Origin of the sequence: [Flexibacter] sp. ATCC 35208 (assembly GCF_001975825.1) — a bacterium.
Taxonomy (GTDB): Bacteria; Bacteroidota; Bacteroidia; order Chitinophagales; family Chitinophagaceae; genus Chitinophaga.
In genome coordinates this window covers 57,672-256,870 of the sequence record NZ_MTKN01000003.1, presented here as the reverse complement: position 1 = coordinate 256,870, position 199,199 = coordinate 57,672, and the positions used below count along the sequence as shown (strand labels likewise).

The window sequence follows — 199,199 nt, the reverse complement described above, 5'->3', positions numbered from 1 at the left end:
CAACTTCTTCAGTGCCCTCGTCGCAGACTGCCCCCTTTTTGTTTTTCCCCTTTGCGTAAATAAAATTCCTTTTCCGCTTTTGATTATGCCTTCAGATAAAAGATTTTTGTACAATCAGATACACACTTGTTCAATTTGTAATAGTAAAAAGTGATGAATTAGGCCCCGACATTTGTCGGGGCTTTTACTTTATAAGTATTTTTAAATAGTCGGTGTCTTTCCTCCATCAACGGGGATGCTCGTACCTGTGATATACCCAGCGGCAGGTGTTGCCAGAAATGCAATTGCAGCTGCAACTTCCTTTGCATCTCCAAAGCGTTTCGCTGGTATTTCATTCAGCATTTCCTGTTCTATTACTGTCTGATCCACACCGCGCTTCTTGGCAGTGGTCTGAATCAGGGAGCGTAGCCGGTTTGTATTGGTCGAACCGGGCAGGATATTATTGACGGTCACACCATATTGTGCCAGTTCTGTCGCCATGGTTTTGGCCCAGGCAGCGACGGAGAGGCGGATGGTATTGGACACGCCCAGGTTTTTGAGAGGGGCTTTCACAGAGGTAGAGATCACATTGATGATCCTGCCATAACCAGCAGCGATCATACCTGTGAGCACAGCCTGTGCAAGTATATGGTTATTCACCAGGTGCTGGTTGAAAGCAGCTGTGAATTCATGTACTTCTGCCTCTACGATCGGGCCGCTGGCAGGACCTCCTGTGTTATTGACCAGGATGTGTATTGATTGTTTCTCAGTGACGGTTTTGATGGCTTCCTCTACTTCCTTGGTATGCTGGAAGTCTGCCACAAGATAACTATGCTCTTGAAAATGTTCTGCTTCGAGCGTAGGTATAATTTCCTTCAGGGCTTCTTTGTCCCTGGCCATTAAGATACACTCAGCTCCTAAAGCGGCCAGTTCTCTGGCTGTGGCCAATCCAATTCCCTGTGTAGCACCACAGATCAGGGCGGTTTTTCCCTTTAACGATAATTCCATACTATTTCATGACTAACAGTTTCTCAAAACTTAGCAAAACACGTTGGGTTTTTCAGGAAGCTAAGATAAGGGAATATACTATATCACCTTTCTTATACACGTACGTATATACGTTTTTTATCCAGAATTTTGCCCACACACCAGCAAAACAGCATGAATGTAATTGCAAAGAGGAGAGACCCTACTTTGCCCGGTGCTATTTGCTGAAATATGTGGTTACTGAGCCAGTCGTATACTGATTCGTTCCCAATAGTAAAGAAATATAAGAATATAACCATCACTTCTGACAAAAGATAAAGGAATAATGGATTTTTTCCGAAGGTGGTGAAGAATCCGGTCCACCTGGTTTTTCCCTTAACATCTATAATATATAAGAGGGCAGTGAGTATCAGGAGGTCCAGACCTGCGGTTAACAACACGAAGGAACTGGTCCATAACTTTTTATTAATTGGGAATTGCTGGTTCCACAAAGTAGCGACAATAATGAACATACAACCGAAGCGAATGAGGATACTGAACGTATTGGGCTTACGTTTCTGGATAAATAGGCCGGTGTAATAACCGATCACTACATTCACAATAGCAGGCAATGTGCTGAGTAATCCTTCGGGTTCTGAGATCGTCCCTTTATCGTGGTACATGTGATTTTCACCAAGAATTAACTTATCGAAATGGACAGCGGCATTGGTACTGAAACCATATGGATCAGCCGGATCGCCTAAGAAGTACATGATGAACCAGTAACCGAGCAGTAATAATGCGCTGATGATCCAAACTGCTTTTGTAGGCAAATAGCGGATCATGAGAGAAGCGAAGCAATAACAGAGGGCAATTCTTTCCAGCACGCCCATGATGCGGGTGTCATGGAAAGGAATGAATTCAAGTCCGTTTGGCGTGTGGCGTACAAAAGGCAGCCAGTACATGATGAACCCCAGCAGGAAAATGAGCAGGGTCCTTTTGAATATTTTCGATAGTACAGCGGCATTACCCAGTTCGTAATACTTGCGCATACTAAAGCTCATGGCATTGCCCACGGCGAAGAGGAAAGACGGGAAAACCAGGTCGGTGGGTGTGAATCCATGCCAGGCCGCATGTTCCAGTGGTGCAAATATATGATCATAGCTACCGGGGGTATTTACAATGATCATAAAGCAGATAGTAAGGCCACGGAATACATCCAGTGGCAGAAAGCGTTGATTGGCTGCTTGCATTGGTAAGGATTAGATTGGTATAAATATAATGCAAGCAATGATTGATTACAATGGAATTTGCCGTCCTCCATTATTTAATTGCTGTATTAAATAATCATTTTATACTTTAGTAGTAAACACAGCCTTTATTGAACCACAAAGTTACTATAGCAGACATTGCGAGGGAGCTGAACCTGACGGGGGCGACTGTATCCAGGGCGTTGAATAACCGCAAAGGTACCAGCGAGGAGACCCGTAAAATGGTACAGGAAGCGGCGGAAAGGATGAACTACCGCAGGGACAGGATCGCATGGTCGCTTCGTTCCGGCAGGACCAATATTATTGGAGTGATCATTCCAAGCGCGGAAATCAACTTCTTTGGCTCTGTTATCCACGGTATTGAAAGTATGGCCAACCAACATGGCTATAATGTATTGATCTATCAGTCCAACGAACTGCCGGAATATGAACAGAAGGGGATTGAAACCTTTCTGAGTACCCGGGTAGATGGTATCCTGGCTTCTATTGCCAAGGAGACATTCGACTTTAGTCACTACCTGGAAATCAAGGAGCGGGGCGTACCCCTGGTCTTTTTTGACCGTGCGAATGATAGCCTGAATATTCCTTCGGTAGTGGTAGATGACTTCAGAGGAGCTTACTATGCTACGGAGCACCTGATCCGTCAGGGGTATAAAAGGATTGCTCACATTGCGGGGCAGCAGCACCTGAAAATTTTCAAAGACCGCCTGGAAGGATATAAATCTGCCCTGGCGGCGTACAGCATTCCTGTAGAGGAGGACCTGATATACCAGGGAAACGTTTCGATCGAGGCGGGCAGACAGGCAATACAACATTTGTTGGGGCTGGCAAAGCCGCCTGATGCGGTATTTGCCGTGGAGGATTTTACGGCGCTGGGCGCAGTAAAGGAACTGAAAGATAAAGATATAGATATGCCGGAGGCGTTTGGAGTGATCGGGTTTGCCAATGAATCGTTTGATGAGCATATAACGCCGAGCTTGTCGAGTATAGATCAGCAGACGGTGCAGATGGGGAAGGAGGCGTTCAAGTTATTGATGGAGTTGATAAATGAAGGGGAAGAGGGAACACTGGTAAAGTCGAGGGTGGTGTTGGATCCGGTACCGGTGTATAGGCAGTCATCTGTAAGAAGATAGCGAAAATTTGCGGAGGCTGCTTTGTAGCCTCCGCAAATTTTCGGGAAGGGCCCTGCGGGAGGCTAAAAGAAAATGGGGCAAATAAACATCTTTTCCGTAGGAAATGCCTCTTTGATGTAAACGATTACATAAAAATAAATAATTTATTTACAATCAGTTATATAAAATCTTTTACCTTTTGTAAGATTTATTGTAATCGTTTACGTAAATCTTCTATTTTTATATCGTGATTCCACTTTTTTAAACAGGAAAAATTCCATGGCTATAGAAAAAAGATCTAATAACCTCCCTTATTAAATCCGAATCTATCCAGCTCCACAAAAAAACTGAAATGCATGAAAGGAAAAGTTTCATTAATCGCTTTGTTATTTGCGACGATGGCCGTTGTCGCTAATGCTCAGCCGCGACCACAATGGTCCAAAAAACAAGCTCAAAAATGGTATAAATCACATGCGTGGCAACGTGGTGCCAATTTCATCCCCAGTTCTGCTATCAACCAGCTGGAAATGTGGCAGGCTGCTACCTTCGACACCACCACCATCAGCCGTGACCTTGGCTACGCCGCCTCTATTGGTTTAAACTCTATGCGCGTATTCCTCCATCACGCTGCCTGGGAGCAGGATCCTCAGGGTTTCAAAAACCGCCTGAACACCTACCTCAGTATCGCAGACCGCTATGGTATCTCCACCATCTTCGTACTTTTCGACGACTGTTGGAACAAAACCTATGCTATCGGTACCCAACCTGCACCTAAACCCGGTATCCATAACTCCGGCTGGCTGCAGGACCCAGGTATCCGCAGAGAAAGTTCACCACAGCTGAACGACACCCTGCACAAATATGTGAATGATGTAATGACCTCCTTCAGGAAAGATAAACGTATCCTCCTATGGGATCTTTATAACGAACCAGGCAACTCCGACTACGGAGACAAAAGCCTGCCTTTATTACAACTCGTTTTCACCTGGGGCAGAGAAGCTAATACTGAACAGCCTATCAGCTCCGGTGTATGGAATAAAAGTCTCACAAGCCTGAACGAATTCCAACTGAACAATTCAGATGTGATCACCTATCACAACTATGCTGACGAAAAGGACCACCAGGAAGTAATCGACACCCTGCGTAAGTATGGTCGTCCCCTGATCTGTACCGAATACATGGCCCGTTCCCGTGGCAGCCGCTTTGCGAACATTATGCCGCTCCTGAAAAAGGAAAATGTAGCTGCTTACAACTGGGGCCTTGTATCAGGTAAGACCAATACTATTTATGCCTGGGATACACCTATGCCTGACGGCGCAGAACCTAAAGTTTGGTTCCACGACATTTTCAGACAAGACGGTACACCTTACAGCACAGAAGAGATCACGGTGATCAAAGCCCTGACAGGAACAAATTAGGATCAATAACTTTGATTAAAAAATTAGAACGTGGAGCAAGCTAAACTAAACGCTTATTGCCAGCAGCATTTTGATCAGGAACCAATTATGGTAAGAGCTGCAGGACGCATTAATCTCATTGGAGAACATACGGATTACAACAATGGATTCGTATTGCCTGCCGCTATTGACAAAGCTATCTACCTCGCCATTATCAAGCGCAACGACAACAAAATTGTGCTGCATGCACTGGATGTAAATGATACATTCACCGGGTCGTTGGATAAACTGGAGCGTACGAAACAGCATTGGCCTGATTATCTGCTGGGCGTTGTGCAGCAATTGCAGCAGGGTGGTCATATCATCAGCGGATTTGAATGTGCATTTTGCGGTAATATTCCCCTGGGCGCCGGCCTCTCATCCTCCGCAGCACTGGAATGTGCTACCGTATTTGGTCTGAATGAAATGTTTAGCCTTGGCCTGGGTCGTAAAGAAATGGCGCTCCTGTCACAGGCTGCCGAAAACCAGTTTGTAGGTGTACGTTGTGGTATCATGGACCAGTTTGCCAGTATGTTTGGTAAGAAACAACAGCTGATCAAACTGGATTGTGCCTCCCTGGAATATGAATACATCCCATTCAACTTTGACGATGTGAACCTCGTGCTGTTGGATACACAGGTGAAGCACTCCCTGGCATCATCCGAATATAATACCCGCCGTGCTGAATGCGAGCAGGGTGTAGCCTGGGTAAAGGCGCACCATCCGCATGTAAACAGCCTGCGCGATGTAAATATGGATATGCTGGATGCCTATGTAAAAGGTAAGGATGCCATCGTCTATAACCGTTGCCGTTATGTAGTGGAAGAAATTCAGCGCTTACAGGATGCCTGTATCGATCTGCAGAATGACGACCTTATATCTTTCGGTAAAAAAGTATTTGCTACACACGAAGGCCTCGATAAGCTGTATAATGTAAGCTGCCCTGAACTGAACTGGCTGGCGGAATTCGCTGCCGGTGAAAATGGTGTAATGGGTGCACGTATGATGGGTGGTGGCTTTGGTGGCTGTACCATCAACATCGTGAAGAAAACTGCTGTACCTGCCCTGCTGGAAAGAGCAGCTGCCGGCTATAAACAACAGTTCAACACTAATCTGAAAGCATATGTGACCAGCATTGAAGATGGTTGCCGTACTGTCAACAATCTGGTGAATAACTAATATACTATTTCCATCTGCGTGGAGGTTCGCCTTCACGCAGATATCCTTGTCAAGTGAAATCACTAAGAGCAATGTCTGAAAATACCTTTGATTTAACTTCTCATCCCCATACCCGACTGAATATCCTGACCGGAGAATGGGTACTCGTTTCTCCTCACCGTTCCAAAAGACCATGGCAGGGAAAAGTAGAAGCGCCAGCGCTGGTACAGCGTCCTTCTTATGTAGAAGACTGTTACCTGTGTCCAACCAATACACGTGCCGATGGCAGCAAGAATGAAGCGTACACAGGGCCGATCGCTTTTACGAACGACTTCTCCGCTTTGTTGTCCGACACACCAACCGGCGATGTGAATGACGATGGTCTGCTGGTAGCACAGTCACAAAAAGGTCTTTGCCGTGTGATCTGTTTCAGCCCAAGACACGACCTCACACTGCCTGAAATGGACGTTCCTGCTATCCGCCAGGTAGTAGACCTGTGGGTAAAAGAGTACGAAGCATTGAAAGCTGTGGACTACATCAAATACATCCAGATCTTCGAAAATAAAGGAGATATTATGGGTTGTAGCAATCCGCATCCACACGGACAGATCTGGGCATCAGAGAATATTCCTATGGAGCTGGAAAAAGAAACCCGTCAGCAAAAACTGTATTTCGATAAGCATGGCAAAAGCCTGTTGTCCGCCTACCTGGACAAAGAGGTAAAAGAAAAGGTGAGGATCATTGCAGAAAATGCACACTTCGTAGCACTGGTGCCTTTCTGGGCAGTATGGCCTTACGAAGCGATGATCATCAGCCGTCGGCATGTACAGTCTGTGCTGCAATTTAATGAAGATGAAAAAACAGGACTGGCAGATATTTTAAAACAACTGACCATCCGTTACGATAACTTATTCGAAACATCATTCCCGTATTCTGCCGGTATGCACCAGGCGCCGGTGAATGATGGCAGCGAACATCCTGAATGGCATTGGCATATGCATTTCTATCCGCCATTACTGCGCTCTGCGACAGTGAAGAAATTCATGGTGGGATACGAGATGCTGGCAAATCCACAAAGGGATATTACGCCAGAATTTGCAGCTGAAAAGCTGAGGACTTTGTCTGCAGTCCATTACAAAAGCGGGCAACTCGTTTAATCTATGTTTTTTTGTTTTTTTTGATCCAATGTGTGTAGGGGCGGCCTTTAGGCGGCCCCTTTCTTTTTTTAGAGATGTACTCTTACACCACCGTAATAGCTGCGCAGCGCAGCAGGATTGAAGTAACGGTTTGCTACTGCATTCAGGTCATTCCCCAGGCTATAGAACTGGTTCAGGATGTTATCGGCACCTGCGTAGATCGTTATATTGCGCAGCATTTGCCAACTTACTTTCCCTTGTAATAAATGATATTGTTTGGCGTAAGCAGTGTTAGCATCGTCCAATGGCAGCTTATCTGTAAATGTGTATTGTGCATATACTGATAAGTGTGCAGGCAATTGTGCCAGCAAGCCTGCATATGCTACATGACGCGGTACGCCGGTAATGGCATTGCCGGAAAGGTTTTTGCCAGCTGTGTTATAATCACTGAATATGAAATGGCTGTAAGCATAACTACCATTGAATTGCAGCCATTTAGTGAACCAGGTCATACCTTGCACTTCTATGCCTTTTTGTTCCGTGCCGCCAGCATTGATGAAGTATTCTGTACCATCATCATGGAGCTGACGAACGATGGCATCCTGTAGTTTGTAATAGAATACAGATGCATCCAGCTGGTATTGATGACGGGCTCCCTGTAAACGGAAGCCTGCTTCGTAATTCCAGCCTGTTTCAGCCTGTAAAGTGGTATTAATGATATTGTCAGTCGCGCGTACTTCTGCAATGGAAGGAGGAGAATATCCTCTGCTTACAGAAGCGCGTACAGACCATTCAGGGAGGATAAGATAAGAGAGAGATACCCGTGGCATCAACTCTGCATCAAACTTCTTTCTACCCTCTTCAAAGCGGTATTTAAAATAATTGACGCTGAGAGCGGCTTCTATAATCCATTGTGTACCGGGACGAACAGACAGACTTGTGAAAAAGAAATGCTGGCCGGCAGTGATATTGCTGGCTGCCTGCACGGTATCTCTTTTCCCTTTGTTATTGCCATAGTTTACAATGTCAGAATTGGTTTGTGACCATTCAATACCCGTGGTCCAGTCTACATGTATATTGGTGCCATTGATGGGTTGATCCTGTAGTGCGATATAAGTACGTGCACCGGCAGTGTTTTCATCCCTGGCTTCGAAGTTTGTAATAAACGGATTTTCGAAGTGTGTATTGATTCCGTAAAGGGTAAACACATGTTTCCAGTGTGTGGATAACTGGGCAGTGTGTACTAAACCACCTAAAGCGGTTTTATTGCGGATGCCGGCTTGTTGCTCAATGGCGCCGGGCAGGGTAGCAGTGGCTGGTCGGGCAGCGCGGGGATTGGCGGCAGCCTGGGCGGCGGTGAGGCCTCCGGGGGTACGATAATCCATATCGCTATAGAATGCAATCAGTTTGAGGCTGTTATACGGATTGTATTGCCACTGTTGGGCCGTTTGTATATAATATCTTTTTAAGGCGCTATTCTGGCGGTAGCCGTCAGATCGCTGTACACCTTCATATATATTGACCTGGTATTTATTCCATTGTTGCTGCCAGCCGGCTTCTTCATGGAAGAGGCCATAACTGCCCCCCTGAATATCTGCTTTCAGGTGAGCGGTATCTGGAAGGGTACCGGCAGGGTGGAGGAGTACCACACCGCCAGAGTTAGCACCGAACTGGCTGCCATCAGGCCCTTTCAGTACTTCTATGCCGGAGAAAGCCCCTGCATCTGATAGGTTCAGATACGTGTTGCCTCCTGCATCAGTAAAAGGAATTTCGTCCATATAGATCTTCACATTCCGGATGCCAAAGGGAGAGCGTAACAGACTACCTCTCAGAGATAAGCGATAACTACCGGGGGAACGTTCTTCCATTCGTATACCCGGAACGGAGTTCAGGATGGGGATGAACGTAGTCCCTTGTTGCAGTAATATTTGTTTTTCGGTAATGACAGCGCTGCTGGATGGTACCTGTAAGAATGAGTATTTTTTGCCCGGATAGGCCATGACCTGTACTTCAGGAAGTTGGGTAGTGTCTGCGGGTTGTTGCGCATATACAGAAAATGACAACAGGCAGGTTAAGCAAGGCAGAATAAGGCGTGTCATGTATCAAATCTAGTTATTCTATTATTGGTAGCAAAACTGCGGCCGACATTAAATTCCAACAGATTTTTAAAAAATAATTCAAATCATATTTGGAAATGTAAAACAGGTTAGCGTATATTTGTCTACAGAATCGGTAGACTAATAAGCGCCGATACAAACCGCAAGAATTTTGTTTGCTATAAGCTGTAAATAGAAAAAGAAATGCCGGACAGGTTTGCGGGGCAAGGTATGTTGCAGATTTATTGGTGGTAAATTATAATGTAACGTATCCCCCCGCGCCCCTGGCATATTAGCATCTTGCACTGATACACATCCGACAAAAATTACTTTATATAAGATAGTGAATACTTCCTTTAGCAAAATAGGTGTCCCGATCCGGATATCAATCTGGAATGGATTTTTAAAAAGCTAAAAAATATTTCTCCTTTATCATATGGAATTGTTTTAACCCCGCATCTCTATTGTAAATGTTCAACACATGAATACAAAAAACATTTACAATGCAGACTTCCTCGACATTCTCTTCGAGGGTCGTAACAAAGATTACGGCGCATATGAACTCCGCAGAAGTGAAGATGGGCGTGTTCGCAAAGCCTTGATAGGTACAGCTTCTATCGCTTTGGTTGTGGTGGGTGGATATGTTTTAAGTAATAATCTCTTTGCTGCGTCAATGGGTATACGAAATACACAGCTCGTGTATGATAGTACCAAATTAATTGAATTACCTCCAGACGATAAGGTAATTCCTCCTCCTCCTGTTGACCCTCCTCCACCTCCGCCGGCCGCATCATCCATTAAAGTTACACCTCCCGTTATCACCCCTGATGAATTAGTTCGTGCTGAAGATGAAGTTGTGAAGCTCGATAGTATTGGTAACAAAACTATTGCATTAGCTACTGTACAAGGTGATGACATCAATGGGCGTGATATCGCATCCATGCTTGGTGGTGAAGGTACTACAAATGTAGTAGAAGCCCCTAAAGTACCTGCAAGAGACTCCGTGTTTTATACCGTTGAAATCATGCCTTCATTCCCAGGTGGTGAAGACGCATTGTTAAGATTTCTCCGCGACAATGTGCACTATCCTCGCGTGGCACAGGAAAACGATATACAGGGAATAGTATCCGTACAGTTTGTAGTAGACAAGCAGGGTAATATCAGCGATGTCAAAACAATTGGAGCTGTTAAAGGTGGTGGCCTTGAAGAAGAGTCCATCCGTGTAGTAAAGAAAATGCCAAAGTGGAAAGCCGGCCGTCAAAACGGAGAAGCGGTAAGTGTACAATTTAACCTCCCTGTCAGGTACACGCTGCAAAATTAATCCCCAATTGCTCCTGCACAAAGCATAATGATTTTTTAAGATACTAATTACTTTTTACCCGAACCTATTGTTCAATTAACGTTTGCACTCAACTGCAACGAGGGGGGATCCTTTGCGTGCCACGGCTATATGCCGTGGCATATTGTTTAGACAGTTTTTCTATTAAACTTTGTAACTATTTTGTACTACTTTTATCTCCCGGTTGGCTATGGGTCACTAAAAATTAGTAAAATCAGTTATGGAAGCACCGGTAAATAACACTCTACAGTTGTTTAAGAATTTGGTCGGCACCAAATTCCAGTTATACAACAGCCTTTTTACTGCTCTACCTTTTCATAAGGTGGAGAAGACCGGCGTCTTTCTCTCGTTATTCCTGATCCATTGTGAAGAGGGATACGGAAAGGAAAAAAGTCCGCAGGAAATTCTCACTTCTTTTTTCGAGCAGTATACCAATACCAATGAGCAGCAGAAGATTGACATGCTGTTCCGTTTTGTGCAATACGCAGAACGTCAGGTTGTACTGTTCGATGCACTGGAAGATGCTGCATTCCGCCACATTCACGACATGAACGGTACAGGTTCGCTTAGTCACCTGGAATCTGAAGTAGTGGCTGAACAAAAGCAGGATGAACTGGCTGCGAAGTTGCAGGATTTCTCAGTACGCCTTGTGCTTACAGCACACCCTACACAGTTCTACCCAGGCAATGTTTTAAGTATTATCAATGACCTGTCAAGGGCGTTGATCAATGATAATACTGCTCAGGTGGATTCCTACCTGAAGCAGTTGGGTAAGACGCCTTTCTTTAAGAAGGAAAAGCCGACACCATATGACGAGGCTATCAGCCTGGTCTGGTTCCTGGAAAATACGTTCTATACCGCTGCCGGTAAGATCGTATCCCGCCTCAAATCTCACTTCCCCGCAGCTATCAATGGCAATAATCCGGTGATCCGCATGGGATTCTGGCCAGGTGGTGACCGCGACGGTAACCCATTTGTAAATGCAGATATTACGCTGCGTGTAGCAGATGCGCTGCGTAGCGGTATCATTAAATGTTATTACCTGGATGTACGCCGCCTCAAGCGTCGCCTCACTTTCAAAGGCATCGAAAATGAGCTGGCCGCACTGGAACAACAGCTATACAGCAATCTCTTTATTCCTGGTCACAAGACAAACCTGTGCCGTCAGGATATACTCGATACCCTGTACAGGGTGCGTATTATCCTCATCGAGGAAAACAACGCCCTGTTCCTGAACCTGCTCGATGACCTCATTGTAAGGGTAGAACTGTTCGGGTTGTTCTTTGCCACACTCGATATCCGTCAGGACAGCTCCGTACATGGACCGCTGCTGGCCGGGATCGCAGCTGGTTCCGACCTTCTGCCAAAGAACTATACAGATCTCAGCGACGAAGAAAAAATCAGTGCACTGCTCAAAATAAAATCAGCTGCTGATCCGGAAATCGTGAAGGAAGGTCTGCAACAGGATACCCTGGCTACCATCAAAGCGATCAAAACTATCCAGGACGCAAACGGCGAGTTTGGTTGTCATCGCTACATCATCAGTCACACAACCAGTGCACTCGATGTGATGGAAGTATATGGGCTTTTCCTGCTGAGCGGTTGGGATAAAAATGACCTGAGCGTGGACATCGTACCACTGTTCGAAACTATCGAAGACTTACGGCATGCCGGTGAGGTAATGCGCTCTCTCTATTCCAACGAAGCATACAGAAAGCATCTGCAACAGCGCTATAACAAACAGACCATTATGCTCGGCTTCTCCGACGGTACCAAGGATGGTGGCTACCTGATGGCTAACTGGTGCATCTACAAAGCGAAGGAAGAACTGAGTGCTATCTCCAAAGAATATGGTATCAATGTAGTCTTCTTCGACGGTCGTGGAGGTCCTCCTGCAAGAGGTGGTGGAAAGACCCATCAGTTCTATGCATCTATGGGTCGCAATATTGCAAACAAAGAAATTCAGCTCACCATACAGGGGCAAACCATCAGCTCCAACTTTGGTACGGTAGATTCTGCTCAGTATAATATTGAACAACTCGTACATGCGGGTATTGCCAACGAATTGTTCTCCAGCCGTGAAAAGACGTTGACTGCCGAACAGGAAGAGACGTTGCAGGTACTGGCAGATGCCGGATTTGAGTCCTTCAATGAACTGAAGAACCATCCTGATTTCCTGGATTACCTGAACTACGCCAGCCCGCTGCGCTACTATGCCGAAACCAATATCGGCAGTCGCCCTTCCAAAAGGAATGGTTCTGCCAAGTTGAACCTGAATGACCTGAGAGCAGTGCCTTATGTAGGAGCATGGAGCCAGATCAAACAGAACGTTCCTGGTTTCTACGGTGTAGGTTACAGCATGGAAAAAATGGAGAAAGACGGTAAGTGGGAACAATTGCAGGATCTGTATAAAAATTCCCTGTTCTTCCGTACCCTGCTGGACAACTGTGAGATGGCGATGAAGAAGTGTTACTTCCCACTCACTGCTGCTTACAGAAATCACCCGCAGTTCGGAGAAGTATGGACACTGATTTACGATGAATTCCAGCGTACCCGTACTTACCTGTTGAAACTGACAGGACATTCTGATCTGATGTCTCATTACCCGATCGACCAGTTGTCTATCCAGATGCGCGAGCGTATCGTACTGCCACTACTCACTATTCAGCAGTATGCATTAAGCCGCATCCGTGAGATGAATGAGGCTGGAAATGGAGATGGCCTGAAAGAAATCTTCGAGAAATTAGTCGTAAGATGTTCATTTGGGATCATCAACGCGGGAAGAAACTCTGCATAGAATTAATTTTAATAAGTTAGAAAGCCGGATTGATCATCCGGCTTTTTTTGTAATTTACCCCATAACCCAAAATCTAAAGAAGTATGCATTTAACAGCCCGGGAACAGGAGAAACTATTGCTCTTTTTGGCTGGTGAACTGGCCGAAAAGCGAAAGGCCAGAGGGGTAAAACTAAACTATCCTGAAGCCATTGCGCTGATCAGCAGCCGCCTGCAGGAGGGCGCCAGGGATGGACAGTCCGTGGCATATCTCATGCAATATGGTGCGACCATCCTCACCCGCGAAGACGTGATGGAAGGAGTGCCGGAAATGATAGACGAAATCCAGATTGAAGCTACTTTTCCAGATGGCTCAAAGCTGGTAACTGTCCACCATCCTATCAGATAACACCAAAATCTATGTTATGATTCCCGGAGAATACTTTATAAAGCCTGGTCATATCAATGCCAACGAAGGCCGTGATACTGCTACCATCACCGTGGTGAATACCGGCGACAGACCTGTACAAATCGGATCTCACACCCACTTTTTCGAAGTCAACCGCATGCTTTCCTTTGACCGCAAAACTGCTTTTGGCAAGCGCCTGAATATTATGGCAGGCACCGCTGTGCGCTTTGAACCGGGCGAAGAAAAGACGGTGGAACTCGTGAATCTTGGTGGTGCCAGGAATGCCTATGGCATGAACAACCTGGTGAATGGTACTACTACCACTGCCCTTGCAGCCACACAAGCCATGAAAAAGATCAATGACGGTCACTTTAAAAACAATCCATCATGAGTCTGCAGATCAACAGGGCACGCTACGCTGCCATGTATGGCCCTACCACCGGCGATCAGGTGAGACTGGGAGATACCGACATCATTATTGAAATAGAAAAAGACTATACTGTATACGGAGATGAAGCCAAATTCGGCGGGGGTAAAACCATCCGCGACGGTATGGCGCAATCCTCCACTGCCACCCGCAACGACGGTGTGCTGGATATGGTGATCACCAGCGTGATGATCATCGATCACTGGGGCATCGTGAAAGCAGACATCGGCATCAAAGATGGCCGCATTGTGAAAATAGGCAAAGCCGGTAACCCTGATACAATGGATGGGGTAGACCCTGACATGATCATCGGCGCCAGCACAGAAGTGCATGGTGGTGCAGGACTGATCGCTACTGCCGGGGGCATAGATACACATATTCACTTTATTAGCCCACAGCAGATCACCCATGCCCTACATAGCGGTATCACAACCATGATCGGTGGTGGTACAGGTCCTGCAGATGGGACGAATGCAACCACCGTCACTCCCGGCGCCTGGTTCATCCGTAAAATGCTGGAAGCAGCAGATGCTTTTCCTATGAACCTGGGCTTTCTTGGCAAAGGTAACTGTGCTACAGTAGAACCCTTGAACGAACAGATAGAAGCCGGTGCACTGGGATTAAAAATACATGAAGACTGGGGCGCTACCCCTGCTGTAATAGATGCTTCCCTGAAAGTGGCAGATAAGTACGATGTGCAGGTTGCGATCCATACCGATACCCTGAATGAATCCGGTTTCCTGGAAGATACCATTCAGGCCATCAATGGCCGTGTGATCCATACCTATCACACAGAAGGCGCTGGTGGCGGGCATGCGCCTGATATTATCAAGGCAGCTATGTACCCGAACATCCTGCCCTCTTCAACCAACCCGACCAGACCGTATACGGTGAATACGATCGATGAGCACTTAGATATGCTCATGGTGTGTCATCACCTGGATAAGAGTGTGCCGGAAGATGTATCCTTTGCTGACAGTCGTATCCGCCCTGAAACTATTGCGGCAGAAGACATTCTGCACGACATGGGCGTATTCAGTATGATGAGTTCCGACTCCCAGGCCATGGGCCGTGTAGGAGAGGTGATCATCCGTACGTGGCAGACGGCTGACAAGATGAAAAAACAAAGGGGCTACCTGCCTGAAGATAAAGAGAACGACAACTTCAGGGCAAAAAGGTACGTCGCAAAATATACGATCAATCCTGCTATTACGCACGGTATTTCGGAACATGTAGGCTCACTGGAACCCGGCAAACTGGCGGATATCGTGCTGTGGAAACCTGCATTGTTCGGGGCCAAGCCTGAAATGATTATCAAGGGCGGTATGATCAGCTGTGCCAGAATGGGCGATCCGAATGCGTCTATTCCTACCCCACAACCGGTGATATACAGGGAGATGTTTGGCGCGTTCTCAAAAGCTCTGCACAATACCTGCGTCACCTTTGTAAGTCAGGCAGCTGTGAATAACAACATTGCCGCTACTTATGGTTTACAAAAGATCGTATTGCCGGTGAAGAACTGCCGTAATATTGGCAAGAAAGACCTGATTCACAATAACAGTACGCCTGACATCAAGGTGAATCCTGAAACATACGAAGTATCAGTAGATGGCAAGGTCGTGACCTGTGAACCTGCTACCGTACTGCCATTAGCTCAACGTTATTTTCTATTCTAAATGATCCTGATCAACTCAATACAGGGAAACATAAAAGCCGTGGATATGGCTGCACGGGTAGTGGATCCGTTGCAGCTGGAATGGTTTGAGACAGGTAAAAAGATCATGCGCCGCCATACCCGCAACGGGGTTGAAATAGGTTGGAAAGTGGTGAAAGGATTACCAGTGTTGCAGGATGGTGATATTCTCTGGATGGATGAAAATGTAGTCATTGCCGTGAGTATACTGCCTGCTGCAGCTATTGTACTTACACCTGTCACCATGCTGGATATGGCGACTATCTGTTACGAGATTGGTAATAAGCACCTGCCTTTGTTCATCGTGAATGACGAGGTATTGGCGCCATACGAAGATCCGTTGTTTCGCTGGCTGGAAGCAAAAGGTTATGCGCCGAAACAGGAGCAACGGGTATTGACAAATATGCTGCGAAGTAATGTTCAGCCACATGAGCATGGATCTGGTTCTACCTTATTCAGTAAGATCCTGCAGCTGACCACTAAATCATAAATATGCAAAACTGGTTGCCACATCTGTTGCACCTGTCCGATCCGGCATTGCCGGTAGGGGCTTACACCCATTCCAATGGGCTGGAAACCTATGTGCAGCAAGGACTCGTCAAGGATGCTGCGACCGCGGGTACTTACATCCGCAATATGCTGGAATATAATTTTATTTACAACGATGGCTTCTTTGCATGGCAGGGATATATGGCTGCGGCAGCGGACGATGTAGAATTGTTATTATCGCTCGATGAGGAGTGTACCGCATTGAAATCTCCGCTGGAAATGAGGCAGGCCAGCCAGAAACTGGGACTGCGGCTGTTGAAGTTGATGACCCCACTGACTAAACATGCATTCGCAAAGGAATATGCGTCAAAAACAACGGGTCATTACTGTTTAGTATTTGGGGTATATGCTTACCTGCTGGGCATTCCATTGGAAGAAGCTATGACGGCGTTTTATTACAATGCCGCTACCGGTATGGTGACGAATTGTGTAAAACTCGTGCCACTGGGGCAACAACAGGGGCAGGAAATCCTGTATAGTTTATTGCCATTATTATCAGATTGGGTAGCTAAGACGCAAATGATTCCCCGTGAGCTGGCAGGCCGCTGTAGTCCTGCTTTTGATATCAGCTGTATGCAGCATGAAAAATTATATTCAAGGTTATACATGTCGTAAATGGAGAACAGAAAATATATAAAAATAGGGGTGGCTGGCCCGGTAGGCGCTGGCAAAACTGCTTTGATAGAACGCTTATCCCGTCAGCTGCATGAGACATATAGCCTGGCGGTGATCACCAATGATATTTACACAAAAGAGGATGCGGAATTCCTCATGAAAAATAGCCTGTTGCCAGCCGAACGTATTATCGGTGTGGAGACAGGTGGTTGTCCACATACCGCTATCCGTGAGGATGCCAGTATGAACCTGGAAGCAGTAGAAGAAATGGTAACACGCATTCCGGATGTGGAAATCATCTTCATTGAAAGTGGTGGAGATAACCTGTCAGCTACTTTTAGTCCTGATCTGGCAGATGTGACCATTTTTGTGATCGATGTGGCAGAAGGTGATAAGATACCCCGCAAGGGAGGCCCCGGTATCACCCGTTCCGATCTGCTGGTGATCAACAAAATTGATCTGGCGCCTTATGTCAATGCAAGTCTTGAGGTAATGGAAAGAGATGCCCGGAAGATGCGGGATGAGCGGCCCTTTATTTTTACAAACCTGATGTCGCTACAGGGATTGGATCAGGTGATAGACTGGATTAAGAAATACGCGCTACTGGAAGCATAATGTATAGTGAGTTACAAATAAATACTGCCGTAAGGGATAGCAAAACTTATTTGCAACACTGCTATTTCACCCGCCCGTTCAAGGTGGCTGATATCAGTGGGCAGCATGCAGCAGATCTACATTTAACATTGATGAGTGCATCGCCCGGTATATTGGATGGTGATGAATATGATATGAAGGTGCATGTAGCGCCGGGTACCAGTTTACATTTGTACACCCAATCTTATCAGCGAATATTCCAGATGAAATCGGGTGCAAAGCAGGTGTTTTCGGTTCATGTAGGAGCAGGCAGTAGTTTTTATTACCTGCCGCATCCCAGTGTGCCACATGAAAATGCGGTGTTTACTGCTGTGAATAAAATCCGGTTAGAGAAGGATAGCCGGCTGTTGTGGGGAGAGATCATCACATGTGGGCGTAAGCTGAGTGGGGAGATCTTTCGCTGCCGGCATTTTCAGAGTACCACAGAAGTACGTTGTGAAGGAAAGCTTGTGTTTAAGGATGTGACTTTATTGGAACCGGCACAGATCCCGGCAGCAGAGATGGGGCAGTGGGAAGGATATACTCACCAGGCATCTTTGTATTGGCAGGATAGTACTGTCGATATGGTGGAAATGGCAGGAGAGATATATGACCTTTTGTCCGCCGAGGCAGGCATTCGGGGTGGTGTGTCCAGAACAGCTGCCGGCGCACTGTTAGTGCGGGTTTTAGGGCAGGGGGGCGAACAGCTCTACCTGCTATTTAAAAAGATAGCATTGCTGGCAGGTGCTGAAAGAAGACTTTAATATGATCATGGTATGAATATGGAGCTACAGTTGCTCATTACCACGGCATTGACAATCAGTACCCTGCACACGGTGACGGGACCGGATCATTATATTCCTTTCATAGCCCTGAGCAGGGTGAGGAACTGGTCAATAGGCAAAACGGTGGTATGGACGCTGCTTTGCGGCGTGGCGCATGTGGGTAGTTCTGTGTTGTTGGGATTGCTGGGAATCGCGTTGGGCTGGTCATTGTCAAAGATCAGTGGGTTGGAAAATCTGCGGGGAGGTATAGCCGGTTGGGCGCTACTCACCTTTGGATTGTTGTACACAATATGGGGATTGAAACGTGCCTGGCAAAACAGGGTGCACAAGCATTTTGATGTATACGACAACGGAGACATATATGTATATGAGCATAAACACGAGCAAATCGTGTATCCGCAAGAGCGGAGAAAGGTGACACCATGGATTATGCTTATTATCTTTGGTCTCGGTCCCTGTGAACCACTGATACCTTTATTGACATATCCTGCTGCGCAACATTCTACTTACGCCATGGTATTGCTCATCGTGGTATTTACGCTTTTTACATTACTGACCATGGTGGCGATGGTGCTGTTAGGCTATTATGGCTTTTCGCTGCTGACTACCAGTCGATTGGAGCGATATGTGCATGCATTGGGAGGGTTCACTATTTTTATTTGCGGGTTAGGTATGGTGTGGTTGGGTTGGTAACGAAAAGATTTACTGGTACATATCATCGAGGTAATTGAATGTTTTCCCGATGCGCATATCGAATATGTACGATTCCTAATTGATAATTCGTAATTTTACTTCATCTTTTGGCTTTTACACGATAATTTATGGCACAAAGCGTATTCGATTTTGGCATGATTGGTCTTGGCGTAATGGGAAGAAACCTGTTGCTCAACATGGCTGATCATGGCTTTTCCGTTATTGGTTTCGACAAGGATACAACCAAGACCGGAGCACTGGAATCGGCTGCTACAGCTGGCACTACCGTGAAGGGAGTGGCTGAACTGGCAACCATGGTACAATTGCTGGAGCGTCCGCGCAAACTGATGATGCTGGTTCCCGCTGGGAAACCGGTTGATGATGTGATCGAATCACTGATCCCGCTGTTAGAGCAGGGCGATGTAGTGATCGATGGCGGTAACTCTCATTATACTGATACCCTGCGCAGGGTGAAATATCTGCGTGAGAAGGGTATTCATTTTATGGGCATCGGCGTATCCGGTGGTGAAAAGGGAGCCCGCACGGGTCCCAGCATCATGCCGGGTGGCGACAAGGAAGCTTATGAAAAGGTAAGACCTATGCTGGAGGCAGTATCTGCCAAGGTAAATGGCACTCCTTGCGTAGCTTACCTGGGTAAGGAAGGTGCCGGCCATTATGTGAAAATGGTACATAATGGTATTGAATATTCCATCATGCAGCTGATCAGCGAAACTTATGCCTTGCTGAAGAAGGAAGGTCTGAGCAATGAACAGCTTCATGAAACATTCAAAAAATGGAATGAAGGCGATCTGCAATCATTCCTCATCGAAATCACTGCGGACATCTTCCTGCAAAAGGATGACAAGACCAGTGCACACCTTGTAGACGTGATCTCTGACAAAGCCGGTTCCAAAGGAACAGGTAAGTGGACTTCACAGGATGCGATGGAACTGCCGGTAGCCGTACCAGTGATTGATACAGCAGTAGCTATGCGTACCGTGTCTGGTTACAAAGACGAGCGCGTAGAAGCTGCTAAAATTTATAGCTCTTCCGAGTCAGCACCTGCGCTGAGCGTAGAGCAGATTCACGATGCACTGAGCTTTGGTATTCTCCTGAGCTATGCACAGGGTCTGGCTATGCTGACACAGGCTTCCAAAGAACTGGAAATGGAAATTCCATTGCCGGAAGTAGTGAAAGTATGGAGAGGAGGTTGTATTATCCGTTCTACCCTCCTGGAAGTATTTAACCGCGCATATGAGGCGAATCCGTCATTGCCTAACATCTTATTGAGTGAAGAGATTGCAGCTATCGTGAAGCAGGTAGTTGGTAACACCCGTGCAGTAGTAGCAAGTGCTGCACAGGCGGGAGTAGCAGCAGCAGGTATTATGTCTGCACTGTCTTACTTCGATGCATATCGTACAGAGCGCATGCCTACCAACCTGGTACAGGCACAGCGTGACTACTTTGGTGCACATACCTATCAGCGAATAGACCAACCCGGTACTTTCCATACCGTGTGGGGAGAATAAATAGATGCGGCCTGACGGAGATTGCGCACAACTGCGTCAGGCTGCACTGCTTAAAACAATAATTTTATGCAAAACCACAAACGCCCTGCGGCCTCCATCCTCTTTATTTTTGGAGGTAGCGGCGATCTGAATTACAGAAAACTTTCGCCGGCTTTATATAACCTTTTTCTGGACGATTATATGCCGGAAAAATTCGCCATCGCAGGTATCGGACGTAGCCAGTACACCAACGAAGATTATCGTACCCACCTCCTGGACGGGATCAACAAATTTTCCCGTCGTAAAGATGAGCAGAATGGTCACTGGGATGAGTTCTCAAAAAATGTAACCTACCTGCAGATGGATGCGGACAATCAAGCTGCTTACAGCAAGATCACCGACTATGTGAAGGAGAAGGAAACTGAATGGGGAGAGCATCCAAATGTGATCTTCTACCTGGCAGTAGCACCACAACTAGTGCCTTCAATCGCTCAGAAACTGGGTGCACTGAACCTCTGCACAGATAAGAACTGTACCCGTATCGTTATCGAAAAGCCATTTGGCCATGACCTGCAGAGTGCTCATGACCTGAATGCGCTGCTGGGCCGTCTGTTCTCTGAAGAGCAGATTTACCGTATCGACCACTACCTGGGTAAAGAAACCGTTCAGAACATCCTGGCACTGCGTTTTGCCAATGCCCTTTTCGAACCGGTTTGGAACCGTAACTATATCGATCATGTACAGATCACTGCTTCAGAAACAGTAGGTCTGGAAGATCGTGCACAATACTATGAAAAGTCAGGCGCCCTGCGTGATATGGTGCAGAACCACATCCTGCAGGTACTCTGTATGGTGGCTATGGAAGCACCGGTATCATTCGATGCGAATGAGGTGCGTAATAAAAAGGTTGACGTGCTGAATGCAATGCGTCCTTTTACCAAAGGTGAGGTGCATGAGAATGCAGTACGTGGCCAGTATTCCAATGGCTGGATCAAGGGGAAAGAAGTTCCTGGCTACCGTGATGAAAAAGGCGTAGCAAAGGAATCAGCTACGGAAACATATGCAGCTGTGAAGTTCCATATTGATAACTGGCGCTGGCAGGGCGTACCTTTCTATGTACGTACCGGTAAGCACCTGCATCAGAAAGCAACAAATATCACCCTGCAGTTCCGTCCGGCTCCTCACTTTGCATTCCCATCAGAATCTGCTGAGACCTGGAGACCTAACCGACTGACTATCAGTATTACACCTGAAATGGATATCCGTATCCGCTTCCAGGCTAAACGCCCGGGTCAGGCCATGACACTGGAACCAGTAGACATGGTATTCAACTTCGATCACCAGTACGGTGATGACCATGCTCCGGAAGCATACGAAACACTGCTGCTGGATGTGATGGAAGGAGATGCTACCCTGTTTATGCGTGCAGACCAGGTAGAAGCTGCCTGGAAACTGATCATGCCAATACTGGAAACATGGGAATCCCGCACACCGGTAGACTTCCCTAACTATGCGCCTGATTCATGGGGGCCGGAAGATGCTGATGCAATGATCGCCAGAGATGGACATGCGTGGATCAATCTGCCTAAATAATATTTGACATGGAATTACATATAGCCAAGAATACCCAGGAACTAAGCGAGAACCTGGCTGCATGGATCAGCAACTATATACAGGAAGTATTACAGGATCAGGACATTTTTACCTTTGTACTATCCGGTGGCAGTACGCCTAAGTCGCTGTACCACTTACTGGCTAAGGAGCCTTACAGCAAGATGATTCCATGGGAAAGAATTCATTTCTTCTGGGGAGATGAGAGAGCTGTGCCGTTTGAAGATGACCGTAACAATGCCCGCATGGCATTTGAAAGTCTGCTGGAAGTAGTGAATGTGCCTAAGGAAAATATTCATGTAATGCGCACCGACATCAAGCCGGAAGAATCAGCAGCAGCATATGAAGAAATTCTGCTGGAATATTTCAAGGATTCAGACACGACCTTCGATCTTGTACTGCTAGGTATGGGGGATGATGGACATACCCTGTCCCTCTTCCCGGGTTTACCAATCGTGAACGAGAAAAAGGCGTGGGTAAGCGCTTTCTGGCTCCAGGCACAGGATATGTACCGCATTACGCTGACAGCACCGGTGGTGAACCAGTCAGCATGCGTAGTATTTATGGCGACCGGCGGTGGTAAGGCCCTGACTTTGAAAAATGTGATTGAAGGTACTTTTGATGCAGAGAAATTCCCTTCTCAGTTAATCAGACCGCAGGATGGTGAGTTACATTGGTTTGTGGATGAGGCTGCGGCAAGTGCCCTGGAAATGTAAAATGAGCTCTTTTTTAAATAGAAAGCCGGTTGCGAAAGTGACCGGCTTTTTTTATTTTGTTGAGTATGAAACCATCACTTATTTACCTGTTTGCGTTATTGTTCGGCGCTTCCACCGTTATAGGACAAAAGAAATATACCGCCGACTGGGCTTCGCTGGAAACCCGTGGTATTCCGGCCTGGTTCAATCAGTCTAAATTCGGCATCTTCATACACTGGGGCGTATATGCAGTACCCTCTTATGCACCTGTAGGCCCGGGTGGTTACTCAGAATGGTACTGGTATCAGCTGGATGGCCGTACTGATGGTCCGCACGATGCCACCCGCGCATTCCACGATAAGAACTATGGCAAGGATGTACCATATCAGGATTTAGAAAAACAGTTTACTGCTGCATTGTTTAATCCTGATCAATGGGCGGATATCTTTCGTCGCTCAGGTGCAAAATACGTGGTGCTTACTTCCAAGCACCACGAAGGTTATGCGATGTGGGATAATAAACAGGCGAGTGAAAGCTACGGCCGTACATGGAATGCAAAAGATGGTACGCCAAAGAGAGATCTGCTGGGCGACCTTACGAATTCAGTGCGCAAGGCAGGTCTGAAAATGGGGTACTATTATTCCCTTTACGAATGGTTCAATCCAATCTGGAAAAAAGATAAACAACAATATATCAATCAGGTGATGATTCCCGAGTTCAAAGACCTGGTCACAAAGTATCAACCTTCTGTGATCTTCTCTGATGGCGAATGGGAACTGTCTGATACTGCATGGCACAGTACATCATTGCTGGCATGGTTGTTCAACGAATCGCCTGTGAAAGATGAAGTAGTGATTGATGATCGCTGGGGCAGTAATACACGTGGTAAACACAATGGTGCGACTTACCTTACATCTGAATATGGTAGTGGTATGCAACCGGGCGTGATATGGGAAGAAAATCAGGGCATTGGTCAGTCTTATGGTTATAACCGCATGGAGAATGTGGATGATTACAAGAAGAGTGCAGATCTCACATTGATGCTGGTAGATATCGTATCAAGAGGTGGTAACCTGCTGCTGGATATCGGACCCACTGCTGATGGCCGTATTCCGGTGATTATGCAGCAAAGATTGATTGATATTGGTGCGTGGCTGGATGTGAATGGAGAAGCGATTTTTGATACTAAAGCATGGAAAGAAACAAGACAGTGGAGTGAAGGAAAAATACCTGAGCTGAAGGAGTCAAATTTCATGTCGGATTATAGTATTTCAAACCTGATAAAACCGGCCAGGGATCGTGCGCATGTAGAGCTATTCTTTACACAGAAAGAGAACGTATTGTATACGATTGTACCGGGATATGTACCGCAGGTGAAGATCAAAGATTATATGCCGTCCAGGAAGGTGGGTGTGAGTATACTGGGATGTAAAAAGAAGATCAGTGGAAAGCAGGTAGGGAAGGACTTTGTAATTGATTTATCAGGATTAACACCTGGTGATTTACCGACACTGTTATTTACCATTCGCATAAAATAAAATAGACCAAAACGCTTCTGCTTTTGGCAGAAGCGTTTTGGTTTTGATAATTTACCAGTTATCGATACTTATTTTCTCTATCGTTTCAGCATTCAATAAAGCCCCTACTTCTGTACTTGGATAGATCTCTTCGAAGGTCTTTACCTGGTTCATAAACACCCTTCTTGAAAGGTGACTTCTGGTAATATGATGTGGTGTTTCCAATCCTGCTGCAGCAGCCAGTTCAATGGCACTTTCAATAGTATCCTGATGATAATTAGCTACTCTGTGCTTTTTATCATCAACAACCAGACCCGCCTGCAACCATTTATCCTGTGTCGCTACACCTGTAGGACAACGGTTTGTATTACAAATTAAGGCTTGTATACAACCTATTGCCATCATCATTGCTCTTGCACTGTTGCAGGCATCGGCACCCAATGCCAAAGCGCGGAGGATGTGGAAGCCAGTGAGGATCTTACCGGAGGCAATCACCTTTACTTTATGACGGATATTGTATCCTCTCAGTGTATCGTGTACAAATGCCAGTGCATCCATCAGTGGCATACCAACAGAGTTGCTGAACTCAGGAGGTGCCGCACCGGTACCGCCCTCACCACCATCAACAGTGATAAAGTCAGGATAGCAGCCAGTTTCCAGCATGGCTTTACAGATCGCATGGAATTCAGATTTCTGACCGATACACAGTTTGAAACCAACAGGTTTACCATTTGCCAGATTACGCATTTTGCTGATGAATTCCATCATCTGGCGGGGTGTATTGAAGGCCGTGTGGTAAGGAGGGGAGGCCACTGTGGTATGTGGTTTCACATGACGGATAGCGGCGATTTCAGGGGTGTTCTTTGACGCAGGCAGGATACCGCCGTGGCCTGGTTTGGCACCCTGAGATACCTTTAGTTCGATCATGCGGATTTGTGGCTTCGCACTATTCTGTGCAAATAGGTGTTCGTCGAAATGACCATTTTCATCACGGCAGCCGAAGTAACCGGTGCCTATTTGCCAGATGATATCGCCACCCTGGTTCAGGTGGTGCTCACTGATACCACCTTCGCCGGTGTTATGAGCAAAGTTGCCAATTTTGGCGCCGCCGTTCAACGCTTCGACCGCATTGGCACTCAGGGAACCATAGCTCATAGCAGACACGTTGAGGATGCTGGCAGAATAAGGCTGCCGGCATTCAGTACCACCGATCTGCACACGTGGATCCTTGTTCATAGTGTCGAAGGAACGGGGCTGGATGGAATGGGCCATCCATTCATACCCCTCAGCATATACGTTGAACTGGGTACCAAAGGGTTGTGAGTTCAGTTCACGTTTTGCACGCTGATAGATAGTGGAACGGTCTACCCTGTTGACAGGGCTACCGTCGATATCGCTTTCTACAAAGTACTGGTAGATTTTAGGACGTATATCTTCCATCAGATAACGCATTCTGCCTACAATGGGGTAATTGCGCATAATGGCGTGTTTTTTCTGGAAAATATCAACAAATCCGAGGATAATAAGTGGAACAATCAATATCAGTAACCACAGCACCCAGGGAAAGAAATAAACGCCACAAAATATAAGCGCGAGACTGCCTAGCGTAAAAGCAAAAAATCCTTTCATAAACGAGCTTCCTTTTTAATGAGTAGTTAAAGATAGGAGAAAATGGTAATTCGCCTTATATTAGGGCGATTAATATCAACTGAACATGCATATAAGGAGGTTTTTACTGGTATGCGGTCTCTTTACAGTAGCCGTCACCAAGAGTTGGGCGCAGGCGCCTTTTGACGCTTCGCAATTGAAAGTATCCTGGGAAGTAGGGGAAAATCACTATCAGGGGAAAGCACAGTTTATGTCTGTTTTCACCATTGTCAATACAGGTCATACCGCATTTCCTGCCCAGGGATGGCAGTTATATTTCAACTTTGTAAGATCGGTAAATGAAGGCCCTACCACCGGTGGTGTAAGTGCTGCGCATGTGAACGGAGATTTGTATAAACTAACGCCTACTGCGGACAGTAAAGGGATTGCAGCTGGCGATTCTATTCGTATTGCACTGGTAGCTGATGCATGGGCGGTGAACTATACAGATGCACCAGATGGTTTATACTTCGTATGGGATAAAGAACCAGGCAAAGGATACAGTGTACCAGCATTGAATGTCCGCCCTTCTACACAACCTAAGCAATACCTGCGTTTTCCGGGTGATAAGATTGGTCTGATCACACCACAGGATATCTATGAGCAGAATAAAAATACAGCGGATGTACCCCTTGCTGAATTACCAAAGGTATTTCCTACACCAATTGAAATCACGAATGGTACAGGAGAACAGGTACTGACACCGGCCATGACCATCAGCGCAGATCCTGCATTTGCAAAGGAATCTGCCTATCTCGCAGCTGAACTGAAAACCGTATTTGGTAAGGAACCAGCTGTAACAAACGGCGGCAAAGCAACCATTACTTTATCTTCAGATGCCAGCCTGGCACCTGAAGATTATACACTGACTGTGACCAGCAATGGTGTACAGATTAAAGCGGGTGAAGGTGCCGGTATTTTCTATGGTATTCAATCCCTGAAATCGCTGTTCCCTGCGAATGCTTGGGCCGGTGCACAAAAGAAAATAACCCTCCCTGCAGTGAATGTAAAAGACGGTCCCCGCTTTGGCTACCGTGCATTTATGATCGATGTGTCCCGCAATTTTCATAGCAAAAATGACATCTATCGTCTGCTGGATCTGATGGCAATGTACAAACTGAACGTACTGCATTTTCACCTGACGGACGATGAAGGCTGGAGACTGGAAATCCCTTCCCTGCCTGAGTTGACGACAGTGGGTGCACACCGTGGTCATACACCCGATGAAAAGGATCATTTACAACCTGCATATGGTTCCGGTCCTGATGTGAGCAACGAAGCAGGCAGTGGTTTTTATACCAAACAGGATTTCATCGACATCCTTCATTTTGCCGCTGAGCGTCATATCCGTGTGATTCCTGAAATTGAAACACCGGGGCATGCGCGTGCAGCAATCGTATCAATGAAAGCCCGCTACGAAAAGTTATCAAAAGCTGGTCAACAGGCTGCTGCTGAAGAATATTTATTATCAGATCCGAAAGATGCATCTGTATATCGCTCTGTACAGAACTGGAATGACAATGTGATCAACGTAGCATTGCCGGCAGTATATCACTTCCTGGATAAGGTAGTGGAAGAAGTACAGGGAATGTATAAAGAAGCGGGCGTACCGCTGGAATATGTACACATGGGTGGTGATGAGGTACCAGCTGGGGTATGGGCGGGTTCTCCTGCTGTAAAGGCGCTAATGGAAAAAGATAAGCGTATTCGCGATGTGAATGATCTTTGGTATTACTATTATGGAAAAGTGAATGATCTGTTGAAGAAAAGAGGATTGAAACTGTATGGCTGGGAAGAGATGGGGATGCGTAAAACAACCCTGGATGGTAAGCCTTTCAGCATGCCAAACCCTGGATTTGGGGCTGAAAATCTGATGGTAGATGTATGGAACAATATCATGGGTGGGGGTGCAGAAGATCTGCCTTACCGGTTGGCCAATGCGAATTACAAAGTAGTGCTTTCAGGAGTGAGCAATATGTACTTCGATATGGCTTACATGAAGTCATTTGATGAACCGGGTTTCTACTGGGGTGGTTTTGTAGATGTGGATAAACCCTTCTATTTCATCCCGCTGGATTATTACAAGAACTCTAAAGTAGATGCACTGGGAAATCCGTTGGATCCGGCTATTTTCAAAGACAAACAACGACTGACTGGTTATGGTGCTGATAACATTGCAGGTGTGCAGGGATTGCTGTGGAGTGAGACAGTGAAGAATGTAGCCAGGATGGAGTATATGATCTTGCCTAAGTTGCTGGGATTGGCTGAGAGAGCATGGGCGAAAGATCCGGAATGGGCGCAGGTAAAAGATAGTGCACTAAGTGCAGATCTGTATGCAAAAGCGTGGAGTTCATTTGCAAATACACTGGGTAAGAAAGAGTTGGTGAGATTGAGTTATTATAATGGCGGGTATAATTACCGTATACCTACAGCGGGTGCGCGTGTAGTAGATGGGGTGGTGGTTGCGAATCTGCAATTACCAGGGTTTACGATCAGATATACAACAAATGGCAAGGAGCCGGATGCAAAGAGCAAAGTGTATGCAGGAACCATTAAAGAGAAAGGAACGATCAAATTAAAGGTATTTGATGCCAAAGGTAGGGCCAGCAGATCGGTATCTATTGAAAATAAATAGGCTGGTTGCAGGCCATCGCCGCCAAAAAACGCTTCTGTCACAGGCAGAAGCGTTTTTTGTTTTATCCCCATACTTATAGTAAATTTGTACCATAATACACCCTTACCTAAGCCTACCACAACAAACATCTGCATTTAAAAAAAACCGACTGTCTATGTCAAAAATCATGATAGCTGTAGATCTTAGCAGCTATTCTGCCAGCGTTATTGCTGCTGGTATGGAACTCGCGCGGAGCACCAAGTCTCCTGTAACCATCACTTCTATCCTGGACAAGAACGCAGAAGTAATACCTGTGATCGAAACAGTAAGCCCATCTGCCGATGAGCTGAATGGTCGTCTGCAGGACATTATCGCACATCTTGAAACTTACCGGGAAGCTTACTCTGATGTAACTGTATCCGTTACCGCTACTTTAGGCAATCCAAAAGAAGACATTCTGGAGCAGGCAGCTGAAGAAGGTGCAACTACCCTCGTAATTGGTACACACGGCCGCACCGGTCTGGACCATTTACTGATTGGCAGCACGGCTGAATTTGTCATCCGTCATGCTTCTATTCCTGTATTGGTAGTGCCTTACAGGAAAGAAAAGCATTAAAATTTAATTAAACTGTTCACCATATCCTTATTGCCTTTCAACTTACACGTAGTTTTGTGTGTTAAGTAAGGATCATGCTATACTCAAAATTATACCTGTAATGCCCTTGAAAGACAAGATCAAAATTGGGCCGTTGTTGCGTAAACTGCATTGGAAAGAAATGCTGGCTGTACTTTTTATTTTACTGGCCATCTATTTCTTCAGGCAACAGCGCCATGAATTATATTCTCTGATGCCTGCCATAGAGCGGGCTGACCGCTTCTGGGTGATCGTCGGCATCGTACTCTCTGTGGTATACATTTTACTGCAGGCATGGATGTATCTCTATAGTTTCCGTTCTGTAGGTAGTAAGCTGGACATCGGCAGAGGAATTGAATTGTTTCTGAAGCGTAACCTGCTAAGTATCTTTTTGCCTGCAGGCGGCGTGAGCTCACTGGCTTACCTGCCACAGAGCCTCAGACGCAGCCAGATTAATAAGCAACAGATCCATCAGGCCTCCGGCATCTATGGATTTGTAGGTATTTTCTCCGTTTTCCTTGTGGGAATACCTGTGGTGGGCTATGCAGTACTGCACGATGAATCGATGCTGGAAGCAGTAGGGGGACTGGTGACCATTTGTGCGGTGCTGGCAGGCACTGTCTGGTTAGTGCGTTCTATCCAGACGAGGGGAGCCGCTTACAACCTGCTGGCAAAATATCTGCCTGGTGTGATGCAGCATGTAGACGAGATCTTCGCCTTTGACCTGAACCGCCCCGCATTTATAAAAACAATACTGGTGTCTGCCGGCATAGAGTTGGCAGGCATCGCTCATTTATACCTGAGCATGTTGGCTACAGGGGCGCATCCATCGCTGGAAGCCGCTTGTGTAGGGTACATCGTAGCTACGATCTTCCTGATTGTATCGCCTTTTTTGAGGGGATTGGGCGCCATTGAGCTTTCATTGGCTTACCTGCTCACCAATTATGGATTTACCTCCCTGCAGGCATTGGAAATCACATTATTATACCGCCTTTTCGAGTTCTGGCTGCCTTTGCTGGCAGGGGTGTTTGCTTTTATCCTGAAGGGGCGTCACCTGGTGCTGCGCTTAGTGCCGCCGGTGTTGATCTTTCTGCTGGGGATGGTGAACATTTTTTCGGTATTGACGCCTCCCCTCGCAAATCGTTTGCGGGTGCTGAGAGGCTATATTCCAACAGAGAGTATTCATGCTTCCAACTTATTGGTGGTGTTCCTGGGATTGGTACTGCTGGTCACCGCCACTTTTCTGTTCAGGGGATTGCGTAGTGCCTGGATTGTTGCACTGACGGTATCGGTGTTATCAGCCTTTGGCCATATCAGTAAGGCATTGGACTATGAAGAGGCTTCGCTGGCATTGTTAACGGCGCTTATTTTGCTTATTACTGCCAGGCAATATAGGATCAAGAGCAATCGTCAACTGGTGAATATCGGGGTCGTGACGGCAGTCGCAACGCTACTGGTAGTATTGATCTTTGGCACGATCGGTTTCTATTTCCTGAATGTAAAGCATTTCGGAATTGACTTTACCCTGTTGCATTCATTGCGTGCATCTTTTCATGGCTTCCTGTTACTTGAAGACGATGGGTTAAAACCGGTGACGCGTTTTGGCCGGGAGTTTTTAAGTGCCATCCGGGTATTGGGGGTAGGAGCCTGGGCGTTCCTGTTCTATACCATTATTCGTCCTTATCTGCATAAAGGCAAGCATACGAATGCGGCGATGGAAAAGGCGCAGTATTACCTGAGTCAATATGGTAGTTCCGCGATGGACTACTTTAAAGTGGGGGATGACAAGTTGCTCTTTATATCAGAGAAACACGAGGGTTTTATTGCCTACAGAGTAGCCAGTAGTTTTGCAATCGTACTGGAGGAGCCGGTATGTGCAGAAGATGCAAAATTGCCTTTGCTGCAGGAGTTTGAAGAGCAGTGTAAGAAGATGGGATTGAAGCCTGCATTCTACAGAGTGGATGAACAAAGTATGTATTATTTTGAACACCTGCGGAAAAAGAAGATCCTGATAGGGCAGGAGGGTATTGTGGATGTGACCGCGTTTACATTGAGTGGAAAGGATAAAAAATCCTTGCGTAACGGGTTGAATAGCCTGGCAGCGAAAGGGTATGTAACGGCAATAAAACGTGCGCCATTGAGCCCTGAGTTGGTAAAGGAACTGAAAGAAGTGTCTGACGAGTGGCTGGTGGATTATGATGTAAAAGAGATGACCTTCTCCCAGGGCTTGTTCGATATAGATGCCATCAGGGACCAGGATGTGATCACGGTAACGGATGCGCAGGGACAGGTGGCAGCATTTTTGAATATTATTCCGGACTATGCACCGGGGGAATGTACATATGATCTGATCCGCAAGCGTACGGCTACACCTGGTGGGTGCATGGATGCGTTGATCATCACATTGATACAGGATGCAAAAGATCAGGGTTTACAATACCTGAATCTGGGCCTGGTACCGATGTCTGGAATACAGCAACCGCAGAATACAGCCGAGCAGGTAGTAAAATTTGCGTACGAAAAGATCAAGGCGTTCCGTCATTATCATGGCTTGAGAGAATTCAAGGAAAAGTATGCCACGGACTGGACGAACAAGTACCTGGTATATGAGCATGATTTTGACCTGATACAACTCCCGGCTGCATTGAGCAAAGTAATGAAGGCTTGATTATAAAAACGCTTACAATGGTAAAAGGATTATGGCTGATGGGGGTACTGGGCCTTTTGATGGCTACAGCCCATGCGCAAACGGATATCAGCAAACTGCCTGTAACAGTGAAGGCACCTACAGCTGGCAACCAGCATCCGATAGTATTGTTTTTGTCAGGAGACGGAGGGATGAAGAAGTTTGCCGTGGATATGGTGAATACGCTGAATGCAAGGGGTTTTCCTGTTATTGGGTTGAACTCCCTGAAATACTTTTGGAGTAAGAAGACCCCACAGCAGGCAGGGGCAGATGTGGCAGCCTTATTACAATATTATAGTAAGGAGTGGAACAATCATTCATTTTTGCTGGTAGGTTACTCAATGGGAGCGGATGTATTGCCTTTCATATATCAGCATTTGCCGGGGGCGTTGCAGAACGGGACGTTATCGCTGGTGTTTATGTCACCATCCGCAAGTACGGATATGGTGGTACATATTTCAGATATGCTGGGCAAGAGTTCTACGCCTGGGGCGCTGAATGTACCGGCGGCGATGAATACGATCGTGAATAAGCCGTTATTATTGATTTTCGGGAAAGATGAAAACGACTTTGATCTGCATGCATTGACGATTACAAATTATAAATCCCTTGTATTGCCTGGAGGGCATCATTACAATGATGATGCGACTGGGGTAGTGACGCAGATGGTGTCGCACTGGGGGCCTAAATAAATAGTAACGCTCTTCCTCTCCGGAAGGGCGTTTTTTTTATCTCTAAAACTTTGGCGATCGCCTGTTTTTTAATTAACAACTGGTTAACTGTCCTAATATTTGTTGCTAAAACGTTATACCATTCTATGTATGTAAGCTATTGCAGATCATGCAATTAGTGAGGTTTTTTGCAGCTATTTTTATTCGTTAACATCTTATTAACCAAATTCTCAGTCCGGTAATGTATCATTACAACGTAGTAATGTAATGTAGAAAAAAAGGATTTGTACCACATTTGTCAGCCATGGAAACCTCTTTCGGGTATCTACCCGTGAGAATTTTATCTTAAAGCGTATACACGAACAGCTATAATGGATAAAAACTTACTTCAGGATATTGCAACGGGTTGGTGCATTAAGATGCTGAAACCCTTTGCTGACGAGCCTTTTAATGGTTGGTTTTTGATGAAAACTCCCCAGGTTTCAACCGGGGGAGTTTACTTTTCAAGTAATGAAAGTGATTGGAAAATAAGGCGCAGCTGCAACAAAATAGCAGTAGGATTTTTTAGCTTGCATGCAGGCTATCCTGTATTAAAAATTGATCTTGCACCCTCAAAATATAAGTTTATGAAAAACACGTACTATACTGCCTGCAGGGGCAGGTCCTATATTCCTGTTAACTATGGGGATGAAGCTAAACAAAGTTTTGTAACTGTTAAAACAGCATTAGCCAATTAAGGGATCGATACAAGAGACACAACATTAAAAAGGCTATCCGATAAATCAGCAAGGAAGAATCCATTGCAGACCTGGAACGAGTGACTTTAAAAATTTCTTATTATTCAAGTACATTGTAAACCCCACTATGCCAGCATGCCTAAACGTTATTTTGAAAGACTGCAAACCATTGATTACCTGATAAGGATCAAAGGCACAGGAAAACCCGCTCACCTTGCAAAAAGGTTAAGGATTTCCGAGAGAACTTTATTTGAATTTTTAAAAATGATGAAAGAACTGGGAGCTCCTATAGCATATGACCGCTATAAGGAAAGCTATTATTACTCGGAAAAAGGAGGCTTCAATATTAAATTTGTGAAGAATCTAACTTTAGCACTTGTGACGAACCTTCTCTTTTTTCTGATGTAATCCATTACTACTGTGTAACCCAATTCACACAGCTTATTCAATCTTTTTTTTCTGCTCAATCCTTCGGGATAGGGTCAGGACTTGTTTCCCCATGAATGCGCGTTACTGCGGAGTATGTTATTCCGCAGTTAACGGCGTATTAACTATGTCATTAACTGCACATTAACCTATTTTGGAGAAACTCTTCCTACCTTCCGTGCCTGTTACACAAAAACTATATGGGGTTTGTCTTGCCATTTATCCCGCATAGGCAATTCTATATATGTAGCACCTAAATTTCGCAATTACCTTTTTCTCATAAGACGGTTTAGATTTCATAAGCTTCTGTACGCAGGTTTCTGTTAAGTTACCTGCCAGTTTTTTCCCATCTTAGCTATTATAAAAAAATCGGCCCTCACCAAGGGGTAAGGGCCAGAACATTCACATGTCAACCCGTTACAGCTGTGTCAATGAGTATGATACTGTAACGTTTTAATTTTTTAGTCAGTCATTAATGTTTGAACGATATATCAAATTTAGAGATAATGTTTTGATCTGGTGGTTAACCGATTGTTAAGGCACCCTCATTTTTATAATCCATAATTTTTTTACACTTAATATTGTGATACAGAACAGAGAACAAGCTCTTTTCTTTTCCTTTCATATTGTTTTACTATTTGGGAGCCTGCGGTTTTATGAGTAAATTGGTACGATTCCACGACTCCCTGACTATGTCCCTAATCAATGCAGGCTTACGTTTGAATAATTTTTTCTTTTTAGGTATTCTATAATATACAAACAATTGTTTATTAGTATTTATTGAAAAATCATATACTTATCGGATTGACTACTGTGGGTATTTGTTTCAAATTTGTTTCGGTATGGGAAACCGTGTATATATTCCATTACAGCCATACTAGTATACCAATTTATCAACACTTGCAGTACCGGAATTAAAGGTTTCGCAACATATACAAACCCAAAAAAAACAATATGAAAAATGTGCGGCGCAACAGCACTGGGAAGGCCAGTGGGGAGGATGCTTTAGGGGCGGAAGGCGGAGAACATGGGGATTCAAAACACCTGGTACAGCAACTGGCAAAAGATATCAGTAATGTCGTATTCATGGATAGTGACATTCCCGGACTAACTGCTATCGAAGCCGCCAATATTCTGAAAGCAGCTTATCCCGACATCAACGTACTATTATTTTCTGTGCGAAATAAGGAAACAGCTATTACCACCATTACCAGCAAGTATGATCCTGTACCACCACCAGCTTCTCTGAGTGCTACGTTTGCGCAACTTTACGAAGCGGCCATCCATAGTAATACGGCAACTATTCAGAAAGTACTTACTTTCTTCAACCGTAAACCGGAAGAAGAACCCATGCAGTATGGCCTTTCTCATCGTGAATTGCAGGTACTTGATTGTCTGGTAAGTGGAGATACCTACAAAAAAATAGCCGAGCACTGTCATATTAGTGTCGGCACTGTACGCTCACATATTATGAACATCTATCGCAAACTGGATGTAAATTCCCGTTCGTCTGCTATTGTCAAAGCTATGCAGGAAAGACTGGTAGGCTAGCTTACGCTTGTCCCACTATTCCCAGAACCCCGCCGCTTTTACCTGTTTCCAACCCAATTGTTTGAGCAATTTTCTTGTTTGAACCACCATCGGAATATAGCCAGCTACATAAAATGTAGTATCATTTGAAGGCAGTTGCAGTTGGTCCAGCCAATTGATAATATCCTTTTCCTGTCCGTCAGAGAACCGTACCGGCATGCCCATTATTGCTGCGGGTAGGGGATCTTCGTCTATTGCCACTGTATGGAAGCCCTGCTCCGGGTTCCGGTGGTGATACAGAGACAGGATATGGCCCATGGCGCTGGCATCGCCTATACATACCAGCTTAGAAGCTGCTGTAGGTTGGTGGAATCCGCCTCCGGGGCCTACGTACATGACAGGATCACCAGGAGCCAGCATTCGAAGCCACTCACTGCCCTGGCCTACGTGGCCCGCATCTATGATCAGGGTAGCTATCCGGGTATTTTCGTCGTAGTGTGCTACGGTGTAATCCCTGAACGCAGTACTGCTTACCTGGCACTTCAGGTGCTGACAGCTACGCCAGGCGAGGGGGGCGGGGAGCTGCAATTCCAATTTAAGTAAGCGGTGATCAAGAGCTGTTACCTGGCGCACATGCGCAGTCTTCCCCACCTTTCCCATCAGGAAGGCGGTTGCTTTTTCCTTTAACGACATATATTTTTGTGTTTAGTCTACTATCCCTGTTAGTTCCGGGAAGAGGTCAGTGATCAATGAGATGGCTTTGGGTGAGCGCAGTCGGAGGTGTGTAAAGATTCCGTTCAATTGTAGTACGGGTATCAGATCGATGATTTCCTGTACGGCTGATTCATAGGATGGATAATCAACTGGATTTTCAATTACAGCCAGACTGGCAAGGAAGTCGGAAACAGCCCCACGCTGTAACCGCACATTATTTTCTGTGCTGATAGCATGCATATCATTGTGTATTATATTGCTTGGCTGCATAAAGAGATCATTAATTCGGTACAAAATTATTGATGCTTCACACCTTACCTGTTATACTATTCCGGGTCAGATAGGGATTTATCCCGTACACTTTCCCTGAAGGCGGCAGGTGTATAGCCTGTATGTTGCTTAAAAAAGCGGTTGAAATAAGAGACTTCGTTGAATTGTAAATGCCAGGCTATTTCCTTCACACTTTCTTCTGCATGCAGTAGTAAGCGTTTGGCTTCCAGTATTCTACGTTCTGTAATGAGGGACGATGCGGTCTGTCCCGAGTATTGTCGCACCACTTCATTCAGGTAGTCCACCGAAATGTGGAGCGCCTCGGCATATTGTGCGGGTTTGGTCCATTCCAGGTAATGAGCGGCTACCAGTTCCCGGTAGCGGGTAAGGAGCGATTTATTGGCAGATGGTGCATCGGCAGTATGACGCTGTACCATGAGCAGGAGAATGGAGAGGTAATGCTGCAACAGGGGAATGGCCTGTGCCTTTTTTTCATTGTATTCTCTGTACATCAGGCAGATGATCTGGTTCACTGCTTCCAGCTCATCGGTTGGCAGTGTCACAGGTCCCTGCAGAGTGACCGGGAGTGATAACAGAGGAAGAAAGTCCGCAGTGAATGCAATGCCCCATCCTGTTCCTGTTTGCTCCGGTTGGGCCAGATGTACCTGACCGGGAACGATGAGTCCTATTTGCCCTGCATTCAACGTAACCAGCTCCATATCGATCATATGTGCACTGATACCTTCCATCAATACAAACAGCATGTAGTAATTGTGCCGGTGCACATCTGCCAGGCTGGCCATTTCCCTATTGGTAGTGGTGGACATGATTTTGATGGCAAAAGAAGGCAGATCCGGGAACAATCCATCCAGACTTTGCGACGCTATAAATTGCTTTTTCCGAGGCATATCATAAAGGTAGACGAACGGGGTGGGAGAAAATTGTAGAATTAACAAAAAAGTTATTTAGCCCTATTGTTTATTAATTATATATTGAATAAATTTATATACCCTATGACTTCCAAACTATTATTAAAAAACCTATGACCATGAATTGGATTGAAGAGTTAAATGTGATCTACCAAAAGCTAGGCGCTGTTGGTTTTGAAGAAGTAAAAAAAGAGATCTTAAAAGCCCAGATGAGCGGGCATAACGGAGAAACCTACTACCTTGTTCTCCAGCAGTTAATCATGATTAAGAAGGATAGAGTACAGATCTACGAACTGATCAAAGGTGAAGTAGAGAATATTATCCACTTCAGCAAGCACATGATTCACCTGAATTAATTTCTGTCAGCCAGTTCCTCTTTTAAGCTTTGCGCTTTGAAATAAATGGGTGCACTATCCGGTATTTTCAGCAACCATTCAAGGCAAAGTTGTTTATTGCCCTCTTTCAGATAGCTCAGGGCTATATAGAATGCGGCGTTATACTGGTAGGGTGAAGTCCCCGCAAATACGATCCCCAGATCCTTCCGGGCCCTGTTCAGTTCTCCCAGTTCAAGCAGGCTGACTCCTTTGTAATAGCGCGCCGGGGCGTGCGAGGAATCCTTTGCCAATAGCTGATCCAATAGCTGGATGGTATGGGTGAAATGACCGTGGTTAAAACTCATGGCTGCTTCGTGCAGAAGGAGGGCGGTATCGGCTTCCTGGCCTTCCCTGTGTATATGCTCCATCTCTGTACCGGAAAACTGTCTGTATACATCCTTGTGCCAGGGGCTCAGGAACAGCAGACCGGCCAGACCGGCGGCTATAATAGCGGTGACGATGACGTAGATACTGATCTTTGTATTTGGGTTGCCTTTGGTATGAAACCAGCGTTCCCGCTGATCAGCGAGCATCTCTTCCAGTTCTTCGCGTGTATTGTCATTGTCCTGGATGTTTCCCGACCAGGCCAGTGCTTCCTCCACGTATTTCATATGCACAGCATCCAACCCTGGGGAAGGCGCTACCGGATGGAAAGAAGACCCCTTGTTGGGCGTTTTTTCCATCAGTTCCTGTTTCCACTTTAGCTGGCAGGCATATAAAAAGAATGGCTCGAAATGATTAGTGAGCAAAAGTTTGTGATGACGGGCGTAGTTGTATATGGCCAGTAACACCTCTTCAAATACGTTGGCTGCTTCCTTTATATTACCTCCCCAACCAATTACCATGTGCTTTACCTTTCGGGAATAGCGCTTGTAAATGGCATCTACAATAGCAGGGGAGCTGTCCAGCAAACCATCTATATATTCGTCGTCATTATTTATAATCCGGCTGGATACCATAAAATCTTTCCTATGGGATAAAATTAAAAGTAATCAAGGTCAATAGACAAAAATATCTATTACAATGGTTATGCCGGATTTAAAAAATGTTGAATATAAAGGATGAGCGGTTTATTATGCTGTGTCTTATTAATGCATATCGTGTTATTTGTGTATCTTTTATAGAGAACTGAGCATTTGGGTGCCATTTCTCTGCATTGTTGCGTCTGGTCATCAAAAATTCCCGTATCTGGAAAAAATTCCATCAGGCAAGTTCAGGATGAAGTGAAAAGAGGAGTTTACCGAGGACCTGCCTGAGGGCAGCCGCATCTGAGTCTCCGATGATGGCTGTATATTCAGCCTGTATTTCTTCGAAGGTTTCAAATGCGGCTATCAGCAGTTTCTTGCCATTATCAGTTAGTGATATGAGAATGGCCCTGTTGTCGACGGCATGTTTCGTAGTAGAAATATATCCTTCTGATTCCAGGTACTTGACCACTTTGCTCATCGCCTGTTTGGTGATTCTTGCTTTCTTGGCCAGTTCATTGTTTATAATACCTTCTGGTTGAATATTGATAAATACTACCAGATCTCCCAGCTTAAAATTGTTATATCCTTTCTGTTGTAACTTTTCTACTATTCTACAGTCCATGTCCTTTTTCAACAATCCCAATAGTCTGGTCAGACTTCGTTTCCGTTGTGCCAGATGCAGCGCTACCTGCTCATCCAGTGAACTGTTCATTAGCTGTTTGTTTTCAGGGGTGTTACTTATTGGTTCAGCCGGTTACTATCCAGCTGCGTATGCGTTCGTTTCTAATCCCAACCTTATATAATTGCCAGCGTACGGCAGAAGGTGTTTGCTTTCATTTATTGAAGACTGAACGTGCAATACCCATTTCCAATCCCCGTAGTTCGGCAAGGCCCCGCAGTCGCCCAATCGCACTATAACCCGGATTGGTGTGTTTCTGCAGGTCATCCAGCATCTGGTGACCATGATCCGGTCGCATTGGGATGCTCACATTGCGCTTATGCATTACGGCGAGGATATTCCTGACCACTGCATACATATCCACATCGCCTTCGAGGTGATTGGCTTCATGGAAGTTGCCAATGCTGTCACGCTGTGTGCTGCGGAGGTGAATGAAATGAATATGTTCTCCCAGTCTTTCCACCATGCCTGGCAGGTCATTGTCTGCACGTACACCGTAAGAACCGGTGCAGAAACAGAGACCATTCGCCGCGTAAGGGGCTGCCTGCAGCAGTTCGCGTGCATCCTGTTCGGTGCTCACTATACGGGGCAGACCTAAAATAGGGAAGGGAGGATCGTCCGGATGGATGGCCAGTTTGATTCCTACTTCTTCTGCAACTGGTGCTATCTGTTGTAAGAAATAGAACAGGTGCAGCTTCAGCTGAGTAGCATCGATGCCTTTATATTTATCCAGGGCTTCCTGGAATTGCTGTAAAGAAAAACTTTCTTCAGAACCAGGTAAACCGGCTATGATGTTGCGTTGCAGCAGGGTCTTTTCTGCATCGGTCATACTATCAAAGCGCTCCTTAGCCATCGAGATGTCAGCAGGATCGTAATCATTCTCAGCTCCGGGACGTTGCAGCATGAATAGATCGAAGGCCATGAAGGCTGCTTTTTCAAACCTTAATGCTTTAGAACCATCTTCCACGGTATAAGCAAGGTCAGTACGTGTCCAGTCCAGCACTGGCATAAAATTGTAGGTAACTACATAAATGCCACATTCTGCCAGATTACGCAACGACTGTTGGTAATGCTGGATGTATGTTTTGAAATCGCCACTTTGTGTTTTTATATCTTCATGTACAGGCACACTTTCTACTACGGACCAGGTCAGACCTGCCGCTTCGATGAGCGCTTTCCTTTCCAGGATCTCTTCTTTAGCCCATACTTCGCCATTTGGAACGTGGTGCAATGCCGTTACTATTCCGGTGGCCCCGGCTTGTTTGATATCAGCCAGGCTCACCGGGTCTTTCGGCCCGAACCAACGCCATGTCTGTTCCATTCTTAACATACGCATATACAGGTTTAAATGTCAAAAATAGGACTTCCAGCCATAATTAATAAAGAAGTAATGATGTTTTTATACACTATACAAGAAGAATGATTATAATATCCATCACATTCGTCTGTGTAGGCCCGGTAATCAGCAGTCCGCCGGCCTTTTGAAAAAAAGGATACGCATCCTGTTTATCCAGATGTTCCTGAGCATTCTTACCGATTTGCATAATCGCAGCATCGACAATGGCGCCCGCAGCATCTGTAGGACCATCAGTACCGTCGGTGCCTGCACTTAATAAAGTAATGCCTTCGGCTTCTCCCAGCGCAATGCCTGCCGCCAGCGCGAGTTGCTGGTTGCGTCCACCCAGGCCGTTACCAGTTACGGTGACAGTGCTTTCACCACCAGCCAGCAGACAGGTGGGCCTCTTACCCTTCCATTCTTTTGCCTGGGCAACCAGCGATTGTGCAATGGTGATTGCATCACCTGTCAATGTCGATGTGAGAATGTGTGTATCATATCCCAGTTGTGTGGCTGTGTGGACCGCAGCTTCCAGGGCTATACGGTTCGTGCCTGCGAGGAAAGTATAAGTGTGTGCAAAATGTGGATGCCCGGGTTTGGGCGTATCTGCTATTATTCCTGTGCAGCCTCTTTCCAGGTGTAAATAGATAGAAAGGGGCAGCAGCTCGGTGAGCTTGTATTTTTCCACCACCGCCATAGCATCTGCAAATGTGGAAGGATCAGGTACGGTAGGTCCCGAACCGATTACATGGAGATCATCGCCCACTACATCACTGAGAACAATGGTGCAGAGTGCGGGTGTATTTGTGAGGAGTGCGAGTTGTCCGCCTTTTACACCGGAGAGGTGTTTGCGTATGGTATTCATTTCGTGAATATCTGCGCCGCTTTTTAGCAAAAGATCAAATACGGATTGGACTTCCTGTAGCGTAACTCCGGGCGGATGATCTGCGAGTAGTGCAGATGCGCCACCGGATAACAGGAATAACACGATATCATCTGCCTGTACACCGGTGATCATTTCTGTCATTTGCAGTGTAGCAGCTACGCCATTTTCATCTGGAATAGGATGACCGGCTGTAGCAAGGGTGATATGTTGTAATGGTAATTCATGTCCGTATTTGGTGATCACCATGCCCTGTAACTGACAGTCAGAGAGTGCTGTTTCTACAGCATGTGCCATGGCAGCAGCTGCTTTCCCTGCACCAAATATCCATACAGGCCTGCCTGCGGTACGTGGAAATGATTTGCCGCAAATGGTGATTGTATCCGCATTATGTTGTATACATTGTTGTATTAACGTTGCCGGTTGTACGGCATTGATCGCGGAATTAAAAATGGAAATTGCATCAGTATTCATATTGAAAAAAAATAAGGATGCTTCTGAGCATCCTTATCCATTTTTATTTTGTTGGGTATTGTAAGTAACTAGTTGTTGTGCTTCTGTTGTTTCTTATCCATACGTGCTTCCATCTGTTCTTTCTTCTTCATTTCCCAGTCGTTCCATTTCTTGTATTGCTCTGGTGTAAGTACTGATTTGAAGCGTTGGCTACGTTCTTCATTGAGTGCTTTCACCTGTTGCATTTTATCTTTCTTTGCAAGAGATGTATTATTTTTGAGCGCATCCAGGCGACGGCTAATGTCAGTGTTGATAGCATGAATATCTGCATCCTGCTTGTGCGTAAGATTCAAACGGCGATCGAGCTTAACACTCATTTTGTCTGCTTTTTCGTCAGCACTCCAGCGAACACGTTTACCTGTGCTGTCAACAGCATTTGTACGTTTATTCTGCGCCATACTATTTGCATGAACGCTTAAGAACAGGCACATCAGCAAACTACTTATGCAGATCATGTATCTTTTCATAAAAAGGAGATTGATTCGTCTTGTTAAATATAGTCATTTACCGCAATATTAATACCAATCATATAAAATATAGTGGGGACCAAAATTCATTTATTTATTTTAACAAATGAACAACATTATACACCGTCTATAGTAAGTGCCGATAATAATCCGATACCAAATCTAAACCGCTAAAAACCAATAGAAAAAGATGATTAAAACCCGTATCTACCTTCCCTTAAAAAGGGAGGCCCGTACGATGACCGGGAAAAGGCTGGCTGGCTTATGCCTGTTATTAGGCAGCCTGTTTGCCACTGGTCAGCTCAGGGCGCAACAGACGTTTCCTGTGAATGGTGTGGCTGATCCGAGAGAAGGCTGTTATGCCTTTACCAAAGCCACTATCGTTAAAAGTGCAGGGAATGTGTTAACCAATGCAACTTTAGTGATCCGGAATGGACGCATTGTCAGTGCAGGCACTGGCGCCATCCCTGCCGATGCAGTAGTGATCGATTGCGCCGGCAAGTTCATCTACCCTTCTTTTGTAGATGCCTACAGCGATTATGGGACACAAGCGGTAAAGAAAAGTAATGTAAGCCGTCGTGATGATCCTCAGTTTATCTCTACTACCAAAGGGGCTTACGGCTGGAACCAGGCCATTAAAAGCGAAGTAAATGCAGCAGCAGTTTTCAGTACCGATGCTGCCACCGCTGCTACCCTGCGCGAAGCCGGTTTTGGTACCGTACTTACACATCAGCAGGATGGTATTGCAAGAGGTACCGGCGTACTGGTAACATTGGCAGATGGCAGAGAAAACAAAGCCATCATTAAAGAAAAAGCAAGTACCCAGTATTCATTTGACAAAGGGAGTTCTACTCAGAACTATCCCGGTTCACTGATGGGATCTATTGCCTTACTGCGCCAGACTTATCTCGATGCGCAGTGGTATCGCTCACGTCCTGAAAAAGAAGGCGTGAACCTGTCCTTACAGGCATGGAATGACAACCAGTCCCTGCCCCAGATCTTTGAAGTGAATGATAAATGGGATGCACTGAGAGCCGATAAGATCGGAGATGAGTTTGGCGTGCAATACATCATCAGGGCAAGTGGTAACGAGTACCAGCGCATACCTGAAATGATTGCTTCCAAAGCATCTTTCATCCTGCCTGTTTCTTTCCCGTTGCCAATAGATGTGGAAGATCCGGAAGATGCACGCTTTGTTGCACTTAGTGAAATGAAGCACTGGGAAATGGCCCCTTCAGAGCCTGCTGCTTTTGAAAAAGCAAACATTCCTTTCTGTATCACAGCCGATGGGCTGAAAGATGTGAAGCAGTTTTTAGCCAGTGTACGCAAAGCCATAGAATATGGTTTGACCGAACAGAAAGCACTGGATGCAGTGACACTCGCACCTGCTAAACTGCTGAAAGCAGAGGACCAGGTGGGTTCACTGGATGCCGGTAAACTGGCCAACTTCCTCATTACATCAGGTAATATCTTCAATGAAAATACTGTCATTTATCAGAACTGGGTACAGGGTAAGAAATACAGTATCAAAGACGATAACTGGAAAGATGTAAGAGGTACCTATACCCTGACTGTTACCCCAGGCAATGCTACCTATACCGTGCTGGTAAAAGGTACTCCCAGTGCACCAGCGTTATCCTTATTATCCACTGATACCGTCGGTGGTTCACTCGGCTTTACCGGCGACCTGGTAAAAGTAGCGTTCCCTGTGAAGAAAGGCAGTGCACAACTACGCCTCACCGGTATTACAGATGGCAATGGATGGAGTGGTACTGGTGTGGATACCAGTGGTAATAACATTCACTGGCAGGCAGTATTGAAAGCGCCATTTGCGGGTACTGATTCGATGAAAGCAAAACCACAACCATTCATTGGCAATAACTATTTTCCATTCAATGGATATGGTTGGGAAACAATACCTGCACAGCAGGATATCCTTATCAAAAACGCTACTGTATGGACGAATGAACAGGATGGTAAACTGGAAAATACAGACGTGCTGATTCGCAATGGTAAGATTGCACAGATCGGTAAGAACCTTGTTGCCGGTAGCGCTAAGGTGATAGATGGTACAGGCAAACACCTGACAGCAGGTATCATTGATGAGCACTCTCACATCGCCATTTCAAGAGGTGTGAATGAAGGTACTCAATCAGTTACTGCAGAAGTACGTATTGCTGATGTAGTCAATCCTGATGATGTGAACATCTATCGTCAGCTGAGTGGTGGTGTGACAGCATCTCACCTGTTGCACGGTTCTGCGAATACCATCGGTGGTCAGTCACAATTGATCAAACTGCGTTGGGGCGCAGACGCCGAAGCGTTGAAATTTGCGGGTGCTGATCCATTCATCAAGTTTGCACTGGGCGAAAACGTGAAGCAATCCAACTGGGGAGATAGACAAAGAGAGCGTTTCCCACAAACCCGTATGGGGGTAGAACAGTTACTGACGGATGCATTTACCCGCGCACTGGATTATGAAAAACTGGGTGCGGACAAGCGCAAAGATCTGGAACTGGAAACCCTGTTAGAGATCATCCACAGCAAGCGTTTCGTGACCTGCCACTCTTATGTACAGAGCGAAATTAATATGCTGATGCATGTGGCGGATACTTTCCATTTCCATATCAACACCTTTACACATATTCTGGAAGGCTATAAGGTAGCTGACAAGATGAAGGCACATGGCGCCGGTGCAGGCACCTTTGCCGACTGGTGGGCGTATAAGATGGAAGTACAGGATGCGATCCCTTACAATGCAACCATCATGCAACGTGTAGGTCTCACCGTAGCTATCAACTCAGACGATGCTGAAATGGCCCGCCGCCTGAACCAGGAAGCCGCCAAGAGCATCAAGTATGGTGATATGACCGAGGAGGAAGCCCTGAAACTGGTGACCCTGAATCCTGCCAAACTGCTGCACGTAGCAGATAAAACAGGTAGTATCAAGGCGGGTAAAGATGCTGACCTCGTACTGTGGAACGATGACCCACTGAGCATTTATGCAAAAGCAGATAAGACCATCGTGGATGGTATTGTATACTTCGACAGGGAGAAAGACAAAGAACTCCGTCAGCGCATCAGTTCAGAGCGTAACCGCCTGATCCGCAAAATGCTGGCAGAGAAGAAAAAAGGAACGCCTACACAGAAAGCGGCTCCTGCTGAAGAAGAGAACTATCATTGCGAAGACCTGCAGGCAGGTCACCAGCATAGTTTGTTGGGTGATGAAAATGGTAACAATTAAAACATTGATGGATGAAATACCTGATTCTATTATATATTTCAATCACCGGCTCTCTGGCGGCCATGGCACAGGAAACGATTTATCCTGCCGGCAAGCAGCAGGAGACCGTAGTACTGACCAATGCTACCATACATGTAGGCAATGGGCAGGTTATTGAAAAAGGCGTACTGACCTTTTCCAATGGCAAGATCACGGCGGTGGGCACTTCCGTAGCTACACCTGCAGCAGGAAAAGTGATTGACCTGCAAGGGAAACACGTATATCCCGGCATCATCGCTCCGGTAACGAACCTGGGTCTGACAGAAGTGGAAGCAGTAAGATCTACCAACGACTTCAAGGAAGTAGGGGAGATAGATCCTTCTGTGCGTGCACTGGTCGCTTATAATACCGACTCCAAAGTAATTAATACCATTCGTGCCAACGGTATTCTGCTGGCACAGGTGACACCGGAAGGTGGTTTGATTTCCGGCTCATCTTCTGTTGTTCAACTGGATGCCTGGAACTGGGAAGATGCTGCTTACCGTAAAGATGGTGCATTGCATTTCTACATGCCCAGCCTTTTGCCTCCCCCTGCTCCGCCAAAGGACAGACCGGCTCCTCCTTCCACCAGGATCAAAGATGCTACAGAGAAGATTGACCAGGTACGTGCTTTCTTCAGAGACGCAAAAGTATACCTGGCACAGAGTAAGCATGGGGAGACCAACCTGAAGTTTGAAGCGGTACGCCGCCTTTTCTCAAAAGATGAGAAGCTGTTTATACACTGTGATATTGTGAAAGAAATGCTGGTGGCGGTGGATTTTGCCAAAGAGTTCGGATTCGATGTGGTGATTGTAGGCGGGGCAGATGCATGGCGCATAGCGGATATCCTGAAACAAAATAACATAGCAGTTGTGCTGAAGCAACCACACGCCCTGCCCGTAATGCAGGATGATGATGTGGACCAGCCTTATAAACTGGCTTACCAGCTGCAGCAGGCAGGGGTATTATTTTGTCTGAGCAATGAAGGTTTCTGGCAGCAGCGTAACCTGCCTTTTGAAGCAGGTACCGCCAGTGCATATGGCTTAAGTAAGGAAGAAGCCCTGAGTGCAGTGACTATCAATGCCGCAAAGATCTTAGGGATTGATAAGGTGACCGGGACCCTGGAAACAGGGAAAGATGCGAATATCACCATCAGTACCGGCGATATTATGGATATGCGGTCCAGTGTAATTACACAGGCGTTTATTCAGGGAAGAGAGATCAGCCTGGATAATAAGCATAAGCAGCTGTATGAAAGATACAAGTTCAAGTATGGTTTGAAGTAAATTTAGTTTTCTGGCCTGTTATTAAAAATCGCTTTTGTCACCAGACAAAAGCGATTTTTTTTGAGGCTGGTATGATTTTTACTGCTACTCCCTTATAAACCATATATATGGGAGCAATTATGAAAAGAGATGACGCCATCAAGAAGGTCACGGAAATGATCAATGACGTTGGCGTATGCATGCTCACAAACATCGATGAGCATGGCCAGGTCATATCGCGACCAATGGCGACAGCTGATGTGGATAAAGAAGGAAATGTGTGGTTCTTCTCCAACGAGTACTCGGGAAAAATTACCCAGATCTCTGAAAACAATGAACTGAACCTCATTTATGCACATCCGGGTCACAACACTTACCTGAATATCTTCGGTATTGGCAGCATTGTTATTGACAAAGAAAAAATGAAACAGCTCTGGACACCAGCAGTAAAAGCCTGGTTCCCGGACGGCATTGATGATCCAAAACTCTGCCTGTTAAGAGTAGATACCAAGCAGGCCTGGTACTGGGACAACTCTTCCAGCAAAATGATCATCTTTTTTAACATGCTGACTGCAATTATCAGGGGAAAGCAATTCGAAGACGGGGACACCGGAGAACTCAATCTGGACTAAGACAAACAATCGTAAACGGCCCTCATTTGCCAACACTTTACAGCGTATATAAACCAGTGGTCAGACTTTAGATTGTCCGACCACCGGGGATTTTTTTATTTAACAATAACCAGGTAGTAGTTCCTTCTCCCTTTCTGGAACAGAATATACTTACCCGCCAGCAGGAGAGAGCTATCTACTACTGCAGCCAGGTCTTCTACTTTCTTTTTATTGATGCTTACACCACCGCCCTGGAGCATTTTGCGGGCTTCTCCTTTACTTGGGAAGATGCCTTTTTCAGCAGCAAAGGAGATGACGTCTTTTCCTTCCTGCAGTTCTGCCAGGGTCGTTTCTACCTGTGGTACGCCATTCATAACATCCAGCAACTGCTCATCCGTGAGCGATTGCAGTATCTCGGCCGTATCGTTGCGGAATAGCAGTTCAGAAGCCTGCAAAGCGAACTCATAGTCCTTTTCACTGTGGATAAAAGTGGTCACTTCTTTTGCCAGTCTCTTCTGCAGCAGCCGCTGCTCAGGTTTTTCCCTGTGCTGAGCGATGAGTTCTTCTATTTCCGCCTTGTCCAGCAGGGTGAAGATCCTGATATAGTTCTCGGCGTCTTCGTCAGTCGCTTTCAGCCAGAATTGATAGAACTGGTATGGAGAGGTGAGGCGGGCATCCAGCCATACGTTACCGCCTTCAGATTTACCGAATTTAGTACCGTCTGACTTTTTCATCAGTGGACAGGTAAAGGCAAATGCCTCACCATTGGCTTTCCGTCTTACCAGTTCGGTACCGGTTACGATATTGCCCCACTGGTCGGAACCGCCCATTTGCAGTTTACAGTTCCTGGTAGTATACAGGTGGAAAAAGTCGTATCCCTGAATCAGCTGGTAAGAAAACTCCGTGAAGGACATACCGCTGTCGCCCTCGATTCTTCTTTTTACAGAATCTTTGGCCATCATATAGTTTACAGTGATGTGCTTACCTACATCACGGATAAAATCCAGGAAGCTGATGTTCTGAAACCAGTCGAAGTTATTGACCATTTCAGCAGCATTAGGTTTGGAAGGATCAAAGTCCAGGAACTTTTCCAGCTGGGCCTTAATACCTGCCTGGTTATGTTTGAGGGTATCAAGATCGAGCATTTTCCTTTCGGCCGCCTTAAAAGAAGGATCTCCCACCATACCGGTGGCACCGCCTACCAGCGCCAATGGCTTGTGGCCAGCCCGCTGCAGGTGTACCAGCAACAGGATTGGAACAAGGCTACCTACGTGCAGAGAATCTGCGGTAGGATCGAAACCCACATAGGCAGTGGTCATCTCTTTCTGTAATTGTTCCTCGGTGCCGGGCATAATATCCTGCAACATTCCCCGCCATCTTAATTCTTCTATCAGGTTCATGATTTATTGGGATAATTTTTGCAAACGTAAGAAATTAACCAGAAATTAGGCAGTCGCAAACGGTATTGCTTTTGCCCTACAACCCGGAACCAGGGTAAATACGTACATTCATGTGATAAAATAATAGCATATATCTCGCAGTATGAAGAAAAAAATGTTTTTTGCTGCGCCATTAATATTGGCAGCACAATTATTATACGGTCAGCAACAGGATTGTAAGAGCTACTACTTTCTGCAGAACAACGCGGAAGTGGAAATGAGCATTTATGACGGCAAGGGCGAACTGGTGGCTAAGAATATCGAGAAGGTATTGAATGTCAACAGAACGGCCAATGTGATCAGCTCCAACTTCTCTACTACGCTGAAGGATACAAAAGGCAAAGACCTTTCCACCGGGAAGGGTAAATTTAAATGCACCGGCTCCGAAATACTGCTGGATATGCAAATGGCGATGCCCAACATTCCTCAGCTTCAGAATATGAAGATGGAAGCAGGTAGTGACGAGATTTTCCTTTCTTATCCTGCAACCCTGAAAGAAGGGCAGACCCTGCCTGGTAATGAAAAGGAAATGAGGGGAAATATGAATGGTATGGAGATCAGCATGACCCTGAAGGTGAGCGACCGTAAAGTAGTGGGAAAGGGAAAGATCACGACCTCTGCCGGTACCTGGGAGTGCTTTAAGATCTCTTATAAACTGGGATTCACTGTGCAGATGATGGGAACGAACTTCCCGATGGACCTGGATGTAAATGCGACTGAATGGTTTGCGCCGGGGTTCGGGATTGTAAAAACGGATACTGAGAGAGGAGGTTCGACACTGGGGAGTATGCAGATCACGGCCTTTAAGAAATAACACATTCATCAAAGAGGTTATTCACCAACGGGGAATGAAAACCATTTTCAGAAAGAAAAGTGGGTGTATCTAACTTTTGATACACCCACTTTTCTTTATAGATGTTTCAGGCATACCGCCAGACTTTCTCTCCAATAAGGAATTTCCAGTCCGAAGGTATCCTTGATCTTTTGCTTGTTGAAAACGCTGTAAGCCGGGCGTTTGGCAGCAGTTGGATACTTATCAGAAGTAACCGGCTGAATATTGCAGCTCAGGCCACTCATATCCCTGATGGCAATGGCAAAGTCGTACCAGCTGGTCACGCCTTCGTTGCTGTAATGATATACACCACCTAAAGTACCGGGTGCATCGATCGCTTTGCTCAGTACTGACAGTAATGCCTGCGCCAGATCTACGGCATAGGTAGGCGTGCCTGCCTGGTCAAATACTACGTTCAGGCTATCCTTTTCCTGCATCAGCTCACGCATGCGCTTTACGAAGTTCACACCATACTGGCTGTATAACCATGCTGTGCGGATCACGATGGTATCTTCATTAATACCCAGCGCTGTCGCTTCACCACGTAGTTTGGAACTACCATAAATACTTTGTGCATCCGTACCGTCTTCTTCTGTATAAGGGGTATTTTTTTTACCGTCAAATACATAGTCAGTAGATATCTGGATAAATCTTGCATTGTGTGCCTGGCAAGCGTTAGCCAGGTGCATGACCGCTTCGAAGTTCAATCTGAAAGCCTGTTCTTCTTCTGATTCAGCTTTGTCTACCGCTGTATAGGCAGCACAGTTGATGCAGGCATGGATTTCCTGCTGAGAGAAGAATGCGGTTACTGCTTCTTCATTTGTTATATCCAGCTCTGTATAGTCTGTATATAAAAAACTGAAGGCTGGATAATCTCCTGCTATTTGCTTCAAAGCCTGTCCTAGCTGCCCATTGGCGCCGGTGATCAGCACTGTTTTCATATTATTCAGTGGGTTTGTTATATACAAAATTGTGTGTGCAGTTTGCCAGTGTTGGCAGGATCTGGTCCTTATCAGATACAATCGCATCTTTCAGGTCAATCTGCCAGTCGATCTTCAGGGCAGGATCATTGTAAATGAGGCCGCCTTCACTTGCTTTGTGGTAGAAGTTGTCAACTTTATACATCACCTCTGCAGTAGGGCTCAGTACTACATAGCCATGGGCAAAGCCTTTAGGCACGAGCAGTTGCAGCTTATTTTCGGCAGAGAGTTCTATAGAATAAGACTGACCATAGGTAGGAGAGCCGGTACGGATGTCAACCACCACGTCCAGGATCTTACCTTCCAGTGCCCTGATCAATTTGGTCTGAGCGTATGGTTCCAGCTGATAATGCAATCCACGCAATACCCCGTAGGTAGAACGGGCCTGGTTGTCCTGAATAAAGTTCAGGTCAAGGCCGGCATCTTTAAATACGCGTTCAGAATAGCTTTCAAAAAAATAACCGCGATTATCATGATGCACCTTTGGCTCATACACTAACAAATCGGGAATCGGTGTCGTTGTAAATGGCATGTAGTATTATCTTTTCTGGTATTGGTCACTGTAATATTCCTGGTAAGCACCGCTGGTTACGTGGTCCAGCCATTCTTCGTTGGCGAGATACCATTCTACGGTCTTTTCCAGTCCTTCTTCGAACTGCAGGGAAGGATACCAGCCCAGTTCTTTGTTCAGTTTAGTCGCATCGATCGCATAGCGAAGGTCATGGCCGGCGCGGTCTTTCACGAAAGTGATCAGTCCTGCGGAAGTGCCAGGTGCACGTCCTAGTTTCTTGTCCATGATCATGCAGAGCAGGTTAATGAGGTCGATGTTTTTCCACTCATTAAAACCACCGATATTGTATGTTTCCCCGATCCTGCCTTTATGGTAGATGGTGTCGATAGCGCGGGCGTGGTCTTCAACGAAGAGCCAGTCGCGAACGTTTTCACCTTTACCATATACAGGTACGGGCTTATTATGCTTGATGTTGTGAATAGCCAGCGGAATCAGCTTCTCAGGGAAATGGTTGGAGCCATAGTTGTTAGAGCAGTTGGAGATCACTACGGGCAGGTGGTATGTATGGTACCATGCCATTACGAAGTGGTCAGAGCTGGCTTTGGAGGCAGAGTAAGGAGAGCGGGGATCGTAAGAAGTTTCTTCTGTGAAGAAACCTTCCTGGCCCAGGCTACCGTATACTTCATCAGTTGAGATGTGATAGAAGCGTTTGCCTTCGAGATTATCTTTCCAGTATTTTCTGGCGGTATTCAGCAGGGTAGCAGTACCCATTACATTGGTCTTGATAAATGCCAGCGGGTCCATGATAGATCTGTCTACATGGCTCTCTGCGGCAAGATGTATTACACCATCAAATGTATATTCCTGGAACAGCTCATCGATAAAAGCTTCGTCAGTAATATCGCCTTTTACAAAAGTGTAGTTGGGCTTATCCTTGATATCATTCAGATTTTCCAGGTTACCGGCGTAGGTCAGCGCGTCAAGATTGACGATCTTATATTGTGGATAATTATTGACAAATAATCTCACCACGTGAGATCCAATAAATCCAGCACCTCCGGTTATTAAGATGGTATGGTTCATATATAATAAAATTACGGGTTACAAAATACGAATAACGATTGTAAAACTATCTCATTAGTATACAACCAGACATTCGTAGTCTGTAACCCGTGTTGAGTTATTTATTTGTTAAGAGCTTCTTTGAAGTATTCGTATGTGATGCGCAGACCGTCTTTTCTATCCACTTTAGGAGACCAGCCCAGTATCTCTTGTGCCTTTGTAATGTCTGGTTTACGTTGCTTCGGATCATCTTTTGGCAATGGCTGGTACACCAGTTTTTGCTTGGTACCGGTCAGTGCTATGATTTCTTCCGCAAATTCTTTCAGTGTAATCTCTGCAGGATTTCCGATGTTTACCGGTAAGTGGTAATCGCTCAGCAGCAGGCGGTAAATGCCTTCTACCAGGTCGTCTACATAGCAGAAAGACCGGGTCTGAGAGCCATCTCCGAATACAGTCAGATCCTGTCCTGTCAATGCCTGGCTCATGAATGCAGGCAGTGCACGGCCGTCATTGAGGCGCATTCTTGGACCATAAGTATTGAAGATGCGGATGATGCGTGTTTCTACACCGTGGAAATTGTGATAAGCCATGGTAATCGATTCCATGAAGCGTTTCGCCTCATCATACACTCCACGTGGACCTATTGGATTCACATTGCCCCAGTATTCTTCTGTCTGTGGATGTACCAACGGGTCTCCATATACTTCTGAAGTGGAAGCTACCAGGATCCTGGCTTTCTTCTCCTTGGCAAGACCCAGCAGGTTGTGGGTACCGAGGGAGCTTACTTTCAGTGTCTGGATCGGCATTTTCAGATAGTCAATCGGGCTCGCAGGAGAGGCAAAATGTAGGATATAATCCAGTTTGCCGGATACGTGCACGAATTTGCTGACATCATGATGGTAGTATTCAAATTCCGGTAACGGGAACAGGTGTTCGATGTTCTTGATATTGCCGGTGATAAGGTTATCCATTCCAACTACCTGGTAACCTTCTTTTATGAAACGATCACAGAGGTGTGAGCCCAGGAAACCTGCAGCACCAGTGATCAGAATTCTTTTTTTCTCCATAAATATTTTGGTTGAATGTTAAATAGAAGCAGCTGCGCGGCCTACGCTCTCATAATGAAAGCCTAGTTCCTGCATCCTTGCCACGTCAAACAGGTTACGACCGTCGAATATGAGTGGGTTATTCAGTGTTGACTTGATTTTCTCGAAGTCAGGCGTTCTGAATACGCTCCATTCGGTTGCTATCACCAATGCATCTGCATTGTCCAGGCAATCGTACTGGTGACTGGCGTAAGATACTTTGTCTCCCAGCAGTCTTTTTACATTCTCCATGGCTTCAGGGTCGTGTACTGTAATAGTAGCACCTGCGGCCACCAGTGCATCTATGATATATAAAGCCGGTGCTTCGCGAATATCGTCGGTATTTGGCTTGAAGGCCAGTCCCCACAGTGCAAAGTGTTTACCTTTCAGGTCGTTATTAAAGAAGGCATTGATCTTTGGCAGCAGGAACAGCTTTTGCTTTTCATTCACGTCCATTACTGCGTTCAGGATACTGAAGTCATATCCTGCATCTTCAGAAGATTTTACCAGTGCCTGTACGTCCTTAGGGAAGCAGCTACCACCGTAACCAATACCTGGGAACAGGAAGCGCTTACCGATACGGTCATCGCTACCTACACCACGGCGTACCATGTCTACATCGGCACCCAGTTTTTCGCACAGGATGGCGATTTCGTTCATGAAAGAGATTTTGGTAGCGAGGAAAGAGTTAGCAGCATACTTAGTCAGTTCTGCAGATTTTTCATCCATGAACAGGATGGGATTACCCTGGCGAACGAATGGTCCGAACAGTTCGCCCATTACTTTGCGGGCTCTTTCTGAACGGGTACCTATTACCACGCGGTCAGGTTTCATGAAGTCATCCACAGCTACACCTTCGCGCAGGAACTCAGGGTTGGACACCACATCGAATTCACATTTGCAGTTTTGGGCAATAGTAGCCTGTACTTTGTCGGCAGTGCCTACTGGTACAGTGCTTTTGTCTACAATAACCTTGTAGTCTGTAATGATGTTACCCAGTTGTTCGGCCACTTTCAGGATGTAAGAGAGGTCTGCGGAGCCATCTTCACCGGGAGGGGTAGGGAGTGCAAGAAAGATCACTTCAGCGTCTTTCACACCGGCTGCAAGGTCAGTAGTGAACTGCAGACGATTTTCTTTGAGGTTACGTTCAAATAATTTTTCCAGGCCGGGCTCGTAAATAGTGATTTGTCCGCCGGACAACTTGTTCACCTTAGCGGCATCAATGTCTACACAGGTGACATCGTTACCGGTTTCAGCAAAACAAGTACCAGTGACCAACCCTACGTACCCGGTGCCTACTACTGTAATTTTCATTTGGAGGTTTGATTTAAAAATGAAAGAACGGAGTGAATAATGTGATTCAATTGGTCTGCATCCATTTCGGTGTGGATCGGTAAGGAGATCACTTTGGACGTCAGAGAGTCTGTAATAGGCAGGTTAAAATCAGCGCCGCCAAAATTGGCAAACATCTTTTGCTTGTGAGCAGGTACAGGATAATAAATCATAGCAGGAACTTGCTGCTCAGCTAAATATTGTTGAAGTGCAAGACGGTCTGCACCTTCGAGTTGTAATGTATACTGGTGATATACGTGATAGCTGTTTGCCGCACGGTAAGGTACCGTAATCTTTGGATGGTTGGCAAATGCTGCATCGTAGGCGTCAGCTACTGCACGACGGGCCTTGATATACTCATCCAGCAGCGGGAGCTTGATGTTCAATACCACCGCCTGTAGTGTATCCAGGCGGGAATTGATACCCACTACATCATGATAGTAACGTTGAGACTGTCCGTGGTTGGCGATCATTTTGATCTTTGCAGCCAGGGCATCGTCGTTAGTGAACAGGGCTCCGCCATCACCATAGCAACCCAGGTTCTTGGAAGGGAAGAAGGAAGTACAGCCTATCTGACCGATAGCTCCGGTTTTCTTCACAGTTCCATCGGAGAAGGTATAAGTACCACCGATCGCCTGAGCGTTATCTTCGATAACAGGAATATTGTACTTGCGTGAAATTTCCATAATTGGCTCCATGTCAGCACTATGGCCATACAGGTGCACGGGAACGATTGCTTTGGTTTTTGGTGTGATGGCCTTTTCAACTGCCACCGGGTCAAGACAGAATGTCTTTGGATCTACATCAACGAAAACGGGTTTAAGCTGCAGGAGAGCTATTACTTCGGCTGTAGCAATAAAGGTAAAGGATGGTGTAATGACTTCATCACCAGGTTGCAGATCCAGCGCCATAATGGCGATCTGTAATGCATCGGTACCGTTGGCACAGGGAATTACGTGCTTCACTCCCAGATAGTCTTGCAGAGCCGACGTAAATTTCTGTACTGGCGCACCATTAATATAAGCTGCACTTTCTAAAACTTCCGCCATAGCAGCATCTACCTGCGGTTTTATCTTGTTGTATTGGCGTTTGAGATCCACCATTTGAATCGGAACCATGTCTGGGATAGATATTTTGTTTAAAGTGAGGCAAATTTACAAATTTTGACATAGGAAGGGCAGTATCTTTGCTCCTGTTAAAAAATTCAGTACAAGTACGTCATCAGGATGCTGGGAAATGCCATATATAATATAGGAATAAGATCATACCGGGCCGGGGTTGGGCTGGCTGCAATTATCGGCAATGCCAAAGCGAAACTGTGGATTGAAGGCCGCCGTCACTGGCGGGAACGGATGAAGGAACAGCTGAAAGGATCCGGCCCCCTCATTTGGGTGCATGCCGCCTCGCTGGGTGAATTTGAGCAGGGGAGACCCGTGCTGGAGGCGATCCGGGCCCAATACCCCCATTGCCGTATCCTGCTCACCTTTTATTCCCCATCCGGGTACGAGGTGCGTAAGAATTACCAGGGAGCTGATTACGTATACTACCTCCCGTTGGATACTCCGGGCAATGCCACAGATTTCCTGGACATCGTACATCCGACACTGGTGATCTTTATTAAATATGAGTTCTGGTATCATTTCCTGACAGCCTTGTCCCAAAGGCAGCTACCAGTATTGCTTATTTCCGGTATTTTCAGACCTAACCAGTTATTTTTCAAGCCTTATGGTGGTATTTTCAGACAATTGCTCCGGCAGTTTGACTGGATTTTTGTACAAAACCAGGATTCGCTGGACCTGATCCGGCAGCTGGGTATTGAAAGAGCAAGCCTGGCTGGGGATACCCGTTTTGACAGGGTATCGGCGCTGTTGGAGGAGCCTGCCTCTTTGCCCGCTATCGAAACCTTTATCAGTGGCCGTAAGGCTGTGATAGCAGGTAGTACCTGGGAAGCCGATGAACAGGCACTGGCTGAATGGTGGAAAACAAATGCGAAACCCGATCGCTGTTTGATACTGGCGCCGCATGAGATTCATGAAGCGCATATTAAACAGGTGCAGTCATTGTTCCCCGGCGCTGTCCGTTATTCACAGGGCGGTCAGGGCGAGGTGCTGATCATTGATAATATTGGTCTGTTGTCCCTGTTATATCGTTATGCCCGCGTTACCTTTATCGGTGGGGGATTTGGAAAAGATGGCATTCACAATATCCTGGAGCCGGCTACTTACAGCAAGCCGGTAGTATTCGGGCCAGTATTCCATAAATACCCGGAAGCAGCTGCATTATTGGCAGCAGGTGGTGGTGCGACCATTGCTAATGTCAGTGCATTAACTACAGAAATGGAATCCTTACTGGAAGACGATACCCGCTGTATGCAAATAGGTAATGCCGCCGGCCGTTTTGTGGCCGAAAATAAGGGTGCAACCGGAAAAATTCTGGCTTATATTCAGGAGAAACGTTTTTTCACCAAAGCATAGAACTGGCGAACGACACGGTTATCATCTACCCAACCCTGCCTGATTTTCAACTCTCTTTCTATCCAGTATTCCGCATCCGGCAATGAGTGCATCTCATTGATTGTCTTGACGGAGCGCTCATAAGAGTCTACATCACCACGGAACAGTTCCTGGATGAACTGGAATTTGTCGTTGATACCGATAGCCTGGCGCAGGTCTTTGATAGGCATATCGTTGAAGCGATCACCGATCTCTGACTGACTTTGACGCAGGCGGTCGTTTAGGGAAGGAATATTTTGTGCTACTTTTTGGTTCAGTTCTTTTAACTCGGAGTGAATACCGTTGGTTTCAGGCTTTTCCGTTTTTTCAGGTTTTTCAACCTTTTCGACTTTTTCTGGTCTGGAAGCACTGACAACGGGCTGGCTATGGTCACCGAAAAGGGTGATGAACACAGGTTGTTTTTCTTCTTCTTTGGGAGCAGGAGTAGGAGCGGGTGCAGGTATTGGTTCTGGAGCTGGTGTCGGTGGCTGGTAAGCGACCGGTGGTTCAGGAACTGGTACTGGTTTTGGCTCCGGCGCAGGTGTTTGATAAGCTTTCAGGGCATCCTGTTCAGGTACTGGCGACTGATACGCTTTCAATGCTTCTAATGTAGGAGCCGGTGACTGGTACGCCCTCAGTGGTTCTGGCGCAGGCTCTGGCGTTTTCTCCGCAATAGGTTGATTTACAACCGGTGCCGGTTCAATCATTCCTACTGGCTCTGGAGCTGGCGGTTCAGGTCGTTTATATTCAACAACTGGTATTGACTCAGATGGCGTAAATTGCGGGGCGGTTATGTTATCATTGGAATCAACTGTAACTTCCGGGTCAGCCATAGTCGCTCCCGGCATAATTACAGCAATATTACTCTGTCTGCGTTGTAATTCTCTTTCCCGTTCTCTTTCAAGACTACGGGCATGAAGAATCTCCGCCTGCAATAATTGCACGTAATATGATATAGACTGCAGGGTCGCGCCAGTCGTCTTTAATTCCTGTAACTTGTCAATTAATGCACTTATTTTTTCCATAATCGCAAAAAAAAATAATTTAATGCAAAATGCGTTCCATGCGTTAATTGTTAACGTAGTCTGGGAGAATTTATTTTATTTGCATGAAGTTATACCATTTTAATTAACTGTAAATCAAAATAGTATATTATGTTTATTGAACCTTCTCTTGCAGGAGGGCGAAGGGGTTGGATAGAAGTGATCTGTGGCTCAATGTTTTCTGGAAAAACGGAGGAGTTGATCAGGAGATTAAAAAGGGCCCGCATTGCCAATTTAAAAGTCGAAATATTTAAACCGGTCATAGATACCCGCTACGACGTACAACATATTGTTTCTCACGATGAAAGCAGAATAAAAAGCACCCCTCTTGAGAACTCCCAGCAGATCCTGTTGCTTGCGCAAGACGTAGATGTCGTGGGCATAGACGAAGCCCAGTTCTTTGATGGTGAATTGATGGAAGTGTGCGACCAACTGGCATTACGTGGAATTCGTGTAATTGTGGCAGGTCTGGACATGGATTACATGGGTAAGCCATTTGGGCAGATGCCATTTTTGCTGGCGAAGGCAGATTACATTACCAAGCTGCACGCCATCTGCGTGAAGTGTGGCAACATCGCCAATTATTCTTACCGTAAATCAGCCGATAAGCATACCGTATTGTTAGGAGAAACAGACCTGTACGAACCCCGTTGCAGGCACTGTTATTACGAAGAGTAGTCTTTATTTTTGCTCCGCTACTTTTACCTTGAATGTGAACCTCTTCTGTGCCAGGTAACTGAATATTACAACAAAGCAGGTAGTCAGTATTTTGGAAGGAGTAGGGTATAAGTGCAGGTGGTCTACAAACAATTTCATGAATCCATAGTTCAGCAGCAGGCAGGTGCCTACCATCATAAAGTAGCGGACCAGTTGTACCCGGCCTCTCAGGTTAGATTCAGAGAATACGATGTATTTGCTCAACAGGAAACCTGTGGGAAAAGTGACAGCAAGCGCCATAAATAAAGCTGCGATATGCGCCTGTATAGTGATAAATGGTAAGACTACGTCAGCAGGGGGAATGAGGTCGTTACCTCCTCCAAGGATGTAATGGTAGCTGATATAATATAAACATATGTCCAACACCGTATTACCTCCACCACATGCCAGGTAGCGGAAGGTCTGAAAGGGCATCACTTTGGCAAATGGGCGGTAGAAAAACGAAATAACTAATAAAATAAACCGTCTCATAATAGAAATATACAATAACAAAACTAGTACGTTTTACCGTTATTGAATCGCGCTTTAGAATTATCTTAACAATTTGATGGTTTTTAAGGGGATGGATGAGACGGAATAAATGAACGTTTAGCGGCGGGTTTTCCATCTGCCTTCCGCCTGGTTTACAGGTTGCTGTTGTGCTTTTCGCAGTTCCTCCTGCCAAACCTGTACAGCCAGAAGTGCGGCCGCCCGGGCTGCATCCGGCGACGGAGTTTCCAAAGATTGTGGCGTGAAGTATTTCCCAATAAAATTAGTATCGAATTGTCCGTTGATGAATGCAGGTTGTTGCAGTGCCCAGCTGCCAAACGGTAAAGTGGTCTGGATCCCTTTTACCTGGTACTCAGCAATCGCACGGATCAATCTTTCCCTTGCTTCCTCTCTGTTAGCGCCCCAGGCAATGAGTTTGGCAATCATAGGGTCATAATATATAGGTATATCCATGCCTGCTTCATACCCGTCATCTACCCTGATCCCATATCCCTGAGGGCGTACATAAGTTTCAAGTGTACCTGTATCCGGCAGGAAATTGCTGGCAGGGTCTTCTGCACATATCCTTAACTCGATGGCATGGCCATTTATTGTCAGGTCTTCCTGTGAAAAAGATAATTTTTCCCCTCTGGCTATCCTGATCTGCTCTTTTACCAGGTCCTGTCCAGTGATCAGTTCTGTCACCGGGTGTTCCACCTGCAGGCGGGTGTTCATTTCCAGGAAATAAAATTGTAACTGTTCATCTACGAGGAACTCTACTGTGCCGGCCCCATAATAGTTACAGGCTTTGGCTACATCAAGCGCGCACTTGCCCATGGCGGAACGGATATCCGGCGTCAGGCAGGAGGAGGGCGCTTCTTCGATCAGTTTCTGGTGACGGCGTTGTATAGAACACTCACGTTCAAAGAGATATACGTAATTACCATGCTGGTCACCCAGTATTTGTATTTCAATGTGGCGGGGAGCACCTACATATTTTTCAATGAAAACGGCATCGTCGCCAAAGGCGCTCATGGCTTCACTTTTGGCCAGCCGGATCTGTTCTTCCAGCTCTGAGGCTGCGTTTACTACCCGCATACCTTTACCTCCACCACCGGCAGAGGCTTTGATCAGAATAGGGAAGCCAGTTTTTTTCACGACCTCCTGGGCCTCCTCAAGGCTGCGTAGGGGCGTTTCGGTACCGGGTACCATTGGTACGCCGAATTTTTGAGCGGCTTGTTTGGCGGCCAGTTTGCTACCCATCATTTCGATGGCGTAGGCGCTGGGGCCAATGAAAGTAATACCAGCGGCAATCACCGCTGCAGCAAAACGGGCATTTTCGCTTAGAAATCCATAACCCGGATGGATGGCATCCGCTCCGGCTTGTTTGGCTGCTGCCAGGATCTTTTCGATTTGCAGGTAGGATTGGCTGGATGGGGCAGGGCCTATACAGATAGCTTCATCAGCATATTGTACAAAGGGCATGGTACGGTCAGCTTCAGAATACACCGCTACAGTAGCAATGCCCATTTCCCGTGCAGATCGCATAATACGTAGTGCGATTTCGCCGCGATTGGCTACCAGTATTTTTTTCATAAAAGCGAATATAAGGTATCTTTGCCCCCTCATGAAATCGACCGCATTCCAACAAACAATTACCCTGGTAAAAAAAGACATATTACTGGAATTACGTCAGAAATATGCGCTTTATGGGGTTCTGCTCTATATCATTTCTACCGTATTTGTCATTAACCTGATGATAGGCAAGCCGGAAGAAAAGACCTGGAATGCACTTTTCTGGGTGGTACAGTTATTTGTTTCTGTCAATGCGATTGCCAAGAGCTTTTTGCAGGAAAACCGGGGGCGGCTGTTGTATTTTTACTCACTGGTACATCCCCGTAACTTCATCATTGCTAAGCTGATATATAATATTCTGCTCATGGCGCTCATGAGTATAATTACCCTGGTATGCTGCATTCTCTTTATGGGCAATCCTATTATTAATATATCCTATTTCCTGGGTGTTATTATGCTGGGGGGCCTCAGCCTTTCCCTGCTTTTTACCATGCTGGCGGCCATTGCAGCTCAGGCCAATCAGAATGCAGCACTCATGGCAATCATGGGATTCCCGATTATGCTTCCCTTGTTAACTATGCTGTCGAACATCGCCCGTTCCTCATTTATCACTGTCTATCAGCCCGGTCTGCCTAAGATGTTCCTGATGTTGGGTGCCATGGATATACTCATCGTAGGCTTGTCCCTGATTCTATTCCCTTTTTTATGGAAGGATTAGAATTTTGTTGTAGGTTTGCCACTCATTTAGTCGTTAAAAACAATGGCAAAGCACTGGTGGAAAGCTTTAGCGGTAATACTTCTCATCTACACTATAATTGCAGGGTTTACAATTAATATACCCCTTATAGGTACGAATCAGCAATCATCCCGGGGACTATTTTTCCACGTACCGATGTGGATGTGTATGTATACCATGTTTAGCATTTCGGTAGCAAATTCCCTGCTCTATCTCACAAAATACGATTTGAAGAAAGATGCCCTGGCTGGCGCAGCCGGTAGTGTAGGCGTATTCTTTGGCATACTGGGTTTTTGTACCGGTACGCTGTGGGCAACGTATACCTGGGGCGGAACAATCACGAATGACGCCAAACAACAGCTTACCGCTGTTGCTCTGCTCATATATATGGCTTACCTGGTACTGCGCATGTCTATTCCGGACATCGATAAGCGTGCACGTATCTCTGCCGTGTTTAACATTTTCGCATTTGCTTTGTTGATTCCCTTAACATATATCATCCCACGCATGGTGGAATCTCTTCACCCAGGTGCCGCCGGCTCTCCTACGTTTGCCTCAAAAGATACTGATGGCAGTATGAAGACGGTGCTCTATCCCGCATTCATTGGCTGGGTACTGCTGAGTGTCTGGATCTATACCCTCGTGGTGCGCTACAAAAAATTAGAGTTAAAAAATATTTTTAAATGATTAACAAAGCGATTTCTTTCTGTTGTACCTGTTTGTTGTTATTAGTATCCCTGCTGACCTTTGGACAAGAGCCGGCATCACAACAACAGAATACGGAGACTGGACCGGTAAATGAATTTTTTCGTAGCAATGGCAAGATATATGTGGTAGTAGGAGTCCTGCTGATCATCTTTATTGGAATTGTGATTTTTTTAGTTCGCCTGGATAGGAAGATCAGTAAGCTGGAGCGTAGGGAACGTGCTGATACCCTCTAAGACTTTATTAAGTCCAACTACATATTTATACCAAAACAGTTTTTTATGGCGCAAGAACAGCACATAAGCTTTTTTCAGAACGTTGAAAAAAGCTTTGACAAAGCCGCAGGTTTCACGAAATGGGAGAAGGGCATTCTCGAGCAGATTAAAGCTTGTAATGCCGTTTACCGTATGAAATTCCCCGTACGCGTAGGTGATACGATTGAAGTGATCGAAGCCTATCGTGTACAGCACTCACACCACAAACTTCCTTGTAAAGGTGGTATCCGCTTCAGTGAAGAAGTGAACCAGGATGAGGTAATGGCCCTTGCCTCCCTGATGACTTACAAATGTGCCATTGTAAACGTACCCTTCGGTGGTGCAAAAGGTGGTATCAAAATCAATCCCCGCAATTATTCCCCATTCCAGCTGGAAAACATTACCCGTCGTTACACTGCTGAACTGGTAAAGAAAAACTTTATCGGCCCTGGTATCGATGTACCTGCTCCTGATTATGGCACCGGTGAAAGGGAAATGAGCTGGATCCTGGATACTTATATGAGTCTTCGTCCGGGAGAAATAGATGGTTATGGCTGCGTAACGGGTAAACCCGTATCACAGGGCGGTGTAAGAGGTCGTAAAGAAGCTACGGGTCTGGGTGTATTCTATGGTTTGCAGGAACTATGTAATATCAGGGAAGATATGAAAAAGGTCGGTCTGGAGCCAGGTCTCATTGGCAAAAGGGTGATCGTACAGGGTATGGGTAACGTAGGTTACCATGCCGCTAAATACTTCCATGAAGCAGGCTCTGTCATCGTAGGTCTGATCGAATATGATGGTGCGATCTACAATGAGAAAGGCCTGGATCCTGACAAGGTATTGAAACACAGGAACGAAACTGGTTCAATCATCAACTTCCCGGGGGCACAAACTCTGGCGAAAAATACAGACGGACTGGAACTGGATTGTGATATCCTGATCCCAGCCGCACTGGAAAATGTGATACACAAAGGCAATGCTGCTAATATTAAAGCCCGTATTATCGGTGAAGCTGCAAATGGTCCTATTACACCAGAAGCAGATGATATCCTGAATAAGAAAGGCGTGATTGTAGTGCCGGATATGTTCCTGAATGCAGGTGGGGTGACCGTATCTTACTTTGAGTGGCTCAAGAACCTTAGCCATGTACGTTATGGTCGTCTGGGCAAACGTTTTGATGAGAATATGAATATTCACATTCTTGGCGTGATTGAAGAAATGACAGGTAAGAGCGTGTCAGAAAGAGAAAGAAAATTCATTGCACACGGTGCGGACGAAGTGGATCTGGTATATTCCGGTCTGGAAGAAACTATGCATGCTGCTTTGCACGAAGTGCGTGAGATCATGGTGAACCATCCTGATGTACACGATATGCGTACTGCCGCTTATATCTGTGCAATTGATAAAGTAGGCGCAGCTTACGAACAACTGGGTATTTTCCCTTGATTGGAATACAGCATATTTACACAAGGACGTATCAGCAATGGTACGTCCTTTTTTCTGAAAATGTTTTTCATCCCCCGTTGGTGAATTCCCTCTTTCATGAATGTTTTTATTGGTGCGAGGGTAGCATTTCAATGAAATCCCAGCCGCCGGCCTGCACATTATGTTCGCAGCACCAGGTATTGATGCCGTTGGTGATCACCAGATAGGCAGCGGGCAATACCATATGATAGCGAACGATCTGCTCTAAAGTAGTCTGGCTGAGGGGAATCCCCATCTCCTTGCACTCCACGATCATCCAGGGCTGGTGATTTTTGTTGAAAACTACGATGTCATAGCGCTTTTTCATCTCTCCCAGGTAGATCTCTTTTTCAATGCCTATCAGGGATGCCGGGTATTTAAGGGTAGCGACGAGATAATTCAGAAAGTTTTGACGTACCCATTCTTCAGGGGTGAGGACAACGTATTTTTTCCGGAAACGGTCGAAGATCAGGTCTTTAGCGTTTTCAGTGATGATTTTGAAGTCAGGAGGGGGAAATTCGATGGTAATCATCGGGCAAAGGTAGTCTTCTCAGGAATTTTTTGTAAATTTGCATGTCAAAAGGCTATGAAGACAAAAGACGAAATAGTAGCTAATTGGCTTCCCCGCTACACCGGAGAAAAGCTGGCGAACTTTGGCTCCCACATCCTCCTCACCAACTTTAGTAATTACCTTAATTTATTTGCAGAATGGAACAATGTCAAGATCGTTGGCAATGGCAAAGCAATGCAATGTGCCACTGCAAATGACATTACCATCATCAATTTTGGTATGGGAAGCCCTGGTGCCGCTACCATCATGGACCTGCTGACAGCTATTTCACCCAATGCAGTATTATTCCTTGGCAAATGCGGTGGTCTGAAGAAAAAGAATAATGTTGGAGACCTGATCCTGCCTATTGCAGCTATCAGAGGTGAAGGTACCTCCAATGACTACTTCCCGCCCGAAGTTCCTGCACTGCCCTCATTTGCCCTTCAAAAGGCAATTTCCACCACCATCCGTGAATATGGCTGCGACTACTGGACAGGTACCTGCTACAGCACCAACCGCCGTGTATGGGAACATGATGTGGAATTCAAACGCTACCTGGAAAAGATCAGGGCAATGGCCGTGGATATGGAAACAGCCACCATCTTTTCAGTAGGTTTCTACAATAAGATCCCTACCGGTGCATTATTACTGGTTTCTGACCAACCTATGGTTCCGGAAGGAGTGAAGACAGAAGAATCTGATAAGAAAGTGACTTCTGATTATGTGAACAATCACCTCAAGATCGGTATTGACTCGCTGAAAGCGCTGATCAATAGTCACCAGACAGTGAAGCATCTACGATTCTAAGTTCGTAAGCAGTAAGAATTTTGCGTATTATTTCGTAATATGAGCAGTATAAAGGACTCATGCTCACATCTGCCACAACGCAACAAACATTACTTTCCATCCGGAATCTAACCGTTTCCTTCGCCGGCCATCAGGCGGTGAAGGATATTTCTCTGGATGTCAGAAAAGGGGAGATTATGGGAATAGTCGGAGAATCCGGCTCCGGAAAGTCTGTGACGTCGCTGGCCCTGATGCGGCTCATTCAGTCCCCTGGACTTATTTCAGCTGGTAGTTTATTGTACCAGGTTGACCCGGAAAAGCCCCCTGTTAATCTTCCCGATCTCTCCGAAAGTGAGATGCGCAAATGGAGAGGCAATGAAATCGCAATGATCTTTCAGGAGCCGATGACGGCACTGAACCCGTTACATACCTGTGGTGCACAGGTTATGGAAGTGCTCCGTCTGCATAAGAAAGTCTCTGCCAGTGAGGCGAGGGAGCAGACATTAGCTTTATTCAGGCAGGTGCGCCTACCAGATCCGGAGAAGATCCTGCACCGTTATCCACATCAGTTGTCCGGCGGTCAAAAACAACGAGTCATGATTGCCATGGCCATCAGCTGTCAACCCCGCCTGCTGATAGCTGATGAACCGACTACAGCCCTGGACGTTACCGTACAAAAGACTATTCTCGCCCTGTTAAAGGAACTGCAACAGCAAACAGGTATGAGCGTGGTGTTTATCACCCATGACCTGGGTGTGATTGCAGAAATCGCTGACAGGGTCGCGGTGATGTACAAAGGGCAGATTGTAGAGCAGGGCAGTGTACAGGAGATATTCACACATCCACAACATCCTTATACCAAGGGCCTGCTGGCCTGCCGCCCTCCACTGGATAAAAGATTATACAGACTGCCGGTGACCCACGACTTTATGGAAGTGGACACTGCCGGTCAGATTCAGGAAAAAGGCCAGGCCGTACAATCGCTGGTACAAAGCCTCGAAATTCCTGCTGAAAAGATAATTCTCAGAGAACAGTACATTGCACAGCAACCTCCATTGTTGGAGGTAAAGGACCTGCATACCTGGTTTCCTGCCTCCCGCAATATATTCGGAAAGGTCCTGAGCTGGACCAAAGCCGTGAATGGGGTGAGTTTTACAGTCAAAGAAGGTGAAACAATGGGGTTGGTAGGGGAGTCAGGATGTGGAAAGACGACCCTTGGTCGTACCTTGCTACGACTCACGCCTCCCACTGGCGGAAGCATATTATATAAAGGGAAAGACCTTTGCCAGTTGCCGGCTTCAGAGATGCGGGACCTCCGAAAAGAGCTGCAAATCATATTTCAGGATCCTTACTCGTCCCTGAATCCACGTCTGACCGTAGGTCAGGCCATTCTGGAACCGTTGCAGGTACACGGATTATATGCTAATGATCGTCAGCGTAAAGAAAAGGTACAGGAATTGCTGGATAAAGTAAATCTGTTGCCGGAGCATTATTACCGTTATCCACATGAGTTTTCGGGTGGGCAGCGGCAGCGGATAGTCATCGCCCGTGCGTTGGCGTTACAACCTTCATTTATCATTTGCGATGAGTCGGTTGCCGCCCTGGACGTAAGTATACAGGCGCAGGTATTGAATCTGCTGATGCGCTTACGGGAAGAGTTTGGATTTACGTATATATTCATATCGCACGATCTATCGGTAGTGCGTTTTATCAGTGACAGAATGATTGTCATGAACAAGGGGAGGATAGAGGAAGCCGGCTTGGCCGATCAGGTCTATGAACATCCACAGAGTGCATATACAAAGCAGCTCATTAGTTCTATTCCTAAAAACATTTATGCGTAATTAATTGTTTTATAAATAGCAAATAATCATTTTTTGATAGATGGTATATTATCAATACCTTTGCAACCTTTAAATTTATTCATACCGTAATATGAAACTATCACAGTTTAGGTTTGATCTTCCTTTAAATCTGATCGCACAGCACCCTTCCAAGACAAGAGATGAAGCACGTTTGATGGTGGTAAATCGTGCCACCGGCAAAATCGAGCACAAGGTATTCAAGGATATCCTGAATTATTTCAATGACAAGGATGTAATGATGGTAAACAACACGAAAGTGTTCCCTGCCCGTCTTTATGGCCGTAAAGAGAAAACAGGTGCCAAGATTGAAGTATTCCTGTTGCGCGAACTGAACAAGCAGAATCGTTTGTGGGATGTGATTGTGGATCCTGCCCGTAAGATCAGGGTTGGTAACAAGTTGTATTTTGGAGATGATGAGTCGCTGGTAGCGGAAGTAATTGACAACACTACTTCCCGTGGCCGTACAATCCGTTTCCTGTTCGAAGGTAATGATGAAGAGTTTAAGCAAGTGCTGGACACCCTGGGTGAAACGCCACTGCCTAAGTACATCAAGCGTAAACCTGAAGATGAGGACAAGGAGCGTTATCAGACTGTGTATGCCAAGTACGAAGGTGCAGTAGCTGCGCCAACTGCTGGTTTGCACTTCAGCCGTGAGCTGATCAAGCGTCTTGAGATCAAAGGTATTAAGTTTGCAGAGGTAACTCTTCACACTGGTTTAGGTACTTTCCGTCCTATCGAAGTAGAAGATCTGAGCAAGCACAAGATGGATGCAGAGTATTTCAACATTGATGAATACGCTGTGAAGATTGTGAACAAGGCGAAAGAAGAAAATCGTAAAGTATGTGCGATCGGTACTACAACTGTAAGGGCTGTAGAATCTTCCGTGACTGCGCAGAACATGCTGAAAGCAGCAGAAGGATGGACTAACACATTCATTCATCCTCCTTATGATTTCGCTATCCCTAATGCTTTGGTAACTAACTTCCACCTGCCTAAGACAAGTCTGCTGATCATGGTGTGTGCGTTTGCAGGTTATGACCTGGTGATGGAAGCTTACCAACAGGCTATCAAGGAGAAATACCGTTTCTTCAGCTATGGCGATGCTATGCTGATCCTCTAATAAACGAAACAGATTCTCAATTATTTATTGCGAATGGTGCTGCTTAGGCAGAATCATTCGCAATTTAATTTCAGCTCGTGGAACAACGAAAGAAAGTAGCCATCATTGTAGCCGGAGGTTCCGGTACCCGCATGGGGAGTGCCGTTCCGAAACAGTTTTTGGAACTGGCCGGAAAGCCGGTATTATGGCATACCGTCAATGCTTTTGTGCAGGCATATGCTGATATGGAAATCGTATTGGTATTGCCGGAGGCCCATTTCAGTTATGTGGCCGAATGGATAGGCGATTTTAAGCAGGTGATGTTGGTGAAAGGTGGAGAAACCCGTTTCAATTCTGTACTCAACGGGTTGAAGATGGTGCAGGAACCGGCAGTGATTTTTGTACACGATGGTGTAAGGCCGCTGGTTAGCAGCGCATTAATTCACCGTTGTTATGAAGGAGTAGTAGCGCAGGGGAGTGCCATTCCTGTGATTGAAATGAAAGATAGTATCCGCGAGTTGGTAGGGGATGGTAACAGGGCGGTAGACAGGGAGCAATATAAGATTATACAGACCCCGCAGACATTCCTCTCGGAGTGGATACTACCCGCATTTGAGCAACCTTTTGATCCGTTATTCACAGATGAAGCAACGGTAGTAGAGCGCCAGGGCCGCCAGGTACAGTTAGTACCCGGCGACGAAGCGAATATAAAGATCACCCGTCCGCTGGATCTGACGATCGCGGAGGCCTTATTAGGTACAAGAAATTAAGCTTCTGAAGATAATCCCTTATTGATTTTAGCAAGGATCTGATGTGCTACTTCCATAGCCTGCAGACCATCAATTGCATTCACCGGTACAGGTTTATTCAGGAGGATAGCATCTCTGAACAGTTCCAGCTCCATTCTGATCGCGTTCACCTGTTTGATTTCAGGATTATCGATAGCGATGGTTTTTTTACCGCTGTTGGTATCTATATCCAATGTGAATAATCCTTCATCTTCTGGTGTTTTCAGCTTGATGATTTCAGTCTTCTTGTCCAGGAAGTCGATGCCGATGTAAGCATCTTTCTGGAAGAGGCGCATTTTGCGCATCTTTTTCAGAGAGATACGGCTGGATGTCAGGTTGGCTACACAGCCGTTATGGAATTCAATGCGAACGTTGGCTATATCAGGTGTATCGCTCATCACAGCGACGCCACTGGCAGAGATACGGTTCACGGTAGACTTTACGATACTGAGCACTATGTCGATATCATGGATCATCAGGTCCAAAATTACGCTTACGTCGGTACCACGTGGATTAAATTCAGCCAGGCGATGTACTTCGATGAACATGGGGTTGAGTGCATGTCCTTTCAGTGCAAGGAAAGCCGGGTTGAAACGTTCCACATGACCTACCTGGAATTTGATATTAGCTTCTTCCACCAGTTTTACCAGTGTTTTAGCTTCTTCCATGGTATTAGTCATCGGTTTTTCCACGAAAATGTGTTTTCCGTTGCGGATAGCGCTTTCACATAACTTGAAGTGCTGGGTGGTAGGAGCGATGATATCGATGGCATCAGAAGCCTGTATCAGTTCTTCCGCGGTCGAGAATCTCGGAATCTGGTATTGCTGTGCTACACTGGCGGCATTGCTATCACTTGGATCAAAAAAGCCGACTACTTCTACGTCTTTTATGGTGGCCCATTGAGAAAGATGGATCTTACCCAGGTGCCCCACACCAAAGATTCCTATTTTGAGCATATTATTCTTTGAAAATAAAATAATTGCGAATGTAAGGAAAAGACGGTGTTATATCCAAATGTTATATTATATATGTGAATGTTGCAATTATACCATGGCAATCCTCATTCCGGAGAAGCCCAATGGAGAGTTGTTTTCTCTGATTAGCCTGCTCCTTACTGGTTGCTTTTTTTCTTCATCCATCAGGCCTTCTTCATTCAGGCTGTAGTACCCTGCCTGTGATACGATGATATGATCCAGCACCATTATATCCAAAATGCTGGCAGCCTGTACGACCTTTCGTGTAAAAAGAATATCGGCCTGACTGGGACTCAGATTGCCTGAAGGATGGTTATGGCAAAGAATAATAGAGGTAGCTCCCAGTTCCAGTGCCTCTCTCAGAATCACTCTCACATCGGCAGGTGCAGAAGAAATACCTCCAATGCTCACACAACAATCCTTGATCACCGTATTCGCAAAATTTAAATACAGTACATGTACCCGCTCATTGGAGCAATCTCCCAGAATAGGTTTAAAATATAAAGCCGCTTCCTGCCCGTTTCTGATTTTGGTTTTTGGCAGTATGAATCCGGCCTGCCTTCGGCGCCCGAGCTCCAAAGCAGCTATTATTCTGGCTGCTTTAGCTTCGCCAATACCCCTCAGTTTCTTCAGTTGATTGACATTTAGCTTCCCTAATTCCTGTAAATTATTGGATGATTTGTGAAGTATTTCCTGTGCCAGCAACAATGCGGATTTGTGCTTATGGCCTGTATTTAATAATAAAGCGAGCAATTCTGCATCACTCAATGTTCCTGTCCCTTTTATGATTAACTTGTGTCTTGGTTGGTCATCTGTGTGCCAATCTTTGATTGACACATGCCCGGCTAACGAATCAATGGTATCCATTCTTTCTATGCTTTACCAAAAGTTACATCTTTTCCCCCGGGCTTTCAATTTTTTTTAAATTAGCACTACAATCCACAGCAAAGAATAGGTAACTTCTTAATAATAAGAGTTTTACTTATTCGAAATAAAGCAAAGTCGTGTGTATGGCCCTGTAGTCACCAAAAAATAAAAAAATTCATACTCCAAATATCATAGTTTTGCAACCTCTTTTTTATAGTTCATGCAACCATCAGTAAAAATATTCACAGGGAACAGCAATCCCGCGCTGGCAGAGAAAATCGCCAGCCGCTACGGCAACGGGTTAGGCAAATTGACAATTCAGAAGTTCAGTGACGGAGAATTCCAGCCGATTTATATGGAAAGTATCCGCGGTGATTATGTTTTTCTCGTGCAGAGCACTAATTCTCCATCGGACAACCTGATGGAGTTATTAATGATGATCGACGCAGCCAAAAGGGCTTCTGCCGGTTATATCACCGCAGTAATTCCGTATTTTGGCTTCGCCCGGCAGGACAGAAAGGACAAACCAAGGGTAGCCATCGCCTCTAAGCTGGTAGCGAATCTGCTCACGTCGGCAGGCGCTAACAGGGTGATTACCATGGATTTGCATGCTCCTCAGATCCAGGGATTCTTCGATATCCCGGTAGACCACCTGGATAGTTCGGCAATTTTCATACCGTACATTGAGAATTTGAAGCTGGAAAATCTTACCTTTGCGTCCCCTGATGTGGGAAGCACTAACAGGGTAAGGGAAGTAGCAGCCTACTTCAACGCGGAAATGGTGATCTGCGATAAGCACCGTAAACGTGCGAATGAGATCGCTTCCATGGTTGTAATAGGTGATGTAAAAGACAAGGACATCGTGCTGATCGATGACATCTGCGATACTGCAGGTACCCTTACCAAAGCAGCTAACCTACTGATAGAAAAGGGAGCAAAGAGTGTTCGTGCATTTTGTACACACCCTGTGCTTAGCGGAAAGGCTTACGAAAACATTGAGAATTCTGTATTGGAAGAGTTCGTTATCTGCGATACCATTCCATTGAAACAGCAATCTTCAAAGATCAAGGTGATCAGTGTTGCTGATCTCTTTGCAGTAGCCATCAGGAACATGCATGAGAACAAGTCTATCACAAACCTGTTCGTGCATAGCCACCGCCGCTAGTAGCAACAAGCTTATTTATAACAATTATAAATGTTTAATCAATGAAAACGATAACAATCGAAGGACAACTCAGAAGCGAATATGGCAAAAAAGCCACCCGCCAGGTACGTTCTGAGGGACAAGTGCCTTGTGTTATTTACGGGGGTGCTGAAACCGTGAGCTTTTCTGCTCCGGCTGTTGCTTTCAAAACGCTTGTTTACACTTCTGAATTTCAGCTCGCTGAAATCAAATTAGGTGCTAAAACTTACAGATGTGTACTGAAAGATCTGCAGTTCGATACCGTAACTGACGAGCTGTCACACATCGACTTCCTGGAACTGGTTGAAGATAAGCCAGTAGCGGTAAGCCTGCCAATCAAGATCGTAGGTCAGTCCGAAGGTGTTAAAGCCGGTGGTAAACTGGTTGTAAAGATCAAGGCACTGAAAGTTAAGGCGCTGCCTAAGTACCTGCGTGAGAATATCGAAGTAAACATCGATAACCTGGACCTGAATGGTAACATCCGCGTAGAAGACGTAGTAGCTGAAAACATCGAGATCACTAACTCTCCTCGTATTCCTATCGCTTCCGTAGTAATGACCCGTCAGTTACGTCAGGAAGAGGCTGCTAACGAAAAAGACGCCAAGAAGAAATAATTTTCTTTATAGATATTTTTCCAAAAAGTCCCGTCCTGGTTCGTCCGGGATGGGACTTTTTCTATTTTTACGCCGTGGTTTGCAAAACTTCCGTATATATGGTGGATGGCGCCACGAGTTCGTGTTTATTAAATTAGTCGACAGATGAAATACCTGATAGTAGGGCTTGGGAATATAGGCGCAGAATATGAGCATACCCGCCATAATATTGGATTCGATATCGCAGATACCTTTGTTGCAAAGCACGGAGCTACCTACAAAAGCGAACGCCTGGCGGATGTGGCAGAAGTGAAATGGAAAGGGCGTACCCTTATTGTAATAAAGCCTACCACCTACATGAACCTGAGTGGCAAAGCCGTAAAATACTGGATGGACAAGGAGAAAGTGCCATTGGAAAATATTTTTGTGCTGGTAGACGATCTGGCCCTGCCGGTAGAAGTGCTGCGTATCCGCCCTGGTGGTAGTGATGCGGGACAAAACGGGCTTAAGAATATACAGGAGCTACTGGGTACAAATCAGTATCCACGGTTGAGATTCGGTATTGGTAATGACTATCCTAAAGGCAGACAGGTTGATTTTGTATTGGGCAAATGGCCTAAAGATGAAATGGTAATAGTGCAGTGGAAATTGGAAAAATGCGTGGAAATCATTGAAGGATTTGTATCTATAGGTTTGGAACGCACGATGAACAAGTATAATAACCTTAAATATTCACCTGGAAACTAAATTTATAAATCCATTCATTTAACCTTAATTAAAGATTAACCGTCATGAAAATTATATGCGTTGGAAGAAACTATGCCGATCATGCAAAGGAATTGAAAAATGAGGTACCGACAGAACCTGTGATTTTCATGAAGCCTAAGAATGCATTGCTGCAGAACAACCATCCATTTTACTATCCAGAGTTTACCGACAACCTCCATTATGAATGTGAACTGGTGCTGAGAATATGCAAAAACGGAAAGCATATTCAGGAAAAATTTGCAGATAAATACTATGACCAGATTGGGATTGGTATTGATTTCACTGCCCGTGATCTGCAGGATAAGCAAAAGCAGAAAGGATTACCGTGGGAGATTGCAAAGGCGTTTGATAATTCGGCTGTGGTAGGGCAGTTTATCCCCATTACCCCTGAGCTGGATAAAAAAGATATTAATTTCTGTTTGTATAAAAATAAAGAACTGGTGCAGCAGGGGAATACGAAAGACCTGTTGTTTTCATTTGATTTTCTGGTGGCTTATATTTCTAAATTCTTTACGCTGAATATCGGGGATCTGGTATTTACAGGTACGCCGGCTGGGGTAGGTCCTGTAGAGATAGGGGATACGCTGGAAGCGTTTATTGAAAATGACAGTTTGCTGGAGTTTGTAGTGAAATAAGTTTTGATGATTATAAATGAACCGGCCTGCTCATCCACTGAGCAGGCCGGTTTTTATTTTGATTTGTTTGAACAACTTTGATAGAATTTCTCGTTAGTTCTTGAAATCACTTGTTTGAGGTTATCTATCACTATCCAGAACTTTGGAGAGTCCTTTATATTACTTTTTTCCAGGCTTCTTTTGGGTGTAATCGATCATCCTCTGAATTCCGGTGTCCTTTAAATTACTTATCTTCTGACACCTGCTTCGTCAAAGTAACCTCATCCGGCACATTATTATAAATCACATCCAATATCCTCGTCAGCTCCTGAAAATCGTCTTCTGTAAGATGATTCCAGCCCGTTTTACGCATTTCCAGCACTAAAGGTCTTGCTTCCTTATACTTATCTGCGCCTTTAACAGTGAGCTGTAAAAACACCTTCCTGCGGTCCTGGGGAGATCCTTCCCTAAGCACCAGTTCTTTCTTAACCAGTAATTCAATAATACGGGAAACGGTGGTAATATCCTTCGATGTCAGCTTAGCGAGTTCGTTATGCGTAATCTTTTTGTGCTTATACAGGTTTTCTATCAGCAGCCACTGGTCAACAGTAATGTCCACCTTATGAATATCAAAAGTCTTTTGCCAGTAGTTACGGATTCTTTTAAGGGTGGCATCCAACTTAAAAAAAGATGGATTCGTTACGAAAGTATTAGGCATAATTATTTAAATTGCATTAGCAATAGTTGCATTAGCAACTATTTAATCTTATAAACATCCAAACAGGATATAAAGTGTTTAAAGATAATACAATCACCCCAACTATAAAAGCAGGGATTGCTAATAAGCAAGGCCTGTGGCTGAAAGCCTTCCGGCTGATGTGTCAGGCTTCCCAAATGGCCGCCACGTATGAAGCGAATCGCTCCGTTTGCAAATATGTACATTCCACGTCCCGTGGGCATGAAGCTATTCAGATAGCAGCTGGATTGCAGTTACAACCCTGGGATTATGCCAGTCCTTACTATCGGGATGACAGTATGATGCTGGCCATGGGTTTTACTCCCCTTGAGCTGATGTTACAACTCCTTGCAAAGGGAGATGACCCTTTCTCCGGCGGTCGATCGTATTATAGTCATCCAGCCAGCCGGGTACCCAATCGCCCCTTAATCCCTCACCAGAGCAGTGCTACCGGCATGCAGGTCATTCCGGCTACAGGCATGGCACAGGGTATCCGTTATCTGGAAAGAAATTTATCTGACTCTCTGCCTACCGGCCCCCATGGAGAATTACCGGTAGTTCTTTGCTCTCTCGGTGATGGCAGTGTCACGGAAGGTGAAGTCAGTGAAGCATGGCAGAGTGCTATTCTGTGGGAGTTACCAGTTATTTACCTGGTACAGGACAATGAATGGGGTATTTCTGCTTCATCTGCAGAAACCCGTGTAATGGATGCATATGAATATGCTGCGGGATTTAAAGGCCTGAAACGAATACGGGTGGATGGAAGTGATTTTGAAGAGAGTTATCATGGCATGGAGGCTGCAATCAGTTATGTACGCAAAGAAAGGAAACCTGTATTGGTACATGCCTGTGTGCCATTGTTAGGGCACCATACCTCCGGTGTACGCAAGGAATGGTACAGAACAGATGAAGACCTATCCTTTCATGGAGAAAAGGATCCCTTACCCAAACTAAAAGCATTATTAATATCCTCCGGTATTCCGGAGAAGGACCTGTTAACCATTGAAAGAGAAACACAGGAATATATAGAAGCAGAATTTGATAAGGCGCGGATAGCACAGGATCCGGATCCCCGCACAGTGAAGGATCATGTATTTGCACCTGCTGCAGTTACAAGTGAAAAGGGGAATCGTACTCCTGCAAATGGTACGAAGGTGATGATGGTGGATGCTGCTTTGCATGCGGTAGAAGAAATCCTGCGGGACTATCCTGAAGCCATCTTTTTTGGTCAGGATGTAGGACGCCGTTTGGGTGGCGTATTCCGCGAAGCAGCTGCCCTTGCGGAAAAATTCGGTGACCACAGGGTATACAACACAGCTATACAGGAAGCTTATATCGTTGGTGCTACTGCTGGTTTATCAGCTGTGGGTGTCAAGCCTATTGTAGAAATTCAGTTTGCCGATTATATCTATCCTGGATTTAATCAGCTGGTGACGGAGATTTCGAAATCCTGTTACCTTAGCTATGGCAAATTCCCGGTGCAGACCCTGATCCGTATACCTATTGGTGCTTATGGAGGTGGAGGGCCTTATCATTCTGGTAGTATCGAATCTACTTTGCTTACCATCAAAGGTATTAAAGTAGTCTATCCATCCAATGCTGCTGATATGAAAGGACTAATGAAGGCTGCTTTTTTAGATCCCAATCCGGTTGTTATGCTGGAGCACAAAGGTTTATATTGGAGCAAAGTTCCTGGTACACAGGCGGCGATCATGATTGAACCAGATGCAGACTATCAGTTGCCAATGGGCAAGGGTAGGGTAGTGGTACCTGCTCATCCAAAAGATGTGAAGAAGGGCGATACTTGTTGTATCATCACTTACGGAATGGGGGTATACTGGGCAATGGCTGTCGCTGCGGCCTTCCCTGGTCAGGTAGAGGTGATTGATCTGCGTACATTATTCCCGCTGGATGAAGAGCTGGTCTATTCATCTGTTTCCCGCCATGGAAAATGTCTTGTGCTCACTGAAGAACAACTGAATAATTCCTTTGCACAGGCCTTAGCGGGTCGTATTCAACAGCACTGCTTTCGCTCGCTGGATGCGCCGATTTTCACGCTTGGTGCTTTGGATTTGCCAGCAGTGCCTATCAATCTGGCGTTGGAGAATGAAATGTTGCCAAATCCGCAAAAGGTGAAGGCTGCGGTGAAGGAATTATTAGCGTATTAAAAAAAAATATAAATACCTCTTGGCTTTTATCAATTTAGCGATTATCTTTGCACTCCCGTTTTGAACAAGACGAGGATTTGGCGAGGTAGCTCAGGCGGTTAGAGCGCAGGATTCATAACCCTGAGGTCAAGGGTTCAACTCCCTTTCTCGCTACGAATTAAAAAGGTTTTCAGGTAATTTGCTTGAAAGCCTTTTCTTTTTTATATTCATCTATACTTTGATGGTAAATTTATGAATGACATATTCATTTCATCTATCAGCATAAATGAAGTTCGGAATACAAAAGAACTCGAAATACCCATTTCGTCTGATGAAAGAAAGCATTTAATCATCACTGGACGAAACGGAAGTGGTAAAACTTCTCTACTTGTCGAATTACAAAAATATCTTTCTGCAGTTATACAAGAAAGCAATATTAGCTTTTTAGCTAATGTTATAAGGCGAAGAGATTATCTTATTTATGAAAAAAATGAAGTAATAAAGAATCATACTCCAGAAAGTATGAGTTCTTACACTACGGAAATAGAAGCTGTTAATAAAGAAATCAAGGCTTTAACAGGCGTGTCAATAAGCTTTAATCATTTTAATGAAATTTTATCAAATTTCAATTCAGGGAAATTTATAGTTGCGTCATTTGACTCAAAGCGTAACTCAAAATTTAATGTACCAAGTGGTATTAACAAAATTAAATTTAAGCGGAATTATAATCCCCGAGAGCATGTTGGAGCTGATTTTATTCAATACATTGTAAACTTAAAAGCAGACAGATCATTCGCTAGGGATGAGAATGAAACGGATGTTGTGAGAGAGGTTGACTCATGGTTTGCAAACTTTGAAAGAAACCTCGCTGAATTATTTAGTGATCCCCAACTTAAATTGTCGTTTGATAGAAAGAACTATAATTTTAATGTACTTGAAACAGGTAAGGAACCATATAATTTAAACCAACTTTCTGATGGTTATTCTGCGGTTTTAAGTATTATAACAGAATTATTATTAAGAATGGAGAGTTCTGGTGCAAAAAGTTATGATGTAGAAGGAATTGTGCTTATAGATGAAATTGAGACTCATCTTCATATTGAATTACAGAAAAAGGTACTTCCATTTCTAACTACATTTTTTCCAAAACTACAGTTTATCATTACAACACATTCCCCATTTGTTATAAGCTCAATAGAAAACGCAGTTATTTGCGATCTTGAAAAGAGGATTGTCACGGATGATTTATCTGGTTATTCCTATGATACTTTAATTGAGAGTTATTTTGAAGCAGATAAATATTCATCAATTTTAAAGAAGAAGATTGCTGAGTTTGAATATCTAAGTTCTAAAGAAGAGTTAGATGAAAAGGAAAGAGATCAACTACGGGAATTAAGGAAATATATTGATGATGTTCCCAAATTCTTAGCAGATGAATTAGCGGTTAAAATTCAACAAATTCAGTTAAGAACACTTAATAAGAACAAATGATTTTTGCTTCTAAATCTCAACCTGCCCCACCTTGCTTAGCAATTGAGAAAGCAAAAGCTACTGGGAGTTACAGATGTGACGGAGTTCTTCATGCAATAAGGAATGATTTCTATAATAAATGCTATATATGTGAGCAAAGAGAGCCTACAACAATAAACGTTGAACATTTTCGACCACATAGAAATTATCGGGATGTGATGTTTGATTGGAATAATCTCTTTTTTGCTTGTGGGCATTGCAATAACATAAAACTAGCCAAACCCATATTTGATGATATTCTAGATGTCACTCAGGAGACAGACGAAGTAGATAAAAAAATAAGATATCATATTAACCCATACCCAAAAGAAAAGGCTGAATTCCGGGCCCTTGAGAACACCGATCGTGTTAATAACTCAGTTACGCTTTTAGATGCAGTTTACAATGGAACTACTACCTTAAAATCTATTGAAGCCGCAAATGTTCGAAATCTTTTACTTAAAGAGATAAGGACTTTTCAGGATTTGTTATTTGACTATTATGATGAAACATATTCGGCTGAGGAAAAAGAGGAAATAAAACAAAAGATTATTAGACATTTGCGTCCTGCATCAAGCTTTACGGCTTTCAAAAGATGGGTAATAAGAGATCATGAAAACCTAAAGGCGGATTTCGAGCAATATTGTGGGTGAATAGCTAAGGCTTTTTTAAGCAGATCTATGAATATGCTAAAGCAACAGTTCAGCTAGTAAAGCCATCATCTTATTATCTTTCATGTCTATGAACTCGATCCTTCTTTGTAAAACTATACTGCTGATATTACCTGTTATTGTCCTGATTTTCGTATTCCTTATCAGAGATATATTACGCATTACAGCCAGAGCAGGAGGAGGTTCATGTGATTTTACCAAAGAGTATACTCTGATTGTAATAGGGCTGCATTTACTAGTACTTAACGTATTTTGCTAATGCAAGGTGCGGGTGGCAACTGGCCTTTTCTTGTGATTGGCATTGCGTTACTTATTTGTTGTATTGCCCTGGGATTCAGAGAGCTTTAAACCTTGTTCTATGGCACTACAAATTTCTACCAATTGTAAAGTTCAAGCATTTACCTGGACATATAATGATGAGAATACTTCTCCAACAACCTGGAGGTGTAGTTGTGATTATTCTGCCAAGGAAGATGAGTCGTTTGTAAGAGAATGTTCTATAATGCCTTTAATGACATTAGGAATAATAAGAGCTTCACACATGATAATCCTGTATTGATTTTAGTAATGTCACTGCAAGAGTAAAATTTCTTCAATCTATAGAAACAAAGCATAAGAATGCTGCAGTAGCAGAAGCTGTTCCTGATTGGGGGCAGTTTAAAATTAAAAATATACTGATAGAATGCGAATTGTGGATATTGTCTAATACGGAGGTTTTGGCCACCCCAAACGGAGCAAAGAGCCCAACTTTTTCAATCTGGATAGTGACTATCTACCTCGTAGTTCATTTGATTTTATTAACGACTGGGTTGATAGTTCCAATAATGTTGATTAGTCTTATACTGTCACCACTTTTAGTACTCTTGATGGTATTTACAATATTGAAATATGGCAAATACAGAGATGGTAAGTTTGGATATCAATAATATTTCAGGCAGGATGTCTGAAAGCCTTTTAAAATTCTATTAAACATTCAATAAGTAATATTCCCCCTAATAGTATCATTCACCTGAACCTTATACCTAATCCCCGTATCTCTCCGGTTCTTTACAAGGTAATCTTCAAATGAATAAAAGCACGACCTCGAAACCTTAATATCCAGCGTATCTCCCTTCATCCACCTAATATCATTAAAACAATCAAAATCAAACCGGGACACATAAAAGTTTCCGTATTTCGGAATGCTATCATGCTTATGAATAACCGAAATATTCAGAAAATAATAACCATTACCAGGCTTAACATATCTATACACAATCAAATCATACTTTTGACTTGGTGATGTTTCTCTATAAAATACTTTCCGCTCGTAAGATGTATCAATAGGATCCTTGTGCACAACTTTCACGATAACGCCATTCATAGGAATTATGCTATCCTTAAATTGGGATTTACCCCTGCTTATAAATTCAGTAAATTTCTCAGCAACAATAACCGTATCGCTACCTTGCCAATAGACATCATCTACGTCGTAACTGAAGAATTTGAATTTATCTGCATTACTTTTAACCGAGTCTGTAGACTTCAAAATTGCGATAAAGTAGGATCGGCCACCATCCCATGCTCCCTGTTCATAGGCGTAGTTTAATAAGAATTTGGTGCTGTCTGGTGAGTATGTTCTTGAACGCTCTGTAAAAGTACCGGGGCCGAAATCCGGAAAACATGCTGGTATGGCCAGCAGAGCCAATGCCAGAAAAACTACAACAAATTTCATAAGTATAAAAATTTCAGCTTCCTACAAAATACGCTGATACCCCCTTCACAATATCTCCAATCCTCGCCTTATAAAACCCTGCCGCATTCATCCCCCCATACTCCACAATAAAATACTCATCCCCACACAAACAGATATCCATCACAAATACATCATGCGGTGTATACTCCTCACACCTTGCCTGTGCAAATGCTACCACACTATCCGGACAACCTTCCTCTTTCTTTAATTTAAAATAATGCCTATACTTGGAAGCCTCCACCTGCTGTCGCTCCCCATCCAAATACGCCTGCAAAAAAAAATCGCATAACATATTTATTCTTTAATTTTATTCAATGGACAATTTAATAGATAACCTCATCAGCCGTTGGGAAAAAGCCTTTGACGACATTCAACACCTCCCTGCTTTCAAAGCACAGGTTAAAACAACACTATACGCCCCCGGCACCCGTTATAACCTCGAAAAATATGACCAGCACTCCTTCCCCTCAAATGGAGCCTTATCAAAGGGAAAAGACGACTACGAATACGGCTTCAATGACCAGGGGGTACCTTGCTACATGACCTTTGGCAATGAAGCAATCAAAACCTTATGGGAAGGTTATTATAAATATACCAATAACCTCGCGGAGTACATAGAATTTAATATCAACACAGGCGTGCCCTCCGCGCTTACAAGGATTACATTTGAAAATGGCCGTAAGATCACCTCACAACGTTTGGGTATAAACGGTAAAGGAACCATTTACAAACCGAGCCAATCCAGGGAAGAGTTAATTAAAGAATATAAAGAAAATGACCTCTTCTTTTTCCTGATCACGACCACATTTGAGTACGATGCCGATGGCAGGATCACCCGCTCCGTAAGCAACAATGTCGCCCCCGGGCTGGGAAAGTATTCTTCCTACGATGAATACTCCTATACCGATAATCAGCTGGATAAGATCAGGACCTTCCATGAAGGAGGCAGTAACCGTCTGACCTACAGCCGGAACAGGGAAAACCTGTCCCAGGACGCGCTGATCGAAAAACTCGCCCAGGCTATGGCCCAATCCATCGTTAGTTCTCTGACGCATCATGAAACTACGTCACCACTGGCCCTCCTGGAAATAAATTACCACTATGCTGATAACTATTTCCCCCTCCTGGTTTCTCAATCTCAACAGGAAGTTGAACAAAGACTCGAAAATGGGGGAGAAGTTTTCTTTCATGACAAATATGACGATTCCTCTCCATTAGATATCACCTCATTCGAAGACTATTTCGCCCAAATGGAACAACTAATGGAAGAACAGGATAACTGGGATATTGGCCGGATAGCCCTCAGAAGAACCGCTGCTATCCTAACCGAAACCAAACTATTAGGGAGAATCAAAACCACCACTGACTTTGCAGCTTATGCTGTAGACTGGACCGTAGAAGGTGGCCGCGAAGATTTAGAGGAAATCCTCCTGGAATGCGGGGTAAAACCTGAAACCCTTGATCTGTGGAAAGAGAAAAAATTCATTACTGAGTAAATTTTATTTCCGATTGGCGTAATCAAAAAGAACGCTCATTCCCAATCTTTACAGCTTCTAAAAGAAGAGCAGATGTTGGATCTTGCTCACAAAGCAGGGTTTAAATATGCTAAAGTGGTATCCGGTGACGACCTTACAAAGGAATATTTTCAGGAAAGAAATGACGGTCTGTCCCTCTCCAATTCAGAACTCATCCTCGTGGCAAATACCTAATTATTTTTTATCTTGAGCGCTATGAAATACATATACGCTAGTCTGTTTTTATTGATATTCGCAGCCTGCGGTCAGTCAGCCGACTACCGCTCCCAGGAAGTCATTCTTGACCAGGCTGTTACGATTGAAGATGCTTACAAGCTGGCTGATAAATATTCCTTTATCACCGCGACTCCATTGAACTCTTCAAAGGATACAAATGCCTTGGATAAAAAGCTGTTTAGTCTGAATGTAGGAGATACTGCCACAATTGAAGGACGTTATTACAGGGTAGTAGCTGATACAGGGAATTACACCTTCCGGGCCAGCTATATCCACCTGGATGGTGCAGTATTAAAGCATAAAGAGATAGACAGCCTCCGCACGTTGATACAACAGCAATACGCCGCCGGTAAATCTTTCGAAGAGCTGAATGCTAAATACAACATGGATCCCAATCAAAAGGACGGAGATACCGGTCCATTTACTGCCGGTATGATGGTAAAACCATTTGAAGATGCTGTACGTGTCCACAAAAAAGGAGATATCTTTTTAGTAGATGTGCCTGATAAGAAATGGTACTTTGTAGTGAAGAAAACTGCCGATAATGAAGGCGAAAAAATAAGGATCGTATTAAGTATTAAGAAAGTAAACTAACGATAAAAAGAGGTCACTGCTTCCTGACCTGTATAATTTGGCCCGGTCTGGTCATCAGCACCCACATAGGTCCAGGTGATATCAATATGTCGGGGGCCGGTACATGTCAGGAGCTTCCTTCTTTTATTATACTCAATCCCATACAAAGCAAATAATTTCTTTACATCCACCCCCTGTATATTATTCAGATCAAGATTGGCCACAAACAAGCCCCATGGTTGCAACGTTGCTATTGCCCTCACTAACACCTTCAATTTATCGCCTATATAATGAATACCATGTACACAGGTAATCAGATCATATTTCTCCGAAGGAACCCAATTCACTAAAGATCGTACCTCAAATTCCAGGCAACCAATAAAAGGAGGTATTTCCTGGAACAAATCCACCAGGTCAATCCCTTTCAATTGCACCCCTGATTGCTGCGCTAATCCTTTCGCATATTGAATCAATGCATTACCCTCCCCACAACATAAATCCAGCCATTTCACCTCACCCCGTTGCGCCAGGCAATCATCGAGGTACTTCGACGGATTGAAAAATAATTCCTTTTCATAACTATTCACTCCAATCGCCACCCGCTTACGATTCATCTTGTTATTCGCCACAATGGGAGACCAGATTAATTCAGCTTCTGTCAGCAATTTCATAACAACAAAATACTAAATTCATTGCTTGTATCGAAGCATTATTTTCAATAAAATTTTACATAAAAAATAGAGCGTTACCTTGTTCGGGTGCATCTTAAATGCTTTGCCAGCCTGGTTAAGCGCTTGTAGGGGTGCATTGTATTTATGATAGGTCATATCAGTAGTTCGTGCAAAATATAATGACCAGTTATATTGGGCCTGCCGTTTTAAACGGGAACGTTCTGTAGCAGGAAGATAAGGTTGTATCAGGTGAATGGCTTTCGAAATATCAAGAATATGCTGACAGGACAGGAAATACCTGCTGGTGATATTGGATGTATGTACTCTGTAATAGGCCAGCCGCTCTGGCGTATAAACCACCGGGTAATGCGCGGCAATCCTTACCCACATTTCCCAGTCCTCGCCATAATGAATGCCGAAAAAACCACCTAATTGTTCATAGACCTTTCTTCTGACCAATACTGCTGGTGGCTGCATTTTTTGCCCTGTAGCTATCTGCAATAGCCAATCCTGTATAACCCCTGTCTCCGTCTTCAGGACGTTACTTTTATTAATTTCAGCTCCCTGCTCATTGATGTATGAAAAACCCGTGCAAATGGCCCCGGCATCAGGATATTGTTCAAATAACTGCGTGGCCTGCTGATAAATACCCTGCCCTGATAAGTCATCTCCGTGTAATAAGTGCACAAAATGCCCCTTTGCACGATTAAGGCATGTTTCAAAATTACGCAGGCTCCCACGGTTCTCCGGTTGTTGGTAAAACGATACCCGACCCTTGCCAATCGATGCTACCAGTGCTGCAATATCCCCATCTGTACTACAATCATCCACCACCTCAATCTGCATCAGCGCCGGCCCCAGGTCCTGTTCCAGCACACTTTTTAAAGTAGCCTCCAGGTAGTGGCTACAATTGTAAGTTGGGATCATCACAGACCATAATGGTCTGTGTACCTCCGGTGAAAGCGGCGCTATAATAGGTGGTTGATCGGGAATCCTGCTATTCATAATATGCATTCCAGTTTTGTTGTCCGGATTGTAACGCCAATCGCTCCTCTTCATTTGATAACAGGGGTATTTGCCTTTTTAATACCTCCTTCACGAATTGCAACATCATTTTCCTGTTGTCCGACATATTCTGACCATGAATCCGGTAAGCAGCTATTCTTTCTTTATGATGAAAAGTAGGTAGCAGCCTTGCTATTTTCAGGTTGAGGTCATAATCTTCACATGCCTTCAGTTTTGTGTCAAAATGAAAATGAAAGAACAGGTCCCTCCTGTATAGAATGCAACCTTCCATACCTATGTAGTTCCCCTGCAATAAAGAGAGGTACCCGGTTCCGCTATTATATACTTCCGCTATGAATTCCCCGTTTGCATCAACCCTGTCATGTGCACCGGATACAAAAGCTAACTGTGGGTAGTACCTGAAATAGAAAAGGTTTACCTCAGCAGCGCCTGGATATAAATAATCATCTGCATCGAGGAAGATCAGGAATTCCCCCTTACTAAATTGTACGCCTATATTCCGTGCTGCTGATAAACCAACACGTTCTACATAGATGTATTTCACCCGGTCTCCATATTCTTTACAAATCGCCGCCGTATCATCGCTGGAACCATCATCCACTACTATAACTTCCATATTGGGCCATGTTTGGCCCAGCGCACTCTCAATGGCTGGTCTGAGATAATGCCCATGGTTGTAACAGGGAATAATTACAGAAACAAGGTTCCACGCTGCTGAAACCGGTTCCAACAGCCATAAGGGAAATGTCTGAATATCCTGCCGCCGCAGGTGTTGATGTGCTTTATAAAATCGAATACCAGATTTACACCCCCTGATCTCAGTGATAATATGCCTGATATACTCCTCCTTGTTCCCTTTTATCCATTGTATTAATCGCTGCAGGTAGTATCGGGGTAACCCTTTCCGTAGTCGCTTTAATTCTCCCGGATGCTGGTAATTTTCATATTGCACAAGCAGTGCACTGACATGCCCACGCATATAACCGAACAGTTGTTTTCGCAACCCTTCTTCAGTAGAACGATGTTCATGATATACAAACAACTCCGGTACATAATAACAATCCCACCCTTCGGCCAGTATGCGGTGCCACATTTCCGAATCACCACTACACCCCGAAGCTCCTACATCCAGCCTTTCATCAAATACCCCCGCCACCTGGAATGCTTCTTTCCGAAAGGCCATATTAGCTCCCGCGCCGATATCCCATGCCGGCACACCATACTCAAGGTGATCAAGAAAATACCGGTGATTAAACCGCTTGGGCAGATACCCTTTATTAAACCCCCACTTTCTTTCAAATGTATACTGCGCCCTTGTATCCAGGGAGGCGGGTATCACAAGCCCTGTCACTGCCATGATCAAAGGATCTGTAAAACATGCCTTTAGATTGGTGATCCAGTTTTGCGGAATGAGGACATCATCATCAGTATAAGCTATAATATCTCCTGTAGCTGTTCTGGCACCTGTATTACGTGCTATATCAAGCCCCTTCCTGTCTTCACGAACATATCGCACCTGGGTAAACTGTTTTGCTACCAGCAATGTCTCATCATTCTCCGGCGCATTATCCACCACAATCAATTCAAAATCAGTATCGGGACCAGATAATAATGATTGCAGGCACTTATACAATGACTGTGGCCGGTGACGGGTACAAATCACAACAGATAATCTTACTGCCTGATCCGTAAATGCAAGTGATGAACCACATTCGCTGTAATGTGTCTGTGCAGGTTGTATAGCAGCCCGTATTTTGACAGTAATGTCCTCCGGCGAAGTAACCCATACATGCCCCAATGGTACTTCTCCTGACCATACCACAACATAATGCCGGCCTTTCTCTACAGAAAAACTATCTACTGCGGATAATTGTATATGGTGTATTTTATAGTACATGCTGCTGCTTTAAAATCACCGGAAACGCAGGACGAACATACCCCATCCATTTCCCAAACCAGGCGGTATTCTCCCTGAAATCTTCCACATTGAATGAAAGACAACCTTCAAAATAAAATATCCGCTGCGTCGTGTCTTTTACAAAAACAATGGATAAATAGTAAGCGCCATTGTTTAGGAAATTACCCGGTATATTACATTCCCCCGTTATAAGCCCTGCACGCAGATCTGATCCTTTGGATGCCACATCAAAAATGCATTCACCGGCCATGTTAAATAAATGAATGCCAACAATCAGACTACCCGGATCGGGATCGCTATACCAAAATTCAAACCTGGTAGTAAATGGTGTACGGATATCGAAAATATCCGTATCATATTCAATGGCTATTTTTTTGATTCGGATATAATCATTGCCAGGCGCTGATTCTGGCGTATCATACCTTTGTTCCAGGTAATTGTTGTCTGTACTTTTCAGGTAATTGGCAATCACAGTCTCCGGCTTGCCTGAATCAATGATATGCCCTTTATGTAAGGTGATGACCCGATCACACAGGTTTTGCAACGCCTGCGTATTGTGACTTACAAACAAAACCGTCTTTCCTTTTCTGTCTGAAATTTCTTTCATTTTCCCCAGGCATTTGCGCTGGAATTCTACATCTCCCACAGCCAGTACCTCATCTACAATCAGAATTTCAGGATTTAAATGTGCGGCTATCGCAAATGCCAGTCGCATATACATGCCACTTGAATAATGCTTGACAGGTGTATCAATTAATTCCTCTACACCAGAAAATGCAATGATCTCATCGAAACACCTTTTTATCTCGGAACTTTTCATTCCCAGAATATTGCCATTGAGAAAAATATTTTCACGTCCGGTCAGATCTCCATGAAATCCTGACCCTACTTCAAGCAGACTGGCAATAGTACCCCTGCCAGATATGCTGCCCGTAGTAGGTGTAGTTATAGAAGAAATGATTTTTAACAGGGTGGATTTTCCCGCACCATTGTTACCAATGAACCCCATGACTTCTCCCTGGTTGATTTCAAAGTTGATATCTTTCAGCGCCCATAGTAAATATTTATCAGCATTCTGTCGCTTTAGCCAAAAGCGAATATCCTCCCGAAGCCGGCCAGAACCTGGATTACCAAGACGGTATAATTTGGAGATGTTTTCAACCTTTATAGCTATCATACAACGTCCATTATTTTAAGTTCCTTTTTCTTAAACAGCGTAATGCCCACCACTAATAAAAATAGTACTTCTACAATGCAAAGTGCCAACCAGCGGTAATGAACAGGTTCATTCGAAAAATAAGCTGCCCTGAATGTTTCTGTGATGACAGTGAGCGGATTTAACCAAAACAATAACTGGTATCGGGCCGGAACAATTGATGCCGGGTACACCACCGGTGTGGCAAACATAAATAGCCTGAGTATAAACTGAAGTGCATAATCCAGGTCCCTGTATCTCGCGGTAAAAACGCTGATAATCAGGCCGGCTCCCAGACCGAATCCTGCGGTCAACAGCAACAGGAATGGAGTGAGCAATATGTAGTAATTACCATGTATTCCCATCGTGGCAAAATGATAGATGTAGATGGCAATAAAAAGTAACAATTGAATACCTATCCTGATACTATGTGAAAGTACATTGCTAACAGGCACTACCAATCGTGGGAAATATACCTTATTGAAAATATTGGCATTTTGCAAAAAAGTATACATCGTCCCATTCAAACAATCGGAAAAGAAACTCCAGAAGAGAATCCCGGACAAATAAAATAGTACGGGCGGAATACCTCCCGTAGAAATCTTTACCACCTTTCCAAAGATGATATAGTAAACCAGGGTAGTCAGTGCCGGTTGAATAAATACCCAAAAAGGTCCCAATACCGTCTGCTGATAACTTGCAATCAGGTTACGCCTTACAAACCGGAACAAGAGATCTTTGTAACTGACAATTTCGCGGAGGTTCCAATCAAACCATTTTGTATTGGCATTAATTTCCCAGTCCCAACTTTCGTTATTTTTCATCGGTTAAACCCAATTTTTAGTATAAAGGATGGTTCTATCAATTTCGTCCTGTATCTGATTGTCAATATTGGGATCAAATTTCCTCGCAAACAGCCGGCTACTATGCTGCAGACAATTCAGATCTTCCATAGTAAGCACTTTCGGGTGCGATCCACCGCCAGAACGATCTATATAGCGGTAATTGTCATTGATGATCATATTGCTTAATGGACTGTTCATCAGCAAGGTATTCACCAGGAATTCATCCGGCGCCCAGGTGTGTTTGAAAAATGAATAACATGTTCCTTCAGACAGGAACTGGCTTAGGTAGAATGCGGCCTCTCCACTCAGCGTCCAGTAAGCAGCTAAAGGCCCTCCATATAGCTGGTAGGGTAGTGGAAACTCCCTTTGCGGTAAAAGGTTGGAAAGTATATTTTCCAGTCGGTGTTTTCCCCTGAAACTGTAATCTATCAGGTGATATCGGGTATACCGCTGATGCGCTTCGTTCCACCAGGCAGTAGGCGGTGTTTCTGAGGTAAGGAAAGAGTGACCAATATAAGCATTGAGAAAATCATAAATATAACCAGTCGGTTTTATCGGATAGTCCTGCCCGCTCAGCAGGTTGACATAGTCATACGATCGGCCACTTGAAAAAATAGCACGCAGCGACGCACCGATGGCCTCAAGCTGACTAAACCCTGCCCAATGCACTGTTTTACGTTCCTGAACAAAAAAAGTATTCGGCAAGCTCGAGAGGGGTATAAAAGGAGCGATGTCTACTTTATTGTCAAGGTGTACATAAAAATCAAATTTCCTGTGGTATAGCGTTCTAATCAATCTCTCTGCCATAGCAGGGTACTGATGCAACACGATAATGTTGGCCATCCTCATAACGATCTCATTGTTGTGGTATCACTGTTACTCGATAGAGAAAAAAATCAGGGAGGAGATAGGTATAGTAATAATATTAAAATTATTAAAACAAATTGAATAAAAGGGTAGTAAAAATTCGACAAAAACAAATATTGATAAAAGGGAAATATTATCAGAATCCTTCATGTAGATTTGCTTATAACTGAAAAAGGACCAACACAATGGAATACGTAAAAGAATACACCGTTAAACCAGAACACATCGACGTTCAGAACATCATGGACGGTCTCTATTACCCTTTCTACATGGAATATTGCAGGCACGACTTTATCAAAGACGTACTGGGTTTCAGCCTGGAAGAAGAAGCACAGAAAGGCATCAATATGGTGCTGTCTCAATATACCATCCAGTTCGTTCGCTCTCTGAAAAGAGACGATACATTCACCGTTACCTGTCAGCTCATGGCAGACGGAAGTGGCAAACCGCAGATCCATTTTGAACAGAAGATCATGCTCAATAACAAGGTCGTTACCAAAGCGGTATTCACAGGCACCTGTGTACCTGCTACCGGTGGCAGACCTTTCCTGCCAGATGCTATCAAAGAAAAACTGAAAGACGCACCCATTTTAAACGCATAAGCTATGAAAGCCATCGTCATTACCAAACCCGGAGGACCGGAAGTACTGCAACTACAGGAATACCCTACACCCACACCGGGTGCAGAAGAAGTGCTGATTGAAATCAAAGCGGCCGGACTGAACAGGGCAGACGTCTCTCAGCGCAAAGGGAAGTATCCACCTCCTCCCGGCGTAGTACAGGAGATCCTGGGAATGGAAGTGGCTGGCATCGTAAAGGAATGCGGCCCGGATGTGACCATGTGGAAACCCGGCGATAAAGTATGTGCCCTCATTGCTGGTGGTGGATATGCCACCTATGTCACTGCGAAAGAAGGACAATGTCTACCCATACCAGATAAGCTTTCATTTGCCGAAGCAGCCAGTCTGCCCGAAGTGATAGCCACCGTATGGACAAATGTCTTTCAGCGGGCACACTTACAACCCGGCGAAAATTTGCTGGTCCATGGTGGTAGCAGTGGTATCGGTATTGCTGCTATCCAGCTGGGGCATGCCTTTGACGCAAATGTATACGTAACCGTCGGCTCAGAAGAAAAAGGCAAAGCCTGCCTGGAACTCGGAGCCGCCGGTTATGTCAATTATAAAGAGCAGGACTTCAGGGAGGCATATGCCAGCACTGGCATGGACGTGATTCTCGACATGGTGGGAGGGGACTATCTGGACAAAAACGTTCAGCTACTCAATACCGAAGGCCGCCTGGTGTACATTAATGCCATGGGTGGAAACATGGCGCAGCTGAACATCGGCAGGATGATGCAGAAGCGCCTCACTATCACTGGTACGACCCTGCGCCCCCGTGATTATACCTTTAGAAAAGCCCTGTCGCAGGAGCTGCTGGAAAAAGTTTGGCCACTTATTCACAACGGAAAATACAAGCCCGTCATATATGCAACTTTTACATATGATAAAGCTCTGGAAGCCCACGCCCTCATGGAAAGCAGCCAACATATCGGTAAGATTATATTAACGAATGAATAAGCCTTTTATATTACTTTTGCCCACTTAAATGCGCACGTAATATGAAAGAAAAAGTGTCTGTTACAGATACCGGTATACAGTCTTCCGGCCTTCCCCGGGACTACATGGAAGCGGTGGCAGAATATATCTGGAATGGTTTTGACGCAGCAGCATCCATCATCGATATCACTTTTGAAACAAATGAAATAGATACTATCCATAGTCTGTCCATTACAGACAATGGTACTGGTATCGACTATGAACAGCTGAAGGAGACCTTCGGTAACTTCAACGACTCTATCAAGAAGGCCACCTTTCAGAAGACATCTTCCTTCATCAAAGGAAACAAAGGCCGTGGACGTTTCTCCTTTTCCGCCTTTAGTGGAAAAGCATTGTGGAAAACTGTCTATAAAGACCAGACCACCGGTCAGCTCAAAGCTTACGAGATCCTCATTACAAAAAACTCTAAAGATTATTTCGATCCGCACAACAACCGGGATCTGTCTAAAGGTGCTACCGGCACCATGGTGACTTTCACGGACCTCTTTGCTGTGACTGGTTTTTCCTTTCAGTCAGATGAATTTAAGACCTTCCTGGAAAGAGAGTTTGGCTGGTTTCTGATGCTGAACCGGGAAAAGGAATACCAGATCCGCATCAATGGAGTGGCTGTACCTTACCAGCAACTGATAGCAGAAAGCGATATTGGCACCTTGCCCATCAAGGATGTGGAGGGTAAGGACCACTATTTCAAGATTACCTTTGTCAGGTGGTCTGAGCGTATTGGCGATAAATTCTTCTTTTACTTCCTCAACTCCCATCAAAAGGAATTGTTCAAGGACCTCACTTCATTTAACAATAATGCGATCGGATTTTATCACAGTGTGTATGTAGAATCCCGCTACTTCGATGCTTTCAACCCACAGGATAATGAGTTGTCTCAAAACCTGTTTGAACGCACCCGTCAGCATGGAGTATTCAAATCGCTGATGAATCACCTGCATGAGCTGGTGCGACTGCGTCAGAAAGCCTTTGTAGATGGAGAAGCGGCAGAGAAACTGGTGGATAACTATGAGAAGAACGGCATCATTCCAAAACTCAATGATGGGAGAAAAAAGAAGGCATTGCTCAAGGTGGTGAAGAGTCTTTACTGTATAGAACCCCGTTTATTTCAGGGATTAAACAAAGAGCAGCAGCGTATCAATGTTGGCTTGCTCGGTATTCTGCTGGAAGCGGGTATGAAGGAGGACATTGTAGAGCTGGTCAGCCATATTGTACCACTCACAGACGAAGACAGAAAGTTGTTGAGATAAAAGAATGCCGGTGATTATATCACCGGCATTCTTTTATTACCTTCTCACTCTCGATGATGGTGACGGTGAAGACATCATAGGTGCTGTACGCATAGGCAAACTATTTACATTTCGTATTTGCTCAGATCTTTGTATGGTCGGCGTCGGTCTGTCCTGCATTTGCATAATTGGCCGGGCAGTCGTGTTACTATTAAAACTCCTGAACTGTCTGGGTTGTGGATTCTGAACCTGTGGTCTGTACACCTGCATGTTATTGCCAGTCTGTACGGCATTGCCGCGTACCCTGGTTTCCTGTATAGCCATTGGGGTGATAGTCCTGTTAGTATACCGCTGAACCTCTGCCACATTCGGTCCCTGTGAATAATACAGGTTATTGCCGTGTGTAGTGGCAAAATTGTTAATCACAGAGATCCTGTCTGTACTATTGGGCCGTGTTACCACTCTCGAAATATCATTGTCATATATGTGATCCCTTGGCACCTGGTTCCAGTAATAGTCATGTGGTCTCCACCCGCCATAGGCAGCACCTACGCCTACACCAGGTCCCAGTGGCGCCCAGCAGTAATAGTTATCCACAGCACCCCAGGTAACCCATGCTGGTGACCAGTCGTATCCGGGTATCCATAACCAGCCATACGCATCGTCGTAAAACCAGCGGCCATAATGAAAAGGTGCCCATCCCCAGTTGAAATCAGATGCCCACATCCATCCTTCATTGCTATATACCCAATGACCATTCGTTGCATAAGGACGGAATTCTCCATCCATTCCCGGACTCCACACATGGCCATAGCCAGGGTAATCAATCCAGCTGCCATAAGGCGACAGGTCATCGTAAAATGTCTGGTAAGTAATACTTCCATTCGGGGAGGTGCTACCTTGTATCGCAGTTGTAGTAGTACAACTATTCAACAACAATAAACACGAACACAGGGCTAAAACAATACGTTTCATGACTATTAAATTTAAGGTTATTTCAATGCCTGGAAGAAACTCACATTCCCTTCATCAGAAACCTGTAACACTTCTTTCTTAGCGCCCTTGCTGAGCTCCACGAAATAACTGTCGGGGGCGTCAGCAGTCACACCAAATAACTGCATATCTGTACCATTATTCTCGTTATCATCATACCTTATTACAGATACCACATTGTAATCTTGGTATTCTTTCCTGATTTTGCTTTGAGCTTTCAGGGGCAGGTCGGTAAACTTTTTACTGCTGGTAGTACCTACCAATTCGGAGCCAGCATCGTAATAGGCTGTCATGGTATGCCCTTGCCGCTGGAAGATGACCTCATCGAAATTGCCGGGATGAGACCATACCGCATGCTGCACGTGGCTGAAATCCTGTGAGAATTGTGTTTTGGATAGATTGCTGACAACCTTGTCAAAGGAGTTTGCCTCACTGGTCATTACCACCATGAAAAGGGCGGCTGCTGATAAGAATAACGTTTTCATATGCTTTTAGTTTAATACTGATACAAAGCTAAAAGCATATGAAACGTCAAAGTAGGCGATGTAGGTCAATGGGGTTAAATGGTCGGTCAGGAGGCAAAGTCGTGTTCTGAATCAGCTCACCAATTTAGCCAGTGAATAAGCCGCCACAGCCGCTATAATGCCTGTGAGCGCTACCTTCAAAGTGCCTTTTATCAAAGGTTGCCCGGTTACTTTTGATTTAAAGTACCCAAATATGATCAGGGCTACCACCGTAATGATACAAGAAAAATAAAACCCCTGCTGGTTATTGGAAGTCATTAGATAGGGGAACAAAGGAATAAACCCACCTGCCAGGTAAGAGAATGCAATCGTCAATGCAGATTTGATCGCTCTGTCCTTATCCGGTTTATCTAGCCCCAGTTCAAAGCGCATCATAAAGTCTACCCATTTATGTTTGTCCTGGCTGATTTGTAAAGTCACTTGCTTACTCAGCTCTTTATCTACACCCATGTCAATAAAGATGGCTTCCACCTCCATTCTTTCTGTGTCCGGTACATTCTCTACTTCTTCATATTCCCGTTTTAGTTCGGAATCATAGTGCTCTACTTCTGTCTGACCGGCAAGAAATCCACCCAATCCCATTGAAATGCAACCTGCTGCAATTTCAGAAAGTCCGGACACGATAATGAGGTGGTTCGTATCCAGTACGCCGCTCAACCCCGCAGTAAGGGCAAAGGGTACGGTTAACCCGTCGGACATGCCGATGATAACATCTCTGACAAAGTTGGAGCTACTGATGTGTGTTTCCTGATGCATGCTTATTAGTATTGATATAAAATTATCAAAATAGAATGAGTATTTAAAACCGGCACATTAGAGAAGCTTGATTTTCATAATATTATAACGCAAAAAAAAATTATCCCTGAATTCAGCTATTTCAGGCCCCTGATAATTAGGGTTAATTTGTATCTTATATAGAAATTTACCGATACAATGAAACAAAAACCATCGATGGCATTTATTGCCGCATCCTGGGTTGCGTTGCTTATTGGGGTTGTTGGCTACATCGTAGGCCTGTATAATGCCCAAATGCAACTTAATGAAAAGGGATACTATTTCACTGTGCTGATGTATGGTCTCTTTGCAGGGGTATCTGTGCAAAAGTGCGTAAGGGATAGGTTAGAGAAAATTCCCGTTACAGACATTTACTATGGTATAAGCTGGGTGTCTACATTACTCTGTCTGATCCTCCTGGCAGTTGGATTATGGAACGCCACCATGCTGCCTAGCGAAAAAGGATTTTACGCATTTGCATTTTTACTGAGCATTTTTGGTGCCATCGCAGTACAGAAAAACACCCGCGATAGCCAGGCTGCAAAGGAAGAAATCGCTGATATTAATAGAGAGGCATAGTTTTAATATTCTGATCCTGAATTGATTGCATTGTTTGTAGTTGTTTCGTAGACGCTGTTTTTTTCGCTTGTAGTACTTCCGTAGTAGGCAAAAAATAGCTACACATGTTTGGGGCAAATACTTTTGTGACATCATCAATCACAAAAAAATGATCATATCATGAAGGACAAAACATTAGCTATCGTCGCCTACTGTACAATAATTGGTTGGGTAGTTGCATACATTAAGTATAAAGAAACACCTGAACGCTCACCACTGGTACGTTACCATCTTGCACAGGCCTTAGGCGTATTTATCGCTGGTCTGGCAATTTCAATTATTGTTTCTATCGTCGCAAGAATAATTCCTACCATGGGATTCCTCTTGAGTGTAGCCGGCCTTCTTCCATTGATTCTGCTGATATTTGGAATAATAACAGCTTCTAATGAAGCACAGAGACCTGTACCAGTAATTGGTAAAGTCTTCGAAAACAAATTCAGCTTTCTGAACTAAGCATGTTTTCAGAAAAAATTAATCCCAATCATTGTTGAAAAGCCCGGATTAACTATCCTTTTGAAAGCATAAAAAGACTGACTAATAAGGTGTTATTTACCATTCCCCCCTCTAAAAATGGTTGCCTGTTAGTCAGTCTTTCGCTTTTTATTGTGGTTTGTAGATCTCAATATCAATCTGGCCATCTTCGGTAATAGTACCTCTGTACATTCCTTCTGTATTAAAAGGCATCACAGCATGGCCTGCCTGATCCAGTGCAATTAATCCACCGCTCCCACCCAGGATACCGATTTTCTCAATCACTGTTTTCGCAGCCAGATCCAGACTAATACCCTTGTATTCCATCATGGCAGAAAGGTCGTAAGCTGCTACGTCTCTGATATAATATTCACCCCAACCGGTACAGGACACAGCGGCAGTTTTATTATTAGCATAAGTACCCGCACCAATGATAGGAGAGTCACCGATACGGCCGTACTTTTTGTTGGTCATACCACCAGTAGAGGTTCCTGCCGCCAGGTTACCATTTCTGTCCAGCGCTACAGCGCCTACTGTACCGAACTTGTTATCCACATTTTCGATACCCAGTTTGCCGGCTGGCGTATAACTATGGTCCGGTTTTGTTTTGGTAGAATCGGTTTTGAGTACTTGTTGCAGGGCGTCCCAGCGTTCCTGTGTCCAGAAATATTTAGGGTCTACGATTTCAAGACCTGCATCTTTTGCAAACTGCTCAGCTCCACGACCCGCCAGCATCACATGTTCAGATTTCTCCATCACAGCCTTGGCGGCAGCAATCGGATTTTTGACAGTGGTCACCCCGGCTACAGCACCTGCCTGCAGGGATTTACCATTCATAATGGCAGCATCCATTTCATTTTTGCCATCATGAGTGAAAACAGCGCCTTTGCCCGCATTGAAGAGAGGAGAGTCTTCCATCACCTTGATCGTAGCTTCTACTGCATCAACACTGCTCTTGCCGGCTTTCAGGAGTTTGTAACCCGTAATCAGGGCTTCTTTCAGTACCGCTGTGTAAGCAGCTTCTTTTTCAGGAGTCATGTTTTGTTTGGTAATCGTACCAGCACCGCCATGAATTACTAAAATATATCTTTCCTGTGGTGGGGTACCTTCTTCGGCATAGCAAACCGCCTTCAGACTAAGCATAAGGCAGCACAAGAGTAACTTTTTCATATAAGCTAAAATAGTAAAAAGACAGCATAGGATACCTTTCCTCTTATCATTTTGCATATTTGAAAAGTCAACTTTTTATGCAAACGTTTCCATAAAAACGTACTTTTAAGTATTCCACGAATGAAGAACTATATTACTTTCCTGTTGACCTGCACATACAGTATAGTGTGTGGACAAACGCCCATCAACCGCCAGGCGCTGGTTGAGCGGCATAATGTGACCCTGCACCAGGCAGATACGCTCGCTGCTCTGACACTGGGCAATGGCAACTTTGCATTTACTGTAGATGTCACTGGTTTGCAAACGTTTCCCGAAGCATATAGCAAAGGTATTCCCCTGGGTACCCAGTCAGGCTGGGGATGGCATAGCTTTCCCAATAGGGGAGGGTATAAAATCGATGAAGCTTACCAGCCTTATCACCTGCATGGCCGGGATATCACCTACGCGGTACAAAAAAAGAATACCCCTGCTGTCGACTATTTCCGCCAGAATGTACATCGCTTACAATTGGGAAATATTGGGTTTCAGATACTGAAAAGGAATGGACAACCCGCTACCCTCGATGATATCCAACAGCTAGACCAGGTACTGGACCTCTGGAATGGAGAGATCCGCAGCGCTTTTACTGTAGAAGGCGTCCCCGTAAAAGTCCGTACCGTCGTTCATCCGCAAAAAGACCTCGTATCCATCAAAGTCATTTCCCCGCTTGTAAAGCAGGGGCGTCTGAAAATCCGTATCCGCCTTCCTTACCCCACAGGCGAATTCGCAGATGCAGGTACAGACTACCAGCATCCTGACAGGCACCAATCGTCTTTTATTAAACCCGGTCTTATCATCCACGAGTTAGATTCAACCCATTATTATCTGAATTACTCCCCTATAAATACCAGCAGTCCTCATCTCCATGAGTTTCTGCTTACCCCTGACGAGGAGATCACTGTTGAGTTCTCTCCTCATGAAGCGCAGGACCTTCCTTCTTTTGCGCAAACGGAAAAAGACAGCCGCCAATACTGGCAGGCATTCTGGAAAAGGGGCGGAGCGGTTGATTTCAGTGGTAGTACAGACCCCCGCGCCTTTGAACTGGAAAGGAGAGTGGTCCTTTCCCAATATCTCATGGCAGTGCAATGTGCTGGCTATATGCCGCCGCAGGAAACAGGGTTGACGTACAATAGCTGGTATGGTAAACCACACCTTGAAATGTACTGGTGGCATGCCGTTCATTTTGCTCTTTGGGGAAGGGCAGACCTGATGGAGAAAAGCCTGCAATGGTATGCGACCGTTGCAGACAAAGCCCGTGCTATTGCGCAAAGACAGGGTTACAAAGGTATTCGCTGGCAAAAGATGACAGACCCTGAAGGGAATGAAAGCCCCTCTTCTGTAGGCGCTTTCCTCATCTGGCAACAGCCTCATTTTATTTACATGGCTGAGTTACTGTATCGCCAGCACCCGGAAGTATTGGCAAAATATCAGTCGCTGGTCGCTGCCACGGCCGATTTTATGGCATCTTATGCGTGGTATGACAGTGCCACCCATCATTATATTTTAGGCAAAGGACTCATTCCTGCACAGGAAAGATTTAAACCGGAAGACACGTACAATCCAACATACGAACTGGCTTACTGGCGATGGGGATTGCAAACGGCTCAACGATGGAGAGAAAGAGCAGGGCTACCCCGTAACCCGGAATGGGATCAGGTATTAAATGGCTTATCACCACTACCACAGCAGGAAGGCTTGTACCTGGCAGCTGAAAGTGCGCCTGATAGTTATACCCGACCGGCATACATGACAGATCACCCAGCTGTACTGGGTACCCTGGGGATGTTACCCACCAGTGCTGCACTGGATACGGTTGTTATGCATCATACCCTCGATAAGATATGGACCAGCTGGGATTGGAAAGATACCTGGGGATGGGATTTTCCACTCACCTGCATGACGGCGGTGAGACTGGGACAACCTGAAAGAGCGATAGATGCCCTGTTTATGAATATCAAAACAAATACCTGGTTACCCAATGGCCATAACTACCAGGATGATCGGTTAAGGCTTTACCTGCCTGGAAACGGTGGGTTATTAACAGCGGTGGCCCTGATGTGTGCAGGTTATGATGGCTGTACCATCAAAGAACCGGGTATTCCTAAAAACGGTAAATGGAAAATAAAATGGGAAGGCCTGCAGCCTATGCCCTGATAAATTAAAATAAATCCACAATGAAAAAGTATTTCCTGTTCGTTACCATGCTGTTGGCCGTAAACACCCAGGCACAGAAAACCCTCATTCCAAAGAAGACCACACTGGCTGCGCTGACGAAGACGAATCAATATTTTATGGAGAAGTGGCCGGATACGGGCAAAGAGATTGTGTTGAATAAAACATGGCCATCTAATATCTGGACCCGTGGTGTGTATTATGAAGGCCTCATGGCATTGTATGCTATTGATCCAAAGCAACCCTATTATGATTATGCAGTGCAATGGGGTGAAAAACATAACTGGAATCTTCGCAATGGTATTAAAACCCGCAATGCGGATGACCAGGATTGTGGGCAGACGTATATTGATCTGTATCTGATAGACAAAAAACCGGAACGTATCGCCAATATCAAAGCGTCTATTGATACAATGCTCAAGACATCTAAAATAGACGACTGGCATTGGATCGATGCCATTCAAATGGCGATGCCTGTAATGGCCCGCTTAGGTAAAATATATAAGGATACGGCTTATTTCCACCGCATGTATGAAATGTATGAGTGGACAAAGAATGGTTTGTACAATAAAGAAGAGCATTTGTGGTGGAGAGATAAGGACTTCATTCCTCCTTATAAAGAACCAAATGGGCAGAACTGCTATTGGAGTCGTGGTAATGGATGGGTACTGGCAGCATTGGTAAGAACAATGGAACAACTCCCCGAAAATTCCCATTATTATAAGATCTTCCTCAATGACTTTAAGGAAATGTCAGCCGCTGTTTTACCCCTGCAAAGGACGGATGGGTTCTGGAATGCGAGTTTGCATGATCCAAATAATTATGGTGGAAAAGAGCTGACAGGTACTTCATTATTTGTATATGGTATTACCTGGGGTATTCGTAAAGGCTACCTGGATAAAAAGACTTATTATCCGGTGGTAGTGAAGGCGTGGAACGCGCTGGTAAAAGATTGTGTACATGATAATGGAATGCTGGGCTTTGTGCAGAGTACAGGTAAGCAACCTTCAGATGGTCAGCCGGTTAGTTTTGATAAGATACCTGATTTTGAGGATTATGGGCTGGGATGTTTCCTGCTCGCAGGTAGTGAGATTTATAAATTAAAATGATTTTTCAGGCCTGTGGCAGCTATTGCTTCTTTCCTGCCTGCCGCAGGCTCCACCCTCCCTCGTTGAACCCCATTTGCAAAAAAATTAAGCGTACCATATACCTTTATTTAGAATAAAATCCCTATTTTTCACTCGTGTGAATGAATAAAGTGTAGCAGAATACCACGTCATTACTCAAACTCAGGTCTATGCGTCTCAACACTTCCGCAGCTAGCAATGGCTTTGCGTCCACGTTCGCGTATAATTTAATCAATATAAAGCTCCACAAAACCATGAACAAATTTTTGGGATTTGCCGCGCTGTTGCTCGCTCAGCAATTGCATGCGCAACAACAACAGGCTCCAGCCTATCCATTGGTCACACACGATCCTTATTTCAGCATCTGGTCCGCTTCGGACAATCTCACCGCTTCGGCCACCCGTCACTGGACAGGTGCAGAACAGCCTATCGTAGGCATGGTAAAAGTGGATGGCACCACTTACCGTGTACTCGGTCAGCAAGGTGAACATTATGATGGTATCGTGCCTGCTGCCGACGAAAAGAAATATACTGTCGCCTATACAGAAACAGCGCCTGCTGCTGACTGGATGTCGACCGACTTCATTGAAAAAGGCTGGCAGACAGGTGAAGCTCCTTTCACCAACGACAAACACATGTCAGGTACACAATGGAATACCCGCGACATCTGGGTACGCCGCTCATTCAACCTGAATAAGATCCCTTCAGAACCATTGTTCCTGAAGATCAATCACGATGATAACGCTGAAGTATATATTAATGGTACTAAAGCGTATAGCTACGAAGGTTGGTTGAACCACACACAATATTTCCCCATTAGCGACGATGTAAAGAAGCTCCTGAAGAAAGGTAAAAATGTACTGGCCATACATGTTACCAATACACAGGGCGGTGCTTTCCTCGATGCTGGTATCTCAGTAAAACCAAAGAACTTACTGGCGGACAATATCAAAACAGCCGTGCAGAAAAGCGTACAGCTCACCGCTACGCAGACTACCTACACCTTTAGCTGTGGTAAAGTAGACCTGACGCTGAACTTCCTGTCTCCGTTATTATTAAATGACCTTGACCTGATGTCTCGTCCGGTATCTTATATTAGCTACAAAGTACAATCTAACGATGGTGCACAGCACGATGTACAGGTGTACTTTGGTGCAAGTTCCACGCTCGCTACCAATACCGCTGGCCAGGAAGTGACAGCACAGCAGCTCACCAGCAATGGCCTGTCTATCCTGAAAGCAGGTACAACAGAGCAGGCAATCCTGGCGAAGAAAGGTGATGACCTCCGCATAGACTGGGGATACCTGTATGTAGCTGTACCAAAAGAAGCCAACGCTACCCAGACTATAACAACTGATGGTGATGCGATTGCTTCTTTCGTAGGGAAACCAAAAGCAGTAACTGCCGGCAAACAACTGATGTTGAACACGGTTGTAAAACTGGGTAAAGTAGGTGCTGAATCCAAAGAACAGGTTGTCCTTATTGGTTATGATGATATCTACAGCATTCAGTACTTCGGTACTAACCTGCGCCCATGGTGGAAAAAGGATGACACCTTCACCATCGAAAAAGAACTGGCTGCTGCCAGCAAAGACTATGGTTCCATCCTGGAACGTTGCAAAACCTTCGACAAACAGATGTATGCTGATGCAACCAAAGCAGGTGGCGACACTTATGCTAAGTTGTGTGTACTCGGTTATCGCCAGAGCATCGCTGCACATAAACTGGTGAAGAGTCCTGAAGGCGAAATACTGTTCCTCTCCAAAGAGAACTTCAGCAATGGCTGTATCAATACAGTGGATGTAACTTATCCATCCGCCCCTCTGTTCCTGATCTACAATCCTGATCTGATGAAGGGGATGACAAACGGTATCTTCTACTTTAGCGAAAGCGGTAAATACACCGAGCCTTACGCTGCACATGACCTGGGTACCTATCCGCTGGCAAATGGGCAGGTATATGGCGAAGGCATGCCGGTAGAAGAATCTGGTAACATGATCATCCTGACTGCAGCTATCGCAAAAGCAGAAGGTAATGCTGATTATGCAAAGAAGCATTGGAAGACGCTGTCAACCTGGGCAGACTACCTGCTGAAAGAGGGTTTCGATCCAGCTAACCAGCTGTGTACCGATGACTTTGCCGGTCACCTGGCCAGAAATGCAAACCTTTCTGTAAAAGCGATCGTTGGTTTGGGTTGTTATGCTATGCTGGCAGATCAGCTGGGCGAAAAGACAACAGCTGAGAAATTCAGAACAGCGGCAAAGAATATGGTGACTAACTGGATGAAACTGGCAGATGATGGTGACCACTACACCCTGGCGTTTGAGCGCAAAGGTACCTGGAGCCAGAAGTACAACCTGGTTTGGGATAAAGTGTTGGGGCTGGACCTGTTTCCAAAAGCTGTATACGACAAGGAAATCAAATATTATCTGACACAGCAGCAACGTTTTGGTTTACCACTGGATAGCCGTAAAACCTACACTAAATCTGACTGGATAGTGTGGACAGCGGGGCTCACCGATAACCAGGCTGATTTTGAAGCACTGATCACACCGGTGTATAAGTATGCAACAGAGACCAGCAGCCGTGTACCTATTTCCGACTGGCATGAAACTACCGATGGTAAGATGGTAGGATTCCAGGCGAGAAGTGTGGTAGGTGGATATTTTATGGAAATATTGGAAAAGAAACTGGGTAAATAATTGGCTGCAATCAGCCGTATCGGGGTGGGGTGGCCTTTTTACAGGCTTCCTCACCTTTGTTTTTAAGGTGTAGTAATTGTACTACACGTCATCATTGGCGGCTTGGTTATATTTGCAACACACACTTTGTTATACTATCCTTAGACTTCTCTATTGCCAAATATCAATCTAAAATAATTTATTTAATATATGTATATGAGCATGATCATATACTGTTAAGAGCTTGGTTTTTATTAGGATATGGTAGAAAAAGGTTGTCATTCCTGGCGACCTTTCATTTTTCAAATCTTATTTTATCCCTTTATCTTTTTACCTACATCTATTACTTGTACCGGCCGGTTTGGCCGGTTTTTTTTCAGATTATTTAAATGATGAAGGCCTGTCAACGACAGGCCCTCATCATTTAAATAGAAGCGCCTGCGAATTCTCTTCGCAGGCTGCTCACTTTTTTGGGTAATGGATGCAATTGAGGAAATAAAATGGATGGAATAAGGAAACAATGAATGTTTGGGGTTTGGGGAACAATGAACGAAACGGGGAAACAATGAACATTGGGGCATTGCCAACCGGATGAAAAATCAGGGGTCGCAATTGGATGAAATCCGGGGATCACAACTGGACAAAAAATCGGAGGTTAAAATGGATGAAATTTTGGAGGCGGCAACTGGATGAAAATAAAGTAGAAATCAGGGTGAAAATGGACGAAATTCAGGGTGAAATGGATGAAAAGCTGGGGGGAATAATGGACGAAATTTCGGGGGTAAATTGGATGAAACTCTTGGAAGTTACAATGGAATGAAAACTGCTTGCACTACACGAATAAATATCTTATTAATTAGTTTGAACTAAACCAGTTTTGACTAAACACTGATCAATCAGTTCTTGCTAATCACTTATCAATTAGTTCTCACTAAACCCACTGAAAAAGCGACGCGCTACGTGTTTAAATCTATTCACATCTTCTTCGCTCTCCAGTTCCATATCGAAATGAGAATTGGTCGTATTATAATATTGTAAAGCTGCTGCTGCAATGTCGATATTACCGTAGGCATCTGCAGTGGCTTTGATAAAGCTGCTATTTGAATTCAAATAGTGAAGTGCTTTGATGTCAAATTCGAAAGTGATGATACCGTTTGCCATGATAGTTTCATTTTAATAACTCATCCTATAAAAATTTCGTGCCAAACTTTTGTAACTTGTAGAGATCATTAAAAAACTAATTTCATGCGATTATCCACGTTCCTCAGTACCACTGTGTTATCACTATTTGTTACTTTTTGTTATGCTGATATTAAATTGCCTGCTTTAGTCGGAAGCAATATGGTTCTGCAACGCAATAAACCATTACATATCTGGGGATGGGCTGATAAAGGCGAAACAGTCACAGTAACTTTTAAAGGAAAAGCAGTAAAAACTGTTGCAACAGAAAAAGGTAAATGGCAGGTTACATTACCTGCGATGCCAGCTGGCGGCCCTTACGAAATGTCGTTAAAAGGGAAGAACACTATTCACCTTGATAATATATTAATAGGTGAAGTATGGGTGGCTTCCGGCCAGTCAAATATGGAAATACCGCTCCAGGGCTGGGGCAAGGTCCACAACTTCGAACAGGAAGTCAAAGCAGCGAACTATCCCAACATTCGTCTGCTGATGATAAAACGTGCAACCAGTACCGTACCGCTTGATACCGTCACTGTTTTGCAGGGTGGATGGCAGGCGTGTACGCCGCAATATATTCCGGAATTTTCTGCAGTCGGATACTTTTTTGCCCGTGAAATTAATGGGTATCAACAAGTACCTGTGGGAATCATCCTCACTTCGTGGGGGGGGACTGTAGCAGAAGCGTGGACGAGTGGGGAATCGTTGAAAAAAATGCCGGCATTTGCGGATGCGGTTAAATCATTTGAGCAACTGTCTACGCCGGAAGCGCCTTCAAATCCTAATAAGGCAACATTATTATATAATGCGATGATCCATCCTGTTATACCATATACCATCCGTGGAGTGATCTGGTATCAGGGGGAGAGCAACGCTGAGAGGGCGTATCAATACAGGGAGTTGTTTCCCCTCATGATCAAAGACTGGCGGAAACAGTGGAAGCAGGGGGATTTTCCTTTCTATTTCGTACAGCTGGCTAATTACAAGGATGTGGATGCACAACCTGTGGAGTCTGATTGGGCAGAGCTGCGGGAGGCACAGTTAAAGACTTTATCACTGCCAGCTACAGGTATGGCATCGGCGATTGATATTGGAGAGGCGAAAGATATACATCCTAAAAATAAACAGGAGGTAGGGCGTAGGTTGTCCCTCATCGCAAGGGCAGAGGTGTATGGGGAGAAAATTCCTTATTCCGGGCCTATCTATTTGTCTAAGCAGATTGCAGGGAACAAAGTGACTTTGAACTTTAAATATACCAATGATGGATTGCAGGTGAAGAAAGGTGGGACATTAAAAGGGTTCGCTATCGCTGGCGAAGACAAGCAATTCCATTGGGCACAGGCTACGATCAAGGGGAATCAGGTCGTGGTGTGGAGTGAAGAGGTGCCACATCCTGTGGCGGTGAGGTATGGTTGGGCCAATAATCCTGAGGGTAATCTTTACAATGGTGCTGGGTTACCAGCGAGTCCTTTTAGGACAGATGATTGGAAGGGAGTGACATTTGGGAAGTAGGAGGGATCACTTTCAGAACATAAGTGTGGAAATCTTTCAGAACATATTGTTGGAATGAATCCATTTGTAGAAGTATCCAGAGCAACTTTCAGAACCGATGACAGGAAAGATATTACCTTTGGGAAGTAACCAGGTTTTATCAGATGCGTCAAGTTGTATTCGGTGTATTATTCGCCATGCTATGGGCTTCCGCCAGCGTGGCTACCAAGATTGGTATCAGATCAGCAGAGCCTTTAATATTGGCCAACTTCCGATTTTTCCTCGCAGGAGGAGGGATGTTGTTGTTTGCCTATCTTATTCAGAAAGGCAAACATAGAATGCCGCAGGGAAAGGAGTGGAGACAGCTGCTCACATTTGGGTTTCTCAATACTACCTTATACCTGAGTTTATATGTTATTTCCATGAAATCGGTATCTGCGGGTATCGGCACCCTGGCTACTGCAACGAACCCTTTATTCATCATGGCGATATCTGCATTATGGCTCAAGCGACCATTAAGATGGTATGAGCTCACGGGTATGTTCCTTGGTTTATCCGGCGTTGCAGTAGCTACTTATCCTTTGTTGGCCGAGAGCCATGGGTCTGTAGCAGGGCTAATTATACTGCTAACCGGTATGTTATCTGTTTCTGTTGCTACTGTCTATTATTCCCGTATCGAATGGGAGTTACCCAATCTCGTCATTAATGGCTGGCAGGTGTTTCTGGGTGGGTTGTTGTTATTGCCATTTACCTGCTTAACTTCTGATTTTTCTACTACCAGATACGACATCAATTTTTGGGGTGGGCTTTTATGGTTGGTACTTCCTGTTTCTGTCACGGCATTACAACTCTTCTTCTACCTTGTAAAGCGTGATGCAGTACGTGCATCGCTCTGGCTCTTTCTCTGTCCGGTATTCGGTTTTATTTATGCAGCTATCTTATTGCATGAGGCGGTTACCTTGTTTACATGGGGGGGGACGATTTTAGTAATAGCAGGGTTATATTTGGGACAGCGAGAGAAGTTTGCTGCGAAAAAGTGATTATTCAGTAAATTTAATCATGCCCAAAGATGGCAATTTCAAAAGTGTACCTGCAAAAGATCTTTTACAACAAATAAAACGATCTTAATCTTCCCTCGTCCATAACCGGACATCACTCCGCTCAAAACCGGACACCCTACCCCCACAACCCTCTGACTATCATCTTATTCCCACATGGCACTATTCCTGCTTCCACCTCCTCATGCTGAAAATCACCATCCGCCGCCTCCTCCGTTTTAAAAAAGCTTCCTTACTCAATATCGCCGGCCTTGCCATCGGCATCGCTGCCTCCCTGATCGTGTTCATGATCATTCGCTTTGAAACCAGCTTCGACACCCAGCAGCCCAACTATAAAAACATCTACCGCATCGTCACCCAAACAGACTACTCCACCGGCGTACAATACAATTCTGGAGTATCCACCGGCGTACCTGATGCTATAAAAAACGAGTTTCCACAAATGGAAAAAGTAGCAACCCTCCAAATGATAGAGGGGGCGCAGTTTTCTGCAGAAGAGAATGCAGGCAGGAATGTAGAAGATAACGCAGGCAAAAATGCAGAAGAGAATGCAGGCGGGAATGTAGAAGAGAATGCAGGCAGGAATGTAAGAGATAATGTAGGCAAGGATGCAGGAGATAATATAAGAAAGAATACAGGCAATAATGCAGGAAAAAATACAAGCGCAAAGGTCTTCAAAGAAGACCACGGTACTTACTTTATAGAACCCGCCTGGTTTGACCTGTTCCACCAAAAATGGCTCTCAGGCGATCCCTCCCAATTAGCCGCTCCCAATACAATCGTCTTAGACAAAACCACCGCCGAAAAATACTTCGGCACCTGGAAAAAAGCCATCGGCCAGATCATCACATTAGACAATAAGTATCCGCTCAAAGTAGCCGGTATCTTAGATAACGCACCTGCCAATACTGACTTTCCCCTCCGCATGGTAGTTTCATTTGAAACCCTCCGTCAGCACCCTGACGATTATAGCTATGTAAAAAACGACTGGGGCGGCATGAATGGTCAGCACCAGGTCTTTGTACAATTACCAGAAAATACAGACCCTGCTACTATCAGCAACCGCCTTAAAACTTTCAGCAAAGAACACTACACCAATCAATTGATTAAAGTAAGAACCCTGCTCTTACTTCCCCTCAGCGAAAACCACTTTGACAACCGTTTTAGTTATATCGTTCCTCATGTTTCCAGCCATACCCGTTTGCTCACCCTTACATTCATCGGTGTGCTCATCCTGCTCATGGCCATCATTAACTTCATCAACCTCACCACCGCCCCAAGCGCCATCCGCTCCAAAGAAATCGGTATCCGCAAAGTATTAGGCAGCTTAAGAAGACAACTCATCACCGACCTGCTTTTTGAGACGGCTATACTCGTAACCGTAGCCATCCTGCTAGCCATCGGCATCGCACAATTATCCTTACCTGTATTGCGCGGATTTACCCCCATGCCAATCGCCGTATTCAGCATAGAAAATATTGTTTTCTTATTCATCCTTTTAATCTCTGTCACCTTATTCGCTGGCATCTACCCAGCTTTTATCTTATCCGGTTATCAACCGCTCAAAGCATTCAAACCCGCTGGTTTCTCCGTACGCCGTGGTTTAGTCATCACTCAATTTGCCATCTCCCAGATCATGATCATCGGCACTATCGTGGCCATGGAGCAGGTACACCTATTACAATCTGCTGACCTGGGATTTAATAAGGAGGCGGTATACACGGTACATGGTTTTGGTAATTACGACCTGAATGGTGCTAATGCCCTCAAAACCCGTTTAAAACAATACGCCGGTTTCGCCAGCATCACCTTAGCCAATATGCCACCCACTGCAAATAGCAACTGGATGGATGTTTTTTATTTTGACCAGGGGGCTACTCCCAGCAATTATAATATTGACATCCGTTGTGGGGATGCTGATTACGTCCGCACCTTTGGCCTGCAACTCATAGCAGGGCGTAACTACCAGGATGGTAAAAATATCCGTGAGCTTCTCATCAATCAAACCTTTGCAAAGCAATTAGGCTATAAAGATCCTGCAAGTGCGATCGGTCACACGATAAAAATTAGCAACACAGGCGAATGGCACCAAATCGTAGGTGTGATAAAAGACTTTACCAACAATTCCCTGAGAGAACAGGTACGCCCGTCTGTAGTGATGCCCTGGCGCGAAGCCTGCTGGCTTACCTGCATAAAACTGACTGATTTCAAAATGATCGATGTACTGAAAGACGAATGGATGAAAGCCTTTCCCGGCTATGTGTTCAATGGTAGCTTCCTCACACAGCAAATGGAAAACTACTACCAGCAGGAGCAACAGCTTTCCCTGCTCTACCGCCTCTTTGCCGGCATCGCTATATTTATTTCCTGTCTGGGTTTATATGGAATGGTCTCTTTCATGGCAGTACAAAAAAAGAAAGAGATCGGAATTCGTAAGGTACTGGGTGCATCTGTCATGAATATACTTTACCTCTTCTGGAAAGAGTTTCTCACTTTAACAGGCATGGCTTTCCTGATAGCCGCACCAGCTGGTTGGTGGCTCATGAACAACTGGTTGCAAAACTTCACATTGCGTACGGACGTCGGAGCAACAGTATTCCTGACCGCCATTGCAGCATCGGTAGCCATAGCTTTGCTCACCGTGAGTCACAAAGCAATGACTGCCGCGCTGACCAATCCGGTCCAAAGTATTCAAACGGAATAGACTACTCTTCAAATTCAATGGTTTTGATCTTGTTAGCAAGGTTGTCGATACTTTGCAGCTCGATCTCTATCATTTTCCTTTTCAGTGCTGCTGCTTCTTCAGAAGAGATAAGCCCATCACTTAATGCTGCTTCTATTTTCTGTAGTAAAAGTTTTTTAAATTTCACTACCCGTTTCCGTTTGTAATACGCATTCTTCTCCCGGATAAGGAACTTCCAGATTAAAGAGAAGGCTATTGAAACAGTGGGAGCAATAATTACAAGCCAGGACTTTAGTGGATAATTGTCAGGGAGATTGCTAGCTAGTAGTACGAGCAGGGTACCACTGCTTGCGCCAGCTATACTGGCAGATGTAGAGCTTGGTTGCTGGTTATTGAGAGCCTCTGTGGATGGGTTAGCAACCAATGAGTTTGCTTGATCCAAGGAATGAAAATGGTTTTATAGGATTGAATTGATTTTATGGTATTTGGGTCACTTCCCTAGTAGTACATCCATCGTGCGAAGAATCTCTTGTACATCATTCTGTTTTTCAAGTTCAAGTACTACTACCTTTCCTCTTCTGTCCTCCAATACTAAAGCCTTCGGAGGATGTGTGTTATATTTCTTCAGCCTGGCTGATTCCCTCCAGGCACTGATAACAGGTAATGCTAAGGTAGACAGCAAGCTGAAAACAGCTATAATTGATAATATGGTATTAAATATCGCCGACATTAATCATTTGAAGTTTGATAATTTTGGGTAACAATACTAAGTTAAGACTTTTCCCCCGATTCACACATAAAATTCTTACTATATTAACATTTCAATTAATGACTGATATTACTGTCGCAGTGTATACTGGTAAAGGGTTTTGGTTTTATTTATTTGACAGAAAAGTACTCAATTCTGAATGAGTAATCCACTCTATTCCTTTCAATTTTACCTTGGGCAAATTCAAATGGTTTGGGTGGCCCCTGCGGCAGCTTCCGGAAGAAGCGGCTTGCTGGAAAAAAATATTTTTTAGGGCTGTCAGTAATTTTTCTAATTTATCTGTCCTATATCAAATGGCCTAACTGCCATTATTCCACATTATGAAAGGGGCAAAAATTATCTATATCGTCTACGGTACTGTCAGCAGGGTATGAGCAACAATGAAAACATCCGTTTATGGCAACAGCAAATAGCTGATGATGGCGATGAAAAAGCTTTCGCCTCGCTATTCCGTCACTATTACGAACGACTGTTGCATTTCTGCATGCAATATGTGTCCACGCGCGAAGCTGCGGAAGAAATCGTCTCCGACGTATTTGTGAAGATCTGGAACCGACGTGCCGGGCTGGGTGCTATTTCTAACCTGGAAGTATACCTGTTCGTAGCAGTCAAAAATCATTCACTCAATTATCTTGAACAATATTCCAACCTTAGAATTACTCCACTAAATGATGATTCAGGTTTAGCCGGGCTGACCACTACAGACCCGGAGAAAACAATGGAATGGAAAGAGATCCTCTTCAAAATGGATCAGGAAGTAAACCGCCTTCCGGATCAATGTCGGCGGGTATTTAAACTGATTAAAGAAGAAGGATTTAAATATAAAGATGTGGCTGAAATTCTTAACATCTCGCCACGCACTGTCGAAACACAATTATTCAGAGCGATGAAGCGATTGAATGAAGTGATCGGTCCATTTGTTTCAATGAAAGCAAAAAAGAAATAGGCCATTCGTCTTGCGGATGAAGTAGGTCATGTATTTCGCTAAGTAGATCATTCATTTCGCTGAAGAAGTAAGCCATTCGTCTTGCTAAAAGAAAGTAGGTCATTCTTTTAGCTAAAGAAATAGGCCTTTCTTTTCTCTGGCAATGAACATGTATTTCCCTAAACAGAAAAAAAATAAATCTCTCTGTAAGTAGTTTTCAAAATATCTCTGTCCTTCTCATACAACCGGCTTCTCAATTATGATCAACGATGAACTTTTTAATACACTAGCCGCCAGGAAACTGGCTGGAGAAGCTACCGCCGAAGAGCTGCAGGAGTTGGATATCCTAATGCAGGATAACGATTATTTACGGGAACAATTTACCCTATTACAATCCTATTTCAGGGAAGCACCTTATCACGCTGCTGCAGATACTGAACTAGCCCTGCAAAAAACCATGGCACGCATTCACGCCACTCCCACACTCCAACCCAAAAGAGCTGTGTGGAAATGGCTCAGTGTCGCCGCCGCCGCTATATTAATACTCGGTACCGGATTATTGTATGTAGACAAAGCACATACTCCTATATCACAGATGGCAGCCAACGACACCATGCAATGGCTGCATCGCCAGAATGGCAAAGCAACCCGCGCCAGCATCGAACTCGCTGACGGTAGTAAGATCTGGCTCAATGTAGACAGTAAACTCACTTACCCTGAAGTGTTCAACAGCAAGTCCAGGGAAGTCTACCTCACCGGCGAAGCATTCTTTGATATCGCACCCAATCCTGGTCGGCCTTTCATCATTCACCTCGCTAAAGGAAGTGTACATGTACTAGGTACCTCCTTTAACATCCGTGCCTATGATAATGAAGCCGTGCAGACTTCCGTACAAACAGGTAAAGTAGCCTTTATACCTGCTGATAACAGGGATACCGTCTTCATCACACCAGATGAAAAAGTAACCTATCAGCCTGCCGCTACAAAAGCAATTATTAAAGAACCAACAGCTGCTGAAGACGATAAAGCCTGGACTGAAGGCCGACTCGTATTCAGAGATAAGACATTGGAAGAAATAGGCATTGAACTGGAAAGGACCTTCGGTAAGAAGATCTCATTTATAGATGAAGCACCACGGCATTACAGGCTCACCGGCTCATTCCAGAACAACAACCTGCAGGATATCATGTATTACCTTGCCAGATCAAGATCATTCCACTATAATATAACTGATAGCACACTGCTGATAAGTGAATAGCAGGAAGGTAAACGCAACCACTGTAATTGCATATTGCTGATAGGCAAACAGCAAGGCCACAAAACGGAAAAGCAATATAGCTTATGCATAGCAGCAAGGCCGCCAGATGGCAAAGCAAAACAGCTGATGCAGGAAAAACAAAACTGTCAAACCGCAAAGCTAAATAGCGATGCATAACAGCGAAACCACAAAACGGCAAAGCAAACAGCTTTTGCATAACCGCAAAGCTGCCAGACCGCAAATGCTAAACACGTAAATCAAAACAGTAAAAGAAAAAGAAACAAACAGCATAATTCACGTTAAGGTACAGGCATCACTAAAAAGGGCTTCCAATTCAGCCCTTTTTAGCCGCCCCCTACTCTGTAAATATCACTGATACACACAATAAACCAAAATAGCGTTATGAAAGAAAGACCGCTACGTTTTACTATTCCGGCTACTTTCCGCTCCCTTTTCCTGCCTATGTTCGTCTGTATGATCGTTATGAACATACTCGATCTGCGCGCCCAGATGGCTTTCGCCTCCAACACTGGCCGTTGCTCAGGCGCACAGCAGGTCAATGCCGCCGAAAAGCCCACAGAAAACCGCATCTCCCTCCAGGTAAACGATGAAGGATTGGGACAGGTGCTGGAAAAAATTGAAGCGCAAACACCCTTCGTCTTCGTCTACTCTAACGACGAAGTGAAAGCCGGCCAAAGAGTCACCCTTACCGTCAAAGATCAACAGCTCGACGATGTGCTCAAACTCATCCTCTCTCCGCTGGACATCCGCTTCGAAAAGATCAATAACAAAATCATCCTGCGTCAGGGCCGCCAGCCAGCCGCTACTTACCAGGCAAATGATCTGAGTGTCAGTGGCCGTATTGTAGACGCCAAAGGCGTTGGCATCCCTAACGTCAACGTACGTCTGCAAGGTACCAATCTAGGCACCACTACAAATGATGATGGTTTTTTTACGCTAAAGATCCCAGCTGGGCAAGCCAATGGTACCTTAGTTTGCTCTTCCGTTGGCTACATCCCATCGGAGGTGGGTATCAATGGCAGAACTAATATTACCGTAATGCTCACAGCCGATTCCAAGGACCTGGGAGAGATAGTGATCACAGCTTACGGCTCACAAAAGAAAACCCAGGTAACTGCGGCCATCAATACCATTTCGACCAGGGATATTGAAGGCCGCCCTGTAACAAACATGTTCCAGGCCCTACAGGGTACTGCCCCAAACCTCATCCTGCAACAACAAAATGCAGAACCAGGTGCTAAACTCACCCTCAATATCCGTGGTGTGGGTAGCCTCACCGGCAACTCCCCACTCATCATCATCGATGGTGTGCAGACCGGTGGCGATGGCTTACAAAACCTGAACCCTTACGATGTGGAAAGCATCTCCGTATTGAAAGATGCCGCTTCTTCCGCTATCTACGGTTCTCAGGCTGCTAACGGTGTTATCTATATCACCACCAAAAGAGGTTCCAAAGACGATAAACCATCCGTGACCTACAATGGGATGTATGGCTGGCAAAAACCAACCACACTACCCCGCAACGTAGAAGCATGGGAATATATGACCCTGAAAGATGAAGCACTGGTGAACTCCGGTAAAACACCACAGTACACACCTGATGAAATTGCTTACTGGAAACGTAAAGGTTCATATCCCTCTTACATGGATGAAATGATCCGTAACTATACCCCTCAGCAAAATCATAGCTTAAGCCTGACTGGCGGGGGTAAAAGCAGCAGCTATCTGATCTCCCTCGGTTATGTCAACCAGGGCAACATGCTGCAGAATAAATACGTAAACCAGGACTTCTATTATAAACGCTACAACGCCAGAGCAAACCTCGGCGTAGATGTAAGCAAATACGTAAAAGTAAATGCAAACATTGCGTACACTAAATCCTTCTTCCGCCGCCAATCTGCCGACATCGGTATCCTGATGCGCGATGCCATGCGTACACCCCGTATCTATCCTGTAAAAGATTCTCTGGGCAACTTCGTCGTTCCTGCACTGAACAGTAACAACGTGTTCGCACAGCTGGATCTGCAAGGGTTTGACCTGGTTGAAAAAGATAACCTGCTCGGTGGTCTGGATGTAACGATAACTCCGGTGAAACACCTGAAGCTGAACTTCAATGCCTCCGGCAATTACACCATCACCAACGATATCAACAGGGTGAATAAGTATAGCTACGCTCCTTATTATACCACTGCGAATCCACCTACTTACAACCAGTATTCTGAATCTGAATACAAGGATAACAACACGAACGTATACGCCACTGCTGAATACGAAAACAACTTCGGCAAGCACTACGTAAAAGCACAGGTAGGCGCACGTAGCGATGCCGTGAATGAATACTATGGTATCAAAGCCAGCCGCTACGGTACCACCAACCTCGATGACCAATGGGCTATTGGTGGCGGTTATATTCCTAAGCCTGATGGCAGCTATGATTATTCTACCATCGGCACTTACAATGATATCAGCAATCCCAATCTCTATGCACTGAACTCTCTCTTTGGAAGGGTCAACTATGTATACGACGATAAATATCTCGCGGAGTTCACCTGGCGCTATGATGGCTCTTCCAAACTGGCTCCCGGTCATCGCTGGCAGTTCTTCCCTGCATTCTCCCTGGGGTGGAGAGTGACAGACGAAAAGCTCTTCAAAGACTTCAAAGATAAATACGGCAACATCAAGCTGCGCTACTCATGGGGTCAAGTGGGTAACTCCAACATCGGAGGCTTCAACTACCTGGCCCGCGTAACGCTCAACTCCGGCAAGTATGCGTTCAACAACGCACCTGCTCCCGGTGCTGATTTCTCCGCATACAACGAAACGTTGCAATGGGAAATCTCTACCATGAGTAACTATGGCGTGGATATGGATCTGTTCAATAACAAGATCACCGCCAGCTTCGACTACTTCAATAAAACTACCACTGGCATCTACCTCTTCCAGGTAGTACCGGGTACAGCAGGTATCGGCTCTTCTCTGCAGAACGTAGGTAAAGTGGAAAACAAAGGATGGGAAATCTCCTTATCCTACCACGCGAAAACAGGCGCTGTGAAGCACACGATCGGCGTAAACTTATCTGATAACCTGAACAGGGTGATCAAATATGGTGAACAGTCCATTCAGGGTTCTGACTTCACTTACATCATCAAAGAAGGATTCCCGATCGCTTCTTACTACGGCTACAAATCCAATGGTCTGTACCAGAACCTCGACGATATCAAGAATGCACCCAAAGTGCCATTCGCCTACAATCAACAGGTGATGCCCGGCGATATCAAATATATAGACCGTAATGGTGATGGCGTGATCGATGCAAACGACCGTTATGTATTCGGTAATCCATTCCCTCGTTACACATTCGGATTTAACTACAGTGCCAGCTGGCGCAACTTCGACTTCTCCATGTTCTGGCAGGGAGTTGGCAAGCGTACCCAGTTCCTGCGCGGTGATATCGTAGAAGCATTCCATAACAATGAGGACCACGCCTTTGTACAACACCTGGATCGCTGGACACCTACAAATCCGGATGCAACCTATCCACGTCTCACCATCGGTGCGGCTGATGCTAACAACTTCGCTTATTCAGACTACTGGCTGTTCGACACCCGCTACCTGCGCCTGAAGAACCTGCAATTTGGCTACAATCTGCCTAAGCGCTTTACCGATCGTATAAAGGTACAGGGTGCAAGGATCTACTTCACCAGTCAGAACCTGCTCACCTTCACACCTCGTCGCTTCCACGATCTGGGTGTAGATCCTGAGTTCACACAGTTCGACGATAAGCTGTCTTTTTCCAATTACAATGCTATTGCAGGACGTAGCTATCCGAATGCAGCTACCTTCTCTTTTGGTATAGACCTGAAATTTTAAACGTATGAAGAGACTACTGATAATACTCATAAGTGCGACTACGCTGTATTCCTGCCGTAAGCTGGATCAGCCTATCACACGCGAATATACAGAGGAGGCCTACTGGCGGGATGCTGATGATGCACTCGCAGCCGTAAACAGTTGTTACGAAAATATGTCGAACGACGGCTACTTTTTCGGCAACGAAGCACTGAGCGACAATGCTTATGTAAACGGTACCGGTTTTGACAACGTGACCGCTATTGCTGATGGGGCCTACGATCCATCCAATGCAAGAGTAACGAATGAATGGTCATACCGTTATACCTGTATCCGCAAGTGTAACACCGTAACAACGAATATCGACAAGGTGCCAAACATGGATTCTACCCTGAAAAAAAGGATCCTGGCCGAAGCCCGTTTTATTCGTGCCTACTCTTACTTTCAGCTGGCAGACTGGTATGGGGATGTTCCATTCTATACCAACCTCATTACCATCGACGAAGCTAAATCCATCACCCGCACACCAAAGGCAGACATCCTCAATTTTGTACAGTCAGAGCTGGCTGCCATCCGTGCAGACCTGCCGGTAAACACTGCTTATGCTGAACAGGACAGAGGCCGCATCACCCGTGGTGCTGCGATCGCTTTCAGTGCACGGGTACATTTGTACAAGGGAGAGTGGCAGGCTGTGGTAGATGATTGTGAACAACTCATTGGCAAAACTGATAACGGAACTTATAGTCTGCAATCCAGCTATAAAAATGTATTCAGCATCAACAATGAATATAACAGCGAAGTGATCCTCGACCTGCAATATGGGGGTGGTCGTACCTATGCTACACAACGCAACTTCCTGCCACAGACAGTTGCCTTGCTGAGGAGTGTGCTGGTGCCTACACAGGACCTCGTAGATGATTATGTAATGCTGAATGGTAAAGGTATCGCTGAATCAGGTTCCGGTTACAATGAAAGTAATCCTTACACCAACAGGGATCCTCGTTTTGAAGCCACCATCCTGCACGATGGTTCTACCATCACTGACTTTAACGGTGCGGTACAAACGATTCTCACACAGCCAGGTTCTAATCCCGCTACCAATAGTGTGGATGATCAGGGAGCTTCTCCCACCGGTTATTACTTCTACAAATATTACGATCCAACCGCCAGCAATTACAACTCCAGCCTGAATCTGATCATGATTCGCTATGCAGAAGTATTGCTGATGTATGCAGAAGCAAAAAATGAACTGGGACAACTGGATGCGAACGTATGGAATACCACTGTTCGTGCATTGCGTGTACGTGCTGGTTTCAATGATGCAGGTGCTACTGAATATCCTTCAGCCACTACCGATCAGCTCAGAACCATCGTACGCCGTGAAAGACGTGCAGAACTGGTATTCGAAGGTATTCGTCCATTCGATATCCGTCGCTGGAAAATAGCTGACCAGGTACTGGCCAGACCAGTAAGAGGGATCAAGGTAACCGGAGGTGCTTTTAACAAAGATGCAAATGGATATATCATTGTAGAAAACAGGCTTTTCAACAATCCAAAACATTACCTCTGGCCGGTGCCTACATTCGAACGCGACCAAAACAGCCACCTCGGACAAAACCAGGGTTGGTAGAATTTCCACTTATTTAAAAATTGCTGCAACACATGAAAACATACTTCCTGCATATATTAGCTATCATGTCCCTGCTGACTGTCAGCTGTAAAAAGGACGATTACAAACTCAATACGAACATGAAGCCGGTACCAGCGCTGAGTGCACCGGTAGATGATAAGTATATCAAACTGCAACCTACTACCAGCGCTTCCGTATCATTCGAATGGGAGCAGGCACGTGCCGAAGATGGTTCACTGGTACTGTACGAAGTAGTGTTCGACAAGGAAGACGGCGACTTCTCTGCACCACTTGCTACCATTGCATCTGATGGTGGTGGTGTGAATAACAAACTGACACTGTCTCACAAAGATCTGAATACCATCGCTGCCAAAGCGGGTATCGCTTCTCTTGCAGTAGGCAAATTGAAATGGACTGTCAACTCATCAAAAGGATACAATATTCAGAAAGCTGCTGAAACCCGTACTATCGAAGTAGAAAGACCAAATGGTTTTGCAGAAATTCCTGTTGATGTATTCCTGACAGGTGCTGCTACTGAAGCTGGTGATAACCTGGCTGCTGCGCTGAAAATGAAATCTACTTCTGCGGGTGTATTTGAAATCTATACTTCTCTGAAAAATGGTACTTACCATTTCACAGACAGAAATACTGGTACGCCGACTACCTTCTATATTGATGGGGGAGCTGTAAAACAAGATGGCGAAAGTACGCAGGCAGTTGGCACAAAAATATACCGTCTGCAACTGGATTTCAACAATGCTGCAGCTACTGTAACTGAAATTACTGCGATAGGTCTATGGTTCGCACCTGAAAACAAAATCATGTACAACCTGGATTATACCAGCAATGGTGTATGGTCTTTCAAAAACCAGCCGATCACCTTCCACCAGGAATCATGGGGGCGTGATGAACGTTATAAATTCCGCCTGAGTGTCACTGCAGCTGATGGTACGACAGGTTACGAATGGTGGGGTTCTTCCAATGCAGACAACAACCGTCCTACTTCTGCCACACCACTGTCTTTCTGGGAACTGCACCTGATCAGCAACAGCGATCAGTACAACTACTGTTTCAAATTCAACGGTGATGTAGACACTAAAAACTGTGATGTGAATGTATACTTCTCTCCTGACAAGACGTATACGCATGAAGTGATCATTAAATAAATTATTGAATTATGCGCAAATTGATAATTGTTGGCACCTTACTCATTACAGGATTTACTTCCTGCCTGAAAGAGCCTGTGGACGATGGTCCCGGGCCTGGCGCAGGCGCTGTGAGCTATGTATATAACTGGCCTGCTATTGCTGATTCTACAGAGAATTCACTGATCAGCGGCTGGTACAATCAGAGTGGCAATTACTTTAATAAGAACAATAGCAGTGATCAGACTTTCAACTACTGGCCCAATGCGCATGCATTGGATCTACTGGTAGATGCATACCTGCGTACAGGTGATGTGGCCATCAAAGCACGTATGGATAAATTGCTGGATGGTGCACAGGTGAAGAATGGCAATACCATCATCAATCACTTCTATGATGATATGGAATGGATGACGCTGGCTTGCCTGCGTGCATACGAAGCCACCAGTGATGCGCGATACAAAACTGCCGCTACTACCCTGTGGGAAGACATCAAAGGTGGATGGGATGAAACCTTTGGTGGTGGCATTTATTGGAACAAGGACCGTCAAAATAAGAATACGCCCGCCAATGCGCCCGCCAGTATCATCGCCTCCCGCTTTTACCAGCTGGATCATAAAGGCGATGACCTGGCATGGGCCAAGAAGATCTATCAGTGGCAAAAGGATAATCTCGTAGACCCAACTACAGGGCTGGTATGGGATGGGCTGGATGCCAGTGGTACGAACAAGGCCTGGAAATTTACCTACAACCAGGGTGTGTTCATAGGTGCAGCAGTAGAGTTGTACAAACTTACAGGAGATAATACTTACCTCTCTGATGCCTTGAGAACGGCGAATAATTCCCTGGGTAGTGAGTTCACCACCAACAACATCTTCAAAGACGAAGGTGGGGGCGATGGTGGTCTGTTCAAAGGTATATTGGTTCGTTACTTAATGCTGCTCATTACAGATGGTAGTATTTCCAGCACCGACCAGGCGAAATTTGCGAATTCCTTATTGCTGAATGCACAAACTATGTGGTTGCAGGGTACTACCCGTCCACAGGTGATCTTTAATACCAGCTGGACAAGTACAGCAACTACTACAGATCTGACTACCCAGCTCAGCGGATCTATGTTGATAGAAGCTGTCGCCAGACTAAAAGAACTGGAATTGATTGACTAATTTTATATCTCCGGCTTCGGCCGGAGATATAAAAATCCACAAGCATGCTTAAATACTCAGGTCTCATGATGCTGCTATGCCTTCATAGCAGCATTTTCGCGCAGTCATCTGCCAACAAAACTCACGCAGACACACTCTGGTCAGCAGTCACCAGGAATCTGTATGACGCGCAAAACAAACTCTATTACGAAACCACTGACAAGGAAAAGAGAGAAAACCCGCATTCCTATCTCTGGCCTTTGTGTGGTTTGATCCAGGCAGCCAACGAAATGGAAGCCATTCACCCGGGCAAAAACTACATGCCCACCGTTATTACAGCCATTAATGCCTATTACGACAAAAAAGCGCCCGCACCGGGTTATGACTCCTATGTCGTGAAAGAAAAGGGCGGAGACAGGTTTTATGACGACAATCAGTGGATTGCCATCGCCTACCTGGATGCGTATAAGCGCACAAAGAAGAAATGGTATCTTGAAAAAGCCACGGAAATTTATAAATTTATGATGACGGGCTTTGATACCATTTCCGGCGGTGGTTTATACTGGAAAGAGGGAGATAAAAGTGGTAAAAACACCTGCTCCAATGGCCCGGGCATATTGGTAGCCTTACAGTTATATCAGGCTACCCACCAGAAAAGCTATCTCGATACAGCGCTGCTGTTGTACAATTGGGTCAACAAATACCTGCAGGCGCCCGAAGGTTTTTATTACGACATGATCCATGTGCCATCGTTGAAAATCGACTCCGCTGCTTACACCTACAATGCGGGTACGATGCTGGAAGCCAATGTCAAACTATATCATATTACAAAGGATAAGCATTACCTGGAAGCTGCACAACACATAGCAGCCGGCAGTTATGCTCACTTTTTCCGCCAGGGCAGGTTTCCATATTCCTATTGGTTCAATGCTGTCCTGCTCAGAGGGTACGAAGCATTGTATGCTGTGGATGGTAACCGACAGTATATCAATGCAATGCAGGAAGATGCCGACAAAGTATGGACTACCGAAAGTGATGAAAGAGGATTGGTCGGTCATAAGAAGGACAAAGATTTATTAGGACAAACGGGCATGATGGAAATTTATGCCCGCCTTGCCCGGATAAAATAAGTATCTTTGCTTCTCTATGAAATACAGGAATACAAAAGGTTACCTCCGACACAGGGTAACCTTTTGTGTTTCATGGCTTAACCATTAATATGTATACCGTTTATATCCTTTTTTCCCGGAGGTACCAGAAAATCTATACCGGACACACGACTGATCTTGTTAAAAGATTTCACTTTCACAATGTGCATGGGCGCCAGAAAGGCACCCTGCAGTACAGGCCATGGGAGGTCATCTATCTGCAAAACTTTGAGGATAAGATCTCCGCAATGAAACATGAATGGCTGCTTAAATCAGGCAAGGGCCGTGCGTGGATATGGTCCCGCATCAAGCAGGAGTTTTATGCCAACGGATATATCAGTGGCTCTGTTACTTCCGTCCACGGGATATCAGAAATATGATCAGGAACACCACAACTGCTACAGCAATGATCCCTGTCCATACACCGGCTTTAAAAATACCGCCTACTACTTCGCAGCTGCTTAACAGCATGATGGCAAAACCCAGTAACGCAAGTTGTAAGTTTTTCATAATCTTAGCTTTATATACTGATACATCATACAGTGTGCCAGATGCTACCTTGCGTTATAGTGAAGACATTTAATGGATATTACCCGATTTTCCCGTGGCAGGTTTTCATCATTTTGTTTCTGAAAGCGTGAATACGCTTTCAGAAACTATGGTGTTGGTGGATTAGGGTGCTGCTGTTGCCAGAACATGGGATCCATATTTATCTGCACCTGCTGTGGTGTAGGATGTGCAATCGTAATACCCGCTTCCTGCAGGGAAGCATATATTGACGTCAGCACCGCACTTTTCATGCTCCCTGCCTGACCCAGATCATTGATCCAGAAGAATGCCTGAAAATCCATCCCCCCATCTCTGAAGTTACTTAGTAACACTGTGGGCTCCGGCGCCGCCATGACCCCTTCATGCTGTTGCAAGCATTGTTTCATCACCAATATCACCTTATTAATATCCGCACCATACGTCACACCTACAATGATGTCTACTCTCCGTGAACGGTTACTCAATGTCCAGTTCACCAGCTGTTGCGCAATCAGTTCTCCATTCGGCACAATCACCTCCGATCCATCTCCAGCCGAAATCCTGCTGGACCGGATACCAATCTCCTTTACCACACCCGTACGGGTTCCTAATTCAATGGTATCACCCACCTCAATTGGTTTTTCAAAAGCCAGTATAATCCCCGACACGAGGTTATTCACAATATTCTGTAATCCAAAACCAATACCTACACCCAATGCCCCCACGACAATTGCCAGCTTATCCAATGGTATCCCCGAAGCTGCAAACGCCAGTAATACGCCAGCTCCTAAAACTGCCAGTCGTAGTAACAACATGTAAGATCCCCAGCCTTTGCGGGTCGGTACATTATTGCCGGTATATCCCAATAAGAAAGTTAATAACTGACTCACCACCGAAGACACCCAAATAATCAACAGGAACACAATCACCCCTCCAAAAGAAAAAGCAAAACTGCCTATCTTTCGTTCTGCCACCAGTATATCTGCTACCAGTTCATATAAGGCGTCATATATGTACAGGTTCCTGGCTATCAGCGTCAGGTATCCCACTGTTGCTATTACATACAGGATCGATTTCAACCTTGCCTTGATATGCTGATAATCGAGGAAAGACACAAACGTACTTGAATGTTTATTCGCCTCCACATGCAGGTAAATGGCCTCCATCAGTATCTCCACCGTCAACACAATCGCCAGTGAAATGGTAATACTTACCACGCCCGCCGCGCCAAAGATCTTTGCCGCAGTGACCCGCGCTATGATCACCAGGAACAATGACAATCCACTCATCATCATAAAGATCCACACCGCATGTTTTGCATATTTCGGTAATGGCAGCTTGGTTTGCTCAATGCTGTGCAACAGGTAGTAACCTAAGATCACACCGAGTATGCCACCTGTAAAGATGCCCCACTGCTCTGTAAATGTGACCTGTATCAACAGGTTATTCACACAGTATAACGCTAACAGGCATACGAGCAGGAACCATCTTCTGAACAAATGTCCTGGCAGATACTTTTTAATAATAACAGAAGCGCAAATCACCGCTATACCCCATGTAATCTCCGAAAACAATATCGGGTACTGAATATTCAGCATGGCCGACAAGGTGGCCATCAATAACAATGTGCCCGCTATCGGATGTACAATCACATACCTGATCTGTTGCAGGATGGTCTCCGCTTCCGGACCGGTATGATCTCTTCTGATCCGTCTTATGTTCGACATTACCCACCATGCAAACCCTACTGCCGCCAGCAACCAGAATAAGATCATCGGTCTTCTGATAGCAAAAAAGATCTGCAATACATGCATATTTTTCGCCACTGATCGCTGTAATACGTGTGGGAAAGTAGGCCCCTTTTTACCTGGCCGCGGCGGTTCCCACAGATAACTGAAATCTTTATCGAACATCCGCACACTATACTTCGACAACTGAAAATCCATATCCTCTAACAGGTTGGTGGATTCCAGGTACCGCTTTGCCACCTTATTCTGTAATAATCCAAGGAACAATAAATTGCGCTTGTTCGCACTGTCCACCTGTCTCCACTTGGTGATCAGTGTGGCCATTTGCCCCACATAAATATCCCGCAGTTCATCTTCCGCAGGTATATCTCTCATGGTGGTATCCTTTCGCAATTGCTGTAGGGTATCCGTGATGTTTACTAATTTATCATAATATTTGAATAACTGGCTTTGCCAGTTATCCAGCCGCCATTCCAATTGTACGAGTAAGACCCTGTTGGTATACAGGTCCATTACATTCGGGGTACTTCCAAGGGCGGTAATATCCCGCTTCACTACATTCAGAGAAGAATCGATCAGTGGGAGTCGTTCACTGATCTCAGAGGTATCCATCCCTCGTTTCAGTATACTCATTACCTCATTGAGCATGAGGGTATAACTTTCCAGTCGGGTGATCAGCACCGCCACCGAGGTATCAGAAAGGTGTAGTTTAGGTTTCCCCGAAGAGCTGTCTTTCACCTGTTGTGAAATGATTTTGCTCAGGGTCGCGCTGTCCAGGGGCTTGGACGCAGGGGTTTGTGCGTGCAGCAATACTACATGACACAAGAATAGCAGGAGTAAGGTTAATCTGACCTTCATGTATTAGCAGATTAAAAAGAATATGGCTTTGAGTAAGTTGTGAGCACCCAAAGCCATATCAATAAAAATACCGGATTTTTATTTTTCCCACTTCACTTTTTCAGACATTGGCTTTAAGCGCCTGCCTTCAGGTAGGGGTTCATCGGAATAACCGAGGTAAAAGATGCCGATTACCTTGTCTTCCTCGCCCAGAGAAAGATAATCTTTCATGGCGGGAGAGAAGGTCATACCACCGGAACCCCAGTAGCCAGCCAGTCCCAGGGCGGTAGCACCCAGCCACAGGTTCTGGACTGCACAGGATACGGCAGCAATCTCTTCAATTTCAGGAATACCTGGTTTGTTGCCTCTCTTCATACAAAGTACGATTACGTGGGAGGCCAGGTCGCCCTGTGTTTTCAGTTTTTCGTAGTTGCCCAGGATAAATTTATCAGGGGCGGTATTGGCTTTGTATAGCTCAGCGTGAGCTGTACAAAAGCGTTTTACGGCATCGCCGCTAAATACCGGAAAGTACCATGGTTCAGTATAACCATGAGTAGGGGCCCAGTCAGCCAGTTCAAGGAGAGCCTGAATTTGTTCGTCCGGAATGTGTTTGCCATTCATAGAAAACGGCTTGATATTCCGACGGGTGGTGATAATGCTCTTCAATTGTTCAAAGTCCATGCGCGATATTTTATTTAACAGGTGAAAGAGTTTGTTTCCACTCTTCGGGCAGGCGGGCTACTTTTCTGGTTTTGTAATCAAAGTAAATCATACCGGATTTGGCTTCTGCGATCAGGATGGTTTTATCCCCGCGGACAGTTGTAATACGGTAGTAAAGATCAAAACCAAAAGGGGTGAAATCGTCGGCCCCTACAGCGATGTCAAAGATATCGCCGTGGAAGCCTTCACCTTTGTATACGAGGGCGGCATCGGCCATGATAAGGCCTGCCTGACCATCTTTGTCCAGTTCACCATACCCGAAATTGGCAAGGAAGCGGAGACGTGCTTCGTGAATGATAGAGAGAATGGCATCGTTACCTACGTGACCACCATAGTTGATATCCCCAATCCTTACAGGGAGTTGGGTGTGAAAATCCATTTGTTCGGGAAGCTCAATTTTTACTCTGGCCATTTATGTATGTTATCAGTGAGCCTTGAGGAAGGCAATCAGTTTCTGGAATGCTTTGGCTCTGTGGCTAAAAACATTTTTGCCGGCCATGTCCATTTCGGCAAATGCGAGCGCAGAACCATCAGGAACGAAGACAGGATCGTAGCCAAAGCCTTTGCCACCTCTGCGTTCGGTGAGGATAGTGCCGGGGCAGATACCTTCGAACTGGTATTCTTTATCGTCGAGAATAAGGGAGATGACGGTTCTGAAATGGGCACGGCGATCGGTTTGGCCTTTCATTTCGTGCAGCATCTTCTCAATATTGTCTTCGGCAGATTTCTGCTCGCCGGCATAGCGGGCGGAGAGTACACCGGGGGCGCCGTTCAATGCAAATACTTCCAGCCCTGTATCTTCAGAGAAGCAGTGCTGGTGAGTCATATTGTGGATGGTCACCGATTTTTCCCGGGCATTCTCTTCCAGGGTATCGTGTGGTTCCGGTATATCGATGTCGATACCGGCTTCCTGTAGGGTGATGATCTCGAACGTGTCGCCCAGCATGGAGCGGATTTCCTTTATTTTATTTTCGTTGTTGGTAGCGAATACTAGCTTCATGAATGTAAGTTACAGATTTATATCCCCAGCAATAGTTTGAGGCCTCCCCACAGCTTTCCTTTCAACATCTTATCCTGTGCGATGAGCTGCAGATCGTCTGAATGCAATAACTGACAGCCATTGGCGGAGATCATCTGGTAAACAGGGAAATCTTCCAACCCCATGGTAGCAGGAGGGATGCCAAAAAACACAGCCTGCTTCATTTTTACGGCCGATTGCCAGGATGTAAAGGCCATGGCAGGGTAATGGGCTATATTTATCAATGCTATATCCTGCATACCCAGTTTACAGGCATTTAAGATATTGGTGAGGAGGTTGAATAATTCTTCGTTTAAGTACGCTCCCCCCTCATTTTGTATGAATAGCGCAATATTTTTTTGATTTTCACCTAAAAATTTCACGTCCGGAATGACAGCAGGAGTGGTGGCAACAGGTGCTTTTTCCCCCGGTATGATGGGCTGGGTAAAGATCCTGGCCAGAAAGTATGGGTCCAGCTGTACTTGATCAAAAGACATGCATATATAGTTTAAATTGAATGTAAAGGCCCCCTTTGGGGAAAAATTTGCTTTATTTGCATTTGACGAATTGAGCAAATTTAAGTCTATTCATTTTCAGATGCGCGATTTCCGACTTTAGATTTCGCCTTCCTTTCATACATCCAAAACAAATTAACAGCACTTTATTATGATGGGAGTAGATAAACAAATAGAAAACAGGGTAGGGGAAGAAGCCTTAAAAAAAATTAAGGTAACCCGCACAAAGAACTCAAGGATTGGGGAAATAGACTTCAATAACCTTATCTTCGGGAAGCAATATGCCGACCATATGTTGGTGGCAGATTTTGATGGGAAAGAGTGGAAGAATGCAGAGATCCTGCCTTTCGGCCATCTGTCAGTGAGTCCTTCCAATGCTGCATGGCACTATGGCCAGGCTATTTTTGAAGGCATCAAAGCCTACAAAGATCAGGAGGGCAATCCGATGATTTTCCGTCCATACGATAATTATGCACGTTTTAACAGTTCTGCAGAGCGTATGGGGATGCCTGAAGTGCCGGAGTGGCTTTTTATAGGCGGGATGGAACTTTTGATCGATCTGGACAGAAATTGGGTGCCGACTAATGATGGTTGTTCTCTGTATTTACGTCCTTTTATGATTGCCGCTGATGAATTTATTGGCGTAAGGCCTTCAGATACGTATAAATTTGTTATTATTAACTCGCCGTCCGGTCCGTATTTTAATAAACCGATTAAATTGCTGGTACAGGACAAATATATTCGTGCTTTTCCTGGTGGTGTAGGTGCTGCCAAAGCAGCAGGTAACTATGGCGGGGTAATGTACCCAACCATGCAGGCACGCAAGCAGGGTTATGATCAGATACTGTGGGTAGATGGATTGGAATTCAAATACTTACAGGAATGCGGTACAATGAATGTGTTTGCCATAATAGGGAACACTGCCATAACGCCGGATTTGAATCAAGGCACGATTCTGGCTGGGGTAACACGCGCTGCTGTAATGTCTGTATTGGAAGATATGGGCTTGACAGTAGAGGAGAGGCCGGTATCGATCGAAGAGTTGGTAACGGCGAATGAAGCGGGTACCCTCCGCGAGGTATTTGGCACCGGTACAGCTGCCAGTGTGGCCTATGTACAGGAGTTGGATTACAAAGAGCACCAGATCAGGCTTGATACTACCAGATACGAGGTAGGAAATGAGTTGCTGCAAAGGCTGGATGCTATCCGTACGGGTAAAGCGGAAGATACCCGTCACTGGAATTACAAAGTAGGAACTTACTCAAAATAGTCTTAGTTGTGTTGAATTGAAAGGCCATCTGCGCGAGTAGATGGTCTTTCTCTTTTATATAAAGCCGTCTTTGCACAAAGACGGCTTTGTTTATATATGTCGGCCGAAATACGTATCCGATAAGACATCCTTAGGTCTCACAGGGAGATAAGCCGCCCATAAGCCGCCTATATCCCGCCTATAAGCCGTAGATAAGCCGCATCTATATAGAGGCGGCTTATCTACGGCTTATAGGCGGGATATGTACGGGTTAGCCTTTATTTTAACCAAAGGCGCGATGGAAACACAAAGCTATTTTGTACATTTGCGCCCTATGACCATGGTATCTTTCATCGCGTCGTTGGATCAGGCTGCTCCTCCTGGGGAGATTTCACCTTATTTGAAGGCTTTGTGGTGGGATGGTAAAGGGAACTGGCAACAGGCTCACGACATTATCGAGCATATGGATAATGACACGGCCGCCTGGGTGCATGCCTACCTCCACAGGAAAGAAGGCGACCGGGGAAACGCCCGGTATTGGTACAACAGAGCGGGACGAAGTATGCCAGAATCTACGCTGGACATGGAATGGACGGATATTGTCACGGAATTAATCAATACATGACATGATTTCCTTCAAAAAAATGTTCAAAACATTTTGTTATTAACAAGGTTCGTGTTACCTTTGCCCTCCCAAATTCCCATTCTGGGTGATTTGGATGTCATTGTAAACCGACAGAAAAAAAAACTTAGGTAGAATGCCTACTATACAACAATTAGTAAGAAAAGGAAGAGAAATTATCCGGGCTAAGTCCAAGTCCAGGGCTTTAGATAGCTGTCCACAGCGCCGTGGTGTTTGTACCCGTGTGTACACAACCACCCCTAAGAAGCCAAACTCTGCACTGCGTAAGGTAGCAAAGGTGCGTTTGACCAACAAAGTAGAGGTGATTGCTTATATCCCTGGTGAAGGACATAACCTGCAGGAGCACTCTATCGTACTGATCCGTGGTGGTAGGGTAAAAGATTTACCGGGTGTTCGTTACCATATCGTTCGTGGTTCCCTCGATACTGCTGGTGTGAAAGACAGAAAGCAGAGCCGTTCCAAGTATGGTACCAAAAAGGAAAAGGCTAAGAAATAATTTATAATAACTATTTGAAATTTTCCAAATAAATGAGAAAGCAAGCCGCGAAAAAGATGCCTTTGGCTCCGGATCCTCGCTTTAACGACAAACAGGTTACCCGGTTTGTTAATAACGTGATGGAGCAGGGCAAAAAGAGCATTGCCTTTAGGATATTTTACGATGCGATCGACAGAGTGAGCACTATCACTAACGATAATGGTTACGAAGTGTGGAAGAAAGCGATCACAAATGTAACTCCTGCCGTTGAAGTTAGAAGCCGTCGTATCGGTGGTGCTACCTTCCAGATCCCTTCTGAGGTTCGTCCTGACAGAAAGATCTCCCTGTCTATGAAATGGTTGATCCGTTTCGCAGGTGAAAGGAATGGTAAGAGCATGGCTGAAAAGCTGGCTGCTGAAATCATAGCTGCTGCAAAAGGTGAAGGTGCTGCTTTCAAAAAGAAAGAAGATACTCACCGTATGGCTGAAGCTAACAAGGCATTCTCTCACTTCAGGATCTAAATCTATTGCCGTTTTACGGTAGATGGTTTATAAAGATATAAGGGAAACATCCTCTGGGCTATACTGGGGGATGTTTTTCCTTTTCTCATATATACCAATTTTTTAAACCTTGTAACTAAAGGGTCGCGTAAGTATTCTGCTGCTGAAATAACAATTTGGCAAAATTGCCTGTTGTATTTATTAGCAAAAATGAATTACCTTTGCCCCCCAAATTGCATTATTATACAGTCATTTTAATATTATGGCAGACTTAAGATTTCAAAGAAACTTTGGTATTGCGGCGCACATTGATGCGGGTAAAACCACTACCACAGAGCGTATCCTGTACTACACAGGTAAATCCCATAAGATAGGGGAAGTGCACGAAGGTGCCGCCACCATGGACTGGATGGCGCAGGAGCAGGAGAGAGGTATTACCATCACATCTGCTGCTACTACCTGTTTCTGGAAATTCCCAACCACTCAGGGAAAGCTCCAGCCAGATACAAAAGAATACAAATTTAACATCATCGATACTCCAGGTCACGTGGATTTCACCGTTGAGGTTGAACGTTCCCTGCGTGTACTGGATGGTCTGGTGGCTCTGTTCTGCGCTGTATCCGGCGTTGAACCACAGTCTGAAACCGTTTGGCGTCAGGCTAACCGCTACCGTGTACCACGTGTAGGTTTCGTAAACAAAATGGACCGTGCCGGTGCTGACTTCCTGAACGTGGTAAAACAGGTGAAGGAAATGCTGGGTGCAAATCCGGTTCCACTGATGCTGCCTATCGGCGCTGAAGATACTTTCAAAGGTGTGGTTGACCTGATCACCATGAAGGGTATCATCTGGGACGAAGAAGGTAAAGGTGCTACCTACCAGGAAATCGAAATTCCTGCTGATATGAAGGATGAAGCTGAAGAATGGAGAGCTAAACTCGTAGAAGCTGTTGCTGAATACGATGACAAACTCATGGAGAAATTCTTCGAAGATCCTAATACTATCTCTGAAGATGAAATTCACGAAGCTATCCGTAAAGCAACGATCGATATCGCTATCATCCCAATGCTGTGCGGTTCTTCATTCAAAAATAAAGGTGTACAGAAAATGCTGGATGCCGTATGTCGTTACCTGCCTTCACCAGTAGATATCGAAGCGGTTAAAGGTACTGATCCTGACAATGGTAACGAGATCGAGCGTAAGCCAGATGCAAAAGAACCATTCTCTGCACTGGCGTTCAAGATCATGACTGATCCATTCGTAGGTCGTCTGGCGTTCTTCCGGGCTTATTCCGGTCACCTGGATGCTGGTTCTTACGTACTGAACACCCGTACAGGTAAAAATGAGCGTATCAGCCGTATCATGCAGATGCACGCCAACAAGCAGAACCCAATCGACTTCATCGAAGCTGGTGATATCGGTGCTGCTGTAGGTTTTAAAGATATCAAAACAGGTGATACCCTGTGCGATGAGAAAAATCCTATCGTACTGGAATCTATGACCTTCCCGGAACCAGTTATCCACATCGCTATCGAGCCTAAAACTCAGGCGGATATGGACAAAATGGGTCTGGCTATCGCTAAACTGGTAGAAGAAGATCCTACCCTGAAAGCTAAAACTGATGAAGAAACCGGCCAGACCGTATTGAGCGGTATGGGTGAGCTTCACCTGGAAATCATCGTTGACCGTATGCGTCGCGAGTTCAAGGTAGAAGTTAACCAGGGTGCACCTCAGGTTGCTTTCAAGGAAGCATTCACGCTGAAGGTTGAACACCGTGAGGTTTATAAGAAACAAACTGGTGGTCGCGGTAAATTCGCAGACATCCAGATCGAAATCGGCCCTGCTGATCCGGAATGGCTGAAAGAGAACGACGGTAAACAATTCCAGTTCATCAACGATATCTTCGGTGGTTCCATCCCTAAAGAATTCGTTGCTCCGGTACAGAAAGGCTTTGAGTCTGCTATGCACCAGGGTGTACTGGCTGGCTACCCGCTGGATAACCTGAGAGTTCGCCTGTATGATGGTTCATTCCACCAGGTTGACTCCGATGCAGTATCCTTCGAATTGGCTGCAAGATCAGCTTTCCGTGAAGCAGGTCGTAAAGCAAAACCAGTTCTGCTGGAACCAATCATGAAAGTAGAAGTTCAGACCCCAGACCAATACATGGGTGACGTAACAGGTGACCTGAACCGTCGTCGTGGTATGCTGGAAGGTATGGAAATGAGAAACGGTGTACAGGTAATCAAAGCTAAAGTACCTCTGAAAGAAATGTTCGGATATGTAACTCAGTTGCGCTCCCTGTCTTCCGGTCGTGCTACTTCCATCATGGAGTTCTCTCACTACTCACCTGCTCCAAATGCTGTTGCTGAAGAAGAAATGGCAAAAGCAAAAGGTAAAGTGAATGCATAAATCATGATTAGTATCTGATTGAATATGGTCCCGTTCCGGTTAATCAGGAACGGGACTTTTGTTTGGGGCCAATTGTAACATCTCTATCACTGCAACGTTTTATCCTCAAGATGCTGGATCTTTTCTTTATAGGGTAGTATATACCCAAAATTGTCTCTATACAAAAGCCGACTTTAACCAAAAATGAACACCCCCCGAATTTTGATCAGTATTGATCTGGAAGAGCTGAAACTGTCAGCCAATAATAATAATGGCCAGGAGATGAGCCTGGAAGAAAGGCAGCAGATTTCACTGGATGGTTTGGGAAAAACAATCACCTTACTGGACAAGTACCAGGTAAGAGCTACTTTTTTTATTACCGCCTCCTGGGCGCAGGCCTATCCGGAAGTGGTGCGTCAGTTAGCCCTCAAACACGAAGTTGCTTCACATGGTGCTTTGGATAAAGAAGTACTGGAGCAGATCATTGGTGACCGCTTATACGGTTGTCGCATGGGGGCATCGATAAAGCCCGATTATAGTTCGCTGAGGGCTGCCGGGTACTTATACCACTCCGGTGGTCAGCAGGTGCGTCCTATGACCATAGAAGGGGATTGCTATGAGATTTATGCGGAGTCTGTGCGTCCGTTGTGGATTACGAAACTCTTTTTAGGCCGTCAACCTGTTATTTCATTGCATTTCCGTAGTTGGGAATTGAGTGTACACCCCATTTCGCGTGCTACCGGCCCCAGATTGGCGGATCGATTGGACAGCGTGCTGGGTTATCTGCAACGCAAAGGTCAGTTTATACCCCATATTGAGTGGCTGCAGGAACAGCTTACCGACTAATAATAGCCATCGATTGCAATACCAGCTTCATTTGATCTCATTTTCTTTATACTTATTTGATTCATTTCCAGTATATTCGCAACTATATTGTTGATGTCTGGCACTGAATTTGAAATACCCCATTTGTCCCCATCCCTGCTTATTTATCCTCTTATCTTATTGGCTCAGGTACCATTAGCAAAGCAAGACACATTTACAGATTGCATGTATTTCCTAGTTCGATAGGGCATTGTCCCGATGGCAAGTATTAATCAATAAAATCAAAAAACTGAAAATGAAAAAATTCCAAGCATTAACCCTGGCCCTGATGACGGTATTGTTTTTTAGCACCACGGCATTTGCGCAGACCCAGAAGGGAAACATTTTGATTGGATCTGACATTACAGACATTGGATTGAATTTTCAAAAATCCAGTACCCAGTTTAGTTTTAATCTGAACCCTAAAGCAGCCTGGTTTATCAGTGATGGGCTGGCAGTGGGTGGATATGTGAATTTCGGGCTGTCGACCAGTAATGGAGCAGGTTCTGATGTAAGTTATGGTATTGGTGCCCTGGCGCGTTATTATCCGACAGACAAGAATGTGCAGAAGCTGGAGTTTTCCAAGCGTGCAAGGTTTTTTGTAGAGGGTAATGCCGGTTTTGGTGGTACGAATCCTGCGAGTGGCGCATCTACGAATGGGGTAGAATTGGGTGTAGGCCCTGGTATTTCTTACTTCATTACACCTAATGTGGCGTTGGAAACGCTGTTGAAGTACAATATTATTGTTGGTGGTGGTAACTCAACTACGGCACAGCAGTTGAACCTGGGTGTAGGTTTCCAGATTTTCCTGCCTGGAGCGAAGGCGAAGGAGATCTACAACGAGGAGAAGCGTAATATGAAATAGGCATTAGAAAAATAATGAGGGGCCGCTTACGGATCATTTTGGTCTGTGGGCGGCTTTTTTCTGTTTTGAACACTTTGAATGAACTGGTTGATAATGAACATAATGAATGGTTGTAATAAGGAAAGTGACTATTATCTTTATATAAGTAAGACGCCGCCAGGGGCGTTGCTGGGATTGCCGAAAACCAGTTAAACAATAGAGTAGGCCTTTACCCTCTGAAAAACTAAGAAAATGACCGCAACTATTCTAGCAGCATTGACTAAGTTCTTGTATACTCTGTTCGGTAGCCTGTAGATTCCCGAAACATTGGCAAGCTTTTAAAGGTCCTGGTAGTAACCGGGACCTTTTTATGTGGGGATATGTGTGAGATTAATACTGAACAGGAATAACTGAACGGAATATTCTGAACTAGTTGAAAATGAATGAAATGAACGATGGTAGTATTCCTACTACTTACTAATTTTAGAATATGGGATTGCCGAAAACCATTATTAGAGTAGGCGTAACCAGTGAAAAACCATAACCATGGATCTGCTGAACCAATTATTAGCAACACTTTTAACGCTGTTGCAATCTCTGCTGGGTGGTTTGTAATTTATTACGCCCCTGATTCCACGGAAAATGCCACGCAACAAAAAAGACATTTTCCAACTTATTGCCTTCCTGGTGCGAGCCGGGGAGGCTTTTTTTATAATGAACGAGCTATCTCATGGTGAACAGCCTGGATTTGCTGGGGGGAGTGGCGTATTCAGGAGTATTAGTTAAAAGAAAATGAACGGGCCATTTTTCTTCACTGAACGAAATGAACAAGCAGCTGAAAATGAATGAAATGAACTATTACAAATTGATTCTCTGCGGCTAATTTTAATCCAATGTTCCTTGTGTGAGGGGCATTTGGGATTGCCGAAAACCAAGTAACAGAGTAGGCATAACCTTATGAAAAGCCTTCAAAAACATCTATGGATTTATTGAACCAGGTATTGGCTTTAGTTCTTGGTCTGATTCAGCGTTTGTTGGGTAAGTTACCTCTCTGAAGCTGACAGGTCTAGAAATATTGCTTATTGCATTCCCAGACAGGACTTGCTGCCGGTTTCCCGGCGGCTTGTTTTTTTTATGGGGGGTATTGGAAGCAGCGAAGCCAACAGTGTGCCAATTTCCTTTAATAAGTTATTTTCCTGCCTTAATTATACTTTTACACAAATTAACATTTGCCTCAAACCCGCCATCATTCTACATTTAACTAAAAAGGTATTTATTTTTCCCCGGTATTGTTGGGGAATACAAAAATACTGATTACCTTTGCCCTCCCAAATTGTAAAGGGGAAAAAAGTAGAAGTTCATTGCATATGTCTCAGAGAATTAGAATCAAGCTGAAGTCCTACGATCATAATCTGGTAGATAAGTCTGCTGAGAAGATCGTTAAAACAGTGCGTAACACTGGTGCCGTGGTAACAGGTCCAATACCTTTGCCAACTGAAAAGAAAATTTTTACGGTGCTGCGTTCACCGCACGTTAACAAGAAAGCTCGTGAGCAGTTCCAGTTGTGCACACACAAGCGCTTACTGGATATCTACACCTCTTCTTCCAGGACTGTAGACGCCTTGAGTAAGTTAGATCTGCCTTCCGGTGTGGAAGTAGAAATCAAAGCGTAGGACATCAGCAGGTGGGCAAAAGGCCTGCCTGGTTTGATTTAATCTTATGACTGCTGTTTTGCTGACAGTGAGGTATACAATCTCACAGGGGAAAGTAATCTCCGTTTGTCAGAGTATAAACGCCACAAATTAAAATATAGGTCACGCCTTCTGGGTGGCCGCCCAATAAAGCATTTAAACCGCCTATCCTGGGGATAGCTAGATCCACCCCCAGGCGCTGGGTATAATATATAATAACATGAAAGGTATTATTGGCAAAAAGATCGGCATGACCAGCATCTTCGAACCGAATGGTAAGCAGACTGCTGTGACCATCATCGAAGCCGGTCCATGCGTAGTAACTCAGGTTAAATCTCAAGAGACTGACGGTTACAACGCTATTCAGGTAGCATTTGGCGAGAAAAAAGAAAAGAACGCTACCAAAGCACAAATCAATCACTTCGCGAAAGCAAGTACCTCCCCCAAACGATTTGTAAAAGAGTTCCGCAACCCGGATATACAAAAAGCTCTTGGTGAAACCATTACCACCGAAATATTTGCAGAAGGAGAAACAATTGACGTAGTCGGTACCTCAAAAGGTAAAGGCTTCCAGGGTGTTGTTAAACGCCATGGATTTAGCGGTGTGGGCGAAGCTACACACGGTCAGCACGACAGAAGCAGAGCTCCTGGTTCCGTGGGTGGATCCTCTTATCCTTCCCGCGTATTCAAGGGTATGCGTATGGCTGGTCAAACCGGTAATGAGCAGGTGAAAGTTAAAGGTCTTAAGATCGTTAAGATTTTCGCTGAGAAAAATTATATCCTGGTAAGTGGTTCCGTTCCCGGCCACATTGGTTCAATCGTTTTAATCCAGAAGTAATATGCAACTTGATATTTTAAATATAGAAGGTAAGAAAACAGGAAGAACTATTGAGCTCCCTGAAGAAATTTTCGGAGTGGAGCCTAACAACCACGTGATCTACCTGGCTGTTAAACAATACCTCGCTGCTCAGCGTCAGGGTACCCACAAGGTAAAGACCCGTGCTGAGGTGAAAGGTGCTTCCCGTAAACTGCACAAGCAAAAAGGTACTGGTGGTTCCCGTAAAGGTAACATCCGTAACCCACTGTATAAAGGTGGTGGTACCATCTTCGGTCCAAAACCGCACAAATATGACATTAAGCTGAACAGAAAAGTAAAAGATCTCGCTAAGATTTCTGCACTGTCTGTAAAAGCTAAAGAAAACAGTATCATCGTTCTGGAAGATCTGAACCTGGCTACTCCTAAAACTTCACAGTTTGCGGGTATCCTGGCGAAACTGAACCTGAATGTAAATGGCCGTAAGACTTTGGTTGTACTGCCTGAATACAATGATAATGTGTACCTGTCTCTGCGCAACATCCCTACAGTAGATAGCGTAATGCTGAGCGATATCAATACTTATGATATCATGAATAGCAATACCCTGATCATCACTGAGAGTGCTGCTAAAATCTTCACAGAAGAGCCGGTAGAAGCTTAATTGTCAAATTTAAATCACACAGCTGGCGGGAAAGCCTGCCACTCAAAGCGATAAAAGATGAAACTTTCAGACGTTTTAATCAGACCGGTAGTAAGTGAAAAAGTGAACAAAGCCACTGATAAATTCAACCGTTACTACTTCATCGTAGACAAGAAATCCAACAAACTGGAAATCAAGAAAGCAGTTGAAGAGTTCTATGGCGTTGCAGTATCAGAAGTGAACACTGCCGTTATGCCTGGTAAAGCTAAACAGCGTTTTACCAAAGCTGGTTTCATTGCTGGTAAGAAACCTTCTTACAAGAAAGCAATTGTAACCCTGGCTGCAGGAGAATCTATAGATCTGTATGCTAACATATAGTGCTCATAGCTGCGGCAACGCGGCATGATGGATGTATATGCAGATCACATTTATAAATAAAGCAACTAGTTAAACAATTACTAGATCATGGCACTGAAGAAATTTAAACCGATGACAGCCGGTACCCGTTGGAAAATTGGCAACGCGTTCGCTGAGCTGACCACGGATACTCCTGAAAAGAGCCTGCTGGAGGCTAAGTCCAAAACCGGCGGTAGAAACGTACAGGGTAGAAGATCTATGCGCTACATCGGTGGTGGACACAAGCAACATTACCGTATCATAGACTTCAAACGTGACAAACATAGTATTCCTGCTACTGTAAAGAGCATTGAGTACGATCCAAACCGTAGCGCATTCATCGCACTGCTGAACTATGCAGATGGTGAAAAACGTTACATCCTGGCTCCTCAGGGTTTACAGGTTGGTGCTACAGTAGTGAGCGGTCCTGATGCTGCTCCTGAAGTAGGTAACTCCCTGCCGCTGAGAAACATGCCACTGGGTACTGTTGTACACAATATCGAACTGCAGCCTGGTAGAGGTGGTGCAATCGCTAGAAGTGCCGGTACTTATGCACAGCTGAGCAACAAGGAAGAAAAATATGCCGTAATGAAAATGCCTTCTGGTGAGCTGCGTAAAGTGTTGATCACTTGTGCTGCTACTGTAGGTACAGTTTCTAACTCTGACCACGCACTGCAATCAATTGGTAAAGCGGGTGCTAACCGTTGGAGAGGTATCAAGCCACGTAACCGTGGTGTAGCCATGAACCCTGTAGATCACCCGATGGGTGGTGGTGAAGGTAGATCTTCCGGAGGTCACCCTAGATCCAGAACAGGTAAATATGCGAAAGGTCTGAAGACTCGTAAGCATAAGAGCTCTGATAAACTGATCATCAGCAGGAAAAACGGCAAAAAATTATAATTCATAAAGCTTTTACCAGTTCCGCTTCGGGCGGATAGCCAGAAGCGGAACGGTTAAAGTAGAATAAAAATAAAAAGACATGGGTCGTTCCATTAGAAAAGGTCCTTACGTTGACCAGAAATTAGGAAAGAAAGTAGATAAAATGAATGAAGGCACCAAGCGTACTGTAATCAAGACGTGGAGCCGTCGTTCTACCATCACACCTGATTTTGTGGGCCATACATTTGCGGTACACAATGGTAACAAGTTCATTCCGGTATACGTTACCGAGTTTATGGTAGGTCATAAACTGGGAGAATTTGCACCAACCCGCAACTTTAAAGGACACGCTAACAAGAAAATGTAGTCATTCGTTTGAAGTTTTAAGCTCGAGGTTTGCAGCGTGAAATACCTCGAACCCGGGACTTCGGACCTCAAACATTCAAATTTATAATTACAATGGAAGCAGTAGCTAAGCTTAATAATAATCCAACATCTACCCGCAAAATGCGTCTGCTGGCAGACCTGATCCGTGGTATGGAAGTTGAGAAAGCGCTGAATGTATTAAAGTTCCATCCTAAGCACCCTAGTGTACCTCTGGAAAAACTGCTGTTGTCAGCTGTTGCGAACTGGAAAGTGAAGAACGAAGGTGTACGCGTTGAAGATGCGAATCTGATTGTTAAAACCATCTTCGTTGATGGTGGTCGTATCCTGAAAAGAATGCGTCCGGCTCCACAGGGTAGAGGTTACCGTGTTCGCAAAAGAAGCAATCACGTAACCCTTGCAGTTGACAGCAAAGTGGCTGAGGCTAAATAAAAGAAACTAAACTATTTATCTAATAGACAAATAAACCAGAACATGGGTCAGAAAACAAATCCTATTGGTAACAGGTTAGGTATCATCAGAGGTTGGGACTCTAATTGGTATGGTGGCAAAAAAGATTATGCTACCAAACTGATCGAAGATAACAAGATCAGAACTTACCTGAATGCCCGTATCAACAAAGGTGGCATTTCCAGGGTAGTGATCGAGAGAACTTTAGGTAAATTGATCATCACCATCCATACATCCAAGCCTGGTATCATCATAGGTAAAGGTGGTGGAGAGGTAGACCGCATCAAGGAAGAAATAAAGAAACTGACTTCTAAAGAAGATGTACAGATCAACATTCTGGAGATCCGTCGTCCTGAAATAGATGCCAATATCGTAGCTGAAACTATCGCAAAACAGATTGAAAGCCGTATCAACTACAAACGTGCTATCAAGATGGCGATTGCTACTGCAATGAGAATGGGTGCTGAAGGTATCAAGGTTAAAGTAGGTGGTCGTCTGGGTGGTGCTGAAATCGCACGTTCAGAAGAGATGAAGCAAGGTCGTGTACCTTTGCACACCTTCCGTATGGATATCGACTATTCTTCTCTGTTTGCACAAACAGTATATGGTAAGATCGGTATCAAAGTATGGATCTGTAAAGGTGAAGTACTGGGTGAGCGCGATCTGAATCCAAATGCTATTTCCGGTAAGGATGGCGAAGGCCGCACAGGTGGTGAAGGTCATGGTCATCGTGGTGGAGAAAGAAGAGGCGGTGGCGACAGAAGAGGTGGTGATAACCGCGGCGGCGACAGAAGAGGTGGCGATAACCGTGGTGGTGGCCGTAGATAATCTTTATAACAATTAACATTAACATTTAACATATACTAAGATGTTACAGCCCAAGAGAACGAAACACAGGAAGATGCATAAAGGCCGCATCAAGGGGAACGCAAAACGTGGTGCGGATATCTCCTTTGGTAGTTTCGGCTTGAAAGCATTAGAACCTAAGTGGATCACAGACAGGCAGATCGAAGCTGCTCGTGTGGCTCTGACAAGAGCAATGAAACGTGAGGGTAACGTGTGGATCCGTATATTCCCTGACAAATCCATTACTGCCAAGCCTTTGGAAGTCAGAATGGGTAAAGGTAAAGGTGCTCCTGACCATTGGGCTGCTGTAGTTAAGCCAGGTCGTATGTTGTTCGAAGCGGACGGCGTACCTCTGGAAGTAGCTAAAGCTGCAATGGAGCTGGCTGCACAGAAACTGCCTATTAAAGTGAAATTTGTAGTACGTCGCGATTACGCTGAAGCATAATTGCTACAGCAACCGGGATAAACTATAAACGATAAACCAGAAATAATAAATACAATGGCAAACGAAAAGCTGGATCTGAAAGGTTTAAGCGAACAGGAGCTGAAAGAGAAAATCTCCGAAGAGCAATTACGCCTGAAGAAAATTACATTCAGTCACGCAATTACGCCAATTGAGAATCCAATGAGCATCCGCTCTCTCAGGCGTCAGATCGCACAGCTGAAAACTGAGCTGCGCAAAAGAGAACTGGGCTTCTAAGCCTTAAAAATAAATTCATTCATCGGTCCGTAAGGAGCGGTCTGGATAATAAATACTTTCAACAATGAGCGAAAGAAAATTAAGAAAAACCAGAATTGGTGTCGTTTCCAGCAACAAAGCGGAAAAAACAATCAGCGTTAGCGTTGAGCGTAAAGTGAAGCACCCGATCTATGGTAAATTCGTGAAAAAAACCACCAAGTTCATGGCTCATGACGAGCTGAACCAGTGCAGCATCGGCGATACCGTTAGAATAATGGAAACTCGTCCGTTGAGCAAGAATAAGTGCTGGAGATTGATAGAGGTGATCGAAAAGGTAAAATAATTTATTATTGTTTCAAGCTGCATGCAGCGTTCCTGGATGCAGCCGCTGATTAAACAAATACAAATCTTATAAAAGGATGATACAACAAGAATCAAGGCTGAATGTAGCTGATAACAGTGGTGCCAAGGAAGTACTGTGTATTAGAGTGTTAGGCAACTCCGGCCAGGACTACGCAAAAGTAGGTGACAAGATCGTTGTTACTGTAAAAGACGCGATCGCAGGTGGTGGTGTGAAAAAAGGTACAGTGCACAAAGCTGTTATCGTAAGAACTAAAAACAAGCTGCGCCGTAAAGACGGATCTTATATCCGTTTCGACGATAATGCCGTTGTATTACTGAACAACTCTGACGAGCCACGCGGTACCCGTATCTTCGGCCCAGTTGCCCGTGAGCTGCGCGATAAGGGATACATGAAGATTATCTCTCTGGCTCCCGAAGTATTGTAAAGATATCGATGCGTTCGCTGAAAGCATAAAGCAAAAAGTAAAAAAAGCTTATTGCTTTGTGCTTTCAGCATAAATGCATATCTTTGCTGCCCGTTTCTAAAACGAATATTAATCAAGCGGAACCGATGTTTCGCTTGGCGTTTATAAATAAACAAATAATGAAAACGAGATTCAAGCCTAAGTTCAACATTAAGAAAGGCGACACCGTTGTAGTGATTGCCGGCGATGATAAGGACAGGACCAAGCCCCGTCAGGTGCTGGAAGTGATCCCTGACAAGGCGCGCGTACTGGTAGAAGGTGTGAACATCATCACCAAACATACCAAACCAACTGCTCAGAATACCAAAGGTGGTATTGTTAAGCAGGAAGCTCCTATCGCCATTTCTAACGTAATGTTGTGGGATGCTAAGGCTGGTAAACCTACCAAGGTAAACCGTCAGCGTGAAAATGGTAAATTAGTTCGTATAGCTAAAAAATCAGGGGAGGCAATCAAATAATGGCAAACACTACATATACACCCAGACTGCAGACTAAATACCGTACTGAAGTAGTTAATACTCTGCACAAAAAATTCAACTACAAAAGCGTAATGCAGGTACCTCGCCTGGTGAAGATCTGTCTGAACCAGGGTATCAATGGTGCTGTAGGTGATAAGAAACTGGTAGATATTGCTGTGGATGAAATGACCCGTATCTCCGGTCAGAAAGCTATCGCTACTTTATCCAAAAAGGATATTTCCAATTTCAAACTCAGGAAGAACATGCCAATCGGTGCTCGTGTAACACTGCGTGGTTATAACATGTACGAATTCCTGGATCGTCTGATCGCTGTATCACTGCCTCGTGTACGTGACTTTAAGGGTATCAATGAAAAAGCTTTCGATGGCCGCGGTAACTATACCCTGGGTATCAATGAGCAGATCATCTTCCCTGAGATCGACATCGATAAAGTAACAAAGATCTCCGGTATGGATATCACTTTCGTTACTACGGCTAACACCAACGAAGAAGCTTATGAGCTCCTGAAAGAACTGGGTATGCCGTTCAAGAACATCAAGAAAGATCAACAATAATATTTGATCTCAAATTCCAAATCCCTTCCGGGTTTTGGAATTTGACATTTATAAACTGGAATTATAAACTCTAATTATGGCAAAAGAATCCATAAAGGCTAGACAAAGGAAAAGAGAAGCCATGGTTGCTAAGTTCGCTGAAAAACGTGCTGCCCTCAAAGCTGAAGGTAACTACGAAGCACTGGATCAGCTGCCTAGAAACGCTTCTCCTGTTCGCCTGCACAACAGATGTCAGCTTTCCGGTCGTCCAAAAGGTTACATGCGTCATTTCGGTCTTTGCCGTAATATGTTCCGTGACCTGGCGCTCGCTGGTAAGATCCCTGGCGTAAGAAAAGCTAGCTGGTAATCACCACTCATGGGATGGACAATTATCCCCCGACGAATAGTAATTGTCCTTTTTCCCCCTTTTATATTCGTTAAAGATCTTGATTTTCCTATCTACACGATTTGGATATCGCATTGTAAAAAGTTTTTAAAATTATTAGAAACAATGGTTACTGATCCAATAGCAGACTTCCTGACCAGAATCCGGAATGCTCAAATGGCCAACCACAGGATTGTGGAAATTCCTGCCTCCAAACTGAAAAAACGTATCACTGAGATACTGTACGACAAAGGTTATATCCTGAAGTACAAATTTGAAGAAGACAACAAACAGGGTCTGATCAAAATAGCTCTGAAGTATGATCCTCAGACTAAAGTACCTGCTATCACTGATCTGCAGCGTATCAGCCGTCCTGGTCTTCGTCAATACTCCAAACCTGCTGATTTCAAACGTATCAAGAATGGTCTGGGTGTCGCTATCGTGTCTACATCTAAAGGTGTAATGACTGATAAAGAAGCGAAAGTACAGAACGTGGGTGGCGAAGTTGTTTGCTACGTTTATTAATATATTAAGGTCCGCACAGGACCTTCTGGCGTTTGTCAATGGCTTGTGCAGATCTCACCAATAAATGGTCCGTTTCAGAATTAAGCCTTTCTATACGGTGGCTGAACACTGAGGGATCGAAAACACATAACAGTAAAAAACTGCAATTATGTCTCGTATAGGTAAAGCTCCTATCAAATTAGCAGCCGGTGTTACAGTAACTGTATCCGCTACTAATGAACTGACAGTAAAAGGCCCTAAAGGTGAACTGAAAAAGAACATCGACAGGGATATCAAAATAGAAGTGGCTGATGGTGTACTGACAGTAGTTCGTCCTACTGAACAGATCCGTCACCGTGCACTGCATGGTCTGTACCGCGCACTGATCAACAACATGGTGGTTGGTGTTACAGAAGGCTTCATTAAAAAACTTGAGCTGGTGGGTGTGGGTTACAAGGCTGCCAACGCTGGTCAGCTGCTGGACCTGTCTCTGGGTTACTCTCACAATATCGTGATTGAAATCCCTAAAGAACTGAAAGTAACTACATTGACTGAAAAGGGTGCTAACCCTAAAATCACACTGGAAGGTATTGACAACCAGCTGTTAGGTCAGGTAGCTGCTAAAATCCGTAGCCTGCGTAAACCAGAGCCTTATAAAGGTAAAGGTGTTCGCTACAGCGATGAAGTGGTTCGTAAGAAAGCAGGTAAGTCTGCAGGTAAATAATTTTAATTGGCTAACCGGTATGCTTTACTGGTTAGCTAATTCAACAATATTCCGGCAGCATCGGAATATATAAATTAAACATAGAAATGAGCACAAAAGCAGTTAATAGCAGACAGAAAATCCGTTACCGCATCCGTAAGAAAGTGGTAGGTAGCGCTCAGAGACCAAGATTATCTGTATTCCGCAGCAATAGCGATATTTACGTGCAATTGATCGATGATGCAAACGGTACTACACTGGCTTCTGCATCTTCCCGCGATAAGGATATCGTAGCACAGAAAGGTACCAAGATCGAGAAATCTAAATTGGTAGGTGCAGCTGTGGCTACTAAAGCAACCTCACTGGGTATTACAGCAGTGGTATTCGATCGTGGTGGTTATCTGTACCATGGTCGTGTGAAGAGCGTAGCTGATGGTGCAAGAGAAGCTGGTCTCCAATTCTAAAAATCGAAATTGATTAAATCGTAATTCGCAAATAATAAAATGGCAAAGAATACATTTAATAAAGTTAAGGCGGGTGACCTGGAGCTGAAAGAAAAAGTGGTAGCTATCAACCGTGTTACCAAAACCACCAAAGGCGGTCGTACTTTCAGTTTTTCTGCCCTGGTAGTAGTAGGTAACGAACACGGTGTAGTAGGTCATGGCCTGGGTAAAGCCAAAGAAGTACAGGAAGCAATCACTAAAGGTATCGATGATGCCAAGAAAAACCTGATCAAGGTTCCTGTAATGCATGGTACTATTCCTCACGACCAGCTGGCTAAAGAAGGCGCTGCTAAGGTGCTGATCAAACCAGCCGCTCATGGTACTGGTGTAATCGCCGGAGGTTCTATGCGTGCCGTGCTGGAAAGCGCAGGTATCACTGACGTTCTGGCAAAATCTCTGGGTTCTGCAAACCCTCACAACGTGGTAAAAGCTACATTCAAAGCTTTAGGCCTGCTGCGTGAGCCAATACAGATTGCAAAAACCAGAAGCGTATCTCTGAAGAAAGTATTTAATGGATAATAACACCCTATGGTGAAAGGGACTGCTGCACCGCAGCAGCTCCTGTAATTGTAAGGTGCTAATTCAAAATAACAATGGCAAAGATTAAAGTCACTCAGGTAAAAAGTGGTATAGACCGTCCAGAACGTCAGAAACTGACGCTGAAGGCCCTGGGTCTGAACAAAATGCACAACACCGTTGAGGTGGAAGCCACTCCCCAGATCCTTGGGATGGTGCGTAAAGTAAATCATCTGGTAAAGGTAGAAGAAGTACAGGGTTAAGGCTTTGCCGTTCCTCTGGAAAAAAATGCTACATTTATAGTGGATTATTTGCGAATAACATTATACATTTAATGCGAGCGGTTAATTTCCGCGTAAGTAAAAAAAATTAACTCAATGAATCTGCACACGTTACAACCTGCACAAGGTTCCGTACATAAAGAAAAACGCCTCGGTCGTGGTGAAGCATCCGGTAAAGGTGGTACAGCTACAAAAGGTAATAAAGGTGGTCAGTCCCGTGCTGGTTACTCCAGCAAAAGAGGTCACGAAGGTGGTCAGATGCCAATTCAGCGTCGTATGCCAAAACGTGGTTTCAAGAGCCTGGATCCTACTACCTATGTAGTATTCAACATCGGTCAGCTTGACACCCTGGTAGAAAAATACGGTTTACAGGATTTCTCTCTGGAAAATCTGTACATGAACGGCTTAATCAGCCGCACTGCAAAAGTAAAAATACTGGGTCAGGGCGAACTGAAGGCTAAAGTTACTGTAAGAGTGAACGCTATCAGTGAAAAGGCCAAGCAGCTGATCGAAGCAGCTGGTGGTTCAGTTGAACTGGTGTAAGTTTTCACGACTGGAGAGACGCCTACGGAGTAGTGCGTCTTTTCATCTTTTATTCAGCCAGCGAAATAATACATCACAAATCCCGGCCAGAGTTACTGAAGAGCAGCTAATTGCAGGTTTGGAATTTGGTCCCGCCATAACCGGGATGAAATTTTGAATATTAAACATTCATCTTCCTGTGAAGAAATTTATCGAAACGATTAAGAATATCTGGAGCATCGAGGATCTGCGTAGCAGAATCCTGACAACCCTGCTTCTTGTCCTCATTTATCGTGTAGGATCCTATATCGTGTTACCCGGTATCGATGCCAACCTGTTGCATCAGTTCTCAGAGAAATCCAATCAGGGTATCCTCGGACTGTTTAATATGTTTGCCGGAGGCTCTTTCTCAAGAGCGTCCATCTTTGCGCTGGGGATCATGCCATTTATCTCTGCCTCTATCGCCATACAACTGTTGACCATAGCTGTACCTTATTTCCAGAAACTCCAGAAAGAAGGAGAGAGTGGCAGAAAGAAAATCAATCAGTTCACCCGTATCCTTACGGTAGTGGTGACCGGTTTTCAGGCGAGTGCGTATGTTGCCTTTCTGAGAGGCCAATCCAGTGGAGCTATTATCGCTGAATATGGTACCTTCTTCTTCTGGCTCACTACCACAATCGTACTGACTGCAGGTACCCTCTTTGTAATGTGGCTGGGTGAAAAAATCACTGATAAAGGTATCGGTAACGGTACATCCATCATCATCATGGTGGGTATCCTTGCCCGCCTTCCTCAGGCCCTGATTCAGGAATTTACCTCCAGAACTGCGGAAGCCGGCGGCGGATTGCTGGTTTTCCTGATAGAACTGGCAGTATTCATATTCATTACTATCGGTCTGATCCTGCTGGTACAAGGTACCCGCAAGGTACCGGTGAACTATGCTAAACGTATAGTGGGTAACAAACAATATGGTGGTGTACGCCAGTTCATTCCTCTCAAGGTGAATGCAGCGGGTGTAATGCCAATCATCTTTGCCCAGGCTATCATGTTTATCCCGGCTACCGTTATTGGTTTTGCTACCAGTGACAGTGCTTCCGGATTCATCCGTATCTTCAGCGACCATACCAATGGTTGGTATAATGTGATCTATGCAGTATTGGTAATTGTATTCACTTACTTCTACACTGCATTGATCTTCAACCCAACCCAGATGGCCGAAGAAATGAAACGTAACAATGGTTTCATCCCAGGTGTTAAACCTGGTACTGCAACTGCAGATTATATTGGTGCAGTTATGGACCGCATCACCCTTCCAGGTGCATTCTTCCTGGCAATGGTGGGTATCCTGCCCGGTGTAGCTGCTGCCGTGCATATCAACAGTAATTTCGCAACCTTCTTCGGTGGTACTTCACTGCTGATCATGGTGGGTGTTATTCTGGATACGCTGCAGCAGATCGAAAGCCAGCTTCTGATGCGCCATTACGATGGCCTGATGAGCACTGGCCGTATCAAGGGCAGAACTGCTCCGGCAAATGTTTAATTCTCATTAGACAGCTGGGTCGTAAGTAGCCACAGAAGCATAAAGCAGACAGCAGCTAACCCTGCTGCAGGCTTTATGCTTGGTGGCTTCACTGTTTAAAAGACACAAGTCCAACCCGTTTTTACTATGGTGCATTATAAGACTAAAGACGAAATCGAATTGATGCGCAAAAGCGCATTATTAGTGAGCGCAACATTGGAAGAGGTAGCTAAGAAGCTGAAACCGGGTATGACTACTGATGATATCGACAAGATCGTTGAAGACTTCATCGTAGCCAACGGCGCCGTACCTTCCTTCAAGAACTATAAAGGGTTCCCTAAGGCCTGCTGTATCTCTGTGAATGCAGAGGTGGTACATGGTATTCCTAACAGCTACGTGGTACAGGATGGCGACATCGTGAGCGTAGACGTAGGGGTATTGCTGAACGGCTTCCATGGCGACAGTGCTTACACCTTTGCGGTAGGTAATGTAAAACCGGAAGTTTTACAGTTAATGAAGGCAACCAAGGCCGCTTTGTATAAAGGTATAGAGAAAGCTGTGGCAGGTAACCGTGTTGGTGACATCGCTCATGCTATTCAGGAATATACCGAGAAAGAGAGGGGTTATGGCGTGGTACGTGAGCTGGTAGGTCATGGTCTGGGTCGTCACCTGCACGAAGATCCTCAGGTACCTAATTACGGTAAGAGAGGCAGTGGTCCTATCATGAAAGAAGGACTGGTGATTGCGATCGAACCGATGATCAACCTGGGCACAAAGGACGTGGAGTATATGGAAGATGGGTGGACAGTGATCACCCGCGACGAGAAACCTTCCGTTCACTTTGAGCACAATGTGGCAGTAATGAAAGGGAAAGCAGACCTTTTATCGTCATTTGCCGGTATCGAGAAGGCAGAGGCGGAAAATCCTGCATTAACCGCAACCTATTGATAGTTAATGAGTAAGGACGATTATAATTCGTTTTCTCAGACAATTATTCAGGTTTATTTTTAGAATTTTATTTTTTACGAAGATTTCGCTATCTTTGCAGTCCTAAAAATTTTTATGGCAAAACAGGCACTCATTAAACAGGATGGAATAATACTAGAAGCCTTGTCTAACGCTATGTTCCGGGTGAAATTGGAAAATGGGCATGAGATTTTGGCCACCATTTCTGGCAAAATGAGAATGCACTATATCCGCATCCTTCCTGGCGATAAGGTAGGGGTCGAGATGAGCCCATATGATTTGAGCAGAGGAAGGATCATATTTAGATATAAATAAACACATAGACTTATAACTCATAACTTATGAAGGTAAGAGCTTCCATAAAAAAAAGAAGTGCAGATTGTAAGATCGTGCGCAGGAAGGGTAAATTGTTGGTGATCAACAAGAAGAATCCTCGTTTTAAACAACGTCAGGGTTAATCATATTAAATAAACTAGAAAATTTAATTCAAATATGGCACGTATAGCCGGTATCGATCTACCTAAGAATAAAAGAGGAGAAATTGGTCTGACCTATATCTATGGTATTGGCCGTTCTACCGCTCAGTACATTCTGGAGAAGTCAGGAATTGACTTTAACAAGAAAGTAAAAGACTGGAACGATGATGAGCAGACAACTATCCGTAACATCATCAATGGTGAGTTTAAGGTAGAAGGTCAGCTGCGTTCTGAAGTACAAATGAATATCAAGCGTCTGCTGGATATCGCTTGTTACCGTGGTCTTCGCCACAGAAAGGGCTTACCGCTCAGAGGCCAGCGTACTCGTACTAACAGCCGTACCCGTAAAGGTAAACGTAAGACGGTTGCAGGTAAGAAAAAAGCGCCTAAGAAATAATCTTGATAATACAAATAACAAGTTCCAGTTTCCAATTGTCGTAAAGATGACGTGGTGTATCTGGAACCTGGAACCTGGAATTTTATATAATTATGGCAAAAGCACAAAATACAAAAGCTGCAGCTAGCAAGAAAAGGGTAGTTAAAGTAGATAACTACGGTGATGTTCACATTTCTGCTAGTTTCAACAACATTATCATCAGCATTACCAACAAGCAAGGACAGGTAATCTCCTGGTCTACTGCTGGTAAAATGGGCTTCAAGGGTTCTAAGAAGAACACTCCATATGCTGCCCAGCTGGCTGCTTCCGATGCTGCTAAAGTAGCACTGGATGCTGGTCTGAAAAGAGCAGATGTTTTTGTAAAAGGTCCAGGAGCAGGACGTGAGAGCGCAATCCGTGCGATCGCTAACTCCGGTATCGAAGTGACTATGATCAAGGATGTGACTCCGCTGCCACACAATGGTTGCCGTCCTCCTAAGAAGAGAAGAGTATAGTATCTATATAATATACTGAAGATTTTCGAAAGTGGATAGCTGAGGGAAAACTCTCACTGACTACTTTCGAATTTCTAATTCAGAAATTTTAACAAACAAGTGGGTATATGATCGTGTTTAAGATTTTTTAAAGATCATATATCGTAACTAAAAAATCTAGTAACAAAATGGCAAGGTACACAGGACCAAAGACCAAGATCTCCAGAATTTTCGGAGAGCCGATTTTAGGTAACGGTAAGTATTTAGGAAAGAACAGCAACCCTCCGGGTCAGCATGGTGCAACCCGTAAGCGTAAACAGCTGGGTGAATACGCACTGCAGCTGCGTGAAAAACAGAAAGCTAAATACACTTATGGTGTATTAGAGCGTCAGTTCGCTAACCTGTTCGTTGAGGCAAACCGTCGTAAAGGCGTTACCGGTGAAGTATTGATCAAATTACTGGAAGCTCGTCTGGATAATGCAGTATTCCGTATGGGTATTGCTCCTTCCCGTCCTGCTGCTCGTCAGCTGGTGTCTCACAAGCACATCACTGTAAACGGTCAGGTAATGAACATCCCTTCTTATCAACTGCAACCAGGTGATATCATTGGACTGAAAGAATCTGCTGCAACTAACACTGCAATCACCAGCAACATTCGTGGTAAAAACCCTAAATTCAGCTGGTTGGATTGGAACGAGAAAGAACTGAAAGGTACTTTCATCGCCTATCCTGAAAGGGAAGCAGTTCCTGAGAATATCAAGGAACAGCTGATCGTAGAATTGTACTCTAAATAATAACAATACTTTAGCCGTTAGCGAAGCATCGTCAGTTATCAATGTAAGGTTCTTATATTGGTATCTAATGATTGCCTGCTGACGGCTATTGGCAGTTTTACATAAACATTTAAACTTAACATATCAATGGCAATTCTGAATTTCCAAAAGCCTGATAAGATCGTTTTGCAAAAGTCAACAGACTTTGAAGCTCAATTCGAATTCCGGCCGTTAGAACCGGGTTATGGGGTGACTGTAGGTAACGCGCTTCGTCGTGTCCTGTTGTCATCACTGGAGGGTTATGCCATTGTGGGAATAAAGATAGAAGGAGCAGACCACGAGTTTGCAACTTTAAAAGGAATTACCGAAGACGTAACTGAGATCATCCTGAACCTGAAACAGGTTCGTTTCAAAAGGATCGTGGAGAATGAAGTGAGCAACGAAAAGATCCAGATCTCTATCAAAGGTAAGACCGAGTTCCGTGCTGATATGATCGAGAAAGCTACCAGTGCTTTCCAGATTATGAATCCTGAGTTACTCATCTGCACACTCGATCCATCTTCAAAGCTGGATATCGAACTGACTATCGGTAAAGGCCGTGGTTATGTGCCTGCTGAGGAAAACAAACCAAAGGATGCAGTATTCGGCTACATCGCCATCGACTCTATCTTTACACCTATTAAGAATGTAAAGTATAGCATTGAAAATACCCGTGTGGAGCAGAAGACTGACTACGAGAAGCTGATCATGGAAGTGATCACTGATGGTACCATCCACCCGGAAGAAGCTGTTAAACAAGCTTCCCGCATCCTGATCCAGCACCTGATGATCATCACTGACGAAAATATCAGCTTTGATACGAAGGATACTGAGAAAGAAGATGTGGTTGATGAACAAACACTGCAGCTGCGTAAGATCCTGAAGACTCCACTGGAAGATCTGGATCTGAGCGTACGTGCTTTCAACTGTCTGAAAGCTGCTAAAATCAACTCCCTGAGCGAACTGGTACAGTACGAACAGGAAGAGCTGATGAAGTTCAGAAACTTTGGTCAGAAATCCCTGAGCGAAATCGAGCAGGTACTGAACGAAAGAGGTCTGCATTTCGGTATGGATCTTTCCAAACTGAAACTAGACGAAGAATAGTCTAAACTACTTTATAACATAAGTACTCTGTAATTCCTGACACGGTACAGGGGAATCTAAAATCACAATGTCATGCGTCACGGTAATAAAGTGAACCACTTAAGCAGAACTGCTTCTCATCGTAAAGCCCTGTTATCTAACCTGGCTATCGAATTGATCAATCACAAACGTATCACCACCACCCTGGCGAAAGCTAAGGCGCTGCGTGTTTATGTTGAGCCTCTGCTGACAAGAGCAAAGGACGATTCTACCCACAACCGTAGAATTGTGTTCAGCTACCTGCAGAACAAAGAAGCGATCAAGGAAATCTTTGGTGCAGTAAGCGAGAAAATCGCAAACCGCCCAGGTGGTTATACCCGTATCATCAAGCTTGGCAAACGTATGGGCGATAATGCTGAAACTGCACTGATCGAACTGGTTGATTTCAACGAAATCTACGGTGGTAAAGTGGAAGAGAAAGCAGCTCCTGCGAAGAAAACCCGTCGTGCCGGCGGTGCTAAGAAGAATGATGCAGCGGCAAATGCAACTGAAGAGAAAACTGCTGAGTAATTAGCAAATAGTATCCGAAGATAATGAAAGAGTCCCGGGAGTAATCCCGGGATTTTTTTATTTGTAGAATAGGAGAGGGCCTCTGGCAGCTGTCGTATTATTCAATTAATTAATTAGATTATTTTGTAATATTGCTAACAGGACAACTAACCATAATCTCTGAAACCTATGATTTATTTAAAGTGCAACGCCTGTGCTCACCACAACCCGTCACGCTCTGAATTCCTCACATTTTGTGAAAAATGTGGCAAAAAGATAGAGAACTGCTTCTCTAACTGGAAACAAAAACGCCCGGAAGGCGATTTTGAAGCATTCCAACAGGAAGTTGGCATCTATGTGAAAGAAGAAGAACCTAAAGAAAGTCTCAAAGAAAGATATATTAAATGGGCCGGCCGGCGGGGTGCGCTTGTATCCCTGATTCTCGTAATAGGTCTTGCTGCAGTAGCCGGGGGGTATTTCGGCAAGAAAATGGTCATAAGCATCATCTATCCTAAAATAGATAAGTCCTGGCTTTATTCGACCTGGGAAACTGTTGTTATTGGCCGCCAGGCGGTCGAAATAAGCACACCAATGCACCTGGGTGTCAACGACCAGCCACTGACCCCTGAACTGGCTCCGCTGGTCGAATATGCCAAAAGCTATCGTAACCGATCAGAGGAAGGTATGCAGGTAATGGTAAACATGTTCAGCTTCCGGACTAACATTTCGAACGATCTGGAACTTGCAGCTACTACTGCTGCGAACGGAATGCAGAAAGAAGATGCCATCTCTGATCTGAAATATACGACCAGCCACATTACTCAAAGTGGTATGGATGCATTGCTGCTGCAGGGTACCTTTAGCTACAAAGGTTCCCTTCGACTCTCATTTTATGACCTGCTGGTGACCCGTGGACAACACCGCTGGGAAATTGGAATAAGGTACCGTGATGATGATAAAGATGCATCTACAGCCGCATTACGTATCATAAAATCGATACATATTAAGTAATTGCTGAGGTGGGCGAAGAATTAATCTGAGTTTTTCTCAATTCTTAAGCTATTATTCAATAACTTTGCACGATTTTTTAAAAAAGAATAATAAGCAATGCCTCAGACAAGATCAATCCAGCCTGCGATATTACTGTTAGAAGATGGAACAGTATTTCAGGGAAAAGCTTTTGGTAAAATAGGCACCGCTTCCGGTGAGCTGTGTTTTAATACTGGTATGACGGGATACCAGGAAGTATTTACCGATCCTTCCTATAAAGGGCAGGTCCTTATTATGAATAATTGCTATATCGGTAATTATGGGGTGAAAAAGGATGATGTAGAGAGTGAAAGTGTGAAAATTAATGGCTTGATCGCTAAGAACATTGCATACAATTACTCCCGTCCATTGGCGGATGGTTCTCTTGAGAATTTCCTGAACGAGAATAACCTGGTTACTATTTACGATGTAGATACCCGTGCGCTGGTATCACACATCCGTAGCCAGGGTGCGATGAACTGTATCATTTCTTCCGAAATACTTGACGTAGATCAGCTGAAAGCTAAGCTGAAGGAAGTACCTTCAATGGAAGGTCAGGCACTCTGCAAGGAAGTGTCTACTAAAGAAGCTTATAATGTAGGCGATCCTAACGCTGAGATTCGTATAGCAGTACTGGACAATGGTGTAAAGCGTAATATGCTGAAATGCCTGTCTGACAAAGGTGCTTACCTGCAGGTATTCCCTACAGATACTCCTTTTGAAGAGTGCGAGAAATTCAAGCCGAATGCTTACTTTGTATCCAATGGTCCTGGTGATCCGGCGCCGCTGAAATATGCAGTGGATACAGTGAAGAAAATTCTGGCGGCAGAAAAGCCAATGTTTGGCATCTGTCTGGGACATCAGTTGCTGGCACTGGCCAACGACATCCCTACTTATAAAATGCACCACGGCCACCGCGGTCTGAACCATCCGGTAAAGAACCTGGCGACTGGTCGTTGCGAAATCACTACCCAGAACCACGGTTTTGCGGTAGATCCGAAGGCAATAGCTGCCAGCGAGCATGTAGAGGTAACACACGTAAACCTGAACGACGAGTCAATCGAAGGTATCAGGATTAAGAACAAACCTGCATTCTCCGTACAGTACCATCCGGAGTCAACTCCTGGTCCGTATGACAGCCGTTACCTGTTCGATGACTTCTTTACCATGATTAAGAAGCACATGTAAGATTAGTTTGTATGTAGAATATGACCAAAAGGCGGTCCGGCTATGTCCGGGCCGTTCCTATTTATGCTAAAATACTGGTTGAAAAGAAAGGGGCTTTTGCACTATGCAAAAGCCCCTTTTTATGGAGTGAGATATAAATAGTATTGATTATCAATAGTTTACTTGGATATTGGGCAAAAAAATACGGCTCCGTGAACGGAGCCGTTTGCCTTTATAAATTCCACGTTATGAAAAACTGATACAAAAATACGGTATTTTGCTAAAACGTTTTAGTTTTCTTCAAACTTTTTTACAGAAATCTGAAAATTTCTTTTTTCTGTAGTCGCAACACCTTTGTGTTGACGGAGTAAAGTTCGGTTGATAAAAACGTTCGGAAAAATTTCTAAGGTTAAATTTATGCTAAACCACGAGTTTCACTATTCTTTACTTCTATCTCTATCCCGTCGTTCACAATTCAAATATACGAACTAAATTGAAGAATCCAACATTTTTTATAGAAATATTGCACATTTTGTTTAAAAAAATGTACATATATTTTTTCTTAATGTAAAAAAGAGGCCGTTTTGGCCTCTTTTTCTATTTCTGAAGAGAATATCTATTATATGTAATTTTATATAATGTAACTATTGTCTGGCTTCGGCCATCGTTTCCTGTGCGACTTCAGTGCGACCTGGATAGATTTCGAGCGCTTTTCTTAAACAGATCATAGCCTGACGGATATCATCGGTATTAATGACATAGGCGAGTCTTACTTCATTACGGCCTAAACCTGGGGTTGCATAAAAACCGGTAGCTGGTGCCAGCATCAGTGTTTTGCCTTCGTAATCGAAGCTTTCCAGCAGCCACTGGCAGAATTTATCGCTGTCATCGATCGGCAGGCGGGCCATTGCGTAAAATGCGCCACCCGGATTAGGGCAGAACACGCCTGGAATTTCGTTGAGCATGCTCACCAGCAGATCTCTGCGACACAGGTATTCAGCCTTAATTTCCCAAAAGTAATTAAGCGGCAGATCCACGGCAGCTTCGCCGGCAATCTGGGCAAACGAAGGAGGGCTCAGTCTTGCCTGAGCGAATTTCATAACAGCGTCTAATACCTGTTGGTTTTTTGTCACCAGGGCGCCAATACGGCCGCCGCAGGCGCTATAACGCTTGGAGATGGTATCCATCAGGATGACATGTTGCTCCAGTCCCTCCAGATTCATGGCGGAGAAATGATCGCCTACATAGCAGAACTCTCTGTATGCCTCGTCAGAGAAGAGGTACAGGTTATACTTCAAACAGAGTTGTTTCAGTACATTCAGTTCTTCATGGCTGTAGAGATAACCGGTGGGGTTGTTGGGATTGCAGATCATCACCGCTTTGGTACGTGCCGTGATGGCTTTTTCGAATTCCTCCATGGCCGGTAGTGCGAAACCGGTTTCAATGGAAGAAGTGATGGTAGTGACCGTTACACCTGCCTCTGTAGCAAACCCATTATAGTTTGCATAGAAAGGCTCAGGTACGAGTACTTCATCGCCCGCATCCAGGCAGGCCATGAATGCGAACATGATGGCTTCAGATCCACCTGTGGTGACAATGATCTGCTGATGGTTCAGCTCAATACCAAATCGTTCATAATAAGTCACGAGTTTGCGGCGGTAGCTTTCGTTTCCCGCGCTGTGACTGTATTCAAGAATTTTGAAGTCTGAATGGCGTACCGCATCCAGAACCTGTTTTGGTGTTTCAATATCGGGTTGGCCGATATTCAGGTGGAATACCTTGGTCCCTTTTTTCTTAGCAGTTTCTGCGTAAGGGACAAGTTTTCGGATGGGAGAAGCAGGCATTTCCTCACCTCTCTTGCTAATGGTAGGCATATATTGTGTTTGATTTGCGTATACAAAGGTAGTGGATTCGCAGATGCTGATGGTTGGGTAAATATATGGTATGCAGGTAGAGTCTGGTAGCAATAAAAAAAGCCTTACAATTTTAAAAACTGTAAGGCTTAATAAGTTATACAACGGGGGCCGTTGCAATGGCAGTACAAATTAGTTTTCAACTTGACCTGTCAGGTGCAGTTCTTTATCCTGATCTACTCCCTTAACTTTTACCCAGATAGTTTTGTTCTGTGTACCTACGCTATTTGCGCTGTAACCTGCAGTAATCTTACCTTTTTTACCAGGCAGGATTGGTTCTTTGGTCCAGGTAGGAGTAGTACAACCACAGCTCGCACGTGCAGTTTCAATGATAACAGGTTCTTTGCTGACGTTGGTGAATTCGAAATCAACGGAAACTGGTTTGTTAAACTTAGTTTTACCGAAGTCAATGGTTTCTTTCGCAAATTTCACTTTACCATCAACAGGATTTGCTGGTGTAGTAGTCTGAGATTGAGCCCAAAGAGCAGTAGTTAACAACATGCTCGCAAATAGGGATAAGATAAACTTTTTCATTTGATATAATGTGGTTTAAGACGATTGGTTAAAAAAATGATCACCGTTTCGTAAGTAACAAATTTACAGCCAAAAATAACGCTTCAATAGAGAATTTATTAAAATCTTATTAAAAAAATTCTAATTATTTTACCTGATACATTTACAATCATTTCTCACTTCTATTTTATACCTTACTTTTGTGACATATACAACGAGGCATGATAGAAAACAATGAACTAACTATGAATACGGAAAGCCGGCTGTCATTCGAGGAATTTCGGAAAGAAGTACTTGAGGATTACCGCCTGGCCTGCGAAAGCAGAGAAGTTAGTCTGCTGGCCCGTAAGGAAGTCCTTACAGGTAAGGCCAAGTTCGGTATATTCGGAGATGGAAAGGAAGTGGCTCAGGTAGCCATGGCCAAGTATTTCCAGCCAGGAGATTTCCGTTCCGGTTACTACCGTGATCAGACGTTTGCTTTCGCCAGTGGTATTGCCACTCCTGAGCAGTTCTTCTCACAGATGTATGCAGATCCTGACCTTGCCAATGAGCCATTTTCGGGAGGCCGACAGATGAACTCGCATTTTACCACTCCTAACCTTGGTCAGGATGGTAATTGGTTGAATCTGACAGAAACAAAGAACACTGCAACAGACATGTCGCCTACTGCAGCCCAAATGCCACGGGCCCTGGGTTTGGCATTTGCCTCCAAATTATTCAGGGATGTAGAAAGCCTGAAGGATCTGGAAGGGTTGTCAAAGAACGGGAACGAGGTCTGTTTTGCTACTATCGGTGATGCATCCACATCAGAAGGCCACTTCTGGGAGACCATGAATGCGGCAGGTGTATTGCAGGTACCGTTAGCGGTATTTGTATGGGACGACGGGTATGGTATTTCCGTACAGCGTAAGTACCAAACGACTAAAGACTCCATCAGCGTTGCGCTGGAAGGCTTCCGTAAAACAGAAGAATCCAACGGTTTTGATATATATAATGTGAAAGGGTGGGATTATGCCGCCATGTGCGAGGTATTTGAAGCGGGCATCCGTAAGATCAGGGAAACCCACATTCCTGCCTTATTCCATGTGGAAGAGCTGACCCAGCCACAGGGCCACTCAACCAGTGGTTCTCACGAGCGTTATAAAAGCAAGGAGCGACTGACCTGGGAAAAGGAATTTGACTGTAATCACCAGATGCGCCAGTGGATATTAGAAAATGCACTTTCTGACGAAGCTACCCTGGCAGAAATAGAGGCGAAAGCCAAATCTTTTGCACAGGAATCACGTAAGAGTGCATGGGAAAAGTACATCGCGCCTATCCGCAAAGAGGTACAGACCATGCTGGGATTTGGTCAGGCAGTAGCTGCATTGCCACAGGTAGATACAGCAATGGTGAATAACCTGCTGCAGGAGTTGCAGAATAACAGGGAGCCCTGGAGAAAGGACATCCTGAAAACAGCTGCTAACATCCTGTTTCGTCATAGGAACATCAAGGCACCGGCTATTGCTGCCCTGAAAACTTACTATGAGGACCTGCTGGACCGCGAAAAAGAAAATTACAACTCCTTCCTGCATGCTACAGGCGTGAATTCGGCACTGAATGTACCAACAGTACCGGCAGTGTATGATGAAGATGCGGTAAGTATAAACGGATACGAGATCCTGAACAAATATTTCGATCAGCTGATCGGTAATAATCCTAAAGTTTTTGCCTTTGGTGAAGACGTAGGTAAAATTGGTGACGTAAATCAGGGTTTTGCTGGTTTACAGGCAAAACACGGCAATAAACGCATATTCGATACCGGTATCCGTGAGTTAACAATTATGGGGCAGGGTATAGGGATGGCATTGCGTGGTTTAAGACCAATTGCTGAAATCCAGTACCTTGATTATCTGCTCTATGGCCTGCAACCACTGAGTGATGATGTAGCCAGTCTGCAATACCGTACAAAAGGTATCCAGGCGTGTCCTATCATCGTTCGTACCCGTGGTCACAGACTGGAAGGCATCTGGCACTCCGGTTCACCAATGAGCATGATCATGGGTGCCCTGAGAGGTATGCATATGTGTGTACCACGTAACATGGTGCAGGCGGCAGGTATGTACAATACCCTGCTGCAGGCCAATGAACCTGCCCTGATGATCGAATCTCTGAATGGCTACCGCCTGAAGGAAAAACTGCCTAATAACCTGGGTGAGTTTACCGTACCATTGGGTGTACCGGAAGTGATTAAAGAAGGTACAGATATCACCATCGTGTCTTACGGCTCTACTTTACGTATTGTAGAAGAAGCGATGCAGACACTGGAAGAGCTGGAGGTATCCGTTGAACTGGTGGATGTACAGACATTGTTACCTTTTGATATCAATCATAAGATCCTGGAATCACTGAAGAAGACGAACAGGATCCTGTTTGTAGACGAAGACGTACCAGGTGGTGGTACCGCTTATATGTTCCAGCAGGTGATTGAAGGTCAGGGTGCTTACCGCTGGCTGGATGTGGCCCCACGTACATTGAGCGCACAGGCACATCGCCCTGCATATGGCTCTGATGGGGATTACTTCTCCAAGCCAAATGTGGAAGATGTAGTGAGAGTAGTGCTGGAAATGGTGGCTGAATAAAAAAAGTAATTGAGCTTAAAATACGAACGCAAGGCTGTAAAAGGCCTTGCGTTTTTGTTTTGTATCGTTGTAGGTTTAAGAAATGACAAGTAGTACAGGTACAAATATGATAAATAGTTTTATAATATTTATTATTCCTGCAAAAGAAATTCCTAATTGAGTGAAACAGGACAATTAAGTTAGGATTACTAATGTTTAAACATTTTTTTCTCTAAGTATGTTATAATTCTGTAGTGAGTGATACTTAACATATTAGACATTGATTTTTTCTTAGTCATCAGGAATGAATAAAATGAATGTTTGAAAATCAGCGCGCAGGATATAAATTGTATTGTATTTTTTAGAGGGCGAATTGAGCAAGCACCACGTTACGATAGGTTAATAGTAATTAAATTATTTAATTATCAACCCAAATCCATTTATGAAAGCAGGAGTACTGTTAGTTGAAGATGATCTGTTTTTTGCCAAAGTGGTAAAAAACCATTTAGAAAAAGCCGGGTATGATGTGACACATTGTGCCAATGGCGAAGAGGGCTGGGCAACTTTTCAGGAAAAGCCCTTCGACATCTGTCTGTTGGATGTGATTATGCCAGGCATGGATGGGTTTACCCTGTGCCGGGAAATCCGCGACAAGGATGAGAACGTACCTATCATTTTTGCTTCCTCCCGATATATGGAGCAGGATAAGCTGAATGGCTTTGAAGCTGGTGGGGACGATTACCTCGTGAAACCTTTCAATATGGAAGAGTTGCTCTGCCGTATGGAAGTGTTTATGAAGCGGAGCCGTCTGTTACAGCATGACAAGCAGGTGGTGTTCACCCTTGGTACGCTCATGTTTAATTACAGCGAATTCAAAATATATCATCAACCAACCAATACCAATATCAATTTACCGCCTAAGGAGGCTGAGTTGCTCAAGTATCTCTGTGAAAATGCGAATAAGAAGCTGAAGAGAGAAGGGATTCTGCTCAGTGTGTGGGGAAATGACGACTTTTTCACCGGCAGAAGCATGGATGTATACCTGACGCGTATCAGGAAGCATTTTAAGCTGGATGGTACCATTAAACTGGAAACCATACACGGGAAAGGGTTAAGGTTATTGACCGAACCGGAAAAGGTTGCTGAAAAGCTTTAAAAAATAAAAAGGGTCTGCCATAGCGGACCCTTTTTATTTTATGCAAAGATTGCAATTATTTCAGTGTGTGAAACACCTGCTGTACATCATCATCCTGCTCTAGTCTGTCAATCAGTTCCAGCACTTCTTTCGCCTGCTCTTCATTCAGCTCGGTAGTAGTGGTAGGGAGTCGTTTTAATTCAGCACTGATAGGAATGATATTTCTATCTTCCAGTGCTTTAGACATGTTCCCAAATTCAGTGAACGGAGTACGCAGAATGATATTACCCTCGCTGTCTTCCCCGATTTCTTCCAGTCCGGCATCAATCAGTTCCAGTTCCAGGTCTTCCAGATTCTGTCCTTCGTTTTTAATTTTGAATTCACCCACACGGTTGAAGAGGAAACCTACGGAACCACTGTTGCCGAGGGAGCCGCCTAATTTGTTGAAGTGCATACGTACGTTAGCCACGGTACGGGTTGGGTTGTCTGTAGCAGTTTCTATCATTACAGCCACCCCGTGCGGTGCATATCCTTCGTATACAACTTCTTCGTAGTCAGTTTTATCTTTCCCCATCGCGCGCTTGATCGCAGCTTCTACGCGGTCTTTGGGCATGTTTACACCCTTTGCATTCGCGAAGCACCTGCGGAGGGCTGGATTATTATCAGGATCAGGACCTCCCGCTTTTACAGCTATCGCGATTTCCTTGCCTATCCTGGTAAACTGCTTTGCCATCCTGTCCCAGCGGGCAAACATGGTATGTTTTCTTACTTCAAATATCCTTCCCATATTGGGTAATGTAATTAGTTATTAAGAATAGAGACGCAAATTTAATGGAAAAGGCCGGAAAAACTGAATTTCCCGGCCCCTTCCTGCTTATACTTGGAGAATATTTTATTACTACATTTTTCTGATGTTGCTATTCTTGACGCTATATCTGAAATAGATAATGAAGCCTATTAACAGCCATACCAGCAGTCTTAACCAGTTTTCCCAGCCAAGGCTGAAAATCATAGCCAGGCAGAACAACGCACCTACGATAGGCACAACTGGCACCCATGGAGTTTTGAATTCACGGGGCTGATCAGGATCTGTTCTACGCATTACGATCACTCCAAAGCATACGAGTACGAAGGCAAACAGGGTACCGATACTTGTCATATCACCCACTACGCTATCCGGAACGAATGCTGCGAACAGGGATACGAACACAAAGAACATAGCCTGTGACCTGTACGGCGTACGGTATTTAGGATGCAGTTCAGCAAATACTTTTGGTACCAGACCATCGTTGGCCATGGAGTAGAATACACGGGTCTGTCCCAGCAGCATTACGAGGATAACTGATGAGAAACCAGCCAGGATAGCTACTGTTACGAATGTAGACAGCCAGCCGTACCCAATCATGTATTTGTCAATTACGTAAGCTACAGATGCTTCACCACCTTCTTTCACGAAGTCCTGGTAAGGAGCGATACCTGTCAGCACGTAAGAGAAGAGGATATATAAGGCAGTACATACGAACAGGGAAACCAGGATACCTATTGGCATATTGCGCTTAGGATTGATTGTTTCCTGTGCAGCAGTAGATACCGCATCAAAACCAATGAAAGCAAAGAATACAACACCAGCACCCCGAAGGACCCCTGATATACCATGGAACCCGTAAGCAGAATAATCGATCACTGTACCATTGTGCATGGTGACAGTGCCGGCATCAGCAGGGATCATGAATGGCGTATGGTTGGCAGGGTTGATGAACTGCCAGCCAAGAATGATGATCAGGATTACGATGGCTACCTTGGCGATAACGATAATGTTATTCACCATAGCAGAACCTTCGATACCCCGTATGAGCAATAAGCTCAGCATCAGCAATATGAATATAGCAGGGAGGTTCATGATACCATGCGCTCCCGCATCAGAAACTTCGAATGGACTGTGGCACCATTCGTAAGGAATGGTCCATCCCACTGTTTTTTCCAATAGCTTATTCAGGTATTGCGCCCATCCTATGGCTACGGTAGCGGCTCCAAGTGCATATTCCAGCACGAGATCCCATCCGATGATCCAGGCGACAAATTCACCCATGGTAGCATAAGAATAGGTGTAAGCACTTCCGGCGATAGGGATCATAGATGCAAATTCTGCATAGCATAAACCTGCTAATGCACAACCTGCAGCTGCAATAATAAAAGAGAAGATTACTGCAGGTCCGGCGTGTTGTCCGGCAGCAGCAGCAGTTCTTACAAAAAGGCCTGCTCCAATGATGGCGCCAATGCCCAATGCAATCAGGGAACCTGCGCCCAGCGTGCGTTTAAGTCCTTTGTCCGATTCAGATGCTTCTGATAATAAGATGGAGAGAGGCTTTTTTACAAAAAGTTTGCCCATACTGTATGTCTATTGTGGTTGACGTTTGAATGGTTTAGTAATTTGTTGTTTCAAATCATTACAGATCGCCAAATATAGGCATCAATTTTATAAAATGACACACAACTTTAGATGAACAGCGTTATTTTTGAGGGATTTTTATCACTTTATATAATTTATTAATATAAAAAGCACCGCTGCATGAAGAAAACCAACCGCCTTACCTTGTATATTTTTATAGCAATGGTACTGGGGATATTGACAGGTTATTTGGTGAATATTGCTTATTCGGGTAAAGATGGTGGGCAAGTTACTATTGGGAAGTTCGTAGAAAACGTATCGATACTGACCAGTGTTTTCCTACGCCTGGTTAAAATGATCATTGCTCCGTTGGTATTTACCACGCTGGTAGTAGGTATCGCCAAGTTAGGGGATATTAAGGCCGTAGGCCGTATTGGAGGTAAGACCATGTTATGGTTTATAACAGCTACTTTCGTTTCCCTGTTTCTGGGATTGATCCTGGTAAACATATTGAAACCTGGTGCTGACATGCACCTGGTGGATAAACATGCAGATACCGGTATTAAAGCGGCAGATATGACCCTGAGAGGTTTTTTCGAGCACGTGTTTCCGGATAGCGTAGTGAATGCAATGGCACACAACGAGATCCTGCAGATTGTAATATTTGCATTGTTTTTTGGTGTGGCTACTGCAGCAGTAGGGGAACTGGGCCAGATTGTGATCAAGTTCCTGGATAGTGTAGCGCATATTATGCTCAAGGTAACCGGGTATGTAATGAACTTTGCACCATTTGCCGTATTTGGTGCTATGGCAGCCACGATTGCAGAGAAGGGGCCCGGGATACTCAAAACCTACGGTATATTTATCGGCGAGTTCTATATGGGGCTTGGTACCCTGTGGCTTGTACTGGCAGGGGTAGGTTGCCTGATATTGGGTAAGCGTGGTTTGGATCTCCTGAAAAGGATCAAGAATCCGGTATTGCTGGCGTTCAGTACTGCCAGCAGTGAGGCTGCTTATCCTAAGGTGATGGAAGAACTGGAAGGATTTGGTGCTGACAATCGTATTGTGAGCTTTGTACTGCCACTGGGTTATTCCTTCAACCTGGATGGTTCTATGATGTATATGACCTTTGCGAGTCTCTTTATTGCACAGGCTTATGATATGCACCTGGGCATCGAGCAGCAGTTCTCTATGTTGCTGGTATTGATGATCACCAGTAAAGGGATAGCCGGGGTACCAAGGGCGTCGCTGGTAGTGATAGCAGGCACTCTGTCTATGTTTAAGATTCCTGACGAGGGATTATTGCTGTTGCTGGGGGTAGACCACCTGCTGGATATGGGCCGTTCTGCTACCAACGTAATTGGAAATGCGATGGCGACTGGCGTAGTATCAAAATGGGAGGGTGCACTGGCGGAGCCAAGAACTAATCCTGAACTATAACATAGAGATAACGTTTAAATCCTTATTTTGCTTCCGCGGCGATTCCGCAGGGCAAGACCTTAAATTAGTGGAGATTATACAAAGCATATGGACCAGTTTTTAGAACTATTCAAGCATCTTATTAACCCGGCATGGATCATTGAGCATGGTGGATTGTACCTGTTATTGATTATCATTTTTGCAGAAACGGGTCTGTTTGTAGGATTCTTCCTTCCCGGCGATTCACTGTTATTCCTCGCGGGATTTTACGGCACTATGTTGAGCGAGAGTTTTTATAATACGCCTTTGATTGTGATAATGACGATGGTGGCGGTTGCTGGTATATTAGGAAATGCGGTTGGTTTCTGGATTGGCCGGAAATCGGGGCCACTATTATTTAGTAGAAAAGATACCCTCTTCTTTAAAAAGAAGCACTTATACCAGGCCAAGGAATTGTATGACAAGCATGGCGGCGGGGCTATTTTCCTTGCCCGCTTTATGCCGATTGTACGCACATTTGCTCCGATAGTTGGGGGTATTGTACAGATGGACAAGAAGAAATTCATGTTTTACAATATCGTCAGTTCATTTGTATGGGTGTTTTCCATGATGCTGGCGGGTCATTACCTGGGTAAAGCATTTCCTGGGCTGCAGAAGCACCTGGAACTGATCATTATTATACTTATACTTATTACCACATTGCCTGTTTTAATAAAATTATTTTTCGGTAAAACGAAGCACCATGCGCCACCGCATGCGGATGTGAATGAATAATTATCTTTAAAATCCTCATGAAACCAGACTCGAAAAATTCCACCATCTTCAATGTTGCCGTATTGGTGGCATCATTGGGTTATTTCGTAGATATCTACGACTTATTACTATTTACCATAGTACGGGTGCCCAGCCTGAAATCACTGGGTGTATCACAGGATGAGATTGACAAGGGTATCGGCGTCTGGCTGATGAATATCCAGATGATAGGGCTGCTGTTAGGCGGTATCATGTGGGGCATCATTGCGGATAAGAGAGGACGGCTCCGGGTATTATTCGGTTCTATTCTTTTGTATTCAGTGGCCAATATTGCCAATGGCTTTGTACAGACTACGATGGCGTATTCCTTCTGGAGGTTTGTAGCTGGGGTAGGTCTGGCTGGTGAACTGGGAGCTGGTATAACCCTGGTAGCGGAAATACTGCCAAAGGAAAAGCGAGGCTATGGTACAATGATCGTAGCGACCGTTGGGGTTTCTGGTGCTATAGCGGCAAATCTGATTGCAAAGCTGGTACCTGACTGGCGGTATTGTTATTTCATTGGTGGTGGTTTGGGGTTAGTGTTGTTATTACTGAGGATCAGTGTGATGGAATCTGGTATGTTCCATGCGGCAGCTACAGACAATTCGGTAAAGAGAGGGAATATATTTGCGCTGATAAATAACCGGGAGCGGTTTATTAAATACCTGAAATGCATCATGCTGGGTACACCCACCTGGTTTGTGGTAGGGGTATTGGTAGCATACTCTAATAAGTTTGCGGTCGAAATGGGGGTAAAGGACCCGATAGCGCCTGGCGATGCTATTGCCTTTTGCTATGCGGGGCTGGTATTGGGTGATTTTGTCACGGGCTGGGTGAGTCAGTTGTGGAAAAGCCGGCGAAAGGTCATGATCCTGTTCCTGTTACTCACCACCATTTTTACGGTTGTCTACCTCCATCAATCGGGTACCAGCAAGACCTTCTTCTTTACGGTTTGCTTCTTACTTGGTTTCAGTGTTGGGTTCTGGGCGATATTCGTAACGATAGCGGCGGAGAGTTTTGGTACGAACCTGCGGGCGACGGTAGCGATTACGGTGCCTAACTTTGCGAGGGGGATGCTGGTGTTGATCACGATACTTTTTGGCTGGTTACAGCATTCTTTCAGTTATCTGACCAGTGCGGGAATCGTGGGTCTGATTACGATAGGTTTAGGGTTACTGGCATCTTACCTGGTGCCGGAGACATTTGGAAAGGATTTGAATTACATGGAGACCATCTAAAACAAGAATAGTTGATAAAAAAAGTCCGGATGTACTGAGTACCAATACTCACTCATCCGGGCTTTTTTTTGTTTTTAATACCTCATTAGGATCTTATCTAACAGTAAGTTCAGTTGTTTCGCTTCTTCTTCAGTAAGCGACAGGTTCAGAGAATCTTCCAGGGCGGGAAGGTCTACATCGACTTCATCGAGCAGTGCGAGGCCTTTGGGAGTGATCATGACATCTACTGCACGACGGTCAATTTCGCTTGCTTTTCTTTCTACCAGCCCAGCTTTTCTGAGGCGCTCCACGAGGCGGGAAACGTCGCTCATTTTGTCCAGCATCCTTTCTTTCAAAGTATTGATATTAGCCGCTTTAGGATGTTGTCCCCGCAAAATGCGAAGGATGTTATACTGCTGCATGGTGATGTCAAACTTTTTAAAGAAATGCTGGTGACGGGAAACCAGCCAGTTACCTACGAAGATGAGACCTATTAACCCTTTGTTATACTCGCTGGACCAACTTTTTTGCGAGATCAGTTTTTCTATATTTGACATAAGTGCGCGTATATCGGCTTAAAAATACGATAATTCACTTATGTATAGGGAATGGAAAATAAACGGGGGCACTTAATTGAGTAGTAAAAAATAAAGAGCGCGTATAAAATAAATAAATAAATCTCCTCAGAAGTGCTTACAGATACTACCTATCTGCATTAGGTATCCGAATAAAAAGGGGCCGTATCTTACTTAAGATACGGTCCCTTTGATGATTTGTGGTTTTGGCGGAAGGCCAATTTTAAGATGTTAATAAGTGGAATCAGGCTACAACTTTCATATTGTCAAGTACGTCCATCACTTCTTTTACGTGATCAGCGGAGGTTCTAAGCAGGTTTGTTTCGTCCTGGTCCAACTGTAGTTCTATAATTTTTTCGATACCATTTTTACCCAGTATCACTGGTACACCCAGGTAGATGTCTTTGAGGCCATATTGTCCGGAGAGCCATGCGCAGCAGGGGAAGATGCGTTTTTCGTCTTTCAGTATAGCTTCTACCATCTGGGCTGCTGCGGCGCCGGGAGCGTACCATGCGGAGGTACCCAGTAGGTTTACGATTTCGCCACCACCTACTTTGGTGCGCTGGATGATGGCTTCTAATTTGTCGGGGGCTACCAGTTCAGTGACAGGGATACCTGCCACGGTAGTGTAGCGGGGTAGGGGGACCATGGTATCGCCATGACCGCCCATGAGGATGGCTTGAATGTCTTTGGGAGAGCAGCCAATTTCTTCGGCGAGGAAGGCACGGTAGCGGGCGGTATCCAGGATACCGGCCATACCGAACACTTTGCTGCTGTCTTTACCGGCAGTGAGGTAAGCGCAATACGTCATTACATCGAGTGGGTTGCTAACTACGATGATAATTGCATCAGGGGAATACTGGGAGATATTCTCTGTTACAGACTTTACGATATTGGCATTGGTGTTGATCAGGTCGTCGCGACTCATTCCAGGTTTACGGGGGAGTCCCGACGTAATCACCACCACATCGCTACCGGCTGTCTTCTCATAGTCATTCGTCACCCCCGATATCCTGGTGCTGTAATAGTCAATAGGCGACTGCTGCCATGTATCGAGCGCCTTCCCTTCAGCTGTTCCCTCCTTGATGTCCAATAACACGACTTCCTGTAAAAAATCTCTGTGGACCAGCACATTAGCGCAGGTTGCGCCTACATTGCCAGCTCCTACAACAGTAACTTTCATCGTATACTTTTTATTTTGGTGAAGAATATGAGGATGAACAAATGTAACTAATGCCCGCTGAAGCAGATTTGCAGGCTACTTCAGGAGCTCGGCGAGTTCTTCGATCTTTGCGGTACCTTCAAAACCTTTTACAAACTGACCTTTCTTATCATATACGAAGAGGCCTGGGAAGTAGTGTAGGTTGTAGAAATACATGATCTGGCGGGTGGGTTCGCTGCCCATGGTAATGTTCGGATAGTTCTTAATATTATAATGGTCATAATATTCTTTCATCAATTCCCGTTTGAACGGTGTCACCATCAGGATCTGTGCTTTTTTGAACTTGTCGATGTTTTTGAGCATTTCTTCTGTCAGGTGTTTGCAATGGTCACAGTCTACACTGAAAACAAAAATCAGGGTTTTGACGTTCTTTTTCAAGTTCTTTTTGGTAATTACCTTTCCGTCAGGGAGGGTAAACTCAAAGGCGGGGGGTGTTGGAAACTGCAGGTAAGGAGGTTGGTCCTGGGCTGCAGTAGTGGTAGTTTTGTTGGATTGTGCATTCATCAAGGCTGGCAGACATAACAATAGTACGATCAGATAGTGCTTCATATAACTCTTTGATTTGAAAATAATATTACAGCTAAAGGTATCGAATTTAAGCATACGTAAAAGGGCCATTTACATGACTGGAAGAACCGGCCTCATACACTGAAATCAATGTTATTCTGGCCTTAAATTGGCTTAAAAAGGGCTCAAAACGCTTACTTTTCCACTTTTTTATAAAAAAATTACTAGATTACCTTCCCTTACACTATGTTTGCATTCCTAAAAAAAATAATAGGTAACAGTAGGTCTCTAAATACACTAAAACAAATTAGGAAGCAACGGGTTTTGGGTTTTGCCAGAATGATTACTTTTGCAATCCTTAACGTAAATTTTTAACTTTAAATTAAGTATCCTTTTTATGGCTACCACTGCAGATATCAGAACAGGATTGATAATAAAGCTGGAAAACAGCCTTTATTCTGTTGTAGAGTTTGGTCAGAACAAAACAGCCCGTGCCGCTGCTAAAGTTTGGGCAAAACTGAAGGGTGTTGATAACAGCCGTTCCATCGAGCATACCTGGAACTCCGGTGATACTATCTACCCTGTGCGTGTTGAGAAGAAGGCATTCCAATACTTATATCAGGACGATAGTGGTTACAACTTCATGGATAATGAGACATTCGAGCAGATTGCTTTACCGGCAAGTATTATCGATGCACCTCAGTTCCTGAAAGAAGGCCAGGAAGTAGGAGTTAGTATTAATACGGAAACCGAACAGCCAATGAGTGTGGAATTACCGGATAAAATCGTGGTGAAAGTAACGTATTCTGAGCCAGGTTTGAAGGGTGATACTGCTACACGTACGCTGAAACCTGCCACTGTAGAAGGTGGTGCAACCGTGAATGTTCCTTTGTTCGTAAATGAGGGAGAACTGATCAGAGTAAACACCAAAACGGGTGATTACATTGAGCGTGTAAAAGAATAGTTTTAGTCCATCCAATTATATATCTACTTCAAGCATTTCTAAACCAAAAACTGTCTACATGGATTTTAAACAGATTCAGGAGCTGGTCAAGATGGTCAACAAATCCAACATCAGCGAACTGAGCATTGAGCAGGACAAGTTTAAGATTACAATAAAGCAAAAGGATAACGAAACTCAGCAGGTGATTGCATTGCCAACTATGGCAGCGCCTGTACAGGCAGTTCCTCAGGCAGTTGCTGCTGCGCAGGTTCCTGTATCAGCTCCGGCTGCTGACGCGCCAAAACCAGCTGCTGATGTAAAAGCAGACAACCTGGTAACCATTAAGTCTCCTATGATCGGTACTTTCTACCGCAGCCCTGGTCCTGATAAACCTTTCTTTGTGAATGTAGGTGATGAGGTATCCGCAGGTAAAGTGGTATGTATCATTGAGGCGATGAAGCTTTTCAACGAGATTGAAAGTGAGGTAAGTGGTAAAATCGTAAAAATACTGGTAGATGATGCATCTCCTGTAGAATACGATCAGCCACTGTACCTGGTAGAACCATAAAATTGTTAGTTAAAAGGTTGGAATATTATGAGGTATTGTAGGGATTCCCCTGCTTCATATTGTTCCAACCTTTTAGGCTTATTAACTTTTTTCTTTAACCTATCGAAAAAACATGTTTAAGAAAATATTGATTGCCAACCGTGGAGAGATCGCCTTGCGTATTATACGTACCTGTAAGGAAATGGGCATCAAAACGGTGGCTGTTTATTCTACTGCTGACAAGGACAGTCTTCATGTGAAGTTCGCGGATGAGGCGGTATGTATAGGCAAGCCGCAGAGCAGTGAATCATATCTGAATATCCCTCACTTAATGGCGGCAGCTGAGATCACTAATGCGGATGCCATCCATCCGGGTTATGGATTTTTGGCTGAAAATGCACGTTTTGCAGAGATCTGTGGAGAACACGGCATTAAATTTATCGGCCCTACTCCGGAGATGATCCGTAAGATGGGAGATAAGATGACAGCTAAAGAAACCATGATTGCAGCAGGTGTACCTGTTATTCCGGGTTCCGGCGGTTTATTACAAAGCCTGGAAGAAGCAAGGACACTGGCTAAAGAAATGGGCCTTCCTATCATCCTGAAAGCAACTGCTGGTGGTGGTGGTAAAGGCATGCGTGTAGTTTGGAAAGATGAAGAGCTGGAGAATGCCTACAACATGGCAAAAAATGAGGCCCGCGCGGCATTCAATAACGATGGTATCTACATGGAGAAATTCGTGGAAGAGCCAAGACATATTGAGATCCAGGTAGCTGGTGACCAGTATGGTAAAGTATGTCACCTGAGTGAGCGTGACTGTTCTATTCAGCGTCGTCACCAGAAGCTGGTTGAAGAGTCTCCTTCTCCGTTCATGACGCCTGAGTTGCGTGAGAAGATGGGTGAAGCGGCAATCAAAGCTGCATCAGCGATCAATTATGAGAGCGTAGGTACGATTGAGTTCCTGGTGGATAAGCACAGGAATTTCTACTTCATGGAAATGAATACCCGTATCCAGGTAGAACATGGTGTGACTGAAGAGGTGATCAATTTCGACCTGATTAAAGAGCAGATCAAGATTGCAGCTGGTATTCCTATTTCAGGGAAGAACTATATGCCGGAGATGCACGTAATTGAGTGTCGTATCAATGCGGAAGATCCATACAATGATTTCCGTCCTTCTCCAGGTAAGATCACTGTTTTGCATATTCCTGGTGGTCATGGTGTAAGAGTAGATTCTCACATCTATGCAGGCTATGTAATTCCTCCTTATTATGATTCAATGGTAGCTAAGCTGATTACGATCGCACAGACGAGAGAAGAAGCGATCAGCACCATGGAAAGAGCGCTGAGTGAGTTTGTGATTGAAGGAGTGAAGACAACCATTCCATTCCATCAGCAGCTGATGAGAGATGAGAATTTCAGAAAAGGTAACTTTACAACTAAGTTTACGGAGACGTTTAAGTTAGTGTAAGATATTTTATTAGATAGGGTCCCGGTGGTGCAGACTGCCGGGATTTTTTTATGTGCAAAACCTCTTTAAAACACAAAGCCCCGGGTAAATACCCGGGGCTAATCATACACCAAAACAATCTTACGGTTTTATCGCAAGAAAAGCAGCTCTCTGTACTTAGGCAATGCCCATTGTTTGTCATCTACCAGGAACTCCAGTTTATCGGAGTGGTATCTGATCACATCAAAGTACGGCTTAATTTTTTCACAATAATCTATAGCTTTCTGGCGGCTGTCAGTAACTTTGTTAGTTACTTTGCGCGCTTCAATCATAGCCTGTACGTTCTCACTGATGACGTTAACATGTTCGGCTATTTTGTTAGCAATCTGGGTTTGCGCCTTAACAGATGCATCGCCTAAACCTATTTCTTTCAGACCACGGATGTTAGTGATCAAACTATTCATATAGGTGATTGCTGAAGGCAGGATCGTGTTGGTAGCCAGGTCGCCTATAACGCGGGCTTCGATCTGTACCTTCTTCACATAGTCTTCGAGGAGGATTTCATGACGAGCATGCAGTTCCTTCTCTGTGTAGATACCTACTTCTGTGAACAGTTTAGTAGATTTCTCAGTTACGAAAGCATCCAGAGCCTGAGGAGTAGTTTTTACATTTGGTAAACCTCTCTTCTCGGCTTCTTTTTCCCATTCTTCGCTATAACCGTCGCCTTCGAATAAAACTTTTTCCGAATCTACAATATATTTTCTAAGAGTTTGCATAATCGCAATCTCTTTTTTCTCACCTTTTTCAATCAGGGCATCCACTTCAACCTTGAAGGTAGCGAGGGTTTTAGCCACGATAGTATTCAGCACTGTCATTGCAGAAGCACAGTTAGCAGAAGAACCTACGGCACGGAACTCGAACTTGTTACCAGTGAAGGCGAACGGAGAAGTACGGTTACGGTCGGTGTTGTCCAGCATCAGTTCTGGAATGTGACGGTGCAGGTCGAGTTTCAGGATAGCTTCATCCTGCTCATCGAACTTGTTGCTTACGCGGGTTTTTACTTCCTGCAGTACATCGTACAGGTATTTACCTGAGAATACGGAGATGATTGCCGGAGGTGCTTCGTTAGCGCCCAGACGGAAATCGTTGCTTGGAGAAGCGATAGAAGCTCTCATCAGGTCAGCGTAGTCATGAACAGCCTTGATCGTATTAACGAAGAAAGTCAGGAACATCAGGTTGGTCTTTGGAGTCTTACCAGGAGCCAGCAGGTTAACGCCGGTGTCGGTAGCCATAGACCAGTTATTGTGTTTACCTGAACCGTTGATACCAGCGAATGGTTTCTCGTGCAGCAGGCATTTCAGTTTGTGACGTTTAGCAACCTTGTTCATCACGTCCATGAGCAGGGAGTTGTGGTCAACTGCGATGTTCACTTCTTCGAAGATAGGCGCACACTCAAACTGAGAAGGAGCTACCTCGTTGTGACGGGTTCTCAAAGGAATACCCAGTTTGTATGATTCCAGTTCGAAATCACGCATGAAAGCGTAAGCACGCTCAGGGATAGAACCAAAGTAATGGTCTTCCAGCTGCTGACCTTTGGAAGGTGCGTGACCAACTACGGTACGACCAGTCATGACCAGGTCAGGACGAGCGTTTGCCAGGTTTTCGTCAACCAGGAAGTATTCCTGTTCCCAACCGAGGGTAGGAGTAACTTTGGTAACGTTTTTATCGAAATAGTTACATACGTCTACAGCAGCTTTGTCGATAGCAGATAATGCTTTCAGCAGAGGTGCTTTGTAATCCAGTGATTCACCGGTGTATGAAACAAATATAGTAGGAATGCAGAGTGTCTTACCAAATCCCTGTTCCAGGATGAATGGAGGGGAGGAAGGATCCCATGCAGTGTAACCACGCGCTTCGAATGTAGCACGCAGACCACCATTAGGGAATGAAGAAGCATCAGGCTCCTGTTGTACCAGAGCGTCGCCGTCAAATGTTTCCAGCGGGGTACCATCACTCTTCAGGGTGAAGAAAGAGTCATGTTTTTCAGCAGTAGTACCAGTTAATGGTTGGAACCAGTGTGTGTAGTGGGTAACACCTTTTCTCATTGCCCAGGCTTTCAGACCGGATGCGATCTGCTCAGCCATTTTACGTTCGATTTTGGTGCCAGCCTTAATTGAGTTCATCAGGCTTTTGTAAGCCTCATCACTCAGGCTTTCCCGCATTGCTTTTCCTGCGAATACATTGCTGCCGAACACTTCGGTGATCTTAGTACCGGTGAGTGCTTCGGATGTGATTTTGGAATCAACGCCAGAAAGGTTTTCCAGCGCGGTGAAGCGTAACGATTGCATGCTGTAAATAATTTTACACAAAAGAACGCTGTTGTGCTTACATAAGCAAGAATTAAATTGATTTTAACTAAAAAATTACATTTTTAGGTTATAAAGGTTAATTATTTTGATTTTTGGTCAAAAAAACGGGGGTGAGTAATCCTTAAACTGATGTATTTAAAAAATAGTAATGTATCAAAAGGGCTTTTTTACTTCAGTAGTGAGTAGAAAAAGGCTTGTTTTGGGTAAAATTACTTAAGTAATTCTTGGGTAAAAGGATATAATTTACAGTTAAAATGGTAGCTACCAAGAGGTGATTTCCTTGTCAATTGCAGGAAAAACCTGTAGGTTTGCATCTTCTTTTAAATATATCGTACTCATACATCTAGTTACATGCAAACTTCCGTAGAAACTCCAGATAAGTTCTCCCAGACTAGCGTTGAAACAGCTGAACAGCTTGGGCTTACTGCAGACGAATTTGAGCGCATAAAGAACATCCTTGGCCGTACGCCAAACTTCACTGAACTGAGTATGTATTCTGTAATGTGGAGTGAGCATTGCAGTTACAAAAACTCAATCGTGTGGTTAAAAACACTGCCCCGCGATGGGGAGCGCCTGCTGGTAAAGGCAGGTGAAGAGAATGCCGGTCTGGTGGATATAGGCGATGGTTATGCCTGTGTATTCAAAATCGAATCACATAACCACCCCTCCGCTATCGAGCCATTCCAGGGTGCTGCTACCGGTGTAGGTGGTATTCACCGTGATATCTTCACAATGGGTGCCCGTCCGATTGCTGCCTTGAACTCTCTGCGTTTTGGTAATCTGAATGACAAGAAAACACAGCACCTGCTGAAAGGTATTGTGCATGGTATCGGTCATTATGGCAACTGCTTTGGTGTGCCTACTGTGGCTGGTGAGACTTACTTCGAAGATTGCTATGGTACTAACCCGCTTGTAAACGCGATGAGCGTTGGAGTGGTGAAAGTAGGCCAGACAGTATCTGCTACTTCTTATGGTGCTGGCAACCCTGTATTCATCGTAGGTTCTGCAACCGGTAAAGATGGTATAGGTGGTGCTTCTTTCGCAAGTGCGAATATCACCGAAGACAGCGTGGAAGATCTGCCTTCCGTACAGGTAGGAGATCCATTCCAGGAAAAGAAACTGCTGGAAGCATGTCTTGAAATCATTCCAACCGGAGCTCTGGTAGGTATGCAGGACATGGGCGCAGCTGGTATCACCTGTTCTACCGCAGAAATGAGTGCGAAAGGAGAACATGGTATGATTATCCACCTGGATAAGGTACCTACCCGCCAGCAGAATATGAAAGCATGGGAAATGCTGCTGAGCGAAAGCCAGGAGAGAATGCTGATCGTATTGCACAAAGGCCAGGAAGCCGAAGTGCTGAAAATATTTGAGAAATGGGACCTGCATTGCGTGCAGATTGGTGAAGTAACTACCGACAAGTCACTGAAGTTCTATATGAACGATGTGCTGGAAGCTGATGTACCTGCAGAAAGCCTGGTACTGGGGGGTGGTGCTCCTCAATATCACCGCGCTTATACCGAGCCTGTTTACTTCGAAAAAATCAAAGCCTTCAGTATCCAGAACATTCCGGATACCCTGCATGCACAGTTTGCGGCAGAAAGGCTGGTAAAGCTGCCTAACATCGCTTCCAAACGCTGGATCTATACCCAGTATGACAGCATGGTAGGTGCAGCGAATGCCTCTACAAACGCGCCAAGTGATGCGGCTATCGTAACCGTAAAAGGCACGAAGAAAGTACTGGCTGTAACTACTGACTGTAACAGCCGTTTTGTATATGCTGACCCTCACATCGGTGGTCAGATCGCTGTAGCCGAAGCAGCCCGCAACATCGTATGTAGTGGTGGCGAGCCTGTAGCAATTACAAACTGTCTGAACTTCGGTAACCCTTACGATCCTGAAGTATACTACCAGTTCGTACATGCTATTAAAGGTATGGGTGAAGCCTGCCGTAAATTCAATACCCCTGTTACAGGTGGTAACGTGAGCTTCTACAACCAGTCTCCTGATGGCGCTGTATATCCTACGCCAACTATCGGTATGCTGGGTATCCTGGATAGCATCGAAGACCGTATGACCCTGAACTTCAAAGAAGCTGGTCACCTGGTGTACCTGCTGGGTCGTAGCCGCAATGATATCAACAGTTCTGAATACCTGCACAAACTGATCGGCATTGAATTCAGCCCAGTTCCTCACTTCCACCTGGAAGAAGAAGCACAGCTGCAAAATGCCATCACCAAGCTGAATAAAGCAGGTTTGATTCAGTCTGCACACGATGTGAGCGAAGGTGGTCTGTTCATTACCCTGCTGGAAAGCGCTATGTCTTCCGGATTAGGTTTTGACGTACATACCAATGCTAACTTCCGTAAGGATGCTTACCTGTTTGGTGAAAGCCAGAGCCGTGCGGTAGTCACTGTAAGACCTGAGGATAAAGAGAAATTCGAAGCTTTGCTCCATGGACTGGTAGATGCAACTGAATACTCTGTCAGGTATGAGAAGATTGGTGCCGTGAAAGGTGAACATGTAATTGTAGATGGTGATGACTGGGGTAAAGTGAGCCAGTGGAAAAAACAGTATGATACTGCTATCGAAGGCCATTTAGCATAAGAAACAAGCTTGTAAAAGAATATGAGGTGTAACATATATCCCACATGGGTGTTATGTTGCACCTTTTCTCTTTTTTAGCTGTTCATCATACACTTATAAAAAGTAGCCAATTTACTAAATCGTTACTGGTGGCTGGTTTTCCTGAAAAGGAGGTTTTATTGTACGTTGTATTTACTTTAACAACTCATTAACAAAATAGCATCTTCGTGTGAGTTTATATTACCATATGTTAACTATTTTTGATTCAGAGAGATGCAATATACAAGTCCAGTTGTCAGGGGCTTTTTAGTATAAAAATATCCAGGAGTCTTATTGATTCCCATTCTATGAAAACCAATTGTTCTACTTACCATGTCCTAATGAAAGCTAAGTGATTTACACCTAGTGAGAAAGAAAGATTTGTAGAGGAGCTCTTCGTATTAAAACGAAGGGCTCCCTTGTTTTTAAGCGCGATCAAATAGCGAAAAAGGGAACTCAGAACTTCGGGACGGCCCCTTCTTATTCGGGTACCAGATGGAGAGAATTCTCGTAGATGCAATTCTCATAGCCTTCCTGTTACTTACGATACATCCCCTTTTTTCGCGCGGGCGTTGGCCTGCGGCCGGCTGGGAAAACGTTATTGATATATGCAAAAAGCCCTGATCATTTGGGTGATCAGGGCTTTTGCTTTATTAATTATAACCTTATATCATTGGTATTTCAGCTACATTATACACCTTCTTATCCAGCTTCTCTTTCGTTTCGCTGAATGCCTTCAACGTCAGCTCGATGTCCTCATCGTTATGCGCTGCTGTTGGAATCAGGCGGTAAATGATCTGTCCCTTAGGAATTACAGGGTATACTACGATAGAGCAGAATACATTATAGTTCTCACGCAGGTCCAGACACATGGCAGTTGCTTCAGGAATATCACCCTGCAGGTAGATCGGCGTTACCGGAGAGTTAGTGCTACCGATGTTGAAACCACGCTCTTTCAGGCCAGACTGTAATTTGTTTACATTAGACCAAAGCTTAGCTTTCAGTTCAGGATGGTTACGCATCAGTTCTACGCGTTTCAGGTGACCAACTACCAGTGGTAATGGAACTGATTTCGCGAAGATCTGGGAGCGCATGTTGTAACGCAGGTAATTGATGATCTGCTTTTCGCCGCTGATGAAAGCACCGATAGAAGCACCGGATTTAGCGAAGGTATTGAACAGCAGGTCAATTTTGTCCTGTACACCCTGTTCTTCACCTGTACCGGCACCGGTTTTACCCATTGTACCGAAACCATGTGCATCATCCACTATGAAGCGGAACTCGTACTTGTCTTTCAGGGCAGCGATTTCCTTCAGCTTACCCTGATCGCCCGCCATACCGAATACGCCTTCAGTGATCACGACGATACCACCAGAGGTACCTTTGATCAGGTCTTCAGCACGTTTCAGTTGTTTTTCCAGGTCTTCGATGTCATTGTGTTTGAACACATAACGGTGACCCTGGTGTAAACGAAGACCGTCGATAATACTGGCGTGACACTCAGCATCGTATACGATCACGTCACGACGGCCGCACACTGCATCGATGGCACTCATGATACCCTGGTAACCATAGTTAAGGAGCGATGTATCTTCCTTGCCCATGAAATCGGATAATTCTTTTTCCAGCTTTTCGTGGTAGTTCGTATTACCACTCATCATACGGGCTCCCATTGGCATGGCGAGACCGAAATCCGCTGCTGCTTTAGCATCTGTAGCACGTACCTCAGGGTGGTTCGCCAGACCCAGGTAGTTGTTCAGACTCCAAACGATTTTCTCATTGCCCCGGAACTTCATACGGGGACCAATTTCACCTTCCAGCTTAGGGAATGCGAAATAACCGTGGGCTCTGTCTGAGTGCTCCCCGATAGGGCCCATGTGTTTCAGCAGTTTCTCGAATATATCCATATGTTAAATAATGATTAATAGTGGTTGTTTTAATTTTGCCACAAAGGTATTAAAATATTAGTTTTTGTAAACTTGGGTTACATTTCAAAATGTTAAAAAAAAATAATGTATAAAAGAATTCTCGGCCCGAAGATTTTAACGATAGCATTAGTTACAGTTAATTGTGTCTTTTTAAATCAGGTAAGTGGCCAAAAAGCTACTTCTCCTAAACCTGGCCAGGCTACTGCCTGGGATAAACCAGCCACGCCGCTATCAGGCCGCCCCAAACTGGTGGTTGGCATTGTGGTGGATCAAATGCGTTGGGACTACCTGTATCGCTTTAACAACCGTTATTCTGATGGTGGCTTCAAACGGATGTTGCGGGAAGGATTCTCCTGCGAAAATACACTAATTAATTATACTCCAACAGTTACGGCCGCGGGTCATACCTGTGTTTATACCGGTTCAGTACCTGCCGTACACGGAATTGTGGGGAATGAATGGTTCAGCCCGGCCTTAAACAGAGAGATTTATTGTGCGGAAGATAGTACGGTAAATACCGTGGGGAGTACTTCCAATGCCGGAAAAATGAGTCCTGAGAATATGCAGGTGACCACGATCGGCGATGAATTGAGGCTGGCTACCAATTTCAAAAGTAAAGTGGTAGGTGTGGCGATTAAGGACAGAGGCTCTATTCTGCCCGCAGGTCATAGCGCTACAGCGGCTTATTGGTATGACGGTACTACCGGCAACTGGATCACCAGTTCTTACTATATGAACCGCCTGCCTGACTGGGTAGAAAATTATAACAGGGAAAAGTGGCCGGCACAATACCTGGAGCATCCATGGAATACCCTGTACCCAATTGAAAGTTATAGACAGAGTGCTGAAGATAACAAAGCTTATGAAGGAGCTACCCCCGTTTTTCCACATGACATGAGTGCAAATGCCAATAAAGGAATTGCTGGTACACCATACGGCAATACCATGACCCTGGCTTTTGCCCAGAAAGCGGTAAATGCTTATCGCTTAGGGAATAATGGCGTGACAGATATGCTCACGGTAAGCCTTTCTTCTACTGATTATGTAGGGCACCAGTATGGACCTAACTCTATCGAAGCGGAAGATACCTACCTGAGATTAGATAAAGACCTCGCTGCCTTCTTCAAATACCTGGACGCCACTGTGGGGAAAGGCCAATACCTTGTATTCCTGACTGCCGATCATGGGGTGGCACATGTACCAGGTTTTTCAAGAGAAAATAAATTACCGGGTGGTAGCTGGAGCGTGGCTTCGGATATTAAGCAGATCAATGCCATTGTAAAAGAGCGTTTTGGTGTGGAAAAAGCGGTTATTGGTGCAAGCAATTATCAATTGTACCTCGATCACGATGGTATTGAGAAAGCTGGTAAATCTGTGAAGGATATTGCAGTAGTAGCAGCCAAAGAATTACTGAAAGATACCGCGATTGCAAATGCGTTTCCTTTGTCAGAACTGATGAATGTGATTATCCCGAATCCTTTGAGAAATATGCTCATTAACGGATACAATGCCAAGAGGAGTGGTGATATTCAATACATTGTTCGTCCTGGTTATATAGAAGGAGGGAAAACCGGTACAACACATGGTTTATGGTATCCTTATGATGCACATATTCCATTGGTCTGGATGGGATGGGGTATACATTCCGGGAAGAGCAACAAGCTCACGGGCATGACGGATATTGCACCTACCATTGCAGCTTTGTTGAGAATACAGATGCCGAGTGGAAATGTGGGGTTGCCAATAGATGCGATAGCTCATTAAAAACGTAATGCTATTAGAAACGTTAAAAACGCTTCTGCTCAAAAGCAGCGGCGTTTTTCTTTTATATTTGGTTTAAACACATAACATTTCTACTTATGAAAACGTTAATTGTTAGCCTGATTCTGTGCCTGTTTCCACACGGATTATGTGCACGACAAACTCCGGTCCCTGGGTGTGTATGCCAGCGTAGGTTACAGATTGAACTAAGTTTGCAGAAATTAGTATATTCATTCAGCGAAACCAGCTTCGCAATAATCGCGAAATGAAATACGAACATATCCTGTATAATGTATCGGGTCGTGTGGCCACACTCACTCTCCACCGCCCTGAAAAGCGCAATGCGTTGAATGCCGCAATGGTAGTAGAATTGCAGGCAGCATTGGATGCAGCGGGCAAAGATGCCGCTGTAAAAGTGATCGTATTAAAAGGTTCCGGAGAGGCGTTTTGCGCCGGTGCGGACCTGGAATCCCTGCAACAATTACAAAAGAATACAAGAGAGGAAAATCTGGCAGATTCCCGTGCTTTGATGGCACTGATGAAAAAGATCTATTACCATGACAAGGTGATCATAGCCCAGGTAGAAGGTCATGCCATTGCAGGCGGCTGTGGGTTAGTGACGTTATGCGACCTGAGTTATGTCGTACCAGAAGCAAAACTGGGCTATACAGAGGTGAAGATCGGTTTTATCCCTGCCCTGGTATCAGTATTCCTTGTACGAAAGATAGGGGAGGGAAGGGCCCGGGAATTACTTTTAACAGGCAGATTGATCACCGCAGCAGAAGCTGCGGGCTATGGTTTGATCACCCAGATGGTACCAGCCGGAGAGATAGCTGCTCTTGTCTCGAAAGTAGCAGAGGATCTCTGTAACAATGCTTCGGGCAATTCGTTAAAAGTAACGAAGCGGTTAATCACCCGGGTATATGACCTGCCACTTGACGAAGCATTGGAACACGCTGCCGCCGAAAATGCCGTAACCCGTGAACATGCTGATTGTCAGCGGGGTATACAGGCTTTCCTGGACAGGCAGAAAATGACATGGTAATCCGGTACGATTTTTTCAATATTACCTATGAAACCGAAGCATGATAATGATCCCTAAACCAATAGGTCAAATGCATGCCAGGCATCCGGTATTTAACCGATAACACTTTTTACACGAAACAATTAACTGTCATGCAAAAAGCTCTTTTCACGTTTTTGTTATTGGTGATGGTCTCTACCAGCCAGTCGTATGCTCAACGACTGGTGTCCGATGCAAAAATTGTATACAATATGCAATCCTCCGGCCAATCGGCTACAGACTCCAGTTTTAAAGGAGGTACGCTCACCCAGTACATGAAAGGGACTCAAAGCCGGGTGGATATAGATTTCAGCGAAGTCCATATCAGCTATCTGATAAATAGCAAGGAAGAATCGGTGGTGACGTTGATCAATAACCATGGGGATAAGTACCTGACCCGGTCCGGAAAGGAGGAATATGAGAAGGAATTGAAGTTGTATGCCGGGGCACAGTTTAAAGATGGGAGTGAAACAAAGAAGATAGCAGGGTATAATTGCCGGAGGGCGACTGCAAAATTACCGGATGGAACGACTTTCGAAGTGTATTATACTACTGATCTACAGCCGGAAAACAGGCAATATAACAGGCGGTTTGTGAATTTGAAGGGGATACCGTTGCAGTTTGAGATATTGAATAAGAATGGGGGGAAGATGACGATGGTAGCCGTGACGGTTGAGTTGAATGCGGTGCCGGGGTCTTATTTTGATGTGCCGAAGGCGGGGTATAAGGAGATCAGCAGGGAGGAACTGGCGAGGATGGGTAGTTGATGAAATAGTTAATTGAATAGCATAACACAAAAAAGGCGAAGGCTCCGGTATAACCGGAGCCTTCGCCTTTTTACTTAGACCCCAAGTGCGGGTTCACGCCCAAGGCGTGAACCCGCACTTGGGGGGGGGTGCTGCGAACGGCCGAACCGCAAAGCCATACCCCTAATGGCTATAAACGAAAATGCCCCGGTATACCGGGGCATTTTCCTAATGCGCTATATTCAAATGAAATTAGTTCTTTCTAAGAGGCAGAATAATCTGCAAATGATGGTAGCCCATGTTGGATGGCTGTTGGATCTGAGCAGCATAAGGCAGGACATACGTCACATTCCCCTGCTTAATCGTCATGGTAGACTTAAAGTTCCATGAGGCATTATCGTCAGACAACTTAAAGCCTGCATTGATCGCATTGAAGCGATAACCTGCATCCAGGCTCAGATTTGCCTTAGGCATTGCGCTAAGGGAGAGCTTTTCTTCAGCCTTCTTTCCTTTGTCTTTATTATCGTTTGTAATATTATCACTGGCGAATGCGCTGGTGGCTACCAGAGCCATAACACCGGCCAACAAAAAAGACAATGAAAAGGTCTTAAATATGTTAGTAATCTGTTTCATTGTAACACAAATGTACAAACTTTTTTATATATTTTATAACACTTCCTTAACGAAGTTAGTAAAAATTTCTTAAAGTTATGTTAAACTATGTTAAATATGCTGATAATCAGATAAGACTTTCTTTTATTCCTGTAGCTTGATCCTGCGGCAGGATTTTTGCCACCTAAGATATGAATAGCTGACATCGGTAGGGATAGTTTTAACATTCTTTTGACTCATAATTTTGTTAAAAGATTAATGCTAGCAAAGGAAAATTTTCAGAGGTAGCGACTGCATGCCTGGCGCTAAGCTGAGGAATCAAAAAATACTTATATTTACATTAATGAATCAAGACTTCCCATTTTTAAACGATGATTTTGAGGAGATAAGAGACTTGTTACAGCAGTTTGAAAACCTGAAATCCGGACAGTCTCACAGTTTCCTTGATGAGGATTCCTTCGAACTGATCATAGACTACTATGATGAGCATGATGAACTCCCCAATGCAATGCAAGCGGCCGAACTGGCTATCGAACAGTTCCCGTACTCTTCGACACTTCTACTCAAAAAAGCCAATCTTTTAATAGAATCCAAAAAATACCAGGAGGCCATGGAACTGCTGGAAAAAGCGGCCATCCTCGACAGCACTGATATCAACCTTTACATCCTGCAAACCGACGTTTACCTGGCTATGAACCAGCACCAGAAGGCAGCTGCCCTGCTGGAAGAACAGATCAGCGTGTTTGACGGAGATGATAAAACGGAACTATTACTTGAGCTGGCTGATGTGTATGACGATTGTGAGGAGTTCGACAAAGTGTTCGAATGCCTGAAACTGACCCTGGAGCATGCGCCAAACAACGAAGAAGCGCTGCACAAGATCTGCTTCTGGACAGAATTTACCGGTCGTAACGAAGAAAGTATCCGCCTCCATACCGGCATTATCAATGAGCATCCATACAACCAGCTGGCCTGGTTTAACCTGGGTACGGCTTACCAGGGGCTCAAACTGTATGAAAAGGCAATAGACGCCTACCAGTACGCCATCGTTATTGATGAAAAATTCGACTATGCTTACCGGAATATGGGCGATGCCTTCATCCGCCTCCGCAAGTATGCCGATGCCATCGATGTGCTGAAAAAGCACCTGGAAATCGCTAAACCTGAGGACGTGATCTATGAAGCCATCGGTCACTGCTACGATCGCCAGAAAAAATATACACAGGCCAGGTACTACTACCGCAAGGCATCGCACCTGAGCCCCAGCAACGATAAATTGTATTACAAGATCGGCGCTGCCTACATTATGGAGAATAACTGGGAAAATGCCATTAAATCCATTCTGAGCGCCATCAAGATAAATAAGAACAATGCTGAGTACCTGATGGCACTGGGCAATTGCTACATGGAACTGGACCGCCACAAAGAGGCCCTGATCCACCTGCTGGCAGCTGTACGCCTCCGTCCAGCCAGCGCCAATACCTGGCTGGAATTTATAGCCGGGCTGTACCGCTCTGGTTTCTACGAAGAAGCCATGACCCAGCTGGAAGCGGCTACCCGAAAAGTAGGTCAGAAGCCGGTGTTCTTATATTGCAAGGCAGCCATCAGCATCGCTACCGGCCAGCACAAAGAAGGCCTGTTGCTACTGGAAAATGCCCTGCAGGAATCACCTAAGTACCTGAAAAAGATGCTGGTGATTGATCCTACCCTGTTGCAATACCCAGGAGTGCTGGAACTGGTGAGCAAGTACAAACCGGTAAGGAAAAGAAAGAAGTGATCTTCCCTGAAATAGGACAAAAAGCGCTTATGCCCATAGGTATAAGCGCTTTTTTTGTACATAAATAGTGTTAGTAATTAACCACTTAGCATATAAGGTCTTGTGTTTTTAAATAGAAATCACTTATTTGGGGCCTGTTTGCCGGGAATGTGTTAATTTCGCGCCGGTTTTATATATAGCTATTATTTATCTTGGGTAAGTTACTATTCCATACCGCAACACAAAAACTGACCAACGTGCGTTCCGGCTGTCGGCCAAAACTGTATGCCAGGAATGCCAACCAAGAAGACGATAAAAATGTTTCAAATGAATTTTAATCTGACACAAATTCCAGAACGTACGGCGAAACCGCGTAATTATGGCCTAACCATGGTAATGGACAAAGGTCTGAGTCTGCAGGAAGCTAAGAATTTCTTATCGATTTCGGCACCGCACGTCGATATCTTAAAGCTGGGATTTGGTACATCATTCGTGACACCGAACCTGCGTGAAAAGATTGAGGTGTATCAGGCAGCTAATATTCCTGTATATTTCGGGGGTACCTTATTTGAAGCATTCCTTATCCGTAACCAGATCGACGATTTTATCAGTGTGATCAAGGATTATGGTATCAGGCATGTTGAAGTATCCGATGGTTCTATCACCATTCCACATGCTGAAAAGTGTGGTTATATCGAGAAACTGTCCAAGATCTCAACTGTATTGAGCGAAGTTGGTTCTAAAGACGCTGAGCACATTATTCCTCCCTATAAATGGATTGAGCTGATGAATGCTGAGCTGAGCGCTGGTGCCAGCTACGTAATCGCTGAAGCAAGAGAAAGCGGTAACGTAGGTATCTATCGCGGATCCGGTGAAGTAAGAGAAGGTCTGGTACAGGAGATCCTGACCCAGGTCCCATCTGAAAAGATTATATGGGAAGCTCCTCAGAAAGCACAACAGCTGTACTTCCTGGAACTGATTGGTTGCAACGTGAACCTGGGTAACCTGGCTCCTTCTGAAGTAATCGCGCTGGAAGCAATGAGAGTAGGTCTAAGAGGTGATACTTTCCACCTGTATTTAGATAAAGCTTAATTAGTGATGAAGGTATATGGTCTGATAGGATACCCGCTGAGCCATTCTTTTTCCAAAGGTTTCTTTGCGGAAAAGTTTGCCAGAGAAGGCATCCTGGGATGCGTGTATGACAGCTTTTCACTGCCGGCTATTACTGAGTTGACACCATTAATGGCACAATACGGTGAGGAGCTACAGGGGTTAAATGTCACCATTCCTTACAAGGAAGCAGTGATCCCTTACCTGGATGAACTGAGTCCTGCTGCGGCCAAAATAAAAGCGGTGAATTGTATCCGTTTTATCAATGGCCGCAGGATCGGGCATAATACCGATGCCATCGGGTTCAGGCGTTCCCTGGAACCGTTGCTGCAACCCCATCACAACAAAGCACTGGTATTGGGTACCGGTGGCGCTGCCAAAGCCGTACAATATGTACTGGAAGCGCTGAATATCCCTTATCAGTTAGTAAGCAGACAGGCAGGTCCTCAAAACATCACTTATAGTGACATTACTGCCGATGTGATCGCGACACATACCCTGATCATTAATACAACGCCGCTGGGCATGTACCCACATGTAGATGCAGCACCGGCATTGCCTTACGAGCTGATGAATGAGCAACATCTGTTGTACGATCTGATTTACAATCCTGCTATCACCGCCTTCTTACAAAAAGGCGCAGATCGGGGAGCGACAATCAAAAATGGCCATGAGATGCTGATCTTACAGGCAGAGGCGAGTTGGGAAATCTGGAATGAAAAAGTATAAAAATATTTACGGAAGAGGTTATTCACCAACGGGGGATGAAAACCATTTTCAGGAAAAACATTCATGAAAGAGGGAATTCTTCAACTGGGAATGAAAACCATTTTTAAAGAACAGAGGATGTATCAAAGCTGATACATCCTCTGTTCTTTTGGATACCATAATAGCGCCTGATTGGCGCTATTTATGCAACCTTAATGTTGTAATATACGCAGGTCGTAAAGAAATTGCGCACAAAAGGCAATGCCGCAACCGGGCCAAATTGTTTCCTGGGCTTGAGCCCGAACTTGTATTTGTAAATCGGATTGATCAGGTAAAACTGCTTTTTAGAGATCTGATATCCCTGTTGCTTCACAATCTTCTCAAATCTTTCGATAGAGATCCCTGTATCCTTAATTTCCATCAGTTCGTCGATGATGCCCTGTGGTTCACCAAATGCACGCAGCAATCCTTTGTACAGGAAGTTGGGCAGCAGGTGAATATAAGGCATCATATTCAGCACCTTGTTCTGGCAGGTCTGCTGGTGACCGCCATGTGGCATGTACCAGGGGGGAAAGCCAAAATATACCTGTCCCCGTGGGGTGAGCAGGTTTTTCAGATACCCAATGATCTTCGACTGATCCGGAATGTGCTCAATGGCATCTTTGAGAATGATGAGGTCGAAAGAGTGTTTGAACTCTCCCAAAAAATCAACGTCATAAATATTCTTGTTGATCAGTTGCATTTGACCTGCATCTACATATTGCTTCAGGTATTGATGACCCAGGGCAATCTTGTCGTCAGAGAGGTCTACACCCACACAATGACATCCTCTTTCCAGGAAAGGAATTAATACGCCGCCTTCTCCACAGCCGATCTCCATGATCCGGATATCCGGCGTGATGGCCATCGCAGTCTCTATAAATGGCAGGACGTAGTGTACGGAGTTATCAACTTGCTGCTGATACCTAACGTCTGCATTACCGTGTTGTATTAACGACATATGTTTTGAAAATTGTGTGAAAATAGTAAAATATCTTTGCGGCATGAACCAACAAGCAAAAAATAAATACGAAGAAGGACAGGTGATACTGATCAACAAGCCATTGACCTGGACTTCTTTTGATGTGGTGAGGAAAATCAGGAACACGACGAAGGCAAAAACTGGTCATGCAGGTACGCTGGATCCGCTTGCTACCGGGTTGCTGATTTGCTGTACAGGAAAAATGACAAAGAAGATCAATGAGGTGCAGGCACAGGAAAAAGAATATACGGGTACGTTTACTCTCGGAGCGGTAACACCTACTTATGACCTGGAATCGGAACCGACAGATTTTAAACCACTGGATGGTTTGACGCCGGAAATAATTCAGGCTGCAACAACACAATTCATGGGTGAATTGCAGCAGCTGCCACCTATTCACTCTGCTATCAAGCAGAATGGTAAGCCTATCTATGAGCTCGCACGTAAAGGTGTGGAAGTAAAAGTGGAGCCGAGAAAGGTGTTTATCAAGACGTTTGAAATTACTTCAATAGAATTGCCGGTGGTACATTTCAGAGTCGAGTGTAGTACGGGTACTTATATCCGTTCATTGGCGAATGACTTTGGTGCGGCGCTGGGAGTGGGTGGATATATGAGTAGTTTGTGCAGAACGAGGATAGGGGAGTTTAAACTGGAGAATGCTTATGGGATGGAGGATTTTATAGAGAAAGTTAAAAGCGAAAATTTATAAAACAAAAACGCTTTCGCCATGGGCGAAAGCGTTTTTGTTTGAGCGGGCCTGCGGCCTGCTTTTAAAATTCGTTTAGAATGGATACCCAATCGCCACGTTCCAGATAATATGATCCCTGCGCCAGCTTCCACTGCCCAGGTCCCACTCACTCAAAAACCAGCCATCTTTATTCCCTGTAAAATAAGGCACCTTCACAGGTATACCCCAATCCAGGCGTATCAGGAAGAAAGAGAAGTCAAGTCTTAAACCAGCACCGGTACCAATCGCGAGGTCGTGGTAGAGTTTGTTCAGCCTGAACTCAGAACCTGCGCGGGAAGTATCTTTCTTCAACATCCAGATATTACCCATATCCACGAAAGTCGCGCCCTTCAGGTTCACACTTCCATTGAAAAGACGCAATAAGTCAAAACGGTATTCAATATTCCCTTCCAGCTTCATATCACCTGTCTGATCAGGGAAGGTAGCCGCTGTGGCTGATGTATCTTTAAATGTACCAGGACCTAAGGTACGCAGCCTCCAGGCACGTATACTATTCGATCCACCCGCGGTAAACTGGCGGATATAAGGCATTACACTCGACTTGCCATAAGGAATGCCCACGCCACCGTAAATACGTGTCGCCAGCGTAGTGTGCGGTGTCAGGTTCCAGTAATGACGGTAATCGGCTTCCATCTTAATGAAGCTCGCAATATCCATGTTGGTGAGCGATTCCAGGTCATTGGTAGTACCAAATGCAGCGCTCATCAGGCTATTGATCCCATTCAGCCATGCACCGGATTCTTCGATATTGGCCCTGAAGTAGGAATTATGCAGTTTATGCAGCAGGTCATTGTTGCTATAGATGTAAGTGAGGTTTTCCCCACCTATGAAAGCCGGTTCAAAGCTCCGTTTCAGATAAGGGTTATTTGCCACGGTCGTTGCCTTGAACGTTGGGTTCAGGTTTACGCCTACATAGTTTAGTGAGATCGGTTTTACATTCCATGCTTTATAAGCAGACTCTTTCCACTCATAACCAAAGGAGGCATTGATATTGGAAATATAAAACTTATCGGTACGTGTCAGGTAGTCAATACCCGTTGTGAGGCGGGTTTTTACCCCTGTACGGGTAGACGCGATATGGAAAGGCGTGATAAAGCGTGGAAAGATCAGACTCACCTGTCCGCCGATCTCCTGGGACTGCAATACCCAATTACCCTGGTTACGGATCAGTTCAATACCGCCATTCAGACTAACAGTGAGCTGGGTGGCTGAGCGACCTACGTTCAGGTGTTTATAGTTCAGGCTGACACCGCTACCGAGCAGGTAGTCGGACGATGTACTCACCTCAAAGTTGGCTCCCAACTCCTGTTTACGCTTAGGCGCCAGGAAGAGGTAGGTTTCCAGTGTGTTTGGTTGCGTTTTGCTTTCCCTGAACTGAAGGGTCACGAACTGCCATGCACCCAGGTCATAGAGGTGGCTGATGGCGTCGTTAGTCTTTTGCTGGGAATAGAGTTCGCCATTGTGCAGGCTGATGGAGTGCTGAATCACCCTGGGTTTGAACATATTCTGGCGGTAGCGGATGACGAGGTCATTCAGTTCCAGGCGCTTGAATATCGTATCGTTGGTATTGCCGTAGCTGGGATAATCAGGATACACATACACACTATCCAGGTGATACTGCTGGTAGCGGGTGCTGGTGTCGTCCGGGTTCCTTATTTTGACAGTGATATCCATTTTGGGGTTATCCTGTCCTTTTTTTTCGTTGTATACGTTGATGATCCCTTCAAAAGGGTTCATGAGGTTGCGGAAGAGGGTTTTGTGCAGCGTATCGATTTCAAACTCGATAGCATCCCTGTCAAATTTATAGTAACCGGCATTGCGCACTACCCGCATCAATCTTTCCCTTTCACTGCCCAGTAGTTCCTGTTTGTAAGACATGCCCGTTTTGATAAGGGAGAGTTTTTCGGTTTGCTGTACCACTTTAAGGATGTTGGTATCGGGTACTTCGTATCGGATACTGTTGATCACGAAGTTCTTGCCGGTATTTACCAAATAAGTTAGGCTTGTCTTCTGGTGCCTGGTAGTTTCCTTATAGTCCACGGTAGCGTAGAAGTAGCCCTGGTTATTCAGGTAGCTCACCATTCTTTTTACCGATTCTTTGGTTTTCATGGAATCGTAGACTACAGGTTCTTCCAGGTTACGCTTGGAGAGCATCAGGTTCCAGAACCAGTTGGATTTTTTCTCTTTATTTTTCTGGTTGTAGAGCCACACTTTCATGCGGGTGCCGATGAATGAGGTATTGGACTGCTGCATCATGAGCTGTTTGGAAGCGAGGGAGGCGTGGATATCCTGTTTTTCGGCGGATGTGGCATCTCCTTTTACGTTCACATTGCTCTGAATGAATAGTTGCTGGTTGCTTTGCAGGTATTTAGTATTGGAACAGGCAGCCAGCACCAGTATGGTTATCGTTGAAACAAGAAGATTCAGAAAGGTTGGCCGCTGCATCAAGTCAATACAATGTTTATTGTTTATAGCAAGAATTCCATGACGTACATAGAACCATTACCTGTGTGGCTTTGCCGATTAAAAGAATTCATGTAGGTTTGGTCCTATGTTGTCAAAGGCGCAAATTAAGTATATTCAATCATTACAGCATAAAAAATACCGTCAAAAATCTGGCCAGTTCATTGCTGAAGGTGATAAGATCGTTCCTGAGCTGGTATCCGGGGGCATGACGGTGAGAGAAGTGTATGCTACCAAAGAGTGGCTCAGTGGGCATGAACAGTTATTGAAAGGACGCGTACCTTTCATCGAGGTAGAAGCACATGTATTAAAACAATTATCTGCCCTGACTACCCCCAATCAGGCCCTGGCACTGATAGATATTCCGAAAGCAGCGCCTTTGGTACTGAAAGGCCAGGTGTCACTTGCATTAGACACGATCCAGGACCCCGGAAATATGGGCACCCTGATACGGATAGCTGATTGGTTTGGCATCAGACAACTGATCTGCACACCGGATTGTGTAGATGTGTATAACCCCAAGACGATCCAGGCTACCATGGGCAGTATTGCCAGAGTGAACATCATTGAAACAGATCTCTTACCCTTACTGGAAAACGCAGAAGTTCCTTCTTATGCCGCCACCCTGCACGGAACGGATATTACTTCCTTCTCCAAAATCGCGGAAGGCATCATCCTGATCGGCAATGAGTCAAAAGGATTGAGTGATGCCGTGATCGCAGCTGCTACGCACAAGCTCACCATTCCCAGACTGGGTGGGGCTGAATCCCTGAATGCCGGTGTGGCAGCGGGAATTATCTGTGGGCGATTGCTTATTTAAACTGTAATGCTTTTACAGGTGTGATCTTTCGTGTAACCAAAGACGGTATGGTGAGGATGAGCAGGCAAATGAGGAAAGTACCCAGGTTGATGAGGACAACATGATACCAATGCAGGTCTATCGCGGCTGCAGACATATAATAACTTTCTTCGTCCAGCTTCAAAAAGCCGGTTGTCTTTTGTAACATCGCCAGACCTACACCCAGTATATCACCTATGATTAATCCAGCCAGTACGATATACCCTGCCTGGTAGATGAAAATACGCTGGATATTGCCGTTACGCATACCGAGTGCTTTTAGTATGCCTATCATATTCGTACGTTCGAGAATGAGGATCAGGATGGCGGTGATCATGTTGATAACTGCCACGATGGCCATAATGACGAGGATGATGATCTCATTTTTATCCTGCAGTTCCAGCCAGTCAAAGATATTTGGATAGATGTCTTTGATAGTGCGGAGAGCCAGTTTATCAGGAATACCGTTTAACGATTCTTCCCCTATTTCGGTCATTTTACGGTAATCATCAATGAATATTTCATATCCGCCTATGCTGCCTACCGGCCAGTTATTCAGTTTGCGGATCAGCTCCAGGTCACCAATGACGTAGGTCTTGTCATATTCTTCCACAGCTGTTTTATAGATGCCCGTTACCTTGAGCTTTCTGGCTCTTGGGGTAAGGCCTGCGCCTTGTATAAAATAAATGATCAGAGGGTCGTTGACTTTCAGTTGCAGCTCTTTGGCCATGGTGCTGGAAATGATAATTTCCGGTGCATAGCTGGTGTCATTGAAGTGAATGACATTGCCAGACTGCATAAAATGCTGAATGTGAGACCAGTTATAATTACGGTCCACGCCTTTGAAAATTACACCGGAAAGGTCTTTCTCCGCCTTGATGATAGCCGATTTAGTGGCGTAAAGATTCACGGTGTTGATACCATTTATTTTTTTCAGGTAGCTGACAATGTTAGTATCTGCTTCGAATGGGATCTGTTCTGTGAGGGGACCAGCGTTAGCCTGGTAATTGTTAATATGCATATGCCCCCAAAAGCTGAAGATCTTTTGCTGAATGACCTGCTGAAAACCGTTTACCAACGCGATTGCCAGAATCATAACAGCTACGCTGATAGCGGTGGCTACCACGGCAATGTTGATGATGAACCTGGAAAAAGAGCCGGACCGGTTGAAGGCGATCCTTCTGGCAACGAAGAACGATAAACGCATGAGACAAATGTATCAAATTTTCTGATGGGTAAAAGAGGGTTTTGCCACTAGCCGGGGAAAAGGTCGTACCTTAACATTCCTATATAGATAAGTTATGATGATAAAGCCCTACTTCTGTATACCTGTAATCGGGCTGCTGTTATACTTTATTCCGGCAGTAGCGCAGGATAACATCTATGGACCTGGTCACATTTACTACAATAATATCAGGTCTGTAAAACTGAATCAGTCCGGCGATCAGACAGCTTTCCCCCTTATTTCACTGAGTGGGGATGCCGTGGATCTTACATTTGATGATCTGGATGCGGATGTCAAAAACTACTATTATACATTACAGTTGTGTAATGCAGACTGGACACCCGCCAATATCAATCAGCTGGAATACCTGAGGGGTTTTTCTGAGAACAGGATTACGAATTATAAATTTTCCAGTATAGCGCTGGTACGATATACACATTACGAACTGTCGTTGCCGAATGCAAATTGCATGCCTACAAAGGCGGGCAATTACCTGCTGAAGGTATACCTGGATAGCGATACGTCGCAACTGGCATTTACAAAGCGATTGCTGGTAGTGAGTAATAAAGGAGGGTTGAGTGGCGTGATACAGCAACCGGTATCGCCAAAGGTGTTCAAGACGAATCAGAAGGTGAATTTTACGGTGAGTACAGGTGGGTTGAATGTGGTGAATCCTTTTGATCAGTTGAAGGTGGTGATCTTGCAGAACTACAGGTGGGATTTTCCGATACTGAATCCGAAGCCGATGTTTATAAAGGGGAATACGATTGAGTATAATGCGGAGATGGATTGTCAGTTTCCGGCAGGGAAGGAGTGGAGATGGATTGATCTGAGGAGTTTCCGGTTGCAGACGGAACGTGTGAAGAAGTCAGATTATCACCCTGATGGTACGGATGTATATGTGATGCCGGATTATCCAAGGGGGAATACGATGTATTCTTACGTGAAGGATTATAACGGCATGTACTTTTTAGCGACGATTGATAATTATGATCCGTTTTATGAAGCGGATTATGGAACGGTACATTTTACTTATCCTGCGCCGGAGCCGTATGCAGGGTTTGATCTGTACCTGATAGGGGAATTGACAAATTATGAATACAATGACGCGAGTAAGATGGTGTATAACCCGCAGACGAGGGCTTATGAGGGAACGATGTTTTTGAAGCAGGGTTTTTATAATTATGAATATGCGTTGCTGGATACGAGGGATCCGGATGCCAGGCCGAGTACGACAGAGACTGAGGGCGATTGGTGGGAGACGGAGAATAATTATACTATACTATTGTATTATAGAGATTTGGGAGGGAGGTATGATGAGTTGGTGAGTACGGTGACGTTGAATTCGAGATTAAATAGATAAAACAAAAAACGCTTTCGCCTATGGCGAAAGCGTTTTTTGTTTTATCTATGGCCTGCGGCCAGCTTTTAAATTGACTATACGATTTACTGTACTGTTTGTCTCAATTTCACAATATTGGCCGCACCTCTCTTTATAATAATTCTCGTACCTCTGTCAAAAGTAAAATATCTATAAAACCAGTTTGTAAGCACCACCAGTTTATTCCTGAATCCCAATAAGCTCATCAGGTGCACCAGCATCCACACGATCCATGCAAAGTACCCACTGATTTTCATTCCAAAAAACTCAGCAACCGCTTTGTTACGACCAATGGTCGCCATGCTGCCGAGGTCTTTATACCTAAATGGTTTGATAGCAGATTTCTGTCCTTTGGCAATAAACCTGATATTGTGCGCCACGTTCACTCCTTGCTGAATGGCTACCTGTGCTACCATTGGATAGCCTTTAGGAAAGCGTTCCGGATCATTCACCATCTGTGCGATATCACCTACGGCATAGATATTTTCATATCCTTTTACCACGTTGAATTCATCCACAATGATGCGTCCGGCGGGAGCGATGATATCTGTAGGGATACCGTTCACGGGCACGCCTTTTACACCTGCCGCCCACAGCAGAGATTTACTTTGCAGTTTTTCTCCATTGCTAAGGGTAAGGGTTTCCCCATCATACTCTTTCACAAATGTATTGAGGATGACATTCACACCCAGTTTGTGTAAGCCGTCCAACGCTTTTTGGGAAGATTGTTCACTAAAGCCATTCAGTACGCGTGGGCTACCTTCTACCAGGTAGATCTTCATGAGGGATACCGGTAGTTCGGGGTAATCCTTGGGCATAATGTACTTGCGCAATTCTGCAAAAGCACCGGCCAGTTCCACGCCTGTAGGGCCTCCACCTACCATGACGAAGTTCAGTTTTGACTGAATTTCTGCAGGGTCTGAAAGCAGCAGGCTCTCTTCGAATTGTTTGATCACGTAGTTACGGATCTGTACGGCTTCGATGAGTGACTTCATACCAATAGCATGTTGTTCAATCGCTTTGTTGCCAAAGAAATTGGTGGCACTACCGGTGGCGAAGATCAGGTAATCGTAGTGCAGTTCGCCGATACCGGTTTCCAGAATATTGTCGGCAGGGCGTACACCTGTTACTTCCGCCATACGGAAGTAGAAGTTTTTCTGGTGTTTGAATATGCCGCGAAGGGGAAAAGCAATGCTATCCGTTTCGAGGCCGGCAGTTGATACCTGGTATAGTAAAGGTTGGAATAAGTGATAGTTGTTCCTGTCTAGCAGGACCACCTGAACGGGGGCTCCTTTCAATTGTTTAGCCAGATTAATACCTCCAAAGCCTCCACCAACAATAACAACACGGGGTAAACCTAAATCTGGGACATTCGGCTGAATCATAAAAACATCATTTAGCGATCAATGAAATATAGTAGAAGAAATCTATGCCAATTAGATAGGGCACTATGTTTTTAAACGCCGGAGTTTATAAATGCATATCAAAGTTATAAAACTTTCAGAAAAAAATGAAAGTTATAAATAAAAAAATCCCCGATGCATTGCTACACCGGGGAGAATATACCATCTAAAAAGTATCTACTACATTTTCTTAGCGTCCTCGAGGAACTTAGCCAGACCGATGTCAGTCAGTGGGTGTTTCAGCAGACCCAGGATTGAATCGAGTGGGCAGGTACAGATATCAGCACCGGCTTCAGCACATTTTACAATGTGGAGCGCGTTGCGGATACTAGCTGCAAGGATTTCAGTTTTGAAGCCCTGAATGCTGTAGATCTGAGCGATCTGAGCGATCAGTTCAACACCATCCCATGATGAATCATCGATACGACCGATGAATGGAGATACGAAAGTAGCACCGGCTTTAGCAGCCAGGATAGCCTGACCTGCAGAGAATACCAGTGTACAGTTTGTTCTTATACCGTTGTCAGTGAAGTATTTCAGTGCTTTTACACCATCCTTGATCATTGGTACTTTCACCACGATGTTTGGGTGAATAGCAGCCAGTTTCTTACCTTCTTCGACCATTGATTTGAAATCGGTAGAAAGTACTTCTGCGCTGATAGGACCGTCTACGAGTTCGCAGATGTCTGCATAATGTTTCAGGATATTCGCTTCACCTTTGATACCTTCTTTCGCCATCAGGGAAGGGTTGGTGGTTACGCCGTCGAGCACGCCCAGGTCGTGTGCTTCTTTAATCTGTGCCAGATTTGCTGTATCTATGAAGAATTTCATGGTGAAATGTATTTAGTATGATTTAGTAATGAATTCAACGAAGTAAGTTATGCAACAATTCACAGATTGTCAAGCATAACGTATTGCAAATATAGACCCATACGAGTATAGATGAATCTTAAATTTGAAATCAATAAATAAAAAGCTGAAGATTACTGGGTCATACCACACAGGCCATTCGTATGAAGAGAATAGTGAGAATCAGCTATTGACGAGCGCCTGATGACCTGGAATAAAAAAGATAAAAAAAGGCAAGGTACTTACATCGCACCGCTACAACCGCCTACCCTTGCTACATTCCTGTCCTGGGGGAGTTCAGCAGGAGCTGGTCGTATAAGCCTTGCCGGCTGCAAATGTAGAACAATTGCATTAACTTCCAAACATATTTTAAAAGATTCTATGAAAATCTTAAAAAATGCAGTATTTTGAAGAATATAAAATCGGGGTTCGGGACGATAATTGTCGACGTAGTTATATGTTTGAGGCCAACTAATCAGCATTTTATTTCTTTAATTTTTTTAATGAGTATCCCTATCAGGTATTTTTTAAAAAAATACACACCACATTATATAGATTTAAAAAAGAATATTTATTTTGTTTAAAATTAACCGTTCACCTAAAAATTAATTAACCTCATGGAAACAACTTACGACGGCGGCGGCATTAGCAGCATCTTTGCCATATTTGGAATAGGATACTTCATTTTTATGTTGGCGCTTTCTGTTTTTTCAATCATTGTTCATTGGAAAGTATTTGAAAAAGCAGGTCAGCCTGGTTGGGCGATATTTGTTCCTATTTATAATTTTATTGTATATCTCCGTATCATCGGTAAACCATGGACATGGGTTTTCCTGGTTTTCACGCCTGCTGTTATCGTAGGTGCTTTCATCGTATGGATTAATGGTTCTATGGCCATGGCCAGAAGTTTTGGCAAAGACACTATGTTTGGTCTTGGCCTCATGTTCCTGGCACCAGTCTTCTACGCGATCATTGCATTCGACAAGACCATCCAATATGTAGGGCCCAATGGTATTCCTACAGAAGATCTGGACAGCCAGATCGGCAGCATCGGAAAGCCGGCACTGTAATAGTTTTTTGTTGTTTTTTTGCCATATTGATCTGCTGCCGGTTGCTCACAGGGCCGGCAGTTTTTTTAATTTCTATCACTTTTGAGCATGTATCAAGGAGAGGACATTTTAAAGGAATTCGATGATGAAGTGACGATCCCCGACTCAGTAGACATGGGTGTCAGGTTTGTTAATTTTATAATTGACTGGCTGTTGTCGATGGTTTACCTGTTTGCCACTGCATTTTGTTTGGGCATTGTACTAGGGCTGACAGTTCCCAACTTTAGTTATTGGATCATAGAAAATAGAGGGCTGTTCAAATTTCTGAGTTATGTATTCGCTTATACGGTCTGGCCGCTTTACTTTGTTTTGCAGGAAGGGCTTTTAAAGGGACGAACAATTGGGAAATTGATTACAGGTACTGTCGCTATCCGCCTTGACGGCCAGCCACTTTCATGGGGAAACGTATTCGGCAGATCTTATGCCCGCATTGTTCCGTTTGAGATGTTTTCAGGCTTCGGCACTCCATGGCATGACAGCTGGACTGCAACGACCGTTGTTAAAAAAGCAGACTTAGTGACAATGTAATTTTTACCGGGTTGTATAGTAGTTGTAATCGTTCAGCACGGTCTCCAGGAACTGGTAATGATCCATCTCTGTTTCGATCACCAATACTTCTTTTACTCTCGCTGATACCCTGACTATCAGATCCTGATTACCAGATTTGATAGCCTGGTCCATCAATACCTTGATCTTATTCATATCTCTGTCAGACAAGCGAAGGATCTGTGGAAAGTGAGGCTCGTAGTTGAGCGAAGACATATCCCGGTAAATGGTATCCTGTATACTGCTTTTGTTCTTTGTATTCACTACTATTGTACCGGCTACTACATCGCCCAGGCGCTGGTCATAATTGGAACGGACCATGGAGATGATAGGAATGGCACCATTCAGGAACAGGAATCCCCAGGGTGTTTCGATCATACGGAACATCCAGCGGATCAGGTGCTGGCTGATACTTGGCTTACCCCCATTCAGACTCCTGACCTTTAGGCCTAACATCATTTTTCCGGGAGATTGTCCGTTCATCGTAATCTCAAACAAAAGATAATAGAGCGACACCGGGAGCAAACAAAAGAGAATGTACATCACTGTTTCAGTATTGCCGGACAGGTGCATCCTGTTAAACGTTACATAGATAGCAATGATAAATGCCAACCGGATGAGAACGTCAATAAACCATGCCAGAAACCGCATCATAATGTTGGCAGTTTCAAATTCCAGCTCTATATTGAAGGATGTAGGTATTTTTACATTAGCCATGTACAAATTTACTAATTAATGTATATGTTTGTTATAATGGATAACCCATGCGTGAGACTACTTTTATAAAGAAAAATTTACCCCGCTGGAAAAAGTACCAGGAGGAACCAACCGAGGATCCGGATGAGATGGCTGCACGGTTCACCAGTTTGCTGGATGACCTTGCGTACGCCAAAACATTCTATAGTTTCAGCAAGGTCACAGGTTACATTAACAGTCTGGCGGCAGACATCTACCAGCGGATCTACGGAAACCGCCAGGAAAAGGACGGCCGTTTTCAGCGATTCTTTTTGTACGAGTTACCCCTGATCTTCCGTAAATATCATCGATTATTATTATTCACCGCTATATTTTTTCTGTTATTCTGTGTTATGAGCGCATTTTCTGCCGCCCGCGACGAAACTTTT

The 199,199-nt window shown here is 44.7% G+C and carries 191 protein-coding genes, 1 tRNA gene, 1 other RNA gene and 1 pseudogene (1 of these 194 only partly in view); 130 read left to right on the top strand and 64 right to left on the bottom strand.

Translation table 11 applies throughout. The annotated features are described in order from the left end of the window. Positions 1–201: 201 nt before the first annotated feature. The gene (locus tag BW716_RS04195; RefSeq protein ID WP_083721259.1) at positions 202–987 is read right to left on the bottom strand and encodes an SDR family oxidoreductase; all 786 of its coding nucleotides are present in this window, start codon (positions 985–987) and stop codon (positions 202–204) included. Positions 988–1,079: 92 nt separating this feature from the next. Beyond that, on the bottom strand, positions 1,080–2,198 hold the full coding sequence (locus tag BW716_RS04190) for an acyltransferase family protein (protein ID WP_083721258.1): 1,119 nt from the start codon (positions 2,196–2,198) through the stop codon (positions 1,080–1,082). Positions 2,199–2,326: 128 nt separating this feature from the next. On the opposite strand from BW716_RS04190, the gene BW716_RS04185 reads away from it, so the two are divergent. The 4 genes from BW716_RS04185 to BW716_RS04170 all read left to right on the top strand — a co-directional run bounded on the left by BW716_RS04185 (position 2,327) and on the right by BW716_RS04170 (position 7,079). Continuing rightward, complete coding sequence (locus tag BW716_RS04185; protein WP_083721257.1) at positions 2,327–3,349, top strand: LacI family DNA-binding transcriptional regulator; 1,023 nt, start codon at positions 2,327–2,329, stop codon at positions 3,347–3,349. 335 nt (positions 3,350–3,684) lie between these two features. Further along, positions 3,685–4,746 (top strand): cellulase family glycosylhydrolase, encoded by a 1,062-nt coding sequence (locus BW716_RS04180; protein WP_083721256.1) that lies wholly within the window; start codon positions 3,685–3,687, stop codon positions 4,744–4,746. A gap of 30 nt (positions 4,747–4,776) precedes the next feature. Then, complete coding sequence (gene galK / locus BW716_RS04175) at positions 4,777–5,943, top strand: galactokinase (RefSeq protein ID WP_083721255.1); 1,167 nt, start codon at positions 4,777–4,779, stop codon at positions 5,941–5,943. 71 nt (positions 5,944–6,014) lie between these two features. Beyond that, a complete protein-coding gene (locus BW716_RS04170) occupies positions 6,015–7,079 on the top strand; it encodes a UDP-glucose--hexose-1-phosphate uridylyltransferase (RefSeq protein ID WP_083721254.1) in 1,065 nt (354 codons plus the stop codon). 68 nt (positions 7,080–7,147) lie between these two features. Here BW716_RS04170 and BW716_RS04165 read toward each other — a convergent pair whose 3' ends face one another. Further along, positions 7,148–9,157 (bottom strand): TonB-dependent receptor, encoded by a 2,010-nt coding sequence (locus BW716_RS04165; RefSeq protein ID WP_083721253.1) that lies wholly within the window; start codon positions 9,155–9,157, stop codon positions 7,148–7,150. A gap of 478 nt (positions 9,158–9,635) precedes the next feature. Between BW716_RS04165 and BW716_RS04160 the strand changes: the two genes are divergently transcribed. The 14 genes from BW716_RS04160 (at position 9,636) to BW716_RS04095 (ending at position 24,423) form a co-directional block, all read left to right on the top strand. Next, entirely contained in the window at positions 9,636–10,475 is an 840-nt protein-coding gene (locus BW716_RS04160; RefSeq protein WP_083721252.1) for an energy transducer TonB, read from the top strand. A 238-nt stretch (positions 10,476–10,713) separates the two neighbouring features. Then, positions 10,714–13,290: a phosphoenolpyruvate carboxylase gene (locus tag BW716_RS04155; RefSeq protein WP_083721251.1), complete on the top strand. Its 2,577-nt coding sequence runs from the start codon at positions 10,714–10,716 to the stop codon at positions 13,288–13,290. A gap of 83 nt (positions 13,291–13,373) precedes the next feature. Continuing rightward, positions 13,374–13,676 carry an urease subunit gamma gene (gene ureA / locus BW716_RS04150; RefSeq protein WP_083721250.1) on the top strand — a complete coding sequence of 101 codons (303 nt, stop codon included), beginning with the start codon at positions 13,374–13,376 and terminating at the stop codon, positions 13,674–13,676. A 16-nt stretch (positions 13,677–13,692) separates the two neighbouring features. Next, complete coding sequence (ureB, locus tag BW716_RS04145; protein WP_083721249.1) at positions 13,693–14,067, top strand: urease subunit beta; 375 nt, start codon at positions 13,693–13,695, stop codon at positions 14,065–14,067. Beyond that, on the top strand, positions 14,064–15,779 hold the full coding sequence (gene ureC, locus BW716_RS04140) for an urease subunit alpha (protein WP_083721248.1): 1,716 nt from the start codon (positions 14,064–14,066) through the stop codon (positions 15,777–15,779). Before ureB ends, ureC begins: the two co-directional genes overlap by 4 nt. Beyond that, positions 15,780–16,286 carry an urease accessory protein UreE gene (gene ureE, locus BW716_RS04135; RefSeq protein ID WP_083721247.1) on the top strand — a complete coding sequence of 169 codons (507 nt, stop codon included), beginning with the start codon at positions 15,780–15,782 and terminating at the stop codon, positions 16,284–16,286. A gap of 2 nt (positions 16,287–16,288) precedes the next feature. Then, a complete protein-coding gene (locus tag BW716_RS04130; RefSeq protein WP_083721246.1) occupies positions 16,289–16,960 on the top strand; it encodes an urease accessory protein UreF in 672 nt (223 codons plus the stop codon). Then, positions 16,961–17,575, top strand: coding sequence for an urease accessory protein UreG (gene ureG, locus BW716_RS04125; RefSeq protein ID WP_083721245.1), 615 nt, complete (start codon positions 16,961–16,963; stop codon positions 17,573–17,575). A 50-nt stretch (positions 17,576–17,625) separates the two neighbouring features. Continuing rightward, positions 17,626–18,357, top strand: coding sequence for an urease accessory protein UreD (locus tag BW716_RS04120; RefSeq protein WP_179090984.1), 732 nt, complete (start codon positions 17,626–17,628; stop codon positions 18,355–18,357). Between the two features lie 12 nt (positions 18,358–18,369). Beyond that, a complete protein-coding gene (locus BW716_RS04115; protein ID WP_083721243.1) occupies positions 18,370–19,071 on the top strand; it encodes a sulfite exporter TauE/SafE family protein in 702 nt (233 codons plus the stop codon). A gap of 128 nt (positions 19,072–19,199) precedes the next feature. Then, a complete protein-coding gene (gene gndA, locus BW716_RS04110) occupies positions 19,200–20,600 on the top strand; it encodes an NADP-dependent phosphogluconate dehydrogenase (protein ID WP_083721242.1) in 1,401 nt (466 codons plus the stop codon). 66 nt (positions 20,601–20,666) lie between these two features. Beyond that, positions 20,667–22,172, top strand: a complete 1,506-nt coding sequence (gene zwf / locus BW716_RS04105; protein ID WP_083721240.1) for a glucose-6-phosphate dehydrogenase — start codon at positions 20,667–20,669, stop codon at positions 22,170–22,172. Between the two features lie 8 nt (positions 22,173–22,180). Continuing rightward, on the top strand, positions 22,181–22,906 hold the full coding sequence (gene pgl, locus BW716_RS04100) for a 6-phosphogluconolactonase (protein WP_083721238.1): 726 nt from the start codon (positions 22,181–22,183) through the stop codon (positions 22,904–22,906). Positions 22,907–22,971: 65 nt separating this feature from the next. Next, complete coding sequence (locus BW716_RS04095) at positions 22,972–24,423, top strand: alpha-L-fucosidase (RefSeq protein WP_083721236.1); 1,452 nt, start codon at positions 22,972–22,974, stop codon at positions 24,421–24,423. A 51-nt stretch (positions 24,424–24,474) separates the two neighbouring features. Here the strand turns inward: BW716_RS04095 and BW716_RS04090 are convergent, their stop codons facing one another. Then, positions 24,475–25,881: an FMN-binding glutamate synthase family protein gene (locus BW716_RS04090; RefSeq protein WP_235643459.1), complete on the bottom strand. Its 1,407-nt coding sequence runs from the start codon at positions 25,879–25,881 to the stop codon at positions 24,475–24,477. A 235-nt stretch (positions 25,882–26,116) separates the two neighbouring features. Here BW716_RS04090 and BW716_RS04085 point away from each other — a divergent pair, with 235 nt between their 5' ends. From BW716_RS04085 to BW716_RS04055, 7 genes are all read left to right on the top strand, one after another. Continuing rightward, the gene (locus BW716_RS04085; RefSeq protein WP_083721231.1) at positions 26,117–28,684 is read left to right on the top strand and encodes a family 20 glycosylhydrolase; all 2,568 of its coding nucleotides are present in this window, start codon (positions 26,117–26,119) and stop codon (positions 28,682–28,684) included. A 154-nt stretch (positions 28,685–28,838) separates the two neighbouring features. Continuing rightward, the gene (locus BW716_RS04080) at positions 28,839–29,279 is read left to right on the top strand and encodes a universal stress protein (RefSeq protein ID WP_083721229.1); all 441 of its coding nucleotides are present in this window, start codon (positions 28,839–28,841) and stop codon (positions 29,277–29,279) included. Positions 29,280–29,379: 100 nt separating this feature from the next. Beyond that, positions 29,380–31,965, top strand: coding sequence for a phosphatidylglycerol lysyltransferase domain-containing protein (locus BW716_RS04075; protein WP_083721226.1), 2,586 nt, complete (start codon positions 29,380–29,382; stop codon positions 31,963–31,965). A 17-nt stretch (positions 31,966–31,982) separates the two neighbouring features. Further along, positions 31,983–32,675 carry an AcvB/VirJ family lysyl-phosphatidylglycerol hydrolase gene (locus BW716_RS04070; protein ID WP_083721224.1) on the top strand — a complete coding sequence of 231 codons (693 nt, stop codon included), beginning with the start codon at positions 31,983–31,985 and terminating at the stop codon, positions 32,673–32,675. 350 nt (positions 32,676–33,025) lie between these two features. Then, complete coding sequence (locus tag BW716_RS04065) at positions 33,026–33,391, top strand: hypothetical protein (RefSeq protein WP_083721222.1); 366 nt, start codon at positions 33,026–33,028, stop codon at positions 33,389–33,391. Between the two features lie 135 nt (positions 33,392–33,526). Continuing rightward, positions 33,527–33,799 carry a hypothetical protein gene (locus BW716_RS04060; RefSeq protein ID WP_083721219.1) on the top strand — a complete coding sequence of 91 codons (273 nt, stop codon included), beginning with the start codon at positions 33,527–33,529 and terminating at the stop codon, positions 33,797–33,799. 972 nt (positions 33,800–34,771) lie between these two features. Continuing rightward, positions 34,772–35,368, top strand: a complete 597-nt coding sequence (locus tag BW716_RS04055; RefSeq protein ID WP_083721217.1) for a response regulator transcription factor — start codon at positions 34,772–34,774, stop codon at positions 35,366–35,368. A 15-nt stretch (positions 35,369–35,383) separates the two neighbouring features. Here BW716_RS04055 and BW716_RS04050 read toward each other — a convergent pair whose 3' ends face one another. From BW716_RS04050 to BW716_RS04040, 3 genes are read right to left on the bottom strand one after another with little or no spacing between them, the layout of a single operon-like run. Further along, positions 35,384–36,040, bottom strand: coding sequence for a siderophore-interacting protein (locus tag BW716_RS04050; RefSeq protein ID WP_083721215.1), 657 nt, complete (start codon positions 36,038–36,040; stop codon positions 35,384–35,386). A 12-nt stretch (positions 36,041–36,052) separates the two neighbouring features. Next, on the bottom strand, positions 36,053–36,331 hold the full coding sequence (locus tag BW716_RS04045) for a hypothetical protein (RefSeq protein ID WP_083721213.1): 279 nt from the start codon (positions 36,329–36,331) through the stop codon (positions 36,053–36,055). A gap of 56 nt (positions 36,332–36,387) precedes the next feature. Next, a complete protein-coding gene (locus tag BW716_RS04040) occupies positions 36,388–37,239 on the bottom strand; it encodes an AraC family transcriptional regulator (protein ID WP_083721211.1) in 852 nt (283 codons plus the stop codon). 140 nt (positions 37,240–37,379) lie between these two features. On the opposite strand from BW716_RS04040, the gene BW716_RS04035 reads away from it, so the two are divergent. Next, positions 37,380–37,616: a hypothetical protein gene (locus tag BW716_RS04035; RefSeq protein WP_143708711.1), complete on the top strand. Its 237-nt coding sequence runs from the start codon at positions 37,380–37,382 to the stop codon at positions 37,614–37,616. On the opposite strand, the gene BW716_RS04030 is transcribed toward BW716_RS04035, so the two are convergent. The 5 genes from BW716_RS04030 to BW716_RS04010 all read right to left on the bottom strand — a co-directional run bounded on the left by BW716_RS04030 (position 37,613) and on the right by BW716_RS04010 (position 42,480). Then, complete coding sequence (locus BW716_RS04030; RefSeq protein WP_083721207.1) at positions 37,613–38,593, bottom strand: tol-pal system YbgF family protein; 981 nt, start codon at positions 38,591–38,593, stop codon at positions 37,613–37,615. The genes BW716_RS04035 and BW716_RS04030 overlap by 4 nt on opposite strands. 244 nt (positions 38,594–38,837) lie before the next feature. Continuing rightward, positions 38,838–39,314 (bottom strand): MarR family winged helix-turn-helix transcriptional regulator, encoded by a 477-nt coding sequence (locus BW716_RS04025; RefSeq protein ID WP_083721205.1) that lies wholly within the window; start codon positions 39,312–39,314, stop codon positions 38,838–38,840. Between the two features lie 121 nt (positions 39,315–39,435). Next, positions 39,436–40,611 carry a mannonate dehydratase gene (uxuA, locus tag BW716_RS04020; RefSeq protein ID WP_083721272.1) on the bottom strand — a complete coding sequence of 392 codons (1,176 nt, stop codon included), beginning with the start codon at positions 40,609–40,611 and terminating at the stop codon, positions 39,436–39,438. Between the two features lie 76 nt (positions 40,612–40,687). Then, entirely contained in the window at positions 40,688–41,974 is a 1,287-nt protein-coding gene (locus tag BW716_RS04015) for a glycerate kinase (protein WP_083721203.1), read from the bottom strand. 68 nt (positions 41,975–42,042) lie between these two features. Next, positions 42,043–42,480, bottom strand: coding sequence for a hypothetical protein (locus BW716_RS04010; RefSeq protein ID WP_143708710.1), 438 nt, complete (start codon positions 42,478–42,480; stop codon positions 42,043–42,045). A 190-nt stretch (positions 42,481–42,670) separates the two neighbouring features. On the opposite strand from BW716_RS04010, the gene BW716_RS04005 reads away from it, so the two are divergent. The 3 genes from BW716_RS04005 to BW716_RS03995 all read left to right on the top strand — a co-directional run bounded on the left by BW716_RS04005 (position 42,671) and on the right by BW716_RS03995 (position 47,639). After that, on the top strand, positions 42,671–45,724 hold the full coding sequence (locus tag BW716_RS04005; protein WP_235643457.1) for an amidohydrolase family protein: 3,054 nt from the start codon (positions 42,671–42,673) through the stop codon (positions 45,722–45,724). An 11-nt stretch (positions 45,725–45,735) separates the two neighbouring features. Then, complete coding sequence (locus BW716_RS04000; protein ID WP_083721199.1) at positions 45,736–47,028, top strand: amidohydrolase family protein; 1,293 nt, start codon at positions 45,736–45,738, stop codon at positions 47,026–47,028. Positions 47,029–47,135: 107 nt separating this feature from the next. After that, entirely contained in the window at positions 47,136–47,639 is a 504-nt protein-coding gene (locus BW716_RS03995) for a pyridoxamine 5'-phosphate oxidase family protein (protein WP_083721197.1), read from the top strand. Between the two features lie 95 nt (positions 47,640–47,734). Here BW716_RS03995 and tyrS read toward each other — a convergent pair whose 3' ends face one another. Beyond that, a complete protein-coding gene (gene tyrS, locus BW716_RS03990) occupies positions 47,735–49,018 on the bottom strand; it encodes a tyrosine--tRNA ligase (protein WP_083721195.1) in 1,284 nt (427 codons plus the stop codon). 142 nt (positions 49,019–49,160) lie between these two features. Here tyrS and BW716_RS03985 point away from each other — a divergent pair, with 142 nt between their 5' ends. Continuing rightward, a complete protein-coding gene (locus BW716_RS03985) occupies positions 49,161–49,871 on the top strand; it encodes a hypothetical protein (protein WP_083721192.1) in 711 nt (236 codons plus the stop codon). Positions 49,872–49,966: 95 nt separating this feature from the next. Here the strand turns inward: BW716_RS03985 and rfbD are convergent, their stop codons facing one another. From rfbD to BW716_RS03955, 6 genes are all read right to left on the bottom strand, one after another. Beyond that, positions 49,967–50,830 (bottom strand): dTDP-4-dehydrorhamnose reductase, encoded by an 864-nt coding sequence (rfbD, locus tag BW716_RS03980; RefSeq protein WP_083721190.1) that lies wholly within the window; start codon positions 50,828–50,830, stop codon positions 49,967–49,969. A gap of 1 nt (position 50,831) precedes the next feature. After that, positions 50,832–51,401 carry a dTDP-4-dehydrorhamnose 3,5-epimerase gene (rfbC, locus tag BW716_RS03975; protein WP_083721188.1) on the bottom strand — a complete coding sequence of 190 codons (570 nt, stop codon included), beginning with the start codon at positions 51,399–51,401 and terminating at the stop codon, positions 50,832–50,834. A gap of 6 nt (positions 51,402–51,407) precedes the next feature. After that, entirely contained in the window at positions 51,408–52,463 is a 1,056-nt protein-coding gene (gene rfbB / locus BW716_RS03970; protein ID WP_083721186.1) for a dTDP-glucose 4,6-dehydratase, read from the bottom strand. Between the two features lie 101 nt (positions 52,464–52,564). Continuing rightward, complete coding sequence (locus BW716_RS03965; protein WP_083721184.1) at positions 52,565–53,509, bottom strand: UDP-glucuronic acid decarboxylase family protein; 945 nt, start codon at positions 53,507–53,509, stop codon at positions 52,565–52,567. Positions 53,510–53,527: 18 nt separating this feature from the next. Next, complete coding sequence (locus BW716_RS03960) at positions 53,528–54,841, bottom strand: UDP-glucose/GDP-mannose dehydrogenase family protein (protein ID WP_083721181.1); 1,314 nt, start codon at positions 54,839–54,841, stop codon at positions 53,528–53,530. Continuing rightward, on the bottom strand, positions 54,838–55,977 hold the full coding sequence (locus BW716_RS03955) for a DegT/DnrJ/EryC1/StrS aminotransferase family protein (RefSeq protein WP_083721178.1): 1,140 nt from the start codon (positions 55,975–55,977) through the stop codon (positions 54,838–54,840). Before BW716_RS03955 ends, BW716_RS03960 begins: the two co-directional genes overlap by 4 nt. A 108-nt stretch (positions 55,978–56,085) precedes the next feature. On the opposite strand from BW716_RS03955, the gene BW716_RS03950 reads away from it, so the two are divergent. Beyond that, positions 56,086–57,333 (top strand): 3-deoxy-D-manno-octulosonic acid transferase, encoded by a 1,248-nt coding sequence (locus tag BW716_RS03950; RefSeq protein ID WP_083721175.1) that lies wholly within the window; start codon positions 56,086–56,088, stop codon positions 57,331–57,333. Here the strand turns inward: BW716_RS03950 and BW716_RS03945 are convergent. Continuing rightward, a complete protein-coding gene (locus tag BW716_RS03945; RefSeq protein ID WP_083721173.1) occupies positions 57,303–58,376 on the bottom strand; it encodes a hypothetical protein in 1,074 nt (357 codons plus the stop codon). The two genes, BW716_RS03950 and BW716_RS03945, sit on opposite strands and share 31 nt — an antisense overlap. A gap of 129 nt (positions 58,377–58,505) precedes the next feature. On the opposite strand from BW716_RS03945, the gene BW716_RS03940 reads away from it, so the two are divergent. Beyond that, on the top strand, positions 58,506–59,072 hold the full coding sequence (locus tag BW716_RS03940) for a thymidine kinase (protein WP_083721171.1): 567 nt from the start codon (positions 58,506–58,508) through the stop codon (positions 59,070–59,072). 3 nt (positions 59,073–59,075) lie between these two features. On the opposite strand, the gene BW716_RS03935 is transcribed toward BW716_RS03940, so the two are convergent. Then, positions 59,076–59,582, bottom strand: a complete 507-nt coding sequence (locus tag BW716_RS03935; protein ID WP_083721169.1) for a GtrA family protein — start codon at positions 59,580–59,582, stop codon at positions 59,076–59,078. Positions 59,583–59,699: 117 nt separating this feature from the next. After that, a complete protein-coding gene (gene accC, locus BW716_RS03930; RefSeq protein WP_083721270.1) occupies positions 59,700–61,175 on the bottom strand; it encodes an acetyl-CoA carboxylase biotin carboxylase subunit in 1,476 nt (491 codons plus the stop codon). A 31-nt stretch (positions 61,176–61,206) separates the two neighbouring features. On the opposite strand from accC (BW716_RS03930), the gene BW716_RS03925 reads away from it, so the two are divergent. Genes BW716_RS03925 through BW716_RS03910 form a run of 4 tightly spaced genes read left to right on the top strand, consistent with a single transcriptional unit; the run spans position 61,207 to position 64,295 of the window. Further along, positions 61,207–61,872 carry a heme exporter protein CcmB gene (locus BW716_RS03925; protein ID WP_083721167.1) on the top strand — a complete coding sequence of 222 codons (666 nt, stop codon included), beginning with the start codon at positions 61,207–61,209 and terminating at the stop codon, positions 61,870–61,872. A 42-nt stretch (positions 61,873–61,914) separates the two neighbouring features. Next, positions 61,915–62,577, top strand: a complete 663-nt coding sequence (ccsA, locus tag BW716_RS03920) for a cytochrome c biogenesis protein CcsA (protein ID WP_083721166.1) — start codon at positions 61,915–61,917, stop codon at positions 62,575–62,577. Then, positions 62,574–62,831 (top strand): CcmD family protein, encoded by a 258-nt coding sequence (locus BW716_RS03915; protein ID WP_204545984.1) that lies wholly within the window; start codon positions 62,574–62,576, stop codon positions 62,829–62,831. The genes ccsA and BW716_RS03915 overlap by 4 nt, the downstream gene beginning before the upstream one ends. Before the next feature lie 45 nt (positions 62,832–62,876). Further along, positions 62,877–64,295, top strand: coding sequence for a Glu/Leu/Phe/Val dehydrogenase (locus BW716_RS03910; RefSeq protein WP_083721164.1), 1,419 nt, complete (start codon positions 62,877–62,879; stop codon positions 64,293–64,295). A 106-nt stretch (positions 64,296–64,401) separates the two neighbouring features. Here BW716_RS03910 and BW716_RS03905 read toward each other — a convergent pair whose 3' ends face one another. Continuing rightward, positions 64,402–64,845: a type I restriction enzyme HsdR N-terminal domain-containing protein gene (locus tag BW716_RS03905; RefSeq protein ID WP_083721162.1), complete on the bottom strand. Its 444-nt coding sequence runs from the start codon at positions 64,843–64,845 to the stop codon at positions 64,402–64,404. Between the two features lie 54 nt (positions 64,846–64,899). On the opposite strand from BW716_RS03905, the gene BW716_RS03900 reads away from it, so the two are divergent. From BW716_RS03900 to BW716_RS03885, 4 genes are all read left to right on the top strand, one after another. After that, on the top strand, positions 64,900–65,670 hold the full coding sequence (locus BW716_RS03900) for an AMP nucleosidase (RefSeq protein WP_083721160.1): 771 nt from the start codon (positions 64,900–64,902) through the stop codon (positions 65,668–65,670). A 59-nt stretch (positions 65,671–65,729) separates the two neighbouring features. Beyond that, positions 65,730–67,493: an ABC transporter ATP-binding protein gene (locus tag BW716_RS03895; RefSeq protein ID WP_083721158.1), complete on the top strand. Its 1,764-nt coding sequence runs from the start codon at positions 65,730–65,732 to the stop codon at positions 67,491–67,493. A gap of 91 nt (positions 67,494–67,584) precedes the next feature. Then, positions 67,585–68,634 (top strand): tRNA preQ1(34) S-adenosylmethionine ribosyltransferase-isomerase QueA, encoded by a 1,050-nt coding sequence (gene queA, locus BW716_RS03890; protein WP_083721156.1) that lies wholly within the window; start codon positions 67,585–67,587, stop codon positions 68,632–68,634. 77 nt (positions 68,635–68,711) lie between these two features. After that, positions 68,712–69,383, top strand: a complete 672-nt coding sequence (locus BW716_RS03885) for a 2-C-methyl-D-erythritol 4-phosphate cytidylyltransferase (RefSeq protein WP_083721154.1) — start codon at positions 68,712–68,714, stop codon at positions 69,381–69,383. Here the strand turns inward: BW716_RS03885 and BW716_RS03880 are convergent. Together BW716_RS03880 and radC are read right to left on the bottom strand one after the other, a co-directional pair. Beyond that, positions 69,380–70,357: a Gfo/Idh/MocA family protein gene (locus tag BW716_RS03880; RefSeq protein WP_083721152.1), complete on the bottom strand. Its 978-nt coding sequence runs from the start codon at positions 70,355–70,357 to the stop codon at positions 69,380–69,382. The two genes, BW716_RS03885 and BW716_RS03880, sit on opposite strands and share 4 nt — an antisense overlap. Positions 70,358–70,444: 87 nt before the next feature. Then, a complete protein-coding gene (radC, locus tag BW716_RS03875) occupies positions 70,445–71,242 on the bottom strand; it encodes a DNA repair protein RadC (RefSeq protein ID WP_083721150.1) in 798 nt (265 codons plus the stop codon). A gap of 220 nt (positions 71,243–71,462) precedes the next feature. Between radC and BW716_RS03870 the strand changes: the two genes are divergently transcribed. The 4 genes from BW716_RS03870 (at position 71,463) to BW716_RS03855 (ending at position 74,421) form a co-directional block, all read left to right on the top strand. Continuing rightward, positions 71,463–72,407, top strand: coding sequence for a ribose-phosphate pyrophosphokinase (locus BW716_RS03870; RefSeq protein ID WP_072360476.1), 945 nt, complete (start codon positions 71,463–71,465; stop codon positions 72,405–72,407). A 41-nt stretch (positions 72,408–72,448) separates the two neighbouring features. Beyond that, a complete protein-coding gene (locus tag BW716_RS03865; protein WP_083721148.1) occupies positions 72,449–73,039 on the top strand; it encodes a 50S ribosomal protein L25 in 591 nt (196 codons plus the stop codon). Positions 73,040–73,183: 144 nt separating this feature from the next. Next, positions 73,184–73,765, top strand: coding sequence for an aminoacyl-tRNA hydrolase (pth, locus tag BW716_RS03860; RefSeq protein WP_083721146.1), 582 nt, complete (start codon positions 73,184–73,186; stop codon positions 73,763–73,765). A gap of 44 nt (positions 73,766–73,809) precedes the next feature. Beyond that, a complete protein-coding gene (locus tag BW716_RS03855; RefSeq protein ID WP_083721143.1) occupies positions 73,810–74,421 on the top strand; it encodes a fumarylacetoacetate hydrolase family protein in 612 nt (203 codons plus the stop codon). 223 nt (positions 74,422–74,644) lie between these two features. Here BW716_RS03855 and BW716_RS03850 read toward each other — a convergent pair whose 3' ends face one another. Further along, positions 74,645–75,118 (bottom strand): MarR family winged helix-turn-helix transcriptional regulator, encoded by a 474-nt coding sequence (locus tag BW716_RS03850; protein ID WP_083721141.1) that lies wholly within the window; start codon positions 75,116–75,118, stop codon positions 74,645–74,647. A 74-nt stretch (positions 75,119–75,192) separates the two neighbouring features. On the opposite strand from BW716_RS03850, the gene BW716_RS03845 reads away from it, so the two are divergent. The 4 genes from BW716_RS03845 (at position 75,193) to BW716_RS03830 (ending at position 79,445) form a co-directional block, all read left to right on the top strand. Continuing rightward, on the top strand, positions 75,193–77,304 hold the full coding sequence (locus BW716_RS03845; protein WP_235643455.1) for a thiamine pyrophosphate-dependent enzyme: 2,112 nt from the start codon (positions 75,193–75,195) through the stop codon (positions 77,302–77,304). Positions 77,305–77,383: 79 nt separating this feature from the next. Next, positions 77,384–77,457: transfer RNA gene (locus tag BW716_RS03840), tRNA-Met, on the top strand. Between the two features lie 78 nt (positions 77,458–77,535). After that, on the top strand, positions 77,536–78,774 hold the full coding sequence (locus BW716_RS03835; RefSeq protein ID WP_083721139.1) for an AAA family ATPase: 1,239 nt from the start codon (positions 77,536–77,538) through the stop codon (positions 78,772–78,774). Further along, on the top strand, positions 78,771–79,445 hold the full coding sequence (locus BW716_RS03830) for a hypothetical protein (protein ID WP_143708709.1): 675 nt from the start codon (positions 78,771–78,773) through the stop codon (positions 79,443–79,445). The genes BW716_RS03835 and BW716_RS03830 overlap by 4 nt, the downstream gene beginning before the upstream one ends. A gap of 991 nt (positions 79,446–80,436) precedes the next feature. Here BW716_RS03830 and BW716_RS03825 read toward each other — a convergent pair. Both BW716_RS03825 and BW716_RS03820 read right to left on the bottom strand, forming a co-directional pair. After that, the gene (locus BW716_RS03825) at positions 80,437–81,177 is read right to left on the bottom strand and encodes a hypothetical protein (protein ID WP_083721135.1); all 741 of its coding nucleotides are present in this window, start codon (positions 81,175–81,177) and stop codon (positions 80,437–80,439) included. Between the two features lie 13 nt (positions 81,178–81,190). Beyond that, positions 81,191–81,490 carry a DUF4343 domain-containing protein gene (locus BW716_RS03820; RefSeq protein WP_083721133.1) on the bottom strand — a complete coding sequence of 100 codons (300 nt, stop codon included), beginning with the start codon at positions 81,488–81,490 and terminating at the stop codon, positions 81,191–81,193. A 22-nt stretch (positions 81,491–81,512) separates the two neighbouring features. Between BW716_RS03820 and BW716_RS03815 the strand changes: the two genes are divergently transcribed. From BW716_RS03815 to BW716_RS03810, 3 genes are all read left to right on the top strand, one after another. After that, positions 81,513–82,694, top strand: coding sequence for a hypothetical protein (locus BW716_RS03815; RefSeq protein WP_083721130.1), 1,182 nt, complete (start codon positions 81,513–81,515; stop codon positions 82,692–82,694). Between the two features lie 72 nt (positions 82,695–82,766). After that, complete coding sequence (locus BW716_RS36620; protein WP_179090983.1) at positions 82,767–82,907, top strand: hypothetical protein; 141 nt, start codon at positions 82,767–82,769, stop codon at positions 82,905–82,907. A gap of 21 nt (positions 82,908–82,928) precedes the next feature. Continuing rightward, a complete protein-coding gene (locus BW716_RS03810) occupies positions 82,929–83,543 on the top strand; it encodes a peptidylprolyl isomerase (protein ID WP_083721128.1) in 615 nt (204 codons plus the stop codon). Here the strand turns inward: BW716_RS03810 and BW716_RS03805 are convergent. From BW716_RS03805 to BW716_RS03780, 6 genes are read right to left on the bottom strand one after another with little or no spacing between them, the layout of a single operon-like run. Continuing rightward, the gene (locus BW716_RS03805; protein ID WP_083721126.1) at positions 83,540–84,193 is read right to left on the bottom strand and encodes a bifunctional 2-polyprenyl-6-hydroxyphenol methylase/3-demethylubiquinol 3-O-methyltransferase UbiG; all 654 of its coding nucleotides are present in this window, start codon (positions 84,191–84,193) and stop codon (positions 83,540–83,542) included. The genes BW716_RS03810 and BW716_RS03805 overlap by 4 nt on opposite strands. An 18-nt stretch (positions 84,194–84,211) precedes the next feature. Then, positions 84,212–85,198 carry a glycosyltransferase gene (locus tag BW716_RS03800; RefSeq protein ID WP_083721267.1) on the bottom strand — a complete coding sequence of 329 codons (987 nt, stop codon included), beginning with the start codon at positions 85,196–85,198 and terminating at the stop codon, positions 84,212–84,214. Then, the gene (locus tag BW716_RS03795) at positions 85,191–87,116 is read right to left on the bottom strand and encodes a glycosyltransferase family 2 protein (RefSeq protein ID WP_083721124.1); all 1,926 of its coding nucleotides are present in this window, start codon (positions 87,114–87,116) and stop codon (positions 85,191–85,193) included. Before BW716_RS03795 ends, BW716_RS03800 begins: the two co-directional genes overlap by 8 nt. Beyond that, positions 87,106–88,314, bottom strand: a complete 1,209-nt coding sequence (locus tag BW716_RS03790) for an ABC transporter ATP-binding protein (RefSeq protein WP_083721122.1) — start codon at positions 88,312–88,314, stop codon at positions 87,106–87,108. The genes BW716_RS03795 and BW716_RS03790 overlap by 11 nt, the downstream gene beginning before the upstream one ends. After that, positions 88,311–89,156, bottom strand: a complete 846-nt coding sequence (locus tag BW716_RS03785; protein ID WP_083721119.1) for an ABC transporter permease — start codon at positions 89,154–89,156, stop codon at positions 88,311–88,313. The genes BW716_RS03790 and BW716_RS03785 overlap by 4 nt, the downstream gene beginning before the upstream one ends. Positions 89,157–89,159: 3 nt before the next feature. Beyond that, positions 89,160–90,020 (bottom strand): beta-1,6-N-acetylglucosaminyltransferase, encoded by an 861-nt coding sequence (locus BW716_RS03780; RefSeq protein ID WP_179090982.1) that lies wholly within the window; start codon positions 90,018–90,020, stop codon positions 89,160–89,162. Between the two features lie 209 nt (positions 90,021–90,229). Between BW716_RS03780 and BW716_RS03775 the strand changes: the two genes are divergently transcribed. Genes BW716_RS03775 through BW716_RS03765 form a run of 3 tightly spaced genes read left to right on the top strand, consistent with a single transcriptional unit; the run spans position 90,230 to position 92,910 of the window. Beyond that, on the top strand, positions 90,230–90,646 hold the full coding sequence (locus BW716_RS03775; RefSeq protein ID WP_083721115.1) for a thioesterase family protein: 417 nt from the start codon (positions 90,230–90,232) through the stop codon (positions 90,644–90,646). A 3-nt stretch (positions 90,647–90,649) separates the two neighbouring features. Further along, positions 90,650–91,621, top strand: a complete 972-nt coding sequence (locus BW716_RS03770) for an NAD(P)H-quinone oxidoreductase (RefSeq protein WP_083721112.1) — start codon at positions 90,650–90,652, stop codon at positions 91,619–91,621. Positions 91,622–91,662: 41 nt separating this feature from the next. Further along, positions 91,663–92,910 (top strand): ATP-binding protein, encoded by a 1,248-nt coding sequence (locus BW716_RS03765; RefSeq protein WP_083721109.1) that lies wholly within the window; start codon positions 91,663–91,665, stop codon positions 92,908–92,910. A gap of 36 nt (positions 92,911–92,946) precedes the next feature. Here the strand turns inward: BW716_RS03765 and BW716_RS03760 are convergent, their stop codons facing one another. The 3 genes from BW716_RS03760 to BW716_RS03750 form a co-directional block, all read right to left on the bottom strand. Next, positions 92,947–93,864 (bottom strand): DUF6600 domain-containing protein, encoded by a 918-nt coding sequence (locus BW716_RS03760; protein ID WP_143708708.1) that lies wholly within the window; start codon positions 93,862–93,864, stop codon positions 92,947–92,949. 17 nt (positions 93,865–93,881) lie between these two features. Continuing rightward, positions 93,882–94,367 (bottom strand): hypothetical protein, encoded by a 486-nt coding sequence (locus tag BW716_RS03755; RefSeq protein ID WP_083721105.1) that lies wholly within the window; start codon positions 94,365–94,367, stop codon positions 93,882–93,884. A gap of 111 nt (positions 94,368–94,478) precedes the next feature. After that, complete coding sequence (locus BW716_RS03750) at positions 94,479–95,162, bottom strand: VIT1/CCC1 transporter family protein (protein WP_083721103.1); 684 nt, start codon at positions 95,160–95,162, stop codon at positions 94,479–94,481. Positions 95,163–95,339: 177 nt separating this feature from the next. Here BW716_RS03750 and yiaA point away from each other — a divergent pair, with 177 nt between their 5' ends. Then, positions 95,340–95,759 (top strand): inner membrane protein YiaA, encoded by a 420-nt coding sequence (gene yiaA / locus BW716_RS03745; RefSeq protein ID WP_083721101.1) that lies wholly within the window; start codon positions 95,340–95,342, stop codon positions 95,757–95,759. 159 nt (positions 95,760–95,918) lie between these two features. Continuing rightward, entirely contained in the window at positions 95,919–96,251 is a 333-nt protein-coding gene (locus tag BW716_RS03740) for a DUF4870 domain-containing protein (RefSeq protein ID WP_083721099.1), read from the top strand. 147 nt (positions 96,252–96,398) lie between these two features. Here BW716_RS03740 and BW716_RS03735 read toward each other — a convergent pair whose 3' ends face one another. Continuing rightward, positions 96,399–97,439 carry an isoaspartyl peptidase/L-asparaginase family protein gene (locus tag BW716_RS03735; protein WP_083721096.1) on the bottom strand — a complete coding sequence of 347 codons (1,041 nt, stop codon included), beginning with the start codon at positions 97,437–97,439 and terminating at the stop codon, positions 96,399–96,401. Between the two features lie 120 nt (positions 97,440–97,559). Here BW716_RS03735 and BW716_RS03730 point away from each other — a divergent pair, with 120 nt between their 5' ends. The 3 genes from BW716_RS03730 to BW716_RS03720 all read left to right on the top strand — a co-directional run bounded on the left by BW716_RS03730 (position 97,560) and on the right by BW716_RS03720 (position 103,479). Beyond that, positions 97,560–99,632 (top strand): hypothetical protein, encoded by a 2,073-nt coding sequence (locus tag BW716_RS03730; RefSeq protein WP_083721094.1) that lies wholly within the window; start codon positions 97,560–97,562, stop codon positions 99,630–99,632. A gap of 20 nt (positions 99,633–99,652) precedes the next feature. After that, positions 99,653–100,759, top strand: coding sequence for a glycoside hydrolase family 88 protein (locus tag BW716_RS03725; RefSeq protein ID WP_083721091.1), 1,107 nt, complete (start codon positions 99,653–99,655; stop codon positions 100,757–100,759). 272 nt (positions 100,760–101,031) lie between these two features. Then, complete coding sequence (locus BW716_RS03720) at positions 101,032–103,479, top strand: glutaminase family protein (protein WP_083721089.1); 2,448 nt, start codon at positions 101,032–101,034, stop codon at positions 103,477–103,479. 900 nt (positions 103,480–104,379) lie between these two features. Here the strand turns inward: BW716_RS03720 and BW716_RS03705 are convergent. Continuing rightward, positions 104,380–104,619, bottom strand: a complete 240-nt coding sequence (locus BW716_RS03705; RefSeq protein ID WP_083721084.1) for a hypothetical protein — start codon at positions 104,617–104,619, stop codon at positions 104,380–104,382. An 84-nt stretch (positions 104,620–104,703) separates the two neighbouring features. On the opposite strand from BW716_RS03705, the gene BW716_RS03700 reads away from it, so the two are divergent. From BW716_RS03700 to BW716_RS03690, 3 genes are all read left to right on the top strand, one after another. Next, on the top strand, positions 104,704–106,149 hold the full coding sequence (locus BW716_RS03700) for a sialate O-acetylesterase (protein WP_083721082.1): 1,446 nt from the start codon (positions 104,704–104,706) through the stop codon (positions 106,147–106,149). 143 nt (positions 106,150–106,292) lie between these two features. Next, complete coding sequence (locus BW716_RS03695) at positions 106,293–107,168, top strand: DMT family transporter (protein WP_083721080.1); 876 nt, start codon at positions 106,293–106,295, stop codon at positions 107,166–107,168. A 202-nt stretch (positions 107,169–107,370) separates the two neighbouring features. Continuing rightward, a complete protein-coding gene (locus BW716_RS03690; protein ID WP_083721078.1) occupies positions 107,371–109,890 on the top strand; it encodes an ABC transporter permease in 2,520 nt (839 codons plus the stop codon). A gap of 1 nt (position 109,891) precedes the next feature. Here BW716_RS03690 and BW716_RS03685 read toward each other — a convergent pair whose 3' ends face one another. Together BW716_RS03685 and BW716_RS03680 are read right to left on the bottom strand one after the other, a co-directional pair. After that, the gene (locus tag BW716_RS03685) at positions 109,892–110,311 is read right to left on the bottom strand and encodes a hypothetical protein (RefSeq protein WP_083721076.1); all 420 of its coding nucleotides are present in this window, start codon (positions 110,309–110,311) and stop codon (positions 109,892–109,894) included. 48 nt (positions 110,312–110,359) lie between these two features. Further along, positions 110,360–110,599 (bottom strand): hypothetical protein, encoded by a 240-nt coding sequence (locus BW716_RS03680; protein ID WP_083721074.1) that lies wholly within the window; start codon positions 110,597–110,599, stop codon positions 110,360–110,362. 409 nt (positions 110,600–111,008) lie between these two features. On the opposite strand from BW716_RS03680, the gene BW716_RS03675 reads away from it, so the two are divergent. From BW716_RS03675 to BW716_RS38915, 8 genes are all read left to right on the top strand, one after another. Further along, complete coding sequence (locus tag BW716_RS03675) at positions 111,009–111,584, top strand: RNA polymerase sigma-70 factor (RefSeq protein WP_083721071.1); 576 nt, start codon at positions 111,009–111,011, stop codon at positions 111,582–111,584. A 238-nt stretch (positions 111,585–111,822) separates the two neighbouring features. After that, positions 111,823–112,821, top strand: coding sequence for a FecR family protein (locus BW716_RS03670; protein WP_083721069.1), 999 nt, complete (start codon positions 111,823–111,825; stop codon positions 112,819–112,821). Positions 112,822–113,223: 402 nt separating this feature from the next. After that, positions 113,224–116,712 (top strand): SusC/RagA family TonB-linked outer membrane protein, encoded by a 3,489-nt coding sequence (locus BW716_RS03665; RefSeq protein WP_083721067.1) that lies wholly within the window; start codon positions 113,224–113,226, stop codon positions 116,710–116,712. A gap of 4 nt (positions 116,713–116,716) precedes the next feature. Then, entirely contained in the window at positions 116,717–118,321 is a 1,605-nt protein-coding gene (locus tag BW716_RS03660) for a RagB/SusD family nutrient uptake outer membrane protein (protein WP_083721064.1), read from the top strand. A 32-nt stretch (positions 118,322–118,353) separates the two neighbouring features. Beyond that, positions 118,354–119,487 (top strand): SusE domain-containing protein, encoded by a 1,134-nt coding sequence (locus tag BW716_RS03655; RefSeq protein ID WP_083721062.1) that lies wholly within the window; start codon positions 118,354–118,356, stop codon positions 119,485–119,487. A gap of 11 nt (positions 119,488–119,498) precedes the next feature. Then, complete coding sequence (locus BW716_RS03650) at positions 119,499–120,632, top strand: glycoside hydrolase family 76 protein (RefSeq protein ID WP_083721060.1); 1,134 nt, start codon at positions 119,499–119,501, stop codon at positions 120,630–120,632. A gap of 44 nt (positions 120,633–120,676) precedes the next feature. Then, positions 120,677–121,741 (top strand): glycoside hydrolase family 76 protein, encoded by a 1,065-nt coding sequence (locus tag BW716_RS03645; RefSeq protein ID WP_220388707.1) that lies wholly within the window; start codon positions 120,677–120,679, stop codon positions 121,739–121,741. A gap of 89 nt (positions 121,742–121,830) precedes the next feature. After that, positions 121,831–122,139 carry a GIY-YIG nuclease family protein gene (locus BW716_RS38915; RefSeq protein ID WP_083721058.1) on the top strand — a complete coding sequence of 103 codons (309 nt, stop codon included), beginning with the start codon at positions 121,831–121,833 and terminating at the stop codon, positions 122,137–122,139. Here BW716_RS38915 and BW716_RS03635 read toward each other — a convergent pair. The 6 genes from BW716_RS03635 to BW716_RS03610 all read right to left on the bottom strand — a co-directional run bounded on the left by BW716_RS03635 (position 122,108) and on the right by BW716_RS03610 (position 127,107). After that, positions 122,108–122,269 carry a phosphatidate cytidylyltransferase gene (locus BW716_RS03635; protein WP_083721056.1) on the bottom strand — a complete coding sequence of 54 codons (162 nt, stop codon included), beginning with the start codon at positions 122,267–122,269 and terminating at the stop codon, positions 122,108–122,110. The two genes, BW716_RS38915 and BW716_RS03635, sit on opposite strands and share 32 nt — an antisense overlap. A gap of 146 nt (positions 122,270–122,415) precedes the next feature. Then, entirely contained in the window at positions 122,416–124,893 is a 2,478-nt protein-coding gene (locus tag BW716_RS03630; protein WP_083721055.1) for a mechanosensitive ion channel family protein, read from the bottom strand. Between the two features lie 78 nt (positions 124,894–124,971). Next, positions 124,972–125,553 (bottom strand): nitroreductase, encoded by a 582-nt coding sequence (locus BW716_RS03625; protein WP_083721053.1) that lies wholly within the window; start codon positions 125,551–125,553, stop codon positions 124,972–124,974. Between the two features lie 10 nt (positions 125,554–125,563). After that, entirely contained in the window at positions 125,564–126,004 is a 441-nt protein-coding gene (locus BW716_RS03620; RefSeq protein ID WP_083721051.1) for a thioesterase family protein, read from the bottom strand. A 12-nt stretch (positions 126,005–126,016) separates the two neighbouring features. Beyond that, positions 126,017–126,592, bottom strand: a complete 576-nt coding sequence (rdgB, locus tag BW716_RS03615) for an RdgB/HAM1 family non-canonical purine NTP pyrophosphatase (protein ID WP_083721049.1) — start codon at positions 126,590–126,592, stop codon at positions 126,017–126,019. Positions 126,593–126,609: 17 nt separating this feature from the next. Beyond that, entirely contained in the window at positions 126,610–127,107 is a 498-nt protein-coding gene (locus BW716_RS03610) for a hypothetical protein (protein ID WP_083721047.1), read from the bottom strand. A gap of 169 nt (positions 127,108–127,276) precedes the next feature. Between BW716_RS03610 and BW716_RS03605 the strand changes: the two genes are divergently transcribed. From BW716_RS03605 to carA, 39 genes and pseudogenes are all read left to right on the top strand, one after another. After that, positions 127,277–128,395 carry a branched-chain amino acid aminotransferase gene (locus BW716_RS03605; protein WP_235643451.1) on the top strand — a complete coding sequence of 373 codons (1,119 nt, stop codon included), beginning with the start codon at positions 127,277–127,279 and terminating at the stop codon, positions 128,393–128,395. A 277-nt stretch (positions 128,396–128,672) separates the two neighbouring features. After that, complete coding sequence (locus tag BW716_RS03600) at positions 128,673–128,999, top strand: hypothetical protein (RefSeq protein WP_235643450.1); 327 nt, start codon at positions 128,673–128,675, stop codon at positions 128,997–128,999. Positions 129,000–129,132: 133 nt separating this feature from the next. Next, the gene (rpsL, locus tag BW716_RS03595; RefSeq protein WP_012789278.1) at positions 129,133–129,513 is read left to right on the top strand and encodes a 30S ribosomal protein S12; all 381 of its coding nucleotides are present in this window, start codon (positions 129,133–129,135) and stop codon (positions 129,511–129,513) included. Positions 129,514–129,545: 32 nt separating this feature from the next. Further along, positions 129,546–130,013: a 30S ribosomal protein S7 gene (rpsG, locus tag BW716_RS03590; RefSeq protein WP_083721043.1), complete on the top strand. Its 468-nt coding sequence runs from the start codon at positions 129,546–129,548 to the stop codon at positions 130,011–130,013. 241 nt (positions 130,014–130,254) lie between these two features. Continuing rightward, positions 130,255–132,399: an elongation factor G gene (gene fusA / locus BW716_RS03585; RefSeq protein ID WP_083721041.1), complete on the top strand. Its 2,145-nt coding sequence runs from the start codon at positions 130,255–130,257 to the stop codon at positions 132,397–132,399. 183 nt (positions 132,400–132,582) lie between these two features. Next, positions 132,583–133,224 carry a polysaccharide deacetylase family protein gene (locus BW716_RS03580; protein ID WP_083721039.1) on the top strand — a complete coding sequence of 214 codons (642 nt, stop codon included), beginning with the start codon at positions 132,583–132,585 and terminating at the stop codon, positions 133,222–133,224. Between the two features lie 274 nt (positions 133,225–133,498). Then, entirely contained in the window at positions 133,499–134,107 is a 609-nt protein-coding gene (locus BW716_RS03575; RefSeq protein ID WP_083721264.1) for an outer membrane beta-barrel protein, read from the top strand. Between the two features lie 1,346 nt (positions 134,108–135,453). Beyond that, entirely contained in the window at positions 135,454–135,759 is a 306-nt protein-coding gene (gene rpsJ / locus BW716_RS03570; RefSeq protein WP_012789286.1) for a 30S ribosomal protein S10, read from the top strand. Positions 135,760–135,997: 238 nt separating this feature from the next. Continuing rightward, positions 135,998–136,615: a 50S ribosomal protein L3 gene (rplC, locus tag BW716_RS03565; RefSeq protein WP_083721037.1), complete on the top strand. Its 618-nt coding sequence runs from the start codon at positions 135,998–136,000 to the stop codon at positions 136,613–136,615. A 1-nt stretch (position 136,616) separates the two neighbouring features. Then, the gene (gene rplD, locus BW716_RS03560; protein WP_083721035.1) at positions 136,617–137,255 is read left to right on the top strand and encodes a 50S ribosomal protein L4; all 639 of its coding nucleotides are present in this window, start codon (positions 136,617–136,619) and stop codon (positions 137,253–137,255) included. A 57-nt stretch (positions 137,256–137,312) separates the two neighbouring features. Further along, positions 137,313–137,612 (top strand): 50S ribosomal protein L23, encoded by a 300-nt coding sequence (gene rplW, locus BW716_RS03555; protein ID WP_083721033.1) that lies wholly within the window; start codon positions 137,313–137,315, stop codon positions 137,610–137,612. A gap of 87 nt (positions 137,613–137,699) precedes the next feature. Then, a complete protein-coding gene (gene rplB, locus BW716_RS03550) occupies positions 137,700–138,530 on the top strand; it encodes a 50S ribosomal protein L2 (RefSeq protein WP_083721031.1) in 831 nt (276 codons plus the stop codon). A 79-nt stretch (positions 138,531–138,609) separates the two neighbouring features. Continuing rightward, positions 138,610–138,876 carry a 30S ribosomal protein S19 gene (gene rpsS, locus BW716_RS03545; RefSeq protein WP_072360589.1) on the top strand — a complete coding sequence of 89 codons (267 nt, stop codon included), beginning with the start codon at positions 138,610–138,612 and terminating at the stop codon, positions 138,874–138,876. A gap of 92 nt (positions 138,877–138,968) precedes the next feature. Beyond that, positions 138,969–139,325: a 50S ribosomal protein L22 gene (gene rplV, locus BW716_RS03540; RefSeq protein ID WP_083721029.1), complete on the top strand. Its 357-nt coding sequence runs from the start codon at positions 138,969–138,971 to the stop codon at positions 139,323–139,325. Positions 139,326–139,367: 42 nt separating this feature from the next. Beyond that, entirely contained in the window at positions 139,368–140,171 is an 804-nt protein-coding gene (rpsC, locus tag BW716_RS03535; RefSeq protein ID WP_083721027.1) for a 30S ribosomal protein S3, read from the top strand. 40 nt (positions 140,172–140,211) lie between these two features. Then, on the top strand, positions 140,212–140,634 hold the full coding sequence (gene rplP, locus BW716_RS03530) for a 50S ribosomal protein L16 (protein ID WP_083721025.1): 423 nt from the start codon (positions 140,212–140,214) through the stop codon (positions 140,632–140,634). Positions 140,635–140,688: 54 nt separating this feature from the next. Next, positions 140,689–140,889, top strand: coding sequence for a 50S ribosomal protein L29 (gene rpmC / locus BW716_RS03525; protein WP_072360597.1), 201 nt, complete (start codon positions 140,689–140,691; stop codon positions 140,887–140,889). Positions 140,890–140,953: 64 nt separating this feature from the next. Then, positions 140,954–141,211, top strand: coding sequence for a 30S ribosomal protein S17 (gene rpsQ / locus BW716_RS03520; protein WP_083721022.1), 258 nt, complete (start codon positions 140,954–140,956; stop codon positions 141,209–141,211). A gap of 76 nt (positions 141,212–141,287) precedes the next feature. Further along, the gene (rplN, locus tag BW716_RS03515) at positions 141,288–141,656 is read left to right on the top strand and encodes a 50S ribosomal protein L14 (RefSeq protein ID WP_072360601.1); all 369 of its coding nucleotides are present in this window, start codon (positions 141,288–141,290) and stop codon (positions 141,654–141,656) included. 158 nt (positions 141,657–141,814) lie between these two features. Further along, complete coding sequence (rplX, locus tag BW716_RS03510) at positions 141,815–142,153, top strand: 50S ribosomal protein L24 (protein WP_083721263.1); 339 nt, start codon at positions 141,815–141,817, stop codon at positions 142,151–142,153. Beyond that, positions 142,153–142,728 (top strand): 50S ribosomal protein L5, encoded by a 576-nt coding sequence (gene rplE / locus BW716_RS03505; protein ID WP_083721020.1) that lies wholly within the window; start codon positions 142,153–142,155, stop codon positions 142,726–142,728. The genes rplX and rplE overlap by 1 nt, the downstream gene beginning before the upstream one ends. Before the next feature lie 76 nt (positions 142,729–142,804). Next, the gene (rpsN, locus tag BW716_RS03500; RefSeq protein ID WP_083721018.1) at positions 142,805–143,074 is read left to right on the top strand and encodes a 30S ribosomal protein S14; all 270 of its coding nucleotides are present in this window, start codon (positions 142,805–142,807) and stop codon (positions 143,072–143,074) included. Positions 143,075–143,218: 144 nt separating this feature from the next. Beyond that, positions 143,219–143,617 (top strand): 30S ribosomal protein S8, encoded by a 399-nt coding sequence (gene rpsH, locus BW716_RS03495; protein ID WP_083721016.1) that lies wholly within the window; start codon positions 143,219–143,221, stop codon positions 143,615–143,617. A gap of 148 nt (positions 143,618–143,765) precedes the next feature. Next, positions 143,766–144,320 carry a 50S ribosomal protein L6 gene (rplF, locus tag BW716_RS03490; protein WP_083721014.1) on the top strand — a complete coding sequence of 185 codons (555 nt, stop codon included), beginning with the start codon at positions 143,766–143,768 and terminating at the stop codon, positions 144,318–144,320. Between the two features lie 86 nt (positions 144,321–144,406). Then, positions 144,407–144,763: a 50S ribosomal protein L18 gene (gene rplR, locus BW716_RS03485; protein WP_083721011.1), complete on the top strand. Its 357-nt coding sequence runs from the start codon at positions 144,407–144,409 to the stop codon at positions 144,761–144,763. A 39-nt stretch (positions 144,764–144,802) separates the two neighbouring features. Further along, complete coding sequence (gene rpsE / locus BW716_RS03480) at positions 144,803–145,321, top strand: 30S ribosomal protein S5 (RefSeq protein ID WP_072360615.1); 519 nt, start codon at positions 144,803–144,805, stop codon at positions 145,319–145,321. A gap of 74 nt (positions 145,322–145,395) precedes the next feature. Continuing rightward, positions 145,396–145,581, top strand: a complete 186-nt coding sequence (gene rpmD, locus BW716_RS03475) for a 50S ribosomal protein L30 (protein WP_083721009.1) — start codon at positions 145,396–145,398, stop codon at positions 145,579–145,581. A gap of 114 nt (positions 145,582–145,695) precedes the next feature. Further along, on the top strand, positions 145,696–146,142 hold the full coding sequence (gene rplO, locus BW716_RS03470) for a 50S ribosomal protein L15 (protein ID WP_083721007.1): 447 nt from the start codon (positions 145,696–145,698) through the stop codon (positions 146,140–146,142). Between the two features lie 178 nt (positions 146,143–146,320). After that, the gene (gene secY / locus BW716_RS03465) at positions 146,321–147,661 is read left to right on the top strand and encodes a preprotein translocase subunit SecY (RefSeq protein ID WP_083721005.1); all 1,341 of its coding nucleotides are present in this window, start codon (positions 146,321–146,323) and stop codon (positions 147,659–147,661) included. 126 nt (positions 147,662–147,787) lie between these two features. Beyond that, positions 147,788–148,588, top strand: a complete 801-nt coding sequence (gene map, locus BW716_RS03460) for a type I methionyl aminopeptidase (protein ID WP_083721003.1) — start codon at positions 147,788–147,790, stop codon at positions 148,586–148,588. 114 nt (positions 148,589–148,702) lie between these two features. Next, positions 148,703–148,921 (top strand): translation initiation factor IF-1, encoded by a 219-nt coding sequence (infA, locus tag BW716_RS03455; protein WP_012789309.1) that lies wholly within the window; start codon positions 148,703–148,705, stop codon positions 148,919–148,921. A 26-nt stretch (positions 148,922–148,947) separates the two neighbouring features. After that, complete coding sequence (gene rpmJ, locus BW716_RS03450) at positions 148,948–149,064, top strand: 50S ribosomal protein L36 (RefSeq protein ID WP_072360626.1); 117 nt, start codon at positions 148,948–148,950, stop codon at positions 149,062–149,064. A 34-nt stretch (positions 149,065–149,098) separates the two neighbouring features. Then, a complete protein-coding gene (gene rpsM, locus BW716_RS03445; protein ID WP_072360628.1) occupies positions 149,099–149,479 on the top strand; it encodes a 30S ribosomal protein S13 in 381 nt (126 codons plus the stop codon). Between the two features lie 92 nt (positions 149,480–149,571). After that, positions 149,572–149,973 carry a 30S ribosomal protein S11 gene (gene rpsK / locus BW716_RS03440; RefSeq protein ID WP_072360630.1) on the top strand — a complete coding sequence of 134 codons (402 nt, stop codon included), beginning with the start codon at positions 149,572–149,574 and terminating at the stop codon, positions 149,971–149,973. Positions 149,974–150,140: 167 nt separating this feature from the next. Next, entirely contained in the window at positions 150,141–150,746 is a 606-nt protein-coding gene (gene rpsD / locus BW716_RS03435) for a 30S ribosomal protein S4 (RefSeq protein ID WP_083721001.1), read from the top strand. 126 nt (positions 150,747–150,872) lie between these two features. Continuing rightward, positions 150,873–151,868, top strand: coding sequence for a DNA-directed RNA polymerase subunit alpha (locus BW716_RS03430; RefSeq protein ID WP_083720999.1), 996 nt, complete (start codon positions 150,873–150,875; stop codon positions 151,866–151,868). A 72-nt stretch (positions 151,869–151,940) separates the two neighbouring features. Continuing rightward, positions 151,941–152,291 (top strand): annotated as a pseudogene (gene rplQ, locus BW716_RS03425) (50S ribosomal protein L17); the annotation flags it as partial. A 294-nt stretch (positions 152,292–152,585) separates the two neighbouring features. Then, positions 152,586–153,407 carry a hypothetical protein gene (locus BW716_RS03420; RefSeq protein WP_083720994.1) on the top strand — a complete coding sequence of 274 codons (822 nt, stop codon included), beginning with the start codon at positions 152,586–152,588 and terminating at the stop codon, positions 153,405–153,407. Between the two features lie 96 nt (positions 153,408–153,503). Beyond that, positions 153,504–154,613 carry a glutamine-hydrolyzing carbamoyl-phosphate synthase small subunit gene (gene carA / locus BW716_RS03415; RefSeq protein ID WP_083720992.1) on the top strand — a complete coding sequence of 370 codons (1,110 nt, stop codon included), beginning with the start codon at positions 153,504–153,506 and terminating at the stop codon, positions 154,611–154,613. A gap of 623 nt (positions 154,614–155,236) precedes the next feature. On the opposite strand, the gene BW716_RS03410 is transcribed toward carA, so the two are convergent. Together BW716_RS03410 and BW716_RS03405 are read right to left on the bottom strand one after the other, a co-directional pair. Further along, a complete protein-coding gene (locus BW716_RS03410) occupies positions 155,237–156,466 on the bottom strand; it encodes a pyridoxal phosphate-dependent aminotransferase (RefSeq protein WP_083720990.1) in 1,230 nt (409 codons plus the stop codon). A gap of 171 nt (positions 156,467–156,637) precedes the next feature. Further along, on the bottom strand, positions 156,638–157,039 hold the full coding sequence (locus tag BW716_RS03405) for a DUF1573 domain-containing protein (protein ID WP_083720988.1): 402 nt from the start codon (positions 157,037–157,039) through the stop codon (positions 156,638–156,640). A 200-nt stretch (positions 157,040–157,239) separates the two neighbouring features. Between BW716_RS03405 and BW716_RS03400 the strand changes: the two genes are divergently transcribed. After that, positions 157,240–159,639 (top strand): thiamine pyrophosphate-dependent enzyme, encoded by a 2,400-nt coding sequence (locus BW716_RS03400; RefSeq protein WP_083720986.1) that lies wholly within the window; start codon positions 157,240–157,242, stop codon positions 159,637–159,639. 421 nt (positions 159,640–160,060) lie between these two features. Next, entirely contained in the window at positions 160,061–160,774 is a 714-nt protein-coding gene (locus tag BW716_RS03395) for a response regulator transcription factor (RefSeq protein ID WP_083720984.1), read from the top strand. Positions 160,775–160,829: 55 nt separating this feature from the next. Here BW716_RS03395 and BW716_RS03390 read toward each other — a convergent pair whose 3' ends face one another. Next, positions 160,830–161,540 carry a YebC/PmpR family DNA-binding transcriptional regulator gene (locus BW716_RS03390; protein ID WP_083720982.1) on the bottom strand — a complete coding sequence of 237 codons (711 nt, stop codon included), beginning with the start codon at positions 161,538–161,540 and terminating at the stop codon, positions 160,830–160,832. A gap of 111 nt (positions 161,541–161,651) precedes the next feature. Then, complete coding sequence (locus BW716_RS03385; protein WP_083720980.1) at positions 161,652–163,142, bottom strand: amino acid permease; 1,491 nt, start codon at positions 163,140–163,142, stop codon at positions 161,652–161,654. A gap of 180 nt (positions 163,143–163,322) precedes the next feature. Here BW716_RS03385 and BW716_RS03380 point away from each other — a divergent pair, with 180 nt between their 5' ends. The 3 genes from BW716_RS03380 to BW716_RS03370 all read left to right on the top strand — a co-directional run bounded on the left by BW716_RS03380 (position 163,323) and on the right by BW716_RS03370 (position 166,591). Then, entirely contained in the window at positions 163,323–164,582 is a 1,260-nt protein-coding gene (locus BW716_RS03380) for a dicarboxylate/amino acid:cation symporter (RefSeq protein ID WP_083720977.1), read from the top strand. Positions 164,583–164,669: 87 nt separating this feature from the next. Continuing rightward, a complete protein-coding gene (locus BW716_RS03375; protein ID WP_083720975.1) occupies positions 164,670–165,335 on the top strand; it encodes a DedA family protein in 666 nt (221 codons plus the stop codon). A 17-nt stretch (positions 165,336–165,352) separates the two neighbouring features. Further along, positions 165,353–166,591 carry an MFS transporter gene (locus BW716_RS03370; protein WP_083720972.1) on the top strand — a complete coding sequence of 413 codons (1,239 nt, stop codon included), beginning with the start codon at positions 165,353–165,355 and terminating at the stop codon, positions 166,589–166,591. A 74-nt stretch (positions 166,592–166,665) separates the two neighbouring features. On the opposite strand, the gene BW716_RS03365 is transcribed toward BW716_RS03370, so the two are convergent. From BW716_RS03365 to BW716_RS03355, 3 genes are all read right to left on the bottom strand, one after another. After that, positions 166,666–167,127, bottom strand: coding sequence for a MarR family winged helix-turn-helix transcriptional regulator (locus BW716_RS03365; RefSeq protein ID WP_083720970.1), 462 nt, complete (start codon positions 167,125–167,127; stop codon positions 166,666–166,668). A 262-nt stretch (positions 167,128–167,389) separates the two neighbouring features. Next, on the bottom strand, positions 167,390–168,328 hold the full coding sequence (gene mdh, locus BW716_RS03360; protein ID WP_083720968.1) for a malate dehydrogenase: 939 nt from the start codon (positions 168,326–168,328) through the stop codon (positions 167,390–167,392). A 75-nt stretch (positions 168,329–168,403) separates the two neighbouring features. Beyond that, on the bottom strand, positions 168,404–168,916 hold the full coding sequence (locus tag BW716_RS03355; protein WP_179090981.1) for a redoxin domain-containing protein: 513 nt from the start codon (positions 168,914–168,916) through the stop codon (positions 168,404–168,406). A 355-nt stretch (positions 168,917–169,271) separates the two neighbouring features. Here BW716_RS03355 and efp point away from each other — a divergent pair, with 355 nt between their 5' ends. The 3 genes from efp (at position 169,272) to accC (BW716_RS03340) (ending at position 171,835) form a co-directional block, all read left to right on the top strand. Then, positions 169,272–169,838 (top strand): elongation factor P, encoded by a 567-nt coding sequence (gene efp / locus BW716_RS03350; protein ID WP_083720963.1) that lies wholly within the window; start codon positions 169,272–169,274, stop codon positions 169,836–169,838. Between the two features lie 58 nt (positions 169,839–169,896). Further along, positions 169,897–170,385 carry an acetyl-CoA carboxylase biotin carboxyl carrier protein gene (gene accB, locus BW716_RS03345; RefSeq protein ID WP_083720961.1) on the top strand — a complete coding sequence of 163 codons (489 nt, stop codon included), beginning with the start codon at positions 169,897–169,899 and terminating at the stop codon, positions 170,383–170,385. Between the two features lie 112 nt (positions 170,386–170,497). Beyond that, the gene (gene accC / locus BW716_RS03340; RefSeq protein WP_083720959.1) at positions 170,498–171,835 is read left to right on the top strand and encodes an acetyl-CoA carboxylase biotin carboxylase subunit; all 1,338 of its coding nucleotides are present in this window, start codon (positions 170,498–170,500) and stop codon (positions 171,833–171,835) included. A 128-nt stretch (positions 171,836–171,963) separates the two neighbouring features. On the opposite strand, the gene BW716_RS03335 is transcribed toward accC (BW716_RS03340), so the two are convergent. Beyond that, positions 171,964–174,162, bottom strand: coding sequence for a glutamine synthetase III (locus BW716_RS03335; RefSeq protein WP_083720957.1), 2,199 nt, complete (start codon positions 174,160–174,162; stop codon positions 171,964–171,966). 372 nt (positions 174,163–174,534) lie between these two features. Between BW716_RS03335 and purL the strand changes: the two genes are divergently transcribed. Then, entirely contained in the window at positions 174,535–176,790 is a 2,256-nt protein-coding gene (gene purL, locus BW716_RS03330; RefSeq protein WP_083720955.1) for a phosphoribosylformylglycinamidine synthase subunit PurL, read from the top strand. 683 nt (positions 176,791–177,473) lie between these two features. Here purL and BW716_RS03325 read toward each other — a convergent pair. After that, entirely contained in the window at positions 177,474–178,715 is a 1,242-nt protein-coding gene (locus tag BW716_RS03325) for a pyridoxal phosphate-dependent aminotransferase family protein (protein ID WP_083720953.1), read from the bottom strand. 105 nt (positions 178,716–178,820) lie between these two features. On the opposite strand from BW716_RS03325, the gene pafA reads away from it, so the two are divergent. From pafA to BW716_RS03310, 3 genes are all read left to right on the top strand, one after another. Then, on the top strand, positions 178,821–180,500 hold the full coding sequence (pafA, locus tag BW716_RS03320) for an alkaline phosphatase PafA (RefSeq protein WP_083720950.1): 1,680 nt from the start codon (positions 178,821–178,823) through the stop codon (positions 180,498–180,500). Between the two features lie 262 nt (positions 180,501–180,762). Then, entirely contained in the window at positions 180,763–181,542 is a 780-nt protein-coding gene (locus BW716_RS03315) for an enoyl-CoA hydratase/isomerase family protein (protein ID WP_083720948.1), read from the top strand. Positions 181,543–181,673: 131 nt separating this feature from the next. Continuing rightward, a complete protein-coding gene (locus BW716_RS03310) occupies positions 181,674–182,327 on the top strand; it encodes a hypothetical protein (RefSeq protein ID WP_083720946.1) in 654 nt (217 codons plus the stop codon). Positions 182,328–182,558: 231 nt separating this feature from the next. Here the strand turns inward: BW716_RS03310 and BW716_RS03305 are convergent, their stop codons facing one another. Beyond that, complete coding sequence (locus BW716_RS03305) at positions 182,559–182,939, bottom strand: hypothetical protein (protein WP_083720944.1); 381 nt, start codon at positions 182,937–182,939, stop codon at positions 182,559–182,561. A 322-nt stretch (positions 182,940–183,261) separates the two neighbouring features. Between BW716_RS03305 and BW716_RS03300 the strand changes: the two genes are divergently transcribed. From BW716_RS03300 to BW716_RS03290, 3 genes are all read left to right on the top strand, one after another. Next, positions 183,262–184,695, top strand: coding sequence for a tetratricopeptide repeat protein (locus tag BW716_RS03300; RefSeq protein WP_083721262.1), 1,434 nt, complete (start codon positions 183,262–183,264; stop codon positions 184,693–184,695). A 306-nt stretch (positions 184,696–185,001) separates the two neighbouring features. Next, positions 185,002–185,766 (top strand): phosphosulfolactate synthase, encoded by a 765-nt coding sequence (locus BW716_RS03295; RefSeq protein ID WP_083720942.1) that lies wholly within the window; start codon positions 185,002–185,004, stop codon positions 185,764–185,766. A gap of 6 nt (positions 185,767–185,772) precedes the next feature. Continuing rightward, positions 185,773–186,513 carry a shikimate dehydrogenase gene (locus tag BW716_RS03290; protein WP_083720940.1) on the top strand — a complete coding sequence of 247 codons (741 nt, stop codon included), beginning with the start codon at positions 185,773–185,775 and terminating at the stop codon, positions 186,511–186,513. Positions 186,514–186,694: 181 nt separating this feature from the next. Here BW716_RS03290 and BW716_RS03285 read toward each other — a convergent pair whose 3' ends face one another. Then, the gene (locus tag BW716_RS03285; RefSeq protein WP_083721261.1) at positions 186,695–187,492 is read right to left on the bottom strand and encodes a bifunctional 2-polyprenyl-6-hydroxyphenol methylase/3-demethylubiquinol 3-O-methyltransferase UbiG; all 798 of its coding nucleotides are present in this window, start codon (positions 187,490–187,492) and stop codon (positions 186,695–186,697) included. 43 nt (positions 187,493–187,535) lie between these two features. On the opposite strand from BW716_RS03285, the gene truB reads away from it, so the two are divergent. Beyond that, entirely contained in the window at positions 187,536–188,222 is a 687-nt protein-coding gene (truB, locus tag BW716_RS03280) for a tRNA pseudouridine(55) synthase TruB (protein WP_083720937.1), read from the top strand. A gap of 72 nt (positions 188,223–188,294) precedes the next feature. On the opposite strand, the gene BW716_RS03275 is transcribed toward truB, so the two are convergent. Beyond that, a complete protein-coding gene (locus tag BW716_RS03275; RefSeq protein WP_083720935.1) occupies positions 188,295–190,706 on the bottom strand; it encodes a BamA/TamA family outer membrane protein in 2,412 nt (803 codons plus the stop codon). 106 nt (positions 190,707–190,812) lie between these two features. Here BW716_RS03275 and BW716_RS03270 point away from each other — a divergent pair, with 106 nt between their 5' ends. Next, positions 190,813–191,544, top strand: coding sequence for an RNA methyltransferase (locus BW716_RS03270; protein WP_083720933.1), 732 nt, complete (start codon positions 190,813–190,815; stop codon positions 191,542–191,544). Here the strand turns inward: BW716_RS03270 and BW716_RS03265 are convergent. Beyond that, on the bottom strand, positions 191,537–192,769 hold the full coding sequence (locus BW716_RS03265; protein ID WP_083720931.1) for an ABC transporter permease: 1,233 nt from the start codon (positions 192,767–192,769) through the stop codon (positions 191,537–191,539). The genes BW716_RS03270 and BW716_RS03265 overlap by 8 nt on opposite strands. Before the next feature lie 94 nt (positions 192,770–192,863). On the opposite strand from BW716_RS03265, the gene BW716_RS03260 reads away from it, so the two are divergent. Continuing rightward, a complete protein-coding gene (locus BW716_RS03260) occupies positions 192,864–194,150 on the top strand; it encodes a DUF5103 domain-containing protein (protein ID WP_083720928.1) in 1,287 nt (428 codons plus the stop codon). 83 nt (positions 194,151–194,233) lie between these two features. Here the strand turns inward: BW716_RS03260 and BW716_RS03255 are convergent, their stop codons facing one another. The 3 genes from BW716_RS03255 to ffs form a co-directional block, all read right to left on the bottom strand. Further along, a complete protein-coding gene (locus BW716_RS03255; RefSeq protein ID WP_083720926.1) occupies positions 194,234–195,553 on the bottom strand; it encodes an NAD(P)/FAD-dependent oxidoreductase in 1,320 nt (439 codons plus the stop codon). A gap of 198 nt (positions 195,554–195,751) precedes the next feature. Then, the gene (fsa, locus tag BW716_RS03250; RefSeq protein ID WP_083720924.1) at positions 195,752–196,402 is read right to left on the bottom strand and encodes a fructose-6-phosphate aldolase; all 651 of its coding nucleotides are present in this window, start codon (positions 196,400–196,402) and stop codon (positions 195,752–195,754) included. A gap of 246 nt (positions 196,403–196,648) precedes the next feature. Further along, an RNA gene (gene ffs, locus BW716_RS03245) (signal recognition particle sRNA small type) lies at positions 196,649–196,748 on the bottom strand. A 289-nt stretch (positions 196,749–197,037) separates the two neighbouring features. Here ffs and BW716_RS03240 point away from each other — a divergent pair. Then, positions 197,038–197,490: a DUF5684 domain-containing protein gene (locus BW716_RS03240; protein WP_083720922.1), complete on the top strand. Its 453-nt coding sequence runs from the start codon at positions 197,038–197,040 to the stop codon at positions 197,488–197,490. Between the two features lie 87 nt (positions 197,491–197,577). Next, the gene (locus BW716_RS03235; RefSeq protein ID WP_083720920.1) at positions 197,578–198,057 is read left to right on the top strand and encodes an RDD family protein; all 480 of its coding nucleotides are present in this window, start codon (positions 197,578–197,580) and stop codon (positions 198,055–198,057) included. A gap of 3 nt (positions 198,058–198,060) precedes the next feature. Here BW716_RS03235 and BW716_RS03230 read toward each other — a convergent pair whose 3' ends face one another. After that, a complete protein-coding gene (locus BW716_RS03230; protein WP_083720918.1) occupies positions 198,061–198,792 on the bottom strand; it encodes an RDD family protein in 732 nt (243 codons plus the stop codon). Positions 198,793–198,839: 47 nt separating this feature from the next. Between BW716_RS03230 and BW716_RS03225 the strand changes: the two genes are divergently transcribed. Then, on the top strand, positions 198,840–199,199 hold the 5' portion of the coding sequence (locus BW716_RS03225) for a stage II sporulation protein M (RefSeq protein ID WP_083720916.1). 624 nt of this gene lie beyond the right edge of the window; the window shows 360 of its 984 coding nt (coding positions 1–360); it begins with the start codon at positions 198,840–198,842; its stop codon lies beyond the right edge, outside the window.

What these genes read in the sequence shown, in the direction of transcription:
- BW716_RS04195 (WP_083721259.1), bottom strand. Translation starts at nt 987, where the DNA reads ATGGAATTATCGTTAAAGGGAAAAACCGCCCTGATCTGTGGTGCTACA.
- BW716_RS04190 (WP_083721258.1), bottom strand. Translation starts at nt 2,198, where the DNA reads ATGCAAGCAGCCAATCAACGCTTTCTGCCACTGGATGTATTCCGTGGC.
- BW716_RS04180 (WP_083721256.1), top strand. Translation starts at nt 3,685, where the DNA reads ATGAAAGGAAAAGTTTCATTAATCGCTTTGTTATTTGCGACGATGGCC.
- BW716_RS04170 (WP_083721254.1), top strand. Translation starts at nt 6,015, where the DNA reads ATGTCTGAAAATACCTTTGATTTAACTTCTCATCCCCATACCCGACTG.
- BW716_RS04165 (WP_083721253.1), bottom strand. Translation starts at nt 9,157, where the DNA reads ATGACACGCCTTATTCTGCCTTGCTTAACCTGCCTGTTGTCATTTTCT.
- BW716_RS04160 (WP_083721252.1), top strand. Translation starts at nt 9,636, where the DNA reads ATGAATACAAAAAACATTTACAATGCAGACTTCCTCGACATTCTCTTC.
- BW716_RS04155 (WP_083721251.1), top strand. Translation starts at nt 10,714, where the DNA reads ATGGAAGCACCGGTAAATAACACTCTACAGTTGTTTAAGAATTTGGTC.
- ureA (WP_083721250.1), top strand. Translation starts at nt 13,374, where the DNA reads ATGCATTTAACAGCCCGGGAACAGGAGAAACTATTGCTCTTTTTGGCT.
- ureB (WP_083721249.1), top strand. Translation starts at nt 13,693, where the DNA reads ATGATTCCCGGAGAATACTTTATAAAGCCTGGTCATATCAATGCCAAC.
- ureC (WP_083721248.1), top strand. Translation starts at nt 14,064, where the DNA reads ATGAGTCTGCAGATCAACAGGGCACGCTACGCTGCCATGTATGGCCCT.
- ureE (WP_083721247.1), top strand. Translation starts at nt 15,780, where the DNA reads ATGATCCTGATCAACTCAATACAGGGAAACATAAAAGCCGTGGATATG.
- BW716_RS04130 (WP_083721246.1), top strand. Translation starts at nt 16,289, where the DNA reads ATGCAAAACTGGTTGCCACATCTGTTGCACCTGTCCGATCCGGCATTG.
- ureG (WP_083721245.1), top strand. Translation starts at nt 16,961, where the DNA reads ATGGAGAACAGAAAATATATAAAAATAGGGGTGGCTGGCCCGGTAGGC.
- BW716_RS04115 (WP_083721243.1), top strand. Translation starts at nt 18,370, where the DNA reads ATGAATATGGAGCTACAGTTGCTCATTACCACGGCATTGACAATCAGT.
- gndA (WP_083721242.1), top strand. Translation starts at nt 19,200, where the DNA reads ATGGCACAAAGCGTATTCGATTTTGGCATGATTGGTCTTGGCGTAATG.
- zwf (WP_083721240.1), top strand. Translation starts at nt 20,667, where the DNA reads ATGCAAAACCACAAACGCCCTGCGGCCTCCATCCTCTTTATTTTTGGA.
- pgl (WP_083721238.1), top strand. Translation starts at nt 22,181, where the DNA reads ATGGAATTACATATAGCCAAGAATACCCAGGAACTAAGCGAGAACCTG.
- BW716_RS04095 (WP_083721236.1), top strand. Translation starts at nt 22,972, where the DNA reads ATGAAACCATCACTTATTTACCTGTTTGCGTTATTGTTCGGCGCTTCC.
- BW716_RS04090 (WP_235643459.1), bottom strand. Translation starts at nt 25,881, where the DNA reads ATGCGCAATTACCCCATTGTAGGCAGAATGCGTTATCTGATGGAAGAT.
- BW716_RS04085 (WP_083721231.1), top strand. Translation starts at nt 26,117, where the DNA reads ATGCATATAAGGAGGTTTTTACTGGTATGCGGTCTCTTTACAGTAGCC.
- BW716_RS04080 (WP_083721229.1), top strand. Translation starts at nt 28,839, where the DNA reads ATGTCAAAAATCATGATAGCTGTAGATCTTAGCAGCTATTCTGCCAGC.
- BW716_RS04075 (WP_083721226.1), top strand. Translation starts at nt 29,380, where the DNA reads ATGCCCTTGAAAGACAAGATCAAAATTGGGCCGTTGTTGCGTAAACTG.
- BW716_RS04070 (WP_083721224.1), top strand. Translation starts at nt 31,983, where the DNA reads ATGGTAAAAGGATTATGGCTGATGGGGGTACTGGGCCTTTTGATGGCT.
- BW716_RS04065 (WP_083721222.1), top strand. Translation starts at nt 33,026, where the DNA reads ATGGATAAAAACTTACTTCAGGATATTGCAACGGGTTGGTGCATTAAG.
- BW716_RS04060 (WP_083721219.1), top strand. Translation starts at nt 33,527, where the DNA reads ATGCCTAAACGTTATTTTGAAAGACTGCAAACCATTGATTACCTGATA.
- BW716_RS04055 (WP_083721217.1), top strand. Translation starts at nt 34,772, where the DNA reads ATGAAAAATGTGCGGCGCAACAGCACTGGGAAGGCCAGTGGGGAGGAT.
- BW716_RS04050 (WP_083721215.1), bottom strand. Translation starts at nt 36,040, where the DNA reads ATGTCGTTAAAGGAAAAAGCAACCGCCTTCCTGATGGGAAAGGTGGGG.
- BW716_RS04045 (WP_083721213.1), bottom strand. Translation starts at nt 36,331, where the DNA reads ATGCAGCCAAGCAATATAATACACAATGATATGCATGCTATCAGCACA.
- BW716_RS04040 (WP_083721211.1), bottom strand. Translation starts at nt 37,239, where the DNA reads ATGCCTCGGAAAAAGCAATTTATAGCGTCGCAAAGTCTGGATGGATTG.
- BW716_RS04035 (WP_143708711.1), top strand. Translation starts at nt 37,380, where the DNA reads ATGAATTGGATTGAAGAGTTAAATGTGATCTACCAAAAGCTAGGCGCT.
- BW716_RS04030 (WP_083721207.1), bottom strand. Translation starts at nt 38,593, where the DNA reads ATGGTATCCAGCCGGATTATAAATAATGACGACGAATATATAGATGGT.
- BW716_RS04025 (WP_083721205.1), bottom strand. Translation starts at nt 39,314, where the DNA reads ATGAACAGTTCACTGGATGAGCAGGTAGCGCTGCATCTGGCACAACGG.
- uxuA (WP_083721272.1), bottom strand. Translation starts at nt 40,611, where the DNA reads ATGTTAAGAATGGAACAGACATGGCGTTGGTTCGGGCCGAAAGACCCG.
- BW716_RS04015 (WP_083721203.1), bottom strand. Translation starts at nt 41,974, where the DNA reads ATGAATACTGATGCAATTTCCATTTTTAATTCCGCGATCAATGCCGTA.
- BW716_RS04010 (WP_143708710.1), bottom strand. Translation starts at nt 42,480, where the DNA reads ATGAAAAGATACATGATCTGCATAAGTAGTTTGCTGATGTGCCTGTTC.
- BW716_RS04005 (WP_235643457.1), top strand. Translation starts at nt 42,671, where the DNA reads ATGATTAAAACCCGTATCTACCTTCCCTTAAAAAGGGAGGCCCGTACG.
- BW716_RS04000 (WP_083721199.1), top strand. Translation starts at nt 45,736, where the DNA reads ATGAAATACCTGATTCTATTATATATTTCAATCACCGGCTCTCTGGCG.
- BW716_RS03995 (WP_083721197.1), top strand. Translation starts at nt 47,136, where the DNA reads ATGGGAGCAATTATGAAAAGAGATGACGCCATCAAGAAGGTCACGGAA.
- tyrS (WP_083721195.1), bottom strand. Translation starts at nt 49,018, where the DNA reads ATGAACCTGATAGAAGAATTAAGATGGCGGGGAATGTTGCAGGATATT.
- BW716_RS03985 (WP_083721192.1), top strand. Translation starts at nt 49,161, where the DNA reads ATGAAGAAAAAAATGTTTTTTGCTGCGCCATTAATATTGGCAGCACAA.
- rfbD (WP_083721190.1), bottom strand. Translation starts at nt 50,830, where the DNA reads ATGAAAACAGTGCTGATCACCGGCGCCAATGGGCAGCTAGGACAGGCT.
- rfbC (WP_083721188.1), bottom strand. Translation starts at nt 51,401, where the DNA reads ATGCCATTTACAACGACACCGATTCCCGATTTGTTAGTGTATGAGCCA.
- rfbB (WP_083721186.1), bottom strand. Translation starts at nt 52,463, where the DNA reads ATGAACCATACCATCTTAATAACCGGAGGTGCTGGATTTATTGGATCT.
- BW716_RS03965 (WP_083721184.1), bottom strand. Translation starts at nt 53,509, where the DNA reads ATGGAGAAAAAAAGAATTCTGATCACTGGTGCTGCAGGTTTCCTGGGC.
- BW716_RS03960 (WP_083721181.1), bottom strand. Translation starts at nt 54,841, where the DNA reads ATGAAAATTACAGTAGTAGGCACCGGGTACGTAGGGTTGGTCACTGGT.
- BW716_RS03955 (WP_083721178.1), bottom strand. Translation starts at nt 55,977, where the DNA reads ATGGTTCCGATTCAAATGGTGGATCTCAAACGCCAATACAACAAGATA.
- BW716_RS03950 (WP_083721175.1), top strand. Translation starts at nt 56,086, where the DNA reads ATGCTGGGAAATGCCATATATAATATAGGAATAAGATCATACCGGGCC.
- BW716_RS03945 (WP_083721173.1), bottom strand. Translation starts at nt 58,376, where the DNA reads ATGGAAAAAATAAGTGCATTAATTGACAAGTTACAGGAATTAAAGACG.
- BW716_RS03940 (WP_083721171.1), top strand. Translation starts at nt 58,506, where the DNA reads ATGTTTATTGAACCTTCTCTTGCAGGAGGGCGAAGGGGTTGGATAGAA.
- BW716_RS03935 (WP_083721169.1), bottom strand. Translation starts at nt 59,582, where the DNA reads ATGAGACGGTTTATTTTATTAGTTATTTCGTTTTTCTACCGCCCATTT.
- accC (WP_083721270.1), bottom strand. Translation starts at nt 61,175, where the DNA reads ATGAAAAAAATACTGGTAGCCAATCGCGGCGAAATCGCACTACGTATT.
- BW716_RS03925 (WP_083721167.1), top strand. Translation starts at nt 61,207, where the DNA reads ATGAAATCGACCGCATTCCAACAAACAATTACCCTGGTAAAAAAAGAC.
- ccsA (WP_083721166.1), top strand. Translation starts at nt 61,915, where the DNA reads ATGGCAAAGCACTGGTGGAAAGCTTTAGCGGTAATACTTCTCATCTAC.
- BW716_RS03915 (WP_204545984.1), top strand. Translation starts at nt 62,574, where the DNA reads ATGATTAACAAAGCGATTTCTTTCTGTTGTACCTGTTTGTTGTTATTA.
- BW716_RS03910 (WP_083721164.1), top strand. Translation starts at nt 62,877, where the DNA reads ATGGCGCAAGAACAGCACATAAGCTTTTTTCAGAACGTTGAAAAAAGC.
- BW716_RS03905 (WP_083721162.1), bottom strand. Translation starts at nt 64,845, where the DNA reads ATGATTACCATCGAATTTCCCCCTCCTGACTTCAAAATCATCACTGAA.
- BW716_RS03900 (WP_083721160.1), top strand. Translation starts at nt 64,900, where the DNA reads ATGAAGACAAAAGACGAAATAGTAGCTAATTGGCTTCCCCGCTACACC.
- BW716_RS03895 (WP_083721158.1), top strand. Translation starts at nt 65,730, where the DNA reads ATGCTCACATCTGCCACAACGCAACAAACATTACTTTCCATCCGGAAT.
- queA (WP_083721156.1), top strand. Translation starts at nt 67,585, where the DNA reads ATGAAACTATCACAGTTTAGGTTTGATCTTCCTTTAAATCTGATCGCA.
- BW716_RS03880 (WP_083721152.1), bottom strand. Translation starts at nt 70,357, where the DNA reads ATGCTCAAAATAGGAATCTTTGGTGTGGGGCACCTGGGTAAGATCCAT.
- radC (WP_083721150.1), bottom strand. Translation starts at nt 71,242, where the DNA reads ATGGATACCATTGATTCGTTAGCCGGGCATGTGTCAATCAAAGATTGG.
- BW716_RS03870 (WP_072360476.1), top strand. Translation starts at nt 71,463, where the DNA reads ATGCAACCATCAGTAAAAATATTCACAGGGAACAGCAATCCCGCGCTG.
- BW716_RS03865 (WP_083721148.1), top strand. Translation starts at nt 72,449, where the DNA reads ATGAAAACGATAACAATCGAAGGACAACTCAGAAGCGAATATGGCAAA.
- pth (WP_083721146.1), top strand. Translation starts at nt 73,184, where the DNA reads ATGAAATACCTGATAGTAGGGCTTGGGAATATAGGCGCAGAATATGAG.
- BW716_RS03855 (WP_083721143.1), top strand. Translation starts at nt 73,810, where the DNA reads ATGAAAATTATATGCGTTGGAAGAAACTATGCCGATCATGCAAAGGAA.
- BW716_RS03850 (WP_083721141.1), bottom strand. Translation starts at nt 75,118, where the DNA reads ATGCCTAATACTTTCGTAACGAATCCATCTTTTTTTAAGTTGGATGCC.
- BW716_RS03835 (WP_083721139.1), top strand. Translation starts at nt 77,536, where the DNA reads ATGAATGACATATTCATTTCATCTATCAGCATAAATGAAGTTCGGAAT.
- BW716_RS03830 (WP_143708709.1), top strand. Translation starts at nt 78,771, where the DNA reads ATGATTTTTGCTTCTAAATCTCAACCTGCCCCACCTTGCTTAGCAATT.
- BW716_RS03825 (WP_083721135.1), bottom strand. Translation starts at nt 81,177, where the DNA reads ATGAAATTTGTTGTAGTTTTTCTGGCATTGGCTCTGCTGGCCATACCA.
- BW716_RS03820 (WP_083721133.1), bottom strand. Translation starts at nt 81,490, where the DNA reads ATGTTATGCGATTTTTTTTTGCAGGCGTATTTGGATGGGGAGCGACAG.
- BW716_RS03815 (WP_083721130.1), top strand. Translation starts at nt 81,513, where the DNA reads ATGGACAATTTAATAGATAACCTCATCAGCCGTTGGGAAAAAGCCTTT.
- BW716_RS36620 (WP_179090983.1), top strand. Translation starts at nt 82,767, where the DNA reads ATGTTGGATCTTGCTCACAAAGCAGGGTTTAAATATGCTAAAGTGGTA.
- BW716_RS03810 (WP_083721128.1), top strand. Translation starts at nt 82,929, where the DNA reads ATGAAATACATATACGCTAGTCTGTTTTTATTGATATTCGCAGCCTGC.
- BW716_RS03805 (WP_083721126.1), bottom strand. Translation starts at nt 84,193, where the DNA reads ATGAAATTGCTGACAGAAGCTGAATTAATCTGGTCTCCCATTGTGGCG.
- BW716_RS03800 (WP_083721267.1), bottom strand. Translation starts at nt 85,198, where the DNA reads ATGAATAGCAGGATTCCCGATCAACCACCTATTATAGCGCCGCTTTCA.
- BW716_RS03795 (WP_083721124.1), bottom strand. Translation starts at nt 87,116, where the DNA reads ATGTACTATAAAATACACCATATACAATTATCCGCAGTAGATAGTTTT.
- BW716_RS03790 (WP_083721122.1), bottom strand. Translation starts at nt 88,314, where the DNA reads ATGATAGCTATAAAGGTTGAAAACATCTCCAAATTATACCGTCTTGGT.
- BW716_RS03785 (WP_083721119.1), bottom strand. Translation starts at nt 89,156, where the DNA reads ATGAAAAATAACGAAAGTTGGGACTGGGAAATTAATGCCAATACAAAA.
- BW716_RS03780 (WP_179090982.1), bottom strand. Translation starts at nt 90,020, where the DNA reads ATGGCCAACATTATCGTGTTGCATCAGTACCCTGCTATGGCAGAGAGA.
- BW716_RS03775 (WP_083721115.1), top strand. Translation starts at nt 90,230, where the DNA reads ATGGAATACGTAAAAGAATACACCGTTAAACCAGAACACATCGACGTT.
- BW716_RS03770 (WP_083721112.1), top strand. Translation starts at nt 90,650, where the DNA reads ATGAAAGCCATCGTCATTACCAAACCCGGAGGACCGGAAGTACTGCAA.
- BW716_RS03765 (WP_083721109.1), top strand. Translation starts at nt 91,663, where the DNA reads ATGAAAGAAAAAGTGTCTGTTACAGATACCGGTATACAGTCTTCCGGC.
- BW716_RS03760 (WP_143708708.1), bottom strand. Translation starts at nt 93,864, where the DNA reads ATGAAACGTATTGTTTTAGCCCTGTGTTCGTGTTTATTGTTGTTGAAT.
- BW716_RS03755 (WP_083721105.1), bottom strand. Translation starts at nt 94,367, where the DNA reads ATGAAAACGTTATTCTTATCAGCAGCCGCCCTTTTCATGGTGGTAATG.
- BW716_RS03750 (WP_083721103.1), bottom strand. Translation starts at nt 95,162, where the DNA reads ATGCATCAGGAAACACACATCAGTAGCTCCAACTTTGTCAGAGATGTT.
- yiaA (WP_083721101.1), top strand. Translation starts at nt 95,340, where the DNA reads ATGAAACAAAAACCATCGATGGCATTTATTGCCGCATCCTGGGTTGCG.
- BW716_RS03740 (WP_083721099.1), top strand. Translation starts at nt 95,919, where the DNA reads ATGAAGGACAAAACATTAGCTATCGTCGCCTACTGTACAATAATTGGT.
- BW716_RS03735 (WP_083721096.1), bottom strand. Translation starts at nt 97,439, where the DNA reads ATGAAAAAGTTACTCTTGTGCTGCCTTATGCTTAGTCTGAAGGCGGTT.
- BW716_RS03730 (WP_083721094.1), top strand. Translation starts at nt 97,560, where the DNA reads ATGAAGAACTATATTACTTTCCTGTTGACCTGCACATACAGTATAGTG.
- BW716_RS03725 (WP_083721091.1), top strand. Translation starts at nt 99,653, where the DNA reads ATGAAAAAGTATTTCCTGTTCGTTACCATGCTGTTGGCCGTAAACACC.
- BW716_RS03720 (WP_083721089.1), top strand. Translation starts at nt 101,032, where the DNA reads ATGAACAAATTTTTGGGATTTGCCGCGCTGTTGCTCGCTCAGCAATTG.
- BW716_RS03705 (WP_083721084.1), bottom strand. Translation starts at nt 104,619, where the DNA reads ATGGCAAACGGTATCATCACTTTCGAATTTGACATCAAAGCACTTCAC.
- BW716_RS03700 (WP_083721082.1), top strand. Translation starts at nt 104,704, where the DNA reads ATGCGATTATCCACGTTCCTCAGTACCACTGTGTTATCACTATTTGTT.
- BW716_RS03695 (WP_083721080.1), top strand. Translation starts at nt 106,293, where the DNA reads ATGCGTCAAGTTGTATTCGGTGTATTATTCGCCATGCTATGGGCTTCC.
- BW716_RS03690 (WP_083721078.1), top strand. Translation starts at nt 107,371, where the DNA reads ATGCTGAAAATCACCATCCGCCGCCTCCTCCGTTTTAAAAAAGCTTCC.
- BW716_RS03680 (WP_083721074.1), bottom strand. Translation starts at nt 110,599, where the DNA reads ATGTCGGCGATATTTAATACCATATTATCAATTATAGCTGTTTTCAGC.
- BW716_RS03675 (WP_083721071.1), top strand. Translation starts at nt 111,009, where the DNA reads ATGAGCAACAATGAAAACATCCGTTTATGGCAACAGCAAATAGCTGAT.
- BW716_RS03670 (WP_083721069.1), top strand. Translation starts at nt 111,823, where the DNA reads ATGATCAACGATGAACTTTTTAATACACTAGCCGCCAGGAAACTGGCT.
- BW716_RS03665 (WP_083721067.1), top strand. Translation starts at nt 113,224, where the DNA reads ATGAAAGAAAGACCGCTACGTTTTACTATTCCGGCTACTTTCCGCTCC.
- BW716_RS03660 (WP_083721064.1), top strand. Translation starts at nt 116,717, where the DNA reads ATGAAGAGACTACTGATAATACTCATAAGTGCGACTACGCTGTATTCC.
- BW716_RS03655 (WP_083721062.1), top strand. Translation starts at nt 118,354, where the DNA reads ATGAAAACATACTTCCTGCATATATTAGCTATCATGTCCCTGCTGACT.
- BW716_RS03650 (WP_083721060.1), top strand. Translation starts at nt 119,499, where the DNA reads ATGCGCAAATTGATAATTGTTGGCACCTTACTCATTACAGGATTTACT.
- BW716_RS03645 (WP_220388707.1), top strand. Translation starts at nt 120,677, where the DNA reads ATGCTTAAATACTCAGGTCTCATGATGCTGCTATGCCTTCATAGCAGC.
- BW716_RS38915 (WP_083721058.1), top strand. Translation starts at nt 121,831, where the DNA reads ATGTATACCGTTTATATCCTTTTTTCCCGGAGGTACCAGAAAATCTAT.
- BW716_RS03635 (WP_083721056.1), bottom strand. Translation starts at nt 122,269, where the DNA reads ATGAAAAACTTACAACTTGCGTTACTGGGTTTTGCCATCATGCTGTTA.
- BW716_RS03630 (WP_083721055.1), bottom strand. Translation starts at nt 124,893, where the DNA reads ATGAAGGTCAGATTAACCTTACTCCTGCTATTCTTGTGTCATGTAGTA.
- BW716_RS03625 (WP_083721053.1), bottom strand. Translation starts at nt 125,553, where the DNA reads ATGGACTTTGAACAATTGAAGAGCATTATCACCACCCGTCGGAATATC.
- BW716_RS03620 (WP_083721051.1), bottom strand. Translation starts at nt 126,004, where the DNA reads ATGGCCAGAGTAAAAATTGAGCTTCCCGAACAAATGGATTTTCACACC.
- rdgB (WP_083721049.1), bottom strand. Translation starts at nt 126,592, where the DNA reads ATGAAGCTAGTATTCGCTACCAACAACGAAAATAAAATAAAGGAAATC.
- BW716_RS03610 (WP_083721047.1), bottom strand. Translation starts at nt 127,107, where the DNA reads ATGTCTTTTGATCAAGTACAGCTGGACCCATACTTTCTGGCCAGGATC.
- BW716_RS03605 (WP_235643451.1), top strand. Translation starts at nt 127,277, where the DNA reads ATGATGGGAGTAGATAAACAAATAGAAAACAGGGTAGGGGAAGAAGCC.
- BW716_RS03600 (WP_235643450.1), top strand. Translation starts at nt 128,673, where the DNA reads ATGGAAACACAAAGCTATTTTGTACATTTGCGCCCTATGACCATGGTA.
- rpsL (WP_012789278.1), top strand. Translation starts at nt 129,133, where the DNA reads ATGCCTACTATACAACAATTAGTAAGAAAAGGAAGAGAAATTATCCGG.
- rpsG (WP_083721043.1), top strand. Translation starts at nt 129,546, where the DNA reads ATGAGAAAGCAAGCCGCGAAAAAGATGCCTTTGGCTCCGGATCCTCGC.
- fusA (WP_083721041.1), top strand. Translation starts at nt 130,255, where the DNA reads ATGGCAGACTTAAGATTTCAAAGAAACTTTGGTATTGCGGCGCACATT.
- BW716_RS03580 (WP_083721039.1), top strand. Translation starts at nt 132,583, where the DNA reads ATGAACACCCCCCGAATTTTGATCAGTATTGATCTGGAAGAGCTGAAA.
- BW716_RS03575 (WP_083721264.1), top strand. Translation starts at nt 133,499, where the DNA reads ATGAAAAAATTCCAAGCATTAACCCTGGCCCTGATGACGGTATTGTTT.
- rpsJ (WP_012789286.1), top strand. Translation starts at nt 135,454, where the DNA reads ATGTCTCAGAGAATTAGAATCAAGCTGAAGTCCTACGATCATAATCTG.
- rplC (WP_083721037.1), top strand. Translation starts at nt 135,998, where the DNA reads ATGAAAGGTATTATTGGCAAAAAGATCGGCATGACCAGCATCTTCGAA.
- rplD (WP_083721035.1), top strand. Translation starts at nt 136,617, where the DNA reads ATGCAACTTGATATTTTAAATATAGAAGGTAAGAAAACAGGAAGAACT.
- rplW (WP_083721033.1), top strand. Translation starts at nt 137,313, where the DNA reads ATGAAACTTTCAGACGTTTTAATCAGACCGGTAGTAAGTGAAAAAGTG.
- rplB (WP_083721031.1), top strand. Translation starts at nt 137,700, where the DNA reads ATGGCACTGAAGAAATTTAAACCGATGACAGCCGGTACCCGTTGGAAA.
- rpsS (WP_072360589.1), top strand. Translation starts at nt 138,610, where the DNA reads ATGGGTCGTTCCATTAGAAAAGGTCCTTACGTTGACCAGAAATTAGGA.
- rplV (WP_083721029.1), top strand. Translation starts at nt 138,969, where the DNA reads ATGGAAGCAGTAGCTAAGCTTAATAATAATCCAACATCTACCCGCAAA.
- rpsC (WP_083721027.1), top strand. Translation starts at nt 139,368, where the DNA reads ATGGGTCAGAAAACAAATCCTATTGGTAACAGGTTAGGTATCATCAGA.
- rplP (WP_083721025.1), top strand. Translation starts at nt 140,212, where the DNA reads ATGTTACAGCCCAAGAGAACGAAACACAGGAAGATGCATAAAGGCCGC.
- rpmC (WP_072360597.1), top strand. Translation starts at nt 140,689, where the DNA reads ATGGCAAACGAAAAGCTGGATCTGAAAGGTTTAAGCGAACAGGAGCTG.
- rpsQ (WP_083721022.1), top strand. Translation starts at nt 140,954, where the DNA reads ATGAGCGAAAGAAAATTAAGAAAAACCAGAATTGGTGTCGTTTCCAGC.
- rplN (WP_072360601.1), top strand. Translation starts at nt 141,288, where the DNA reads ATGATACAACAAGAATCAAGGCTGAATGTAGCTGATAACAGTGGTGCC.
- rplX (WP_083721263.1), top strand. Translation starts at nt 141,815, where the DNA reads ATGAAAACGAGATTCAAGCCTAAGTTCAACATTAAGAAAGGCGACACC.
- rplE (WP_083721020.1), top strand. Translation starts at nt 142,153, where the DNA reads ATGGCAAACACTACATATACACCCAGACTGCAGACTAAATACCGTACT.
- rpsN (WP_083721018.1), top strand. Translation starts at nt 142,805, where the DNA reads ATGGCAAAAGAATCCATAAAGGCTAGACAAAGGAAAAGAGAAGCCATG.
- rpsH (WP_083721016.1), top strand. Translation starts at nt 143,219, where the DNA reads ATGGTTACTGATCCAATAGCAGACTTCCTGACCAGAATCCGGAATGCT.
- rplF (WP_083721014.1), top strand. Translation starts at nt 143,766, where the DNA reads ATGTCTCGTATAGGTAAAGCTCCTATCAAATTAGCAGCCGGTGTTACA.
- rplR (WP_083721011.1), top strand. Translation starts at nt 144,407, where the DNA reads ATGAGCACAAAAGCAGTTAATAGCAGACAGAAAATCCGTTACCGCATC.
- rpsE (WP_072360615.1), top strand. Translation starts at nt 144,803, where the DNA reads ATGGCAAAGAATACATTTAATAAAGTTAAGGCGGGTGACCTGGAGCTG.
- rpmD (WP_083721009.1), top strand. Translation starts at nt 145,396, where the DNA reads ATGGCAAAGATTAAAGTCACTCAGGTAAAAAGTGGTATAGACCGTCCA.
- rplO (WP_083721007.1), top strand. Translation starts at nt 145,696, where the DNA reads ATGAATCTGCACACGTTACAACCTGCACAAGGTTCCGTACATAAAGAA.
- map (WP_083721003.1), top strand. Translation starts at nt 147,788, where the DNA reads ATGGTGCATTATAAGACTAAAGACGAAATCGAATTGATGCGCAAAAGC.
- infA (WP_012789309.1), top strand. Translation starts at nt 148,703, where the DNA reads ATGGCAAAACAGGCACTCATTAAACAGGATGGAATAATACTAGAAGCC.
- rpmJ (WP_072360626.1), top strand. Translation starts at nt 148,948, where the DNA reads ATGAAGGTAAGAGCTTCCATAAAAAAAAGAAGTGCAGATTGTAAGATC.
- rpsM (WP_072360628.1), top strand. Translation starts at nt 149,099, where the DNA reads ATGGCACGTATAGCCGGTATCGATCTACCTAAGAATAAAAGAGGAGAA.
- rpsK (WP_072360630.1), top strand. Translation starts at nt 149,572, where the DNA reads ATGGCAAAAGCACAAAATACAAAAGCTGCAGCTAGCAAGAAAAGGGTA.
- rpsD (WP_083721001.1), top strand. Translation starts at nt 150,141, where the DNA reads ATGGCAAGGTACACAGGACCAAAGACCAAGATCTCCAGAATTTTCGGA.
- BW716_RS03430 (WP_083720999.1), top strand. Translation starts at nt 150,873, where the DNA reads ATGGCAATTCTGAATTTCCAAAAGCCTGATAAGATCGTTTTGCAAAAG.
- BW716_RS03420 (WP_083720994.1), top strand. Translation starts at nt 152,586, where the DNA reads ATGATTTATTTAAAGTGCAACGCCTGTGCTCACCACAACCCGTCACGC.
- carA (WP_083720992.1), top strand. Translation starts at nt 153,504, where the DNA reads ATGCCTCAGACAAGATCAATCCAGCCTGCGATATTACTGTTAGAAGAT.
- BW716_RS03410 (WP_083720990.1), bottom strand. Translation starts at nt 156,466, where the DNA reads ATGCCTACCATTAGCAAGAGAGGTGAGGAAATGCCTGCTTCTCCCATC.
- BW716_RS03405 (WP_083720988.1), bottom strand. Translation starts at nt 157,039, where the DNA reads ATGAAAAAGTTTATCTTATCCCTATTTGCGAGCATGTTGTTAACTACT.
- BW716_RS03400 (WP_083720986.1), top strand. Translation starts at nt 157,240, where the DNA reads ATGATAGAAAACAATGAACTAACTATGAATACGGAAAGCCGGCTGTCA.
- BW716_RS03395 (WP_083720984.1), top strand. Translation starts at nt 160,061, where the DNA reads ATGAAAGCAGGAGTACTGTTAGTTGAAGATGATCTGTTTTTTGCCAAA.
- BW716_RS03390 (WP_083720982.1), bottom strand. Translation starts at nt 161,540, where the DNA reads ATGGGAAGGATATTTGAAGTAAGAAAACATACCATGTTTGCCCGCTGG.
- BW716_RS03385 (WP_083720980.1), bottom strand. Translation starts at nt 163,142, where the DNA reads ATGGGCAAACTTTTTGTAAAAAAGCCTCTCTCCATCTTATTATCAGAA.
- BW716_RS03380 (WP_083720977.1), top strand. Translation starts at nt 163,323, where the DNA reads ATGAAGAAAACCAACCGCCTTACCTTGTATATTTTTATAGCAATGGTA.
- BW716_RS03375 (WP_083720975.1), top strand. Translation starts at nt 164,670, where the DNA reads ATGGACCAGTTTTTAGAACTATTCAAGCATCTTATTAACCCGGCATGG.
- BW716_RS03370 (WP_083720972.1), top strand. Translation starts at nt 165,353, where the DNA reads ATGAAACCAGACTCGAAAAATTCCACCATCTTCAATGTTGCCGTATTG.
- BW716_RS03365 (WP_083720970.1), bottom strand. Translation starts at nt 167,127, where the DNA reads ATGTCAAATATAGAAAAACTGATCTCGCAAAAAAGTTGGTCCAGCGAG.
- mdh (WP_083720968.1), bottom strand. Translation starts at nt 168,328, where the DNA reads ATGAAAGTTACTGTTGTAGGAGCTGGCAATGTAGGCGCAACCTGCGCT.
- BW716_RS03355 (WP_179090981.1), bottom strand. Translation starts at nt 168,916, where the DNA reads ATGAAGCACTATCTGATCGTACTATTGTTATGTCTGCCAGCCTTGATG.
- efp (WP_083720963.1), top strand. Translation starts at nt 169,272, where the DNA reads ATGGCTACCACTGCAGATATCAGAACAGGATTGATAATAAAGCTGGAA.
- accB (WP_083720961.1), top strand. Translation starts at nt 169,897, where the DNA reads ATGGATTTTAAACAGATTCAGGAGCTGGTCAAGATGGTCAACAAATCC.
- accC (WP_083720959.1), top strand. Translation starts at nt 170,498, where the DNA reads ATGTTTAAGAAAATATTGATTGCCAACCGTGGAGAGATCGCCTTGCGT.
- BW716_RS03335 (WP_083720957.1), bottom strand. Translation starts at nt 174,162, where the DNA reads ATGCAATCGTTACGCTTCACCGCGCTGGAAAACCTTTCTGGCGTTGAT.
- purL (WP_083720955.1), top strand. Translation starts at nt 174,535, where the DNA reads ATGCAAACTTCCGTAGAAACTCCAGATAAGTTCTCCCAGACTAGCGTT.
- BW716_RS03325 (WP_083720953.1), bottom strand. Translation starts at nt 178,715, where the DNA reads ATGGATATATTCGAGAAACTGCTGAAACACATGGGCCCTATCGGGGAG.
- pafA (WP_083720950.1), top strand. Translation starts at nt 178,821, where the DNA reads ATGTATAAAAGAATTCTCGGCCCGAAGATTTTAACGATAGCATTAGTT.
- BW716_RS03315 (WP_083720948.1), top strand. Translation starts at nt 180,763, where the DNA reads ATGAAATACGAACATATCCTGTATAATGTATCGGGTCGTGTGGCCACA.
- BW716_RS03310 (WP_083720946.1), top strand. Translation starts at nt 181,674, where the DNA reads ATGCAAAAAGCTCTTTTCACGTTTTTGTTATTGGTGATGGTCTCTACC.
- BW716_RS03305 (WP_083720944.1), bottom strand. Translation starts at nt 182,939, where the DNA reads ATGAAACAGATTACTAACATATTTAAGACCTTTTCATTGTCTTTTTTG.
- BW716_RS03300 (WP_083721262.1), top strand. Translation starts at nt 183,262, where the DNA reads ATGAATCAAGACTTCCCATTTTTAAACGATGATTTTGAGGAGATAAGA.
- BW716_RS03295 (WP_083720942.1), top strand. Translation starts at nt 185,002, where the DNA reads ATGAATTTTAATCTGACACAAATTCCAGAACGTACGGCGAAACCGCGT.
- BW716_RS03290 (WP_083720940.1), top strand. Translation starts at nt 185,773, where the DNA reads ATGAAGGTATATGGTCTGATAGGATACCCGCTGAGCCATTCTTTTTCC.
- BW716_RS03285 (WP_083721261.1), bottom strand. Translation starts at nt 187,492, where the DNA reads ATGTCGTTAATACAACACGGTAATGCAGACGTTAGGTATCAGCAGCAA.
- truB (WP_083720937.1), top strand. Translation starts at nt 187,536, where the DNA reads ATGAACCAACAAGCAAAAAATAAATACGAAGAAGGACAGGTGATACTG.
- BW716_RS03275 (WP_083720935.1), bottom strand. Translation starts at nt 190,706, where the DNA reads ATGCAGCGGCCAACCTTTCTGAATCTTCTTGTTTCAACGATAACCATA.
- BW716_RS03270 (WP_083720933.1), top strand. Translation starts at nt 190,813, where the DNA reads ATGTTGTCAAAGGCGCAAATTAAGTATATTCAATCATTACAGCATAAA.
- BW716_RS03265 (WP_083720931.1), bottom strand. Translation starts at nt 192,769, where the DNA reads ATGCGTTTATCGTTCTTCGTTGCCAGAAGGATCGCCTTCAACCGGTCC.
- BW716_RS03260 (WP_083720928.1), top strand. Translation starts at nt 192,864, where the DNA reads ATGATGATAAAGCCCTACTTCTGTATACCTGTAATCGGGCTGCTGTTA.
- BW716_RS03255 (WP_083720926.1), bottom strand. Translation starts at nt 195,553, where the DNA reads ATGATTCAGCCGAATGTCCCAGATTTAGGTTTACCCCGTGTTGTTATT.
- fsa (WP_083720924.1), bottom strand. Translation starts at nt 196,402, where the DNA reads ATGAAATTCTTCATAGATACAGCAAATCTGGCACAGATTAAAGAAGCA.
- BW716_RS03240 (WP_083720922.1), top strand. Translation starts at nt 197,038, where the DNA reads ATGGAAACAACTTACGACGGCGGCGGCATTAGCAGCATCTTTGCCATA.
- BW716_RS03235 (WP_083720920.1), top strand. Translation starts at nt 197,578, where the DNA reads ATGTATCAAGGAGAGGACATTTTAAAGGAATTCGATGATGAAGTGACG.
- BW716_RS03230 (WP_083720918.1), bottom strand. Translation starts at nt 198,792, where the DNA reads ATGGCTAATGTAAAAATACCTACATCCTTCAATATAGAGCTGGAATTT.